The sequence below is a fragment of the Actinobacillus genomosp. 2 genome, assembly GCF_029773605.1.
GTDB lineage: Bacteria > Pseudomonadota > Gammaproteobacteria > Enterobacterales > Pasteurellaceae > Actinobacillus.
In genome coordinates, this window is the sequence record NZ_CP103807.1 from 519,044 (window position 1) to 749,729 (window position 230,686).

At 39.2% G+C, this 230,686-nt stretch carries 229 protein-coding genes, 4 tRNA genes, 1 other RNA gene, 7 pseudogenes, 1 CRISPR repeat array and 1 riboswitch (2 of these 243 cut by a window edge); of the genes and pseudogenes, 165 read left to right on the forward strand and 76 right to left on the reverse strand.

What is annotated here, in order from left to right:
- Both NYR60_RS02490 and NYR60_RS02495 read left to right on the forward strand, forming a co-directional pair.
- Positions 1-608: the 3' portion of an MOSC domain-containing protein gene (locus tag NYR60_RS02490; protein ID WP_279467590.1), read on the forward strand. The gene continues 181 nt to the left of window position 1, outside the view; only the last 608 of its 789 coding nucleotides appear in the window; the start codon falls outside the window, past its left edge; it ends in the stop codon at positions 606-608.
- A gap of 70 nt (positions 609-678) precedes the next feature.
- Positions 679-2,622, forward strand: coding sequence for an LTA synthase family protein (locus tag NYR60_RS02495; protein WP_279467591.1), 1,944 nt, complete (start codon positions 679-681; stop codon positions 2,620-2,622).
- Between the two features lie 160 nt (positions 2,623-2,782).
- On the opposite strand, the gene ffs is transcribed toward NYR60_RS02495, so the two are convergent.
- The 4 genes from ffs to ftsB all read right to left on the reverse strand — a co-directional run bounded on the left by ffs (position 2,783) and on the right by ftsB (position 4,666).
- Positions 2,783-2,880, reverse strand: an RNA gene (ffs, locus tag NYR60_RS02500) — signal recognition particle sRNA small type.
- A 332-nt stretch (positions 2,881-3,212) separates the two neighbouring features.
- Positions 3,213-3,689 (reverse strand): 2-C-methyl-D-erythritol 2,4-cyclodiphosphate synthase, encoded by a 477-nt coding sequence (ispF, locus tag NYR60_RS02505; RefSeq protein ID WP_279467592.1) that lies wholly within the window; start codon positions 3,687-3,689, stop codon positions 3,213-3,215.
- The gene (gene ispD, locus NYR60_RS02510; RefSeq protein WP_279467593.1) at positions 3,686-4,372 is read right to left on the reverse strand and encodes a 2-C-methyl-D-erythritol 4-phosphate cytidylyltransferase; all 687 of its coding nucleotides are present in this window, start codon (positions 4,370-4,372) and stop codon (positions 3,686-3,688) included. The genes ispF and ispD overlap by 4 nt, the downstream gene beginning before the upstream one ends.
- Before the next feature lie 18 nt (positions 4,373-4,390).
- Positions 4,391-4,666: a cell division protein FtsB gene (ftsB, locus tag NYR60_RS02515; protein ID WP_279467594.1), complete on the reverse strand. Its 276-nt coding sequence runs from the start codon at positions 4,664-4,666 to the stop codon at positions 4,391-4,393.
- A gap of 253 nt (positions 4,667-4,919) precedes the next feature.
- Between ftsB and pckA the strand changes: the two genes are divergently transcribed.
- Positions 4,920-6,530, forward strand: coding sequence for a phosphoenolpyruvate carboxykinase (ATP) (pckA, locus tag NYR60_RS02520; protein ID WP_279467595.1), 1,611 nt, complete (start codon positions 4,920-4,922; stop codon positions 6,528-6,530).
- Positions 6,531-6,672: 142 nt separating this feature from the next.
- Here the strand turns inward: pckA and NYR60_RS02525 are convergent, their stop codons facing one another.
- The 5 genes from NYR60_RS02525 to NYR60_RS02545 all read right to left on the reverse strand — a co-directional run bounded on the left by NYR60_RS02525 (position 6,673) and on the right by NYR60_RS02545 (position 11,100).
- Complete coding sequence (locus NYR60_RS02525) at positions 6,673-7,272, reverse strand: DedA family protein (protein WP_279467596.1); 600 nt, start codon at positions 7,270-7,272, stop codon at positions 6,673-6,675.
- 18 nt (positions 7,273-7,290) lie between these two features.
- Positions 7,291-8,304, reverse strand: a complete 1,014-nt coding sequence (gene purR / locus NYR60_RS02530) for an HTH-type transcriptional repressor PurR (RefSeq protein WP_279467597.1) — start codon at positions 8,302-8,304, stop codon at positions 7,291-7,293.
- Positions 8,305-9,103: 799 nt separating this feature from the next.
- Positions 9,104-9,189 (reverse strand) — tRNA-Leu (locus NYR60_RS02535).
- 243 nt (positions 9,190-9,432) lie between these two features.
- A complete protein-coding gene (xseA, locus tag NYR60_RS02540) occupies positions 9,433-10,896 on the reverse strand; it encodes an exodeoxyribonuclease VII large subunit (RefSeq protein WP_279467598.1) in 1,464 nt (487 codons plus the stop codon).
- Positions 10,897-11,023: 127 nt separating this feature from the next.
- Positions 11,024-11,100 (reverse strand) — tRNA-Met (locus NYR60_RS02545).
- Between the two features lie 213 nt (positions 11,101-11,313).
- On the opposite strand from NYR60_RS02545, the gene mltA reads away from it, so the two are divergent.
- On the forward strand, positions 11,314-12,411 hold the full coding sequence (mltA, locus tag NYR60_RS02550; RefSeq protein ID WP_279467599.1) for a murein transglycosylase A: 1,098 nt from the start codon (positions 11,314-11,316) through the stop codon (positions 12,409-12,411).
- Positions 12,412-12,488: 77 nt separating this feature from the next.
- Here the strand turns inward: mltA and NYR60_RS02555 are convergent, their stop codons facing one another.
- The 3 genes from NYR60_RS02555 to ycaO all read right to left on the reverse strand — a co-directional run bounded on the left by NYR60_RS02555 (position 12,489) and on the right by ycaO (position 15,842).
- A complete protein-coding gene (locus tag NYR60_RS02555; RefSeq protein WP_039709108.1) occupies positions 12,489-12,824 on the reverse strand; it encodes a hypothetical protein in 336 nt (111 codons plus the stop codon).
- A 143-nt stretch (positions 12,825-12,967) separates the two neighbouring features.
- Positions 12,968-13,930, reverse strand: a complete 963-nt coding sequence (gene cmoB / locus NYR60_RS02560; RefSeq protein WP_279467600.1) for a tRNA 5-methoxyuridine(34)/uridine 5-oxyacetic acid(34) synthase CmoB — start codon at positions 13,928-13,930, stop codon at positions 12,968-12,970.
- Positions 13,931-14,078: 148 nt separating this feature from the next.
- Positions 14,079-15,842, reverse strand: coding sequence for a 30S ribosomal protein S12 methylthiotransferase accessory factor YcaO (gene ycaO / locus NYR60_RS02565; protein ID WP_279467601.1), 1,764 nt, complete (start codon positions 15,840-15,842; stop codon positions 14,079-14,081).
- 264 nt (positions 15,843-16,106) lie between these two features.
- Between ycaO and cas3 the strand changes: the two genes are divergently transcribed.
- From cas3 to NYR60_RS02610, 9 genes and pseudogenes are all read left to right on the forward strand, one after another.
- On the forward strand, positions 16,107-18,395 hold the full coding sequence (cas3, locus tag NYR60_RS02570; RefSeq protein WP_279467602.1) for a CRISPR-associated helicase Cas3': 2,289 nt from the start codon (positions 16,107-16,109) through the stop codon (positions 18,393-18,395).
- A 73-nt stretch (positions 18,396-18,468) separates the two neighbouring features.
- Positions 18,469-19,932, forward strand: a complete 1,464-nt coding sequence (locus tag NYR60_RS02575; protein ID WP_279467603.1) for an ATP-dependent nuclease — start codon at positions 18,469-18,471, stop codon at positions 19,930-19,932.
- A gap of 150 nt (positions 19,933-20,082) precedes the next feature.
- The gene (gene cas5c, locus NYR60_RS02580; RefSeq protein WP_279467604.1) at positions 20,083-20,760 is read left to right on the forward strand and encodes a type I-C CRISPR-associated protein Cas5c; all 678 of its coding nucleotides are present in this window, start codon (positions 20,083-20,085) and stop codon (positions 20,758-20,760) included.
- On the forward strand, positions 20,757-22,535 hold the full coding sequence (cas8c, locus tag NYR60_RS02585) for a type I-C CRISPR-associated protein Cas8c/Csd1 (protein ID WP_279467605.1): 1,779 nt from the start codon (positions 20,757-20,759) through the stop codon (positions 22,533-22,535). Before cas5c ends, cas8c begins: the two co-directional genes overlap by 4 nt.
- A gap of 9 nt (positions 22,536-22,544) precedes the next feature.
- Complete coding sequence (cas7c, locus tag NYR60_RS02590) at positions 22,545-23,408, forward strand: type I-C CRISPR-associated protein Cas7/Csd2 (RefSeq protein WP_279467606.1); 864 nt, start codon at positions 22,545-22,547, stop codon at positions 23,406-23,408.
- Entirely contained in the window at positions 23,408-24,076 is a 669-nt protein-coding gene (gene cas4 / locus NYR60_RS02595; RefSeq protein WP_279467607.1) for a CRISPR-associated protein Cas4, read from the forward strand. Before cas7c ends, cas4 begins: the two co-directional genes overlap by 1 nt.
- A gap of 46 nt (positions 24,077-24,122) precedes the next feature.
- Positions 24,123-25,136: a type I-C CRISPR-associated endonuclease Cas1c gene (gene cas1c, locus NYR60_RS02600; protein ID WP_279467608.1), complete on the forward strand. Its 1,014-nt coding sequence runs from the start codon at positions 24,123-24,125 to the stop codon at positions 25,134-25,136.
- A gap of 66 nt (positions 25,137-25,202) precedes the next feature.
- On the forward strand, positions 25,203-25,496 hold the full coding sequence (gene cas2 / locus NYR60_RS02605; protein WP_279467609.1) for a CRISPR-associated endonuclease Cas2: 294 nt from the start codon (positions 25,203-25,205) through the stop codon (positions 25,494-25,496).
- A 190-nt stretch (positions 25,497-25,686) separates the two neighbouring features.
- A CRISPR array of direct repeats spans positions 25,687-27,056; the repeat unit is 32 nt; unit sequence GCAGCCACCCACGCGTGGCTGTGAATTGAAAC.
- Positions 27,057-27,068: 12 nt separating this feature from the next.
- Positions 27,069-27,371: pseudogene (locus NYR60_RS02610) on the forward strand (phage virion morphogenesis protein); the annotation flags it as partial.
- A 38-nt stretch (positions 27,372-27,409) separates the two neighbouring features.
- Here the strand turns inward: NYR60_RS02610 and NYR60_RS02615 are convergent.
- Positions 27,410-27,604: a hypothetical protein gene (locus tag NYR60_RS02615; RefSeq protein ID WP_279467610.1), complete on the reverse strand. Its 195-nt coding sequence runs from the start codon at positions 27,602-27,604 to the stop codon at positions 27,410-27,412.
- A 31-nt stretch (positions 27,605-27,635) separates the two neighbouring features.
- On the opposite strand from NYR60_RS02615, the gene NYR60_RS02620 reads away from it, so the two are divergent.
- The 6 genes and pseudogenes from NYR60_RS02620 (at position 27,636) to NYR60_RS02645 (ending at position 34,915) form a co-directional block, all read left to right on the forward strand.
- A complete protein-coding gene (locus NYR60_RS02620) occupies positions 27,636-27,818 on the forward strand; it encodes a hypothetical protein (RefSeq protein ID WP_279467611.1) in 183 nt (60 codons plus the stop codon).
- A gap of 211 nt (positions 27,819-28,029) precedes the next feature.
- Positions 28,030-29,505, forward strand: a complete 1,476-nt coding sequence (gene rng, locus NYR60_RS02625) for a ribonuclease G (RefSeq protein WP_279467612.1) — start codon at positions 28,030-28,032, stop codon at positions 29,503-29,505.
- A gap of 134 nt (positions 29,506-29,639) precedes the next feature.
- Positions 29,640-31,142, forward strand: a complete 1,503-nt coding sequence (gene lysS / locus NYR60_RS02630; RefSeq protein ID WP_279467613.1) for a lysine--tRNA ligase — start codon at positions 29,640-29,642, stop codon at positions 31,140-31,142.
- Between the two features lie 86 nt (positions 31,143-31,228).
- A pseudogene (locus NYR60_RS02635) lies at positions 31,229-32,570 on the forward strand (IS3 family transposase).
- A 249-nt stretch (positions 32,571-32,819) separates the two neighbouring features.
- Positions 32,820-34,082, forward strand: a complete 1,263-nt coding sequence (locus NYR60_RS02640; RefSeq protein ID WP_279467614.1) for a DNA cytosine methyltransferase — start codon at positions 32,820-32,822, stop codon at positions 34,080-34,082.
- Positions 34,079-34,915, forward strand: a complete 837-nt coding sequence (locus NYR60_RS02645; protein ID WP_279467615.1) for an ATP-binding protein — start codon at positions 34,079-34,081, stop codon at positions 34,913-34,915. Before NYR60_RS02640 ends, NYR60_RS02645 begins: the two co-directional genes overlap by 4 nt.
- Positions 34,916-34,953: 38 nt before the next feature.
- On the opposite strand, the gene NYR60_RS02650 is transcribed toward NYR60_RS02645, so the two are convergent.
- The 3 genes from NYR60_RS02650 to NYR60_RS02660 all read right to left on the reverse strand — a co-directional run bounded on the left by NYR60_RS02650 (position 34,954) and on the right by NYR60_RS02660 (position 37,556).
- Positions 34,954-35,988, reverse strand: coding sequence for a phage integrase (locus NYR60_RS02650; RefSeq protein ID WP_279467616.1), 1,035 nt, complete (start codon positions 35,986-35,988; stop codon positions 34,954-34,956).
- 20 nt (positions 35,989-36,008) lie between these two features.
- Positions 36,009-36,197 carry a hypothetical protein gene (locus NYR60_RS02655; RefSeq protein WP_279467617.1) on the reverse strand — a complete coding sequence of 63 codons (189 nt, stop codon included), beginning with the start codon at positions 36,195-36,197 and terminating at the stop codon, positions 36,009-36,011.
- Between the two features lie 669 nt (positions 36,198-36,866).
- Positions 36,867-37,556 carry an XRE family transcriptional regulator gene (locus NYR60_RS02660; protein ID WP_279467618.1) on the reverse strand — a complete coding sequence of 230 codons (690 nt, stop codon included), beginning with the start codon at positions 37,554-37,556 and terminating at the stop codon, positions 36,867-36,869.
- 146 nt (positions 37,557-37,702) lie between these two features.
- Here NYR60_RS02660 and NYR60_RS02665 point away from each other — a divergent pair, with 146 nt between their 5' ends.
- From NYR60_RS02665 to NYR60_RS02715, 11 genes are all read left to right on the forward strand, one after another.
- Positions 37,703-37,903 (forward strand): Cro/CI family transcriptional regulator, encoded by a 201-nt coding sequence (locus NYR60_RS02665; RefSeq protein ID WP_431831746.1) that lies wholly within the window; start codon positions 37,703-37,705, stop codon positions 37,901-37,903.
- A complete protein-coding gene (locus NYR60_RS02670; protein ID WP_279467619.1) occupies positions 37,896-38,456 on the forward strand; it encodes a hypothetical protein in 561 nt (186 codons plus the stop codon). Before NYR60_RS02665 ends, NYR60_RS02670 begins: the two co-directional genes overlap by 8 nt.
- A 93-nt stretch (positions 38,457-38,549) precedes the next feature.
- The gene (locus tag NYR60_RS02675; protein WP_279467620.1) at positions 38,550-38,762 is read left to right on the forward strand and encodes a hypothetical protein; all 213 of its coding nucleotides are present in this window, start codon (positions 38,550-38,552) and stop codon (positions 38,760-38,762) included.
- Positions 38,763-38,776: 14 nt separating this feature from the next.
- Positions 38,777-39,049: a hypothetical protein gene (locus tag NYR60_RS02680; RefSeq protein ID WP_279467621.1), complete on the forward strand. Its 273-nt coding sequence runs from the start codon at positions 38,777-38,779 to the stop codon at positions 39,047-39,049.
- On the forward strand, positions 39,024-39,251 hold the full coding sequence (locus NYR60_RS02685; protein ID WP_279467622.1) for a hypothetical protein: 228 nt from the start codon (positions 39,024-39,026) through the stop codon (positions 39,249-39,251). The genes NYR60_RS02680 and NYR60_RS02685 overlap by 26 nt, the downstream gene beginning before the upstream one ends.
- Positions 39,242-39,466, forward strand: a complete 225-nt coding sequence (locus tag NYR60_RS02690; RefSeq protein ID WP_279467623.1) for a hypothetical protein — start codon at positions 39,242-39,244, stop codon at positions 39,464-39,466. The genes NYR60_RS02685 and NYR60_RS02690 overlap by 10 nt, the downstream gene beginning before the upstream one ends.
- Positions 39,463-39,756 (forward strand): hypothetical protein, encoded by a 294-nt coding sequence (locus NYR60_RS02695; protein WP_279467624.1) that lies wholly within the window; start codon positions 39,463-39,465, stop codon positions 39,754-39,756. Before NYR60_RS02690 ends, NYR60_RS02695 begins: the two co-directional genes overlap by 4 nt.
- Positions 39,753-42,098 (forward strand): replication endonuclease, encoded by a 2,346-nt coding sequence (locus NYR60_RS02700; RefSeq protein WP_279467625.1) that lies wholly within the window; start codon positions 39,753-39,755, stop codon positions 42,096-42,098. Before NYR60_RS02695 ends, NYR60_RS02700 begins: the two co-directional genes overlap by 4 nt.
- Positions 42,099-42,114: 16 nt before the next feature.
- Positions 42,115-42,372, forward strand: a complete 258-nt coding sequence (ssb, locus tag NYR60_RS02705) for a single-stranded DNA-binding protein (RefSeq protein WP_279467626.1) — start codon at positions 42,115-42,117, stop codon at positions 42,370-42,372.
- Positions 42,373-42,495: 123 nt separating this feature from the next.
- Complete coding sequence (locus NYR60_RS02710) at positions 42,496-42,651, forward strand: type II toxin-antitoxin system HicA family toxin (protein ID WP_279467627.1); 156 nt, start codon at positions 42,496-42,498, stop codon at positions 42,649-42,651.
- Between the two features lie 69 nt (positions 42,652-42,720).
- The gene (locus NYR60_RS02715; protein WP_279467628.1) at positions 42,721-43,125 is read left to right on the forward strand and encodes a type II toxin-antitoxin system HicB family antitoxin; all 405 of its coding nucleotides are present in this window, start codon (positions 42,721-42,723) and stop codon (positions 43,123-43,125) included.
- 31 nt (positions 43,126-43,156) lie between these two features.
- Here NYR60_RS02715 and NYR60_RS02720 read toward each other — a convergent pair whose 3' ends face one another.
- From NYR60_RS02720 to NYR60_RS02730, 3 genes are all read right to left on the reverse strand, one after another.
- Positions 43,157-43,432: an ogr/Delta-like zinc finger family protein gene (locus NYR60_RS02720; RefSeq protein WP_279467629.1), complete on the reverse strand. Its 276-nt coding sequence runs from the start codon at positions 43,430-43,432 to the stop codon at positions 43,157-43,159.
- Between the two features lie 72 nt (positions 43,433-43,504).
- A complete protein-coding gene (locus tag NYR60_RS02725) occupies positions 43,505-44,491 on the reverse strand; it encodes a phage portal protein (RefSeq protein WP_431831751.1) in 987 nt (328 codons plus the stop codon).
- Between the two features lie 44 nt (positions 44,492-44,535).
- The gene (locus NYR60_RS02730; RefSeq protein WP_279467630.1) at positions 44,536-46,341 is read right to left on the reverse strand and encodes a terminase large subunit domain-containing protein; all 1,806 of its coding nucleotides are present in this window, start codon (positions 46,339-46,341) and stop codon (positions 44,536-44,538) included.
- Between the two features lie 206 nt (positions 46,342-46,547).
- Between NYR60_RS02730 and NYR60_RS02735 the strand changes: the two genes are divergently transcribed.
- The 19 genes from NYR60_RS02735 (at position 46,548) to NYR60_RS02820 (ending at position 58,894) form a co-directional block, all read left to right on the forward strand.
- A complete protein-coding gene (locus NYR60_RS02735) occupies positions 46,548-47,432 on the forward strand; it encodes a GPO family capsid scaffolding protein (protein ID WP_279467631.1) in 885 nt (294 codons plus the stop codon).
- Between the two features lie 2 nt (positions 47,433-47,434).
- Positions 47,435-48,466, forward strand: a complete 1,032-nt coding sequence (locus NYR60_RS02740; protein WP_279467632.1) for a phage major capsid protein, P2 family — start codon at positions 47,435-47,437, stop codon at positions 48,464-48,466.
- Positions 48,467-48,468: 2 nt separating this feature from the next.
- Complete coding sequence (locus NYR60_RS02745) at positions 48,469-49,227, forward strand: terminase endonuclease subunit (RefSeq protein ID WP_279467633.1); 759 nt, start codon at positions 48,469-48,471, stop codon at positions 49,225-49,227.
- Positions 49,228-49,303: 76 nt separating this feature from the next.
- Entirely contained in the window at positions 49,304-49,756 is a 453-nt protein-coding gene (locus NYR60_RS02750; RefSeq protein ID WP_279467634.1) for a head completion/stabilization protein, read from the forward strand.
- On the forward strand, positions 49,744-50,220 hold the full coding sequence (locus tag NYR60_RS02755) for a phage tail protein (protein ID WP_279467635.1): 477 nt from the start codon (positions 49,744-49,746) through the stop codon (positions 50,218-50,220). The genes NYR60_RS02750 and NYR60_RS02755 overlap by 13 nt, the downstream gene beginning before the upstream one ends.
- Entirely contained in the window at positions 50,217-50,906 is a 690-nt protein-coding gene (locus NYR60_RS02760) for a hypothetical protein (protein ID WP_279467636.1), read from the forward strand. The genes NYR60_RS02755 and NYR60_RS02760 overlap by 4 nt, the downstream gene beginning before the upstream one ends.
- A gap of 12 nt (positions 50,907-50,918) precedes the next feature.
- A complete protein-coding gene (locus tag NYR60_RS02765) occupies positions 50,919-52,049 on the forward strand; it encodes a DUF2586 domain-containing protein (RefSeq protein WP_279467637.1) in 1,131 nt (376 codons plus the stop codon).
- Between the two features lie 3 nt (positions 52,050-52,052).
- The gene (locus NYR60_RS02770) at positions 52,053-52,505 is read left to right on the forward strand and encodes a phage protein (protein WP_279467638.1); all 453 of its coding nucleotides are present in this window, start codon (positions 52,053-52,055) and stop codon (positions 52,503-52,505) included.
- A gap of 104 nt (positions 52,506-52,609) precedes the next feature.
- The gene (locus NYR60_RS02775) at positions 52,610-52,849 is read left to right on the forward strand and encodes an HP1 family phage holin (protein WP_279467639.1); all 240 of its coding nucleotides are present in this window, start codon (positions 52,610-52,612) and stop codon (positions 52,847-52,849) included.
- A complete protein-coding gene (locus NYR60_RS02780; RefSeq protein ID WP_279467640.1) occupies positions 52,836-53,378 on the forward strand; it encodes a lysozyme in 543 nt (180 codons plus the stop codon). Before NYR60_RS02775 ends, NYR60_RS02780 begins: the two co-directional genes overlap by 14 nt.
- 1 nt (position 53,379) lies before the next feature.
- The gene (locus NYR60_RS02785) at positions 53,380-53,757 is read left to right on the forward strand and encodes a hypothetical protein (RefSeq protein WP_279467641.1); all 378 of its coding nucleotides are present in this window, start codon (positions 53,380-53,382) and stop codon (positions 53,755-53,757) included.
- Complete coding sequence (gene lysC, locus NYR60_RS09455; RefSeq protein WP_431831752.1) at positions 53,651-53,884, forward strand: Rz1-like lysis system protein LysC; 234 nt, start codon at positions 53,651-53,653, stop codon at positions 53,882-53,884. The genes NYR60_RS02785 and lysC overlap by 107 nt, the downstream gene beginning before the upstream one ends.
- Positions 53,885-53,899: 15 nt before the next feature.
- Complete coding sequence (locus tag NYR60_RS02790; protein ID WP_279467642.1) at positions 53,900-54,211, forward strand: putative phage tail assembly chaperone; 312 nt, start codon at positions 53,900-53,902, stop codon at positions 54,209-54,211.
- Between the two features lie 8 nt (positions 54,212-54,219).
- A complete protein-coding gene (locus NYR60_RS02795) occupies positions 54,220-54,390 on the forward strand; it encodes a DUF6890 family protein (RefSeq protein WP_279467643.1) in 171 nt (56 codons plus the stop codon).
- A 25-nt stretch (positions 54,391-54,415) separates the two neighbouring features.
- Positions 54,416-56,542 carry a phage tail tape measure protein gene (locus NYR60_RS02800; protein WP_279467644.1) on the forward strand — a complete coding sequence of 709 codons (2,127 nt, stop codon included), beginning with the start codon at positions 54,416-54,418 and terminating at the stop codon, positions 56,540-56,542.
- Positions 56,542-56,874, forward strand: coding sequence for a DUF2590 family protein (locus NYR60_RS02805; protein ID WP_279467645.1), 333 nt, complete (start codon positions 56,542-56,544; stop codon positions 56,872-56,874). The genes NYR60_RS02800 and NYR60_RS02805 overlap by 1 nt, the downstream gene beginning before the upstream one ends.
- A complete protein-coding gene (locus NYR60_RS02810; RefSeq protein ID WP_279467646.1) occupies positions 56,871-58,043 on the forward strand; it encodes a baseplate J/gp47 family protein in 1,173 nt (390 codons plus the stop codon). Before NYR60_RS02805 ends, NYR60_RS02810 begins: the two co-directional genes overlap by 4 nt.
- Positions 58,039-58,566 carry a phage tail protein gene (locus tag NYR60_RS02815; protein WP_279467959.1) on the forward strand — a complete coding sequence of 176 codons (528 nt, stop codon included), beginning with the start codon at positions 58,039-58,041 and terminating at the stop codon, positions 58,564-58,566. Before NYR60_RS02810 ends, NYR60_RS02815 begins: the two co-directional genes overlap by 5 nt.
- Before the next feature lie 19 nt (positions 58,567-58,585).
- The gene (locus NYR60_RS02820; RefSeq protein ID WP_279467647.1) at positions 58,586-58,894 is read left to right on the forward strand and encodes a phage tail protein; all 309 of its coding nucleotides are present in this window, start codon (positions 58,586-58,588) and stop codon (positions 58,892-58,894) included.
- Positions 58,895-59,031: 137 nt separating this feature from the next.
- On the opposite strand, the gene NYR60_RS02825 is transcribed toward NYR60_RS02820, so the two are convergent.
- The gene (locus NYR60_RS02825) at positions 59,032-59,736 is read right to left on the reverse strand and encodes an XRE family transcriptional regulator (protein WP_279467648.1); all 705 of its coding nucleotides are present in this window, start codon (positions 59,734-59,736) and stop codon (positions 59,032-59,034) included.
- Between the two features lie 175 nt (positions 59,737-59,911).
- Here NYR60_RS02825 and NYR60_RS02830 point away from each other — a divergent pair, with 175 nt between their 5' ends.
- The 52 genes and pseudogenes from NYR60_RS02830 to NYR60_RS03085 all read left to right on the forward strand — a co-directional run bounded on the left by NYR60_RS02830 (position 59,912) and on the right by NYR60_RS03085 (position 95,903).
- Positions 59,912-60,181: a helix-turn-helix domain-containing protein gene (locus NYR60_RS02830; RefSeq protein ID WP_279467649.1), complete on the forward strand. Its 270-nt coding sequence runs from the start codon at positions 59,912-59,914 to the stop codon at positions 60,179-60,181.
- Positions 60,182-60,190: 9 nt separating this feature from the next.
- A pseudogene (locus NYR60_RS02835) lies at positions 60,191-62,170 on the forward strand (Mu transposase C-terminal domain-containing protein).
- A gap of 9 nt (positions 62,171-62,179) precedes the next feature.
- Positions 62,180-62,608, forward strand: coding sequence for a hypothetical protein (locus NYR60_RS02840; RefSeq protein WP_279467650.1), 429 nt, complete (start codon positions 62,180-62,182; stop codon positions 62,606-62,608).
- 55 nt (positions 62,609-62,663) lie between these two features.
- The gene (locus tag NYR60_RS02845) at positions 62,664-63,545 is read left to right on the forward strand and encodes an AAA family ATPase (protein ID WP_279467651.1); all 882 of its coding nucleotides are present in this window, start codon (positions 62,664-62,666) and stop codon (positions 63,543-63,545) included.
- A 9-nt stretch (positions 63,546-63,554) separates the two neighbouring features.
- Positions 63,555-63,752: a hypothetical protein gene (locus tag NYR60_RS02850; protein ID WP_279467652.1), complete on the forward strand. Its 198-nt coding sequence runs from the start codon at positions 63,555-63,557 to the stop codon at positions 63,750-63,752.
- Complete coding sequence (locus NYR60_RS02855) at positions 63,749-64,093, forward strand: hypothetical protein (protein ID WP_279467653.1); 345 nt, start codon at positions 63,749-63,751, stop codon at positions 64,091-64,093. The genes NYR60_RS02850 and NYR60_RS02855 overlap by 4 nt, the downstream gene beginning before the upstream one ends.
- A 9-nt stretch (positions 64,094-64,102) precedes the next feature.
- Positions 64,103-64,369, forward strand: a complete 267-nt coding sequence (locus tag NYR60_RS02860; RefSeq protein WP_279467654.1) for a hypothetical protein — start codon at positions 64,103-64,105, stop codon at positions 64,367-64,369.
- Positions 64,362-64,880, forward strand: a complete 519-nt coding sequence (locus NYR60_RS02865; protein WP_279467655.1) for a host-nuclease inhibitor Gam family protein — start codon at positions 64,362-64,364, stop codon at positions 64,878-64,880. The genes NYR60_RS02860 and NYR60_RS02865 overlap by 8 nt, the downstream gene beginning before the upstream one ends.
- Before the next feature lie 142 nt (positions 64,881-65,022).
- Positions 65,023-65,235: a hypothetical protein gene (locus NYR60_RS02870; protein ID WP_279467656.1), complete on the forward strand. Its 213-nt coding sequence runs from the start codon at positions 65,023-65,025 to the stop codon at positions 65,233-65,235.
- A gap of 8 nt (positions 65,236-65,243) precedes the next feature.
- Complete coding sequence (locus NYR60_RS02875) at positions 65,244-65,921, forward strand: DUF2786 domain-containing protein (protein ID WP_279467657.1); 678 nt, start codon at positions 65,244-65,246, stop codon at positions 65,919-65,921.
- Positions 65,921-66,220, forward strand: a complete 300-nt coding sequence (locus tag NYR60_RS02880) for a hypothetical protein (protein ID WP_279467658.1) — start codon at positions 65,921-65,923, stop codon at positions 66,218-66,220. Before NYR60_RS02875 ends, NYR60_RS02880 begins: the two co-directional genes overlap by 1 nt.
- The gene (locus NYR60_RS02885; protein WP_279467659.1) at positions 66,213-66,539 is read left to right on the forward strand and encodes a hypothetical protein; all 327 of its coding nucleotides are present in this window, start codon (positions 66,213-66,215) and stop codon (positions 66,537-66,539) included. The genes NYR60_RS02880 and NYR60_RS02885 overlap by 8 nt, the downstream gene beginning before the upstream one ends.
- Positions 66,526-67,094 (forward strand): annotated as a pseudogene (locus NYR60_RS02890) (hypothetical protein). Before NYR60_RS02885 ends, NYR60_RS02890 begins: the two are co-directional and overlap by 14 nt.
- Positions 67,078-67,509 (forward strand): gp16 family protein, encoded by a 432-nt coding sequence (locus NYR60_RS02895; RefSeq protein ID WP_279467660.1) that lies wholly within the window; start codon positions 67,078-67,080, stop codon positions 67,507-67,509. The pseudogene NYR60_RS02890 and the gene NYR60_RS02895 overlap by 17 nt, the downstream one beginning before the upstream one ends.
- Positions 67,510-67,600: 91 nt before the next feature.
- Positions 67,601-67,948: a hypothetical protein gene (locus tag NYR60_RS02900; protein ID WP_279467661.1), complete on the forward strand. Its 348-nt coding sequence runs from the start codon at positions 67,601-67,603 to the stop codon at positions 67,946-67,948.
- 115 nt (positions 67,949-68,063) lie between these two features.
- A complete protein-coding gene (locus NYR60_RS02905; RefSeq protein ID WP_279467662.1) occupies positions 68,064-68,489 on the forward strand; it encodes a Mor transcription activator family protein in 426 nt (141 codons plus the stop codon).
- An 88-nt stretch (positions 68,490-68,577) separates the two neighbouring features.
- A complete protein-coding gene (locus tag NYR60_RS02910) occupies positions 68,578-69,123 on the forward strand; it encodes an N-acetylmuramoyl-L-alanine amidase (RefSeq protein WP_279467663.1) in 546 nt (181 codons plus the stop codon).
- Between the two features lie 2 nt (positions 69,124-69,125).
- Positions 69,126-69,347 carry a DUF2644 domain-containing protein gene (locus NYR60_RS02915; protein ID WP_018652747.1) on the forward strand — a complete coding sequence of 74 codons (222 nt, stop codon included), beginning with the start codon at positions 69,126-69,128 and terminating at the stop codon, positions 69,345-69,347.
- Positions 69,347-69,736: a DUF2681 domain-containing protein gene (locus NYR60_RS09440; RefSeq protein WP_347710220.1), complete on the forward strand. Its 390-nt coding sequence runs from the start codon at positions 69,347-69,349 to the stop codon at positions 69,734-69,736. The genes NYR60_RS02915 and NYR60_RS09440 overlap by 1 nt, the downstream gene beginning before the upstream one ends.
- Before the next feature lie 11 nt (positions 69,737-69,747).
- Positions 69,748-69,906 (forward strand): hypothetical protein, encoded by a 159-nt coding sequence (locus NYR60_RS02925; protein ID WP_279467664.1) that lies wholly within the window; start codon positions 69,748-69,750, stop codon positions 69,904-69,906.
- The gene (locus tag NYR60_RS02930; RefSeq protein ID WP_279467665.1) at positions 69,899-70,429 is read left to right on the forward strand and encodes a hypothetical protein; all 531 of its coding nucleotides are present in this window, start codon (positions 69,899-69,901) and stop codon (positions 70,427-70,429) included. The genes NYR60_RS02925 and NYR60_RS02930 overlap by 8 nt, the downstream gene beginning before the upstream one ends.
- Positions 70,430-70,438: 9 nt before the next feature.
- Positions 70,439-70,939, forward strand: coding sequence for a DUF1804 family protein (locus NYR60_RS02935; protein WP_279467666.1), 501 nt, complete (start codon positions 70,439-70,441; stop codon positions 70,937-70,939).
- Positions 70,940-71,084: 145 nt separating this feature from the next.
- Positions 71,085-72,710 carry a phage terminase large subunit gene (terL, locus tag NYR60_RS02940; RefSeq protein ID WP_279467667.1) on the forward strand — a complete coding sequence of 542 codons (1,626 nt, stop codon included), beginning with the start codon at positions 71,085-71,087 and terminating at the stop codon, positions 72,708-72,710.
- Between the two features lie 43 nt (positions 72,711-72,753).
- Positions 72,754-74,367, forward strand: coding sequence for a DUF935 domain-containing protein (locus NYR60_RS02945; protein WP_279467668.1), 1,614 nt, complete (start codon positions 72,754-72,756; stop codon positions 74,365-74,367).
- Positions 74,354-75,658 carry a phage minor head protein gene (locus tag NYR60_RS02950; protein ID WP_279467669.1) on the forward strand — a complete coding sequence of 435 codons (1,305 nt, stop codon included), beginning with the start codon at positions 74,354-74,356 and terminating at the stop codon, positions 75,656-75,658. The genes NYR60_RS02945 and NYR60_RS02950 overlap by 14 nt, the downstream gene beginning before the upstream one ends.
- A gap of 147 nt (positions 75,659-75,805) precedes the next feature.
- A complete protein-coding gene (locus NYR60_RS02955; protein ID WP_279467670.1) occupies positions 75,806-76,222 on the forward strand; it encodes a phage virion morphogenesis protein in 417 nt (138 codons plus the stop codon).
- Between the two features lie 268 nt (positions 76,223-76,490).
- Positions 76,491-77,555 carry a phage protease gene (locus tag NYR60_RS02960; protein ID WP_279467671.1) on the forward strand — a complete coding sequence of 355 codons (1,065 nt, stop codon included), beginning with the start codon at positions 76,491-76,493 and terminating at the stop codon, positions 77,553-77,555.
- Positions 77,555-78,472, forward strand: a complete 918-nt coding sequence (locus NYR60_RS02965) for a Mu-like prophage major head subunit gpT family protein (protein ID WP_237611217.1) — start codon at positions 77,555-77,557, stop codon at positions 78,470-78,472. Before NYR60_RS02960 ends, NYR60_RS02965 begins: the two co-directional genes overlap by 1 nt.
- A gap of 45 nt (positions 78,473-78,517) precedes the next feature.
- Positions 78,518-78,892 (forward strand): transcriptional regulator, encoded by a 375-nt coding sequence (locus NYR60_RS02970; RefSeq protein ID WP_279467672.1) that lies wholly within the window; start codon positions 78,518-78,520, stop codon positions 78,890-78,892.
- Positions 78,892-79,317, forward strand: coding sequence for a gp436 family protein (locus tag NYR60_RS02975; RefSeq protein WP_279467673.1), 426 nt, complete (start codon positions 78,892-78,894; stop codon positions 79,315-79,317). Before NYR60_RS02970 ends, NYR60_RS02975 begins: the two co-directional genes overlap by 1 nt.
- A complete protein-coding gene (locus NYR60_RS02980) occupies positions 79,314-79,952 on the forward strand; it encodes a DUF1834 family protein (RefSeq protein WP_279467674.1) in 639 nt (212 codons plus the stop codon). Before NYR60_RS02975 ends, NYR60_RS02980 begins: the two co-directional genes overlap by 4 nt.
- Positions 79,949-80,215 carry a Gp49 family protein gene (locus NYR60_RS02985; protein WP_279467675.1) on the forward strand — a complete coding sequence of 89 codons (267 nt, stop codon included), beginning with the start codon at positions 79,949-79,951 and terminating at the stop codon, positions 80,213-80,215. Before NYR60_RS02980 ends, NYR60_RS02985 begins: the two co-directional genes overlap by 4 nt.
- The gene (locus NYR60_RS02990; protein ID WP_126374515.1) at positions 80,202-80,381 is read left to right on the forward strand and encodes a DUF2635 domain-containing protein; all 180 of its coding nucleotides are present in this window, start codon (positions 80,202-80,204) and stop codon (positions 80,379-80,381) included. Before NYR60_RS02985 ends, NYR60_RS02990 begins: the two co-directional genes overlap by 14 nt.
- Complete coding sequence (locus NYR60_RS02995; protein WP_279467676.1) at positions 80,381-81,793, forward strand: phage tail sheath subtilisin-like domain-containing protein; 1,413 nt, start codon at positions 80,381-80,383, stop codon at positions 81,791-81,793. Before NYR60_RS02990 ends, NYR60_RS02995 begins: the two co-directional genes overlap by 1 nt.
- Before the next feature lie 10 nt (positions 81,794-81,803).
- Positions 81,804-82,178, forward strand: coding sequence for a phage tail protein (locus tag NYR60_RS03000; protein ID WP_279467677.1), 375 nt, complete (start codon positions 81,804-81,806; stop codon positions 82,176-82,178).
- Positions 82,178-82,543 (forward strand): hypothetical protein, encoded by a 366-nt coding sequence (locus tag NYR60_RS03005; protein WP_279467678.1) that lies wholly within the window; start codon positions 82,178-82,180, stop codon positions 82,541-82,543. The genes NYR60_RS03000 and NYR60_RS03005 overlap by 1 nt, the downstream gene beginning before the upstream one ends.
- A gap of 29 nt (positions 82,544-82,572) precedes the next feature.
- A complete protein-coding gene (locus tag NYR60_RS03010) occupies positions 82,573-82,764 on the forward strand; it encodes a hypothetical protein (protein WP_279467679.1) in 192 nt (63 codons plus the stop codon).
- 53 nt (positions 82,765-82,817) lie between these two features.
- Positions 82,818-84,992, forward strand: coding sequence for a phage tail tape measure protein (locus tag NYR60_RS03015; protein ID WP_279467680.1), 2,175 nt, complete (start codon positions 82,818-82,820; stop codon positions 84,990-84,992).
- Entirely contained in the window at positions 84,992-86,284 is a 1,293-nt protein-coding gene (locus NYR60_RS03020; protein WP_279467681.1) for a DNA circularization protein, read from the forward strand. Before NYR60_RS03015 ends, NYR60_RS03020 begins: the two co-directional genes overlap by 1 nt.
- A gap of 3 nt (positions 86,285-86,287) precedes the next feature.
- Positions 86,288-87,460, forward strand: a complete 1,173-nt coding sequence (locus tag NYR60_RS03025) for a phage baseplate assembly protein (protein WP_279467682.1) — start codon at positions 86,288-86,290, stop codon at positions 87,458-87,460.
- Positions 87,457-88,119: a phage baseplate assembly protein V gene (locus NYR60_RS03030; protein ID WP_279467683.1), complete on the forward strand. Its 663-nt coding sequence runs from the start codon at positions 87,457-87,459 to the stop codon at positions 88,117-88,119. The genes NYR60_RS03025 and NYR60_RS03030 overlap by 4 nt, the downstream gene beginning before the upstream one ends.
- A gap of 98 nt (positions 88,120-88,217) precedes the next feature.
- Positions 88,218-88,568: a phage GP46 family protein gene (locus NYR60_RS03035; protein ID WP_279467684.1), complete on the forward strand. Its 351-nt coding sequence runs from the start codon at positions 88,218-88,220 to the stop codon at positions 88,566-88,568.
- An 11-nt stretch (positions 88,569-88,579) separates the two neighbouring features.
- A complete protein-coding gene (locus tag NYR60_RS03040) occupies positions 88,580-89,641 on the forward strand; it encodes a baseplate J/gp47 family protein (protein WP_279467685.1) in 1,062 nt (353 codons plus the stop codon).
- A complete protein-coding gene (locus tag NYR60_RS03045) occupies positions 89,641-90,207 on the forward strand; it encodes a putative phage tail protein (RefSeq protein WP_279467686.1) in 567 nt (188 codons plus the stop codon). Before NYR60_RS03040 ends, NYR60_RS03045 begins: the two co-directional genes overlap by 1 nt.
- Positions 90,204-92,717 carry a gp53-like domain-containing protein gene (locus NYR60_RS03050; protein ID WP_279467687.1) on the forward strand — a complete coding sequence of 838 codons (2,514 nt, stop codon included), beginning with the start codon at positions 90,204-90,206 and terminating at the stop codon, positions 92,715-92,717. The genes NYR60_RS03045 and NYR60_RS03050 overlap by 4 nt, the downstream gene beginning before the upstream one ends.
- A 5-nt stretch (positions 92,718-92,722) precedes the next feature.
- Positions 92,723-93,346 carry a DUF4376 domain-containing protein gene (locus NYR60_RS03055; protein ID WP_279467688.1) on the forward strand — a complete coding sequence of 208 codons (624 nt, stop codon included), beginning with the start codon at positions 92,723-92,725 and terminating at the stop codon, positions 93,344-93,346.
- Positions 93,347-93,349: 3 nt separating this feature from the next.
- Positions 93,350-93,802, forward strand: a complete 453-nt coding sequence (locus NYR60_RS03060; protein ID WP_279467689.1) for a hypothetical protein — start codon at positions 93,350-93,352, stop codon at positions 93,800-93,802.
- On the forward strand, positions 93,799-94,140 hold the full coding sequence (locus tag NYR60_RS03065; protein WP_279467690.1) for a hypothetical protein: 342 nt from the start codon (positions 93,799-93,801) through the stop codon (positions 94,138-94,140). Before NYR60_RS03060 ends, NYR60_RS03065 begins: the two co-directional genes overlap by 4 nt.
- A gap of 8 nt (positions 94,141-94,148) precedes the next feature.
- On the forward strand, positions 94,149-94,286 hold the full coding sequence (locus NYR60_RS03070; protein WP_279467691.1) for a hypothetical protein: 138 nt from the start codon (positions 94,149-94,151) through the stop codon (positions 94,284-94,286).
- 10 nt (positions 94,287-94,296) lie between these two features.
- Entirely contained in the window at positions 94,297-94,638 is a 342-nt protein-coding gene (locus NYR60_RS03075; protein ID WP_279467692.1) for a hypothetical protein, read from the forward strand.
- Positions 94,639-94,641: 3 nt separating this feature from the next.
- The gene (locus tag NYR60_RS03080; protein WP_279467693.1) at positions 94,642-95,022 is read left to right on the forward strand and encodes a hypothetical protein; all 381 of its coding nucleotides are present in this window, start codon (positions 94,642-94,644) and stop codon (positions 95,020-95,022) included.
- 524 nt (positions 95,023-95,546) lie between these two features.
- Complete coding sequence (locus tag NYR60_RS03085) at positions 95,547-95,903, forward strand: helix-turn-helix domain-containing protein (protein ID WP_279446544.1); 357 nt, start codon at positions 95,547-95,549, stop codon at positions 95,901-95,903.
- Positions 95,904-95,965: 62 nt separating this feature from the next.
- Here the strand turns inward: NYR60_RS03085 and mnmC are convergent, their stop codons facing one another.
- The gene (gene mnmC / locus NYR60_RS03090) at positions 95,966-97,969 is read right to left on the reverse strand and encodes a bifunctional tRNA (5-methylaminomethyl-2-thiouridine)(34)-methyltransferase MnmD/FAD-dependent 5-carboxymethylaminomethyl-2-thiouridine(34) oxidoreductase MnmC (RefSeq protein WP_279467960.1); all 2,004 of its coding nucleotides are present in this window, start codon (positions 97,967-97,969) and stop codon (positions 95,966-95,968) included.
- Between the two features lie 210 nt (positions 97,970-98,179).
- The gene (gene trpCF / locus NYR60_RS03095) at positions 98,180-99,589 is read right to left on the reverse strand and encodes a bifunctional indole-3-glycerol-phosphate synthase TrpC/phosphoribosylanthranilate isomerase TrpF (protein WP_279467694.1); all 1,410 of its coding nucleotides are present in this window, start codon (positions 99,587-99,589) and stop codon (positions 98,180-98,182) included.
- A 153-nt stretch (positions 99,590-99,742) separates the two neighbouring features.
- On the opposite strand from trpCF, the gene NYR60_RS03100 reads away from it, so the two are divergent.
- The 5 genes from NYR60_RS03100 to NYR60_RS03120 are packed head-to-tail and all read left to right on the forward strand — an operon-like array spanning position 99,743 to position 102,121.
- Positions 99,743-100,432, forward strand: a complete 690-nt coding sequence (locus tag NYR60_RS03100; RefSeq protein WP_279467961.1) for a Fic family protein — start codon at positions 99,743-99,745, stop codon at positions 100,430-100,432.
- A 2-nt stretch (positions 100,433-100,434) separates the two neighbouring features.
- On the forward strand, positions 100,435-100,746 hold the full coding sequence (locus tag NYR60_RS03105; protein WP_279467695.1) for a YqcC family protein: 312 nt from the start codon (positions 100,435-100,437) through the stop codon (positions 100,744-100,746).
- Positions 100,747-101,490: a tRNA pseudouridine(65) synthase TruC gene (truC, locus tag NYR60_RS03110; protein WP_279467696.1), complete on the forward strand. Its 744-nt coding sequence runs from the start codon at positions 100,747-100,749 to the stop codon at positions 101,488-101,490.
- Position 101,491: 1 nt separating this feature from the next.
- The gene (locus NYR60_RS03115) at positions 101,492-101,647 is read left to right on the forward strand and encodes a YoaH family protein (protein WP_279467697.1); all 156 of its coding nucleotides are present in this window, start codon (positions 101,492-101,494) and stop codon (positions 101,645-101,647) included.
- A 3-nt stretch (positions 101,648-101,650) separates the two neighbouring features.
- Entirely contained in the window at positions 101,651-102,121 is a 471-nt protein-coding gene (locus tag NYR60_RS03120; RefSeq protein WP_279467698.1) for a pseudouridine synthase, read from the forward strand.
- Positions 102,122-102,155: 34 nt separating this feature from the next.
- Here NYR60_RS03120 and NYR60_RS03125 read toward each other — a convergent pair whose 3' ends face one another.
- A complete protein-coding gene (locus NYR60_RS03125) occupies positions 102,156-102,992 on the reverse strand; it encodes an inorganic triphosphatase (protein ID WP_279467699.1) in 837 nt (278 codons plus the stop codon).
- Positions 102,993-103,050: 58 nt separating this feature from the next.
- On the opposite strand from NYR60_RS03125, the pseudogene NYR60_RS03130 reads away from it, so the two are divergent.
- From NYR60_RS03130 to serS, 3 genes and pseudogenes are all read left to right on the forward strand, one after another.
- Positions 103,051-104,459, forward strand: a pseudogene (locus tag NYR60_RS03130) (YcjX family protein).
- 133 nt (positions 104,460-104,592) lie between these two features.
- A complete protein-coding gene (smpB, locus tag NYR60_RS03135; RefSeq protein WP_005601189.1) occupies positions 104,593-105,072 on the forward strand; it encodes an SsrA-binding protein SmpB in 480 nt (159 codons plus the stop codon).
- Positions 105,073-105,188: 116 nt separating this feature from the next.
- Entirely contained in the window at positions 105,189-106,496 is a 1,308-nt protein-coding gene (serS, locus tag NYR60_RS03140; protein ID WP_279467700.1) for a serine--tRNA ligase, read from the forward strand.
- 78 nt (positions 106,497-106,574) lie between these two features.
- Here serS and dcuC read toward each other — a convergent pair whose 3' ends face one another.
- Positions 106,575-107,867 (reverse strand): C4-dicarboxylate transporter DcuC, encoded by a 1,293-nt coding sequence (gene dcuC, locus NYR60_RS03145; RefSeq protein ID WP_279467701.1) that lies wholly within the window; start codon positions 107,865-107,867, stop codon positions 106,575-106,577.
- Between the two features lie 10 nt (positions 107,868-107,877).
- On the reverse strand, positions 107,878-108,582 hold the full coding sequence (gene pepE, locus NYR60_RS03150) for a dipeptidase PepE (RefSeq protein WP_279467702.1): 705 nt from the start codon (positions 108,580-108,582) through the stop codon (positions 107,878-107,880).
- 250 nt (positions 108,583-108,832) lie between these two features.
- Between pepE and leuS the strand changes: the two genes are divergently transcribed.
- The 3 genes from leuS (at position 108,833) to holA (ending at position 113,139) form a co-directional block, all read left to right on the forward strand.
- Entirely contained in the window at positions 108,833-111,418 is a 2,586-nt protein-coding gene (gene leuS / locus NYR60_RS03155) for a leucine--tRNA ligase (RefSeq protein WP_279467703.1), read from the forward strand.
- 92 nt (positions 111,419-111,510) lie between these two features.
- A complete protein-coding gene (gene lptE, locus NYR60_RS03160; protein ID WP_279467704.1) occupies positions 111,511-112,005 on the forward strand; it encodes an LPS assembly lipoprotein LptE in 495 nt (164 codons plus the stop codon).
- Positions 112,006-112,113: 108 nt separating this feature from the next.
- The gene (gene holA, locus NYR60_RS03165; protein ID WP_279467705.1) at positions 112,114-113,139 is read left to right on the forward strand and encodes a DNA polymerase III subunit delta; all 1,026 of its coding nucleotides are present in this window, start codon (positions 112,114-112,116) and stop codon (positions 113,137-113,139) included.
- A 169-nt stretch (positions 113,140-113,308) separates the two neighbouring features.
- Here the strand turns inward: holA and NYR60_RS03170 are convergent, their stop codons facing one another.
- Positions 113,309-114,067 (reverse strand): glycosyltransferase family 2 protein, encoded by a 759-nt coding sequence (locus NYR60_RS03170; protein WP_279467706.1) that lies wholly within the window; start codon positions 114,065-114,067, stop codon positions 113,309-113,311.
- 120 nt (positions 114,068-114,187) lie between these two features.
- Here NYR60_RS03170 and yhbY point away from each other — a divergent pair, with 120 nt between their 5' ends.
- The 12 genes from yhbY to lpxA all read left to right on the forward strand — a co-directional run bounded on the left by yhbY (position 114,188) and on the right by lpxA (position 125,816).
- Positions 114,188-114,505: a ribosome assembly RNA-binding protein YhbY gene (gene yhbY, locus NYR60_RS03175; RefSeq protein ID WP_005622694.1), complete on the forward strand. Its 318-nt coding sequence runs from the start codon at positions 114,188-114,190 to the stop codon at positions 114,503-114,505.
- Positions 114,506-114,592: 87 nt separating this feature from the next.
- Positions 114,593-115,297, forward strand: a complete 705-nt coding sequence (locus NYR60_RS03180; protein ID WP_279467962.1) for a phosphatase PAP2 family protein — start codon at positions 114,593-114,595, stop codon at positions 115,295-115,297.
- A gap of 2 nt (positions 115,298-115,299) precedes the next feature.
- Positions 115,300-116,217 (forward strand): N-acetylglucosamine kinase, encoded by a 918-nt coding sequence (gene nagK / locus NYR60_RS03185; RefSeq protein WP_279467707.1) that lies wholly within the window; start codon positions 115,300-115,302, stop codon positions 116,215-116,217.
- Between the two features lie 63 nt (positions 116,218-116,280).
- Complete coding sequence (gene gloB / locus NYR60_RS03190) at positions 116,281-116,988, forward strand: hydroxyacylglutathione hydrolase (protein ID WP_279467708.1); 708 nt, start codon at positions 116,281-116,283, stop codon at positions 116,986-116,988.
- A gap of 174 nt (positions 116,989-117,162) precedes the next feature.
- Complete coding sequence (uppS, locus tag NYR60_RS03195; protein WP_431831747.1) at positions 117,163-117,876, forward strand: polyprenyl diphosphate synthase; 714 nt, start codon at positions 117,163-117,165, stop codon at positions 117,874-117,876.
- 20 nt (positions 117,877-117,896) lie between these two features.
- Positions 117,897-118,766: a phosphatidate cytidylyltransferase gene (locus NYR60_RS03200; RefSeq protein WP_279467709.1), complete on the forward strand. Its 870-nt coding sequence runs from the start codon at positions 117,897-117,899 to the stop codon at positions 118,764-118,766.
- A 6-nt stretch (positions 118,767-118,772) separates the two neighbouring features.
- Positions 118,773-120,086, forward strand: a complete 1,314-nt coding sequence (rseP, locus tag NYR60_RS03205) for an RIP metalloprotease RseP (protein WP_279467710.1) — start codon at positions 118,773-118,775, stop codon at positions 120,084-120,086.
- A 63-nt stretch (positions 120,087-120,149) separates the two neighbouring features.
- Positions 120,150-122,531, forward strand: a complete 2,382-nt coding sequence (bamA, locus tag NYR60_RS03210; RefSeq protein WP_279467711.1) for an outer membrane protein assembly factor BamA — start codon at positions 120,150-120,152, stop codon at positions 122,529-122,531.
- A 101-nt stretch (positions 122,532-122,632) separates the two neighbouring features.
- Positions 122,633-123,448 carry an OmpH family outer membrane protein gene (locus tag NYR60_RS03215; protein ID WP_279467712.1) on the forward strand — a complete coding sequence of 272 codons (816 nt, stop codon included), beginning with the start codon at positions 122,633-122,635 and terminating at the stop codon, positions 123,446-123,448.
- Positions 123,448-124,473 carry a UDP-3-O-(3-hydroxymyristoyl)glucosamine N-acyltransferase gene (lpxD, locus tag NYR60_RS03220; protein ID WP_279467713.1) on the forward strand — a complete coding sequence of 342 codons (1,026 nt, stop codon included), beginning with the start codon at positions 123,448-123,450 and terminating at the stop codon, positions 124,471-124,473. Before NYR60_RS03215 ends, lpxD begins: the two co-directional genes overlap by 1 nt.
- A 57-nt stretch (positions 124,474-124,530) precedes the next feature.
- Positions 124,531-124,995 (forward strand): 3-hydroxyacyl-ACP dehydratase FabZ, encoded by a 465-nt coding sequence (fabZ, locus tag NYR60_RS03225; RefSeq protein ID WP_279467714.1) that lies wholly within the window; start codon positions 124,531-124,533, stop codon positions 124,993-124,995.
- 26 nt (positions 124,996-125,021) lie between these two features.
- Entirely contained in the window at positions 125,022-125,816 is a 795-nt protein-coding gene (gene lpxA / locus NYR60_RS03230; RefSeq protein WP_279467715.1) for an acyl-ACP--UDP-N-acetylglucosamine O-acyltransferase, read from the forward strand.
- A 64-nt stretch (positions 125,817-125,880) separates the two neighbouring features.
- Here lpxA and ispC read toward each other — a convergent pair whose 3' ends face one another.
- Positions 125,881-127,071 (reverse strand): 1-deoxy-D-xylulose-5-phosphate reductoisomerase, encoded by a 1,191-nt coding sequence (ispC, locus tag NYR60_RS03235; RefSeq protein WP_279467716.1) that lies wholly within the window; start codon positions 127,069-127,071, stop codon positions 125,881-125,883.
- Between the two features lie 70 nt (positions 127,072-127,141).
- A complete protein-coding gene (relA, locus tag NYR60_RS03240; protein WP_279467717.1) occupies positions 127,142-129,352 on the reverse strand; it encodes a GTP diphosphokinase in 2,211 nt (736 codons plus the stop codon).
- 298 nt (positions 129,353-129,650) lie between these two features.
- Here relA and hemA point away from each other — a divergent pair, with 298 nt between their 5' ends.
- Positions 129,651-130,964, forward strand: a complete 1,314-nt coding sequence (gene hemA / locus NYR60_RS03245) for a glutamyl-tRNA reductase (RefSeq protein ID WP_279467718.1) — start codon at positions 129,651-129,653, stop codon at positions 130,962-130,964.
- Positions 130,965-131,084: 120 nt separating this feature from the next.
- Here hemA and NYR60_RS03250 read toward each other — a convergent pair whose 3' ends face one another.
- Positions 131,085-132,080, reverse strand: a complete 996-nt coding sequence (locus NYR60_RS03250) for an LLM class flavin-dependent oxidoreductase (RefSeq protein ID WP_279467719.1) — start codon at positions 132,078-132,080, stop codon at positions 131,085-131,087.
- 200 nt (positions 132,081-132,280) lie between these two features.
- On the opposite strand from NYR60_RS03250, the gene der reads away from it, so the two are divergent.
- From der to rsmA, 5 genes are all read left to right on the forward strand, one after another.
- Positions 132,281-133,801, forward strand: coding sequence for a ribosome biogenesis GTPase Der (gene der / locus NYR60_RS03255; RefSeq protein ID WP_279467720.1), 1,521 nt, complete (start codon positions 132,281-132,283; stop codon positions 133,799-133,801).
- Between the two features lie 110 nt (positions 133,802-133,911).
- Complete coding sequence (hldE, locus tag NYR60_RS03260; RefSeq protein WP_279467721.1) at positions 133,912-135,342, forward strand: bifunctional D-glycero-beta-D-manno-heptose-7-phosphate kinase/D-glycero-beta-D-manno-heptose 1-phosphate adenylyltransferase HldE; 1,431 nt, start codon at positions 133,912-133,914, stop codon at positions 135,340-135,342.
- A gap of 13 nt (positions 135,343-135,355) precedes the next feature.
- Positions 135,356-135,895 (forward strand): bifunctional pyr operon transcriptional regulator/uracil phosphoribosyltransferase PyrR, encoded by a 540-nt coding sequence (pyrR, locus tag NYR60_RS03265; protein WP_279467722.1) that lies wholly within the window; start codon positions 135,356-135,358, stop codon positions 135,893-135,895.
- A gap of 76 nt (positions 135,896-135,971) precedes the next feature.
- Positions 135,972-136,922 carry a peptidylprolyl isomerase gene (locus NYR60_RS03270; RefSeq protein WP_279467723.1) on the forward strand — a complete coding sequence of 317 codons (951 nt, stop codon included), beginning with the start codon at positions 135,972-135,974 and terminating at the stop codon, positions 136,920-136,922.
- A gap of 65 nt (positions 136,923-136,987) precedes the next feature.
- Positions 136,988-137,857, forward strand: coding sequence for a 16S rRNA (adenine(1518)-N(6)/adenine(1519)-N(6))-dimethyltransferase RsmA (gene rsmA, locus NYR60_RS03275; protein ID WP_279467724.1), 870 nt, complete (start codon positions 136,988-136,990; stop codon positions 137,855-137,857).
- A gap of 128 nt (positions 137,858-137,985) precedes the next feature.
- Here the strand turns inward: rsmA and upp are convergent, their stop codons facing one another.
- From upp to leuA, 6 genes are all read right to left on the reverse strand, one after another.
- Entirely contained in the window at positions 137,986-138,612 is a 627-nt protein-coding gene (gene upp, locus NYR60_RS03280; RefSeq protein WP_279467725.1) for a uracil phosphoribosyltransferase, read from the reverse strand.
- 84 nt (positions 138,613-138,696) lie between these two features.
- The gene (gene fadD / locus NYR60_RS03285; RefSeq protein WP_279467726.1) at positions 138,697-140,373 is read right to left on the reverse strand and encodes a long-chain-fatty-acid--CoA ligase FadD; all 1,677 of its coding nucleotides are present in this window, start codon (positions 140,371-140,373) and stop codon (positions 138,697-138,699) included.
- Between the two features lie 8 nt (positions 140,374-140,381).
- Positions 140,382-140,813: a SoxR reducing system RseC family protein gene (locus NYR60_RS03290; protein ID WP_279467727.1), complete on the reverse strand. Its 432-nt coding sequence runs from the start codon at positions 140,811-140,813 to the stop codon at positions 140,382-140,384.
- Between the two features lie 140 nt (positions 140,814-140,953).
- Positions 140,954-141,574, reverse strand: coding sequence for a sigma-E factor negative regulatory protein (locus tag NYR60_RS03295; RefSeq protein WP_279467728.1), 621 nt, complete (start codon positions 141,572-141,574; stop codon positions 140,954-140,956).
- Positions 141,575-141,593: 19 nt separating this feature from the next.
- On the reverse strand, positions 141,594-142,172 hold the full coding sequence (gene rpoE, locus NYR60_RS03300; RefSeq protein ID WP_279467729.1) for an RNA polymerase sigma factor RpoE: 579 nt from the start codon (positions 142,170-142,172) through the stop codon (positions 141,594-141,596).
- Positions 142,173-142,513: 341 nt separating this feature from the next.
- Positions 142,514-144,058: a 2-isopropylmalate synthase gene (gene leuA / locus NYR60_RS03305; RefSeq protein WP_279467730.1), complete on the reverse strand. Its 1,545-nt coding sequence runs from the start codon at positions 144,056-144,058 to the stop codon at positions 142,514-142,516.
- A 587-nt stretch (positions 144,059-144,645) separates the two neighbouring features.
- Here leuA and NYR60_RS03310 point away from each other — a divergent pair.
- Positions 144,646-145,461 (forward strand): Cof-type HAD-IIB family hydrolase, encoded by an 816-nt coding sequence (locus tag NYR60_RS03310; protein WP_279467731.1) that lies wholly within the window; start codon positions 144,646-144,648, stop codon positions 145,459-145,461.
- Positions 145,462-145,563: 102 nt separating this feature from the next.
- Positions 145,564-146,739, forward strand: coding sequence for an efflux RND transporter periplasmic adaptor subunit (locus NYR60_RS03315; protein WP_279467732.1), 1,176 nt, complete (start codon positions 145,564-145,566; stop codon positions 146,737-146,739).
- An 84-nt stretch (positions 146,740-146,823) separates the two neighbouring features.
- Here NYR60_RS03315 and NYR60_RS03320 read toward each other — a convergent pair whose 3' ends face one another.
- Complete coding sequence (locus NYR60_RS03320) at positions 146,824-147,762, reverse strand: bile acid:sodium symporter family protein (protein ID WP_279467733.1); 939 nt, start codon at positions 147,760-147,762, stop codon at positions 146,824-146,826.
- A gap of 173 nt (positions 147,763-147,935) precedes the next feature.
- Between NYR60_RS03320 and NYR60_RS03325 the strand changes: the two genes are divergently transcribed.
- From NYR60_RS03325 to greB, 4 genes and pseudogenes are all read left to right on the forward strand, one after another.
- Positions 147,936-148,751 carry a 5'-nucleotidase, lipoprotein e(P4) family gene (locus NYR60_RS03325; protein WP_279467734.1) on the forward strand — a complete coding sequence of 272 codons (816 nt, stop codon included), beginning with the start codon at positions 147,936-147,938 and terminating at the stop codon, positions 148,749-148,751.
- Between the two features lie 112 nt (positions 148,752-148,863).
- On the forward strand, positions 148,864-150,156 hold the full coding sequence (gene pepB / locus NYR60_RS03330; protein ID WP_279467735.1) for an aminopeptidase PepB: 1,293 nt from the start codon (positions 148,864-148,866) through the stop codon (positions 150,154-150,156).
- 125 nt (positions 150,157-150,281) lie between these two features.
- Positions 150,282-151,216: pseudogene (locus NYR60_RS03335) on the forward strand (KpsF/GutQ family sugar-phosphate isomerase).
- Positions 151,217-151,226: 10 nt separating this feature from the next.
- Positions 151,227-151,715: a transcription elongation factor GreB gene (gene greB / locus NYR60_RS03340; protein WP_279467736.1), complete on the forward strand. Its 489-nt coding sequence runs from the start codon at positions 151,227-151,229 to the stop codon at positions 151,713-151,715.
- A 73-nt stretch (positions 151,716-151,788) separates the two neighbouring features.
- On the opposite strand, the gene hpf is transcribed toward greB, so the two are convergent.
- A complete protein-coding gene (gene hpf / locus NYR60_RS03345) occupies positions 151,789-152,100 on the reverse strand; it encodes a ribosome hibernation-promoting factor, HPF/YfiA family (protein ID WP_279446580.1) in 312 nt (103 codons plus the stop codon).
- A gap of 164 nt (positions 152,101-152,264) precedes the next feature.
- Here hpf and NYR60_RS03350 point away from each other — a divergent pair, with 164 nt between their 5' ends.
- Both NYR60_RS03350 and dapA read left to right on the forward strand, forming a co-directional pair.
- Positions 152,265-153,206, forward strand: a complete 942-nt coding sequence (locus tag NYR60_RS03350; RefSeq protein ID WP_279467737.1) for a Kdo(2)-lipid IV(A) acyltransferase — start codon at positions 152,265-152,267, stop codon at positions 153,204-153,206.
- 154 nt (positions 153,207-153,360) lie between these two features.
- A complete protein-coding gene (gene dapA / locus NYR60_RS03355) occupies positions 153,361-154,254 on the forward strand; it encodes a 4-hydroxy-tetrahydrodipicolinate synthase (RefSeq protein ID WP_431831748.1) in 894 nt (297 codons plus the stop codon).
- Between the two features lie 89 nt (positions 154,255-154,343).
- On the opposite strand, the gene NYR60_RS03360 is transcribed toward dapA, so the two are convergent.
- Both NYR60_RS03360 and folD read right to left on the reverse strand, forming a co-directional pair.
- Complete coding sequence (locus NYR60_RS03360) at positions 154,344-155,882, reverse strand: L-lactate MFS transporter (protein ID WP_279467739.1); 1,539 nt, start codon at positions 155,880-155,882, stop codon at positions 154,344-154,346.
- 149 nt (positions 155,883-156,031) lie between these two features.
- Entirely contained in the window at positions 156,032-156,889 is an 858-nt protein-coding gene (folD, locus tag NYR60_RS03365) for a bifunctional methylenetetrahydrofolate dehydrogenase/methenyltetrahydrofolate cyclohydrolase FolD (RefSeq protein ID WP_279467740.1), read from the reverse strand.
- Positions 156,890-157,080: 191 nt separating this feature from the next.
- Here folD and NYR60_RS03370 point away from each other — a divergent pair.
- Together NYR60_RS03370 and NYR60_RS03375 are read left to right on the forward strand one after the other, a co-directional pair.
- Positions 157,081-157,157 (forward strand) — tRNA-Pro (locus tag NYR60_RS03370).
- A gap of 39 nt (positions 157,158-157,196) precedes the next feature.
- A tRNA-Arg gene (locus tag NYR60_RS03375) sits at positions 157,197-157,273 on the forward strand.
- 31 nt (positions 157,274-157,304) lie between these two features.
- Here the strand turns inward: NYR60_RS03375 and NYR60_RS03380 are convergent.
- A pseudogene (locus NYR60_RS03380) lies at positions 157,305-157,527 on the reverse strand (tyrosine-type recombinase/integrase); the annotation flags it as partial.
- A gap of 41 nt (positions 157,528-157,568) precedes the next feature.
- Between NYR60_RS03380 and NYR60_RS03385 the strand changes: the two are divergent.
- Both NYR60_RS03385 and NYR60_RS03390 read left to right on the forward strand, forming a co-directional pair.
- On the forward strand, positions 157,569-157,685 hold the full coding sequence (locus NYR60_RS03385) for a hypothetical protein (RefSeq protein ID WP_279467964.1): 117 nt from the start codon (positions 157,569-157,571) through the stop codon (positions 157,683-157,685).
- A gap of 67 nt (positions 157,686-157,752) precedes the next feature.
- A complete protein-coding gene (locus NYR60_RS03390) occupies positions 157,753-158,031 on the forward strand; it encodes a hypothetical protein (protein WP_279467741.1) in 279 nt (92 codons plus the stop codon).
- A 245-nt stretch (positions 158,032-158,276) separates the two neighbouring features.
- Here the strand turns inward: NYR60_RS03390 and ribH are convergent, their stop codons facing one another.
- From ribH to glpA, 7 genes are all read right to left on the reverse strand, one after another.
- Complete coding sequence (gene ribH, locus NYR60_RS03395; RefSeq protein ID WP_279467742.1) at positions 158,277-158,738, reverse strand: 6,7-dimethyl-8-ribityllumazine synthase; 462 nt, start codon at positions 158,736-158,738, stop codon at positions 158,277-158,279.
- Positions 158,739-158,843: 105 nt separating this feature from the next.
- On the reverse strand, positions 158,844-160,049 hold the full coding sequence (locus tag NYR60_RS03400; protein ID WP_279467743.1) for a bifunctional 3,4-dihydroxy-2-butanone-4-phosphate synthase/GTP cyclohydrolase II: 1,206 nt from the start codon (positions 160,047-160,049) through the stop codon (positions 158,844-158,846).
- Positions 160,050-160,111: 62 nt separating this feature from the next.
- Entirely contained in the window at positions 160,112-160,759 is a 648-nt protein-coding gene (ribE, locus tag NYR60_RS03405) for a riboflavin synthase (RefSeq protein WP_279467744.1), read from the reverse strand.
- A 32-nt stretch (positions 160,760-160,791) separates the two neighbouring features.
- On the reverse strand, positions 160,792-161,886 hold the full coding sequence (gene ribD, locus NYR60_RS03410) for a bifunctional diaminohydroxyphosphoribosylaminopyrimidine deaminase/5-amino-6-(5-phosphoribosylamino)uracil reductase RibD (protein ID WP_279467745.1): 1,095 nt from the start codon (positions 161,884-161,886) through the stop codon (positions 160,792-160,794).
- Between the two features lie 132 nt (positions 161,887-162,018).
- Positions 162,019-162,144: riboswitch (FMN riboswitch) on the reverse strand.
- A 51-nt stretch (positions 162,145-162,195) separates the two neighbouring features.
- Positions 162,196-163,470: an anaerobic glycerol-3-phosphate dehydrogenase subunit GlpC gene (glpC, locus tag NYR60_RS03415; protein ID WP_279467746.1), complete on the reverse strand. Its 1,275-nt coding sequence runs from the start codon at positions 163,468-163,470 to the stop codon at positions 162,196-162,198.
- A complete protein-coding gene (gene glpB / locus NYR60_RS03420; RefSeq protein WP_279467747.1) occupies positions 163,467-164,753 on the reverse strand; it encodes a glycerol-3-phosphate dehydrogenase subunit GlpB in 1,287 nt (428 codons plus the stop codon). The genes glpC and glpB overlap by 4 nt, the downstream gene beginning before the upstream one ends.
- A complete protein-coding gene (gene glpA, locus NYR60_RS03425; protein WP_279467748.1) occupies positions 164,743-166,425 on the reverse strand; it encodes an anaerobic glycerol-3-phosphate dehydrogenase subunit A in 1,683 nt (560 codons plus the stop codon). Before glpA ends, glpB begins: the two co-directional genes overlap by 11 nt.
- Before the next feature lie 259 nt (positions 166,426-166,684).
- Between glpA and glpQ the strand changes: the two genes are divergently transcribed.
- The 3 genes from glpQ (at position 166,685) to lon (ending at position 171,969) form a co-directional block, all read left to right on the forward strand.
- Complete coding sequence (gene glpQ, locus NYR60_RS03430; protein WP_279467749.1) at positions 166,685-167,770, forward strand: glycerophosphodiester phosphodiesterase; 1,086 nt, start codon at positions 166,685-166,687, stop codon at positions 167,768-167,770.
- 190 nt (positions 167,771-167,960) lie between these two features.
- Positions 167,961-169,406: a glycerol-3-phosphate transporter gene (gene glpT, locus NYR60_RS03435; RefSeq protein ID WP_279467750.1), complete on the forward strand. Its 1,446-nt coding sequence runs from the start codon at positions 167,961-167,963 to the stop codon at positions 169,404-169,406.
- A gap of 154 nt (positions 169,407-169,560) precedes the next feature.
- Positions 169,561-171,969, forward strand: coding sequence for an endopeptidase La (gene lon / locus NYR60_RS03440; RefSeq protein WP_279467751.1), 2,409 nt, complete (start codon positions 169,561-169,563; stop codon positions 171,967-171,969).
- 80 nt (positions 171,970-172,049) lie between these two features.
- On the opposite strand, the gene NYR60_RS03445 is transcribed toward lon, so the two are convergent.
- From NYR60_RS03445 to NYR60_RS03465, 5 genes are all read right to left on the reverse strand, one after another.
- Positions 172,050-173,537: a surface lipoprotein assembly modifier gene (locus NYR60_RS03445; protein ID WP_279467752.1), complete on the reverse strand. Its 1,488-nt coding sequence runs from the start codon at positions 173,535-173,537 to the stop codon at positions 172,050-172,052.
- A gap of 74 nt (positions 173,538-173,611) precedes the next feature.
- Positions 173,612-175,306 (reverse strand): transferrin-binding protein-like solute binding protein, encoded by a 1,695-nt coding sequence (locus NYR60_RS03450; RefSeq protein WP_279467753.1) that lies wholly within the window; start codon positions 175,304-175,306, stop codon positions 173,612-173,614.
- A gap of 406 nt (positions 175,307-175,712) precedes the next feature.
- Positions 175,713-177,224 carry a glycerol kinase GlpK gene (gene glpK / locus NYR60_RS03455; protein WP_279467754.1) on the reverse strand — a complete coding sequence of 504 codons (1,512 nt, stop codon included), beginning with the start codon at positions 177,222-177,224 and terminating at the stop codon, positions 175,713-175,715.
- A 30-nt stretch (positions 177,225-177,254) separates the two neighbouring features.
- A complete protein-coding gene (locus NYR60_RS03460; RefSeq protein WP_279467755.1) occupies positions 177,255-178,043 on the reverse strand; it encodes an MIP/aquaporin family protein in 789 nt (262 codons plus the stop codon).
- Between the two features lie 231 nt (positions 178,044-178,274).
- Positions 178,275-178,877 (reverse strand): curli polymerization inhibitor CsgI-related protein, encoded by a 603-nt coding sequence (locus NYR60_RS03465; RefSeq protein ID WP_279467756.1) that lies wholly within the window; start codon positions 178,875-178,877, stop codon positions 178,275-178,277.
- A gap of 172 nt (positions 178,878-179,049) precedes the next feature.
- On the opposite strand from NYR60_RS03465, the gene corC reads away from it, so the two are divergent.
- The 5 genes from corC (at position 179,050) to NYR60_RS03490 (ending at position 185,319) form a co-directional block, all read left to right on the forward strand.
- Positions 179,050-179,943, forward strand: a complete 894-nt coding sequence (gene corC / locus NYR60_RS03470; RefSeq protein WP_279467757.1) for a CNNM family magnesium/cobalt transport protein CorC — start codon at positions 179,050-179,052, stop codon at positions 179,941-179,943.
- A gap of 95 nt (positions 179,944-180,038) precedes the next feature.
- The gene (lnt, locus tag NYR60_RS03475) at positions 180,039-181,550 is read left to right on the forward strand and encodes an apolipoprotein N-acyltransferase (protein ID WP_279467758.1); all 1,512 of its coding nucleotides are present in this window, start codon (positions 180,039-180,041) and stop codon (positions 181,548-181,550) included.
- A gap of 152 nt (positions 181,551-181,702) precedes the next feature.
- Entirely contained in the window at positions 181,703-183,247 is a 1,545-nt protein-coding gene (locus NYR60_RS03480; RefSeq protein WP_279467759.1) for a YjjI family glycine radical enzyme, read from the forward strand.
- Position 183,248: 1 nt separating this feature from the next.
- A complete protein-coding gene (locus NYR60_RS03485; protein ID WP_279467965.1) occupies positions 183,249-184,037 on the forward strand; it encodes a 4Fe-4S cluster-binding domain-containing protein in 789 nt (262 codons plus the stop codon).
- 31 nt (positions 184,038-184,068) lie between these two features.
- Complete coding sequence (locus NYR60_RS03490; RefSeq protein ID WP_279467760.1) at positions 184,069-185,319, forward strand: NupC/NupG family nucleoside CNT transporter; 1,251 nt, start codon at positions 184,069-184,071, stop codon at positions 185,317-185,319.
- 71 nt (positions 185,320-185,390) lie between these two features.
- On the opposite strand, the gene recB is transcribed toward NYR60_RS03490, so the two are convergent.
- The 3 genes from recB to NYR60_RS03505 all read right to left on the reverse strand — a co-directional run bounded on the left by recB (position 185,391) and on the right by NYR60_RS03505 (position 191,638).
- Positions 185,391-188,993, reverse strand: a complete 3,603-nt coding sequence (recB, locus tag NYR60_RS03495) for an exodeoxyribonuclease V subunit beta (RefSeq protein ID WP_279467761.1) — start codon at positions 188,991-188,993, stop codon at positions 185,391-185,393.
- A 23-nt stretch (positions 188,994-189,016) separates the two neighbouring features.
- Positions 189,017-190,408 (reverse strand): MATE family efflux transporter, encoded by a 1,392-nt coding sequence (locus NYR60_RS03500; protein ID WP_279467762.1) that lies wholly within the window; start codon positions 190,406-190,408, stop codon positions 189,017-189,019.
- A gap of 144 nt (positions 190,409-190,552) precedes the next feature.
- Positions 190,553-191,638, reverse strand: coding sequence for an extracellular solute-binding protein (locus NYR60_RS03505; RefSeq protein WP_279467763.1), 1,086 nt, complete (start codon positions 191,636-191,638; stop codon positions 190,553-190,555).
- 238 nt (positions 191,639-191,876) lie between these two features.
- On the opposite strand from NYR60_RS03505, the gene grpE reads away from it, so the two are divergent.
- The 4 genes from grpE (at position 191,877) to NYR60_RS03525 (ending at position 197,666) form a co-directional block, all read left to right on the forward strand.
- Positions 191,877-192,482: a nucleotide exchange factor GrpE gene (grpE, locus tag NYR60_RS03510; protein ID WP_279467764.1), complete on the forward strand. Its 606-nt coding sequence runs from the start codon at positions 191,877-191,879 to the stop codon at positions 192,480-192,482.
- Positions 192,483-192,552: 70 nt separating this feature from the next.
- Positions 192,553-193,005, forward strand: coding sequence for a DUF441 domain-containing protein (locus NYR60_RS03515; protein WP_279437549.1), 453 nt, complete (start codon positions 192,553-192,555; stop codon positions 193,003-193,005).
- 169 nt (positions 193,006-193,174) lie between these two features.
- Positions 193,175-197,074: an ATP-dependent RNA helicase HrpA gene (gene hrpA / locus NYR60_RS03520; protein WP_279467765.1), complete on the forward strand. Its 3,900-nt coding sequence runs from the start codon at positions 193,175-193,177 to the stop codon at positions 197,072-197,074.
- 193 nt (positions 197,075-197,267) lie between these two features.
- On the forward strand, positions 197,268-197,666 hold the full coding sequence (locus NYR60_RS03525; RefSeq protein ID WP_279467766.1) for a (R)-mandelonitrile lyase: 399 nt from the start codon (positions 197,268-197,270) through the stop codon (positions 197,664-197,666).
- Positions 197,667-197,852: 186 nt separating this feature from the next.
- Here the strand turns inward: NYR60_RS03525 and ung are convergent, their stop codons facing one another.
- The gene (ung, locus tag NYR60_RS03530; RefSeq protein ID WP_279467767.1) at positions 197,853-198,524 is read right to left on the reverse strand and encodes a uracil-DNA glycosylase; all 672 of its coding nucleotides are present in this window, start codon (positions 198,522-198,524) and stop codon (positions 197,853-197,855) included.
- A gap of 206 nt (positions 198,525-198,730) precedes the next feature.
- Here ung and grcA point away from each other — a divergent pair, with 206 nt between their 5' ends.
- Both grcA and NYR60_RS03540 read left to right on the forward strand, forming a co-directional pair.
- Complete coding sequence (gene grcA / locus NYR60_RS03535) at positions 198,731-199,117, forward strand: autonomous glycyl radical cofactor GrcA (RefSeq protein ID WP_279467768.1); 387 nt, start codon at positions 198,731-198,733, stop codon at positions 199,115-199,117.
- Positions 199,118-199,339: 222 nt separating this feature from the next.
- On the forward strand, positions 199,340-199,795 hold the full coding sequence (locus NYR60_RS03540) for a LexA family protein (protein WP_279467769.1): 456 nt from the start codon (positions 199,340-199,342) through the stop codon (positions 199,793-199,795).
- Between the two features lie 52 nt (positions 199,796-199,847).
- Here the strand turns inward: NYR60_RS03540 and NYR60_RS03545 are convergent, their stop codons facing one another.
- Together NYR60_RS03545 and nfo are read right to left on the reverse strand one after the other, a co-directional pair.
- Positions 199,848-200,444, reverse strand: coding sequence for an NlpC/P60 family protein (locus NYR60_RS03545; RefSeq protein ID WP_279467770.1), 597 nt, complete (start codon positions 200,442-200,444; stop codon positions 199,848-199,850).
- Between the two features lie 120 nt (positions 200,445-200,564).
- Entirely contained in the window at positions 200,565-201,407 is an 843-nt protein-coding gene (gene nfo / locus NYR60_RS03550; RefSeq protein ID WP_279467771.1) for a deoxyribonuclease IV, read from the reverse strand.
- Positions 201,408-201,464: 57 nt separating this feature from the next.
- On the opposite strand from nfo, the gene NYR60_RS03555 reads away from it, so the two are divergent.
- Positions 201,465-202,034: a TorD/DmsD family molecular chaperone gene (locus tag NYR60_RS03555; protein WP_279467772.1), complete on the forward strand. Its 570-nt coding sequence runs from the start codon at positions 201,465-201,467 to the stop codon at positions 202,032-202,034.
- 74 nt (positions 202,035-202,108) lie between these two features.
- Positions 202,109-202,495, forward strand: a complete 387-nt coding sequence (locus NYR60_RS03560) for a hypothetical protein (RefSeq protein ID WP_278225489.1) — start codon at positions 202,109-202,111, stop codon at positions 202,493-202,495.
- Positions 202,496-202,542: 47 nt separating this feature from the next.
- On the opposite strand, the gene NYR60_RS03565 is transcribed toward NYR60_RS03560, so the two are convergent.
- The 4 genes from NYR60_RS03565 to NYR60_RS03580 all read right to left on the reverse strand — a co-directional run bounded on the left by NYR60_RS03565 (position 202,543) and on the right by NYR60_RS03580 (position 205,822).
- Entirely contained in the window at positions 202,543-203,739 is a 1,197-nt protein-coding gene (locus tag NYR60_RS03565; protein WP_279467773.1) for a Bcr/CflA family multidrug efflux MFS transporter, read from the reverse strand.
- Positions 203,739-204,431 carry a 16S rRNA pseudouridine(516) synthase RsuA gene (rsuA, locus tag NYR60_RS03570; RefSeq protein ID WP_279467774.1) on the reverse strand — a complete coding sequence of 231 codons (693 nt, stop codon included), beginning with the start codon at positions 204,429-204,431 and terminating at the stop codon, positions 203,739-203,741. Before rsuA ends, NYR60_RS03565 begins: the two co-directional genes overlap by 1 nt.
- A 123-nt stretch (positions 204,432-204,554) precedes the next feature.
- The gene (gene menC / locus NYR60_RS03575) at positions 204,555-205,532 is read right to left on the reverse strand and encodes an o-succinylbenzoate synthase (protein ID WP_279467775.1); all 978 of its coding nucleotides are present in this window, start codon (positions 205,530-205,532) and stop codon (positions 204,555-204,557) included.
- 17 nt (positions 205,533-205,549) lie between these two features.
- Positions 205,550-205,822 carry a GNAT family N-acetyltransferase gene (locus NYR60_RS03580; RefSeq protein ID WP_279467776.1) on the reverse strand — a complete coding sequence of 91 codons (273 nt, stop codon included), beginning with the start codon at positions 205,820-205,822 and terminating at the stop codon, positions 205,550-205,552.
- 176 nt (positions 205,823-205,998) lie between these two features.
- Between NYR60_RS03580 and purH the strand changes: the two genes are divergently transcribed.
- On the forward strand, positions 205,999-207,588 hold the full coding sequence (purH, locus tag NYR60_RS03585; protein WP_279467777.1) for a bifunctional phosphoribosylaminoimidazolecarboxamide formyltransferase/IMP cyclohydrolase: 1,590 nt from the start codon (positions 205,999-206,001) through the stop codon (positions 207,586-207,588).
- A gap of 156 nt (positions 207,589-207,744) precedes the next feature.
- Here purH and lptD read toward each other — a convergent pair whose 3' ends face one another.
- The 5 genes from lptD to NYR60_RS03610 form a co-directional block, all read right to left on the reverse strand.
- Positions 207,745-210,075 (reverse strand): LPS assembly protein LptD, encoded by a 2,331-nt coding sequence (lptD, locus tag NYR60_RS03590; RefSeq protein WP_279467778.1) that lies wholly within the window; start codon positions 210,073-210,075, stop codon positions 207,745-207,747.
- A 44-nt stretch (positions 210,076-210,119) separates the two neighbouring features.
- A complete protein-coding gene (gene hemN, locus NYR60_RS03595; RefSeq protein ID WP_279467779.1) occupies positions 210,120-211,487 on the reverse strand; it encodes an oxygen-independent coproporphyrinogen III oxidase in 1,368 nt (455 codons plus the stop codon).
- A gap of 29 nt (positions 211,488-211,516) precedes the next feature.
- Positions 211,517-211,984 carry a DUF2489 domain-containing protein gene (locus tag NYR60_RS03600; protein ID WP_279467780.1) on the reverse strand — a complete coding sequence of 156 codons (468 nt, stop codon included), beginning with the start codon at positions 211,982-211,984 and terminating at the stop codon, positions 211,517-211,519.
- Positions 211,985-211,999: 15 nt separating this feature from the next.
- Positions 212,000-212,578 (reverse strand): Der GTPase-activating protein YihI, encoded by a 579-nt coding sequence (gene yihI, locus NYR60_RS03605; RefSeq protein ID WP_279446616.1) that lies wholly within the window; start codon positions 212,576-212,578, stop codon positions 212,000-212,002.
- A gap of 147 nt (positions 212,579-212,725) precedes the next feature.
- The gene (locus tag NYR60_RS03610; RefSeq protein ID WP_279467781.1) at positions 212,726-214,384 is read right to left on the reverse strand and encodes a putative transporter; all 1,659 of its coding nucleotides are present in this window, start codon (positions 214,382-214,384) and stop codon (positions 212,726-212,728) included.
- Between the two features lie 261 nt (positions 214,385-214,645).
- On the opposite strand from NYR60_RS03610, the gene gltS reads away from it, so the two are divergent.
- The gene (gene gltS, locus NYR60_RS03615; protein ID WP_279467782.1) at positions 214,646-215,866 is read left to right on the forward strand and encodes a sodium/glutamate symporter; all 1,221 of its coding nucleotides are present in this window, start codon (positions 214,646-214,648) and stop codon (positions 215,864-215,866) included.
- A gap of 64 nt (positions 215,867-215,930) precedes the next feature.
- Here gltS and NYR60_RS03620 read toward each other — a convergent pair whose 3' ends face one another.
- The 6 genes from NYR60_RS03620 to NYR60_RS03645 all read right to left on the reverse strand — a co-directional run bounded on the left by NYR60_RS03620 (position 215,931) and on the right by NYR60_RS03645 (position 221,414).
- Positions 215,931-216,308 carry a YacL family protein gene (locus tag NYR60_RS03620; RefSeq protein WP_279467783.1) on the reverse strand — a complete coding sequence of 126 codons (378 nt, stop codon included), beginning with the start codon at positions 216,306-216,308 and terminating at the stop codon, positions 215,931-215,933.
- A 95-nt stretch (positions 216,309-216,403) separates the two neighbouring features.
- Positions 216,404-219,283: a bifunctional [glutamate--ammonia ligase]-adenylyl-L-tyrosine phosphorylase/[glutamate--ammonia-ligase] adenylyltransferase gene (gene glnE / locus NYR60_RS03625; RefSeq protein WP_279467784.1), complete on the reverse strand. Its 2,880-nt coding sequence runs from the start codon at positions 219,281-219,283 to the stop codon at positions 216,404-216,406.
- A 72-nt stretch (positions 219,284-219,355) separates the two neighbouring features.
- Positions 219,356-219,637, reverse strand: coding sequence for a YciI family protein (locus NYR60_RS03630; RefSeq protein ID WP_279467785.1), 282 nt, complete (start codon positions 219,635-219,637; stop codon positions 219,356-219,358).
- 8 nt (positions 219,638-219,645) lie between these two features.
- Positions 219,646-220,137, reverse strand: a complete 492-nt coding sequence (yciA, locus tag NYR60_RS03635; RefSeq protein ID WP_279467786.1) for an acyl-CoA thioester hydrolase YciA — start codon at positions 220,135-220,137, stop codon at positions 219,646-219,648.
- Positions 220,124-220,675, reverse strand: a complete 552-nt coding sequence (locus NYR60_RS03640; protein ID WP_279467787.1) for a septation protein A — start codon at positions 220,673-220,675, stop codon at positions 220,124-220,126. The genes yciA and NYR60_RS03640 overlap by 14 nt, the downstream gene beginning before the upstream one ends.
- A 1-nt stretch (position 220,676) precedes the next feature.
- Positions 220,677-221,414 (reverse strand): hypothetical protein, encoded by a 738-nt coding sequence (locus tag NYR60_RS03645; RefSeq protein WP_279467788.1) that lies wholly within the window; start codon positions 221,412-221,414, stop codon positions 220,677-220,679.
- Positions 221,415-221,556: 142 nt separating this feature from the next.
- Between NYR60_RS03645 and yfbV the strand changes: the two genes are divergently transcribed.
- Both yfbV and ttcA read left to right on the forward strand, forming a co-directional pair.
- On the forward strand, positions 221,557-221,991 hold the full coding sequence (yfbV, locus tag NYR60_RS03650; protein WP_279467789.1) for a terminus macrodomain insulation protein YfbV: 435 nt from the start codon (positions 221,557-221,559) through the stop codon (positions 221,989-221,991).
- Between the two features lie 167 nt (positions 221,992-222,158).
- Positions 222,159-223,112 carry a tRNA 2-thiocytidine(32) synthetase TtcA gene (gene ttcA / locus NYR60_RS03655; RefSeq protein ID WP_279467790.1) on the forward strand — a complete coding sequence of 318 codons (954 nt, stop codon included), beginning with the start codon at positions 222,159-222,161 and terminating at the stop codon, positions 223,110-223,112.
- A 53-nt stretch (positions 223,113-223,165) separates the two neighbouring features.
- On the opposite strand, the gene NYR60_RS03660 is transcribed toward ttcA, so the two are convergent.
- Positions 223,166-225,220 carry an alpha-amylase gene (locus tag NYR60_RS03660; protein ID WP_279467791.1) on the reverse strand — a complete coding sequence of 685 codons (2,055 nt, stop codon included), beginning with the start codon at positions 225,218-225,220 and terminating at the stop codon, positions 223,166-223,168.
- Between the two features lie 240 nt (positions 225,221-225,460).
- Here NYR60_RS03660 and NYR60_RS03665 point away from each other — a divergent pair, with 240 nt between their 5' ends.
- Positions 225,461-226,837 (forward strand): Na+/H+ antiporter family protein, encoded by a 1,377-nt coding sequence (locus tag NYR60_RS03665; protein WP_279467792.1) that lies wholly within the window; start codon positions 225,461-225,463, stop codon positions 226,835-226,837.
- 88 nt (positions 226,838-226,925) lie between these two features.
- Positions 226,926-227,729, forward strand: coding sequence for an exodeoxyribonuclease III (xthA, locus tag NYR60_RS03670; protein ID WP_279467793.1), 804 nt, complete (start codon positions 226,926-226,928; stop codon positions 227,727-227,729).
- Positions 227,730-227,796: 67 nt separating this feature from the next.
- Here xthA and ilvY read toward each other — a convergent pair whose 3' ends face one another.
- Both ilvY and NYR60_RS03680 read right to left on the reverse strand, forming a co-directional pair.
- Positions 227,797-228,681: an HTH-type transcriptional activator IlvY gene (gene ilvY / locus NYR60_RS03675; protein ID WP_279467794.1), complete on the reverse strand. Its 885-nt coding sequence runs from the start codon at positions 228,679-228,681 to the stop codon at positions 227,797-227,799.
- Positions 228,682-229,722, reverse strand: coding sequence for a glycosyltransferase family 9 protein (locus NYR60_RS03680; RefSeq protein ID WP_279467795.1), 1,041 nt, complete (start codon positions 229,720-229,722; stop codon positions 228,682-228,684).
- A 289-nt stretch (positions 229,723-230,011) separates the two neighbouring features.
- Between NYR60_RS03680 and NYR60_RS03685 the strand changes: the two genes are divergently transcribed.
- Positions 230,012-230,686, forward strand: the 5' portion of a protein-coding gene (locus NYR60_RS03685; protein WP_279467796.1) for a heptosyltransferase. Its footprint extends 378 nt past the window's final position; only the first 675 of its 1,053 coding nucleotides appear in the window; the start codon lies at positions 230,012-230,014; its stop codon lies off the right edge, out of view.

A 230,686-nucleotide genomic window follows, 5' to 3' on the forward strand; every position in this document is an offset into this window, starting at 1 on the left:
TTGCGACGGGAGTCGTCATTTGCCATACAAGCGGTCAAAAATGTGTGGTACTTTACCAAGATTTCCAACGCGTGCAAACTAGCGAAGTATGGGGAACACTTTTCGATTCGCTTGTGGCAACAGCCGAAGTAAATCAATGGTTAAGTGACATTTTCGGGCGAGCAGTGCAATTACGTTGGTTAGGAAGAAAAAGCCAACGTGAAGTGGCAAACTTTGCTCAACATCCGTTAAGTTTTGCCGATAGTAATCCGGTTTCATTAATGTCGGAAAAATCACTTGAGCAGGTTAAGCTCTGGTCACAGGTTGAAATTTCTATGGATCGTTTTCGTCCGAATATTGTGGTGGACGGAAATCATCCGTTTGAAGAGGAACAATGGGAACAAGTACAAATCGGCGAGGTCTTATTCACCAAGTCTGCATTATGCACTCGTTGTGTAATGATTACCCGTGATTTAACTACACTTGAACTCGACCCGAACGTTGAGCCTTTCCGAACACTTAAACAAATGCATACCAATGAAAAAGGTAAGCCGGTTTTTGGTATTCATTTAGTGCCTCAAAATAGCGGCGTAATTCGCTTAGGCGATCAAGTCTTAATAAAATCTTAATAATCATTCGATACTATTTGTACAGCTGATTATCAGTTCGTGCTTTATTTTAAATTTAAAAGGAGAAATTATGGAACAACGTCGTTCTGTGTTGTTCCCAATACTGTTTTTTGTTGGGATCAATCTACTTATACTGTCTTTATCTCGCCTTGGACTAGGTCTGTGGCAAGCTGATCGCGTTTCTGCCGTTGATGGCTGGTTACCGCTTTTCTTACAAGGTATTCGCATTGATATTTCCGCCCTTTGTTGGTTATTTGGTGTGCCGGCACTATTTACCGCACTTTTCTTAAATAACAATATATTAGGTAATTTATGGCGTATCATTTTACGTATCTGGCTCACCGCCGGTTCAGTCTTTATTCTGTTTATGGAAGCAGCGACGCCAAACTTTATTGAAACCTTCGATTTACGTCCCAACCGACTGTTTATCGAATATTTAGTACACCCAAAAGAAGTGTTTACTATGCTGATTAATGGGCATTTAACCACGGTTATTATTAGCTCATTATTAGCATTGATTTCGTTAGTGGTGTATTGGAAATTGTCTGGTTGGGCGACTAACAATCTTCGTTTTCCGAATTGGAAATTCCGTCCATTAATCGCTTTATTGGTTGCCGCGTTAGTATTTATCGGTGGACGTTCATCTTTCGCTCATCGTGGTATAAACCCAGCAATGGTGGCATTTTCTAGTGATCCGTTAATTAACTCATTAGTGTTAAACTCAGGTTATTCTGTGTTGTATGCGATACAACAATTAAAAGATGAAGATAAATCTTCTGAGCAATACGGCAAGATGTCCGTAGAAGAAATGTTTACTTTGATTAAACAGGCGAGAGGCAGAGCGGGTGCCGACTATATTTCGACCGAAATCCCGACGTTGACTTATAACCAAGCAACCTATCAAGGCAAGCCGAAAAATATCGTGATTATTTTAGAAGAAAGTTTAGGTGCACAGTTTGTCGGAACGCTTGGTGGTAAGCCACTTACTCCGAATTTTGACAGATTGGCAAAAGAAGGCTGGTTATTCGAGAATTTATATGCCACCGGAACTCGCTCCGTGCGAGGTATTGAAGCGGTCACTACCGGCTTTACGCCGACACCGGCACGTGCGGTGGTAAAATTAACTAAGAGCCAGACTAATTTCTTTAGTATTGCCGAATTATTACGCCGTCAAGGTTATGACACTAGCTTTATCTATGGCGGAGAAAAACATTTCGACAATATGGCGAGCTTTTTCTATGGTAACGGCTTTACCCGCATTATTGATGAAAAAGATTATAAAAATCCGAAATTTAAAGCAACTTGGGGTATGAGTGACGAAGATCTGTTTGATAAAGCGAATGAAACTTTCACTCAGTTACACAAAGAAGGTAAAGCGTTTTTCAGCTTAGTGTTTAGCTCAAGTAATCATGATCCGTTTGAATTTCCAGACGGTAAAATTGAGTTATATGAACAGCCGAAACAAACTCGAAATAATGCGGCAAAATATGCTGATTTTGCGATTGGGCATTTCTTCGAGTTAGCCAAAAAATCTGATTATTGGCAGGATACGATTTTCTTGGTGATCGCTGATCACGATTCTCGAGCAGTAGGTGAACATTTAGTACCGATTCAGCATTTCCATATTCCGGCATTGTTTATCGGTGAGGGCATTGAAGCAAAACGTGATAACCGTTTAGTCAGCCAAATTGATATGCCGGCGACTTTACTTTCACTTGCCGGTATAAGCGGAGAATATCCGATGCTTGGTTATGATTTAACCAAAGAGGTAAATCCGAATCGTGCCTTTATGCAATATGATGCCACACAGGCGATGATGAAAGGTGATGGATCGGTAGTGGTGATGCGTCCAAATACACCGATTCAAGGTTTTGTTTACAATAAAGCGGATCACAGTTTAAAAGCTCAAGAACAGCCGGAAGTGATGAAAAGAGAGGCATTAGCACATGCACTACTCGGCAGCTATTTGTATAAAAACCAGTTATATAAATTACCGAAGCCGGAAAAAGAGTAGTTCCAAGTTATATTACAAAAAGTCGTAACAAGCGGTTAAATTTCAAAATAAATTTGCAAGTCGTAAATTTTAACTGGAATTTAACCGCTTTTATTTTGCATGATATGAAACTGGAATGGAAAATATAGATAAGATCTTTGAGAGGAGATAAAAGGGTGGGGCGTTACCAGCAACCCTCGGCACACAGAAATTTCAACCCAAGCTGCTTTCTTCCGAACCTGACTAAGTAAGCTGAACACCGTTGCGAGGAACCAATAACGCCCCATTGGATTATATGTTTACGAAAACATATAAGGGTTCTTATTATAGGTAATTTTTATATTAAAACAAGAACTTATTTAGCAGGAAGTGTGTAAATGGCTAGAATATTAGCAGTGTCTATTATTTTCTAGTTAGATATAGATTCAAATAGATAGAAATGCGTTATTTTTAGATAAAAGTATGAGTTTGATTCTTGTAATTTTATGCTGTAAAGATAAAATAAACGCTCTGAAGTATTGCAGGATATTTTAGATTGTCGTAGAGACGAAAATTTTATTCATTATGTTTATCATAAGGCTAAACGAGAGTTTAGCCTTTTTTATAGCCTCTTATGCCTTTACTAAAAGTGCAACAGCTTCACAAGCAATGCCTTCTCCACGTCCGGTAAAACCGAGTCTTTCAGTAGTTGTCGCTTTTACATTGACTTGTGTTACATCACATTGTAAGTCATCTGCGATAGTTTGACGCATTAAATCAATATAAGGACGCATTTTAGGTGCTTGTGCAATAATCGTCACATCGACATTACCAACTTTATAGCCCTGAAGACGTACTTGACGATAGGCTTCAATTAATAATTTGCGACTATCTGCATTTTTGTATTGCATATCCGTATCAGGAAATAGTTTTCCAATATCCCCTAAAGCAACGGCTCCTAATAGTGCATCGGTAAGTGCATGCAAAGCAACATCTCCGTCACTATGTGCAATAAAGCCAGTATGATAAGGTACTTCTACACCACAAATCATAAGAGGGCGATCTTGACCAAATGCATGTACGTCAAAACCATGTCCAATTCGTATCATTCTTTTTTCTCCGAATAATGAGTTAAATAAAATTCCGCTAAAGCTAAATCTTCAGGACGAGTAATTTTTAAATTATCGCTTCTACCAGTGATTAATAAAGGTTGATAACCGTAATATTCCATTGCAGAAGCCTCATCGGTAATGATTAAACCTTTTTCAAAGGCATTGATAAGTGCCGCTTTAAGTAAATCGAGAGGAAAAAATTGTGGCGTTAAAGCATGCCAAAGCGTTGAACGATCTTCGGTATGTATGATTTTATTTCCACTCGCTCTTTTCATTGTGTCGATAGCAGGTACAGCAAGGATTGCACCATGTTTATCTTCAACTTGTAATAATTTCTCTAAATCGGACCGCTGTAAACAAGGGCGAGCTGCATCATGGACTAATACCCAAGCATCATTTTCAATGACTTGTAAGGCATTAAAGACGGAGTCTGCACGTGTTTCGCCACCAAATACAATTTGTATTTTAGGATGTTTTAAAAGGGGAATTTCAGGATAAAAGGTATCTTGTTTTGAAACGGCAATAATAATTTTATCAATCTGAACGTGATGTAAAAATATTTCAACCGTGTGTTCTAAAATTGTTTTATTTTGTAATTTTAAATATTGTTTGGGTAGGAGCGAATTCATTCGACTTCCAACACCTGATGCTGGTATCACAGCAATAATTTTACGAGTCATTAGTATCGTGCCTTTTTCTTAATTACGGGGGACGATTCGATAAAAAGTTTCGTTACTCTTTACCATTTCACGTTCTAATCTAGCGCGTTCTTCTAATGCGTTTACACCGTTTTTTAAATCATTAATTTCAGCAAGGATAAGATTATTTCTTGTTTCTAATTTTGCATTTTGGTCTTTTAGTGCTTCTACGGAGGTTTGAGCAATTTGATAGTCATTCCAACCGTTTTTCCCAAACCAAAAACTATATTGAAAAAAAGCAAATAAAAAGGCAAAAAAGATAATAAGTATACGCATCGGTTTTCTCTAAATGATGTCAATCAAGCGGTCTAATTTTACCTTTTTTTTGTAAAAAGAAAAATGAATCTGGAGAATAACCTTTTAATGCCTAAAAAATGAGCGATAAGAAACATTTTTAAGAAAATTAATCAGAGAAATCCTCCGGATTTTTCTAAAAATTTGAAGTAGTTAACATTTTTTTTATAAATAATTCGTTAGAATGCACTCAGTTTTTAGATTTTAACTTTTATTATTTAAATGAGGTGATTCTATGTTAAGTCGTATTGAACAAGAACTAGCACAATTAGGTATTACTAACGTCAAAGAGATTGTACGTAACCCAAGTTATGAACAATTATTTGAAGAAGAGCTAAAACCTGAGTTAGAAGGCTTTGAAAAAGGTCGCCTAACAACTTCCGGTGCAGTAGCAGTAGATACAGGTATCTTTACAGGTCGTTCTCCGAAAGATAAATACATTGTATATGATGAAACATCAAAAGATAACGTTTGGTGGACATCAGATGCGGTAAAAAATGATAATAAACCAATGAACCAAGCAACTTGGCAAAGTTTGAAAGAGATCGTGACTAATGAACTTTCAAATAAACGTCTATTTGTTGTTGATGCTTTCTGTGGGGCAAGCCCTAGCCATCGTGTTGCAGTACGTATTATTACTGAAGTGGCATGGCAAGCACACTTTGTAAAAAATATGTTTATTCGCCCAAGTGAATCGGAGTTGGCTAATTTCTCACCGGATTTTGTGGTGATGAATGGTTCAAAAGTAACTAATCCGAACTGGAAAGAGCAAGGTTTAAATTCTGAAAACTTCGTTGCATTTAACCTTACTGAGAAAATCCAACTTATCGGTGGTACTTGGTACGGCGGTGAGATGAAAAAAGGTTTATTCTCTTTAATGAACTACTGGCTACCACTTAAAGGCGTGGCTTCAATGCACTGTTCTGCTAACGTGGGTAAAGATGGTGATGTTGCAGTATTCTTTGGTTTATCCGGTACAGGTAAAACAACACTTTCAACCGATCCAAAACGTAAATTAATCGGTGATGATGAACACGGTTGGGATGAAGAAGGCGTGTTTAACTATGAAGGTGGTTGCTATGCGAAAACCATTCATCTTTCAGAAGAAAATGAACCGGATATTTACCGTGCAATCCGTCGTGATGCGTTATTAGAAAATGTAGTGGTACGTGAAGACGGTTCAGTTGATTTTGATGATAAATCAAAAACAGAAAATACACGTGTATCTTATCCGATTTATCATATTGATAATATTGTTGAACCGGTATCCAAAGCAGGTCATGCGAAAAAAGTAATTTTCTTAACGGCTGACGCATTTGGTGTATTACCTCCGGTATCAAAATTAACGCCGGAACAAACCAAATACTATTTCTTATCTGGTTTTACTGCAAAATTAGCAGGTACAGAGCGTGGTATCACAGAACCTACACCTACTTTCTCAGCATGTTTCGGTGCGGCTTTCTTATCACTTCACCCAACTAAATATGCTGAAGTGTTAGTAAAACGTATGGAAGCGGCAGGTTCTCAAGCATACTTGGTCAATACAGGTTGGAATGGTACGGGTAAACGTATTTCTATCAAAGATACCCGCGGTATTATTGATGCGATCTTAGACGGTTCAATTGAAAAAGCTGAAACTAAAGAGTTACCAATCTTTAATGTTGCAGTACCAACAGCATTACCGAACGTAGATCCAGCAATCCTTGATCCTCGTGATACTTATGCAGATAAATCACAATGGCAAGCTAAAGCGGAAGATTTAGCAAGTCGCTTTGTGAAAAACTTTGAAAAATATACAACTAATGATGAAGGTAAAGCATTAGTTGAGGCTGGTCCAAGACTCTAATATAAGTTCCAGTTGATATATGATGTAAAGGGCTAAGTAATTAGCCCTTTATTTTTGACTTTTGATTAGATTTTCTTATGAATGTCATTAAATAAAAATAAACCCGAAATAACTTCGGGTTTTGTTCTAAATTCTGTTGACTTTATCCTTTCGCTTTTTTGGATTTACGCCATTTCCATATCAAATAAACAGCAATAACACCTAAACCAGAAAAAATAATATGTTGCCCATTTTTGACTTGTTCGTGTAGCCAATCAAGATTTTGTGCACCATAATCACCTAAATAGACCCAAATTGGTACGGAAATAATTGCAGCACAGAAATCCACCAATACAAAGCGAGTATAGCTAACTCGGCGTGTAATTCCTGATACTAAATAAACGACCGCACGTAATCCTGGTAAAAAACGTGCTAAAAATAAGAGACGATTACCTTGTTTCTCAAAACGTTCTTGTACCATTTGATAACGTTCTTCCGTCACGATATTCCGAATTAATGGGAATTGGCGAATTTTTTCTCCGTAAATACGCCCTAGCCAATACATAGTACTATCGCCTACAAGTACGCCAAGCATACTGACAACTAACATCCAATGCACATTTGTGTAACCTAATCCGGAGATGACGCCCCCGGAAACAAGGGTAATATCTTCAGGAATTGGCACACCAAAACCACAAGCTAATAAAACTAAAAATACAGCCCAGTAGCCATAACTACTGAAAAAGCTGATTAAAAATTCCATTTTTACTCCTTAAAATAACTATTTTTGATTTAAATTACGTACCGAACGGCGTAAAACAAGCTCAGGATGAAACTCAATAGTCTGTGGTTGGTATTGTGCTTTATCCGTTTTGATACGCTCCAATAATAAATTAAGTGCCGTAACGCCTAAACGAGATTTAGATTGGTGAACCGTTGTCAACGGTGGCGAATAGAAACGTGATGAGTGAATATTATCATATCCTATGATAGAAATATCTTGTGGCACATATAACCCTCTTTCACTTAATGCGGAAATCGCACCGAGTGCAATCGTATCACTAAAACAGAAAATTGCGCTTGGTAATTTCTCTAGACGTAAAAGATTATTGACTTGTTCAAAGCCACTTTCCGGTTCAAAATCACCTTCAAAAATCCATTCGTCATGTACAGGTAAATTTGCTTCTTTCATTGCTTTTAAGAAACCTTCAAAACGTTCTTTAGCGGTAGTTTTATTCAAATGGCCTGCAATAACACCGATTTCTTTATGCCCATTCTCAATGAGATGACGAGTAGCCAGATAACCACCTTCGTAACTATTATCTAAAATACGATCACTATGCTCATCAGTTTTTCCCCAATCCATTACTACCATAGGAATATTGGTTCCATTAAATAGCTCTAAGGAATCTCGGGTATATTCGGAACACATAACTAAAACACCATCAACTCGTTTTTTTATTAACATATCTAGATGGTTTTGAATTTTTTCCGGTTCATTTTGTGTATTACATAAGAAAAGGGAATAACCTTGTTGATAGCAATGTTCTTCAACAGCTAATACAATCTCTGCAAAATAAGGTGCTTCACTCGTTGTGATGATCATACCGATTGATTTTGTTGTATTCACTTTTAAGCTACGGGCTACAGCACTAGGGGAATAATTTAATTGTTGTATGGCATCCCAAACGGATTTAGTCGTATCTTCTGCTACAAAACGAGTTTTATTAATGACATGTGAAACAGTGGTGGTCGATACGCCGGCGAGTTTAGCAACGTCTTTAATTGTAGCCATAATTCAGTTCTCTTTTGATATTAAAATAAATTGTTATTATAGCTAAAATTACGCATTAAAAGGGGAATTTATTTTAATAAATATTTTAAAATAAATAGATGTTACAAGTGATAGACCGAAGCAGATGATCTTGAAAAGCTCTATACGAGTTAGCTGATAAATTTCCCGTTTAGGGTACAAGACGGCTATGGCAAAAGTCCTTATCAAGAAATGTTTGAAGGGAAAATTACAGGCGATAAAATCTATTTCTGTAGAAGTTAGAAAACTAATCAAAATCTCAAATTTTTTCTGAACAATTAATTAAGGGGGGGCTAGTTATCTAGGAATGTTCCATATATTTTAATTGTGAAGTGAGTAGTTATGTTTAATCTAATCAATATTCTTATTTTATGCACTCTTTGTTATTATAGTGTTATTGGATATATGATATTAAGCGATAAAATAGAACTATTTTCTTTTGAATGGATTATTCTAACTCTCATTTGGGGGACTATATCATTTATACTTAGCATACCGTTTATCGGAATTATTGGTTCGGTTATTATTTTGATTAGTCATTGCATAATAATATTATATAAATTGAGCGTTCGGCTATATAAGTTAATTTTTTTGGTGCTAAAGACAGTCTATAAATTATCAAAAAATAACTAATTAAATTATTTTTTCAATCAATTTATATACTAGTAATGGTTCTTAAACAAAAAATTGACCAAAAATGGAATATAAAATGAGCGATAAGAAATAACTAAAAAGGCAAGAAAAAATAAATTTATAAAAAAAGATAATGAGAAAGAATTATTGGTGCCAGTGGTCGGACTCGAACCGACACGCTTTATGGGCGGCGGATTTTGAATCCGCTGCGTCTACCGATTTCGCCACACTGGCTAAGGTGTGTTTTATAAAACCTTGAAAGAAGGATTGAGTAAGATTATAGAAAAATTAGCTCACTTATGCAAGGAATAAAAAGCGAGAGATTATTGTTTGGTGTAAAAAGCAACATTTGCTTAGTCTTTATAAACGAAGTTATTCACATAATCTGTGGATAACTTCGTGAACAACATCGCTTAAAAGTCAGTAACATTTTGATTTTTAAAAAGAAAAATTATTACTATTGAGTTCGGTTGTATTTTAATCAATTAATTCAACAATTTCACTTACTATTTTTCCTTGTGAAAGTTTAGTCGTAATTTGATCTCCAATTTCAAGATTATATGTAGAACTTAAGATTTTTCCCTGAGAGGTTTGAGTGACGGAATAGCCTCTTGCTAGAATTTTTAAAGGGCTTAAACCATCTATTTTTGTACAAAGATCTTGAAATTTTTGTTGCTCTTTTGTGAGTTTTTTATCCATTGCAAACTGAAGTCGTTGTGCTAACTGGGCATATTGTTGGTTTTTCTGTACCACATAATGTGGCAATGGATTACGTTTTACTTGCTCAGTAATATGTTTCCACTGGTGTTGTTTTCGGATTAACGTTTGTTCTATCGCTTGAGTCAAACGATATTTTATCTGCTTTAATTGTATTTGTTGCTGATGTAACTGACGCTGTGGGTGTTGATTAGTTAAGCGTAGTAACAATTGTTCGAGTTTTTGCTTTTCGGTCAAATAAGTTTTATGTATCGCACTTTCTAAACGATAACTAAATTGAGCTAATCGTTGTTGCTGCATTTGTACTTGGCGAGCAGGATGCTGTGCGTTTAAACGTAATTTTAAATGTTCGAATTGTGTTTGTTTATCTGTCCACAAGCGGTCAAAAGCGAGGCTTAATTTGTCAAATTGATGTTGTAGCTGGCGAACTAATTCTTGTTGATCTCGGCTAACCAATTCTGCTGCGGCAGAAGGGGTTGGAGCTCTTAGATCTGAGACAAAATCGGCAATCGTCACATCGGTTTCGTGTCCTACCGCACTAATAATCGGAATACCTGAACGGAAAATGGCGTGAGCCACTGCTTCTTCATTAAAACACCACAAGTCTTCAAGCGAACCGCCACCTCGTCCAACAATTAATACATCACATTCTCGGCGACGATTAGCTAAATCAATAGTATTTACAATATCCTGTGTTGCTTCTTTGCCTTGTACCAATGTTGGATAAATAATAATAGCTAAGCTAGGATCTCGGCGTTTTAGAATATTTAAAATATCCTGTAATGCTGCACCGCTTGAAGAGGTAATAATACCGACTCGCTTAGCAAAAGGCGGAATGGCTTTTTTCTTTTCTTGTGCAAAAAGTCCTTCGGCGGCTAGTTTCATTTTTAATTGTTCAAATTGCTGCTGTAACAAGCCGTCACCGGCAGGTTGCATACTTTCAATAATGATTTGATAGTCACCACGAGGCTCATATAAACTGACACTAGCACGCACCAACACTTGCATACCATTTTGCGGGCGAAAAGTGACGCGTTGGTTTTTCATTCTAAACATTGCACCACGCACTTGGGCGTTTTCGTCTTTAAGGGTGAGATACCAATGTCCGGAAACGGGTTGACTAAAATTGGAAATTTCGCCGGTTAGCCAAACTTGGCCTAATTCCATTTCAAGTAAATTGCGTACTGAATAGTTAAGTTGTGTGATGGTTAGAATATTGTTCATATCTAGCAAGTGGTTGAGGATTTTGGGAAAGTTTACTGGTAAACGAAGATAAGGTGCAAGCGGTAAATTTTCATTTGTTTTTTGCAGATATAAAAAAGCCCTCAATATTATTGAGGGCTAAAAATTCTGGTTGCGGGGGCCGGATTTGAACCGACGACCTTCGGGTTATGAGCCCGACGAGCTACCAAGCTGCTCCACCCCGCGTCTGTATGTGGTGCATAATACTCGGTTTTAGTTGCATTGCAAGCATAATTTCTGGAAATGAGCTTGTTTGACTGAATTTGAAACAGAAATAGTATAAACTATCACAAATTAAGGCTATGTAAAGGATAAAAATTTAGTATCGTTTTAATCTGAATTTTGATACGCTAGCCTCTTTTCTATCAATCTTTAATCAATCATTACTTAAGGTCTTTTATGAATTGGAAAGCATATAAAACGTGGGCAAAAGTCACAGCGGTTGCACTTTTAGTTGCAAGTTGTTCTTCAGATAAAGTCAACAAAGGGCAGAGCGATTATCAAGCCGAACATGCCAAGTTTGGTGCGGTGTATAAAGGTCGTCAATATATTCCGCATAATTTTGTCAGCACTCCGACAGTAGCGGCAAATGGCTCTATTGTTAATTTCCAAGACTTTTTAAAACAATTAAATAATGTACGTGCGTATGCTGATGGTATTACTGGGCGTTATGCAGGTACTTACGGTAAAGTGTCATCTTGGATTGCCTCAGGCGGAAAAGTATCAGATTTAGCTCGTTACAATATTCATGCACTGCAAATGCGTGGTGAAGACGGTTTCCAAAACGTGTTAATGACCGGTTATTATTCTCCGGTTATTCACGCACGTCGTACACCACAAGGTCAATATCAACATCCGATTTATGCGATGCCAAGTCAGAAACGTTTTACCCGTTCACAAATTTATGATGGGGCATTAGAAGGTAAAGGTTTAGAACTGGCTTATAGTGATTCAATGTTAGATAACTTCTTACTTGGCGTGCAGGGGAGCGGTTATGTGGATTTCGGTGACGGTCGTTTAAATTATTTTGCATATGCCGGTCAAAACGGCTTTAAATATGCGAGTGTCGGTCGTTTATTAGTTGAAGACGGTGAGATTCCAAAAGAGAAAATGTCTATTCAAGCGATCCGTGAATGGGGGGAACGTAATCCGAATCGTGTACAAGGTTTATTAGAACGTAACCCGTCTTACGTGTTCTTTAAAAATGATCCGACTGGTCAAGTAAAAGGTTCGGCAGGCGTACCGTTAGTCGCATTAGCATCAGTCGCTTCAGATAAAAGCCTTGTGCCGTCAGGCAGCGTGTTATTAGTTGAAACGCCATTGATCGATCGTGCCGGTAACTGGACGGGCAAACACGAATTACGTTTAATGGTGGCATTAGATGTTGGTGGTGCGGTAAAAGGTCATCACTTTGACTTATACCAAGGTATCGGTGATGAAGCAGGTCATAAAGCCGGCTTAATGAAACACTACGGACGTGTTTGGGTATTAAATTAATCTTATCGATATAAGTAATAAGCGGTTTGGTTTGCTAAGTTTTTTGCAAATAACATAGCAAAACAGACCACTTGTTTTTAGATACAACCGCCGCAAGATCCGCAACGCCAGTCCTCTTTGTTTACCGCCTGATAAAAATAGCGAATAATTTCTTCTTCTAATGGCACATCTTGTTCAATAAACCAATCGCTTAGCCATTCAATATTTTCCACAATCCAATCGTCTTCATCCAAGCCTTCTAAGTAAAGCTCATCATCCGGATCCATATAGTTATAAATTCCTTTTGTGCCCATATCTTTATCTTGACGATCTTTCGGTAACGTCAGTTCTCTGCCATTGTAATGAATAATCCAATGACCTAAACACATAACTTGTTGTTTACGGCTCCAAGCGACAGTAAAAGGGTTCGACATAATTTGTACTCCATTCGTTTTTTTTTAATTTTAAAACTGACGAAAATAGGGGGATATACAACAAATGGGGTAAATGAGGTCGAATTTGATTTAGTTCAAAAGATAAAGCTCCAATAATTTGGAGCTTCACAGGGGATTTGAATTTAGGCGTTGGCTAAAATTACCGCACGTTTCGGCGCAGGATAGCCTTCAATCGTTTTACTATGATCATTTGGATCGAGGAAATCTACCAAACTTTCATTTTCTAACCAGTCCGTTTTACGTTGTTCTTCAAGTGTGGTAATGGCTTGATCAACACAACGCACATTTTTAAAACCAACCTTTTCCAACCAGTTAATTAGGCAATCTACTGATGGAATAAAATAAACGTTTTTCATCTTCGCATAGCGATCGGCTGGCACAAGACAAGTATTTATATCGCCATCAATCACTAGCGTTTCTAATACCAATTCACCACCTTTCACCAGTTGTGCTTTAAGTTGTGAAAGATGATCTAACGGCGATTTACGGTGATAAAGTACACCCATTGAGAACACCGTATCAAAAGCAGCTAATGGTTGCATTTGCTCAATCCCAAGTGGGATTAAATTCGCACGGCGGTCATTGCCGAGTAATTTACGAACCACTTCAAATTGGCAAAGAAATAATTCGGTTGGATCAATCCCAACGACCATTTTTGCCCCTTCTCCGACCATACGCCACATATGGTAACCGCTACCACAACCGACATCTAAAATAGTACGGTCTTTCAGCGGAGCAAGGTGCGGAAGGACACGATCCCATTTAAAATCAGAACGCCATTCGGTATCAATATGGATGCCATGCAAATGATAAGGGCCTTTACGCCAAGGCATCAGCTGTTTTAAATGATGCGTAAGCTGTTTGGTTTCACCAACGGAAAGCGGTGCGTGCGGAATAGATTCCACCTTATCTTTCAAATTAATACAAGCGGTCGAATTTGGCATAAAATCGACAATTTTTGCCCACTTGGCATAATCACCGTGCGTGGTTCTTTCCCATTGTTTTAATTGTAAAGGCAAAGTTTCTAGCCAAGTGGACAGATTCGTTGTTGCGATTTGTTGATAAAAAGGACGAAAGTCAATCATAGAAATTTTTGTGTCATTAAAATAAAGCCGACATTCTAGCAAAATTTGTAAAAAAATCTAAAAATTTAACCGCTTGATGGGGAAGAGTTGAAGCACAGGATAGGCTGATATATAAATGGTGGACTTTTGCCCACCATTTTAAGAACGATTAACGAGCAATCGGATTTACTTTCGCTACCTGTAATTTACGGTACGCATCCAGTAATTTCTGATGTGCAGTCATATTTTCGAGGGATTCGTCCGATGCAGTTAAACCGTGGAACGGATTGCCTCCGTTTACGGCATTCCAAGCAAATTCAACCGCTTGCTTGCCGTACATTTTTTCAAATACCATACGGTATTGTTCCGCATCACGTTCTTTGTCTAAGAATAATTCAATCGATTGAATTAAGCAGCGATAATAATTATTACGTTCCGCTGAGAATACGCTCGCATTCATATTTGCTGTCCAGTTTGCCCAGTCTAACGCTTGCTCTAAGTTGCCTAACGCTAAATGCAGCATCGATTTAAGCTCACCGATACGTAAGGTTTGCATTGCAGAACCTTTTTCCGCCACTAAACCGATAAACTCTCGCACACGAGTTAAATCATCAATACCTTGTTCATCTAATTCATCAAGAAGTTCTTGATAAGTTTCACGATCGTGATGGAAATGAGGCAGATCTAACAAGATTTCACGCCAATCCATACCCATATTGTTATTTGCATAAATTAAATCATCACTTGGGTAGATATTCGACATACCCGGTGCAAGAATACGACAAGCGTACACGCCTAAATGCTCATAATCCATAATATAAACCGGTTGCTCGTGCTTATTAAAGATTGCCATCATATTGGCAAATTCTTGCTCGGTTGTACCTGAGAAATCCCAATGAACGAAGTCATAATCTGCATCTTTCTTGAAAAGATCCCAAGAAATTAGACCGCTTGAATCAATAAAGTGCGTTTCAAGGTTAGCGTGATCCGCCACATCTTCATTATTAAATGAAGGCGGAGCAAACACATCTAAATCTTTTAAGCTACGACCTTGTAATAACTCGGTTACTGTACGCTCGAATGCGACTTGGAAATTCGGGTGTGCACCGAATGAAGCGAAACAAGTCCCGTTATTCGGATTTAACAAAATCACACAAATAACCGGGAATTCACCGCCTAATGATGCGTCATAGCATAAAATCGGGAAGCCTTCTTGTTCGAGTTTTTCGATAGATGCTTTGATTGTCGGATAACCGTCAATCACGCTTTGTGGAATTTCTGGCAAGCTGATTGCTTCAGTGATAATACGGTTTTTCACAAAACGTTCGAATACTTCCGACAAACCCTGTACACGTGCTTCGTTTTTTGTATTACCTGCCGACATACCGTTTGAAACAAATAAGTTACCGATAATGCTTTGCGGAATATACACGGTTTGGTTATCCGATTGGCGTACATAAGGTAAGGTTACAATCCCACGATCGTAATTTCCGGATTGAAGATCAACTAATAATTCCGGCGTAAGCTCACCATTCGGATCGAAATATTCCCATAAATAATCGTCCATCATATCCGCTGGCGGTAATACGTCATCTTCGATTGGGAACCATTTCTCACTCGGATAATGAACGAATTTACTATTGGCGATTTCTTGACCTAAATAAAAATCTGCCCAAAAGTAATTGGTGGATAAACGCTCAAAATACTCGCCTAATGCCGAAGCTAAAGCTGCTTTTTTGCTTGCACCTTTACCATTTGAGAAACATTGTGGGCAATCTGCATCGCGAATATGTACCGACCACACATTCGGCACCGGGTTTAACCAAGATGCTTCTTCAATGTTAAAGCCTAAAGTTTTTAATTTATGTTGAAAGGTAGAAATGCTGTCCTCAAGTGCAGCATCTTTACCGGTAATAAAAGTTTGTTCTGACATGGTAATACCTTTGACTTGTCGTAAAAAATCGCAACATTCTAGCAAAAATCCCCACAGATAAGTAAATTTTTTGTGAGATTTCTGCATAAAGACCCGTATTCATAATCCGGAAAAAAGTGATTATAAGCGATTGAATTTTCTTTGAATTTTGCAAGTAAAATTTGTGTTTGATTTAAGTTAAGAAAATATCATCTGAAATATATACAAGGAAACGGGTTGGCGGTAGTATCCCTTACATTAGGAAAGAAATATTGAAGGAATAAAATGGAAGACTATACAATTCACCCTTTTTACGCTCATTCGGGGAAGCTTTCTGATCATTCAGATTGGCAAACCTTACTCTGCCACGCCAATAATGTCGGGTTACTTGCTGCTGAATTTGCTGCACCCTTCGCTTCACAAGAGATTGCTCGCTGCACGGGGCTATTGCACGATTTAGGCAAATATAGTGAACGTTATCAAAATCGTTTACACGGTGGAGAAAGGGTAAATCATTCCACTGCCGGCGCAAAAATTGCGGTAGATCGTTGGGGACCGCTGGGCAAAATGATGGCGTTTTGTATCGCAGGCCACCATGCAGGTTTGGCTAATGGTTCTGGAGAAGGGAAAAATCGTTCTACACTCACACAACGTCTGCAAGAACAATTTGGTCATGGCCATAAAGATCTACCGTTGCTTGATCCTATTTGGCAGCAAGAGCTTAATTTGCCTGAAAAAGTCCCCTTACCGCCTTTAAAACCCTCTAAAAACGAACCTTTCTTTTCTTACGCCTTTTTTATTCGAATGCTTTATTCCTGTCTTGTTGATGCCGATTTTCTTGATACGGAAGCCTTTTATACCAATCTCGAAAAAAGACCGCTTGAACGAGGAAATTACCCAAATTTAACCGCACTTCATCAACAATTTAATCAATTTATTGCACAGTTTAGGGAACGGATTGCCACTCAAACGCCTAATACGCAGGAGGCACAACGCAAAGCAGAGGTAAATCGCTTGCGGAGTGAAATTTTGGATTATGCGGTTACTCAAGCAACGCAAGAAATAGGCTTATTTTCTCTGACCGTACCAACGGGTGGTGGCAAAACCTTTACCTCAATGGCATTTGCTCTTGAACACGCCAAACAGCACGGTTTACGCCGAATTATCTACGTTATTCCGTTTACTAGCATTATTGAGCAAAATGCGGCGGAATTTCGCAAAGCTTTTGGCGAGCTGGGAGAAGAGGCGGTATTGGAACATCACATCACTTTTGATCACGATAACCTGTCTGATAAATCAAGCCGAGATAAGCTGAAACTAGCATCGGAAAATTGGGATGCACCGATTGTCGTCACCACAGCAGTGCAATTCTTTGAAAGTTTATTTGCCGACCGTTCTTCACGCTGTCGCAAATTGCATAATATTGCTGGTAGTGTAATTATTCTGGACGAATCCCAAATGCTACCGCTGAATTTGTTACGCCCAATTATGGCAGCGATTGATGAATTGGCTCGCAATTATCAATGCTCTGTTGTGTTATGTACCGCTACACAACCGGCAATTCACCAAGCAAATGGTTTCTATAAAGGGTTTGAGAATGTGCGAGAAATTGCACCAAATCCAACCGCACTTTTTGAAAAGTTAAAACGTACTACGGTAAAGCATATCGGTATTCAAACAGATGCGGAGCTGCAAACCAAACTCGCAGATAACCCACAAATGCTGATAATCGTTAATAACCGCCGTCATGCCCGAGCCTTATATGATTCAGCGAAACATTTAGACGGTACTTATCATCTCACCACACTAATGTGTGCTAAACACCGCTCGCAAATATTAGAAGAAATCCGACTTCGTTTAAAACAAACTCTACCTTGCCGAGTGATTGCCACTTCTTTAATTGAAGCGGGTGTCGATGTGGACTTCCCTTTGGTAATGCGTGCCGAAGCAGGGCTAGATTCAGTGGCTCAAGCAGCAGGGCGTTGCAACCGAGAAGGAAAACGTTTAGCAGAAGAAAGCAATGTTTGGGTTTTTCAACCTGAAGAACAATGGAAAGCACCACCAGAGTTAGGCTTGCTTTCTAGCTGTATGCGTTCAACGGTACACATTCATGCAGAAGATCTGATTTCTCCACAAGCAATCAATCATTATTTCCAAGCAGTGTATGAGGCGAAAGGAAAAGAACTGGATAAAAAAGGGATTTTAGAAGCTTGCTATAAAGCAGGACAAAGCCTTAATTTCCCATTCCAAAAAATAGCAGATGATTTCCGAATGATCACAAGCCACTTAATTCCGGTGATTATCCCTTTCGACCAAGAAGCAAAAAACTTTATTGACCACTTACGCTATGCGGATCAAGTGGGTGGTATTTTAAGAAAACTCCAACCTTACACTGTGCAAGTGCCAGAGAAAGCATTAGCCGAACTTTATCAGGCAGGCAGAGTTGAAGCGATTAATGAAACCAACTTTGGTAAACAGTTTTACTCTTTAATTGGAATGGATTTGTATGATGAGGTGGCGGGGGTGAGTTGGGAGAATGTGGAGTTTTTGAGAGGAGAAATGTTAGCAATTTAGATTTTGTTTAATTAGAAATTATTAAGTAAATTAACCATATTATATTTAGGTCCTATTATATAAGGAAAATATTATGTTTATTAAGAATATTAAGTTATCTAATTTTAAAGGATTCATTAGTGATGATCATCAAATCAATTTTAGAATTCCTGATGGAATAACTGCGGGAAGTGGATTAAACATTTTTGTTGGAGAAAATAATTCTGGTAAATCATCAGTTTTTGAAGCTATAGATTTCTTACGAAATGGGATTAAAGAAGATTCTATTTCCCTAGTTAAAAGTAAGTTATCAGATGGAAGTCAACCTCATGATGCTTGTATAGAATTGACTTTTTGTGGTGAGATTAAAAATGCTATCAATTACTTTGTACAAGCTAATAAACAAGCAGCATTTAATAACGCAGTTAATGGTAAACAAGAATTAAAAGCTAAGAGAAATACAGCTTCCTGTAAAAAATTAGATTTATGGGATGAAGTTTCCCAAGGGTATTCAAATCCAAGTGGTATTGACGCACCTTTTAAAGCTCTTTTTGAAACGAATTTTATTTGGGCTGATACAAATCCAAATGATGAAGCTACATTCGGTGCAACAACACTTTGTGGCTTGCTTTTAAAAGAAATTGCCAAAGCACATATTGATTCTGATGAATACCGAAAGTTTCAAGAGAGTTTTAATCAAGTTTTTAACTCGCCAAATTCAGAATTACGCCAACAAATTTCGACTATAGAGCAAAAAGTTCAGCGTATTTTTACTGAACAATTTGGGCAAGCCGATATTCGTTTCCAATTTGATGAGTTAAAAATTGATTCATTTTTTAAAAATACATCTATTTTTATCAATGACGGAGTGGATATTCCTATGTCAGAAAAGGGGAACGGAATGCAGCGCTCCGTTGCATTGGCATTGCTACAGGTATATGCAGAGGAATTGGCTCATGATTCAGAGCAAGAACAGACCAAACCGTTCTATTTGTTTATTGATGAGCCTGAAATTTGTTTACATCCTAAAGGGCAAACTAAATTACTTGAAGCTTTGTTAGAAATATCTAAAACCAAACAAGTATTTTTAACAACACATTCTCCTTATTTTTTAGTTACACCAAATTTAAGAAATGTTGGGCTATTTATTTTTAGAAAAGATGGGATTCGTAATGTTGTGGAAGATGCATCGGTAGAACCAATGTTTCCATGGAGCCCAACGTGGGGAGAAATTAATTTCAAAGCGTATAAATTACCTACAGTTGAGTTACATAATGAATTATATGGAAGATTGCAACACAATAGTCGAAAATTTACAGAAAAAGAGTTTGAGATATGGCTAAGTAATAATGGGATAGAGCAAAATAAACAATGGACTCGTGAAAAAAATGGAAATGTTTGTACTCCGCAAGTAGTAACATTACAGACCTTTATTCGTAATCATATCCATCACCCTGAAAATCAAACGATGCAATCCGAACGTTATACTGAAGACGAATTAAAGCAATCCATAGAGGAAATGATAAGATTACTTTCAGTTGATTCTAGTGTTGCCTGAAAATTTTAAATAATCGACAGGTAAACTAATTCTACAAAAAGTTATTTATAGATAAAAGTGTGGTTCGGTATTCTAAGAAATTTTCAAATTTAAACTGAATCCCAGTCACTAGTACTACTATTATCTGAAGTACCAAAAACGGAGGCATTAATGCCAAACAAAATCAGGCTCCATATTTGGGGTGATTATGCTTGTTTTACCCGTCCTGAAATGAAGGTGGAGCGGGTGTCTTATGATGTGATTACGCCGTCTGCGGCACGGGGGATTTTAGCGGCGGTGCATTGGAAGCCGGCGATTCGCTGGGTGATTGATAAAATTTATGTATTAAAACCGATTCAGTTTGAGTCTGTTCGCCGTAATGAGTTGGGCAGTAAAATTTCCGCTAGTAAAATCAGTGGGGCAATGAAACGTAAAACAGTGGCGGATTTATATACTGTGATTGAAGACGACCGCCAACAGCGTGCCGCTACTGTACTGAAAAATGTGGGCTATGTTATTGAGGCTCACGCCGTGCTGACCAAAATGGCAGGCGAGGCAGAAACTGTCACCAAACATATTGAAATGTTTAAACGCCGTGCGAAAAAGGGGCAATGTTTCCAACAGCCTTGTATGGGCGTACGTGAATTTGCCGCAAATTTTGCCTTGATTGATGACGATGAGCCGTTACCTGAATGTTTTTTGGCAGAAAATGAGCGAGATCGTGACTTAGGTTGGATGTTGCATGATATTGATTTTGAACACGGTAATCAGCCTCGTTTTTTCCGAGCAGAAATGAAAAATGGCGTGATTGATGTGCCGCCATTTTATGCCGAGGAGGTCAAATCATGATTCTCTCCGCTTTAACCCGCTATTATTACCGCCTTGCAGCACAAGAAGATCGTTTAACAGGCGAGCCTAAAGTCCCCTCCTATGGTTTTAGTGAAGAAAAAATCGGTTGGGTACTAGAATTGGATTTAGAGGGCAATTTGGTCAATGTCATTCCAAATTTAACCGCTGATAAGAAACCTAAACCGAAATTGATGAGCGTGCCTCGCCCTGAAAAACGCACATCAGGCATTAAACCCAATTTTTTATGGGATAAAACCGCTTATGTGCTAGGCGTGGAAAGTAATCAAGATAAAGCCACCGCCAAAGATCAACCCACCAAATTTGCCGAGAAAACCTTTGAGGCATTTAAACAGTACCATTTGGATTTACTTGCGGATTCCAATGATGAAGGTTTAATGGCGATAAGAAATTTCCTGCAACAGTGGCAGCCAGAACACTTTGCGGAATCAATCTGCCCAACCGAAATGCTTGACGCAAATGTTGTGTTTAAATTAATCGGCACAAGCGGTTATATTCATCAGCGAGAAGCCGCACAAATCCTTTGGGCAAGCTTATTGGTTAACGAAGACAGCGATCAAGGGCTATGCTTAATCAGCGGCGAAATCGCCCCAATAGCACGCCTCCACCCTGCAATTAAAGGTGTTTATGGCGGACAAAGTGCGGGCGGTTCAATTATTTCTTTTAATAAAGAAGCTTTCACCTCATTTGGCAAGGAACAAGGCAGTAATGCCCCTGTTTCTGAACAAGCTGCCTTTGCCTACACCACTGCTTTAAATTATTTACTACGTACAGAGGAGCATCGTTTAAGCATTGGCGATGCGAGTACCGTCTTTTGGGCGGAAGCAGACAATAATGCACAAGCCGAAGCTGCCGAGGGTTTCTTCTCTGCTTTAATGACGCCGCCTGATGATGAGCAGGAAAACGATAAAATCTTTAAAAAATTGCAAGAAGTTAGCAAAGGACGACCGCTTGCAGAGATTTCCCCCGAATTATCTGAAAATACCCGTTTTTATGTGTTGGGGCTAGCCCCGAATGCGGCTCGTATTTCGGTGCGTTTTTGGCTAGATACCACTTTTGGGCAACTGGCAAAAAATCTCAGCGAGCATTGGCAAGATCTCGCTCTTGAGCCTTGTGCATGGAAAACTCCCCCCTCCATTTGGCGACTATTATTACAAACCGCTTCATTAGGTAAAAGTGAAAATATTTCTCCTGTCTTGGCAGGCGAAATGGCTCGCGCAGTTATTAGCGGTCATTTATATCCGATGAGTTTACTTTCACAGTTAGTGACTCGAATCCGAGCAGATGGTGATATTAACGGCTTGCGAGTAGCATTAATGAAAGCGGTCTTACAACGAAAATTTAGAAAAGGTCTTATTAAACAAGGAGTTCCTATGAGCTTAGATAAAGAAAGCGATAACCACGCTTACTTGCTCGGCAGGTTATTTGCAGTATTAGAAAGAATCCAAAGCCAAGCATTAGGCGAATTAAATGCCGGCATTGCCGACCGTTACTATGGTTCGGCTTCTGCCGTACCGTTCTCTGTGTTCCCTCGCTTATTAAGCGGTGCAAAACATCATTTATCTCGCTTAAGAAAAGATAAGTGCGGTATGGCAGTCAATCTGGATAAGGATTTAGGCGAGATTATTGCCAACTTGCCAGAAAATTTCCCTCGCCATTTAAGTATTGATGAGCAAGGACGTTTTGCGATTGGCTATTACCACCAAAAACAAAGTTATTTTGCAAAAAAAGAAACCACTGAATCTATTGAGAACTAAGGAAATACTATGTCTATTCAAAACCGCTATGAATTTGTTTTTTTCTTTGATGTAACCAACGGCAACCCAAATGGTGACCCGGACGCAGGCAATATGCCACGCCTTGATCCTGAAACCAGTAAAGGCTTAGTCACTGATGTTTGTCTAAAACGCAAAATTCGTAATTTTATTGAAATGAGTTATGAAAACGAGGCGGGTTACGAAATCTATGTTAAAGAAAAAAGTGTTCTGAACTTACAAAACAAACGTGCTTATGAAGCATTAGGGATTGAATCGGAAGCGAAAAAATTACCAAAAGATGAAGCTAAAGCCCGAGAAATTACCGCTTGGATGTGTAAAAACTTCTTTGATATTCGCACCTTTGGGGCAGTAATGACTACCGAAGTGAACAGCGGACAGGTGCGAGGCCCTGTGCAACTGGCGTTCGCTCAGTCTATCGATCCGATTATTCCGCTCGAAGTGTCGATCACTCGAATGGCGGTAACTAACGAAAAAGATCTTGAAAAAGAACGCACTATGGGGCGTAAATACATTGTACCTTACGCACTTTACCGTGTTCATGGCTTTATCTCTGCCAAACTAGCAGAAAAAACGGGATTCTCTGATGAAGACGTGCGAAAACTTTGGCAAGCATTACAACTCATGTTTGAACACGACCGTTCTGCCGCACGAGGCGAAATGGCAGCTCGCAAATTAGTTGTGTTTAAACACGACAGCGAATTAGGCAACCAACCTGCTCATAAATTGTTTGAAACGGTAAAAGTTGAGCGTGTCAATGGCGAAAAAGACACACCAGCGAAAGGCTATGATGACTACCGTATCAGCGTACAAGCTGAAGGTTTAAATGGCGTAACCGTTGAAGAATTACTGTAATGGGCGATTTGCAAAATTCTGCCGAAATATCACCGCTTGTTCCGGCCGTACTTGGCGATGACAAGCGGTTGATTTCGCTTTCCGCTTTGCAACACTACGCTTTCTGCCCTCGCCAATGTGCGTTGATTCACAACGAACAAGCGTGGGCGGAGAATTTTCTTACCGCACAAGGTAACGCATTACACGAGCGAGTGGATTCAAGCGAGCCAGAAGTTCGCAAAGGGATTCGCTTTGAGCGAACGGTTCACGTTGCAGCGGAAAAATTAGGTATAAGTGGCATTTTGGATTTAGTTGAGCGAGATCTGAAAACCGGCGAGCTAAAACCTGTGGAATACAAACGTGGCAAGCCGAAACTTGAACCGATTGATGAAATCCAACTCTGTGCCCAAGCCTTATGTTTGGAAGAAATGACCGGGCAAACCATTAACGAGGGTGCGTTATGGTATATGCAAACTCGCCACCGTTTGCCGATCATTTTTTCCACCGAACTACGCACCAAAACACTCGCTATTATTACCGAAGTGCGGTCACTTTTAAACGGCGGAACAACACCACTTCCCAAATACAGCAAACGCTGTAAAGCCTGCTCGCTCATCGACCTTTGCCAACCGCAGTTGTTGGAAAGGGATAGGTCGAAGGGATATGTGGTGGGATTATTTGGGGAGTAGAGTTGAGGACTGGTTCAATGTCGTCAATTTTTTAGGAATTTTAACAATGCGCAAACTCCAAAACACCCTCTACATTACTACCCAAGGTAGTTACTTGCACAAGGAACGTGAAACCTTAGTTGTGGAGCAAGAACGGAAGAAAGTGGCACAGTTGCCTATTCATTCCATTGGGCATATTTTTTGTTTTGGCAATGTGTTGGTGTCGCCGTTTTTAATGGGATTTTGTGGCGAAAATAACGTAAATTTGGCATTTTTTACCGAAAGTGGTCGTTATCTTGGGCGGTTGCAAGGGCGACAAAGTGGTAATGTATTGTTACGCCGAGCCCAGTATAAAAAGTCGGAGACCAATCCTCTTCCTATTGCGCGCAATATCATTGCTGCCAAAATTCAGGCATCTAAGCGTGTATTGCAACGGCAAATTCGTAATCACGGCGAAAATGCGGATATTCAATCGGCAATTACCGCATTAAATTACAGCCTGCAACAGTTGAAAACAGCAGACAATTTGGATTTGATTCGAGGTATTGAGGGTGATGCGGCATCTCGGTATTTCGGTGTATTTTCTCATCTTATCAAAGCAAATAGCGGTTTCCACTTTGACGGACGCAATCGCCGTCCACCTCGTGACGGTGTGAATGCTTTGCTTTCATTTCTTTATAGCATTGTAGGGAAAGATATTAGTGGGGCATTGCAAGGTGTAGGGCTTGATCCGCAGATTGGCTTTTTGCACGCAGATCGTCCAGGGCGAGATAGTTTAGCTCAAGATATTTTGGAGGAATTTCGTGCGTGGTGGGTGGATAGAATGGTGTTGTCACTGATCAATCGAGGGCAAATTAAGCCCGATGATTTTATAACAGAAGCCAGCGGTGCGGTAACGCTCAAGCCCGAAGCAAGAAAATTATTGTTTCAGGCATTGCAAGCGAAAAAACAAGAAAAAATCATCCACCCATTTTTAGAGGAGGAAGTGGAAATCGGCTTGTTACCTTATATCCAAGCGATGTTATTAGCTCGTCATTTACGTGGCGATTTGGCAGAATATCCACCGTTTTTAATGCGTTAAAATCTGCAAAATTTTGTTGAAATCTGACCGATTGTTTCTGTTTTATTTATTGAGGAATTAGCAATTATGCTGATGTTGATTACCTACGACATTTCATTTGATGACCCAGAAGGGCAGACTCGCCTACGCCGTATTGCTAAGCATTGTTTGGATTATGGTGTACGGGCTCAGTATTCTGTGTTTGAGTGTGATGTTACACCCGACCAGTGGGTAACACTGAAAAATAAATTATTGGAAACTTATAACCCTGATTGTGATAGTTTGCGTTTTTACCATTTAGGCAGTAAATGGCGTAATAAGGTCGAACATCACGGTGCAAAACCTGCAGTGGATATTTTTAAAGATACGTTAATTTTATAAATCGCTAACCGGTAGTTCTCATGGAAATGCTAGGAGGTTAGCGAATCTACATTGTTCTTTAATAATCAAGGAATTAGAAAAAATAAGGTACAGTATATTGTCGATATGCTATACTTTTTCCACTCTCTACAGAACGTTAGCGAATAAAGGGCTGAAAAGCCTGATGTTTCAATGCGTTATCTTGTAGAGGGCAGCCACCCACGCGTGGCTGTGAATTGAAACGCTCCCCAACGTACCACGACGAATTATTTAATTTGGGCAGCCACCCACGCGTGGCTGTGAATTGAAACAGCTTTTGCAAATAACTCAGATGGACTGGATGCAGCCACCCACGCGTGGCTGTGAATTGAAACTTCTTGAATGTTACGAGGAAGCTAAATACGTCAATGGCAGCCACCCACGCGTGGCTGTGAATTGAAACGTTCTATCGCATTTGCAAGTTCACTTAGACAAAGTGCAGCCACCCACGCGTGGCTGTGAATTGAAACGTTCGCTCAGGTAGTAGGAAATGCCCAAACGGCTAGCAGCCACCCACGCGTGGCTGTGAATTGAAACCTAGCTTTGGTGAATCAGAAACACCTAGAATTGCGGCAGCCACCCACGCGTGGCTGTGAATTGAAACTGACAAGTCCATCAAAGCTCGCAATTTAACTACTAGCAGCCACCCACGCGTGGCTGTGAATTGAAACAGGCGTATAAGGCGCAGAAAGTTCTAATACATCAAAGCAGCCACCCACGCGTGGCTGTGAATTGGAACGTTCTATCGCATTTGCAAGTTCACTTAGACAAAGTGCAGCCACCCACGCGTGGCTGTGAATTGAAACGTTCGCTCAGGTAGTAGGAAATGCCCAAACGGCTAGCAGCCACCCACGCGTGGCTGTGAATTGAAACGTTCGCTCAGGTAGTAGGAAATGCCCAAACGGCTAGCAGCCACCCACGCGTGGCTGTGAATTGAAACCTAGCTTTGGTGAATCAGAAACACCTAGAATTGCGGCAGCCACCCACGCGTGGCTGTGAATTGAAACTGACAAGTCCATCAAAGCTCGCAATTTAACTACTAGCAGCCACCCACGCGTGGCTGTGAATTGAAACCCAATACTTGGTACTTTCGACAAAGTACCAGTATGCAGCCACCCACGCGTGGCTGTGAATTGAAACAACATTAGGATACCACCCATTTACATTTACGCCCCGCAGCCACCCACGCGTGGCTGTGAATTGAAACAGTTGCATCAGCAGAATCAAATTCAAATCGTCCTTGCAGCCACCTACGCGTGGCTGTGAATTGAAACACCTATTAAAAAAGCCCATCTTGCGACAGGCTTTGCAGCCACCCACGCGTGGCTGTGAATTGAAACAGCGGAGCAAAAGCATTAACACAAATTAATGTTGGCAGCCACCCACGCGTGGCTGTGAATTGAAACCAAATCTTCCATCGCACTCAAAATCACATACATTTGGCAGCCACCTTCGCGTGGCTGTGAATTGAAACTTACTTCTGACATCTCTAATAGCTGTTTAGCCAATAGCAGCCACCTTCGTGTGGCTGTGAAATGAAAGCAACAAAACCCGGACGGCACAAGCTACACACCAAGAAAAGCACAACACCGGATTAAAAAACGAGCGAACCGAAAAATGTTTGCCAAATTAGCGACTGCGAAAATGATGAAAACCATTGCCACGGACAGCGGAATTGAAATCGGTTATACCGGTGCAAATGCTTTTATCGCCGATGTACACCAATACGGAAAACCATCTCATGTAGTCAAAAATGCAAATTGGAAAGTTAAATACGAACAGCGAGAACTATTAGGCTTTACGGATGAAGATATTGAAATGATAGAAAATTTAATTATTGAGCATTTGGCGAAGTGATTTGATTTGCAAAAAGGCGGTCGAAATAGACCGCTTACTTAATCATCAACAAAAGGCACTATGAATCCAAATAAAGGCATTATAAAAGCAGTAATCAAACCCGTTGACACAAAACTAAACAGAAACCATATAAAAAAATCAAATTGAGGAAAAATGGAATAAAAAAAGTATCCCACCGCAGGGAATAGAATGAATACACTCACACCAATAATAATATCGCCCACTTTAGACATTTTTCCACCTCCGAACTTATAGGAATATAATATGAGCAAAGACTTAAAAATTCAAGTAATGCTGTCAACTATTGATAAACTTACAGCACCCTTCAAAAATGCACAAAAAGCTACAAAAGTGTTATCAAATGCATTAAAAGATAAAACAAAGCATTTATATGATTTAAAAAAAGAATACCAAGAAAATGAGGCGGCCACTTTTGAGTGGCTATGAATCGAAACAGCCTCAACAAGTGGCGGGCCTTCATGATGTTTAGCAGTATCTATTTACGTAGCTATTTTGCTTAATACTTAGTATTTTTATTTTTTAAACAATAATCATTTTGTGATAAAACTCACTACTTATTTGATCTCGATTTTTGTTTTCTTAGTTCGTCAATGTTAAACTTTAGTGAATATTATTTAACGACTTAGAGAAAGAGAAAATGAGCGGTGCAGAATTATTAGTAAATGTCACACCGAGTGAAACTCGGGTGGCGTTAGTTGAGAATGGATTATTAAAAGAGCTTCATATTGAGCGTGAGGCGAAGCGAGGGATTGTCGGTAATATTTATAAAGGGCGTGTGACACGAGTGTTGCCGGGAATGCAGTCGGCATTTGTCGATATCGGCTTGGAAAAAGCAGCATTTTTACATGCTTCCGATATTGTTTCACATACGGAATGTGTCGATGAAAACGAGAAGAAACAGTTTGTCGTAAAAGATATTGCAGAACTGGTACGTGAAGGGCAGGACATTATCGTACAAGTGGTAAAAGACCCGATTAGTACCAAAGGCGCACGTTTAACTACCGATATTACTTTGCCTTCTCGCTATTTGGTATTTATGCCGGAAAATAGTCACGTGGGCGTTTCGCAGCGTATTGAAAGTGAGGAAGAACGTAATCGTTTAAAAACATTGGTTGAGCCTTATTGTGATGAACTCGGCGGCTTTATTGTACGCACGGCGGCGGAAGAAGTTTCGGAAGAAAGTTTGCAACAAGATACGATTTTCTTGAAACGTTTATGGCGTAAAATTTTAGAGCGAAAAGCAAAATATCCGGTTAAATCAATGTTATATGGCGAACTGGCTTTAGCACAGCGTGTTTTACGTGATTTTGTCGGTACGCATATCAGTTCGATTCGCATTGACTCAAAAATGACCTATGAACAAGTTAAAGAGTTTTTGGCGGAGTTTATGCCAGAATTGACTGAAAACGTGAGTTTATATAGTGGTAGCCAAACGTTATTTGATGCTTATGGTGTAGAAGAATCGATTCAAAAAGCGTTGGATAAACGAGTCGATTTAAAATCGGGCGGTTATTTAATTATTGAACAAACTGAAGCGATGACCACGATTGACATTAATACCGGCGCGTTTGTCGGTCATCGTAATTTAGCTCATACAATTTTTAATACCAATATCGAAGCGACCCAAGCGATTGCACATCAATTACAACTGCGTAATTTAGGTGGCATTATCATTATTGATTTTATTGATATGCAAGAAGAAGAGCATCGTGAACGAGTGTTGCAGTCATTACAAGAAGCGTTAAAAGGCGACCGAGTGAAGACCAATGTGAACGGCTTTACCCAGCTTGGCTTGGTCGAGATGACCCGTAAACGTACCCGTGAAAGTTTAGAGCGAGTGTTGTGTTGCGATTGTCCGGCGTGTAAAGGGCGTGGTACGATTAAAACGGTTGAAACGGTTTGTTATGAAATTCTGCGTGAGATTGTGCGTGTTCATCACTTGTTTAAAACCGAAAAAGTGCGAGTCTATGCTGCAAAAGATGTGGCGGAATATTTAATTAATGAAGAAACGCACGCTTCAATTGCCGAGTTAGAAGCCTTTATCGGTAAAAAAATAGAAATCAAATTAGAACCTTACTATCATCAAGATCAATTTGATGTTGTTGTCATGTAATCGACAAGCGGTCGAATTTTGTGAAAGTTTTGCAAATTTTTCCTAAAATCCGACCGCTTGTTTCCTACCAAAAATCTGTAAAATCGCTTATAATTGCTTTCATTTTTCGAATTTATTAAGCAAAAGGTTAAAAAATGTCCGAAGTTGAACATCAAGAATTAGATCTTAACGGTGAAATGTTAGCTCGCCGTGAGAAATTAGCAAAATTACGTGAACAAGGTAATCCGTTCCCAAATACTTTCCGTCGTGATGCTTATGCAGAAAAATTACACGCACAATACGATGAAGTAGAAGGCGAAGCGTTAAAAGAACAAGATATTCAAGTGAAAGTTGCCGGCCGTATTATGCTTAAACGTGTAATGGGTAAAGCGTCTTTCTTTACCATTCAAGATGTAAGTGGTCAAATCCAGCTTTATGTTGCACGTGATAACCTTGCGGAAGGTGTGTACGCGGATGAAGTTAGTATGTGGGATTTAGGCGATATCGTTGGTGTTGCCGGTACGCTTTTCAAAACGAAAACAGGTGAATTAACTGTTCGTTGTTCAGAAGTAGAGTTATTAACTAAATCATTACGTCCATTACCAAACAAAGTACAAGGTTTAACCGATCAAGAAACACGTTATCGTCAGCGTTATTTAGACTTAATTTCTAACGAAGAATCTCGCCGTACATTTATGATCCGTTCAAAAGTGGTTTCAGGAATTCGTCAATTCTTCTTAGAAAAAGACTTTATTGAAGTTGAAACACCAATGTTACAAGTGATTCCGGGCGGTGCGGCAGCAAAACCGTTTGTGACTCATCACAATGCGTTAGATGTGGATATGTATTTACGTATTGCGCCTGAGCTTTACTTAAAACGTTTAGTGGTTGGCGGTTTTGAGCGTGTATTTGAATTAAACCGTAACTTCCGTAACGAAGGTGTTTCAGTACGTCATAACCCAGAATTTACAATGATCGAATACTATCAAGCGTATGCGGATTACCACGATTTAATGGATAACACCGAAGAATTATTACGTAAATTAGCGATTGATATTCTTGGCACGACAACCGTTCCTTACGGTGAGTACGTGTTTGATTTCGGTAAACCATTTGAACGTATCACAATGCACGATGCGATCGTGAAATATGGTAACGGCATTACACGTGAAGATTTAGACAGCTTTGAAAAATCAGTAGAAATTGCAAAAGGCTTAGGTATTGAAATCCAAAAATCTTGGGGATTAGGTTCTGTGGTTAATGCGATTTTTGAAGAAGTGGCGGAACACCAATTAATTCAACCGACCTTCTTAATGGCACACCCTGCAGAAATTTCACCGCTTGCACGCCGTAATGATGAAAATCCGGAAGTAACAGACCGTTTCGAATTATTTATCGGTGGTCGTGAAATTGGTAATGGCTTCTCAGAACTAAATGATGCGGAAGACCAAGCGGAGCGTTTTGATGCACAAGTTGCGGCGAAAGATGCGGGTGATGATGAAGCGATGTTTAAAGACGAAGACTTCGTTGTTGCGTTAGAACACGGTTTACCACCGACAGCCGGCGAAGGTTTAGGTATCGACCGTTTAGCAATGATTTTTGCTAATGCACCGTCAATTCGTGATGTGATCTTATTCCCTGCAATGCGTCAGAAATAATCTGAACTGGTATAAACAAAGCACACTCTTGATCTGCACCCCAAAAGTTGGACTAAACCTCCAACTGATTAAGGTGCAGATTTTTTATGACGAAATATAACCAACAATTCAAACAGCAGGTGATCGAATTTTTTCTTCAAAACGGAAAAAATTTCTCATTCACTCGTCAGCAATTCCAACTTAAAGACTCAACGCTACGTCGTTGGATTTCGCAATATAACTATAATGGAATCAATGGTTTAGCTGTACTGGGTAAGAAACGAAAATATTCCCCAGAATTTAAATTAACCGTCATACAAGCGGTCAAAAAGGGGCAGTTTTCTGCAGAAAGTGCTTGTCTTCATTTTGGTATTGCTAATTCAGGTTCGATTAGCCAATGGTTGCAAGCCTTTGAAAAACAAGGTATAAACGGTTTATTACCCAAACCTAAAGGACGTCCAACAATGAAACCGAAATACCCGAAAATGCCTCCCCCACCTAAAACTGAAGAAGAACGCTTGCGTTATCGGATTTTGGAACTGGAAGCGGAGATAGCTTACCTAAAAAAGTTGCGGGAACTCAACCAACAAAAAATGCGGAAAAAGTAGCCATCATAAAAATGTTGAGAGTGAATTTTCCCTTGGAAATCTTCCTCCCTTTGACTGGTTTAAAACGTTGTTCATTCTTTTATCATTTACAGCTTAAAATTGATAAAAATGTGGTAATTAGGCAGGAAATTGATTGAGATTTATCAGAAAAATGATGGCAATTATGGCTATCGTCGTATTACGTTAAAATTGCGTAAAATTTTCGGTGCAATTAACCATAAGCGTGTGCAAGCGATAATGCAACAGCTTGATTTAAAAGGAAAATGTAAGCAGAGAAAATATCGTTCTTATAAAGGTAAAGTGGATAAAATTGCCGAGAATTTATTGCGACAGGATTTTCACACAACGGCTCTAAATGAAAAGCTCGTCACGGATATTTCCGAGTTTAAATGTGCGGAAGGCAAACTTTATTTTTCGCCTATTAAGGACTTGTTTAATGGCGAAATTATCGCTTATGATTTTGCCCGAAGCCCAAACTTTGAGCAAATAATGCGAATGATAAAACAATCTGTCGCAAAATTGCCGTAAGGACGCTAACCCGATTTTACATTCCGACCAAGGATGGCAATATCAGATGGCAGGTTATCAAGCGATATTGAAAGAAAATGGCATCATATTAGACAAAGTATGTCAAGAAAAGGAAATTGCTTGGATAACAGAGCAATGGAAAGTTTCTTTGGGCGATTGAAGACGGAATGTTACTTTGGTAAGCGATTTGAAACTTTTGAGCAACTCGAACAAACTGATTCACAAATATATTCATTATTACAATAACGAGCGTATTCAAGTGAAATTAAAAGGACTCAGCCCTGTGCAATACAGAACTCAGTCCTTGAATTAAACGTAGTCTAACTTTTTGGGGGCAGATCATCTTCGGGTGTGCTTTTTTGATCTTACAAGCGGTTAAAAATCGCTAAAATTTTGCAAATTTTGTTCAGTATATCTATGTTTTTTTAAAGAGATACTGTTACATACGACAATTAGATGATAAATCTCGTTGATTGGTTATTTTAACCTAGTATAATTTTTTAATTAATATAGTGAATATACACTATATTTACTGTCAGATTCAGTTAGGAAGGTTATTTTTATGTCAGACAAACTTTGTTTTCTTGATCTCTTTGCTGGAGCAGGAGGATTGTCAGAAGGTTTCATTCAGGCTGATTTTGAGCCTATTGCCCATATAGAATCTGACAAAGCGGCTTGTTTTACCCTACGTACTAGGGCCGCATACCATTGGCTAAAGTCTAATAATCAGAAAAATATTTATGTAGATTATTTGGAAGGGAAAATTAGTAGAGACGATTTGTATAAATATGTTCCTGAGAGAATAATGCATTCTATAATTAATAAAGAAATATCTCAGGAATCTTTAGGTGAGTTGTTTCTACTTATCGATAATTTACTGGGAAATAGAAATTTGGATCTCATTATAGGTGGTCCTCCGTGCCAAGCATATTCCTTAGTTGGTAGAGCATGCGATACAAATAATATGCTGGGAGATAAAAGAAATTATCTTTATGTTTTTTATGTTGAATTTCTTAAACGTTATAAGCCTAAGTTTTTTATATTTGAAAATGTAACAGGTTTATTGTCTGCAAAAGACCATAATGGACGATTATATCTTGATGAAATGTGTAGATTATTTAAGGATGCTGGGTATACGACAGAATACAGAGTTCTGAATGCAAGTGATTATGGTGTATTACAAGCTAGAAAAAGAATTATTTTAGTAGGTTGTAGAAATGCCAAAACTGATTTTTATCCTGAGCCTGTTCCTTGGAATCCAGATGTGTTGGTCAGTGAAATATTTACAGATTTACCAGCTATTCACGCTGGAGGAGGAGATATCCGCGAGTGTAAGGTAAAAGAATACCGAGGAAACTGGTTATATGATGCTGGAATCAAAAATGACTATTTCCCAATCACTTGGCATTCTGCTCGTCCACATAATAATAGAGATTTAGAGATTTATCAAAGAGCAGTAGAGCTTTGGGAAAAGGAAAAAAAACGTTTAGAGTACAATGATCTCCCAGAATATTTAAAAACTCATAGTAATCGTACAGCATTTGTTGACCGATTTAAGGTCGTAGCTTCTGATCTACCGGCGGCTCATACTATATTGGCTCACTTATCAAAGGATGGACATTATTATATTCATCCTGATTTGCAACAAAACCGTTCAATTACACCGAGAGAAGCAGCTAGATTACAAGCTTTTCCTGATGATTATTATTTTGAGGGGGTTACTGAAAAACCAAGCCGAGCAGCAGCTTTTCGTCAGATAGGCAACGCTGTTCCTGTATTATTGGCAAGAAAAATTGCTGAAAAGCTCAAGGAGAAATGGATATGAGTAGTGATGGAGTATATAAAATAAGACCAGCTGGTCGTCATTTATTAACTATTGGTCGTGATCTAATTCAAGATAGTTATGCAGCTGTTGTAGAGTTAGTAAAAAATGCCTATGACGCAGATTCTCCAGATGTAGAAATTAATTTCATGGCTAATAATGAGCTTAAAGGATATGTTATGACTATAAAAGATCAAGGTCATGGCATGTCTCAAAATACGGTAATCAATAAATGGATGGTTCCTTCTACTAGGGATAAGCTAGAGCGTAAAACGAGTCCAAGAGGGAGAATTATGCAAGGGCGAAAAGGTATTGGCCGTTATGCGGCATCTGTCCTTGGTTCGGATCTCTTATTGGAAACAGTAGATGAAAATGGAGAAAAAACAACAGTATTTGTAGAGTGGGATAAGTTTGAGAAATCAGAATACCTAGATAATGTTGAAATTCTAGTGGAAAGTCAGCATTCAAATGAGCATCCAGGAACAACATTAACTATAACAGGAACACAATCAAATTATGAAGTATGGAACGAGAAACAATTTAAGAAACTCAGATTTGAATTGAAAAAACTAATTGCTCCAACACCGACAGAGAATATGTTTAATGAGCAAAATAGATCATTTGAGATTAGGTTAAATATATCCAATTTTCCAGGTAAAGTGAATACCAATGAAGTTATTGAGCCTTATCCTATTTTTGAACTGTTTGACTATAAAATTTCTGGAAGAATCATGTCAGACGGAAAAGGCAAATTAGTATATTCTACTCAGAAATCAATAAATATAAATAAAATCAATAAGTTAATGAAAAATAAAGGCGGTAAAATTCATAAGTAGTACAAAATAGTACATTTTAATACAAGAATATCGCCACTTTATCGCCACTCTTTAGCGGCATTTTCCAAGGGATTGAGGCTAACCGCTTGTTCTAAATGAGATGGGGCAAAGTGTGCATATTTCATTGTCATTTTTATACTGGCGTGTCCTAAAATATCTTTAAGCACTAAAATATTTCCGCCGTTCATCATAAAATGACTAGCAAAAGTATGCCTTAAAACGTGCGTAGCTTGCCCATCGGGGAGATAAATTTCAGCTTTTTCAAGGGCTAAATTAAAAGCACTTAAGTATGAACGGTAAACCCTGGTAAAAAGCCGACCGCTAGAAATCGGAATCAAGTCATAGAGAGATTGGGAAATCGGCACGGTACGATTTTTCCCGTTTTTGGTCGCATTGAAGGTAATTTTATAGGGGATAACTTGCGAACCTGTTAAATTCTGTGCTTCCGACCATCTTGCACCGGTAGCAAGACAAATGCGTACGATCATACCTAGATGTTGGCTGCCGGAAGCATCACAAGCGGTCAAAAGCCGTTGAATTTCATCAGCACGTAAAAAATAGATTTCGCTCTCACTAATTTTAAGCATCCGAACATTTTTTAACGGATTGTCGCCTTTCCATTTATTCAGGCGGATAAGTTCTTCAAACATCGCTTGCACTAATGTTTGCTCAAAATTTACTACGGATTTCTTCGGTATGATTTTATTTGTGTCATTGACAATTTCGCCATTTAACCGTTTTGCCCTAAATTCCGCAAAATGCTCAGCATTAAAATCTCGTGCAAATGGATCGCCTAGTGTTTTCGCAATCCATTGTAATTTTTGATAGCGATATTTACCGGTAATTAATGTATTACCGTATAAATTAAACCACATATCGGCAAGTTCAGATAATCGTTGTGGTTGTTCTTTTTTGATAGTGATCGCTTGAAAAAGCGGACTATTTTCTTGCTTGATAGCGTTGTAAAAACGGTTCGCCTCCGCTTTAGAGTCGAACCATTTACGTAAGCGTTTGCCGTTGTTGTATGCTTCGGCAAGCCACTTTCCTTTTTTTTCGTCTTTACGAACACCCATTCTAGCTTTTAATAACCTCACTAAAATGTTTTTGCTAATTCAATAAATTCAGAAACTGAATATTTCTTTTTATCAAGAGTAATTTTTGTTCTAATTGCATTAATACGAATAATCACATCTTTTTGTTTCAAATCTTTACCAAAAAGTGCAGTTACCTCTTTTGTATCAGGATATCCATATAAACCAGAACAAATTAAAGTATATTTCATATTGTTAGATGGTAATGATTTATCGAAATAATCACCAAAAATAGAAAATGAAATTTCTCTTTCTGAAAAAGAGAATATAACGGTTCTACTTTCATTTCTAAGATGATATGCAAGTAATTCGGATTCTTTAACCTTTTCATTATGCTCTTGAATTTCCTCATAAATAAGAGTACGTTTTTTCTCAATAGTAGAAAAGAAAGTATCTTTGCCTAATATATTTATGAGTAATTCATCAATATCGTAGTATCTTTTACTTTTGTATAATAACGCAGTATTAATGCTTGCGAGGTCAAGAAAGTATTCTTCACCTTTAATATTTCTACAAACTAATTTTTCATATCCCTTTGAATTTAATCCATATTGATAACACGAATGTTCTTTGCTTCTCGGTTCAGAATCTAGTCGGCAAGATATAGTAAAGGGTTTCCCTTTCCATAAAGTATAAAAATCCTTAATTGGCTTCTCTTTTTTTTAGATGAATCATCTGAATCATCAAATATATTATATTTTTGAGGTATTAACTTATTTTTTAATTCAAAAATATTAAATCGACAACAAAGGAAAGTAATAATAATCCAAGAAATTACAGTGACTGTATCATTAAATTGAAAAATCTCCTGAATTATGCAAGTAATTAAGAAGCCGATTAAGAGATTTTTTTTCATCCTTTTACCCCAACTTCTTAATTTTCATTTGAGAGAACTCAACTTTCCCGTGAATAACAAATTTATCTTCATTTTCGGCAGTAATTTCCCAAGGGAGATAAAATTGATTATCTGAAATTACCAGTAATTTATCGCCGGCAAGTTGTAACCGTTTAACAAAAATCGTATCTCCGTAGCTAAAAACATAGATGCCATCGCCTTGATACATCGGTTTTTTAATGTCAACAAAAAGTAAATCACCACTATTAATTGTCGGTTCCATTGAATCGCCAGTCACATTGATAATCGCAAGCCCTTGACTATTTGCACGTTGGAATAACTGTGCAAAATATAACGGATCAAACTCAATAGCGTGAGTTAATTCTGCCACGTCACCTACAAAAGCCCCATTGCCAGCCGAAGCAAACACATCTAATACTTCAATACGAATTTTATGTTCTTCAGGTTCATTATAAGCGGTTGAATTTTCTGCAAGATTTGCAAAGTCGGGTTTTTCTCCCTCGCCGGTTTTAAGCCAATTCACATCAACGCCCAAGGCTTTTGCAATTTCAACTATTTTCTTAGGATTTGATATTTGTTCCCCTAGAATTAACCCAATAGCTTGTTGTGTTCCGCCTATTTTTTGAGCTAATAAACTTTGTGAAATACCCTTTGCTTGCATGACGGCTTTCATTCTTGAAGCTAGAGAATTCATAGGTTTACCTCATTTTCTAAATTAATTTTTAAGATATTACAACTTTACTTGTTAAAAATAAATCAAAATAAACTTGTTGATTTCATACAAGTAAAATTGTAATATTTAAATACACAAGAAAACTTGTTATTTTATTGAGGTGGATTTTGAGAAAAATTATAAAAAAAGCCGTTGATATTGTAGGTACACAAACAAAATTGGCTGAAGCTTGTGGAGTAAGTCAACAAGCAGTTCAACGGTGGGTAAGTGGTGGTGGTATTTCAGCTGAATATTTGTTGAAAATCGAGCAAGCGACCGAAGGCAAAGTAACAATTAGAGAAATTTGTGAGGAGTTAAAGAATGAGTGATTTAGTCAAAGCGATTCCGTTTTTTGCGGAATATGCCAAAAAAGAAGGGGCAGAAGCCTTGGCAGGTTTCTTTCAGTTTATTGCCAATAATCAGGCAGAAGATGAAGAGTTCGAGAAAGGCATAGAAGAATTACGTGATCGCATTGAAGAGGTTAATCGCCAAAAGTTGGCAACACAAAAAATAAGCCCTGTTTATACCACAGAGCCTGAAATGTTTAGCGAAACAATCTCGCCCATTCTTCTGGTACAGACTTCGGAATCTTTATGCGAAGACGACAAGATGTGGACTGAGAAGCTTTTTGATATAGCGTGTAGAGTGATACCGCCTCAGGATAGTATCCGTCTTCGAGCAGTGTTGATAACCACTTTGACAATTCTTGCTCAAAAGCCTTTCGAGTATTCCCATAGTTGCCAACTATCTGCGTTATTGTTTCAGATGCGACTTCTATTGCGTGTTCGACCCGAGGATTCTCCCGAAGTGAAATCGCACAAGCTAAACCTAGTAAAAGAATATGAGTTTGTGAGTTTTCAACAGGCGAAAACACGCCTCTAAGTAAATCAAGCGGTTCAGAAAGGTGACGTAATTCTTGCATAAATATTCCTTTTAAGATTAAGCCAAATCAGATTATACAAAACAGGTTATCAAATGAAAAACGAACAACCCATTATTATTCAACTAGGCACAGCAACACCGGCAGTAACCTATGCCAAATATGCCGAAATGGTCGGTATGTCAGAACGTTGGGTAGCCGAGCAAGTCGCACAAGGCAAAATTCCAACCATGCCGAAAAAAGGTAAAGAAAAGCCACTCGTTAATTTGGCTTTGCTTTGGAAAATTGCATTAGAGCAACCTTATTAGTTAGGAGTGTAACAATGGCAGAAGCAATAAATAGCTATTGTACTTTGCATCCGTTAATTCAGCAGGGATTAGAAAAAGCCCGTAAGCGGATAAAAAAATACATACAAATGGGAGTGATCGTGAAAGGCGATGTAGCAAGTCTCGGCAGACTTGGGCAACAGCAAAATAAAGACCTGATTGAATACCAAAGAAAACAAAAAGTAACCGAAGTACAACAACGTTTACAACAAAAACACAACCGATTAATTGAGGTAGCGTGCTATGAACCCAAAAATCAAAATGCTTGAATTAAAGGTACGTTTAGAAGGGCTAGAAAAATTGATGGCGATTCGCTACGAAACAGCAAAACGTAACTGCAATAGTTTTTCCGCACGCTTTAGCCGTACCGGTAATCCAAAAGATCAGCAACGTTATTACTACTATGCAGACGTGGCACAGTTTTATTTAAACGAACTTACCAAACTAAGAGGGACAACAAAATGGCATTAATTTCAGTCGGGCGTTACAAGATTAAACGAGTAGTAGATAACGTTAAAGACAAGGAGTTATATCAACTCTTTGAAGATGAAGAAGCCTTAACACAACCGATATGCCTATCTGAAGCATTGGAGTTAATGCTTTCTAGCTGGTGTGAAAAAAACAGCAAACATATCTGTGAAGCGGAAGACCACGAAGAAATCAAAATAACCTTAACCATAAAATGAGAAAAGTTCACAAATTAGGTTATCAGCACGTTTACCCGGAATGGTTGGCTCCAAGTGGCAGAGTGTATCGTATTGAACGGCACGAGCTTAAACGACGCTTTTATTTATTTAGTGGTAGCAAGCTGATTATGCAGCATATTTACAGCGACTTACTGTTACTGCATTTACTGAAACACGAATTAGGCTGGAGTGGGAATTTAAAACGTCCACTTAGCCGGCAGAACCATCAAAACATTAATTTGCTTGAAAAAGCATTTTGTTTAACTTTTGAAGGAATTTTTATCAGATGAATCATAATGATTGGATTCTTACCGCAAGTGAGGCAACGGAAATCGGTATCACTCCGCTGATGTCTGTTGAGAAAGCGAATCATCTTGCGGAAGAGTCCAATCATCATTATTTATATCAAGCCTCAAAGCCCACAGTTGATGGGCTATCAATGATTCAACAAGAATTATTTGATCTTGACCCTACCCACTTTGACTTACGTCAATCTTATTTCGACCGCTTGCCGTTGGCATTAGCGGATTATTTCGGACGTGCCTATAAAGCAAAACTCGACACATTAAGCGAAAACGATACGGCAGAATGGTTTAAGCGAGAAATGGCACGCAAAATGCCACGAGTACAAGCCGTATTAGATCAATATTGCGATGTGTTTACGTTTCTACGTGACGGACAAAAAGACCTGAACTTTTTAAATGGCTTAGAAGAAGATGTTGAGTTTGACCCATTATTAGGTACAGAACAAGCGGTCGAAAAAATCAAAGAAAATGCAGAACGTTTGGGCGTGAAATTCCCGATGCACATTGCACGATTAGAAAACAGCGGTCGTTATTTAAAACAGCACCGTATCCGCCCGATTGCCTATCAAAGTAATGAGCAAATCAGCCAAATGGCAATGGTTATTGCATATCAATTACGTAACTTGCAAGAAGAAAATCTCGAACAAAACAAACACAAAGCGGTTGATAGTGATACCGCTTTTAGTGTTTTGCTTGATTGTTATCAGCAGATGCAAAGCAAAGTTAACGCATTAAAAATTGATGCACCATACCAGAAAAAAGCACGCAAAGGCAAAATCACGCCGGAAGAAATGGAAACCGGCTTTTTAAAAATGGCGTGTGAAAAATGGTGGACTCGCAAGTTAATCGTGATTGCTAAACGAATGAAGGAGCATCTTGCGATTGCATGCGGTCGAGTCAATATGCTTTCACCGTATTGCTCCAACGCCCGTTTACGTGAATTTGAAGAACAACGTAAAGCGAACATTGATTATATCCGGGCAATGATCATTACAAACATTGCTGAACCGGAGGAACAATTATCGCTATTTGATACGTGGTTAAAGTCATCATCAAATCCAAAAATCAAACGTCTTGAGCTGCTCACACGGATGAATGGCTATGAGCAGTATGCCGATGAACAAGGACATGAAGGCTGGTTTATTACATTAACCGCTCCGTCAAAATATCACGCCATGCTATCAAGAACCACAGGCGTTAATCCTAAATGGAACGGTGCAAGCCCGTTAGAAACGCAAAAATATCTTGTCGGTATTTGGGCGAAAATCCGTGCGAAGTTAAACAGAGAAGGTGTAATGACGTACGGTTTTCGTGTTGCCGAACCACACGCTGATGCCACACCGCATTGGCATTTAATTTTATTCACTCGTCCCGAAGATATGGACAAGCTACGCCGTGTCATTTTGAGTTATGCACTTGAGCAAGACGGCACTGAGGCAGGAGCGAAGAAATACCGTTGTCAATTCAAGCGTATAGATAAAAAGCAAGGTACAGCCACCGGCTACTTAATTAAGTATGTATCGAAAAATATTGATGGTTTCGGTATGGACGGCGATTTATCGGACGAAGCCAGTATCACGGCAAAAGATAACGCTGCACGTGTGCAAGCGTGGTCTAGCGTATGGGGCATCCGTCAATTCCAACAATTAGGCAACACGCCGGTAAGCGTGTGGCGTGAATTGCGTCGTCTTGGCGAAATTGAGCAAGAAGATGAGCAGTTAGAAAACCTACGTCAATTTGCCAATGATGGCGACTGGAAGGGTTTTACTGTTGCATTAGGCGGTGCATTAGTGAAACGTGCAGATTTAATCGCACGTTTAGTCTATGTCCCACGTACAGATGAAAGCGGTAATGCAACATACACTATGTACAAAGAAGAATCATTAAAAGTGAACGGATTAATAAATCCGTTTACTGGTGTACGTGTTACTACACGTTTGAAAGATTGGAAAATCGGCATTAAGCCGAAAAACTGGGAGGTACAACAATTAAGTAAATTAACCGAAGCAGAACGAGAGAGAGCGGAATCAAAACACCTCGAAAAGTTAGGGTTTGATAAGGATTCTCAACTTTTACTAGGCGAACTTGTTCGCCCTTGGACTTGTGTCAGTAACTGTACGGGATTAAAAAACGTACAAATTAGTGAGCAAGAAAGAAATCGTTTAAGAAATGAGCTGTTAGTGATGCGAGGCAGAATTACCGAACAGCAAATAGACGATTTATTGAACGGAAAATCATTACCACTAGGCACTTTCGGCGGCATAAAAATGAGCGTCACATATAGTCGTGGGCGTTTGATTGAACATAAAGAAGAAATTTATCAGTAATACTAGGAGTAAAAAAATGGCTGGAATGAACAAAGCAATGATCGTAGGTTACGTTGGACAAGAGCCACGCTTAACCACATTAAATAACGGCGAAGGGGCTTGTCGTATGTCTATCGCAACAAGCGAAAGCTGGACCGATAAACGCACCGGCGAGAAAGTCGAAAAAACAGAATGGCACTCCGTCGTGTTATTTGGTCGTCTTGCGGAAATCGTGGGGCAATATGTCAGAACTGGTGACTTAATTGGTATTGAAGGAAAATTACAAATAAACTAATAGAGAATTACAAACCCAAAAAAATAACTCTAATAACTCTTGACAGGTGGGGTTATTGGGGTTATTATAGCTACATAAATAACCAAGACGGAGGAAACATTGGATAGTCACTCAGCGATCAAGATGATTATAGCCGATGGCTGGTATTTAGACCGAGTAAAAGGCAGTCATCATCAATATAAACACCCAACTAAAAAAGGCACGGTTACCATACCACACCCACGAAAAGATTTGGGGCATTTAGAAAAGAGTATTAAGAAACAAGCGGGGCTGGCGTAAGCCCCCTTTAATGTATAAGTTTTTAGATAAAATAGATTTATAAATATAAAATTTAATGAGGGCAGATAAATGTTTTATGTGGTTTGTTTAGAAAAAGTCAGTGATGGTTATGTGGTATCCGTTCCAGATGTTCCGGGTTGTTTTTCTGCTGGTGATACCTTTGCTGAAGCATTACATAATGTAAAAGAAGCGATCGCCTTCCATATTGAGGGAATGTTAGAAGATGGTGAAGAGATTCCACAGCCACAGGATCTCGAAGTGCATTTAAATAACCCGGAATATCAAGGGTTATTATTTTCAGGCGTTGAAGTCGATTTAACGTATTTAATGGGAAAATCGGAAAAAATCAATGTAACCTTGCCGTCGTTGTTAATTCGTCGTATTGACGAATTAGTCGCTAGAAATCCTGAGTATAAAACCCGTAGTGGTTTCCTTGCTCAGATTGCAACTGAACGCATATTTACGCAGAGCTAGAAAAAAAGCCCACTTCATTGTGGGCTTTTGGTTATGCAAGATTAGGATTGCCGGAACCGATTATTTTTAGTAATTCATTTTTATCGGCGTTGGATAATTTGCCAAGTAAATATTTGATTAATCCGTCTTTTGTTAATTTACTTGATGTCGTTGTATGGCTAAATTCTAGGTTCATCACGAATTTATGACCACAATCCGGATTTTTACAAGTACAATACAGCTTTTTTAAATTACTGTGCATACGTTCAGTTTTAGTCACCACGGCTTTAGAGCCACAATCACAATAAATATCTAAAATTTTAGCCATAAAAATAACCTTAATAATTGTTTAACTGGTTGAATAATATAGCAAATTTAGCCATATTTTGATATGAGTTTATTATTCTATTTTTGCCTCCTTAAACTTGACTTGTAATGCTTTTCTGATTTCAGAATCGCTATTAATGGCTTCAGCGATAATTTCTTGTAGTGGTATTACTTCATCAAGTTGGTAGGCTTCGCGGTATTTTAGCGGATCCCCTAATCCGCCGGTATTATTCGGGATAATACCGCCTAAACCAGGTGGAAAACGGTGAGCTGTTAGCACATCTTGAGCAGATATATTCTTAATATTAGCAAACTCGTCTTTTGTACCGGTGTCGCCGATAGGAATCAGTTTTACACCATCGGGTTTACCGTCGGGAATATTGATAAACATAGATTTAAAGTTACCGACACCTTTTGTTTTTTCTATTTTTTTTCTTACTTCATTTTCCATTTCTTCCGACATATCCGGGTCAGTCGCATAAAGAATGAATCCCATATGCGCCCCGTTACTAAAATACCGGCGGCGGAATACCGTTGCATCTGAATTTAATAATGCAGACTGGATACCGCCGACATAATCCGGTGATCCGTAAACCTGTTGCATCGGGTCATACAGCTTAATAAAAATAATATCTTTTGCATCATATTGATAAATTTCCGAAGCCGTATCATATAACGATTTTTTCATCAGATAGGAGTAACCACCGTCTTTACGGACACGTGTATAAAGTGAGGACAATGGGTGTAATTTAACCACTTGTCCGAATCCGTTACGCAATTTTAATAGAGCTACATCGCCGAACTGAATTAAGTTTAAACAAGTCGCACGCATTTCCATGCGAGAAAGTGCGAGTCCGCCTAAATAACCGCTACTTACCATATTTGCTCGGCTATGCAAAATACCGCCGTGTTGTGCATTTTGATACGGTAATTTAGCTAACGCATAACGGTTAATAGGCGGTAGATGACAATTATAATGATCATCAAATCCCAATCCGACATAATCTAACGCTGGTGCGGCGGTCAATTCGGATTGATTACTAAAAGAGAACACTCTCATTGAGTTCTTATTATTGTTTTGTTGCATCGTTTTCTTTGTCATTGTTAAGTTCCCCAGCTGCTACGGCGTTTTTTTGTTGTTAATGATTTTTTATTAATAGCGTTACACATTGCCCAAAACACATCGGCGTGTTGATTTTGCGTTGTACGTTCCGCAATAAATGTTGTTTTCTCGCCTGATTTTGTCGTTGTTTGTTTAACCATTAAAAACGAGGCGGCTATATCAATTTCTTTGTTTGACCACTCAATACTTTCGGATGTCACCAAATCGTGCATTTTTAGTACCATACCGGTTTTAACTTCGGGGTTATAATTCAGCGGTACGGCTTCACGGCGTGCAAATTCCTTTACTTCTTCATAAACCCCATAACCGACACCGGTCGCATCAATCCCCAAATAACTAATATTGTATTTTTCAAATAACGCCTTAATTTGTTGTGCTTGCCATTTGTACGATAGCCCATGCCATTGATGACGTTCCAAGAGTCTAAATTTTTCTTTGGGTAAAATTGGTGGAGCAATAATTACAAAACAGGCGGCATCTTTACTGTGTGCCGGGTCGTAACCAGCCCACACTTCACGTAAGCCAAATGGATGATCCTCAGCCGGATAAAAGTCTTTCCATTTAGTTATATCAACACCACATTTCAACAGTTCACCAATTTTGAAAATACTGTTTGCATCATCAATCCAAACGCACATAAATAACTGGTTAAATACGTGCCGGTTATATTTCTGCTTCAGTTTTTCAATGTCGAATAAATCACAACCGCCTTTTTGTGCATCTTCAATCGTAATGACATATCGCCAAGTACCATCGGGACAAACTCGACCGCCGTCACGATATTCGGCAAAGGTTGGAAATACGACATTCTTACGTTTAGGATCATCCGATTTCCATTTATCGCCCGACCAAAAAGCGTAAGAGGGGTGGAATTTAGACGATGGTGTAGAAAAGTAGGTTTCACGCCATTTTTTATGGGTCGCCATTGCAGACGAAACATCGTGAAAACGGTCAAAATCTCGAATCCACGCATATTCATCACCGTACACGTGACCGCTATTACCTTGTGCGGTATTAGCATTTGTCGCTAAAAAGTGTAGCTCCGCACCATTGCTTAAAATAATCGGATTGCCTTTTAATTCCACATCAAAATATTGACGTGCCATTTTTACAATATAGTTTTTAAAAATTTCCGATTGACGTTTTGAGGCAGACAAGAAAATTTGGTTATCGCCGGTAAGTACCGCATCTTCAAATCCTTCAAACGAAAAATAATAGGTCATCCCGATTTGGCGAGATTTTAAAATATTACGTACATCTTGATGTTTATTTGCTCGTGCGTGTTTCTGATACGCAAAAAGCGAATCAACAAACGGCTGAAACATCTCAGGCGTAATATGAGAAATGTCATTTTTTATCCGTTTTTTCTTCTCTTTTTTCTCGCTGCTTGAACCGTCCCCACTATCGGCAAAATTTGCAAAACTTTCGCTTAAATTGACTGCTTGTTGTTTAACCTGTTTAGCTAATTTGGTCGCCCGTAATTTTTTATATTCAAGATCTTTATCTATTAACGCATTAAGTTCTTTGATTTCGTTTTCGCTTTTCCCTTCACGTTCCGTGAGTGTCACGATACGTAAAGCGATTAATTCCTCAATACCGCTTTCGCTAATTAAATTTCGCCAGTTATATTTTTCTGCCCAGTAATAAATAGGACGGGTCGAATTTAAGCCGAGTTCGGCGGCAATTTCTTTCGGTGTGTGTTTTTTTAAATACAAGAATTTGGCAGCGTAAATCGTTTCATCGTCATAGCGGTTCGATTTACGCACTCTTAATTTTTTATCAGTCATATCACTTAATTCTTATTGTTATTGGACCTTAGGCGGTATTTTGGCAAGTAAAACAACGAATTTAATCCACTAAATTTCGGATATGGTCGGATAAGGATCAAAAAAGAAGGTTATCCGAATACAACCGATTTTTGCCGAATGAAATAGACAAAAGAATCGGCAAGAATAAGCGTATTCAAAGCGAAGAGAAAAATGCAAAGGTAGTTATGACAACGGTAAATAAAAGCAAATTACGCACAGATTTTATTTGTATTGCGACATCAGGCTCAACGATTGATGGGCGTGAGATTACAAAACAAGAATTATTAGATATGGCGGAATCTTATGACCCAGCGTTATATACCGCTAATTTATGGCCTGATCACAAACGCTGGTTTAATTTCGGGCAAGTCCTTGAACTCAAAGCGGAAGAACAAGAGAACGGTGAAGTAAAACTTTTCGCTGTGTTAGCTCCAAACGAAAATTTAATTAGCTGGAATAAGGGCGGTCAGTATTTGTTTACCAGCATTGAAATCTCGCCGAATTTCAGAAATAGCGGCAAAAATTACCTAACCGGCTTGGGTGTAACTGATACACCTGCATCAGTAGGCACAACACAGTTGCAATTTAGCACGCAATCACAAGCCACAGAAAATATTATTGCCGGTCAGTATCAGCCAATCACATTAACTTTGTCAGATGCTGAACAAGAAAAAGAAAAGTCTTTTTTTAATATGATGAAAGAGTTCTTCAAGAAACACGAAGAACCACAACAAGAACAAGCAAAGATTCCAAATAACAATAACAACAAAGAGGAACAATCAATGGATGAGAAGCAATTTAATCAGTTGCTTGGTGCATTAACCGGTTTAACCGAAAAAGTGGAAAAACACTTTAGTGTACAAAAACCGGAACAAGAACCGAAGCAACCGGAAACGCCGAAAACCGAAGAACCAAAACAGGAAACCGGCGTAACGGCTGAACAATTTAATCAATTAATTGGTGCGGTAACCGATTTAAATAAAAAATTTGATGCGTTAAGCACCGTACAAACACCGGTTCCAAACGGCGTACCAACCGCAGCAGACAATCAATTTAATATGGCGGTGTAAAAATGAATAGCACAGCAGCAAAACTCTTTTACAGCTTAGTTGCGAATGTCGCAAATTATTATGGTGCAGACGTAAACCAAGCCTTAGCCGGTAAGCAGTTTACGATTGACACACCGAAAGCAACGATCTTACTTGGCAATATCCAAAATCGTTCGGATTTCTTGAAGCAAATCAATATGATTGGCGTGAAAGATGTGGAAGGTCAATTGGTTTACGGTCCGGCAGAAGGTGGCATTACCGGTCGTAAAACAAATGGGCGTTACCGCAAATCATTAAATCCTAACGGCTATAAATATAAGTTAGCCGAAACCGATTCGGGTGTACTCATTAATTGGACACAGTTAGCACAATGGGGACATTTAGGCAATCAATTTGCAGATTTATATGCAGCATACGTACAACGTCAAATTGCCTTAGATATGATTAAGATCGGTTTTTATGGCGAATCGATAGCGGCTGAAACTCAAGCGGATAATCTTGCGGATGTAAATAAAGGCTGGTTGCAATTTATCCGTGACAATAAACCGTCACAGATTTTAACCGAAGGGACAAAGCAATCGGGCGAAATTCGAATCTTTGGCGAAGATGCCGATTATGTGAATCTTGATGAACTGGCGTATGACTTGAAACAAGGTCTAGCCGAAGTACATCGTGATGCCGGTGATTTAGTCTTTTTAGTCGGTTCGGATTTAGTCAGCAAAGAGTCAAGCCTAATTTACAAAGGTAACGGCTTAATTGCGACTGAAAAAGCCCAATTAAATACACAGGATTTAATGAAAACATTCGGCGGTATGAAGGCAATGATGGTGCCGAATATGCCTCCACGCTTGGCAGTAGTCACCAGTTTAAATAATCTCTCTATTTATACTCAGTACGATACTATCCGCCGTGGTATGAAAGATGACGATGAGCTTAAAGCGGTTAAAGATTCTTACTGGCGTATGGAAGGCTATGTGGTGGAAGACCCAAGCAAATTCTCGGCGATTGAATTTAAAAATGTAAAACTTTTAGATACGGACGGAAGCTATAAATAATTATGGGTATGCGTGAATTTCAGGCTCGTATGAGAGCATTAGACGAAATAAAACAAAGTGAAGTTGGTACGCCGGCACAAAAAGCAGTTGTAGCAAAACACGGTAGTGATTATTCCGTCTTACAAATCGCACTTAAAAACGACGTAAACAAAATTCGTGCATTACCGACATTAGAAATGCGTGCGGAGGAAAAACGCAGTAAATTTCTTCCGCATTGGCTTCCGTTTGTTGAAGATTATTTTAAAAAAGGCGAGATTTATCAAAATGATATTGTTGGCTATTGCATCGTGTATTTGTTTGATGTTGGTAATTTTGACAGCGCATTGTCGCTTGCCGAAAAAGCCATTAAACAAGGTCAATCGTTGCCCGATGGTTTCGCTTCTACGTTGCCGCACTTCGTCGCAGACCAAATCTACAAATGGACGGATAAAACCGCAACCGCCGGGCAATCCGTTGAACCATATTTTACGCAGACTTTGCAAAACGTGGCGATGTCTTGGCAGTTGCACGAAATGGTTACCGCAAAATGGTTCAAATTAGCGGCGGCACTATTGCTGAGAAATGAACTGGGACGAGTACACGCTGCAAGCGTTAGCGATCCTATGCGGTTGATTTTAGCCATTCAATTATGTGTAAGAGCATTTCAGCTTCATCACAAAGTCGGCGTAAAAAATATGGTAGAGCGTTGCGTGATGCGGTTAAACGCATTGCAACAAACGGGCGATTATATCCCCGAAAAATTCCCCCGGTGGCTAGTTTAAGTTTGGATAAAGTCGAAATTAATTTTCCATTACTTATTGAAAAACTTAAATCTAGCCCACTTTCAGAGGCTGAATAATGTTTAATGGCAGAGATACGGAATATGACGATATTACCATTACCAATAATGGTTTTTGGAGCAATATCAACGTACAAGAATTTCAGAAACAGCGTGCAATCCCTTTTCAAATTCCGGTTGAAATGGTTAAAGCCTCGTTAGTTTCCGCTATCCAACAGGTGAATTTAGACCTCGCAGATGTCGCAGAACAGCATAAAGCGAACGGTATTCTTTCCGTTGCGGATATTTCATCCGAAACCGTCGGCAGCGAGAATTACGCCCAAACGCTTTATAAAAAAGCTGTGTTTGCGAGAGCAAAGCACGAACTATTACCGGAATTTAATACTTTGTCGGCCCGTGAAATACACGAAAACCGACAATATACAGAAGAACAAAAAAGCCTATTAGCTGAAGCTACACACGCGATTAGAGTTTTAAAAGGGAAAAGACGGGGTAGCGTATGTCTAGTGTAAGAAAATTTCTGTATCAACAATTAACGGATTTTTTACTTACCAAATTACCTAAACGTTATCACGGCAATTTTCATTCGTGGATGGATAAAATAAAACTAATTAATGCCGGGCGAAATGTTACGGATTTAGGCTTAGAGGTTGCTCATATTAAATATGATGCGGTGTTATGGTTTGAGGTTTTTCCTTATCGGGAAATATCCGCGCCGTTAATTATGGCAATGATTCAAGTATGGCTGGATGAAAACGATGCGATAAGAGAACGGCTTGATCTATACGAAACCGATATAGATTTAGATATTTTAGATGACAAAACCGCTGATTTAGTTTTTACGATTAATTTTCAGGAGCCACTAACAGCACAAAAGGACCCGAATGGGGAATTAGTCATAGATGGCGAATCATACCGCTTAGATGAAATAGAAATCTACTATGCGGAAGAAATTGATGTTGAGGTAATCCGATGAAACCAGTCATAAAAATGGGGCTAGATAAAAAAGATTTAGACGCATTTTTAAAAGATTTAGAAGTTATTGCATTACCGGCAAAAAAGAAACGTGAAATTCTAATTCGTACCCTGCAAATGATAAAGCGTACAGCAGTATCCAATGCGGCAAATCAACGTGAACCAACAGGCACAAGTTGGAAAAAACGTAAAAAAGGTACGGCTAAAATGTTACGCCGAATTGCAAAATTAGCGAATAGCAAAGCGGAACATGAAAGCAAAGGACGATTGTTTTATCATCACGATAGAACCGGACAAATAGCGACGGAACATCAAGAAGGTATCGATCACTTACATAAAAAAAGTGATAAGCAAAGCATAACAAAAGAAGGTAAACCTTCAGACCCTGCAACGGCAAGACAAGCCAAAAAATTAAGAGATTTAGGCTATACGGTGGCAGGAGCAACTAAAAAAGACGGTAGCAAAAGACAACGCCGACCGGGTATTAGAGAGATTCAAAGCTCATTAAGTCGTGCAAGAGCAAGCTTAATTATTCGAAAACTCGAAGAAAAATACGGCACAGGTACAAAAAAAGGTTTAACCCAATGGATTATACCAACGGTAAAACGTTCATTTTTAGATACCCGTGAAGAAGAAACGGCAAAAATTCTATTAGCAGAAATCCAAAAATACACCAAAAAACAATAAGAGGACAAGTGAATGTTCCCAAATGTAAAAATCAACACTTTAAATCAATTATCCGGCGAAACCTCGGAAATTGAACGCCATGCGTTATTTGTCGGCGTAGGTACGACCAATGCCGGCAAACTGTTTTCACTCTCTCCGGATAGTGATTTTGACAAGATTTTCGGCGAAGACGATACCAACTTAAAAAAACAAGTCATAGCAGCAATGAGTAACGCCGGTCAGAATTGGCAAGCTCACGCCTATATTTTAGACGAAAGCGGTTATGACTTCGTAAAAGCCGTAGAAAAGGCTAATGCAGTCGCTTCCTTTGAATATACGGTAAACACTTATACTACCGGTGTTGATAAAGAAAAAATTAATGCCTTGCAAACGTTATATGCTCAATTAGTTGCAAAATTAGGACGTAGAACGTTTTTTATTCAAGCGATTGAGCCGATTAACAAAGAATTAGAATCCGGTGAGAGTTGGGACGAATATGTAGAAAAACTTACCACGTTACAAAAAACCTTAGTATGTGATCATGTAATGCTTGTGCCGACTTTATTCGGTAATGATGTCGGTGTCATTGCCGGTCGTTTGGCAAATCGTGCTGTATCGATTGCCGACAGTCCAAGTCGTGTATTAACCGGTGCATTATTGGATATGGGTAGTAGCGATAAGCCACAAGATAAAGACGGTACTGAGCTAAATCTATCCCACTTAAAAGCATTAGAACAAGCCCGTTATTCCGTACCAATGTGGTATCCGGATTATGACGGTTACTACTGGTCGGATGGCAGAACATTAGATGTTGAAGGTGGCGATTATCAATCTATTGAAAATGTGCGAATCGTAGATAAGGCAGCAAGGGCTGTACGCCTATTAGCGATCGCTAAAATTGCAGACCGCTCATTTAATTCGACCGCTTACAGTACAGAATACCACAAACAGTATTTTGCTAAACCGCTCCGTGACATGAGCAAATCAACCACGGTAAACGGTAAGGAATTTCCGGGCGAATGTTATCCACCGACAGAAGATTCGGTCACGATTACATGGCATAGCAAAACAAAAGTCGCTGTTTATATCAAAGTACGCCCGTATGATTGCCCGAAAGACATCACGGTCAATATTTTCTTAGATTTAGAAACATTAGGAGGTTAATCAATGGAACGTATTTCCGGTATGAGTTTTGATTTCAGCTTTATGGGATTACCGATTCACGCTGAAAACATCTCTTTAAGTATCACGGACAATTCCGCTGTGGCACAAACACGAGGTATTCCGGATGGATGGGTCAGCGGTGATGTATCCGCAGAAGGTGAAATTGAGCTAGATGCAAAAAATTTCCAGAAAATTTCAACCGCAGCAGCCGCTGCTGGTAGTTATCGTGGCTTACCTGAAATTGATTTTGTGTTTTTCGCTATGCGTGGTGGCGTGCGTGACAAGGTGGAAACTTTCGGTAATAAATTGGTGCTATCCGATTTATTGAGCATTGATCCAAAAGGCGGATCAAAAACCACAAAAAAAGTAAGATTTTTTGTAACCAGTCCCGATTTTGTCCGAATCAATGGGGTGTCTTATCTCTCCGATGAAGATACACGTGATTTAATCGGCTAACAGAATTTAGGGGCAACTCGAAAAACTGCACATAACAATAATAATAAACGAAAGAGCGAGTTAGCCCCTAATCCTTATAAATGAGAGAAAGAGAAAAATAAAAAATGAACGGAAAATTTGAAGGGTCAGTCCCGTTTATTGGTTCGCTAGTCGCATTTTTATCCGGCTTTAATGTGTCGGAATGGGCTGCATTATTCGGTATTTTATTCGGTGCGATTACCGTGTTAATTGCATATAAAAAATACAAGGATGAAATTGCACTACGTAAGCAAGAATTACATTACAAAATATTAGCGGCACGTATTGAGGCTAAAAAACTCGGGGTAAGTGATGAAAGTTTCTAAAAAGTTTATCGCTTGTTCTGTGGTTGCAGTATTAGCAATTTTACACCAATTACCACAAGCGAACGAAATCCGTACTAGTAAAGAGATGTTATCACTGATCGCTAATGCAGAAGGTTGTGCAAGCACACCTTATCGTTGTCCGGCTGATGTTTGGACCGATGGCATCGGTAATACTCGCAATGTGACACAAGGTCGTTTTTTAACCTTAGAAGAAATTGCAGGCGATTACATTGATAACATCAAAATTGCTGAACAGTGCGTAAACCGAAAATTTAATGGCGAGAAAATGACACAAGGGCAATTTGATGCAATGACATCACTAGTCTTTAATGTGGGTTGTTATGGTACAACGACCTATTACAGCAAATCTGCCGGTAAGCGTGTGCCGACATCATTATATAAATATGCTCAAACCTTAAACTTTAAAGCAATGTGTACGCACATTAATGATTTTAATAAAGCCGGTGGCAAAGTGTTGAAAGGTTTAGTTACTCGCCGAGCCAAAGAAACTGAATTTTGTATTAAATAGTATGAACATCAAAGTGCTTACTTTTATCTTATCTATCATGGCCTTAGTAGCAAATGTAGCTGTTATTTCTTATTACAAAAACAAAGTAGAACAAGCCCAAACAGCATTAACAGAGTTACAAGCGATATATGATGATAATCAGAAAATGTTGCAGAAATATCAGCAACAAATCACAAAACTACATATAAAACTGGCTTCAGCGAATGACCAAGCGGAAGCCAGAAAACAGCAGTTACAAGAGGTATTAGCAAATGAACAAAATCAAAAGTGGCGTGATACTCCTGTGCCTGACGATATTGTCCGCTTGTTCGAACAACGAAAGCAAAACGACACCAACAAGGCTGATTTGCCCACAAACGACAGAGTGTCGAAACATTAATCCGCAAGTAAACACAAACGGCTTAATGGTACAAACTTTAAATGAAGCACTCAATAAATTAGATGTTTGTGTAATTGCTTATGAAGCCGTTACGCAATGTATTACTGATTTTAACAACCAAAAATAACCAAGGAAATTAACAATGACCGATAAAAACCAAGCTCAAACACTTTTAGAAAAATTAACCGCAAACGTAAAAGATAGCGTAACGATTACCGTATCCGGTGTTGATTTTATCTTTAACCGTGATGATGCAGCATACGACACGATGGTAAATGAAGTAGAAAGCGGCAATAAAATTACACCGATTAAAGATTATTTACTCGCTTGCATTAAGCGTGAACAGCGTGATGACTTGTTGACCGTGATTAATGTGCCGGGATTGGCATTACAAATTGCCGGTGCGATTAACAAAGTATTAGTGCCGAAGGTTGAAATTACTGTAAAAAACTAGCGTTGCGTGTGGAAGCAATCGAACGTAACGGCTTTTCGCAAGCTGTTGCACTTCGGATGTATTATTTACCGCACGCAGATAATAGCGAGTATAACCTCGCCCGGGCGATTTGGCTAAATAAGCAATATTTTGAAAATTTAGCTAACTCAGTATCAACAGGCATTGCACAAGTATTTTAGGCAATGCCTTTTTTGTAGGTTTTTTATGGCAATTCAGGGATTAGAGTACATCATCAGCCTAAATGATCAGCTATCTACACCGCTGAAAGGTATTATGAAGTCGATTGATGACATAGGGATTCGTGGTCGTGATGCGATGACAAAAATCGGTGTAGGTGTTGCCGGCATTATCGGTGCCGGTGCCGGTATTGCTAATGCGTTTGCACCGGCAGTTGCGATGAGTAACGAGCTAGGCAAAATCAAAGGCTTAGGCGAAAGTGAAGAAGGGTTACGCTTAATGCGTAAACGTGCAATGGAGTTTTCTAATACGTGGGGAGAAGCTGCAACCGATTTTATTAATTCGTCTTACGATATTAAATCCGCAATAGACGGATTGACCACCGAAGAATTAGCCAGTTTTACCGAATTATCCGCAGTAACCGGTAAAGCAACACAAACCCAAGCCCAAACCATGACCGATTACCTAGGCACAATGTATTCGGTATTAGGGGCATCTAAAGAAGCGGATAAAATTAAGTGGGCGGAGAAATTAATGGGGCAAACCGCTTATACCGCAAATAAGTTTAAGTCAGACGGTGCAAAAATTGCTCAAGCCTTTCAAACATTAGGCAACCAAGCAACACTCGCTGGCGTAGATATTGCTGAACAATTTGCTATTTTGGGTACATTGCAAAATGAAATGGGCGGTGGCGAGTCGGCAACAAAATATGCGGCTTTCCTTAATTCAATCGGTAAGGCAAGTGAAGATTTAGGCATAAAAGTACACGATTCACAAGACCGATTATTAAGTACCCTGGTTATTTTAGACCGCATACGAGCTAAATTCGGTAATTCTATTGATGATATAGAGGCTCAACTGATTAAAGGTGAAATGGGACGAAAAGAAGGTGTCGCCTTTATTAACACTTTATTATCAAAAAACGAAGACTTAAAAATTTCTATTGCAGAAATTGGCAAAATTAACGGAATGGATGAAGTGTACGCCGGTGCAAAAGCCAATATTGATGTATTCGCACGGTTATCCAATATCCTTATTAATATACGGACAGCTATCGGTTCTGCATTACTCGAAAAATTTGAACCGGTATTTAATAAATTGGCTGATATGGGGCAAGCCTTTACTACGTGGTTAGGCACATATCGGAATATAGCCCGTTGGATTGGTTATGCGGCTATTGCCTTATTAGGTTTTACTGCAGTAGCCGGGTCGTTGATATTGTTTAGCGGTATCTTCGGAGCAATAAAAGTTTCTCTTATTGCCTTAATCAGCCCTGTATCACTTTTTGTAGGTAGCATTATTTTTTTAAGTGTTGTGCTTTATAAGTTGCGAGATCAATTTGCGGCAATATTTTCAGGTTTTGTTAATGGCTTCAAACATGTTGGAATTGCCACAGAGCCACTAATGAACGCATTAGGAACGATTAAAACAGCGTTAATTAGAATGGGGGCATCTGTTATCTCTCTATTTAACGCATTTTTTGGTGTAAGTGATGGAATGACCACATTCGGAATGGTTGGCGAAGCTGTCGGAATTATTGTTGCGAATGGCTTGAATGGCATCATCCGAATTATTGATCTAATTGCCAGTAATATTGCGATTGTGGCTGATATTTTTGAAGGTGTAGCAAATGCAATTATTACGGCATGGCAAGGTGTCGTTCAAGGTTGGCAAAATAGCGATCCTATTCAAATTTTTGGAGCGTTAGCACAAGGTGTGACAGACATTTTTACTAGTATTTTTAGTGGGTTAAAAAATATGTTCATTAATACCTTGAATTGGCTTATTACCCAAGCGAATAAACTCGGTAGCATGATTGGCGTTGAAATTCCTCTTTATCCTGTGGTGAAAGAGGTGCAACAAAATAATAAGCCGGTAAGTGGTGGTTTAATCGGCGTAGCTCAAACGATTGCAAACTCCACCCAAAATTCGACCGCTTTACCGAAGCCGAATAGCAATGGTCAGCATTTTGCATTGCCGGCAAGCACACAGGCAGAAGTAAAACCGATGCCACAAGGTTCAGTCAGTAAAAATATGACAATGAATCAGAATAATAGCAAAACCGTGCATATCGGTTCGATTGTAGTGAATGAAGCAACAGATGCACGTCAATTAGCACAACAAATTAAAGACAATGCAGGGTTAATGGCGTAATGAATGAGAAACTTTACTTAGATTTATTAATTACTGGAGAGGACATTACATTAGATAGTGGTCGCCAGCCGGTTATTTGTGATAACCATATATCTATCGCACAAGATGTGAAGCACGCAATCTTAGAAAGCGGTTTGGCTACACAACTGATTGCCGAGCGTAGCCGCATTTTAAGACGAGATATTTTACTGCAGATCATTTTACTTGTTGAAGAGGATGAACGTCTTGTACCAGGAACCGTCGCAATCATAGAAGAAAGTAATCGCCGGCTATTACTTACTGCTGAAACTTATGATTTCGGTAATGTTGACTCACAGGAGATTTTACTATGAGTGAGAATTTCAGAGAGATTTTAGCCGAAACCGGTTTACCGGTAGAAGAAGTGCAAATTCGGCAAGAGTTTGAGAGATTAACAGAACAGGAAAATTTAATCACTAATACAAGCCGAATGTCGCCGTTTTGGCGATTAATTACTGCCGTAGCAGTTCATCCGGTTAAGTGGCTTACTGATTCGTTGATTAATGAGATTGTGCCGAACTTGTTTGTAAAAACAGCAAAGGGGGCTTGGTTAAGAATTTTAGCGTGGCAGGTTGGTATTGAGCCAAAGCCGGCATCTCAGGCAAAAGGTACTGTGACTTTCACAAAAGAATCTTCAAGTTTAGAAATTGAAATTCCAGTCGGCACGGTAATGCAAACGGAACGAATCAACGAAGTGGTTTATAAAGTTTCGACAACAGAAAGCGTGATAATCCCACGTGGCCAATTAAGTGCCAAAGTACCGGTTATTGCAGAAAATGCTGGTAGCTCATACAACTTAGCCGGTGGCTATTATTGTATTTTACCAAAAGCCGTTTCCGGAATTTTAAAAGCTGAAAATTCAGATGATTGGCTTGAAATCCCCGGAGCGGATGAAGAAACAGACGATGAGCTACGAGAGCGTTATCGAATTAAATTTTCTAGCGTTGGAAAGCATCACATTGATAGCGTTTATAAATCTATCGTGGCTGAAATTACCGGCATTAGCGTTGATCGTATCTATTTTTTACATGATGCACCGAGAGGACCTGGAACAGCTAATATTTACTTACTGCTTGATACCGGTGTGCCGTCACAAGTTTTTATCGACACGGTAAATGATTATCTAATGAATAAAGGTTATCACGGTCACGGTGATGATATTAGAGCATTTTCAATCCCGGATAGTTTTCACGATGTAGCCTTAACTATTTATTTTCGTACTTCGGATATTTGGACCCAAACGAAAAAAGAAAACATCAAACAAAATGTAGAAAATATGATCCGCTGTGCGTTTCGAGAGAATAACGATTTTAAAGTGACAAAAACCTATCCTTATACCCGATTTAGTTTTTCCAAATTGGGAGAAGAAATTCACGAGGCTTACCCGGAAATTCGCTCTATCGAATGGAAACAACACGATATTTTAAGTGATTTGAGTATCCCTCGTTTGCAGTCGCTCACAGTAGAGGTAAAGGATGATTAAAATTAAATTGCCGTTTTGGATGGATAAAGGCGAATTACGCAAAATTGCCGATCTGTTTGAAAAATGGTGGCAGTTACAGATTAAAAGGCTTGAAACCCCATTTCTTATTTTTGATGAAGAAAAATGTAGTGAATTTATTTTAAATCTAATCGCTTATCAGCGTGATATTGAACGGTTTGAAAGTGAACCTTTGTCATTGTTTCGAAAGCGTGTGAAGTATGCATATATCAACGCTCAAGAAGCCGGTAGTGTTATCGGATTTAAAAATATTTTTGAGCGGTTAGGTATTGGTAAGGTAGAAATCAGAGAACGTATCACAGGACTTGATTTTGACATTATCCATTTGACCCTCACGGATGGGCAATTATCGCAAAACGATCAACTAATCTATGAGATTATCCGCAAGTATGGCAGAACTTGTCGGCGTTATTCGTTTTTAACTGAGAACACCATAGAAATTTATTTGCATTATGCCGAATTTGGTCACACTTATTACTGTGACGAACTTGAAATAAAATTATAACAAAAAGGAAAGTAACATTATGACAATGTTAGCAAGTTCAGATTTTGAAAAATATGTTGCACAACAAACTGCAAAGAATCAGCCGGTAGTTTTTGACCAAATGATTTTTTGTAATATCAGCGGATTAGCTGCTGATAACTTGCAGAATTATTTAACTATGCCGATAGAAATTGCACATCGTGTAGATATTAGCCGTGCCGGCTATATTGACGAAAATAAAGTTGTGTACTCCGCTGTACTTGGTTCAAATGTCGGAGTGTGGGGTAGTGATCTATTTTACATAGATAAAGATAAAAAAATTTGGCGCGAAAAAATGCGGAGAGGCTAATAAAATCAAGGCTCTCCGCATTTTTGTTATGGAAAACTATGCAAAAAACAAAATGAGCAAAAATAGTGAAAAAATGAAAAAATTTGCACTATTTTTTGCATAGTAATGATCGGTTTTAAACTGATTTTAAAATAGTTTTAAATTAGCTTATGTCCAACGTGGACGACTTGCCCGATGATTTGTAGGTTCTGGGCTTCTTGGTTGCTAATTTTAATTGGCTCGTACTCTTCTCTATTGTCTGAAATCAGCTCTACACCGTCCCACAACATCTTCACTCGTTTCACCCACACGCTATCACCGTTCTGTACAAGGTAGATATTATCCCCTCTCACCTCATTACGGCTTAAATCTACTAACATTTGATCGCCATCAGTAATAGTAGGTTGCATAGAAGAACCGCTTGCCCAAAACACCGCACAATGCTTTGCCTGCACGCCAAGGCTATGCAAAAGGCTGTCTGCATAAGGTTCTTGCCCATCTGGTTCGGTTACGCCCTCGTTAAAGCTACCAAAGCCCGCTGAAACACGAATAGAAACAAAGCTATCAATCATTGAAATCTCTTCTATTTCGGCTGGCTCGGTATTTTCTGTTAGCGTTGCAATGCTCTTAGTCTCTTGTTGCTCGCCTTTTAAAAGGTAACTAACAGTAGTTTTTAAAATCTCTGCTAGTTTAATGATCATACCTGCTTGCGGTTCTCTCTCATTCTTTTCCCATAGTTGTAGAGTTGATAAAGCTACTCCCCCTAACTGCTCACAAACAGTGTTTCTACTCAAATTTAGAGCGTTTCGACGTTCTTCTATTCTTGTTCCAATAGAATATTCGTTTTTAAACTTCGATTTCATAACTTTAAAAAAGATCCTGTAATTTCTTAAAGTTTTTAAACTTCAATTAAATCAATGATTTAAGCGTAAAACAGCACAAAATGTAGTCAAACGAACTTTAAAAAGAAGTTTTTAAACTTTACTTGTAGTTTAAAGAGGTATATTATCCCTTGCGTTAAGTCAATGAGGTTATCTAATGAGTACATTAACAGAGTCAAAAAAAACAGCACAAGACTGGCATAGAGCCGACATCATTGCTGCATTACACAAGGCAGGTTGGAGTTTACGCCAACTTTCTTTACAACACGGTTACAGCCAAGCAAGCACCTTAAAAAATGCTCTTGATAGACCGTGGAAAAAAGGCGAGCAGATCATCGCTGAAGCGATAGGTGTGCCAGCCGAAGAAATTTGGGCGGAACGTTTTGCAAAACGCAACCTAAAAAAATTCGCAAACAGAACGCTCTAAGGAGCTTTTATGAGTGAAAACAACTTAAAAACGCACTATTCAGCTAAGGAATTATTAGCTTTAAGTTTAACCTGTTTACCAAATTCGGTGCAAGGAATTATTTATCAAGCGAAAAAACAACTTTGGAAAACTCGAAAAAGAGTTGGACAAGGTGGAGGCAATGAATATGCCTTTGAGAGTTTTCCTGATGGGTTAAAACAAGAAATTCGCTCCCGTTTTGCGGTATCGGTCATCAAAAATAAGCCTAAACTCCCCGTAGTACGAGCCGAAATTGATTTAAGTTCTTTAACAAATAAACAACGCAATACTGCAGACGCACGAATGGCATTAGTAGCGAAAGTGCTTGAGCTGGAAGACAGCGGAATGTCCCGAATTAAAGCGGTTAGATTTTTCTGCAATCTTGCAAAAAATGGCGAGCTACCAGCAGATGTAGCGGAATTGGTTGTAGTGGCTAACGCTAAATCAAACGCAAAACGCACAGTAGGCGAACGCACACTTAACCAGTGGGTAATTGATTACTGCAAAGCAGATAACGCTGAGCAACGATTAAAAATCATTGCGCCGCAAGTGCGACAGCCCGTTGATGTAGCTGAATTGAACTGGTTGCCAGAATTTTTAGCGGTTTACCGCAATACAAATGGCGTAAATATTGCAGAAGCCTACGAAGAATTTGCTTGGCGTTGGCAAACAGCTTACGCAGACCAGCCGTTATGGTTGGAGTTAATGCCAAGCATACATCAAGTGCGCCGAGTGATGAGTAAATTTAGCCAGCTATTTAAAGCGGTTGGTCGTAAAACTGGGGCGGAACTTAGAGCGATGAACACTTATGTGAAACGAGACTGGTCGGTGTTAAAAGCGAATGACGTTTGGGTCGGCGACGGGCACTCAATGAAGATGAAAGTGGCACACCCTGACCACGGCAGACCGTTTATTCCTGAACTCACAATGGTAATGGACGCTGCAAGCCGCTTTATTGTTGGTTGGTCGGTCAGTTTAGCCGAGAACTGTATCGCAGTGGCAGATGCCATTCGCTACGGCGTGGAGAACGCCACGGAATCCCAGCTATTTACTACTCCGATAACGGGGGCGGTGAGAAAAACTGGACGTTAGATGCGGATATTACGGGTATTTTGCCAAGACTGGGCATTAACCACCAAACAGGGATACCAGGTAACCCACAAGGACGAGGCATTATTGAGCGAGTGAACCAAACCATTGCGCTACGAATTGCCCGACAGTTTGACACTTACCACGGCACAGGGGCAGACCGTGAAACGGTTCGCCAAGTATCAACACCGGCGTGATTAGTTTAGAAAAAGCGCTTACGACAAGGCAAAACAGAGCTAACTGATAAACAGAAACGAGCAAAAGGTAAATTGCCAAGCTGGCAACAATTTATTGACGCAGTTGAAGCTGGCATTGAGTGGTACAACAACGAACACGTCCACCGAGAAATCGGCACAACGCCAGCGAAAAAACGAGCGCAGTTATTAAAAGACGTTGAAGTGTTGAACGATCACACCGAAATTGAGGCACGAGATATGTTTAGACCGCAAGTGATTCGTACCGCTCAGCGTGGTTGGATTGTCGGTGTTTAACAATGATTACTTTAATCAGAAGTTGATCGAAGTGGACGGTGAAAAAGTAACGGTGAGTTTTGATATTCACAATGCGGAAAGTGTGATTGTACGCCACTTAGACGGCAGATTTATCTGCGAAGCCCAATTTGACGGCAACAAGCGTGCGGCATTCCCAGAAGCGTTTGTAGATAAAGCTCGCAAAGAACGAGCGAACCGCAGAATGAAGCTCAAACAAGAGCAAGTGGATGAAATTCAAGCGGAATTAAACCCAGTTAGAACGATTGAACATACGCCAGCGTTTAGCTTTGTGATGACGGACAAAGCAAAACAGGCAAAACAAGCCACCCCAATCTTTTTGACTGAAGCAGAAAAAGAAGAATGGGAAGAACAACAAAGAGCCTTCGGCTAGGAGTGAAAAATGAACGAATTGAAAAGTTTTATTAAGCAAGAGCGAGAAATGCGAGCAAAACGCCGTTTAGAACGTAAAGCTCGACTTAAAGATAAACCATTATTTGAACATAGTGCGAAATGTGAGGTGGTTTTTCCTAGTGGGTTGAAGTTTGAGCTTTCTCTTGAATTGAAGCAAGTATCTCATGCAACTCGTCCCACAGCTCATCAGCTAGCTCAGATAGTAAATCTGCTGCAGGGTGAACTTCAGGCTCATCAGTTAGATAAATCGAATCTGTTAGCTCACTTACCTGAGTTGAAAAATCGTGTAGCGCAGATTCTGCCGCTTCTGGCGAAAGATTTGCTAAGTGAGCAAATAGCTTTTGAATCAAAAGATGTTGAAGATTTGCTCGAGCAAGCACGGTTGCAACAGGTTCAGATGGTAGTGAGTGAGGCATAACGCTTCCTTAAATAAATTTTAAATAAGAATTAAGGCTCATTTTACGAGGTTAAAAGTGAAAAACCAACAATTAAAAGATTTTATGGAAGGCCGTGGCTTACAACAAAAGCAAACTGCGCAGATGTTAGATATTTCGATTGCAACGTTAAGCCTTTACTTAAAAGGCACTTACGCAGGCAATGTGCAACAAATTGATGAAAAAGTAGAAGCCTTAATCGCTCGTCATAAAGAAAAAGTAACGGAAGCAAAATACAGCACGGATTTTGTTAAAACCCTCACGGCTCGCCGTGGAATGGATGTAATCAAATACGCACACGTTGAAGGAGAATTAAACGTTATTTTCGGCGGGGCTGGTTTAGGTAAAACGCAAATATTGAAACAGTATGCGAAAGAAAACAGCGGTGCAGTGTTGATTGAAGTTGATCCAAGTTGTGTGCCGAAAACATTGCTAAAACGTATCGCAAAAGCCATCGGCACAACCGACACAGGCACAAATGACACGTTACTTGAAGCGATTACCGCAAAACTCAAAGGCTCGGAACGTGTGTTACTCGTCGATGAAGCCGAGCTGTTATCTACTCGCTCCCTCGAATTTATCCGCCGAATCCACGATTTGACAGGCGTGGGCGTAGTGTTAGCCGGTATGCCGAGATTACTTATCAATCTTAAAGGTAAAAACAACGAACTGGCACAGTTATATAGTCGAGTGAGTTTTGCGTTAGACCTTGGCAACCAGTTACCAGAAAGCGATTTAGCGTTATTAGCTGAAAGAGCTTTAGGAACAAGTGAATATAACGACACGCTACTAAAAGCAGCGAAAGGCAACGCAAGACGATTAAGCAAACTAATGCGTGGCGTGGTAAGAACGGCAGAGATTAACGGTGCGGAAATCAATGCAGAGATGATTAAGCAGTATGCGGAAATGTTGATCAATTAGGAGGCTGAAATGGCAGTCAAGCAAATTTATGCGGCTTATGCTGGCGAACGATACATTATGGACGGTACGGCATTAGAAATCGCTCTTGCATTAGATATTTCGGTAGAAACCGTTAGAAAACTAGCCACGCCGAGTTATGCAAAGCGTACCGGAAAAGGTTTAAGCATTGTAAAACTCGGTCGTGAAGAAGTTGGAGATAGAAAATGAGTAAAGAATACAGCGAAGTAGCTGGCAGAGAAATGAACAAGGGAACCAAAGCAATCTATGAAGCAGCGGTAAAACTTGAATTAGCAATGCTGGAATGTGAAGAGATGGATTTGGAAGTAACCGGTGTGGAATGGGGAGGAGGTTATCAACCGAGAATCATTTTAAGAGAAAACTATAAAACTAAACGCTTTGTAAAAAGTGGTACGGCACAAGTGTTCGGTATGAAAACAAGAGCGGGTGTGCGTTACGACTTTTACCAAATGCAAGTGCGAGGCGTGAAGTGTATTTGGGAAGGCGAACGCAATTACCCGAATAAAGTTAAACAGAAATACAAAAATTAGGAGTTAAAAATGACAGAAATGGATACACGTGAAAGCGTATTAATAGGCAGCTATGCAGTCGTCCCTCCGCTACTTTGGGAAGAAATCGAAGACGGCAAAGAATACGCAGTTATTGATACTACAGATGCCGGTGACTGGTGCGTAAAAATGCAAAAAATCGACAAATCCAACCGCTATTTCTTTGTGCTAACAAAGTCAGGGCGAGTTTTTGATAACACGGTTGAAGCTGGTGAATTTATTGAAGCATTGGAATATCTAGGAGGAAAAAATGCGTAAACCGACAAGAGTTAAATCAGCAACATTGGAAATCCGAGCGCAAAGCCGTGAAGAAACTGAAGTGTTAATTAAAGAACTTGGTGATGCACAGCGTGAATTACAGCGTGTTGCCACACAGCAGAATGATGAAATCGGTGCAATCACTGAACGCTATGCTCAACCACTACAAGAGCTACGTGAAGCAGTGGAAAGTCGTCAAAAAGCGATTCAGGCATGGTGTGAAAGCCACCGTGATGAACTTACTAAACACGGTAAGCAAAAAACAGGTTATTTCAATACAGGCGAAGTGCAATGGCGACAAAATCCGCCGAGTGTGCGAGTAACGAAAGCCGACCAAGTGATTGAAAACTTGAAATTACTCGGATTAACCCAGTTTATTCGCACTAAAGAAGAAATCAACAAAGATGCAATCTTGTTAGAGCCTGAAACGGCACAAACTGTAGCTGGCATCGCTATCAAATCAGGTGTTGAAGAGTTTGTTGTGAAACCATTTGAGCAAGAATCTCGCTAATGGACATCCCTATTATCTGCCTTTGTATTGGAATGATTCTAGCCTTTTTAGTATTAGTGCTAGATACATAAAACATATTTAAAAGCCCTTTAAACCTCGTTTTGAGGGGCTTTAATAATGTGTTTTAAACAGGAGAAACAAAATGACAATCACAGAAAATCAAGACTTTCGTCAAGAAATGGCGAACTGTATTGAGTTGTTTGAAGAAGCTATGAAGTACGTTTACGAAGGCGATTTTAAAGGCGCTGGTGTGCTTTGGGACAATGGCAGAAAGTTAGCGTTTGAACTCAAAGAGAAGATTACAACGCAAGAATCTAAACAGCGATTTGATGAAATTCAGCAGGTAATTAATTAGAGGTAAATATGAGCAATGAAAAACTGATTAATAAAATCAAAAAGCTATTGGCTTTAGCCAAATCACCAAATCCACACGAAGCGGCACGAGCACTTGAAATGGCTCAAAAGTTGATGGCAAAAAATCAACTCAGCGAAGAAGAAATTGTATTCAGTGAACAAGAAAGTGATGTCAGTTTTGCACAAAAACCGCCGAGTTACGTCAGCTACCTAACTCACGTTATTTGCAAAGCGTTCGGTTGTGAAGCCTACTTTAATTCAGGCTTTAAGTCATCAACCGTCTTTATCGGTCAGGAAGAACGCCCTGAAGTTGCAGTTTATTGTTTTGATGTTTTATATCGCAAGCTGTTAAAAGCAAGAAAAGAGTTTATTGCTACACAAAGCAAGCGCTTAAAACGTAGCACCCTGACGGCAAGAGCTGATTCATTTTGTGAAGGTTGGGTAATTGGTGTTCGGAAAAATGTAACAGAGTTTGCAATGACACCCGCAGAAAAAGGCAAGCTAGAGCGTTATTTCACACAGTTACAAGCTAAGCAAAATATGACTGAAGCAAAATGTCGAGAGGCTGGTAATGCACGAGAAATTAATAGCAACAACTCAAGAAGACAAGGCTATTTAGCAGGTGAACAAGTTAAGTTGAATCACGGTGTAAACGGTAAAGAAACAGCGAAGTTAGGGTGTATGTAATGGATAATCAGCAACAATACAAAATCTGCTTAGAAGTTATTTTTAAAGATGAAAATAGCTTAAATCAAGTTGAAGTTAATGCAAAAACGAACGTGTTAGGAGGAATTGTTTCACGAATTGATTTCGCAGGCAGTACTTTTGATGACTATGACTATTTTATGGATTTATTCGCTCCCGAACAGATGACATTTCTCTGTGCTAGACCTGAATTGAAAGAGCGAATGCAGAATGCAATCTATAAATCTCTAGATAAGTTAATTGATGAAATTGAGTTTGAAGAAGAGGAATGGTATGAATAAATACGAATATATCAAACTAGATTGCGATTATGACCCAAGTATAGAAGATGTGTTAGATGCAATGAAGGGTGAAGAATGGACTGGTTTTGAAAGTAAAAATAGTTCTCTTAGTTTTGTAGCGGAAGATATTTTAGAGCAAAAATATTCAGATTGGGAAATTTATGAAGAAGATGACGGTGTTTGTCTTGCTGTGAGAGAAAAAGGTAGTAACGATTTTGAAGTTTACTGGGTAAGTCCTAGCTATTTATTTAGAGCAAGTAGCGATTTTATCTTTGGAGATGATGATTTTAGACAAGGCGGTAATGATGAAACTCTGTAAATGTCCCATTTGCCATAGCGACATCCATTTTGAGGGGTTAATTGAAGACGAAGCTGGTCGTGAGTTATTAAATACGGTCATCAATATGGGAAGCGGTTGCGGTGCAGCGGTTGTACCTTATTTAGGGTTGTTTAAGCCTGAGAAATCAAGTTTATCAAACAGTCGTGCATTAAAACTGTTGCAAAGTTTGTTAGAAATTTATCAGCCGTCTAATGTACTGGAGCGAGCTTTGTTAGATACAGTTGAGCAAGTCCGACGAAACCGGCGAGAATCCGGCAGAATTGAACCGCTTGCTAATCATAACTACCTCAAAAAAGTCTATGAAAGCGTAAAAATGCAGTTTGCTGTTGTGCGAAGTGATAAAGATTTCAAACAGCATAAGCACGAAAGCCCTGAACAAGCGGCACGCAATGAGGAGGATAAATTAAGAGGGGCAATTCAATACGTTGAAAGAATGAAAAGTTTAGGACAGTTAGACGGCATTAAGAAGGAACGGAAAGTTATCGTTTATGGCTGAAATGGAATGAGGAAAAAGCAAATGCAACCGCAAACTAGACAGCAAATGATTCAGAAAATCCACATCGGCAAAGCTGAATTAAAAATGGATCGTGAATGCTACACTCGCTTTTTACTCGAAACTGTTGATAAACACAGTTGTAGTGTAATGACTGACGGCGAATTAATGCAAGTTCTACAAGCAATGAAAGCTAAGGGTTTTAAAGTAAAAAGCAAGCAACACGGTAAAAAGCCTGATGTCGGTAATTCTCCAACCAATCAAATTCGCAAACGTTATATGGATAAAATTGAAGCCTTCTTAACCGAAATGCAAAAGCCGTGGAATTATGCCCACGCTATTTGCAAAAAATCTTTCGGAATTGACCGCTTGCAATGGTGTACGGAGGAGCAACTGCGGAAAATCGTACAGATGCTAGCGGTTAGTGCTAAAAGACACGGTCGAAGAGTTAAATAATAATTATTAAAGCCCACTTTTTCAAGTGGGCTTTGTTTTTGGAATTTTATAGCTTATGATATAAAAATTGATCACTATTTGAGGCAAAAATATGAAAAAATTACTATTATTGTCATTCATATCTTGTGCGTTATCTATGCCTGCTTTCAGTATGACTGAAAAAGCTCAAAAAGAAGTTGCCGATATGATTGCTACAGGAGATTATCAAAAGATGCGAAATGTCGCTTATGGTATGGAGCAAGGAATGTTTGGGCACGATGAAAATCCTATCACAGCTTGTGCGTTACGTCGTGTGATTATTTTAGCTCACCAAGATAAAGTCGATGATAGCGATTATGCAAATGAGGCGATTGGGTGTAAGAAAATTAAGCCAACTGAAAATCGGAAGGCTTGGGAAATAACGCTAACAGTTCTTAAAAGCGCATTATCTAAAAAATAACCTCAAAGCCCGCTAACAAGCGGGCTTTTTTATCAAAATTTTACAAAAAAGTTTGATAAACGTTCACAGATTCAAAAATGCTATGCCAAAATATCGCCAAAATGAGGGAGTGTCTATGTGCGAATTTGAATCTGTTGAAGTTTATCTACCAGAAGTTGCGAAAGAATTTGTAACAATAGTCGGTTTGCCGGCAACCGAAGCGTTAGTAAAGCGGTTCGGCGGTTTAGGGTTTTATATTAATTTCGGTACGAGTTTTTATAAAATGATTGTTGAAACCATCGGTAAAGAACTCGCCGATAAGCTCACGCAATATTTGCAGAATTGTTTTGTGTATGTGCCGAAATGCGATGCAGCTTTGCGTGTATTACGTAATAAACAATTTTATAAAGCGTTTTTGCAACTGACCGAAGAACAAGGTATGTCCGGCAGAAAAGCAATGTTACAACTCTGCCCGAAATTCAAACTTTCCGACCGCCATGGTTGGGAAATTGTATATAGTTTCCGTCGTACATCTCAAGCACAACAACAGGCTTTATTCTGATAGCTTGTTGAAGCGTATCTGATACATTAAAACCTTTCTAAATCTTATTCTAGCCTCTAGTTTTAACTTAACTAGAGGCTTTTTTATTATGTCATTACCGATTTTAAAAATCGTGATCCACTGCTCTGCCACCGCAAATGGCAAACGCTTACGTACTGATAAACAAACCGCTGCCGAACGCATTAATGATTGGCATAAACAACGAGGCTTTAAACGCACCTCTGCGGCAGTAAAACAATTCAATCCGCATTTAGCTCATCTCGGTTATCACTTTGTGATTGATACAGACGGCACAGTCGAAACCGGTCGCCAAGTCGGCGAAATTGGTGCGCACGTGCAAGGTCATAATTCAAATTCATTGGGCATTTGTCTTGTCGGCGGTATTCGTGCAGACGGTAAAAATCACGGCGAATATACCGAAAAACAATGGCACGCATTACACCGCTTACTTTGTGAACTCGAAGCAAATCATCCGAGAGCGAAAATTTGCGGTCATCGTGATTTATCTCCGGACACAAACCACAACGGCAAGGTGGATAAATGGGAATGGCTCAAAGATTGCCCGTGCTTTGATGTGTGGGAATGGCTCCATTCAGAAGAAATTGTGAATGTAGAACACTTATTTAAGGAATAAAAATGAAACTAAGCGAATTAATTACAAACGATAACGGCAGATTAAGTACCACGGCGTTTATTCAGTTTTTTGGTGCGTTGTTAATGGCAGTCATTTTAGGGTATTCGGTCTATTTAGACCGTTCAAACGTGGCTGAATTATTTACTGTTTTTGCGGTGTTTTGTGGTGGTGGCGTGGCAACGAAAGGCTTTGCCAACGCATTAGGGCGTAAAGGAGGCGAATAATGGTATCACTTACTCTCGCCATTATTATTGGTGCTTTTGGGTTATGTATTTGGGCGTGGTTTAAATGGCAGTTACACAAAGCTGAACAACAAGCGGTCGAATTAGCCCAGAAAAATGCAAAACTGGAAGCTGAAAAGCAGGCTCAAACGACAGTAATTAAAACCCAAGAAAAGGTAATCAAAAATGCACAAGTTAAACAAAAAAATGAAGAAAACACTCGCCGTATTAGCCGTAGCGACGTTGATGAGCAGTTGCAGCAACACAAATGGTTCCGAGATGACAGTCACGACAGTTATCAAGGGGTGCGAAACCTTCAGTCTGATTTATCCGAGCCGTGCGGACACGGCGGAAACGAAGCGTCAAGTGCTTGCTCACAATCTGACTTATGAGGAGATTTGCCGTGAAAAAGTGGATAAGAAAAATTAAGCAATGGTGGCGAAGCCGTCAATTTAGACAAGCAAAACCCATTACCGCAGAACGCCGAGATTATCTCAAAGAAGCGATTAAACAAGGCAATAAAAACCCGGTAAGTCGTGCAAAGCGAGATCGTTATGTTTAACGAACAATTCTTTTTTAATTTGCTAATGGGCGTAGCAGCGTTTTTAGCGAGCTGGTTTATTAAATCTATCTTTAGCAAAGACGATGAGTTAAAGAATGAAATTAAAGATGTACGCAATGCGATTGATAAATTACGTGAAGATGTAAAAAACGAATATCAAACGAAAGAACTCGCTAAACAAGTACATGAGGGTTTTACAGAAACACTAGACCGCATTTATAAAACAGTCGAAACAATCAATCAAAAATTAGATAAAAAAGGCGGACAGATGAACCGACGTAAACATAAACAAACCGATTCAGAAAAACTTGATTTAATTTTAGCTGCAACGGCAGAAATTAACGAAAAAGTAGATAAACAAAACGATCGTATTGATGAGCTACAACATGAACTACATAAAACTCGTTTATTGCTCGATGAAATGTCTCGTAAAAACCGCAAACAAGCGATTATCGCCGGTGGCGTAGGCGGTGGTTTAGTTGCGGTCGGTTTTGAATTGCTGCGTATGAAATTCGGAATGTAGGACGGTGCAATGGCTCACGATGTAGAAGTGCAAAATGCGGTTCGCCGTGCGTACGTGTTTGACCGCTTAAGTCTTGAAATGGCAGCCGAAAAAGCTGGCGTATCATTCGGTACGGCTCGGCGTTGGAAAGCACAAGCGGAAAAGAACGGCGATAACTGGGAAAAAGCCCGTGATGTACAAGTGATGGCAAGCGGTGGCATTGAGAATATCGCTCAAGGTTTGCTAACCGGTTTTTTAATCAAGTACCGCACGTTAATGACGGAACTTGAAGAAAATACGGAGATGACCACAGCAGCGAAAGTGGAGTCTTTATCGGCACTTGCAGATTCTTTTGCAAAAATGACCGCTTCGAGCAAAAAACTGTTACCAGAAACGAGTGCAATGGCAACGGCTATGCGGTCTATTGAGTTAATGGCAAATATTGTTAAAACGAAGAAACCGCATTTACTGCCAGACTTTTTAGAAATGTTGGACGATTTAGAAGTGCAATTTAAAAAGGAGTTTAAGTAATGGCTGAGAAAAAAGAAAAAAATTGTAAAAAATCCTTTATCTGTTTAATGAGCTTGCATTATCGGCGCAGTTAAATTAATGCTTTGTCGGGTAATAACGGTTGGGGTTGGTTTCTGTTTGCAGCATTGTTATTCGAGTGGAAAGTATGAAAGCAAAAGACTTTGAAAAAGAACTGGAGGCTTTACGCCATCAGATACAACGTAATATCGAAGCAAACTTTGAAGGTTGGGACGACACGCCAAAAGCGATTAGCGAACGTCGTCAGAAAGTGTTAGATCCTGTACACGGTTTTGAATACTTTGTGCAAGCATACTTTCCACATTACGTGCGATCTGAACACAAGTCTCAGTTGCACCATTACTTATTTGAGAACTTACCGTTTTCGGTAAGTGATCTAAGTAAATCGGTACGTCAAGCGATTGCCGCTCCTCGTGGTGAGGCTAAATCCACGATTTGTACACAGCTATTCCCACTGTGGTGCTTAGTTCGTGATTTAAAAAGATACATCATTATTGCGATGGATACGAAAGAACAGGCATACAGTATGCTTGAAGCTATTAAAGTGGAAATTGAATCTAATCCTCGATTAAGAATTGACTTTCCAGAGGTTGCACAAGGTAAAGTTTGGCGTGCCGGTGTCATTATGACAGCTAAAAATCAAAAAGTTGAGGCTGTTGGTGCAGGTCAAAAATTGCGTGGTCGTCGCCATGGAGCATATCGTCCTGATTTAGTTGTACTTGATGATATCGAAAATGATGAAAGCGTAGAAACACCCGCTCAGCGTAATAAATTGCATAACTGGGTTTTAAAAGCGGTTTTAAAACTTGGGGCTGCTGGCGAAAAGTTTGATGTTATCTATGTAGGCACAATTCTTCATTATGACAGTGTTCTGAGTAGGGTTTTAAATACTAAGGGCTGGAAACGAGTACGCTTTAAAGCCATTTTACGCTTTCCTGACAATATGGTGTTATGGGATGAGTGGGAGAATATTTATCTCTCCGAAGAGGGGGATGATGACACATTATCTGACTTATTCTACCAGCAACATAAAGCCGAAATGGATAAGGGGGCTGTCGTATCGTGGCTGGCTCGTCCAATCCTATACCTGATGAAAATCCGAGCTAGTGACGGACATTCTGCATTTGACTCCGAGTATCAAAATGACCCAGTTTCCGGCGATGATGCGATTTTTGCCAATAGCATTCAATACTGGACGGAATTGCCGGAAGATCTGATTTATTTCGGGGCGTTAGACCCGTCTATGGGTAAAGCCGGAGCAAGCAGAGACCCGTCTGCAATTTTGGTGGGGGGCTATCATCGTGAGAGTGGCAAGCTCTATGTGGTTGAGGCACAAATTAAGAAACGTCTGCCAGATTTGATTATTGAGGATGTTATCCGCTTGCACTCTCAATATAACTGCCACCGCTGGTTTGTGGAGACAGTCCAATTTCAGGAGTTTTTACAAACGGAACTCGTCAAGCGGTCGGCACAACGTGGTAAACCTGTTCCGGCGACAGCAACAAAACCAAACAGCGACAAAATGCTGCGAATTGAGAGCCTACAACCGCATATCGCAAACGGATTGATTTTGCTACACCGCTCTCAAAGTACACTCGAAAGCCAGCTACGCCATTTTCCAAAAGCCGACCATGATGACGGTCCAGATGCGTTGGAAATGTTATGGCGAAATGCAGTCAGTAGCTCAGCTCCGATTGAATGGGAAAGTGTGGGTGATTTTGATGGCGAATATCGTAGTAAATGGCGACATTAAATAACATTCAGCCCCTTAGGGGCTGTTTTTGTAAGGAATCAAAATGGCAAAAAATAAGCATAAAAAACAGATTAAACCCGTTTTAAAACCGATTAAAGATCAGGCATTGCAAACCGATTTAGCCGAAATTACCGCAACAGGTCGAGTGCTATCAGAACACCCAAGCAATTTTATTACACCGGCAAAAATGAAAGCCATTTTTGACGATGCGGAAAATGGTGATATTACTGCTCAGCACGAATTATTTATGGATATTGAGGAGAGAGATAGCTCCATTTTTGCCAATATTCAAACCCGTAAGCGTGCGGTATTGGGGGTGGATTGGGTAATTAAAGCTCCACGCAATGCGACACCGCAAGAAGAAAAATTACGTGATGAGGTGGACGAATTATTTTATCAAATCGGCAACCTAGAAGATTTGATGATGGACTGTATGGATGCAATAGGTCACGGCTTTTCTGCCCTTGAAATTGAGTGGCAATTTAACGGCAAACAATGGTTACCGGTCATCTTTAGTCATCGTCCGCAGTCTTGGTTTAAGTGGGATAAGGTGGATAATTTACTACTTAAAACGCCACAAAACCAAGATGGCGAGCCATTGCGTGATTTTGGTTGGGTTGTGCATACACATAAATCACGCTCAACACAGGCAGCTCGTAATAACTTATTCCGTACGCTTGCTTGGCTCTATATGTTTAAACATTACTCTATTCACGATTTCGCTGAATTTTTAGAGTTGTACGGCATGCCGATTCGTATCGGTAAGTATGGTGCGGGAGCGTCAAAAGGCGAAAAGGAAACGCTCAAACGTGCATTGGCTGAAATTGGACACAACGCTGCCGGAATTATGCCGGAATCAATGAGTATTGAATTACATAATGCGGCAAATACCGGTGCTGGCTCGGGAAATAATCCGTTTTTGCAAATGGTGGATTGGTGTGAGAAATCTATTGCTCGCTTGATTTTAGGGCAAACATTGACCAGTGGCGCAGATGGTAAAAGCTCGACCAATGCACTAGGTAATATCCACAACGAAGTACGTCGTGATTTATTAGTCTCTGATGTTAAGCAACTAGGGCAAACATTCACACAACAGATTATTCTGCCGTTCTTGCAAATTAACTTTGCCGGGGTTGATCCAAATCGTATACCTACTTTTGAATTTGATACCAAAGAGCCGGCGGATTTAGCTGTGTTTGCTGATAGTTTACCGAAGTTGGTGGATATTGGTATGCCTATCCCTGTTCAGTGGGCGATGGATAAACTGGGGATTCCGGAAGCACAAGAAAATGAAGCAATACTAGGTCGTGTAGCAAATCCGCAAGCGGTCGGATTATCGGCACATTTTGCAAATTGCTCTTGCGGTTGTGGGGGAAAGGTGCACGCTTTGTCGGCTCAAACTAAAACAGGCATTAAAGAGCAAGATGCGTTAGATGATTTAGCTAACGATGCTTTTGCTGTGCCGGATTTTAACCGGCAATTTGACCCGATTACGAAAAAGGCGGTGGCGGTGGTAATGGCGTGTAGTTCTTATGATGAGGCAGCGGAGAAACTAGCGGAAGCCTATCCTGATTTAGTGAGTGAAGATCATAACCGCTATTTAGCCAATGCGTTATTTTTAGCGGATTTATTGGGGGCAGCCAATGCCGAAGGCTAATTTTGCGATTGGGCTAGAACCTAAGCAGGCGATTGAGTTTTTACGGCAGAAGAAGTTGCTCGCCGGTAAGGTGTTTAAGCAAGAGCTGTTTGATTCTGCTCTTGGGCGAGCCACCACTATTAGCAAACTTACTAGCCTTGAAATGACCCGTGATATTTATGAGTCAATGGAAAAAGCTCGCCGTGAGGGGAAATCCTTTAATGAGTGGAAGAAAACGCTTACGGAGGAATTTGAGCGAAAAGGCTGGATATATGGACACGACAAAGCGATTAGTCGTGGTATTGATGGTAAATTGCTTGCCGACCCGAAAACAGGCGAGCATTTTGGCACGCCTCGCCGTTTAAATACGATTTATCGTACCAATATGCAACAGGCTTATTCTGCAGCTCGTTATCAGCGTTATATGGATAACGTGGATAATCGCCCTTATTGGCAATATTCGGCGGTAGGAGACCAACGCACCCGTCCCGCTCATCAAGCCTTAAACGGTAAGATTTATCGCTATGACGATCCATTTTGGGCGACGTTTTATCCGCCGAATGGGTTTAACTGCCGTTGTACTGTAATTGCATTAGGCGAGCGTGATTTAAAGCGTAAAGGTATTGATGAGATTGGCAGTAGTGAACCGTTTTTAATTAAAGCGAAACGTCCGAAAGACAAGCAAGGCAACCAAGAAGAAACTATTGGTTTTAAACTGCCTGACGGCACGGTGCGATTGGCTGATAAAGGGTTTGATTACAATGTGGGGCGTTTAACCTATAAGCCGAATTTGGATTTATATCCTGAAAAGTTGGCTCATCAGTTTGCGAAAGCGGAAATGAGCGGGGGGGAGTTTAAGGTGGCTTTTAAGCAGTTGTCTGAGCAAGTGGCGAAGATTAAGACGGGCAAGGATAAATTAACCTCTGCAGAATTGTTAAATATGCGAAATCAGCTGGAGCGTAATTTTAAATTTGCAGCGGGGCGATTGAATAAATCAGACCAAGCGTTGATTAAAACAAATACAGGAACAGTGTGGCTTTCTGATGATACTTTAGTTAAACAAATAAATAACCGTGAAGGACAAAGGTTCGAGGCTGATGTGTATGAATTATTGCCAGAGGTTATTGCGAATGCTGATCATCTATTTGTAAATGAAAACAAACTTTATTTTTATAAGGTAATTGATGAGGTGATTTATATTTCGATAGTTAAACATATTATTCAAAGCAATGAGCTTTTTGTTGATTCGTTCTACATATCGGATGTGGGGAAATTGAGAAGTTTTTCGAAAAAATATCAGCAAATAAGATAGCCACTGAGTAGGGCTCGGATTCACCTACACACAGTCCCGAGTCTATTTCACCTCTTCGCTCGCGATCGCCGAGATTATCATCGCTTTTTCAGTGGCAAGAAAAATATATACTACTTGATTTTTTAAATCAACTCAGTGAGTAAAAAAATGATTGAAATTGAAATAAATGGGATTGATGAAATTATTCATACGTTAAACCTCATTGCTAACAAAACGAAGAATAAAACTAATTTAATGCGGAATATTGCCGACACAATGGAATCAGCGGTGCTGACTAACTTTGATGTCGGCGGTCGTCCGGCTTGGCTTGGTATTAAACATCGGCAAGGTTCGCCGCTTGTTGATACCGAAAACTTAATGAGTAGTATCACAAGTGATTACGATAATGATTCGGCACTAGTAGGGACGGATGAACTCTATGCGGCTATTCATCAATTCGGCGGAATGGCTGGGCGTGGGCGAAAAGTTAAGATCCCTGCTCGCCCATTTTTACAGCTCACATCACAAGACGAGGAGGATATTTTAGATGATGTGCAAACATACTGGCAAAGACTGCTTGGATAGTTAATAAAATAACTTCGATAAAACGCCTCAAAATAGCGATTAGAGGCGTTTAATTTGATAAAGGTATGATTTATCATTCCGTTATTTTTAAAATGAATTAAAATGTTTTAAAATGGTTTTGAAGTGATTTTATCTCGCAACTCTTTTTAAGCGGTCTTTTTTTCTGAGTTTTTTACAAATTTTCGTCATTTGTAGAAGTCCCTCCTCTCTTATCTTATCCAACTATCCACTATTCTCTAACCTCATTATTTTATTTTGAGGTGTTTTTGTGTTTACGCAGAAATTTAAACTAAATCCTATTGCGTGTGCTTTTCAGCTAGGAAAAGAAGTGAATGGTCGTGTACAGCTTTTCCCTTATGGCTGGTTTTATCCGCAAGACGGACGTGAGGGAGGTTGGTATGTAGACGACACTAACGGTTATCAGCTCGCTGATGACATCAATAATTTGCAAATCCAACTGATGATCGATTACGAACATCAGACCCTTTATGTAGCTGAAAACGGCAAAGGTAATCCGGCAGCTGGTTGGATGGTAAAAGCTGAATATATTTCTGAGCAAGGCATCTTCGTCGATGTGAATTGGACGAGTAAAGCCGTGGATGAAATTAAGAACGGTATTTATAAATATCTATCACCGCTATTCTTGGCTGACAAGTCAGGACGTGTAATCAAGGTATTAAATGCAGCTTTAACCAATCGCCCTGCTTTGCACAATCTAGCCGAAGTAGTAGCAACATCTAGCCAATTTTCCCATTACTTAGAACTTAGTGAGGACAACTCAAAAATGAAAGAACTCTTAATTAAGCTGTTTGCATTATCCGCAACAGCAACAGACGCAGAAATTGAAGCGGAATTGACCGCTTTATCTGCCGCAAAAGGTGACTCTAAAGTTGCTTTAAAAGATGTTTATGGTGCATTAAAAAATGCTGAAACAGAAAAAGTAGCGTTATCCGCCAAAGTGAATAACCCCGACCCTGCTAAATATGTAGCGTTAAGCGATTTGCAAGCGGTGCAAACTGAGCTGAATGGCTTAAAACAACAGATGAACGATAAAGAGCGTGATGCGTTAATTCAAGCTGCACTCTCTGACGGTCGTTTACTACCTGCCCAAAAAGAATGGGCGGAAAATCTCGGTAAGCAGAATTTAGTTGCCTTATCCGACTTTTTAAAAACAGTCACCCCTAATCCGGCGTTAAATGGTACGCAATCGGGTGGTGAAGACCCAAATAAAGGTACTGATAAAGTGGCGTTGAGTGCGGCTGAAATTGCAACGGCTAAGACATTAGGTTTAACCCCTGATGAATTTGCTCAAAAATATAAGGAAACTAAGTAATGTTTAAAAAATCAGAATTGTTAAAAGCCCTAGATACGGCATTTAAAAAAGAATTTGGTGCAGGTTTAGCATTAATTAAACCTCAGTGGGAAATGATTGCAATGAAGATTAGCTCATCCACCAAAACAAACACTTATGGTTGGTTGGGTCATTTCCCGAAAATGCGTGAATGGGTGGGTAAACGTCAAATTAAAAAAATGCAAGCCGAAGCCATGTCGATTGAGAATAAAACCTTTGAATCGACAGTAAGTGTGGCTCGTACCGACATTGAAGACGATCAAGTTGGTTTATTTACCCCGATTGTGCAGCAAGCCGGTCAAAGTGCGGCGGAATTGCCTGATGACTTAGTGTTTAGTTTATTGGCAAAAGGTAAAACAACCCTTTGCTATGACGGTCAGAATTTCTTTGATACAGACCACCCTGTTTACGAAAACGTAGACGGTACAGGCACAAGCAAAACTCAAAGTAATATCACTACCGGTGCAGCAAGCGGTAAGCCAGCATTTTATATTTTAGACGATACCAATGCGATTAAGCCGTTAATTTGGCAAGAACGCACTAAGCCTGAAATCGAAACAAAGTTCGACCCGTCAAAATCGGATACAGTCTTCATGGAAGACGAATATCTATGGGGTGTGCGTGCTCGTGGTAATGCAGGTTTTGGTTTTTGGCAGCTAATTCATCGCGTGGAAGAATCAGAATTGAATGCGGAAACTGTAATGGCTGTGCTTGCCAAAATGCGTATGCTCAAAGGCGATGGCGGTAAATTACTAAATATTCGCCCTAGTACTATTCTTGTGCCACCAACGCTTGAATATGCTGCACGTCAGTTATTTGAAGCGGATGTAATTAACGGCACAAGCAACCCATTAAAAGGTGTGTTGAAAGTGGCTGTATCTGCTCAAATTGCAGAATAATTTTCTTTAGGGCGTAGCAATACGCCCTTGTAAGAGGTAAAGACAATGGCTAAAAAGAATCCAAAAGCAGATGAAACCAAAAATACAGCGGGGGACGCGTTACCAACCGATAATGCTGATTCAGCTAAAACAAGCGAAGCAGACGGCACAACGGAAATGGATGAGCTACAAGATACTAAAAGCTCAAAAGATGAAACTGATTCGGATTTATTAAAAGGTGCTGAAATCATTGAGCCGATTGCTTTTCAGATTAAATTGAAAGCTATTCACCCACAGGATACTTACGGTCGCTGCGGTTATCGTTTTAATAAAAATGAAGCGTTAGAAATCTCTCGTGATGCTTTAACCGGTGAGCAGATTATCACACTATCCCAAGACCCTTATTTAGAATTTGTGCCAGTGGTTGAGGGTAATGCCTAATGTATGCGTTGGTTGATGATTTCGTGCAACGAATTGGTGAAGATGAAGCGATGCAACTCACTGACCGTGATCGCAATGGGGTTGTTGATGAATCTTTATTGCAAGTAGCATTAGATGATTCATCTAGCCAAATCGACGGTTATTTAGCTGGGCGTTATAAATTACCTTTGATGACTGTACCTCAAAATTTGGTACGTATTTGCTGTGATTTAGCTCGTTATCACTTAACCAGCAAATCTTTCGTAACAATGACGGAAGAGGTAGAAAACCGCTATAAGCTTTGTCTTAAAGAATTAGAGAATATCTCTAAAGGTGTGATCTCTTTGAGCCTAGATTCCGCCTCTGAGGCGGAATCAGCAGACGGAGAAAACACGGTTCAATTTTTTAATGGCGGTGAACGTATTTTCGGACGAACAAGTCGATGATTAGCAAAATTGAAAAGGCTTTGATTGAGCGACTAACACTAGGTCTAGGCAAAATGGTTTATTCCGTTGGCAGTTATGCCGGCGAAATAAACGATGAACAGTTAGATGTTCGCCGCTTGCCGGCTTGTCTTGTGTCTTATGGCGGTTCGGCATTTGATGCAAAAGCTATGGGTGCTAGAGGCAAACGTTATCAAACTACAGACGTATTTGTCGTATTGGTAATGACTCGTTCTGTCCGAAATCAAACCGCCGGACGCTTAGGTGGTGTGACTGACCGAGAGGTTGGTGTTAATCAGTTATTAAGTGCAGTAAAAACTTTACTTATTAACCAAACACTAGGGGGATTGACCCTCCCAATACAGCCGAAAAGAATCCGTGCTATTTGGAATAATGCGGAAGTTAAAAAAGAAAAGCTCTCGGCGTATGCCTTTGAGTTTGAAATCAGTTATAACGAATGCAATGTGCTTGATGACGGTAGATTCCCAGAAGGTGTTGTGGAAGATGAACAGAAGTTTAAGCAGTATCAAGGCAAGTTAGATGAACCGCAAGGCAATTTATCAGGCTTTAATAATCGGATTTTTGATCCAAATAATAATGCAACCACTGAAGTAATGGTGGTTATGGAGGATGAATGACAAATAAACTCACAATCGAACACATCCAAAATGTAATCGTTGATGAAGAATATATTTTTAATGGCACATTAACAATCTGTATTTTAACTCTTAAAAATGGATTTAAGGTAATCGGTGAAAGTACTTGTCTAAACGCTGACAATTATAACGAAGAGATTGGTAAGGATATTGCTCATATTAATGCTGCATCAAAGATTTGGGATCTTGAAGGCTATTTATTAACCCAGAAACGCTATGAGGAACAGAAAAATGCTAAAGGTTAAAGCTGCTAAAGGTGTGCGTGTACCTATTGAAAATCGACCGCATAACTACATTGAACAAGATGTAGTGGAGGTAGAAAACACGCTTTACTACCAACGTCGTATTGCAGATGGTGATTTATTGGTTGTGAAAGAAACTAAAGTTGCCAAAGAAACAGGGAGCAAATAATGTCTAAAATTGAATTTGATAAAATCCCAAATAGCATTCGTAAGCCAAGCGTGCTGACGGAATATAACAATAAAGATGCGGTAACAACTTTACCGACAAATGAACAAGAAGTATTGATTGTTGCACCGATGACTGGTGGCGACACCGCATTTACTGCACCTCAAAAAGTTTTTAGTGACGTTGAAGCGGAAGCGTTATTCGGTAAAGGTTCAATCGCTCATTTGATGGTTCGTCAGGCAATCCAAAATAATCCGTTAATCCGTTTAACGGTGGTAGGTTTAAAAGACCATGATTCGGGCATTGCAGCAACGGGTCAAGTAACTTTTACCGGTACGGTAACTTATGCCGGCGTGGTGCGTATTACGATTTCCGGTACAGCATACGAAGTGGCGGCAGCAAAAGGCGAAGAAGCTCAAGCGATTGTGGCTCGTTTAGTGAATGTTATTAATGGCGCAAGTTATAGTCCTGTGGTGGCAAGTGTTGATAGCGATACTACGCTTAAACTTACGGCTAAAGCTAAAGGTGAAATTGGTAATGACATCACGCTTTCAACTCGTAATACGGCAACAGGCTTAACACTTGAAACAACTGCATTTGCAAACGGTCAGCGTAATGCGCAGATTGCACCGGCACTGGCAAGTGTAGCCGGTACACATTACAACGTGATTATTTCGCCGTTCTCTGATGATGAAAATGCACTTGCATTACGTAATCATTTAGAAGCAGTATCTGCTCCGATTGAGGATAAACCAGCTATCGGCGTAATGGGCTGGCGTGGTAGTTATGCGACAGGCACAACATTAACGTCTCAGCTCAACAGCGAACGTATTATTGTGGGTTGGTATAAAGGCTCAGTAGAATCTAATGCAATGATTGCCGCTGGTCTAGGTGCAGTTATCGCAGGCGAAGAAGACCCTGCACGTCCACTTAACACCCTTGAGATTAAAGGCTTAACTGTGGTGGATGACTCGCAAAAGCCGTTATTTACGGAAGTGAACCAAGCCTTGTATCACGGTTTAAGCCCGATTGAAGTGGTGGCAAGCCGTGTACAGATTACCCGTGCGATTACTACATACACCAAAAACGCTACCAATACTGACGACCCGAGCTATTTGGATTTAACCACGATTCGTACGCTTGATTATGTGCGTAAGGCAATCCAAACCCGTCAGCGCTTGCGTTTTCCTCGTGCGAAGAACTCGCCTCGTATTGTGGCAAAAGTGCGTTCGGAAATTTTGGATGTGCTTTACCAGCTCGAAGGAGAAGAAGTGATTGAAAACGTGGATGCGTGGAAAAATCGCTTATTGGTGGTGCGTAATGCTCAAGACCCGACTTACTTGGATTTAGAAATCCCTGCAGATGTGGTTAATGGCTTACACGTTATCCGCAACAAAATTACATTAATTTTATAGGGGGTATTAGATGTCGATTGTTTATGAAGGCTCGTGCGTGCTTGAGGTGGACGGCGTTGAAATTGAAATTACTAAGCTTGATGTAAAAACTGTAACTGGTCGCAAGTTGGTAAAAACAATGAATAGTTCGGGGCGTGCAAGAGGTTATGCTCAAGGTATTGAAGAGCATACCATTTCAGTGACCGCCGTTGAGCCGCAAGACGGTACTTATATTGATTGGGCGAATATAAAAAATGCGAAATTAACCCGTTATCCGCTTAATAATGCAGAAAAACGCACGTCTTACTTGGGCTGTTTCAGTACGGATGTGAGCGAGTCTTACACTGTTGATGGTGAATCGGTGCGTGATATTCAGCTCAACGCATTGCGTAAGGTACAAGAATAATGAAAGTTACCCTACTTGGTTTTGAACATAACGGCGTAATCTATCGTGATTGCACGGTGCGACTGCTGACAATGGGCGGTCAATGCACCGCTCAAGAAATGGTGGCTGATTTAGGGCTTGATGAAAACTCGGAAGCTTTATCAAAGCGTGAGCAAACTTTGGTGGATATGGCTTATCTTTCTCAGCAAGTGAGCTTTGATGGCTTGGATAAAGAGACAATTACCCCTCAATTTTTGTTTGATAACCTTGCCGCTGATGACTACTGGACGTTGATTGAGGCAACGCTGGAGCTGCGAAAAAAGCGGTTAGAAAATGGGGAGAGCCAAAGCGAGAGCGAAAGCCCGGTAAATCCCGATTTTGCGTAGCGGAAGCCTTTAAGCAGTACCGACAAGCGGTGATTTTGCTCTCAAAATTTGCAATCACCGCCGAGCAAGTGTGGCAAATGCCGTTGCTTGAGGTATTTGCGTGGATTGAGAGCTACTTAGAGAGCGAGGGCGTAAAAACACCACAAAGCCCAGCAGGCGTAAACAATGTAGAAGTTAAGCACGAAAGCTATGTGTTTACTCGACGTGGCAAGATTAAATAGGGGCGAAAGCCCCTTTTTTATAGGTTTAAAACAAGTTTAAAGAGACTTTAAAAATGGCAAAAAATATGAAAGTGCAACTGGAATTAACGGCAAAAGATACAGCCTCCCCAGTTTTAAACCAAGCAGCCAAAACTGCAGAAAAAGCCTTTAAAGATACCGAACGTGCAGCACAGCGAAGCGGTAATGCACAATCACAAGCGGCACAACAGGCAGCTAACGCTACTCAAGCAGCAAACAAGAAAATTGAGCAAAGTTACCGTAATGCTCGTAAGGTTGCGGCAGATGTTGCTTCTGCCCGTGAAACTTTAGGGATACGTTCGGAAAATGCGATTCAGCGTGAAATTGAGCAGACTCGTGCGGCTTACGACCGTTTAAAGCGTTCGGGGATTGCTTCTCAAAATGAGTTACGCCGAGCGTCAGAAGCTACTAAACAGCGTGTAAAAGAATTAAATGCTGAGTTAGGAAAAACTAGCTTTGGGGATAAAGCGGCAGGTTTAGGGCGAGGCGCAATGAACGTCGGCGTAGGACTTGCGGCTGGTGTAGCAATGACTCGTCAGCCTGCAAGAAATCAGATGGAATTTGACCGACAATTAGCAATGGCATCAAACACAGCCTTTTCTGACCGTGATGTTAAAGGACGTATTGAAGGAAAAAGAGAACTATTAGCTGCAGTGCAAGAGGCGGTTAAAGTTGGTGGTGGTACAAAAGAAGATGCGTTGGTGACACTCGATACACTAATCGCCTCAGGTACAATGAAAGCAGAAACCGCAATGAATCTATTACCTACATTGCAGAAAGGGGCGGTAGCAACAGGTTCAAATTCAGAAGATATGGCTAAGATCGCTATTTCAGCCATGCAGCAGTTTGGGATTAAAGAGCAAGATGTGGGGAGAGTGCTAGATATGGCTGTGGCTGCAGGGCAAGCCGGCAACTTTGAGCTTAAAGATATGGCTAGTTGGTTACCACAGCAGATGGCAGCTGCTAAATCTATTGGCTTACAAGGCATTGATGGATTTGAAACCTTACTTGTAGCTAATCAGCAAGCCCGAGTTACAGCCGGTACAAGCGACGAAGCCGGTAATAACCTTGTAAATTTATTGGCAAAAATCACCTCGACTGAAACAAAGAAGCGGTTAGAAGATTTGGAATATGTCGATAGTAAAGGGAAAGTCAAATCTATTAATTATATGAAATCAATGGAGCATTACAAAGGCAAAGGGCAAGATTCGTTGCAGGCGTTTATGTCAGTTATGGAAGATACAGTGGTCAATAACGATCAGTATAAGAATTTGCAGCAACGTTTGAAAACTGCTAAAGATGAGGAAGCACAGCAGTTATTAAAACAGATGACGGACTTAATTGAAGCCTCTGCGATTGGAGAGGTTATTTCAGACCGTCAGGCGTTAATGGCTTTAGTCGCTATCCGAAATAATAAAGAGCTAGGTAACAGCGTGCGTGCGGATGTACAAAGTAGCGAGGGAGCTGTTGAAAAATCCCACGCTGTTATTCGTGATACTAATTCGCATAAGGTTGAAGCATTAAAGAATGCGACCGAATTTGCCCAAATGGAGAATTTTGAGAAAGTAAATGGCGTATTAGGTACTTTAGCGGAATACTTAACTAATTATGCTAACCAATATCCTAATTTAACCCAGTTTGTTAGTGGTGCGACAGATGCCGTTAAAATCTTTGGAGCTGCTCTTGCCGCCTCTAGTGTGCTTGATTTATTAACCGGTGGCAAAGCTAAAAGTGGCGTATTAAGTAAAGTTGCTGATGTGGCAACCGGTGGTATCAGCGGGAGTGCTGTTAAAGGTACTGGTGGTGCAGGCTTTTGGTCAAAGCTAGGTATTGTTGGATTCGGATTATCGCCAACTGAAGCGAATAAAGGCGAGCAAGAAGCCATTGATAAAAGGTTTGCTGATATGAAAGCGAAAGGCAATTATCCATCACCTAAAAATATTCAGCCTAATGCTCAAAGCTCTATCTTGTGGAGTTTACCAAATGTTATCGGCACTTTAAAACCTAAAGTCGAGGCAACATCGCAAGTATTATCAAACTATCAAGCAGATTTTCAAGCCTTTGGTGATACGATTTCGGCAGGGCTACAAGCCGGACTTGCCTCACAATCTCACACTATTGCAAATCAAATCACGGTGGAGCTAGACGGTTCGGTGGTGGCAGAAAAAGTGTCTGAGTATCAATTTAATTTTAACAAAAGGATGGCGTAATGAGTGGTTGGACAATGCCTATTCAACAGGCAAGTTTTAAAGGTGTTGAATTTGATGTGATTGCTGTTGATGATAGTTTTGAACGTTCTGTAATTGAGCACGCTTATCCTTTTGTGAATGGAGCTGACCTTGAGGATATGGGGCTGAATACGCAAACTATTAGACTACAAGCGGTCTTCTTTGGTTCAACATATTACACTAGCTATATCCGATTGCTCTCAATCTTACAGCAAAAAGGTGCTGACGTTTTAGTGCATCCGATTCGTGGGCGTATGCCGAATATGACGCTTGTGTCCGCTAATTTACGTACTGATTCAGAAAATATTAATTATGTTGCATTGGATTTAACTTTTAAAGAGTCCACAGAAATGCAACCGATTTTCGTTTTCGAAGACTCCCTAATCTCTAAAATAGACAAATTGCTACTAGATACCGAACGCTTGTTTGATGATGGTATGACATTTTGGAATAGCATTGCTGCTTTTGATATTAAATCTCGCTTACTAGGGCTTTGGGGAGCTTTATTTGCCTCATTCGAAGCTGTGCGTAGCTTATTTGATTTAGACAAAAAGAAATACAGTATTGCCTCATCAACCTCACAACGCACTTATTTAAAAGACGGCTCGGGAGCATTACACCAGTTAAAAGAAATGGTGGATAGTGGTATTCAGGGGCGTGCCGATTTAACTACGTTGTCGTTAAAATCGCAATTGCTCAATATTACTGATGCAGTAGATAACACTCAAGCAATTGTAAGTAAAGTGGCTAAAGATGAAGGCTTTAACCGCTCGAAAACGGTAAAATTACTTGGCTCTGATGTAGTTGAACTTGGGATTATGCTTGACTTAATTGCTACAACGAAACTCACAAAAGTCTTAACCGAGTTGGTCGAAGATAATGAAGATGATCTTGTAATTAGTGATTTAGAGCTAATCAATCAAGTTGTGCGTGAGCATTGGCTAAGTATTGTTAATAAACTACGAGAACAGCAAAAGCATACACAAAAAGGCGTACTCAGCGATAAAACAAAAGCTATCTACGAAACCGCTGAAAAGCTGATTAATAATATCCGAAATGTCGCACATCAATTTACTGCACTTATCCTAGCGGTAATTAACAAAAAGCCACCATTGACGGTAAAAATTGTACAAGAAAGTGGGACGATACATAAAGTGGCACATTATTTTTATGGTAATTACGAGCGTGCAGATGAATTATTACATCTTAACCCACAAATTCGACAACCGAATTTTATTGAGCGTGGCACATTGTTAAATTGTTATTCGGAGTAGGCAATGTTTGAGAATGAGATTATGGTGGAGATTGATGGCTCTCAGCATAAAAACTGGAAAAGCTATGATATTGACAGTGATTTTTTAATTCCTGCTGATAGCTTTAATTTTGAGTTGGGTAAATCCAGCAATTTAGAGGTGTTACCCAATTATTCAGGCAAAACGGCAGTAGTTAAAATCAATGGTGAAACGGTACTTACCGGCATTGTAGATACTACACACCACACTATTAACAAAAGCGGGCGTGGCTTTAGCCTGAATGGGCGTGATAAAGCCTCTATTTTGGTGGATTGCTCTGCCCCGATTACCAATGTGCAAGGCTTGTCTTTGCTTGATGCTGTCAAGAAAATCGTTAATCCGCTTGGGATTAAAGAGGTACAACTGAAAGCCGAGAAAAATCCGACTTTAAGTAAGGTGGATATTGATGTGGGCGAATCAGCGTGGGAAGCCATTATGCGATGTGCTAACTCCGCCGGCTTGCATTGTTGGTTTGACCCTAAAGGGGTGTTGATTGTGGGCGGAGCAGATTATGCTCAACCACCGGTAGCAACGCTCTATTGTGTTAAAGAATCGGGCGACACCCGTAAAAATAACTTTGTTGACGCCACACTTTCTTACGATGTATCGCAAAGTTATTCGGAGGTTACATTTTTAGCTCAAAAACACGGACAAGAGTCAGATAATGCTAAGCACGATTTCAAATGGGTTTATAAAAATCCTGAAATGGGGTTCTATAAGCCTAAAACCATTGTGCTAGGCGATGTTGAGAATCTTGATGCTTTGATGAAACAGGCAAAAAAGCAAGTATCTGATTGGCAGTTGGAGTCGTTTAACCTCACCATTATTGTGCCTGACCACAAAACGCAAAACGGCACGCTTTGGCAAGCTGGACAACGAGTCCACGTAGTTTGTGAAGAATATGATTTAGATGGTATTTTCTTTTTAATAGGGAGACGTTTTCGGCTCTCTCGCACTGGAGGTACAACCACCGAGTTGCGATTAAAGTTAGATGGCGTATGGACTCCAGACGCTTATCAAGCCAAAGCAGCTGAAGCTCGGAAGCGTAAAGGTAGAAAAGGCGATAAAGCCTCAAAAGATAAAACCAAAAAAACTAAGAAAGGACGTAAGAAGAAAGAGTCTATTGAACGAGTCGGGTCATGGGAGTTAGGAAAATGATGTATAAATTGGCAAAGCAGACTAAAGAAGTCGCTAAAAATGTTCAGAGTGGAGTACGATCTGCATTTCGTGGTGTATTGAATTTAGTTAAAAGTAGTAGTGATATTCAGCAAGTACAAGTTTCCGGTTTGGCTGACGAAACTATTCAAGATGTAGAGTTTATGCAACATTTTGGCTTTACCTCAGTACCACCAGCAGGTACACAGGTGGTTGTTATTCCACTTGGTGGCAAAACTACGCACGGCATTGTTGTTGCAACCGAAAATGGCTCTTTTAGAGTTAAGAATTTAAAAGGTGGCGAAACAGCTATTTACGATTCGAGCGGCTCAACCATCATTTTAAAAAATGGACGGGTCATAGATGTTGAGTGCGATAAATTTAATGTTAATTGCAAACAATATAATGTAACCGCAACAGAGAGTACCAATTTTCATACGCCAAAATTAGAGACTGACCAGCAATTTGTCGCACAAGGTAAAATGAGTGCTAATGGTGGCTTAGCCGTACAAGGTGGAGATGGTGCTAGCTTTACTGGTTCTGTTGTCCAAATAGGAGGTGATTTTATTACTGACGGCGATGTCAATGCTAACGGCACATCACTCCGCTCTCACTCACATAATGAACAAGGCGACGGTAAACCAACATCTCAGCCAATTTAATCTTATAAGCGGTTGATTTTATAAAACTAATTGACCGCTTACCTCTTGTTGAACTCCCTCCCCCTCAATCCTTATTTAAATCTCTGTAACATAGCAATATGGACAGAGAAATCAGCCCGCTCACTCGGGACTATACAAGTGAAAAAATAGATACACTCCAAAATGCTGTGTATATCAGATTAACAACCCCAAAAGGCTCGTGGTGGGCAGATGGGCGTGTAGGTTCTCTGCTCCATCTTATTCAAAGAGAAAAAGATTTAAGCCGCGTGGGTTTATTAGCCCAACAATATGCCGAAGAAGCTTTACAGCCCATTCTTGACGATGGGCGAGCTAAAAGCATTATTGTTACTCACGACCAACCTCAAGATGGTTCGTTAAATCTTTTTATCTCCATTACTGATAATCGTGGGGTTAAATTTGAATTTAAACACCCAGTAAAACTAATTTAAGTGGTTTTAAAATGTATCAAATTCCAACGCTTGAGGATGTGCGAAGTGAAATCCTACGAGACATTCAATCATTAGAACCTACAGCAGATATTACAGTGGACTCGGACTATTACGTCCGAGCATCTGCTTTAGCAAGTTGTGCTATCGGCTTATATGCTCATCAAAACTGGATTGTACGCCAGTATTTCCCGGACACCGCAGACTCAGAATACTTAGAAATGCACGCTAAATTGCGGAATATCTACCGCAAAAATGCCACTTATGCGAGTGGCTCGCTAAAAGTATTTGGCACAGTTGGTGCGGTAATTCAAGAAGGCTTGCAGATTAAATACGGCGAGCGTTTTTATGTGACTAAAACAGCAAGTGTTATTGGTGATGATGGCTCTGCCACTGTGCGAGTAATTGCAATGGCAACAGGAGCTTTAAGCAATGTTAAGTCAGAAAGTAAAGCACAACTGACCGCCGCCCCTGTTGGCGTATCAAGCGATTGCTTGTTATTGCCCGATGTAACAGGTGGAACGGAAGTGGAAAGTGATGCAGCTTTATTAGCTCGATTATTAGAGCGTATTCGCCGCCCACCGTCTGGCGGAAATAAAAATGACTTCAGGCAATGGGCTGAAAGCGTTGATGGTGTTACCTCGGCATTTATTTACCCTTTAAGACGTGGCGAAGGTACGGTAGATATTGCCATTACCTCCGGCGATACCGTGCCAAGTGATGAAATTGTACAGACAACACAATCCTATATTGATGAAGTCCGCCCTGTGACGGCTAAGTCGGTTTATGTGCTTAAACCTGTTGAAAAACAGGTGAATTTTGAAATTAAAGTCCAACTTGATTCAGATACAACACTTGAGTCGGTAAACGTAGAAATCAAAAATGCTCTAGCAAATTACTTTTTATCCCTCAAACCGGCAGACACTTTAATTATCTCACAGGTTGAGGCAGTAATTAGTGATTTAGTCGGTGTGGTAGATCGTGAAATTGTGCAGCCTACCCGAAACCAAACGATTGATGCCTACCGTGAAATGGGTTGGTTTAAATTAGGCAATGTGCGTGTGGAGTTAATGTAATGGTTACAATTAACTCTAAGCACGGTAAAGCATTGAGCGGTTTATTACCACCGGTGTCGTATGACCCAAACGGCAGATGGTTAGCATTATCTCTCGAGGTTGAAGGACGTGAGCTAGATCGCATTGATGCAAGAGCCAAGACTTTAACTGATGCCGTTGATGTATCAAGCGGCATTTTTATCGACGACTGGGAGCGAGTTTGTGGCTTAACGGCAAATAGCTTATTGCCCATTGAAACTCGAATTGAACGAGTGATTGCAAAGTTGAATCAGCTTGGAGGGCTGTCGATTGGGTACTTGATGGCACAAGCGAAAGCATTAGGTTATGAGTTTAAAATCCACGAGCCCGAACCGTTTAGATGTGGCATTAACCGTTGTGGCGACAGGCTTTGGGATAAAGATTTCATCTGGATGTTTTTTATTGATTTTAACCGAGCAGAAAACACCGATCCTTATTTGCCAGCACCGGTTATTAACACGCCGGAAACATTAAAACTCTTATTAGATGAAATTAAACCTGCATTTACCCGATATTGGGTAAGAGATTTTACCGGATGGAATAAATGAGACAAAAAATGAATCCGATTGCGACTGATAACGGTCGCTTTAAAGATGGCAACCCTGCAACCGGCGAATATGGCACAGTTGTGACTGCTGAACATATGAATAACGTGCAAGATGCTGTACGTACAAACCAAGGCGAAATCTTAACCGTTTTAAAAGAGGCAGGCATTGAGCCCAATGAAACAGATGAAACACAACTGTGGCAAGCGCTGCAGGTTATTTCCGGACAAGTTGAATCTATTGATGCTTTACGCCAATTTGAGCCAGTAAGAGATCGCCAAATTGCTTATGTAAAAGGATACTATGCCGGCACGAATATCGGCGGAGGGGAGTTTTATGCGGATTTTACCGATAAAACGACCGCTGATAATGGTGGCACGGTGATTGTAACCGAGGAGGGGTTGCGTTGGAAAAGAATTTACCAACAAATCACTCCTTTTGATTTTGGTGCAAAGAGTGAAGGACATAATGATGAACAAGCTTTTTCTCTACTTGAATCTGCAATTATATCAAATGAGGTTGTCGATTTATGCGGGAAAACTTTCGTTATTGATGTAAAAAAAGAGAAATACAAATATTCCAATGGATATTTTTATTTTAAGGGTTTGAACGGTTTGTCTACCTACGAAGCACCATATGGCTTATTAAAAACTGGCAACGGCATTGTCAGAATTAATGGCGGTGAAAAATTTGGGAATGATTACAAAAAGGAGATTGATCCTTTTAACTTGCCCGAAACCGTCGTCGCAATCGGCGGCGGTGCATTATCAAATTGTACGGGTGCCGGTCAGACGATTGCCATCGGCAGTAATGCGTTGAATAGAGCGAAGAAGAGTTATACAAATATTGCGATTGGCGAGAGTACGCTCGAATACTTACAGTCAAGCGGAAGCGTATACGGTACTGGCGGGGGTGGTTCAAGAAACGTCGCTATTGGCGGCAACGCGTTACAATTTTTAGAAGACGGCGTGAGAAATATCGCCATCGGTAGAAATACCGGTTGTGGAGTATCAAAAGCATGGGATTCTGTCCTTATCGGTGCGAGTGCAATGGGAGGTGTAAACGTAAACGGCTGGCATCCTAATGTTGAAAGTCAATTAGGTAACAAACAAGTTGACGCTAAAGTTGTTGCAATTGGTGCAAGTGCTTTGCATCATTTTAATGGCAATTTTGCTGTCGCAATTGGTCATCAGAGTGGACAGAATCTAAAAGTTGGTAATGCCAATACCCTAGTAGGCTACCGAACCGGTAGTAACTTGGAAAGTGAGGTTGGTTGGGATGGCTATCAACGAACCATTTATGGTGGTAATGACGGACAAAAAGTTAATTACCATAAACATGGCAATCACATTACAGTGACCATTGAGGGGCATCAATGCGTAGTCGGCGGTAGTGCGAACATTCGATGGGATACGGGACCTGCATTTCCGCAGCCGGCTCATTGGCACGCTTGGAGGCAGGAGGTATTATCAGTTACGAACAACACGGTGACATTCTATTGCCCCTACAACGGGGACGGAGAGGGAACTGCAACGATATTCTGGAGCTTATCGAAAGAACTCAATAATAATATATCTCAGCACAATACAATTATTGGACACTTAGCCGCTTACGATGTGGGAATGGCAAAAGAATCGACAATTGTTGGCAGTATGTCTGTCCAAGCGAAAGCGAATTTGTCTAATAGTGTCATTCTTGGAGCGAGAAATTTGACCAAAGCAACAGAAGTGAACCACTCCATTGTTATTGGTCACGGTATCGAACAAGAAGCGTCTGATTATAATTATAAGTTAGATATCGGTAATACGATTACGGGAGATTTGCTTAAACAAAGAGTAGGCATTAATTTAAAGAATAACCCTCCTTTAGCACCGCTCCATATCAGAAATAAAATAGATAACGGCAATGGACGGACAAATGAAGTAGATGGCTTACTGGTTGAAAGCTCGGCGAGTGCAACCGTTCATATCGATGGTAAAAATACAGCAAATCTTGATTTTGTAAATGTTGGCGTAGTTAAAGGCGGTTTACGCTACAGCTTTAGTGGCGAATTATTAACTATGTTGGTGGGAGGCGTAGCGAGCTGGCGATTTAACGAAGACCATGTGATGTATCCGGATGTAGACCTCCGAAATAGGATAGGTTCAGCGACAAGAAGGCTCAAAGAGGTATTTGTTGAAACTCCAACGAAAGAAGATGATAGTGATAAGGTTGCAACCACGAAATGGGTTAAGAGCCTATTTTCACAGAAGCTCACTACCAACAATGGTTGGAGTATAAATGCAAATGGCGAGATTGAACAATGGGGTACTATCGAAATGCCTCAAGGCAGTAATACGGTCACTATTAATTTTCCGATTGCTTTTAACGAATGTTTTTTCGTCATCCCTATCGACATGTCGAATACAGGTGATGTGGTGGGGATGAGTGTCGCATCTAAATCAACAACTAAAGCGGTTATTCAAGGCACAAAGTATGCCGGTACAATTCAATGGTTTGCAAAAGGGAGATAATAAATATGAATTATTTTTATGATTTAAAAACGCAATCTTTTTTAGTAGAAGGAATACATAAAATCCCGTCTTCAGCCGTTATGGCAACAGAAAAAGAATATCGATATCTAGCTGACGGTCGTAGCCGTGGCAAAGAGATTATAGTGATGAATGGCACACTTACGCTCACAAGTGTGCGTCCATCACCATATCATACATATAATGGCAAAGAATGGATTATCACGCCCGAGCAACAAGCGGTCAAAAAATCCGAAGAAATCGCCATTATGCGAGAAAAAATCAACGCATTGCGAGATGAAAAATCAGCCGGTGGCGTTTTTGTTGAATCATTAAGAAAGTGGTTTGATTCGGATAGTAAAGCTCAGTCTAAGCTACTCGGCTTAAAAGCGACGATGGATTTAGTCGGCAACGAAATGACTGTGAGCTGGACCTGTGCGGATAACACGGACGTAGCAAATTTCGGCAAAGCACAATTAACCGCAGTGATTGCGGCAATTTTAAAAGCTGAAAACCATAATCACACCGTGGCAAGAAAGCATAAGCAGGCTTTAGAGCAAGCCGATAATCCGCTTGAGTATGATTATTCTAAGGGTTGGTCTAAAACCTATTCAGAATCTCTAGGAGAGTAGGTTATGGATAACATTTATTTAGCAATGTACAAAGCAAAAGGCAATTGGATTGACTCGGTTATCAGATTCTTTACCGGCAATCCGTATTCCCATTGCGAAATCGCTATCAAGAAATTGAAATTTGAAAGCGGTGATCGTTGTCGTCCAGAAGAATATTACGAGTGTTATAGCTCTAGCCCTCGTGACGGCGGAGTGAGAATGAAACGACAACAATTACCCCATGACAAGTGGGATTTAATCCCGATCGATAAACTTATAAACAGTGAGGATATTATTGATTTTTTCCAAAAAACTAAGAGTAAAAAATACGACTACCTTGGTGCATTAGGCATAGTATTTGGTACGCCTGAAAAACCTAACAGGTTTTTCTGTAGCGAATGGTGTTATAACTTAGTATTCGGTCGCAAGGATGGTTATAAGATTAGCCCAAATAAATTAGCGGAGTTACTCAAATGATTACTAAGCAGAAATTAAAGCTAAAGCGCGGAGATGATCATTCATTCCGACTTACTTTTAAACAGAATGGTGCTTTTTTTAATTTAAGTCAGGTGGCAAGAATTGACTTGCAAGCTATTTATCGATCAACTGTTGTGCTTAATATCTCAACTGAAAGTGGACTAATAGAAAAGCTGAGTGATAACTCCATTTTACTTAATATTCCCCATACCTTAACGGAAAATGATCAATGGGTCCAAGCCCAATATGATTTACAGTTTACTTTTAGGGACGGGAAAGTTAGAACGGTGATGGAAGGTAACATTGAGTTATCTCACGACATCACTATCGCAAGATAGGTGGATGAATGAATGATGAAATTACTGTAGACATTGAACCGGTAGAAGTAGATCTCAATGTAGAAATTGCTGAGGTAGAACGGGTGGAGGTTGGCGAGCAATCTCTGCCAGATTTATTAGCTATATATAAATTAGCCAAACTATAGGAATAAAAGAATGACGACACAAAATGAAAAATTTACACAATTTGCTCAAGCAGTGGGAGTTGATGTAAAAACTATCAACGAGAAGATTAAAACCATTGAACTAATGGTTAATGGCAAAGTGAGTAACATAGAGATTCAATCGGCTATTGGTGCATTAAGAAATGAGTTATTAGGCGGTGTGGCAGCAGAGTATGACACGCTCAAAGAGCTGGCAGACAAACTCAACCAACTTGCCAATGATGATAATCTTAGTAGTGCCATTTTACAGAAATTTACCGAGATTCGTACAGAAATTGATGAATTAAAGAATGTGGATTTAGTCACCACATATAATCAAGCCAAGGGAGCTTAGTATATGAGTATAGAGCTTGCTAATGCCATTGGTCGCGATATCAAATCGATCAATGCTACATTACTTGATTTATCCAAAGTGAATAATTATCCTCTCACATTTAGAGGGACGGCTACTGTTTTCGGTGGTGACAGGGTAGATAGACGAAACCTTGCCGTTAGGAGTGGTGTCGGGATTATTCATTTAGACTTTCAGGTATCTTCTTCAGGGCAGCAACAAATAGCCGAGTTATCCGCAGATAGCCCTACCTTTATTAAATTGATAGAGGTCCAAGCGACAGGGGGAGGAACAATATGGTTGGACCCGGGGCGACGAGCAATTTATGCTTCGGGATTATCAACAGGATCGAGAATCATTGTAGACTTAATGGGGTTTGTTCGCTAAATTCATTTTTAATATATTCTTCAATAGTGAAAATTAAAGCTACTTCAACATAGTTTAAAGTAGCTTTTTTTATAAAATATTTTACATTATTTAAAGTTTATTTATGTAAAATATATTGCAATTCTATGCAAAAAAAATCGACAGATTACATACAAGGATAAGTTTGCACTCTATCAATATGGCTAAAAGTAAAATTTGAAGCCAATATCCCCAGCAATAAAACCCACCGTTTCATCTAACGATACACTCCTCCATGTCCAGAACAAGTACCAGTTCCGCTTGATGATGAATAACTCCCATCACAACAAGTTGACTTGATATTCGGATCATATGGATTACGAGTGGTATATGCCATCGTTGAGATTGAAGATACTAATAAAATAGTTGCAATTACTGTTTTAAACATTGTTATTCCCTCATAAATTAAAACGAAGTTAAATCCGTTAATGATTTAACCATTTTAGTTTAAAATAAACCAATTAAGTTTACAATATATTTTATAGTTCAAGCATAATTTATGAACTATGAAAATTAAAACAGACAAAGAAAGATTTAGTGAACGCTTAAAATTTGCTTTAAGCGTAGCCTATCCTAAAGGCTTAAAAACAAGTCAGATTGCCATAAAATTTAACCTACAATATGCTGAACAACCGATCACTCAACAAGCTGTCCATAAATGGTTAAACGGATTAGCTATTCCTTCTCAGGATAAAATAGAAACTTTAGCAAATTGGTTAAATGTGAAACCGGAGTGGTTAAGATATGGTGTTGCGGATGAGCAGGAATTTCAATCAACTGATGAAATTTTATCCCGTCTTATTCAAGGGCTATCAGAACAGCAAAAAACAGTTTTGATTAATTTAATTACATCATTCAAATAGATAATATTAAATGGGCAGACACAATGGTCTGCCCTTATCTTTTATAGTATCAATGCTTCAAATCATTCAACTTTTGATCCTTTCAACAATTTTCGTATCCAAGTGCGATTTGGGCTAAGTACGTGCCAAATATCTTCGCTAATAGGTAACGGTTCATGACAAATCAGGCTTGCCAACAGTTCGCCTAATAACGGTGCAGTAGTTAGGCCTCGAGAAGCTAAGCCGTTTACCATATATAAATTTGCAAAATTTTCTGCATTTTCAACCGCTTGTTTGCGACGGAGCTGATTATACAAATTCTGATATTGTACTTTTTGAACGCTAAAATTCGGCATTTTCCCAAGCATCGGCACACGATCTCGCAATGCGGCTCTCACCCCTTGTTTTGCTAGATTCTGTGAATCATCAATACCTTGAGTCCAATCACAAGCGGTCAAATTTTGCTGAAGTTTTGCTACATTCTCGTGATGTTCTTCCAAAGAGAAATCTGTTTCGGCATTATCACGCACATGGCTCGCACCAATACAATGAGTATTCGCTTTAGAAGCCGGTGTCAAATAACCGTCATAACACACCACACATTTTAACTGCTCTAAAGCCGATGTAGTCGGAATCTGGCTCACTTGCCCTCGCACCGGATACAGCGGAATCCCATGTGCTTGCTGAAATTGCGTTAATGTATGCCCGTTTGCCAACACTAAAATCTGATGACTGAACGTTTCGCCATTGTGCTGCCAATGCCACTTCCCTTCACTAAATTGCGGATCTTTCACTTCGTGATTTAACACAATTTGTAATCCTTTTGCCTGTAAATAAGCAAAAGTGCCTTGTACAAACTGTATCGGCGATAACCAACCGCTTTGTGGCATAAATGCACCACCGTTCGGCACTTTTAGCCCGATTTTTTCGCTTAACTCAGCTGCATCACATAGCTTAAACAAACTATCATCATTGGTTTGCAAAGCCATTTTTTCCAATTTTTTCGCGGTTTTATCGTTATAGGCATATAATGCCACACCGGTTAAAGCGTGTTCAAATGCGACAAGCGGTTCAATTTGTGCCAAACGTTGCAATGCATAGTCAAAACAATGCACATAAAAACGGATATTACGCTCATCATCGTCACTCAGTTGCGGATAAATCGCACCTTGTAAATTGCCGGAAGCATTTTGTGCCAACGCATTATCTTTGCAATAAAGCGTGACTTTTTTACCTTTTTCAAGTAAGGATAATGCAACAAACAAACTGGCGACACCGCCACCGACAATCGCAATATCATTTGCTTCTGTTTGTGGATCGCTATAAAAATATGGATAATTTACCTGTATAGTTTCGCTTTGTTGCGGTTTTTCACCCCACAGCATTTCTCGTTTTTTACCAAAGCCTTTGCGTTTTTTGACCTCAAATCCGACCGCTTGTAATCCCTTTCTTACCGCACTTGCGGCAGTAAAGGTCGCAAAACTGCCGCCATTTTTCGTTAAACGGAACATTTGACGATAAAGCGTTTCATTCCACATTTCCGGATTTTTATCCGGTGAAAAGCCGTCTAAAAACCACGCATCAATTTGATTGCTATATAAATCGCCTAATTGCGGTAAGTTCTCCAACATATCGCCAAACCACACATCAAGATAGATTTGCTCAAAATGATAACGCTGACAACCGGTTTGGCGAGGCTGCCAACAAGCGGTCATTCTCTGTGAAAGTTTTGCAAATTGCGGGTAATTTTTATGAACGGTCGTTAATTGCTCAGAAGTGAGGGGAAATTTTTCAAACGAAATAAAATATAAACGCTTAAGTTTACTATTGGGAAACTCACTTAAAAACTGCTGAAATTTATCGGCAACCGCTAAAAAATTCAGTCCGGTACCAAAACCGGTTTCGGCAATCACAAAAGATTCGGCATTGTGTGCTTGCCATTTTTGCCAAAGCCGATTACCTTCTTGGAAAACATAATAACTTTCTTCAAGACCGTCTTGAGTGGAAAAGTAAATATCGTCGAATTGTTCGGAAACGGGGGTATGATTTGAATTGAAAGAAAGAGATGCAAAGCTGAGTTTGTTCATAATATTGACCACAGAATATACGGAAAGCACGGAAGTTACTGATAACATTCTGTGCTTTCCGTGCTTTTCCGCAGTAACAGATTAGAAGATATTGTAAGCGAAAACTACGATCATACCTAATGCCGCTACAACAGTCATCATTGAATAACCTAAAGTACCCATTTTGTCCTCTCTTTGTTAAATATTATTGATCAAAGTCTATCACACTTCTTAGGCTTTGAGAATTTTCTCCGCACAAGCGGTGATTTTTGCTGAATCTTTTACACCTTTATGCTGCTCTACACCGGAATTGAGATCAACACCTAAACAACCTTGTGCGAGTGCCTGCTTGATATTTTCAACCGAAATCCCACCGGCAAGCATTACTTTTTGTTTTAGTTCATTTGGAATAAGCTGCCAATTAAATACTTTGCCAGTACCACCTTGCTGCGTACCGTTTTTGCTATCAAGAATATAACGTGCCACTAACGGATTATCGTGATACTCAACTGTTTCCGCTTGAACATCTACCGAAATTGCCTGCCAGATTTGCGTTTTTCCAGCTAATTTTGCTGAAAGTTCGGCAATATAGGCATCATCTTCCGTACCGTGTAATTGCACCGCATATAACTCAAGCTGTTTTGCTATTTTTTCAACAAATTCGACCGCTTGATTTTGGAATACGCCGACATAACGCAATGGTGCATTCACCACTAATTCTTGTGCTTGGCGTAACGATAACTGACGAGGCGAATTGTCAGCGAAAATTAATCCGCCATATAAAAAGCCGTTTTCATACACCGCTTTTACATCTTGTGGGCGCGTTAAACCACACACTTTATTTTCACCGAAAATCACTGAACGTACCGCATTATTTAAATCTGTACTGCCCATCAAGCTACTGCCGATCAAAAATGCGTGGGCAAACGGCTTAATTGCTTTTACCTGTGAATGATCATAAATACCTGATTCTGAAATCAAACGGACATCTGCCGGAATTTGATCCTGATATTTTTCTACCAAACGCACAATGCGATTCATATCCACCGTCAGCGTATGCAAATCACGGTTATTCACACCGATCACTTTTGCGCCTAACGCTAACGCTCGCTCAAACTCTTGCTCAGTACTAGTTTCGGTTAAAACGCCCATACCTAAAGAATGCGCTAAATCTGCCAATCTGCGATAAGTTTCGTCATCTAATACCGAAAGCATCAGCAAAATTGCATCCGCATTTGAATAACGAGCCAAATACACCTGATACGGCGAAATCATAAAATCTTTGCATAAAATAGGTTGCGTTGTTTGGCGCTTAACTTGATCGATATAACGAAAATCACCTTGGAAATATTGTTCATCGGTCAGCACAGAAATCACAGAGGCGTAATGTTTATAGACCTGTGCAATCGCATCCAAATCAAACTCGGCACGAATCAGTCCTTTGGAAGGTGAAGCCTTTTTACACTCTAAAATATACGCAGGCACTTGGTGCGAAGCTGTCGCTAATGCCGCATAAAAATCTCGGTCAGTATGAACAATTTGATGTTGGAATTGTGAAAGTGGAAATTCTTTTTGTTTTTGTTCTATCCAAACGGCTTTATCTTGTACGATTTTTTGCAGAATAGTTGGCTGATTTTGCATATTTTCTCTTTTTATTATGAATTGGTGGATAACACAGATAATGGTAGAATACGGCACTTATTTTGATTTATCAATAAATTCACTATGCTGATTACCAAACTTCATAAAATGCGTACTTTGCTTGATAAGCATCGCCCCCTTAATATCGCCGTAATGAAAAACATTCAAGCAGATTTAATGTTGAAATATAATCAGCAATCCAATGCGATAGAAGGAAATACACTAGATATATTTGAAACGTGCGTGTTACTTGAAAGTGGAATTACCGCCAACGGTAAACCATTTAAAGATCATTTAGATATTATTAACCACCAAGAAGCTATTGGTTACTTAACTGATCTTGTAAAAGAAAACGCACCACTGACAGAAGCAACAATAAAAAACTTCCACTATTTGTTACTACAAAAAACCGATAATGCACGAGAAGCCGGACAATACCGAAATGTACCGATAGTCATTAACGGTGCGGAATATCAACCGCCTCAACCTTTTTTAGTTCATCCGCAAATGGAAGAATTAATGCATTGGAACCAACAAAATCTCAATACATTGGAACCGATTGAACGCATTGCGATGCTACATAACAAATTTGTAGCAATTCACCCTTTTATTGATGGTAATGGACGTACTGGACGTTTATTGATGAATTTAGAATTAATGAAAGCAGGTTTCCAAGTGACGATTTTAAAAGCTGAGAATCGAGCTGACTATTATCGTGCATTGGCGTTAGGTGATTTAGGCAATTATCAACCGATCACAGAGTTTATCGCTAAAGCCGTTTATGAAACAATGGAACGTACCTTAAACCTTATTTACCCAAACTGGATTAACGAACTCAATTAAATATGAAAACCAAAGTTAGACAACACTTAACCGATTTAGAAATTGCATTACGCACTCACAAACAATGGGATGCGGTTGCACCGAGCTTGGAAGATTTAGCGAACGATCAACCGTTTTGTCTCGGCACGCTTAGCCCAACTCAATGGTTACAATGGATTTTTATTCCCCGTATGCACGCACTTTTAGATGCCGGTGCAGATTTACCACGCAATTTTTCGATTACGCCTTACTTGGAAGAATCCCTAAAAGACGAAAGCTATTTAAAAGCAATTCATCAGCCGGTGTTATTGATTGAATTATTATTAAAGGATTAAATGGAACTTGAGATTTTATACCGTGATGATGAACTGATTGCGATTAATAAACCGGCTGGAATGTTAGTTCACCGTTCATGGCTAGATAAACACGAAACGCAGTTTGCAATGCAAACCTTACGTGATCAAATCGGTCAGCACGTCTTCCCGATTCATCGCTTAGATCGCCCGACTTCCGGTGTGTTATTGTTTGCATTAAATAGCGAAATGGCTCGCCTGATGAGTGAACAATTTGAACAACATCAAATGGAGAAAGGCTATTTAGCAGTGGTACGAGGCTATCTGCTTGATAAAGGCGAGATCGATTATCCGCTAAAAGTGATTTTAGACAAAATTGCCGATAAGTTTTCGCAACCGAAAGAAGCCCAACAAGCGGTCACTTTTTACCAAAATCTTGCAAGTGTCGAAATGCCCTATCCGGCAGGCAAACATCAAACCGCACGTTACAGTTTGGTTGAATTATTACCGAAAACCGGACGCAAACACCAATTGCGCCGCCATATGAAACATCTATTTCATCCGATTATGGGCGATACTAAATATGGTGACTTGCACCAAAATCGTACCCTAATCGAGAAAACCGGTTGCGACCGATTAATGCTACATTCGCATTTTTTGAAATTTACGCATCCGAAAACAGCGCAAAAAATCGAAATTTTTGCACCGCTTGATGAACAATGGCAAAATTTATTTTTAAAGTTTAGCTGGAACTTTCCACACTTTTTTCAATCTGAGAAAAATTAATATGGATAACGCATTACTTTCCTTAACACACGAGCAGCAACAAGCTGCTGTAGAACAAATTCAAGAACTGATGGCTCAAGGCGTGAGCAGCGGTGAAGCGATTCAAATTATTGCCAATCGTTTAAGAGAAGCATATCAATCAAAAACAGAGGATTAACCGATGAAGAAACATTTAATGTTAGCAATGGGCTTATTGTCTTCAGTAACTGCAATAGCTAATACTACTCCAGACACAACACCAGCAAAAGAAACCAGACCAATGCTCGCAATCTATTTGCTCGATTTGAATGGTAAAGTGGCGAAACCAATTAGAAGCACGACTTATTCAGTCAGCCAAAAAAATTTACATCTTTGTTGGGAAGCGGTGAATGTTCCTTTTACTGCTAAAAATCAGGTAACAGAAATCTTTAATGCACCGGCTCCTGCTAAATTTACCGAACAAGGCGTTACTGTAGTATCTAGTAATGATGGCAAAACACATACGATTTCCAGACAGTTAGCAAGCCATAATAATGAATTTATCCGTAAATGTTGGAAATTCGATAAAACCGATCCGAAAGGAGAATATACTTTACAAGTACGCATAAATAATATTGAATTTCCTGCCATGCCATTTAATATCGTTAAATAGCCAATAGCCACTCAAGCGAGTGGCTATTTTGCTTCTATGAATAAAGACCTTGTAAATAGGCAATATTCTTTATTAAATATGATTGGCTTTTCAAATGATTTTGCAGTTCGAGCCAATTATGATGTTTCTCACTTAAAAAACATTCATTAAATGTCGATAAAACCGGCTTATTCTCCGGCATTGTACGAATATAGTCTGCCAATATTTGCTCCAATTCATAACCTTCTTTTGTCTGAATCGCTTTAGCAATTTCTTGCTCAAATTTCACTGTTTGTCCAATCAAATAACCACGTTGTGCTTTACTTAAACTGCTAAACCACATTCCGTCACGCACAGGCATTTCAGCTAATAATTGTAAAATATCGGCTAATGAACCTTGTTTCAATTCAAACTCCAGTTCACAAATTTTTGCTTGTCCGAACTCATTTTTAATCACGCCATTATCTAAGGCCACTTCAATTTGTGATTGCTGGAACTCAATCAGCCACTTGTGGCGTACAAAATCCGTACTAAAAGTCGGTCTTAATTGTTCGGCTATCTGTTCAACATTTTCTATTTGTAAATCAAAGTGAGAAACCAATCGCTTGAAATCAGGCTGATTACTCGCTAACGGCAAGTTATACTCCGGACGAATATGTAAACCGCCTATAATCTCCCCTTTTGTTTTTAGCGTCATTTCATAGCATTGATTTTTACTTCTTACTCTTAATCCTATTTGCTGACCGGCAAAAAATTGTGTTGGGGTATCAAAATACGTATTACCTAATTCATCAATATCTTGCTGAATAATACGTTGTTGACTCAGCCAAGTTTTAATAAACTCAGCATTATCTTCCGTTAACATTATTTTTAATTCAATTTCGTTTTCCATTTTGTCATACCGCCTTTTTTGCTATGATCGAATTATCTCATTTCAAACTATTCTAGCAATGTTTAATCAAATCCAAAATAAACTACATAAATTTGTACAGCGTGGTTTAGATAATCATCTTCGCCTTGCCGTGACCGGTTTAAGTCGTAGCGGCAAAACCGCCTTTATTACCAGTTTTGTCGATCAGCTATTGCATATCAATAAAGACAGCCATGCACACGTCAATTTATTTGGTGCAGCACGCAATGGGCAAATTCTCTCGGTAAAGCGAGTTGAACAGGGTGACTTAACCATTCCCCGTTTTGAATACGATAAAAACCGTCAATGCTTGGAAAACGACCCGCCACAATGGGCTGCATCCACCACTGGTATCAGCGAAATTCGCTTAGCGATCCGCTACCAACGTCAAGACGGTTTACTCAAACATTTAAAAGAAACCGGTACGCTCTACTTGGATATTTTCGATTATCCGGGAGAATGGCTGTTAGACTTGCCACTACTCTCGCAATCTTTCAAACAATGGTCACAAGCTCAGCAATTAGTGCATAAAGGAAAACGTGCAGAACTGGCGCAGCCTTGGTTACAAGCGGTCAAAAAATTAGATCTTTTTACTAAAGCAGACGAAAACCAACTTGCCGAATTAAGCGAAATTTACACCACTTATTTGTTGGAATGTAAACAAGCCGGTATGCAATATATTCAGCCAGGAGATTTGTCTTACCGACAGAAAATTTAAAAGGTGCGCCGGTTTTTCAGTTCTTTCCGTTATTAGATTTAAGTGAAGCCGATTGGGAAAAACTTGAGAACTCTCCGGCAAACAGTACGTTCCAAATGCTTAAAAAACGTTACAATCAATATCAGCAAAAGATTGTTAAACCGTTTTATGAAGACTATTTTTCACAATTCGACCGCCAAGTGATTCTTGCCGATTGTTTAACGCCGTTAAACCACGGCTTAGAGGCATTTTTAGAAATGAAAATCGGCTTGCAGCAGTTGTTTAAACATTTTCATTATGGCAATCGTTCGTTATTTCATCGCCTGTTTTCGTCCAATATTGATAAACTCCTATTTATTGCGACCAAAGCGGATCATATCACTAGCGATCAACTACCAAATTTGGAAAGTCTGATGCGTCAATTAGTACAGGAAGGCGGACGACATGCTGCTTTTGACGGTATTGAAACAGGCTATCACGCTATTTCGGCAATTCGAGCGACCGATCCGGTGGTGGTTACCCAAAACGGTACGCAAATTAAAGCGATTCGAGGCATTCGTTCAACCGATAAAAAACAAGTGACGCTTTACCCTGGCACGGTACCAAGCCGTTTGCCTGATACAAACTATTGGCAGTTTAACAACTTTGAGTTCGACCAATTCGAACCTAAACCGCTCGCCTATGGCGAACCGATTCCGCATTTACGTATGGATGCGGTATTACAATTCTTATTGGCGGATATGCTTGAGTAACAATGGCAAGCGGTTATTTTTGCAAAATTTTTCGCAAATTTAACCGCTTGTCGCTTGATTTTAAACGGTTACTGTTCACTGTTAGGCGGCTTTGCGGTAGAATCTTATAAATTTTTCTCAATCTTTTTAAATTATGGCAAAAAAACCAAAAGTAGCTTCGAATACGATTGCACTAAATAAACGTGCTCGTCATGAATATTTTATCGAAGAAGAAATTGAAGCCGGCTTAGAATTACAAGGCTGGGAAGTAAAATCGTTGCGTGCCGGTAAAGCGAATATCGGCGACAGTTACGTGACATTTCGTAACGGCGAAGCATTTCTATTCGGTGCAACCATCACGCCATTAAATATGGCTTCCACTCACATTGTTTGTGACCCGACTCGCACCCGTAAATTACTATTGAATAAGCGTGAACTGGATTCGCTATTCGGTAAAGTAAATCGAGACGGTATGACGGTTGTTGCTCTGTCGCTCTATTGGAAAAATGCGTGGGCGAAAGTGAAAGTCGGCGTGGCAAAAGGTAAAAAACTCCACGATAAACGTGAAGACATTAAAGACCGTGAATGGCAAGTAGCGAAACAGCGTATTATGAAAAACGCAAATCGTGGCTAATTTCAAAAACTACGGATAACAGCAACACGAAACAAGCGGTCAAATTTGACCCATTTTTTGCCTCTCCGTGTTGCCTGTGCCGTCCGTAGTCACAATTAAAAATTAAGGAATAAAAAATGATCGACCAAAATCTTCTTCGTACTAATTTAGACGATGTTGCAAATGCACTTAAAGTTAAACGTGGTTTTACCCTTGATGTAGAGCGTGTGAAAGCATTGGAAGAACAACGCAAAACACTTCAAGTAAAAACAGAAACCTTACAAGCGGAACGTAATTCTCGCTCGAAAAACATCGGTGCGGCAAAAGCTCGTGGCGAAGATATTTCTGCGTTATTAGCGGAAGTAGATAATATGGGTAACGAATTAAACGAAGCGAAAGTCGCTTTAGACCAAGTACAAGCGGAAATTCGTGAGTTACTCTTATCTGTGCCGAACTTACCAGCTGACGAAGTACCGTTAGGTAAAGATGACACGGAAAACTTAGAAGTATCACGTTGGGGCGAGCCTCGTCAATTTGACTTTGAAGTAAAAGATCACGTGGCATTAGGTGAAGCGTTAAACGGTTTAGATTTTGCTGCAGGTGTAAAATTAACGGCTAGCCGTTTTGTGGTAATGAAAGGTAAACTTGCTCGTTTACACCGTGCCTTATCGCAGTTTATGTTAGATCTTCACACTGAACAACACGGCTATGTGGAAACAAACGTACCGTTCTTAGTCAACCACGATACGCTGTTCGGTACTGGTCAATTACCAAAATTCGGCGAAGATTTATTCCATACTCAACCATTAACAGGTCAAGATCCGAACGAAACCCAACGTCCGTTCAGCTTAATTCCAACAGCGGAAGTCCCGGTAACTAACTTAGTGCGTGATGAAATTATTGATGAAGATACATTACCATTACGTTATACCGCACATACGCCGTGTTTCCGTTCTGAAGCAGGTTCTTACGGTCGTGATACACGTGGTTTAATCCGTATGCACCAATTTGAAAAAGTGGAAATGGTACAAATCGTTGCACCGGAAAAATCAATGGAGGCATTAGAAGAATTAACCGGTCACGCTGAAAAAGTATTACAACTTTTAGGTTTACCATACCGTAAAGTTCTGCTTTGCACCGGCGATATGGGCTTCGGTTCAGCAAAAACTTACGACTTAGAAGTTTGGTTACCAGCACAAAACACTTATCGTGAAATTTCTTCTTGCTCAAATATGTGGGATTTCCAAGCTCGCCGTATGTCTGCACGTTGCAAAGCAAAAGGCGATAAGAAAACTCGCTTAGTCCATACCTTAAACGGCTCAGGTTTAGCGGTGGGTCGTACTTTAGTGGCAGTAATTGAAAACTACCAAAACGCTGACGGCTCAATCACTGTGCCTGAAGCATTACGTCCATATATGGGCGGTATGGAAGTAATTACCGCTTAATCACTCTACTGAAATAAACAAGCGGTCTGAATTTGTCAATTTTTTGCAAATTCAGACCGCTTATTTTTTATAGCTACATTACAACATAAACAACGCCAAGAACAAGGTGGCTAAAATCATACCCGGTGCGGTACGTTTTACCATTTCGACCGGACTGACCATCGCCAATCCTGCACAAACAATCGTTACTCCGGCAATCGGTGACATTGTACGACCGATAGCACCGGCAATCGCTGCCGCCATACCTAAATTCACGTGAGTATAGCCTAATTCTACTGCGTGAGGTGTTACTGCAGTATTAAATGCAATCGCCGCCGCATCACCCGAACCGGTCACAATCCCCATTAAGAATGGTCCGATAGTTGCTCCCCAACGCACAAATTCATTGGAGTGTTTAAGAAATTCAATCGCTGAATCTACAGCGCCGGTTGCTTTTAAGCCGGATACAAATACGCTTGCGGCAATAATAATGCCGAGAACATTAGCATACGAATTCCCCATACCGTTGAAAAATTCTTCGGTAATTTTAACCGGTGAAATACGTGTTACGACAATCGCATAAATCGCACCGATTAACATCGCTTGCGGTACGCCCATTTGGGTCCATTCTAAGCCCGGTGTCTTTTGTAATTCCGTACCGCCAATAACAAGAATAATTAACGGTAATAACGGAGCAAGTGCATATAACGGATTCACACCGCTAAATTTAGTTTCTGCATTTTGTTGCTCGGCTAAATAGGCTTTACGGTGTTCCTCACCATAATCTTTCAAAATAATTGCCATGACCGTCAAAGCAATCGCACCGATAACACCGGCAATCGTTGTATAAGGTGCGTGGGCTAAATTCACTTCAGTAATGGTTAAATTTGACATTTCACTCAGCATTGCCGAATGAGAAGAACCCGGACTCATCATTGAACCAAACGTACCGGCTAAAATTGCCGCCCCTGCGGTTGCCGGACGTACACCTGCACTTTTTAATACCGGAATTAAAGTTGCCCCTACCGCTGCCGCACAACCCGCCGCGGATGGAATTGCAATATTGATAAAGAAAGTCAGAATCGTTGCAATCGGAATCAAAAAGAATTTCAAACCGCTTAACGGTTTAGTAAGTAAATGCACCAAATGCGTATCGCATTGGGTATATTTCATCACATAGGCAAAACCCATACTGGCACAAATCGCCATAATCAGACCACTTGAGGTCATTGATTTAGCAAAAGCATCTAATGCCCCCATCGGATTAAGCGTTACAACCGACATAATCAAACCGATACCGATTAACACGGTTCTTGTTTCATATTTTTTTATCAGTAGGTAAACCGTGACTAAAATGCCAATAATGGCAACAAAAGGTTTAAGTTCATCCATAACAAATTCCTTAGTAATTAAATGTTGAATTAACTGCTTTTCTGACAAGCTGCATATTTTCACTAAAACAGAGAATATCTTGCTCACCGAGTACGGTCGCTTGTTCGCCTTGAATATGTAATGCGGTCCCTTCCGGCAAAGCATAAACCTGAGCTTGAGGGTTAACAATCAAAAACTCTTCTAAACGTTCTTCTCGGCTTTCGCCGTTATGCCCTTGCATTTTGCCGGAAATAAAATGCGGATTAATTTGATGTGGAAAGAGATTTAATGCATTAAAAGACGGAGGGTAAGTAATCGGCATATCGTTAGTAGTCATAATCGAATTGCCTGCAACATTTGCACCGGCACTCCAACCGAAATAAGGTGTGCCGCTATTTACTTTGGCTCGGATAGCATCTAATAAATGATGTTCATACATTTGCTTCAACAAGCAGAAAGTATTACCGCCACCAACAGCAATCACATCCGCTTGTTCGATAATATCTCGATGTTGTTTGCCTCGATGCACCGAAACGATTTCAACCTCTAAAGATTTTAAGGCATTTTGTACGGTTGCTTCATATTCATCAAAAGAACGGCGTACGCCTGCATAAGGTACAAAAGCCACTTTCTTGCCTTTATAGTCAGCTAAAAATCGTGCTAACCAAGGTAAAGTATGCACTAAATAAGCAGTATCTTTATATTTTGAACCGCTCATCAACAACATATTCTTCATAGTGATTCTCCTTTATTTGTCACTTTGAGTATTATCCTGTGCAAACCTAGAAATACCAAAAACAAAAAATCTATTTTTTGACGGCAATCACAAAATAAAAATGCTAATACACAAATTTTGTACGATCTATACGGCGATTACCCTACGCTTGTAAAAAATCCCTAAAATCCGACCGCTTACCATTCAAAAAAAGTCGTTTTTGAGGTATGCTAACTGCAATTTTTTCGACAAGATTCAAAGGTTAAAATTTATGCAACAACAATATAACCCAAGTGCGATTGAACCTAAGGTTCAGCAATTCTGGGCAGAGAATAAAGTTTTTAAAGCGGTTAAAGATGTAACAAAAGAGAAATACTATTGCCTTTCAATGTTGCCGTATCCGTCAGGCAAATTACATATGGGTCACGTGCGTAACTACACAATCGGTGATGTGGTTTCTCGTTATCAACGTATGATTGGTAAAAACGTATTACAACCGATGGGTTGGGATGCTTTTGGTTTACCGGCGGAAGGTGCAGCAGTAAAAAATAATACTGCACCGGCGAAATGGACTTATGAAAACATTGAGTATATGAAAGGTCAACTCAAAATGTTGGGCTTTTCTTACGACTGGGATCGTGAAGTCACCACTTGTCGTCCGGAATATTATAAATGGGAACAATGGTTCTTTACTGAGCTTTATAAAAAAGGTTTAGTGTATAAAAAAACCTCAACAGTAAACTGGTGTCCGAATGATGAAACCGTACTTGCGAACGAGCAAGTTCACGAAGGTTGTTGTTGGCGTTGTGATACACCTGTGGAACAGCGTGAAATTCCACAATGGTTTATCAAAATTACCGACTACGCGGAAGAATTATTAAATCACTTAGATAATCTTCCACAATGGCCTGATCAAGTAAAAACTATGCAACGTAACTGGATCGGTCGTTCTGAAGGGGTTGAAATTACTTTCAAAATCGCCGGTTCAAACGCAGAATTACCGGTTTATACCACTCGTCCGGATACCTTCTTCGGCGTGAGCTATGTTGCGATTGCCGCAGCTCATCCATTAGCAGAATTAGCAGCAGAAAACAATCCTGCACTTGCAGAATTTATCCGTGAAGCGAAAAACACCAAAGTTGCAGAAGCAGAATTAGCAACAATGGAGAAAAAAGGGATGGCGACAGGTTTGTTTGCTATCCATCCGTTAACAGGTAAAGAAGTACCGGTTTGGGTTGCGAACTTTGTGTTAATGCACTACGGCACGGGTGCGGTAATGGCTGTACCTGCACACGATGAGCGTGACTTTGAATTTGCACAAAAATACGGTTTGCAAATTAATCAAGTAATTCAACCGCTTGATGGTGCTGAATGGGATTTCACAAAAGCGGCTTATACCGAACACGGTAAATTAATCAATTCTGCTGAATTTGATGGTTTAGATTTCGACAAAGCATTTAATGCGATTGCAGATAAATTAGAGTCAATGGGCGTAGGTAAACGCCAAGTAAACTTCCGTCTACGTGACTGGGGTGTATCTCGTCAGCGTTACTGGGGTGCGCCAATTCCAATGATGACTACTGAAGACGGCGAAGTCGTTACCGTACCAATGCAAGATTTACCGGTCATTCTGCCTGAAGATGTGGTAATGAACGGCGTACAAAGCCCGATCAAAGCCGATCCTGAATGGGCAAAAACCACTTATAACGGTAAACCTGCATTAAAAGAAACCGATACATTCGACACCTTTATGGAATCGTCTTGGTACTACGCACGCTATACTTGCCCACAATATCACGAAGGGATGTTAGATTCTGACGAGGCAAACTACTGGTTACCAGTCGATCAATATATCGGCGGTATCGAGCACGCAACGATGCACTTGCTTTACTTCCGTTTCTTCCACAAATTATTACGTGATGCGGGCATTTTAAATTCTGACGAACCGGCAACCAAACTTTTATGCCAAGGTATGGTGCTTGCCGATGCGTTCTACTACACCAGCCCGACTAATGAGCGTATTTGGGTTAGCCCAACACAAGTGACATTAGAACGTGATGAAAAAGGCCGCATTATCAAAGCGACTGATCCAGAAGGTCGTGAGTTAGTACATAGCGGTATGACCAAAATGTCGAAATCGAAAAATAACGGTATCGACCCACAAGAAATGGTGGAAAAATATGGTGCGGATACAGTACGTTTATTTATGATGTTCGCTTCACCGGCAGAAATGACGCTTGAATGGCAAGAATCCGGTGTGGAAGGTGCAAAACGCTTCTTAGGTCGTGTGTGGAATCTAGTGTATGAATACAGCCAAAATCCTGCAACAGCTGCATTAGATGTAACCGCATTAAGTAAAGCACAAAAAGAACTTCGTCGTGACGTACACAAAACCATTGCGAAAGTATCTGATGATATCGGTCGCCGCCAAACATTCAACACCGCAATCGCTGCGATTATGGAATTGATGAATAAGTTAACAAGAGTATCATTGGAAAACGAACAAGATAAAGCGGTCATGGCGGAAGCATTAAGTGCGGTAGTACGTATGCTTTACCCAATTACGCCACATATCTGTTTCGAGTTATGGCAAGCATTAGGCAATAGCGATACGATTGACTTTGCACCATGGGTGGTTGCGGACGAATCAGCCATGGTTGAAGACGAAAAATTAGTTGTGGTGCAAGTAAACGGTAAAGTACGTGGTAAAGTCACCGTTTCAGCAACAGCAACCGAAGAGGAAGTCAAAGCGATTGCGAAAGCGGATGCAAACGTAGCGAAATTCTTAGAAGGCGTAGAAATCGTGAAAGAAATCTATATACCGTATAAGATGTTAAGTTTTGCAGTAAAAGCCTAATAGCAATGGGGGCGAATGATGTTCGCCCTTTATTTGATGGAAAAGGTCGTACTCCGTACGTCCCTATAAACTAATGTAAATGGGAGTTCCCAATGTTAAAAAAACTCACGCTGTTAGCAATTCTCGGTTTAACCGCTTGCGGTTGGCACTTCAAAAATAATGAAGTGCTGCCGCAAGATTTGCGTACTCTGACGTTTGAAAGTGCTGATCAACATAGCGATATGTCACGTACTTTACGCCATCAGTTACAGCTTAACGATGTGAAATTAGTGTCTGCTACAGAAGGTATTGCTAAATTACGTCTTGTTGGTGCGTCAAGTGACAGTAAAGTCGTTTCGGTGTTTAAACAAGCACGTGAAGCAGAAAAATTACTCACGTTAAATGTACAAGCAATCGTGGATGTACCAAAAAAAGGCGCATATCCGTTAGAAGTTTCCGTTCACCGTACTTTCTTTGATGACTCTCGTGCCGCATTAGCAAAATCGGCAGAGCAAGAAATGATTATGAAAGATATGTACGAACAGGCATCTCGTCAGCTTATTATCAAAATGGCTGGCTTACATAAAGAATTAAATCAAGCTAAATAATTCATTAACCACAGATAACACGGATTTCACGCAAACAAGCGGTTAGATTCTTGTGCTTTTTTGCAAACTACTAATCCGTGTTTATCCGTGTAATCCGTGGTTTTCAATATGCAAAAAGTTTTTCCTGAAGCACTTCCTATTGTTTTATCTAAAAGTCTCTCCCCTTTTTATCTCTTGACAGGGAATGATCTGTTATTACTAAATGAAAGCAAAGATCATATCGTGCAAGCCGCTCGTTTAGCCGATTTCGATGAGAAGCAAGAAGTCAGCATTGCAAATGATACTAAATGGGAAGATCTCTTTGAGGCAGCACAATCAAACGGTTTGTTCTTTAACCGCCAAATTATTATTCTCAATCTGCCGGAAGCACTAACTGCAGCACAAATGAAAAATGTTACGGAGTTATGCCGTTTTAGCCATCCGGATCTATTGTTGATTCTCTGCTTACCGAAATTCAGTAAGGCAATGGAAAAACAAGCATGGTTCACTCAAATTGAAGCCCAAACCGTACAAGTTAATTGCCAAACACCGGAAATCACTAAATTACCGACTTGGCTTTCACAACGAGCCAAAGCGATGGAATTGCAGATTGAGCCGGAAGCAGTGCAACTACTCTGTTATAGCTATGAAGGGAATTTATTAGCGTTAAAACAAGTATTACAAATGCTACAGCTTCGCTTTAATGACGGACAAATCTCCCTTGTTCGTGCGAAAGAAGTGGTAGAACAATCCGCACAATTTTCACCGTTTCAATGGATTGATGCCCTGTTAGAAGGCAAAATTGCCCGTGCGGAACGTATTTTAAAACATCTACAAAATGAGGAAGTTCAGCCAGTTGTCTTGTTACGTATTATTCAAAAAGAATTATTGGTGTTACTAGAAATTACTCGCTCTCCGCAACCAGTACAAAATAGCAGTCAGCCGTTATATATAGGTAATTTACGTGCGGAATTCGACCGCTTAAAAGTCTGGCAAAATCGCCGCCCTTTTTATCAAGCAGCTGTGCAACGCTTAACCTATAAAAAGCTGTATCAACTTATTCAACGCTTAGCAGAATTGGAAAAGCAAGTAAAACAAGAATTTAGTGATGAAATTTGGCTGGAATTAGAACGCTTTTCAGCTTATTTTGAATAAAATATTTCTACGACTAATACATTTAATATTCAAAAATACTCATAACATACTGAAAATAGCTATTAATCATTCTATACTTTATTTTATTATTCCGTGTACTTTGAGTTATCCGTGATAAAAAACTTCTATCACTAAATATACTAAATACACGGATTTTAAATTATCTTGATTACTTCCGAGTTCTGTTCCAAAGATCCGCATATTTAACAAAAGTTGAATGAGCTGAGAGTACTGCTAACAGAAAACCTTGTTTACCGTCTAAGAAGCCTGCTTTTAATAAATACATTTTCACAAAACAACCTAAAGCGTGCGTGATGCCATCAAATAAACTCGAAGTTTTTCCTGCATTTTGTCGCTGAATTGCCCACGCTTTAGCATAACTTGCCGATTTCACTAAATAGTGATGAATATCTTTATATGTAAAATGCAGTAAATCACCGGTTAATTTTTTCACTGTTGTATCTTTCGGATAATGGACTTTTTCGTGTACTAATTCATCACCGTATTTCGCAAAATCGGTACGATACAAACGCACCACATAATCAGGATACCACCCCGAATGACGAATTTGTTTACCGAATACTTCGCTTAAACGACTTACTTGATAGACGGTATTTTTTTCATTTTTTTCGACCGCTTGTAAAATGCTCTGTTTTAATTCTGGTGTGACACGTTCATCCGCATCCAACCATAAAACATAATCGCTGGTGACATATTGCTGAGCCAATTGACGTTGTTTACCAAAACCTCGCCAGTCGGAATTTACATAAACTTTCGCACCGAAATTTTCAGCGATTTGTACGGTTTCATCGCTACTACCACTATCCAGCACAATAATTTCATTCACCCAACCTTGCACGGTTTCAAGACATTTCGCTAAATCCTGAGCCTCGTTTTTTACAATCATCGCAACACTTAACGTTGGCATAATCAGTCCTTTTCTGGTTTATTTTGTTTGTTGTTCTCTGCATTTTACTTTAAAATTCGCCCCTTTTGTGCTATTTTCTACGCCAAATTTTATTCTCAACAAACCACAGGTTTAAAAACAATGTCTATTACATTAACAACGAAACAAAAACAATTTTTAAAAGGTTTAGCACACCACTTAAGCCCGGTTGTCATGCTTGGCGGCAACGGCTTAACAGAAGGCGTGTTAGCTGAAATCGAAAACGCATTAGATCACCACGAATTAATCAAAGTAAAAATTTCAGGTGCGGAACGTGAAACCAAACAATTAATCATCGATGCGATCGTGCGTGAAACCAAAGCAACTAACGTGCAAACTATCGGTCACGTTCTTGTTCTTTATCGCCAAAGTGAAGAAAAGAAAATCAGCTTACCAAAAGCAACAAAAGCCATTTCGTAATTTATTAGCCAAATCTGACCGCTTGCAAGCGGTCTTTTTTATAAGGAATTTTCCGTGATTAAAAAACTCTCGATTTTCACTTTTTTGATGTTACTTGTGCCGTTATTTACTTGGGCGACCGGTTGGAAATGGACATTTGGCGGAATGGATTACCGTCTTTACGATCTTGATTTTTGGTTGTTTTTCTTAACCGAAACGGGTTCAACGCCTTACGCATTAATTACCTGTGTGCTCTTTATGCTTTGCTTGATGTGGCTTGCACGTAAACGTTACTCATGGTTTTTAGTCGGTTTTATTTGTGCCGGTTCTGTTGTCGGCACGCAAATCATCAAAGAAGGAGCAAAAGCAGTATTTAAAGAGCCTCGCCCCTTTGTGACGGAAATGTTCCAAGCACAAACAGAACAATTTTACGCACTACCCAAAGTAGAACAAGCACAAACCGTGCTTTCTCTCGCTGAAAAAACGCATCCTGCTGATGCTGATTTTGTTGCAGAACATCAAGCGGGTGAATTAGGCTATTCATTTCCTTCAGGTCATACCATTTTTGCCGTTTCTTGGTTATTGGTCTTCGGTGGATTGCTCTTCGGTTTAACTGGAAAAGCGGTCATTTTTGCCCAAATTTTTGCAATTTTATGGGCAGGTTTGATGTTGATCAGTCGTTTACGCCTAGGTATGCACTACCCTATCGATTTATTTGTTAGCACGTTAATTTCTTGGGCATTCCACATTATCGTGTTTGTTTGGGTGATTCCTTTCTTAGAGACTTTCAAAATCTTTCAAAAGCGAGGCTAATTATGGCTATTTATTACGGTTTAGATATCGGTGGGACAAAAATTGAGTTGGCGGCATTTAATGAGCAGCTTGAAAAGCTGTATAGCGAACGAGTGCCGACCCCACAAACTAATTATGAAGAATGGCTTGATACGGTGGAAACCTTAGTACGTAACGCCGATCACAAATTCGGCGAACAAGGTTCTGTCGGTTTAGGCTTACCCGGCTTTGTAAATCGTGAAACCGGTATTGCGGAAATTACCAATATTCGAGTGGCTGACGGCAAAGCAATTTTAAAAGATTTAAGCGAACGTTTAGGCCGTGAAGTACGAGCGGAAAATGATGCTAACTGCTTCGCCCTTTCGGAAGCTTGGGATCCGAATAACCAACAATTCTCCACCGTACTCGGTTTAATTATCGGTACTGGTTTTGGCGGTGGTTTTGTGTTTGACGGTAAAATTCATTCCGGCAGAATCGGTATGGCTGGCGAAGTCGGTCATATGCAACTGAATTATCACGCTTTAAAGCTATTAGGTTGGGATAATGCGCCGATTTATGAATGTGGCTGTGGTAACCATGCTTGCTTAGATACTTACATTTCTGGTCGCGGCTTTGAGATGCTATTTAGAGATCTCATCGGTGAAAGCCTATCAGCAAAAGAAATTATCGAACGTTTCTATCAAAAAGAGCCGAAATTTGTCGAATTTGTGGATAAATATATCGAATTAATGGCAATCAGTATCAGTAATCTCATTACCATTCTTGATCCGGATATGATTGTATTCGGTGGTGGTTTATCTAATTTTAATCATATTTATGAGGCATTGCCAAAAGCACTTCCGCCACATTTAATGCGTAGTGCGAAAGTACCGGTCTTCAAAAAAGCGATTCACGGCGATTCCGGCGGTACACGTGGTGCAGCAGCACTCTTTTTAAAATAATTCGATTTGATGAATACATGGGCTTCCCATGTATTCTTTTTTTATATTTTATAGGAAAGTATTATGTTAAACATTACTCCCATTCCGGCACTCTCCGATAACTATATTTGGGCAATTCAAAAAGATAATGACGTGATTATTGTCGATCCGTCAGACGCTGCTCCCGTATTGACATTTATTGCAAAAAATCAGCTAAATTTGACCGCTATTTTATTAACACACAATCATCACGATCATACTGATGGTATGCCGGACTTACTCACTCATTACCCTCAAATACCGGTTTATGGCCCACAAGAAGTTGCTCAATTTGCTAATCATATCGTTAGACCAGAGGATCACCTCACTTTATTTGATTATGATGTCCAAGTCATTGAAAGTACCGGTCATACCGCTCAGCACGTTAGCTATTTATTCGGTAATGAATATCTGTTCTGTGGTGATTCACTATTCTCTGCCGGTTGCGGACGTGTCTTTACCGGCGATTATCAAGCACAATTTGAGGCATTACAACGCTTCAAAGCATTGCCTGAATTTGTTGAAATATTCCCTGCACATGAATACACATTAAGTAATCTCAAATTTGCAGAAGCAGTCTTGCCGCCAAGTTGTGAACTGTTTGAAATTCAGGAAAGAGCGGAAATTCTCCGTTCTCGTAATCAGCCAACCTTACCGACTACTTTAGCAAGAGAATTACAAATCAATCCGTTCTTACAAGCGGTCGATTTAGCTCAATTTATTGCATTACGCCAACAGAAAGATAATTTCTAGCCTATCTCTTTAATCAGGAAGTAAAAACTTCCTGATTTATTCACTTTCACTATAAACTTTTGCATTTTTATATGGTCAATTCCCTTGGTGTCTATCTTAGCGTCTTATCCTATGATATAGTTATTACCATTTTACTCATTTGTTAATTACTATCTAACTAAAGCGAGAACTTCTGTGAATTTTGATCCTCAAAATATGCCTCAACACGTTGCAATTATTATGGACGGCAACGGACGCTGGGCTAAACAACAAGGGAAATTACGCGTTTTTGGCCATCAAAAGGGAGTAAAAGCGGTACGTTCCGCAGTAAGTTTTGCCGCAAAACACGGCATTAAAGTATTAACGCTTTATGCTTTTAGTAGTGAAAATTGGAATCGACCAGAAGCGGAAGTATCCGCATTAATGTCATTATTTATGCGAGCCTTAGATTCCGAAGTAAAAAAACTGCATAAGAATAATATCCGCTTAAAAATTATTGGTGATAAAAAAGGATTCGATCAGAATCTCCAAAAACGTATCGCTGAATCTGAAGCACTTACAGCCCATAATACTGGACTCACTTTGAATATTGCAGCGAACTATGGCGGTTATTGGGATATTACTCAAGCAGCACAACAACTTGCCGTTAAAGTAAAATTAGGTGAAATCGGTGTTTCGGATATTACGGTAGACAGCTTTCAAAAAGCCTTGATAACAGGCGAACAACCTCAAGTGGATTTATTGATCCGCACAAGTGGCGAGCAACGTATCAGTAACTTTTTGTTATGGCAAATCGCTTATGCGGAACTTTTTTTCAGTCCGGTTTTATGGCCTGATTTTAATGATGAATATTTTAGTGAAGCAATTATTGCTTATCAACAACGAGATCGCCGTTTTGGCGGTTGCTAATAATTATAAGGGTTTTATCAATGCTTAAGGAACGTGTACTTTCTGCGATCGTTATGGTCATTGCCGTACTTGCTGGTATTTTTCTGCTTTCGCCGCTGCCATTAACTATTATTTTAGCCGCGATTATTACTGCGGCGATGTGGGAATGGGCTCAATTCGCCGGTTTTAAACATTCTTTATCTCGTGCTATTGTTGCTTTTGTGACGGTATGTTTATTTATTTTACTGATTTTTGCAAATTCGGATTATATCCGTGCTACTCGTTTCCTAACAGATGAAACCACTCCGCTACTCTTTATCTCTTGCATTTGGTGGTTTATCGCTTTCCTTTTAGTTGTCAGCTATCCAAAAACTGCAAATGTCTGGGCGAAATCTGTAATTGCTAAATTTTGTTTCGGTTTTTGTACCTTAATTCCATTTTTTATTGCGGCACTTGCTTTACGCTTTAATAACTATGCGATTGATGAATTTCAAGGAACCTATTTATTACTCTACGTTTGTTTATTAGTTTGGGGAGCTGATTCCGGTGCATATTTCTTTGGTAGAGCATTCGGTAAACACAAACTCGCTCCAAAAGTTTCTCCGGGGAAATCTTGGGAAGGTGCTATCGGTGGTTTAATTACTTCATCTGTGATCGCTTTTCTATTCTTAGAATTCGCACCGAATAATGTATTCGGACGTGAACTGGCGACATTACCGTTTATTTTAGTTTCGGTCGCTACAGTAGCTATTTCTGTACTCGGTGATTTAGCAGAAAGTATGTTTAAACGCCAAGCGAACATTAAAGACAGTAGTAACTTAATTCCGGGACATGGCGGTATTTTAGATCGTATTGATAGCTTAACCGCAGCAATTCCGTTCTTTGCAACCTTCTTTTTCTTTGTTTTATAGGATGTTATGACCTCTGTTATTGCATTTTTTATCTTAATTTGCGTACTGGTTTTCGTACATGAATACGGTCACTTTTGGGCGGCACGTAAATGTGGTGTCAAAGTGATTCGTTTTTCTATCGGATTCGGCAAAGTTTTATTTAAAAAAACGGATAAATACGGTACGGAATTTGCTTTCTCATTAATTCCGCTGGGTGGTTATGTACAAATGTATAACGGCGAAAGTGAGTATCAAGCTCCAAAAGAACAAATGCTTGAAAGTAAATCCGTATTACAAAGAGCTTTTATTATTATTGCCGGTCCACTCGCTAATTTTATTTTTGCCGTATTTGCCTACTGGATTGTATTTGCAAACGGTATTCCAACCTTAAAACCGGTTATTGGTCAGGTTTTACCAAATACGATTGCGGCACAAGCAAAGCTACCTACTGACTTTGAAATTAAGCGGGTTGATTCTTCTAACGTGCAAGACTGGGAAGAAACCACTTTAGCATTAATCGGTTCAGTCGGAAAAAATCAAGTCGAGATTGAAGGTAGTCTAATGGGCGAAGATCGTTTACAGCGATTTTCTTTGGATCTCTCAAATTGGAATGTGGACGGTAATAAAGAAAACCCACTTACTACATTAGGGATTCGTACCAAAAGCAGCATTGTTACCCCTGATATCAAACAGGTGATGGAAAATTCTCCAGCAGCTAAAAGCGGTTTACAAGCCGGCGATAAAATCCTATCAGTTAATCAAAAGCCTTTTGATTGGTTTGATTTAATTAAACAGGTTCAAACCGGACAAGTTATAGAATTAATCATCGAAAAAGCCGGTAAACACCAAACGGTATCTATTCAACCAGAAATGAAAGATGAACGTTATCTTATCGGTATTGTCCCGAATTATGAACCTTTAGCCGATAAGTATCGAACCGAGTTAAAATATGATATTCTAACTGCTTTATGGAAGAGCATTGAAAAAGTAGGTTCTTTAGTTAAAACAATCCTGCAATTTATTGGTAATTTAATTACTGGTGAACTCTCTCTCAAAAATATGGGTGGTCCGATATCTATGGCGAAAGGTGCAGGAGCAACTGCTGAAATTGGTTGGATTTATTACATTGGTTTTATGGCACTAATCAGTGTCAACCTTGGTGTAATGAATTTATTTCCAATTCTTCCGCTTGATGGCGGACAACTTATTTTACTTGGTGCTGAAGGCATTAAAGGTAAACCGCTTTCTGAAAAAATTCGTATGCGATTCCAACAAATCGGTGTATTTTTTGTATTAAGTTTAATGGCATTTGCCTTCATTAATGATCTGATTCATTTTTAATTTTTAGGTTATAAGCGGATATTTCCGCGAATAATTTTGTAAAACGTTCATAGGATAATTTCAATGAAAAAATTATTACTTTCTTCTCTTTTAATCGCAAACGGGGTCGTTGCTGCACCTTTTGTTGTTAAAGATATTCGTGTTGATGGTGTGCAAGCCGAAACAGAACAAGCGATTATTTCTGCACTACCTGTCAAAGTTGGTCAAACTGCAACAGATAATGATGTAGCAAATGTAGTAAGACAGCTTTTTGGTCAAAACCGTTTTGATGATGTACGTGCGACACGTGAAGGCAATACACTGGTAATTAAAGTGGCTGAACGCCCTTTGATTAATAGCGTAGATGTTGAAGGTAATAGTGCTATTCCTAAAGAGCCTTTACAAGATAATCTTAAAGCAAACCTGATTACTAAAGGTGAAATTTATGATGCTGCAAAAGTAGAAGGTTTTAAACAAGGTCTACTGGAACACTATCACTCTATTGGTCGTTATGAAGCAAAAATTGAAACAACGACAACACGTGCTGAGAATGGCGGCGTAAATGTCAAACTTAATATTACCGAAGGCGATGTTGCTTATGTTAAAAATATTAAATTTGAAGGCAACCAAGCATTTAGTGCTAAAGAACTTACCAAACAATTAGATATCCAGCCTGATGTATCTTGGTGGAATATTTTTGAAAGTAGTAAATTTGAACAAAAATCTTACAATCAAGATTTAGAAACTATTCGTGATTACTATCAAAATCGTGGTTATGCTCAATTTGCATTAAAAGATACGGATGTAAGTTTTAACGATAAGAAAACAGAAGTCGATTTGACTTATAAAATACACGAAGGCGCTCAATATAATGTGAGTGAAATTCGTATTATTGGCAACACAGCTAAATTAGATAAAGAGCTAAATGCTTTACTGAAAGACTTTAAGCCAGGTCAATTATTCCGTAAAAGCGAATTATTAGAAATTGAAGAAGGTATCAAACAAGTGCTTGGCGATCACGGTTTCGGAAGTGCCAAGGTCGATCTTTATCCAAAATTCAATGAGCAAGATAAAACTGTTCAGATCAACTTTGTTGTAGATGCAGGTCGTCGTATTTATGTTCGTAATATTCGTTTTGAAGGTAACGATGTTACTGCAGACTCAACATTACGCCGCGAAATGCGTCAGCAAGAAGGTGCTTGGTTATCGACAACTAATGCTGCATTAGGTAAATCTCGTTTAGAACGTACTGGTTTCTACGAGTCGGTTGAAATGTCAATGCCAAATGTTCAAAATTCAGATGACCAAGTAGATTTAGTTTATAAAATCAAAGAACGTAATACTGGCTCTATCAACTTTGGTATTGGCTACGGTACAGAAAGTGGAATCAGTTATCAAGCTGGTATTAAACAAGATAACTTCTTAGGTTTGGGTTCAACAGTCAGCTTAAGTGGTACACGTAATGATTATGGTACCAGTGTAAACTTAGGTTATACCGAACCATACTTTACTAAAGATGGTGTAAGTTTAGGCGGAAATATCTTCTATGAAGATTATGATAACTCTGATAGCGATACATCAGCGTCTTATAAACGTCAAACTTATGGCGTTAATGGTACATTAGGCTTTCCGGTAAATGAAAATAATTCATATTATTTAGGTTTAGGCTACACCCACGATAAATTAAAAAATGTAGAACGTGAATATACACGTGAAAAATATGTGAAATCAATGGATTTCCCAATCATTGCTGGTCATACGCATTATGAGCGTATCAAAGCGGATGATTTTGATTTCTCATTAGGTTGGAACTATAACAGCTTAAACCGTGGTTATTTCCCAACAGAAGGAACTACAGCCAATATCGGTGGTAAAGTGACCATTCCGGGTTCTGATAATAAATATTATCGCTTAAGTGCTGACTTCAGAAACTATTATCCATTAAACCGTGAACATAAATGGGTAGTTTCAACTAAAGCTGGTGTGGCTTATACAAAAGGCTTCGGTGGTAAAGAGGTTCCATTCTATCAATTATACTCTGCAGGTGGTATCGGTTCACTACGTGGTTTCGCTTACGGTGGCGTAGGTCCTAAAGCAATTTATTACTCCGCGGATCAACGTGCATTTACTTCTGTAAGTGATGATGTTATTGGTGGTAATGCAATGGCAACAGCAAGTTTAGAATTAATTACACCGACTCCGTTTGTTAGTGACAAATACCAACACAATGTGCGTACTTCATTATTTGTAGATGCGGCAAGTGTTTGGAATACTAAATGGAAAAAATCTGTATATCCAACTTTACCGGATTATAAAGATTACAAACGCGTACGTGCATCAGCAGGTGTGGCGTTCCAATGGCAATCACCGATTGGTCCTTTATCATTCTCTTATGCTAAACCAATCAAAAAATATTCCGGTGATGAAATTGAACAATTCCAATTCAGCATTGGTAGTTCATTCTAATTGTTAGTAAAAGCGGTCATCTTTCACAATTTTATTGTAAAAACGCTGAAAATAATGACCGCTATCTTTTATCAATAACACATTTAATTAAGGTAATGTTCATGAAAAAATTTTTTAAAGTAGCTGCAGTAAGTGCTGCATTAGCAACCGCAGGTTTAGCACAAGCAAGCGATACTATCGGCTTCGTAGATCCGAATTACTTATTACAAAATCACCCTGTTGCAATTGATGCTGCACAAAAATTCGATAAGTTTATTAAAGAAAGCCAAAATAAATTTGCTGCAGAAGAGAAAAAACTTGCAGCAGAAAACAAATCATTAACAGCTGAAAAAAATAAATTAGAAAGTGATGCTAAAAAATTACAAGCTGAACAAGCAAATGTTGAAGCATCACTTAAGAAAAAAGCAGCAGCATTAGAAAAAGATGCCCCTCGTTTACGTTCTAAAGAAATTCAAGCTCGCCAAAATGCTATCGAATCTGAATATAAAGCATTCCAAAACAAAGTTGCTGCAATTCAAAAGCGTGAAGCAGATTTTGGTAAGAAAGCCGAAGCATTCCAGAAAAAAGCAAATGCTTTCCAAGAGAAACTTAATAAAGCACAACAAGAAGCTGGCGGCAAAGATCCTCAAACAGTACAAAAACAAGTGGTAGAAGAAATTAATGCTACTATTAAAGAAGTAGCTAAATCTAAAGGTTACACTCTAGTCTTCCCACCTTCTGTTGCACTTTATGCAGAAGATGAAAGTAAAGATATTACTGAAGCTGTTTTAGACACATTAAAAGCTAAACATCCGGAAATCAAAATTGAGCAACCGGCACCAAAAGCAGATGTAACTCCAGAGAATGCTAAATCAGCTACAACAGAAGCATCTAAGCCTGAAGATACAGCAACTAAACCAGAAGAAGCGAAAAAATAATGGCTAGTTTCCGTTTAATTGAGCTTGCGGAGCAGATCGGCGGTACTCTAAAGGGTAACGCCGATTTGGCTATTTCCAGTATTGCCGCATTAGATAAAGCAAATTCGTCACAAATTACATTTATTTCCAATGCAAAATATCGTCCTCAGTTAGCACAGTCTCAAGCAGGTGCAATTATTGTCAGTGAAACAGATATTGAGTTTTGTAGCGAATCTCAAAATTTAATCATTGTTAATAATCCTTATTTGGCTTATGCACAACTTGCTCAATATATGGATTCCACACCTAAATCAGCAAATGGTATTTCAGCTCACGCAGTCATTTCGCCCGAAGCAAAACTAGGCGAGAATGTATCTATCGGAGCAAACGCAGTAATTGAAAGCGGTGTCGAACTGGGTGATAACGTGATTATCGGAGCCGGTTGTTTTATCGGTAAAAATACTAAAATTGGTACAGGTACTCAACTTTGGGCAAATGTTTCGGTATACCATAATGTTGAAATTGGCAGTCATTGTTTAATTCAATCTTCCGCAGTTATCGGTTCTGACGGTTTCGGTTATGCCAATGATAAAGGTCAATGGATTAAAATCCCACAAACTGGTGGTGTGATTATCGGTAATCGTGTAGAAATCGGGGCTTGTACTTGTATAGACCGTGGTGCTTTAGATCCTACCGTAATCGAAGATAACGTAATTATTGATAATCTCTGCCAAATTGCCCATAACGTACATATTGGTTTTGGCACGGCTGTTGCCGGTGGTGTAATTATGGCAGGAAGCCTAAAAGTAGGTAGATTCTGTCAAATTGGTGGTGCAAGTGTAATCAATGGGCATATGGAAATTTGTGACGGAGCCATTATTACCGGTATGAGCATGGTTATGAAACCGATCACAGAAAAAGGTATTTATTCATCGGGTATTCCTGCACAAACTAATAAAGAATGGCGTAAAACCGCTGCACTTACTATGAATATTGATGAAATGAATAAACGTTTAAAAGCTCTAGAAAAACGTTTATCCGAATAAACTAAACTTTTATAACTCACTTAATTAAAATTTATATATCTTATTGAGGCAAAATAGATGACTATTGAAGTACAAGAAAATAGAGAGCCAAGAGTAATTGAAGTGACTGAAATCATGGATATGCTCCCGCATCGTTATCCGTTTCTTTTAGTGGATCGTGTAACCGATTATGAAGAAGGTAAATGGCTAAAGGCGATCAAAAATGTAACAGTTAATGAACCTTGTTTTACAGGTCATTTCCCTACGAGTCCTATTTTCCCTGGCGTTCTTATTCTTGAAGCAATGGCACAAGCAACCGGTGTGTTAGCTGTAGCAACTCATGGTAAAATGAACCCAGATGAACTTTACTATTTTGCCGCTATTGACAATGCTCGTTTTAAACGTCCTGTTGTACCAGGTGATCAAATCGTTTTCGAAGTTGAGTTTTTAAAAGAAATGCGTGGTATCACTAAGTTTACCGGTAAAGCATTCGTAGATGGAAAATTAGTGTGTGAAGCAGATTTAATGTGTGCACGTAAATAAATATACTCCAAGCTCAAGGAGAAATTATGCGATTAATTGATTCAACTGCAAAAATCAGCCCATTAGCAGTAATTGAAGAAGGGGCTCAAATTGGTGCCAATGTAGAAATTGGTCCATTTAGTGTCATTGGAAAAGACGTAAAAATCGGTGCAAAAACGGTTATTCATTCTCACGTCGTGATCAATGGTCATACTGAAATCGGCGAACAAAATCAGATTTTCCAATTCGCCAGCATCGGTGAAATTAACCAAGATTTAAAATATCAAGGTGAACCGACTAAAGTAATTATCGGTGATCGAAACCGAATCCGTGAAAGTGTTACCATTCATCGTGGTACAGTTCAAGGCGGCGGTATTACTCGTATTGGTAACGATAACCTATTTATGATCAATACACATATTGCTCACGACTGTTCTATCGGCAATCGTTGTATTATTGCTAATAATGGGACATTAGCCGGTCACGTGACCTTAGATGACTTTGTTATCGTAGGCGGAATGTCGGCAATTCATCAATTCGTGGTCATAGGTTCACACGTGATGCTAGGTGGTGGCTCAATGGTTAGCCAAGACGTACCGCCGTATGTGATGGCTCAAGGTAATCATGCTCAACCGTTTGGTGTGAACCTTGAAGGCTTAAAACGCCGTGGTTTTGACAAACCGGCAATGCATGCCATTCGTAATGTGTATAAACTGATTTACCGCAGCGGCAAAACGATTGAAGAAGTTATTCCAGAAATTGAGCAATTTGCGACAAATGAACCAACTGTTCAGTTATTCTTAGATTTCTTTAAACGCTCAACTCGTGGTATTATTCGTTAATTCGTTGCCATATAGACAGGCGGTGTAATTTGCAAAATTTCTGACAAATTACACCGCTTGTTTTTTATAAATTAATCACAGCTTGCTCCGCTAATTCTCTTGCCAATTTATCAATATGTAATACATCAGCAATTTCTTTAACTTGAATCGGTGCAATATTTTCCACTACCGTTCTATTCACATTCACAATATCGATAAAACGAATACGTTCATTTAAGAAAGACTCTACTGCCACTTCATTTGCCGCATTCATTGCAGTTGTCGCATATTGCCCTTCCGCAAACGCATCAATCGCTAATTTCAAATTCGGATAACGGGCAAAGTCCGGTTCAATAAAGGTTAACTCTTTCAATTTAAAGAAATCTAACGGAGCTACTCCGGCATTAATCCGTTTCGGATACGCCATACTATGTGCAATCGGCGTACACATATCCGGATTCCCCATTTGGGCAATAACTGATCCGTCAATATAACGCACCATTGAATGAATAATCGATTGCGGATGAATAATAATTTCCATTTCATCTGCTGAAGCATTAAATAGCCAACGGGCTTCAATATATTCCAAACCTTTATTCATCATAGTAGCACTATCGACTGAAATTTTCTTACCCATCGACCAATTCGGATGTGCCACCGCTTGTGCCGGAGTAATACTTGCAAACTCATCGAGTGGTTTTACACGGAACGGGCCACCAGAACCGGTTAAAATAATTTTACTCACGCCTAACTCGGCAAGCGGGCAAAACCCAACTTTTTGTTGTGCTTCCGGCGGTAGAGATTGGAAAATCGCATTATGTTCACTATCAACCGGTAATAATTTTGCACCGGATTTTCTTGATTCATCAATAAAAATTTGTCCGCAAGTGACTAACGATTCTTTATTTGCTAATAAAACTTTTTTACCGGCTTTAACCGCTGAAAGCGTTGGTAACAAACCTGCCGCTCCAACAATCGCCGCCATGACCATATCCACTTCTGGATTTGCACTTAGTTCACAAATTGCCTTTTGACCACTTAAGACTTCGGTTTTCACATTGTATTGTTTAAGCTGTTCCGCTAATGCTTTTGCTGCATTCTCATCATCTAATGCGGCAAATTTCGGTTGAAATGATAAACATTGAGCCAACATTAACTCAACATTTTTACCGCCAACTAAACCGAATACTTCATATTCTGTTTGATTCTGTTCTACCACAGACAATGTACTTTTACCGATTGAACCGGTTGAACCTAAAATCACTAATTTTTTCATAGACATTCCTAATCATTAAAAAACAAGCGGTCTGTTTTGCAATTTTTTTGCAAATTTGACCGCTTGTCACTTAATTTGATAAACGTTTCGCTTCAATCACATCTTCAAGTTGTGCAATACGTGCTAATAATTTACCCAGCATTTCAACATTGCTCAGTTCAATCCCCATATCCATAATGGCTAGACTCCGTTTTGCATCAATACGACTTGAAACACTCAATACATTCACTTTTTCATTTGCCATTACTGCACTCACATCACGCAATAAACCGTTACGATCATTTGCGGTAACCCGAATCGCTAAACTGAAACCACTCGCATAATGCGTACCCCATTGAGCACCGACAACACGCTCTGGGTTTGCACTACGCAATTCAAATAACTGTTCACAATCAGCACGATGAATCGAAATTCCTCGTCCTTGCGTGATATAGCCAACAATTTCATCGCCCGGAATCGGCTGACAACAACGAGCAATGGTGTGCATAAGATTACCAACACCATCAATAATAATTGATCCACTTTTACCTTTTTGTTGTGCGATATTATTGGCATTTTTATTGACTTGTTTAAGAACCGCTTCATCTTCTTGCTCTGCGGTCGGCTTGATCAACTTACTTTGTAAATAATGGCTTAATTGATTTAAGCGAATATCTCCGCCACCAATACCTGCATATAAATCATCCATTTGTTTCAGATTATAACGAGGCAAGGCATACTGCTCGATTTGCTTATAAGTAAAACCGAAACGAGCCATTTCCGCTTCTAAGGATTCTTTACCAATCGGAATATTTTTCTCACGATCCAGTTTTTTAAACCATGCAATAATTTTGGCTCGTGCTTTAGATGTATTCACGAAGCCGGCATTCGGATTCAGCCAATCTCGACTTGGGTTCGGATTTTTCTGGGTAATAATTTCAACTTGATCCCCCATTTGCAACAAATAGGTGAATGGTACAATTCGACCGGCAACTTTAGCTCCGATACAACGATGTCCAACTTCGCTGTGAATTGCATAAGCAAAATCAAGCGGCGTTGCATTTTTAGGTAAATCGATCACTTCACCTCGAGGCGTAAACACATAAACACGATCATCAAATACTTGTGAACGCATTTCCTTAGCCATAATCTCGCCGGAATCAGCAATATCATTTTGCCACGCTAATAACTTACGTAACCAAACGATTTTTTCTTCATAACCGGAACGACCTGCTGTTGCACCTTCTTTATATTTCCAATGTGCCGCCACACCCAATTCGGCATCTTCGTGCATTTTTCGGGTACGAATTTGCACTTCAATCGGTTTTTCACCTTGACCTAACACAACCGTATGAATAGATTGATAACCATTTGGTTTCGGATTAGCAATATAATCATCAAAGTGTTCAGGTAAATGTTTATATTGTGTATGGATAATCCCTAAAGCGGTATAGCAATCTGCTAAATTAGGCACGATGACTCTAACTGCTCGAATATCAAATAATTGTTCAAAACGCAGATTTTTCTTCTGCATTTTTTTCCAAATACTGTAAATATGTTTTGGTCGCCCATACACTTCCAAATCTTCGATTTGTTCACTTAGACAGGCGGTCAATTCTTGCACAAAATTAACAATATAACTTTCACGTTCTAAACGGCGTTCGCCAAGTTGTAAAGCAATGACTCGGTAACATTGCGGATGTAAAGCACGGAAACAGTAATCTTCCAACTCCCATTTAAGCTGACCGATACCTAAACGATTAGCTAACGGTGCGTAGATATGCGAACACTCTTTTGCCGCTAAAACCAAATCTTCTTCTGTATGACGATGCTTTCCTCTCAAATAAACAATACGCTCCGCTAATTTAATTACAACACAGCGGAAATCATCCACCATCGCAAGTAACATACGGCGAATATTGTCAATTTGTAAATCAGAGGCACTATTCGCACTTAGCTGTCGAATATTGTCCATTTCAATCACGCCTTTCACGAGATTTTTAACTTGGTTACCGAATTTTTCTTTGACCTGTGCAAGGTCGATAATATGATTCTTTACGAGAGGAAACAGCAATGCAGCAAGTAGTGAATCGTCATCCATATTTAAACCATGTAAGATTTCGACCATTTCGATACTGTCCCACATTAAGTGATAACTGTCTGTATCTAATTTTTCTTGTGCATATTGCCAAGCGATTTGTAATTCATCAAAGGTTATCGGCGATATTTGTAAAGCAGCACCCCAACTCGCTAACTCAAAAGTACCAAGGTTAAGCTCGTGTGAACGGCGAATTGCTACCATAAATCCTCCTTTGCAAAATATCGCGAAAATTTAACCGCTTGTCGGTTGAAAAGATGTGGCACATTATACTGCGATTTAAAAATTATTGTTAGCAATTGTCGCCTTCTTGCTATTTTTCTTTGCTATGCGAAATAACAAAATCATATTTTTGCATGCTTTATATATAACTCTATTAAGGTAGTCTAATTGTGATAAATCAAACCAATCTCTACAATTATTTGCACCGATTTATATGATTCGCTAGAATAAAAAGATTGTGACGGCTTTTGCCGTTTTTTATTTTATATGTGGGATATAGATGACAATTTTAGCGCTTGGGATTAACCATAAAACAGCCTCGGTAAATTTGCGTAGTAAAGTGGCATTTGATGATCAAAAACGCCAACTTGCTTTTGAGCAAATTCAACGCCGTTCGCTTGCTGAAAGTGTTGTGATTCTATCAACCTGTAATCGTACTGAATTATATTTCCATCACTCTGAAATTACTCCTCGAGAAGAACACGAAGACAATATCGTATGGCGTGAAAAATGTTTTGAATGGTTTGCGGAAATTCATCAACTTGAACACGATGAATTACGTGAATGTATTTATTTCAAACAAAATATGGAAGCGGCACGTCATCTTATGCGAGTGGCGTGTGGGTTAGATTCCCTTATCCTAGGTGAACCGCAAATTTTGGGTCAAGTAAAACAAGCCTATCAATATAGCGAGAATTTTTACCAATCGCAGAATAGCCATATTTCTACTAAATTATCTCGTCTATTCCAACGTACGTTTTCTACTGCAAAACGTGTTCGTTCCGAAACGGACATCGGATCAAGTGCGGTTTCAGTTGCCTACGCTGCTTGTGGTTTAGCTCGTCAGATTTTTGATAATTTTGGGAAATTACGCTTTTTATTAGTCGGTGCCGGTGAAACGATTGAACTAGTTGCACGCTACTTAATTCAACATGGTGCTAAAAATATTATGATTGCTAACCGTACTCCGCAACGTGCTGAAAAACTGGCTGAACGTTTAGATATTCCAATGCAAATTCTGTCATTAAGTGCGTTACAAATCGGCTTAAACCAAGCGGATATCGTCATCAGCTCGACAGGTAGCCCGGATATGCTGATTAGCAAAGAAATGGTGGAAATCGCACAGAAACAACGCCAGTTTGATCCGATGTTACTGATTGATATTGCCGTGCCTCGAGATATTGATGAAAATGCCGGCGAATTAGATGCCGTATATTCTTATAGCGTAGATGATTTACAACATATTATTCAACGCAATATGGCACAACGGGAGCAAGCTGCCGAGCAAGCAGCACAAATCGTAGATGAAGAATGTAAAGCATTCTTTGAATGGCTTAAACAACTGCAATCTAGTGACTTAATTAAACGTTATCGTCAAGATGCCGAACAAACGCGTCAAGAATTACTCAATAAAGCAATACAAGCGATGAGTTCAGGACAAGATACGGAAAAAGTCTTAAATGAATTAAGCTATAAACTGACTAACAGCTTATTACACGTGCCAACCCAAGCCTTACAAGCAATGGCGAAAAGTGGCAACTCTAAAGGCTTACAATCTTTCTCTAAAGCCTTGAAATTAGAAGAAATGGAATAGCTCACAATATTAATAATCAAGCGGTCACTTTTTTTGTAAAATTTTCCCATTCTTAAATGAAAAATGGTTAGCCCTCGGCTAACCATTTTTTATCTTAATTTAAGGCTTCAATTCTCTGAATTATCTTTGATAGGATTTTACAATTTCTGTAAATTTTCTGAGTGAGTCCAGCCATTTTTCTTCATCGAAAATATAGCCTGTCAACATAATTTCATCGACTAATTCAGCATATTCATCCATAAAATCAGCATATTGCTTAGTCACCGAGTCTTTACTACCGATAAAAATACCGCCACTTTGTAAATCAATAGAATGGCGTTCGCCTGCAGAATAGTATAGCGAATCCATATTCTCAACCGGTGGCTTTACAAAAACATTCTCACCACGTTGTTCATTTAAAAAGAGCTGTTTAAGCGTACTGTTTGTGTAATGCGCTTCAGCATCCGTTTCTGCGACATTAACATTCAAACAAAGTACCATATAAGGCTTAGCATAATGTTCAGAAGGTTTAAAATTTTGGCGATAAATCTCCGCAGCCTGTTTTTGTTGCATAGGTAAAAAATGAGATGCAAAAGCATACGGCAATCCTTTTTCTGCAGCAAAATACGCACTTGCCGGACTAGAACCTAAAACAAAAATCGGTATATTCGTCCCCACACCCGGATAAGCATTAATACCATTTGGTTGCTCTTTACCGAAATAAGTTTGTAAATCCGCAACATCTTGTTCGTAATGAGTATGAGATATAGCCTGACGGCGTAAAGCGGCAGCGGTAAAAGGATCTGCCCCCTTAGCACGCCCCACCCCGATTTCAACTCGGCTTGGAAATAGTGTTGCCAACGTTCCATATTGTTCCGCCACAATAAGTGGACTATGATTAGGCAACATGACACCACCAGCACCCACTTTAATTCGCTGAGTATGATGTAATAATGTCGAAACTAAAATCTGGGTGGCCGAGCTGGCATAAGCTCGAATATTATGATGTTCGGCAATCCAAAAGCGTTCAAATCCCAGTTCTTCGGCCAGTTTTGCCTCTCGAATCACCGAATCAATTGCTTGTTTGCGTGTAAATCCTTCACGTACAGGTACAAGACTTAAAGCTGATAATTTCATTTTGCTCTCCGAATATTAAGTTTGGAATTATACAAATCCCTTCATAAAAAGGAAATTGTGTATATTTCATTTCACTCAACAAGATTTACAGAAAATCGACCGCTTGTTTTCGATCCTTTTTCCGTTCTCAATGCTTTTAGTATATAATATGGCGATTTTGCGACTCGCAAAGACAGAATTTTTAGAAGGACAGAATAATAATGACTCCAGTTGTTGCCCTTGTCGGCAGACCGAATGTGGGTAAATCCACTTTATTTAACCGTCTAACCCGCACACGTGATGCGTTGGTTGCGGACTTTCCGGGGCTAACTCGTGACCGTAAATATGGTCATGCCAATATTGCCGGTTATGATTTTATCGTAATTGATACTGGTGGTATTGACGGTACGGAAGAAGGTGTAGAAGAAAAAATGGCGGAACAATCGCTACTCGCGATTGAAGAAGCCGATGTTGTGCTTTTCTTAGTCGATGCGCGTGCTGGTTTATTACCAGCCGATATCGGTATTGCACAATACTTACGTCAACGTGAAAAAACGACCGTGGTCGTAGCAAATAAAACGGACGGTATTGATGCGGATTCACATTGCGCGGAATTTTATCAATTAGGCTTAGGTGAAGTTGAACAGATCGCAGCGGCACAAGGTCGTGGTGTAACACAACTTATCGAACAAGTCTTAGCACCACTTGGCGAACAATTAAATGCGGATCAAGCGGTCGAAAATGATGAAGATTCTGCAAATGAAGAAGCGGACGAATGGGATACTGATTTTGACTTCGATAATGAAGATGATACCGCATTACTTGACGAAGCACTTGAAGAAGAAAGCGAAGAATCTATCGAAGATAAAAATATCAAGATTGCTATCGTTGGTCGTCCGAATGTGGGTAAATCAACGTTAACCAACCGCATTCTCGGTGAAGAACGTGTGGTGGTTTACGATATGCCGGGGACGACACGTGATTCAATCTATATTCCGATGGAACGTGACGGTCAGCAATATACGATTATTGATACAGCTGGCGTGCGTAAACGTGGTAAGGTCAATTTAGCGGTGGAAAAATTCTCCGTAATTAAAACCCTACAAGCGATTCAAGATGCGAACGTGGTATTACTTACCATTGATGCACGTGAAGGGATTTCTGATCAAGATTTATCACTACTCGGCTTTATTCTAAATGCCGGCCGTTCACTTGTAATCGTCGTGAATAAATGGGACGGTTTATCACAAGATATTAAAGATCAAGTGAAATCCGAATTAGACCGCCGTTTAGACTTTATTGATTTCGCACGTGTGCATTTTATTTCTGCATTACACGGCTCAGGCGTAGGTAACTTATTTGATTCCGTGAAAGAAGCCTATACGTGTGCGACACAGAAAACATCAACTTCGATGCTGACACGTATTTTACGTATGGCTGCAGATGAGCATCAGCCACCGTTAGTAAACGGTCGCCGTGTTAAATTAAAATACGCTCACCCGGGTGGTTATAATCCGCCAATTATCGTGATTCACGGTAACCAAGTCGAAAAATTAGCGGATTCTTATAAACGTTATTTAAGTAATTACTTCCGTAAGAGCTTGAAAATTATCGGTTCGCCGATCCGTATTCAGTTCCAAGAAGGTAATAACCCGTTTGCCGGTAAGAAAAATAAACTCACACCAAACCAATTACGTAAACGTAAACGCTTGATGAAGTTTATTAAAAAAAGTAAGAAATAATTAGACAAATCTCTCCCTTATTAGTACTCGTCTTTGGCGGGTATTATGACTGAACAAGGTTTAAGGCACTCGTCACAGACGAGCGCCATTATTTAATTGAGAAATTAACTATGATGATGCAATACTCTCCGAAATTTAATAATGCTAAAGTGCTTGTACTTGGCGATGTAATGTTAGACCGTTATTGGTTTGGTGCAACAAACCGTATTTCTCCAGAAGCACCTGTGCCAGTGGTAAAAGTACAAGATATCGAAGAACGTGCCGGTGGCGCGGCGAATGTGGCAATGAACATTGCCAGCCTTGGTGTACCGGTCGCTCTTCACGGTCTAATCGGGCAAGATGATGCCGGCCGTGCTTTAGATAAATTACTCAATTCACATAATATCCAAAACCACTGTGTTGCATTGGACTCACACCCAACCATCACTAAATTGCGTATCCTTTCACGTCACCAACAGCTTTTACGTTTAGATTTCGAAGAAGGCTTTCATCATGTCGCAAGCGATGCTTTGCTTGCAAAACTTGAGCAAGAAATCACCGCTTATGGTGCATTAATCTTATCGGATTATGGCAAAGGTACACTTGAATCGGTACAGAAAATGATTCAAGTGGCTCGCAAAGCCGGCGTACCGACACTCATTGACCCGAAAGGTACCGATTTTGAACGCTATCGAGGTGCAACGCTCTTAACGCCGAATATGTCTGAATTTGAAGCAGTGGTTGGTCACTGCAAAGATGACGATGAAATCGTAGAGAAAGGCTTAAAACTTATCGCTGATTTAGAATTAACTGCGTTATTAGTCACTCGCTCAGAAAAAGGTATGACGTTATTACGCCCTAATCAGGCACAGTTCCACTTACCGACCCAAGCGAAAGAGGTTTATGACGTAACCGGTGCCGGTGATACAGTAATCAGTGTACTTGCCACTGCGATTGCCGACGGTCGTCCTTACGAAGAAGCCTGTTATTTAGCAAATGCAGCAGCTGGTGTGGTTGTCGGTAAATTAGGGACTTCAACCGTCACACCAACGGAATTAGAAAATGCCATTCATCATCGTGAAGAAACCGGTTTTGGCGTTTTAGCGGAAGATGAATTAAAACGTGCGGTAGAACAAGCAAAACAACGAGGTGAGAAAATTGTAATGACTAACGGTTGTTTTGATATTCTACACCCAGGTCATGTTTCTTACTTAGAAAATGCACGTAAATTAGGAGATCGTTTAATTGTAGCGGTAAATACCGATGAATCGGTCAAACGCTTAAAAGGCGAATCTCGCCCGATTAACGATTTAAATGCTCGAATGGCGGTACTTGCCGGTTTAGCTTCAGTGGATTGGGTCGTACCTTTTGCAGAAGACACGCCTCAACGTCTTATCGGTGAAATCTTACCTGACTTATTAGTCAAAGGTGGTGATTATAAACCTGAAGAGATTGCTGGTAGCCAAGAAGTTTGGGCAAATGGCGGTGAGGTGAAAGTATTAAATTTTGAGAACGGTTGTTCAACAACAAACGTTATCAAAAAAATTCAAGCATCCAAATAAGTATTGAGCCATAATGGAAAAAATTATTATTGACTCGGAACAATTTCAACGCACTATCTCTCGCATCTCACATCAAATTATTGAGAAACATTCCTCACTCGATAATTTGGTGTTAGTCGGGATAAAACGTCGAGGTGCTGACATTGCAAACATGTTACAAAAAAGAATTAATGAGTTAGTTCAAATACAACTACCATTAATGGCTTTGGACATTACATTTTATCGAGATGACCTCAATGTGATACATCAAGATCCAATCTATTCTGGTGTTGAAGATCAGATTGATATTACCGGAAAAAATGTTATCCTGATTGACGATGTACTATTTACTGGTAGAACTATTCGGGCAGCACTTGATGCACTACTTGATTTTGGACGAGCGACTCGTATAGAGCTTGTGATTTTAGTCGATAGAGGTCATAGAGAGCTTCCGATTCGAGCTGACTACGTCGGAAAAAATATTCCTACTTCAAAAAATGAAAAGATTCAAGTTCGGACACAATGCTATGATAATGTAAATCAGGTGGCTCTAATACGTGCCAATCATGAATAAGTGTCGGAACCTTTTTAAGAAATTTAGCTCTAAGTGTTTTTAGAGCTTATCTTTAACCTTTAATAGGAAATAATAAATGAAATTAATCTCGGCAAAATCTTTATTAATCGCATTGGTTACTGCTATTGGTATTTCTCAAACAGCCAGTGCTGTAGAAGAACGTGTCGTTGCACTCGTGAATGGTGCACCAATAATGGAAAGCCAAGTCCAACGCACATTAGGGAAAAAAGCTAACTCGGAAGCAAATCATAAAGCAGCCGTAGAACAAATCATTGACGATATCTTAGTTCAAAAAGCGGTAAAAGAAGCCGGTGTAAAAGTGAATTATGCTAAAGTCGATCAAGTCATTGAAGATATTGCTGTTCGTAATGGTATTACTTACGGTCAATTACTAGATGCGTTAGATTATCAAGGCATTACTTTAGAGCAATACCGCCACCAAATCGCACAACAAATGGCAATGGAACAAGTGCGTAATATCAGTATCAGCAAGTCTATCCAAGTAGACCCTCAAGCGGTACAAGCAAAAGCAAAAGAAATGCTTGCAAAAGATAAAGCTAACGGTAAGCTCAAAACTGTTAATGGCACACAGCATAGAGTGAGCCATATTCTGATTAAAACCTCTCCGGTATTAAATGACTCGCAAGCAAAAGCTACCTTAAATAAAATCGTTGCGGATATTAAATCAGGTAAAACAACCTTTGAAGAAGCAGCGAAAACATATTCGGTTGATTATCTTTCTGCAGCGGACGGTGGCGATCTAGGCTATAATTTCTTAGATATTTATGATCCTGCATTTGCAAAAGCAGCTAAAACTGCTAAACAAAATCAAATTACCGCACCATTTAAATCTCAATTTGGATGGCATATTCTTAAAGTTACTGGGACTCAGCAAGGAGACCGTACTGAGGATGCTTATCATCAACGTGCGTATGAACAGTTAGTTGATAAACAAGCTCAAGAAGCTGCAAAAGATTGGGTAAAAGCGTTAAGAAAAACGGCTGATATCCAATACGTTGGTAAATAAAAATAACTTATTTCTTAAGAACCTCGCTCCTTGCGGGGTTCTTTGCTTATTTGAAAAGGGTAAAAATGAGTAATCAAAATTCAAAAAAACATTTAGGTCATACCGCTCGCAAACGTTTCGGTCAAAACTTTTTACATGATATGAACGTTATTCATAACATTGTTTCGGCAATTAACCCTAAAAATGGTCAATTTTTACTTGAAATCGGACCGGGTTTAGGTGCATTAACTGAACCAGTAGCCGAACAAGTCGATAAACTCACGGTGGTTGAGCTAGACCGTGATCTAGCCGAACGTTTACGTCACCATCCATTCTTAAATCATAAATTAACGATTATTGAACAAGATGCGTTACGCTTTAATTTCCGTGAATATTTTGAAAGCCTTGAATTAAAAGAAGGTGAAGGCGTACGTGTATTCGGTAACTTACCGTATAATATTTCAACACCATTAATGTTTCATTTATTCAAATTCTACGATTTGATTCAAGATATGCACTTTATGTTGCAAAAAGAAGTGGTAAAACGTTTATGTGCGGCACCAAATAGTAAAGCATATGGTCGTTTAACTATTATGGCACAATATTATTGTCAAGTAATGCCGGTATTGGAAGTACCGCCAACCGCATTCAAACCCGCACCGAAGGTTGATTCTGCGGTGGTACGTTTAATGCCGCATAAAGTATTACCGCATCCAGTAAAAGATGTGTATTGGTTAAACCGTGTCACTACACAAGCATTCAACCAACGCCGTAAAACATTGCGTAACGCACTCTCAACCTTATTTAGTCCCGAGCAATTAGAAGCACTCAATATCGACTTAAACGCACGTGCGGAAAATTTAAGTATTGCAGATTATGCCCGTTTAGCTAATTGGTTGTATGACAATCCGCCTGCAGTGGATAATCAAGAAGAAATTGTTGACGAAGATATTTAGTGTAAAACAAGCGGTTCAATCTGTAAAAAATTTTGCAAATTAGACCGCTTATCACAATACAAACACACACTTTGTAGATATAAAAAAACCTAAGATATGCTCTTAGGTTTTTTTTATTTTATCGGTAATTATTTCGTACCAAAAATCTTATCGCCGGCATCACCTAATCCCGGAATAATATAGCCGTGTTCATTTAGATGACTATCAATTGAAGCCGTAAATAACTCAATATCCGGATGTGCAGCTTCTAATGCTTTAATCCCTTCTGGAGCCGCTACAAGTACAAGTACTTTAATATGTTTACAGCCTGCTTTTTTCAATAAATCAATTGTAGCAATCATTGAACCACCGGTTGCTAACATTGGATCAACGATAATCGCTAAACGCTCTTCTACATCGTTCGCTAATTTTGTGAAATAAGGCACTGGTTCTAACGTTTCTTCATTACGATAGATACCTACCACACTAATACGTGCACTTGGAATATGTTCCAACACACCGTCCATCATCCCTAAACCGGCACGTAAAATAGGTACTACCGTTACTTTTTTGCCTTTAATACGTTCAACTTCAACTTTACCGCACCAACCGTCAATTTCGACTAATTCTGTTTCAAGATCAGTCGTTGCTTCATATGTTAATAAACTTCCCACTTCTGTCGCTAATGCACGGAAATCTTTGGTATTAATATCCGCTGCACGCATTAAGCCTAATTTATGTTTTACCAGTGGGTGTTTCACTTCTACAATTTTCATTTATCGCTCCTAAGGCATTTTGATGCTCACGTTATTTTATTTTGGCAGAATTTAACATTCCACCTCTCCTAAAATCTATTCATTTTACACTTTTGCTAATTCTTCATCTCTTAGCACTCGACGCAGAATTTTACCCACATTACTTTTCGGTAATTCATCACGAAATTCGATTTCACGTGGAATTTTATAGCCTGTTAGGTATTGACGGCAATAATTGCGTAATTCTTCACGAGTTAAACTTTCATCCTTTTTCGTCACAAAGATTTTTATAGCCTCACCCGATGATTTACTTGGTATACCGATTGCAACCACTTCATTAACTTTAGGATTATGTGCAACTACATCTTCAATTTCATTCGGATAGACATTGAAACCGGACACAATGATCATATCTTTTTTACGATCAACAATACGTAAATTCAGATCTTCACCCATGACAACGATATCACCGGTTGCCATCCAACCGTCTTTTAACACCTCTGCGGTATCTTCCGGACGTTGCCAATAGCCTTTCATCACTTGAGGACCTTTGACCCAAAGTTCTCCTCTCTCACCCATAGCAACATCATTACCTTCATCATCAACAATACGAATATCGGTATTAGGTACAGGTACTCCTATCGAGCCTGTATGTTCTATCGAGTCACTACGTGTTGCAGCAATCAGCGGCGAACATTCTGTCATCCCATAACCTTCAATAATATGACAATCGGTTAATTCATGCCAACGTTTTGCCACGGCAGATTGAATTGCCGCACCGCCACCGACGCTTAATTTTAAATTTGAAAAATCAACTTCTTTGAAATGTTCATTATTTAATAAGGCATTAAATAATGTATTTACGCCTGTCAACGCTACTACCGGATATTTTTTTAACTCTTTCACAAACCCAGGAATATCACGAGGATTAGTGATCAAAAGCCCCGTGATCCCCATCTCAATAAAGAGTAAGCAGTTTACCGAAAGAGCAAAAACGTGATAAAGCGGTAAAGGAATCACTGCAATACGTTCTTTTCCCTCTTTTAATAAAGGCTCAGCAACCCATTTTGCCTGCTGGATATTTGCAATCACACTGCCATGGGTCAACATTGCACCTTTCGCTACGCCTGTTGTCCCCCCCGTATATTGTAAAAACGCAAGGTCATCACGATCTAATATTGGCTTAACATATTGACGTTGCTTACCGATACTGAGTGCTTCACGAAAACTTACGGCATGAGGTAATTTATATTTAGGGACTAATTTTTTGATATATTTCACCACAAAATTAACCAAAGTACGCTTACCAAATGAAAGTTGATCGCCCATTCGGGTAAGAATTACGTGTTTTACACTGGTATTAAATACAACTTTTTCCAATGTTGCTGCAAAATTAGAGATAATAACAATAGCCTTTGCACCACTGTCATTTAATTGATGTTCTAATTCTCGAGGAGTATAAAGAGGATTAACGTTTACAACCACTAATCCAGCTCTCAAAGCACCAAATAATGCAATAGGATACTGCAATAAATTCGGCATCATAAGCGCAATTCGATCACCTTTTTCTAAACGCAGTTCATTTTGTAAATAAGCGGCAAAAGCTCGGCTACGTTCTTCTAACTTACGAAATGTCAACACTTTGCCCATGTTAATATAAGCTGGAATATCCGGATGTTTACGCACCGCTGATTCAAACATCTCAACTAACGAATCATATGGTTGAACATTAATTGTATGTGGTGAACCTTCCGGATAATTTTCTAACCAAATTTTTTCCATATCGTTTCCTATTGAATCCGTTTTAAAAATACAGGAATAAACTCATTTACCTGTTTTTTATTCATTATTTTTTTTATGCTCCAAAAAGTTATTCCGACACTTATCAACACGAAAACAGTCACTAATAACTCGTTTGAAATCAATTGAGAAAAACCGATCGCTGAAATAACTAACACAAACAGAGGAACACAATAAATCCAAAACACACTAAATAATAGGGTCTGCTCTGATAAACCTATTTGAATTTGGTCGCCTACTTTTAACGGCTCATTTACCGGTAACTCAAGCAAAGATACAAATTTTTCTCCGGTCAGTGCCGATAAAGACTTCGTACCGCAACTATTCCTTGCTGCACAAGAGCCACAAGCACTCTTAGCACTACATTGAACGGTAGCAATACCATCTTGATATCTGATCACTGTTGCAGTTTCGATCATCATAAACATTCCCTCAGGAACTAAAAATAGCATAGTAAAATGCTTATGCTATTGTATAAAAATAAAAGCGGTAAGATTGTAACAAATTTTTACAAAAAATTCGCTAAATCTTACCGCTTTCTTTATAGTCGATAAACTTTTCTTTAGTGTTTATTTGACTCTGACTTTGTATCAGTTGATGATGTTTGAGCCTTGACTTTTTGTTCTTCAGTTAACGTCACAGCACCAACAGTTGCTTGACGCTGAAATTGTTGAGCCTGTAATAAAGTATTGATTTTATATTGTTGGCTCTCTAATTGTTCTGCTGAGGCTACATCGTGGCGTGGAGCATTATAACTTACCGGCTGAAGAGAATCGCTAAATGGCTGAGTTTTTAATACTGGTTGTTCTAATTGAGCTGTTTCAGAATTAGAATTCATAAAATTTACACCTAAAACGGCAACTAAACACACGGAAGCAGCAATACCAGCTTGCATAAGTGGCACGCTCCAACGTTTTAATTTTAGTAACATTCCTTTAGGCTGAACGGACTGTTCCGATTTATTTGAAGATAAAGATTCAATCTCTTCATTTTCAAGTAATGCTTCCATTTTTGCTGAGAAATCATTACCTAAAATAATTTCATCACCATGTAAAACACTTTTAATCGCATGATAATTAGCCCATTTTTGCTTTAATTCAGGACTTTCACATAAAGCGTCAATAAATTCATCATCAGCTTTATGTCCGTCCATAAAAGCGGAAAGGGTTTCTTTTTGTTGCATAATAAACTCCGATTGAATCTTAAATCTGCTGCATAAGTGGATTGACTTTCGCATCAATCGCTTCTCTAGCCCTAAAAATACGAGAACGAACCGTACCGACAGGACATTGCATTACTTCTGCAATTTCTTCATAACTTAAACCTTCCAACTCACGCAAAGTAATTGCCGTCTTGAGTTCTTCCGGTAAATTCTCGATAGTGTCGAATACGACACGTTTTAATTCATCCGATAACACCATATTTTCTGGTGTATCACTTTCACGAAGCTGGACACCAACATCAAAACTTTCAGCATCTTCCGCCAAAATATCTTCTTTGGGAGGTCGTCTTCCTAAAGCGGTTAGGTGATTTTTAGCTGTATTCACCGCAATACGATAAAGCCACGTATAAAAAGCACTTTCACCACGAAAAGATTCTAATGAACGATATGCTTTAATAAAGGATTCTTGTACGATGTCTGGAATATCATCTCTGGAAACGTAACGAGTAAGCAATCCAGCTACTCTATTTTGATAACGTACAACCAGTAAATTAAATGCTTTTTTATCGCCTTTTTGGGCTCGCTCAACCAATTCTTGATCGGCTATTTGCTCACTCATCTATCTGCGTTCTCCTAACCTATGTACGCATATTCTTTATGTTCTTCTCGTTTTATATCTCGTTAGTATGCGATAAATATAAAAAGTTCCGATAAAGAATAAATTAATTAAAAATATTTATAAATATGCTCATAATAAGCGAGTCAGGATATTACAAATATTCGTAATACGCTAGACTGCTTAACTGAGTAAAAATTCAATTTTTACGTTAAAAAAATATTGCCCGTTTAAAAGACAGGCAACTTAATATTCTTACAAAAAGAAAGCGGTCTGATTTTACTGAAATTTTACGAAAATTCCATAAAATCTGACCGCTAATATAAATGTTTATGCAAAATAAATTATTTTTTCGCTTTCAAATCCGCGACTTTATGTGCTCGATAAATCGCATTAATAGCGTGAATTAATGCTCGTGCTGAGGATTCAACAATATCAGTTGCCAAACCAACACCATGGAAACGGCGTCCTTCGTGTTCTACCACAATATCCACTTGTCCAAGCGCTTCTGCCCCTTCTCCTTTTGCAGTAAGATTATAATGTGACATTTTAATATCCATATCCACAATTTTGAGTATCGCGTTATATACTGCATCAACCGGACCATTACCGCCATTTGACACTTGGCTGACACGTTTACCATCCAGTTCAACCTGAACGAAGGCCGACGCAGGTAAACCACTAATCATTTGTGATGTAATCACATCTAGACGTAATCTATCTTCATCGCCTGATTGCATATCAATAAAGGCAAGTGCTTCTAAGTCGTAATCAAATACTTGACCTTTCTTATCCGCTAATTTTAAGAAAGCTTCATACAGTTTATCTAAATCATAATCGCTTTCTTGGTATCCCATTTCAGTCATATGATTTTTCACGGCAGCACGACCTGAACGAGCGGTAAGATTAAGTTTCTCTTTCTTCAAACCGATGGTTTCTGGAGACATAATTTCATAGGTATTTTTATTTTTAACCATACCATCTTGGTGAATACCAGATGAATGAGCAAACGCATTTGAACCGACAATTGCTTTATTCGGCTGAATCGGCATATTACATAATTGGCTGACCATTTGGCTGACACGATGAATTTCTTGCGTGTTAATGCGAGTATCTTTGCCGTTAAACATATCTTGGCGAGTCTTGATTGCCATCACCACTTCTTCTAATGCTGTGTTACCGGCACGCTCGCCTATACCGTTAATGGTACATTCGATTTGTCTTGCACCGTTTAATACCGCCGTAAGTGAATTTGCAGTCGCCATACCCAAATCGTTATGGCAATGCACCGAAACCACCGCTTTATCAATATTGGGGACTCGATTCATCACATTCGCAATAATATCTCCATACTGATATGGCAAGCAGTAACCCACCGTATCCGGAATATTTACCGTGGTTGCACCGGCATTAATTGCTGCTTCGACAATACGGCAAATGTTATCGATCCCTGTACGTCCGGCATCTTCACAGGAAAACTCCACATCATCGGTATAACTTCTTGCACGTTTTACTGCATGTACCGCCATTTCAACTACATCATCAAATGAGCGTTTTAATTTAGATTCAACGTGAATCGCAGAACTTGCAATAAACGTATGAATACGGAATGCTTCTGCGACTTTTAACGCTTCTGCTGCAACATCAATATCTTTATCGACTGCACGAGATAAGGCACAAACACGGCTGTTTTTAATATGTTGTGCAATAGTTTTTACCGATTCAAAATCACCAGCCGATGAAACCGGAAATCCTACTTCCATCACATCAACACCTAAACGTTCTAACGCTAATGCTATTTGGAGCTTTTCTTTTACGGTTAAACTTGCTTTAAGTGCCTGTTCGCCATCACGTAATGTTGTATCAAAAATAATAATGTTGTTATTCATAGGATCTCCTGTTAAGTGCTTAACACTTTGTTCTTATAAAATGATTTGAATGGTACATTTAAACATTAACACTTTATTATCGCCCAAGGATAAGAAAAAGAATAAAAAAACCCGCATCATTGTGCGGGTAAAGTGTGGATAGTGAACGATTTCACTCCAAACGATCTTTATCCTCGCACAAAATGCGATAACAGAAGAAGTCGGAGAGAAAGTCGTTTTTCCATTGTGTTGTGTGTGTTTATGTTTGCATTGTTATTCGAAAGTGGAACCCATATTAACTTCAAATAGAGTGAAGTCAATAGAATTTTTCACTATATGCAAACGTTTTCTTGAGAAATCACCATCATAAAATAGTGATTAATTCTTTATTAACTAAATTAATTAGCAATTTAAACTGCTTTATTTTTATTCTTCCAAATAAATCCTATCACTTTTTAGGAAAAACAAAGCCTTCTACTTTTTGTTTATTTTATGATTTTTTAAACAATTTTTTGATTACAATATGAAAAATAGACTATTTCTTTTGAAGAACGACAGTAAATTTGTTAGCCTTTAACGTAATATAAATGAGTTAATAAGGATTATGTATGACGCTTCCATTTCGAGCTATTGTTTCCGATCTTGACGGTACACTTCTAAATGCAGACCATAAAATCGGCCAATTTACGATTGAAACGCTCCAAAAACTCTCACAAAAAGGCGTTGATATTATTTTTGCTACTGGTCGAAATTATCCTGATGTTAAACATATCATCCGAAAAGTAGATGTTAATGATGCGATGTTAATTACCTCTAACGGTGCGAGAGCTAATTTCCTATCCGGAGAACAAGTCTTAAGTCATCATCTTCCGGAAGATATCGCATTACAATTAATGAATATGCCGTTTGACAATAGCCGAGTGTGTTTAAATAGCTATCAAGGTGATAAATGGTTTATCAATACCGATATTGAACAGTTAAAAAAATATCATAAAGATTCCGGCTATTCTTATCAGGTGGTTGATTTCAGTCAGCATCATACCAAACAAGTGGAAAAGATCTTTTTTATTGGAAAAACTGCTGAAGATCTTGTACCGATTGAGCAATATATAAAAACGAATTTCGCAGATCGTGTTTATATGACATATTCTGCATTACTCTGCTTGGAAGTGATGAATAAAGCCGTTTCAAAAGGAAATGCCTTAGCAGAATTAGTGCAATTAAGAGGCTACGGGTTAGAAGACTGCATCGCATTCGGCGATGGTATGAATGATGTGGAAATGTTATCTCGTGTTGGGAAAGGTTGTTTAATGGGCAATGCCGATCCTCGTTTAATCCAAGCATTACCGCATAATGAGATCATTGGATATAATAAACACGAAGCGGTAGCGAGCTATATCAGAGCGATATTCGGCATTATTTAATTGAAAAATAACACAAAACAAGCGGTCGTATTTTAGAACAATTTTGCAAAAAAATTGTCTGAATAGACCGCTTATTCTTTATAACTTTTAGTCGGGAAACAGATGAAATTAAAACCTTTAATGACAGGATTAGTGCTTGCTGGGATTGTTGCGGCAGGTTATTTCTATTTTGTCGGTAATAATGAAAGTGAGCAAGTATATTATATTACCGAGCCGGTAACTCGCAGCACTATAGATAAAAATGTCTTAGCCAGCGGTTCAGTTCGAGCGAGTAAACGGACTGAAGTCGGGGCACAGGTATCAGGAAAAATTATTAATCTTTATGTCACACTAGGACAACAGGTTAAAAAAGGCGATCTACTGGCTGAAATTGATTCAAGTAATCAAAGTAACAGTTTAAGTACGGCTGAAGCAACATTGGCATCTTATCAAGCACAACTCAAATCAGCACAAGTTGCACTTGAGGTGGCACAATCTAATTTCAATCGCTTAAGTAAACTTTATAAACAGCAAAGCACTTCCGAAACGGAATTAGAAACGGCTAAAAATACATTAGCCTCAGCCAAAGCGACTGTGGATAATGTAAAAGCCCAAATAAAATCGGCACAGATTTCGGTAAACGATGCGAAAACGAATTTGAATTATACCCAAATTATCTCGCCGATGGACGGAACTGTCGTATCCATTCCGGTTTCTGTCGGGCAAACAGTCAATTCAAATCAAACTTCGCCAACGATTGTACACGTTGCCGACTTAACTAAGATGTTAGTTAAACTCGAAATTTCAGAAGGCGATATTGCACAGGTTAAAGCCGGTCAAATGATTAGCTTTACAACCTTATCTGAACCGAATCATTCGCATCACAGCAAAATTGATAGTGTTGATCCAGCGTTAACCACATTAAGTGATGATCACGCTTCCAATAAATATATTGAAAAATCCGGTAATACCGAGGCGATTTACTACTATGCTAATTCACTGATTGATAATAGTGAACAACGTTTACGTATTGGTATGACTGTACAAGGACAAGTTAATATTGCTAAGCGAGAAAATGTATTAGTTGTTTCAACCTCAGCAATCAAGAAAAAAGGTAAAGAAGCCTTTGTTAATATTTTAGAAGACAATCAACCTATTGAGAAAAAAGTTGAACTGGGACTCGCTGATAGTCAACATACTGAAATTATTAGCGGTCTAAATGAAGGGGAACAAGTAATCACAGCCCAACGAGCGGATGGAGAAAAAGTCAGTGCGGAAATGCGAAGAAGACCCTTCTAGTTTTATTTCTGCTAAAGATAAGCGGTCGAGATTTACTCAAAACTTGTAAATCTCGACCGTTTTTTTCTGTACTGAAATGAGCGATTATTTATCGTTTTTAATTGAAGAGAAAATCATCGCTAAGACCGGACCTGAAATATTGTGCCAGAAACTAAATACGGCACTTGGTACAGCGACCACAGGATTTGCTTTAAAGTGTAATGCGGCTAACGCAGCACCTAAACCGGAATTTTGCATACCGACTTCAATCGCAATTGCTTTACTGTCTGCAATCGGCAATTTTAATACACGACTTACAATATAACCAATTAAATAGCCTAAACCGTTATGCAATACTACCACAAAGAAAATCAATAAGCCGGATTCAATAATACGATCTTTACTGACTGATACAACTGCTGTAACAATTAAAATGATTGCAACCACCGAAATTAGCGGCATAGTTTGACTAAACTGTTCAACTTTTTGCTTAAAGATAGAACGAATAACAACTCCAACAAAAATAGGGAGCAGTACCATTTTTAACACAGAAATAAACATTGCACCCGCATCAATTTCTAACCATTCACTTGCAAATAAATAGAAAATTGCCGGTGTTAATACCGGTGCTAACAAAGTTGAAACCGTAGTACATGCCACAGATAATGCAGTATTTCCTCTTGCCAAATAAGTCATTACGTTTGATGACGTACCGCCAGGGCAAGATCCGACAAGAATGACTCCTATCGCTAAATCAGGCGGTAATTGAAACGCTTTTGCCAATAAGAAAGCAATACTCGGCATAACAACAAATTGAGCAATAACACCAATAATTGCCGCTTTAGGGTTCTTAGTTACCTCTGCGAAATCTTTAAAGGTTAAAGTTAAGCCCATACCTAGCATAACAATACCAAGTAAATAGGGAATCCATGGCACGAACTGCTTAAAAGTTTCCGGAAATTGAGCTGAAATAAACGCAAAAACCACCACCCAGATCGCAAAGGTTTTACTTACGAATTGGGTCAGTTTTAATAACATATTCATGTTGTGTCCTTATTTTTAGAATTAAATTTGATTTAAGTTAAAAGGAACTAAAGGCTACCCGAATTTTTTCAAAATGTGAATAGACAATCGCTGATATTCTTTGTAATCTTCACACACTTTTAGCCTTATTCTGCTAAGAGTAACTCAAAGGAACGAAAACGAAGGAGAAAACAATGAAATTGTTTAAATTAACCAGTATTGCATTAACCTCTGCATTTATTTTGAGTGCTTGTGCAAATCATAACGATGCGAAACACGATGAAATGATTCTACAAGAACAAGCAACTTTAGGACTTAACTGGGTACAACAATCCGGTGAATACCAAGCACTTGCTCATCAAGCATTCAATACAGCGAAAGTTGCATTTGATCACGCTAAAGTGGCAAAAGGTAAGAAAAAAGCGGTTGTCGTTGATTTAGACGAAACGATGGTAGATAACAGCCAATATGCTGGCTGGCAAGTAAAAAATCATCACGCATTTGATGGAGAGAGCTGGACTCGTTGGGTAAATGCACGCCAAACTCAAGCGATTGCCGGTGCAGTAGAATTTAATAACTATGTAAACAGCCATAAAGGTACAATGTTCTACGTATCTAACCGTAAAGATAGCAGCGAAAAAGCCGCAACCATTGATGATATGAAAGAATTAGGTTTCAATGGAGTGAGCGAACAAACGCTTTTCCTTAAAAAAGATAAATCAAACAAAACTCCTCGCTTTGAAGAGATTGAAAAACAAGGTTATGAAATCGTACTTTACCTAGGTGATAACCTCAATGACTTCGGCGATGCGACCTATAAAAAATCAAATGCTGAACGTCGTGACTTTGTTTCAGCAAATAAAGATAAATTCGGCAAACAATTCATCGTATTACCAAATCCGAACTATGGTGACTGGGAAGGCGGTTTAGATAAAAATTATTATAAAGGTGATGCAAAAAGCCGTGTAGATATTCGCCACGGAGCAATCAAAGCTTGGGACGGCAAATAATCCTTTCCTGATGTTTCTTTCCAAAGACCGCGACAAGCGGTCTTTTTTCTATTTCTGTTTACAAATTTTTGCTAGGATCAGACCGCTTACACTAATGTAAAAGGATATAAAAATGACCACTATGAATATTACGCTTTCACAACTCTCAGCACCCGAACAATGGGGAAAAAATGCAATTCTATCTGCCAATCAACACGGTATGACCATCCATCTACAAAAAGAACCATTAACCACCATTCAACGTGCGGCACGAAAAATAAAGAATCAAGGCATACTAAATGTAACGCTGATCGGCTCAGAATGGGGATTAGAAGAGTGTTGGGCATTCCACCAAGGTTTTACCAGTATCCGTAATGCTGGTACAGTAAATTACCCCGACTTAGCTGAACAACAGTCTGAATTTGATGCACGTGTATATTGTTCTAATTTTACTCGCACTTTAATTAATGAATCTTCCGAGACCCTTACTCCTGAAAATTTAGCTCAAAAAGCAACGGAGTTTATTAGCAAACAATCAATACAATATCTTGGCAAAAATGCGGTATCAGCAGAAATCATTAGTGGTGAAGCATTAAAACAACACGGCTATCACGGTATTTGGACAGTAGGCAAAGGTTCGGCAAATAAACCAGCACTACTCAAATTGGATTTCAATCCAAGTAACGATATTAATGCACCGGTGCTTGCTTGTTTAGTCGGCAAGGGGATTACTTTTGATACTGGCGGTTATAGCCTTAAACCAAGTGATTCAATGAGTACAATGCGTACCGATATGGGTGGGGCTGCCTTATTAACCGGAGCCTTAGGCTTTGCGATCAGTCGTGGCTTAACACAACGTGTAAAACTCTACTTATGTTGTGCGGAAAATATGGTAAGCAGTACGGCATTTAAATTAGGCGACATTATTGAATATCGCAATGGAGTAACCGCAGAAGTGCTGAATACCGATGCGGAAGGTCGCTTAGTATTAGCGGACGGTTTAATTGAAGCAAGCGAACAAAATGCACAATTTATCATTGATGCGGCAACCTTAACCGGTGCGGCAAAAGTAGCAGTCGGCAATGACTATCATTCAGCATTATCAATGGACGATAAATTAACCGCTCGCTTATTCAATGCGGCAAAAGCGGAAAACGAGCCATTCTGGCGTTTACCGTTTGAAGAGTTCCATCGCTCACAAATCTCGTCATCCTTTGCCGATATTGCCAATATCGGGTCTGTACCGGTCGGTGCCGGAGCAAGTACCGCAACCGCATTTTTATCGTACTTTGTTAAAGATTATGCTCAAAATTGGCTCCATATTGATGCTTCTGCAACTTTCCGCAAAACAGCCAGTGATTTATGGGCTGCCGGTGCAACCGGTTTAGGTATGAAAACCCTAGCTAATATGCTTTTATCCCAATAATCGTGTTGTAAAATTTCCGGAAAACATAACCGCTTGTTCCGCTAAATTAGCGTAAAACAAGCGGTTTTCTATTGCTTTGTGTATAATACGATTAATTTTATTTACTTTGCCATTTAGGAACTTATATGAATTACTTAGAGTGTGCGAAAGAAACCCTCAGTCTTTATAGTCAAGCGATTAGCCAACTTAATCAGCGTTTAGACAGTACATTTAATCAAGTGATTGAAATGATTTTAAACTGTGAAGGACGTGTTGTGGTAGCAGGGATCGGAAAATCAGGTTTAGTAGGACAAAAAATGGTAGCAACCTTTGCTTCTACTGGTACACCAAGTTTCTATTTACATCCAACCGAAGCGTTCCACGGTGATTTAGGTATGTTAAAACCAATTGATGTTGTCATTCTCATTTCTAATAGTGGTGAAACAGACGATGTCATTAAACTCTTACCCAGTTTAAAACGTTTTGGTAATAAAATTATTGCAATGACCGGCAATCCTCATTCAACCCTCGCCCAACACGCCAATCTTATTCTTAATATTAGTGTTGAACGAGAAGCCTGTCCTAATAATTTGGCACCAACAACATCGACACTGGTTACAATGGCTTTAGGTGATGCGTTAGCAATTGCATTAATCAATGCTAGAGATTTCAAAGCAGAAGATTTCGCGCGTTTCCACCCGGTGGTAGCCTCGGTCGCAAACTACTTAATCGCGTAAAAGATGTCATGCAAACCAAACTACCGGTTGCCCAACCAAATGCAGATTTCAGCACGATTTTGAGTGTAATGAACGAAGGAAGAATGGGCGTTGCGTTAATTATGCAAGGCGAAGAATTAAAAGGTATTATTACCGATGGCGATATTCGCCGTACACTCGCTCAATTTGGTACACAGAGTTTAGCTAAAACAGCAGAACAAATTATGTCTAAACAACCAAAAACCATTGCTGATGATACTTATCTAGCAAAAGCGGAAGAACTGATGAAGGAGCTTCACGTTCACTCGCTTATTGCCTTGAATAATGAAGGTAAAGTATCTGGTATTATGGAATTTTCAAGTTAAGGGAATTTCGGTGGCGAAATCAAACTATATTACACGTAGTGGCTGGCAAGTCTTAGATCAAGAGCTTAAATTCTTATGGAAAGACGAACGCCCTAAAGTCACCCAAGCAGTTTCCGAAGCAGCTGCGTTAGGCGATCGTAGCGAAAATGCAGAATATATTTACGGTAAACGCCGTTTACGAGAAATCGATAGACGAGTCCGTTTTTTATCGAAACGTTTAGAAGTGTTACAAATTGTGGATTATCACCCCAAACAAGAAGGCAAAGTCTTTTTTGGTGCATGGGTTGAGCTAGAAAACGAACAAGGTGAAACAAAACAATATCGAATTGTCGGTTGTGATGAATTTAATCCGACTAAAAATTGGATTTCGATTGATTCCCCTGTTGCTAGAGCATTAATTGGCAAAGAAGTTGATGATGAAATTAAAGTTGATACGCCATTAGGTAAAAGCGTACTCTATATCAATAAAATTTGGTATGAGAAAGAAACGTTATATTAAATAGAGATAAAAAAGCACCTTAATAATTCGTTATATTTATTAAGGTGCGATTTATCAATTTACCTAGAAAACATTATACGTTTAATGTTGTATCTGTACGGCGAGCTTCGTTTTTATGCACTAATTTATTTAATTGCGTTTCCAGTTTAGTTTCTACTTCATTGATTGCTTTATATAAATCTTCATTATCAGCCTTCGCAAAAAGTTCTCCAACTGGAGTACCAATCGAAGCCTCAACTTCATAACTATTTGGCAATTTATGAATCATAAAATGCGGATTAATTAACTGAGTTTGCCATTTTTCAAGTTTCGCTAAACGTTCTTCAATATGGGTACGGATTGCAGGAGTAACTTCCATTTGTTTACTTGAAATATTGATTGTCATAGCATTTTCCTCTTTGTGAAGGGGTTATTAAGTTGTTTCCAAAATATGACTTTTACTCCAAAATAGCAAGTCAAAAAATGAAGTAAAACTTAAAAATTTGATCTAGTTAACACTTTTCCTGTGTTTTTGCTTATAATCTATCCGAAACAGAAGGATAACGGAAAATGACCGAGAATAAAAAAATTCCTCCATTTGAATGGCGGTTTTTACACCCTAGATATTGGGGGCTTTGGCTTGGATTGGGCCTATTTAAATTAATTTTGTGTTTACCTTATCCTGCCTTGGTTGTAGTAGGCAAAGGGCTTGGAAAACTATTTGCCAAACTGGGTTTCGGTAAGCGTAGAATGCGTATTGCTCGCCGTAATTTAGAACTCTGCTTCCCACATTATTCAAACGAGCAAATTCAAAAGATTCTAGAGAAAAATATTGAATCCGTCGGTATGGCGATTATTGAAACCGGTATGGCGTGGTTTTGGTCGGACAAACGTATCCTAAAGTGGTCTAAGATTGAAGGCTTAGAACATCTTAAAAATCAGCCTGAAGGGGCGGGCATTTTATTTGTTGGCGTGCATTTTCTTACATTAGAAATGGGGGCTCGTATTGTGGGACTTCATCATCAAGGTGTGGGCGTTTATCGACCGAATGATAACCCGCTATTGGATTGGATTCAATTTCGAGGCAGAGTACGCTCAAATAAGGCAATGCTTGATCGTAAGGATCTGCGAGGAATGATTCGAGCTTTAAAAGCAGGAGACACCATTTGGTATGCACCGGATCACGATTATGGGAGAAAAAATAGCGTATTTGCACCATTTTTTGCGGTTACAGAGGCTTGTACAACAGCAGGCTCTCGAATGTTATTACGCTCAGCACCAAATACTGTTGTGGTGCCTTTTAGCCCAATCCGAAATGCGGATTTTTCTGGATATACCGTTAAAATTAGTCCCGAGGTTGATTTTAGTGAATGTGAAAACGAGCTTGATACTGCAACCAAAATGAATAAAGTTGTAGAAGCAGAGATTCTGAAGTCAGTAAGCCAATATATGTGGCTTCATCGACGTTTTAAAACTCGCCCACAAGAATCGGATAAAAGTCTATATGATTAAAAATAACCCGACATACGCAATATAATGTCGGGTTTATTTTTTATTTGCTAATTTTTACGAAAATTTTACCGCTTCTCCGCAAAAAATACTTGCATATTTAAGACGAATTTTGCAAGCTAAGAAGAAATTTGCACATAACAAAAAAATACAGGAGATGATTATGGCAACCCCACTATTTCACGGCAGTATCGTTGCATTAGTAACCCCAATGACCCATGGTGAAGTAAATTACAATGAATTAAAAAAATTAGTTGAATATCACGTTGAAGCCGGTACGCACGGTATTGTATCGGTCGGCACAACAGGTGAATCAACCACATTGAGTATTGATGAGAATGTTAAGGCAATCAAGAAAACCGTGGAATTTGCTGCAGGACGTATTCCCGTTATTGCCGGAACTGGTTCAAATGCAACCAGCGAAGCTGTCACAATGACAAAATTATTAAACGGTAGTGGTGTTGCAGGTTGTTTAAGTGTTGTACCTTATTATAATAAACCAACTCAAGAAGGCATGTATTTGCACTATAAAGCAATCGCTGAATGTACTGATTTACCACAAATTTTATATAACGTACCAGGCCGTACCGGTAGCGATTTAAAACCGGAAACCATCGGTCGTTTAGCTGAGATTCCAAATATTGTTGGTGTCAAAGAAGCAACTGGTGATTTAACTCGCCTGCCATTAATCAAACAATTAGCCGGTGAAGATTTTATTTTCTTAAGTGGCGATGATGCAACCGGTTTTGAATCAATGAAACTCGGCGGTCAAGGTGTAATTTCAGTAACCAATAATGTTGCTGCAGCAGATATGGCAAAAATGTGTGAACTTGCCTTAGCCGGTAAATTTGAAGAAGCGGAAGCGATTAATCAACGCTTAATGGCATTACACCATGATTTATTTATTGAAGCTAACCCAATTCCAGTAAAATGGGCAGCCTATAAATTAGGCTTAATTAGTGAGCCGAATTTACGCTTACCATTAACCACCTTATCAGAAAATGCTCAACCAACTGTATTAGCAGCATTACAAAAAGCTGGTTTAATTTAACCGCTTGTGACTCAAACAAAACCCCGTACTTGATACGGGGTTTTTTATTCAATAAGCAGTTAAACTTTCTAAAAAGCTACAACACGTTATTAAAACAGTTCCACGACTTTAGCGAATACCATTAACACCCCATAAGCAAGTGGAACAGTAACAATAATCCAACGTAACCACACCATACAGCCACCGTGAGCAACTTCTTCTGCAACCAAATAAGTATCTGAAATCACGGTTTCATCGCTTGGTTTTGCACTATATGCTGCTTCTTTAATTGGTAACTCGTGATGTTTTTCATGCACGGCTTTCACGCTTAAATTGCAAATCAGTCCAATAATTAATAAACCTGCCATAATATACATTGTAATGCTGTATGCTTGTGCTGCCGGTACACCACTATCAATTTGCATCTGGCGAATATAGTTTACGAGTACAGGACCAACTACTGCAGCCGTAGACCACGCAAGTAATACTCGACCGTGGATTGCTCCAACTTGATAACTACCGAATAAATCACGTAAGTAGGCAGGAATCGCGGCAAAGCCACCACCGTACATTGAAATAATCACACAGAAGCCGATTACAAATAAGGCTTTATTGCCACTCTCCCCTAATGACGGAATCAGAAAGTAAAGTACCGATCCCAATAAGAAGAAAATAGAGTATAAGTTTTTACGTCCGATTTTGTCCGAAATACTCGACCAAAAGAAACGTCCGCCCATATTAAACAAGCTGAGTAAGCCGACAAATCCAGCTGCGGCTAAGGTACTGATAGCAGCTTGTTTACCGACCGAAACTTCGGAAAATAATTCCTGAATCATTACCGATGCTTGACCAAGTACGCCAATCCCTGCCGTTACATTTAGGCATAAAATCCAAAATAGCAACCAAAATTGTGGTGTTTTCATTGCTTTATTTACGCCTACATTGTGCGAGCTGACCAATTTATTTTTAGGTTTGTTATCGACAAAACCTTTCGGTTTCCATTCTGGATGCGGTAAACGAATAGTGAATACACCGAACATCATAAAGATAAAATAGAACACACCTAAAACGAGAAATGTTTCCATAATACCAACTGAGGTTGGATTACTGAAGAAATCCATTAATGCAACAGAAATCGGTGAAGCGAGCATCGCACCGCCACCGAAACCCATAATAGCTAAACCGGTTGCCATACCCGGTTTATCCGGAAACCATTTCATTAACGTTGAAACAGGACCAATATAACCGAGTCCTAAACCAATACCACCCAGCACACCGTTCCCTAAATATAGCAACCATAGATTGTGGGTGTGTACACCCAATGCTGCCACAAGAAAACCTAAGCTAAAACAAATAGTTGCGACAAACATCGCTTTACGAGGTCCTACTCGTTCCATCCAAGTACCAAAAAGTGCAGCTGAAGCACCCAATACCGCAAGAGCAATACTAAATACCCAACCAACGGTTGTTAGCTTCCAGTCATCAGCAACTGATTGAGTAATACCAATAACTTTCGTTAGTGGCGCATTGAATACCGAATAAGCATAAATTTGTCCGATAGATAAATGTACTGCAAGTGCAGCAGGAGGAATAAGCCAGCGATTAAATTGCAGAGGTGCAATCGTTTTTTCACGATCTAAGAATGACATGGAAGCTCCATTTAGAGGTTATTAACAATAATTTAACTTAATTATAACAGCATTTTATGCTTACGCAAACGTTTGCGTAAGAAAAAACAAAAGAAATTCAGATAAAAAAGCCTCTTTTAAAAAGAGGCTTATGTAAAAATAAATTAAAATTAAACCGCTTGTAAATGAGCTTGGTAAGCCTGAAGCGTATTTTGCATCAACATCGCAACCGTCATTGGACCAACGCCACCAGGCACAGGGGTAATAAAACTCGCTTTTTGTGCTGCTACCTCATATTCTACATCACCAACTAACTTATCTCCTAAGCGGTTAATACCTACATCGATAACAATTGCACCTTCTTTTATCCAATCACCAGTAATAAATTGTGGCTTACCTACCGCAACTACTAAAATATCGGCTTGGCGAATATGGCTTTCAAGATCTAATGTAAAACGGTGAGTAACTGTCACTGTACAACCTGCTAAAAGTAATTCTAACGCCATTGGGCGACCAACAATATTTGATGCTCCTACAATAACAGCATGTTTACCATGCAATTTTACTTGGGTTTGTTCCAATAACTTCATCACACCATAGGGTGTACAAGAACGCAAAGTTGGGATTTTTTGACATAAACGTCCTACATTATAAGGATGAAAGCCATCCACATCCTTATGTGGCACTATCGCTTCAGTAACTTTAGTCTCATCAATCTGCTTTGGTAACGGTAATTGCACTAAAATGCCGTCGATAGACTCATCATTATTTAATTGTTCAATAATCGCTAATAATTCTGCTTCACTGGTTTCTGCCGGAAGATCATAAGATTTCGATTCAATACCAATTTCTGCACAACTTTTACGCTTGCTATTTACATAAACCTGAGAGGCAGGATCCATGCCTACCAAAATCACTGCTAACCCTGGTTTACGTTTTCCTTGTGCCGTATAAACTTGAATTTGCTCAGCAATATTTGCTTTCACTTGTTTTGCGACACTCGTGCCTGAAATAATTTGTGCGGACATCGGTTCTCCTCTGATTTTGATATGAATTGCAAACGTTTGCTATTGTGTCAGAAAACTAACGATTTGCAAGAAAGATATAGGTCTATGTTCTATTTGCATTAATGAGCAAAGTTCAAGCAATCAATTCTCTATCTTAAAAAAAGAGATTGACGGGAGTTAAGATAAGTCTATAATAAAAATCACTTTTCAGTCGGCGAGTAGCGCAGCTTGGTAGCGCAACTGGTTTGGGACCAGTGGGTCGTAGGTTCAAATCCTATCTCGCCGACCACTTTATCCTCATAAATATTTCTTCCTTATCTATTTCATTGCGCCCTTAGCTCAGCTGGATAGAGCAACGCCCTTCTAAGGCGTGGGTCAAAGGTTCGAATCCTTTAGGGCGTGCCATTTAATCCTTTTAAAATCAATCACTTATAGTCTAAGCAACGAGTTTTAATTTTGGTTCATTTTGCGAATGTTCCGTAAATGTACCGTAGATTTCAACCTTGTTTGCGTGTTCCAGAAAGTGATCTGCATTTAAATGAGCGTATTTTTTACCATTTCCAACGTTTCCCAACCGCCAAGCTCTTTTAATGTGAAGAGTGGAGTTCCGGCTTGAACGTGCCAGCTCGCCCAAGTGGGCGTAAGTCGTGAAAGTGGAAGAGATGATTATCGTAATGCTCAAATCGCCTATACGTTGGCAGTGGTTAATAGCAGCAAAGATGCCAAATCTGAACCGGACGACTTTATGCCGTTTTTTAGGAATGATCTAGAAGACGTAGAAGACGATGGCGTAGCGGATTATTTAGCGAAAAGGTAGCAAAATCATTTGAAATTTTAATTTTTTTCCTATATATAAAGTATGATTTTATATAAGGAGAATATATATGATTGCAACAATGAAAGATATTATCGCTACATTTAAATGGGGGTTAAAAGGAATGTTTGCAATGGCTTTGCTAATTTGTAGCAGCGTAGCTATTCTCTTTTCTATTATTTATGTTTCTACACATTATAATATCTCTCATCCGTTTCCTGCTGGGTTATCGAAATTAGAAGCTGCTTTTTATAGTTTAGGGATTGGCATTATTGTTTATTTTGCGTTATTAGCTATAACTAAGTCATTTGTAAGAGTTTTGGAATTTTTTGAGCGTTTATTTCGTTAAATTCAAATAGTTTATTTTTAGAAGCCTGCTTGATGCAGGCTTTTTTTATGGGGATTTGCAATGAGTTCTTTAGGTTCATTAAATATCCAGCTATCGCTTGATACGGTTAAATTCCAACAAGCATTATCAAAACCACAATTAAGGGAGAACATATAAGGCAAAATAAATGCGGCCATTTTTAACTGGGAAATTCACAAAATCCAATAAAAATAACCGCTTATTTTCTTAACTTGTAAACGAAAAAATTAGATCGCTTTTAATACGTTTACCATTTCGATTGCACCTAATGCACATTCTGAACCTTTGTTACCTGCTTTCGTACCCGCACGTTCGATTGCTTGTTCGATATTTTCTGTGGTTAATACACCGAAAATTACCGGTACGCCGGTTTCTAATGCTACAGCACCGATACCTTTTGCTGCTTCATTACATACGTAATCATAATGAGTAGTTGAACCACGAATTACTGTACCTAAACAAATTACCGCATCATATTTACCGCTGGTCGCCATTTTTTTCGCCACTAATGGGATTTCAAATGCACCTGGTACCCACGCCGTGTCAATATTGCTTTCATCCGCACCGTGACGCACTAATGTATCAATTGCACCGCTTAATAATTTATCGTTGATAAAATCGTTGAAACGTGCGGTTACAATACCGAATTTTAAACCTGTTGCAACTAAGTTACCTGTAATCTTTGCCATTTTGTTGTCCTCTCGAAATATGCAAAATTTTATAAAAAAGTGACCGTTTGTATTCTTTTATAGTAGGGACTCTTTTGTCCTTCACATTACATACGGTTGTTAAAGTTAGAAGTTAAACATATGTCCCATTTTTACCTGTTTCACTTTGAGGTAATCAATGTCATTTTTGTTCGGTTCTACAATAATCGGCTCACGTGCAACGATATTTAACCCTTGCTCTTTTAAGCCTTCAATTTTTGCCGGATTATTGGTTAATAAACGGATCGATTTCACGCCTAACTGCTGGAACATTTGCGCACCAATATAATACTCACGCTCGTCTTCTTTAAAACCTAAAGCAACGTTCGCTTCAACCGTATCCATCCCTTTATCTTGCAGTTCGTAAGCTCGTAACTTATTAATTAAACCAATACCACGCCCTTCTTGACGTAAATAGAGAATAACCCCTCTGCCCTCTTTTTCAATTTGTGTCATTGCTGCGGCAAATTGCTGACCACAATCACAACGTTGAGAGCCGAAAGCGTCACCGGTTAAACATTCCGAATGAATACGTGCCAATACTTGCTCACCGTCGGTTAAATCACCTTTGACTAACGCAACGTGTTCTTTACCTGAAATCACTTCAACAAAACTATGTGCCATAAATTCACCGTATTTGGTCGGCATTTTTACCACAGAAATTTGTTTCACTAAGCTATCATGCTTACGGCGATATTCTTGTAATTGTTGAATTGTGATAAACGGCATATTGTGTTCTACGGCAAATTTTTGTAACTCAGGCATTCTCATCATTGTGCCGTCATCTGCCATAATTTCACAACATAAACCGGCGTGTTTTAAACCGGCTAAACGAGCTAAATCCACAGTTGCTTCGGTATGACCGTTACGTACTAACACGCCGCCATCTTTTGCGATTAATGGGAACATATGCCCTGGGCGGCGGAAATCACTTGCTTTAGCATTATCATCTACAATTTTCATTGCGGTAATTGAACGTTCAAAAGCAGAAATACCCGTTCCCGTATCCATATGATCGACTGAAACGGTAAATGCGGTTTCGTGGTTGTCCTGATTAACCGGAACCATCGGATGGAAATTTAGCTTTTTAGCAATTTCCATTGAAACCGGTGTACAAATTAAACCTTTACCGTAAGTTGCCATAAAATTGATATTTTCCGTTGTGGCAAATTCTGCCGCACAAATAAAATCGCCTTCGTTTTCGCGATCTTCGTCATCGGTCACTAAAATGATTTTGCCTTGACGAATGGCTTCAATCGCCTCTTCTACTTTTGAAAATTGGAAATCTGTCATCTTCTTTTCCTATACATTTTTATCAGTAGGGACACACTGCCTGTGTCCTCATTCTACAATTTTTAAAATCCCGCTTGCTTTAAAAAATCTAAACTCAAATTACTTCTCGGCTCATCCGCCGGCTTTTTCAGTAAAAACTGTTCGATATATTTACCGACAATGTCATTTTCTAAATTGACGATACTACCGATTTTTTTCGAACCTAAATTGGTTTCTTTAATCGTATGCGGAATAATCGATACACGGAAACTTTCATCATCAGTATCGACTACAGTCAGGCTAATACCATCAATGGTAATCGAACCTTTCTCAATAATATAACGCATTAACTTTGGAGAGGTTTTAATACGATACCACGTTGAATTATGTGCCGGTGTGATTTCAGTAATTTCACCGGTGCCGTCAATATGACCCGAAACAATATGTCCGCCGAAACGCCCGTTTGCCACCATTGCGCGTTCCAAATTCACCGGACTATTCGGTTTTAATTCACCTAATGAAGTACGTTTTAACGTTTCCGACATCACATCAGCAGTAAATTGATTGCTTGAAAAAGACGTTACGGTTAAACATACGCCATTCACCGCAATACTGTCGCCTAAATGAACATCTTGTAATACCTTTGTTGCATTAATGGTCACTACCGCAAACTCACCTTGTTTATGAATTTGAGCAATTTTACCGACTTCTTCAATAATACCTGTGAACATATAATTTCCTCATTATTGATCCCCCCTCTTTGTTAAAGGTGGGAGATGACTACATAATCCAACAAAATATCTTCACCAATGAGTTCGGTCGATTTCAATTTTAATTTAACCGCTTGATCAATTTGTTGAATCCCTTCGCCGCCGATTGGGGTTTTCGCTTGTTTACCACCGACTAATTTCGGTGCGATATAACAATGTACTCGATTCACGATACCGCTTTCTAACGCACTGAAATTTAAACTTGAACCGCCTTCTAATAACAGGCTATCGATCTGCATATCACCGAGCTTTTGCAAAAGATCTTGCAAATCTACCCGCTTGTTTCGAGCTTTACACACTAATACTTCTACGCCAAACGGCCTAAATTGTTCAATTTTTCGCAAATCGTCACAAACGGTTGCAATCACAGTACGATATTCTTTCGCTGTTTGCACTAACTGGCAATCCAACGGTGTACGTAATTGGCTATCGCAGACAATCCGAACAGGTTGTTTCGCATTCGGCATTCGGCTATTTAGCATCGGATTATCAGCAAGCACCGTATCCACTCCCACCATAATCGCACTATATTGATGGCGAGTTTGTTGCACTCTTGCTCTTGCCAATTCACCGGTAATCCATTTGGATTCCCCGGTACTAGTTGCAATTTTGCCGTCTGCCGTCATAGCATATTTCATCAGCACATACGGGCGTTTAGTTTGAATATAGTGGAAAAAAATCGGGTTCAACGCATCACATTCGTCTTTGAGTAAACCTTCTACTACTTCCACACCGGCTTGGCGTAACTGACTTGCTCCTCGCCCCGCCACTAAAGGATTCGGATCGCTTGAACCGATAAATACTTTTTTAATGCCTCGTTCAATTAATAAATCCGAACAAGGAGGCGTGCGTCCGTGATGACAACAAGGCTCAAGTGTTACATAAGCAGCCGCCCCGGAAAGCTCTTCCTTACAATGTAAAATGGCATTACGTTCCGCATGCCAGCCACCAATCTTTTCATGGTAACCTTCGGCAACGATTTCACCGTTTTTGACAATTACACAACCGACAAGCGGATTGGGATTCGTCCAGCCTAAACCTTGTTTTGCCAGTGCAATGGCACGGCGCATATAGTCTAAATCCGTCATTGTTTTGAAACTATTTGAGGGCAGAGGAAAACACATTACAAGCGTGTTTACCCTAATGATGAAAAAAGCCTTGAAATCTTTCGATCTCAAGGCTTGTAAAAAAGATAGGAAAAACCACCGCTTACGCGGTTATTTCATCTTCTTCCATCCAGACTATACTGTCGGTACTGGAATCTCACCAGTTCCTGCCAAACCTTTTTCGTTCGGCTCGCGGACTTTACCGCCGATCGGGAATTTCACCCTGCCCTGAAGATTATTAAAAAATCGTTGCAAATTTTGCGACTTTTGATTGTCAATGTCAAGCAAGAATTAGCGTTTATCCAATGCCATTGATAATAAAGTAATTGGATGTAAACAAGTAACATTGCTCGACATATCAATCTGCCATTTACAGGTTTCACACTCTGAAATCACATAATCAAAACCGCCTTCATTGATATGCTCAAATAAAGTGCGTCCGATTGCTTGTGACGTTTCGTAGTTTTCCGCTTTAAAACCGTAAGTCCCTGCGATACCGCAACATTGCGATGGCAACATTACCACTTCTAACTCTGGAATTTGTTTTAATAATTCCAACGTATAAGGCGCCCAACCGGCTTTTTCTACGTGACAAGCAGTATGATAAGCAACACGTAAACGCATTGGTTTAAGCGGTAATTTTCTGCCCGCTTTTTGCAATTTGTATAAATGGCGTGTCACGATATCAATATGCGATTTCACTTTGGTATTTGGCATACCGAGGACATGGCTGTATTCTTCTTTTAAATTCGCCGTACAGCTTGAAGATGTACCGATCACTTCCAACTGTTTATCTACGGTTTTTTCAAGATATTTCAGGTTAAATTCAGCCTGTTTTTTTGCTCTTTCAGGAAAACCATTCACCATTAACGGTAAACCGCAACATTTTTCTTTCTCAAGCAAGACCACACCGATATCCAATGCATTCATCACATCGATCACTTCTTTACCTAACTGCGGATTATTATAGTTCACATAACAACCGTGGTAATAAGCAACTTGCTCTTTAAATTGTGCTTGGCGTTTCGCTTCTTTTTTCATATACCAATTACGGAATGAACCGAATGAATATTTCGGTAGGGTACGGTGTTGGCTAACTTTTAAAGTTTTCTCTAACAAGAAACGAGTCGCTTTTAAACCGGTAATCGTATTTACAATCGGTGCGAACGGCGTATTCATCGTACCCATAATATCGGTATTACTTAATACCGCATCACGCAATTTATGAACTAACGGTTTATTTTGACGCTCAACGTGACGATTTCTCGCACGCACGATAATGTCACCGATTTTTACATCTGACGGGCAAGCAATTTCACAACGTTTACAGTTTGTACAATATTTCAAGGCTTCATCGTAGAAGTCTGGGCTTTTCAGACGTAAACGCTCGCCGTCCGGACCAGATTGTTTCGGTCCCGGATAAAACGGATTATTACGTGAAACCGGACATACCGCCGTACAAGCAGTACATTTCAAGCAACTTTCAAAACTTGGGTCAAAATGTTGATGAACAACCGGAGATTGTACGCCTTGACGTGCATTTTCAATTAATTGTTGAATATTCATTTTGTACCTCCGATTTGTTCTGCAACAGTTAATGCCGTTATCACAGCAACACCTGAACCACAACCTTGATCAATACCTTGGAAACCACCGATAACATTACCTACTGCATATAAATTCGGTACAACCGCACCGTTTTTTTGCACTTGGCAAGCCGAGTTAATCACCACACCGGCAGATTGATAAGGTTGAGGTGCTGCAAAACGATTATGAGTCCAAGTAAAGCGGTCAGAATTATCAAATTTTTTGCAACCACAAATATCTAGATCAAATACCGGCTCTTTCACTCGTTCAAATTCCGCCACAAGTCCGTTGCTAAAGAAACTGCCGGCAGCCAACACAAAATGCTCCGCACTAATCGGTTCTTCTTGGTGTGACGTAGTAAAAATACGAGCGACATTTTCACCTTCAAACTCAGCTCTCACCGCTCGGTCACCATTCATCATCATACCGCCTAATTGCTCAAAACGTAAACGTAATTGGCGATGTTGGCGAATACCTAATAAAGACGGCGGTAACGTTGGTAATTCAAATAATGCCAAACCGGTTGCTTGTTGTAAGCTATTGAAGAAGTCTTGGTTATCTAAGCCGAAACAAGCCGGTAAAAAGACTGCTTTCGCACTCCCTGCCGCCTGTTTAATTTCTTTCACAAGATCTTGGAAAGACAATTTATGCTCTAATAATTGTGCAATATTGACACTACGGAACTCACGTGCATTTTTGCGTAAATAATCCAATTCAGGAATATTCAAATAACCGATTGTAAATTCATAATCGGCAAATTGGCTATGCTGTTTTAAATTGTCCGCCAATAATTGCGGTTGAAAATCGTGATAGCCTTCAATGCCTAATAGAGCAATATGTTTCTCTGCTAAATCAGTTATGCGAACTACCGTCGGTACACTATTCGGCGATAACCACGTTGTACGAATACCACCTAATGGTGTAATACGTTCATGATTTTGTGCCGTTGAACCTTCTAAATGAAGATTTAAACTTTGTGCTAATTGTTCAAATTGTTGTGCTTTCGCTAATACTTGCTCTTTGCCTAGAATACTATATGGATGCTCCGGAGCCTGAGCTTTTAACTCATCTAACGATTGGTAAACATTTTGCACTTTTTGACCGCTTGGTAAGCGAGAAAGTAAATCCATTGAACCGGAAGAAAAATCAATCGCTGCTTGTCCATTGTTTATAATCGCACAGCGTTTTCCTTGTTCTTGAAGGGCAATCCCACAGGTTAAACCGGCGAGTCCGCCACCGATAATCACTACATCAAAATTCATTGCTATTTACTCCTGTGCTTTCGCTTGCCGGAACATCATTCAATCCAAGTAAGCTATAATAAATCCAACTAGTAAATTCAGCTTCTCGCATCGCATCACCCCATGCAATCGGCTGAATACCACGCCAACGCTCTTCCATAAATGAGGCTAATTGTGTGGTTGATTCTTTCGGTGTCGCAACGTTGAAACGGCTCATCAAACCGGCCGCACGACAAGCACAAAGTTCTGCTTGGCAAGTTCCCATACCCACACGAGTACGGCGACGTAAATCCACAAGATTATTTACGTTTAATTCATCAACTGCATAACGTACCTCACCAGCGGTCACTGCTTCACATTCACAAACTAATGAACGGTCTAAACGTTCATTCTCAAGTAAACGTGTTGCACGAGAACCGTGACGATATACCGCAGAATGACGGATTGTATTTGGCAATGAAACAATTTTTTTACTGGTTTCTTCTCGACTTTCACTTGATCCTGGTAACGGACGTTCCGCTGTGGTACAGCGGTCCGATTTATTCAATTTTTTACAAACTAAATCGGTTGCCCATTCTGCCATTAAACGATAAGTCATTAACTTACCGCCGGTAATGGTAATAAAACCGTCTAAACCATCACGTTCTGCGTGATCCAGCAACACAATACCACGGCTAACATTACGACCGGATGGGTCATCATCACTCGCAACAAGAGGACGCACACCGGCATAAGCTCGTAATACACGGGTATGACGTAAGCTCGGAGCCAGTTTTTCCCCTTCACGGAATAACACATCCACTTCTTCCGGTGTCACTACCATATTATCAATTTGATCATAAGGAATACGGTCTGAGGTTGTACCGATAACACAAATGGTATCGCCCGGCACCAAAATATCGGCATTTGCCGGTTTACGGCAACGGTTGATTACCATATTGTTAATACGGTGTCCCATCACTAATAATGAACCTTTTGCCAGGAACATTTTGATTTTAAGATCAGCGTATTCGGCAATACCTTGTCCCCAGATCCCACCGGCATTGACTACAATTGGTGCAAAAAATTGGCGTTCAATATGATTTCTGTGATCGTACACATTTACCCCGATCACTCGACCGCCCTCACGAATCAACCCTTTCACTTCGCAATAAGTAAAAATCTGAGCGCCATTTTCCGTTGCATCCAGCATATTTGATGCCGTTAAACGGAACGGGTCAATCGAACCGTCCGGCACAACTACCGCCCCTACTAATGATGGGTTAACGGACGGCTCCATATATTTTGCAAGATCCGGCTCAATTTCGACCGCTTCAATACCTGATGCCGTGCAAGATTCAATAAAGGTTTTCTGATAATTCAGATTATCTTCCGGCAAACTGATAAACAGCCCTTTAGTATCATCTACACAATGACGAGCAATCTGTTTGAGAATCAAATTTTCTTTAATACATTCTTCAGCAGATTCCCGGTCATTTACTGCATAGCGTGCGCCACTATGTAACAAACCGTGATTACGCCCTGTCGCACCTGTGGCAATATCTCTGCGTTCAAGTAATATACATTTTAAGCCTCGTAAAGCACAATCGCGTGCAATACCGGCACCCGTTGCACCACCACCGATAATAATAACGTCTGTATTTACCAGTGAAAAATCTGCAACATTCTTATACATTTGAGGTGAAATGTTCATAGTCAACCTCTCCCACATTAAATGAAATGAAACGAACAAATGGAAACAACGCCATTGTATAAAAATGAGCGTTTTGGAACAAGCAAATGAGCAAAAAAGAAATCAGAAATGTGAATGAACTCACAAATTCTTTCAATTAAAGAAATTATTTATGGCATAGATCACAAATTTACATAAATTAGCTTTTATATTCACTTCCTTAATATATCCTTACGCCCGTTTGTTGATATATAAACACTAATAACCAAGGAGAATTAAAATGAAAATTAAAGTATTAGCTGCTAGCCTTATCGCTACTGCAGTATTAGCCGGTTGCACTCATTCTCAATCTGTGCAAATGACACAAACAGATAAAATCGTCATTGCACACCGAGGTGCTAGCGGTTACTTACCGGAACATACCTTAGAATCCAAAGCACTCGCTGTTGCACAACAAGCGGACTATTTAGAGCAAGATCTTGCAATGACTAAAGATAATCGCTTAATCGTTATCCATGACCATTTCTTAGACGGTTTAACCGATGTGGCTAAAAAATTCCCAAAACGTGCACGTAAAGACGGCCGTTTCTATGTCGCAGATTTTACCTTGAAAGAAATCCAATCCCTTGAAATGACCGAAAACTTCAAAACTGAAAACGGTCAACAAGTCCAAGTGTATCCAAACCGTTTCCCGATGTGGAAATCACATTTCAAAATTCATACTTTTGAAGATGAAATTGAATTTATCCAAGGATTAGAAAAATCAACCGGTAAAAAAATTGGTATTTATCCGGAAATCAAAGCCCCTTGGTTACATCACCAAGAAGGTAAAGATATTGCATTGGAAACGTTAAAAGTCTTGAAAAAATATGGTTATGATCAAAAATCGGATCGCGTTTATTTACAAACCTTCGATTTTAATGAATTAAAACGTATTAAAACCGAATTATTGCCAAAAATGGGAATGGACGTGAAATTAGTACAATTAATCGCTTACACCGATTGGCACGAAACAGAAGAAAAAGATGCGTCAGGTAAATGGGTCAACTATAACTATGACTGGATGTTTAAAGACGGTGCGATGGCTGAAGTAGCGAAATACGCTGACGGTGTAGGTCCGGGCTGGTATATGTTGGTTGATGATAAAAATTCAAAACTAGGCGATATTAAATACACACCAATGGTAAAAGATATTGCGAAAACCAAAATGGAATTACACCCGTACACAGTACGTAAAGACGCTTTACCTGACTTCTTTAGCAATGTAAATCAAATGTATGACGCATTATTAAATAAAGCAGGCGCAACCGGTATCTTTACAGACTTCCCGGATACAGGTGTTCAATTTCTTAAAGGAACAAAATAAGTATTTTTTCTGAGCGAAAAAGAAGATAAATTTGTGAATCGCTCACTTTTTTAGCTAAATCACACATAAAAATGTGAGTGTATTCACAAATTTTAATAAATTATATGGAGTATTACTTTTTTTTCGATAAAATATATTTGATTGTTCGAAATCGAACGTTTTATCAATAAATATAATTTGGAGTGTTTCTATGTTTGGTCCATTTAAACCGGCTCCGCATATAGCGGAATTACCGGCAGATAAAATAGATGCAAGATATAAATTCTTACGTTGGCAAGTTTTTGCAGGCATCTTTTTCGGATACGCCGCATATTATTTCGTGCGTGCAAACTTCGACCTTGCTCAAAAAGGTTTAATCGAAGCAGGTTTATATAACAAAGCGGAATTAGGTATTATCGGTACCGGTGCAGGCCTTGCTTACGGTTTATCTAAATTCGTGATGGCAGGTATGTCTGACCGTTCAAACCCGAAAGTATTTTTACCGTTCGGTTTATTACTTTCTGGTCTTTGTATGACTATGATGGGTTTAATGCCATGGGCAACTTCAGGCATTGCAGTAATGTTTGTCATGATCTTCTTAAACGGTTGGTTCCAAGGTATGGGTTGGCCTCCATGCGGTCGTACAATGGTTCACTGGTGGTCTAAATCAGAACGCGGTACTATCGTTTCTATTTGGAACTGTGCGCATAACGTGGGTGGTATGGTACCGGGTGCAATGGTGCTATTAGCAAGTGCAATCTATTTCAGTAACACCGGCGAACATGCAACAGCGAAAGATGTATGGCAACAAGCACTTTACTATCCGGGTATTGCAGCAATGATCGCAGCAATTCCAGTATATTTCGTTATGAAAGATACTCCACAATCTTGTGGTTTACCACCGGTAGAAAAATGGCGTAATGACTATCCGGATGACTATAATGAAGAAACAGCGGAAAAAGACTTAAGCACTAAAGAAATCTTTGTAACTTACGTTCTTAAAAACAAATTATTATGGTATATCGCAATCGCTAACGTATTCGTATATTTAATTCGTTACGGTGTATTAAAATGGTCACCGGTTTATCTTGGCGAAGTAAAACACTTCAATATTAAAGGTACTGCATGGGCTTATACCATTTATGAATTAGCTGCGATTCCAGGTACATTATTATGTGGTTGGGTATCAGATAAATTATTCAAAGGTAAACGTGGTTTAACCGGCTTTATCTTTATGATCTTAACAACTCTTGCGGTTATCGCATTATGGAAAAACCCAGCAACACCTGAAGCTGAATTAGCATTATATGCAGGTAAACCATTCTATGAAAACCCATACCAATTAATGGACTTCATTTTAATGACAACAGTAGGTTTCTTAATTTATGGTCCGGTAATGTTAATTGGTTTACACGCTCTTGAACTTGCACCTAAAAAAGCAGCAGGTACTTCAGCAGGCTTTACCGGTTTATTCGGTTACTTAGGTGGTACAGTTTCTGCATCAGCAGTTGTAGGTTGGGCGGCTGAATATTACGGCTGGGACGGTGGTTTCTATGTAATGATTGCCGGTGGCGTATTAGCTGTGTTATTAATGCTTATCGTAATGATTGAAGAAGGCAAACATAAAGCAAAATTAGGTGACCACTACGGTAAATAATTTCATAGTAAATAACTGAGAACACAGAGAGGGAAATACTGAATAGTATTTCCCTCTTTTTTACTTTTAATCAAATTTTTCCTTGTTTTTCCTAAAATCAGCCCCATAATGAATAAATTGTAAATTGATTCTAAAAAAGAAAGAGAGCAAATTTATGGCACCGAGAAAAAAGAAAGCGATTGAATTACCACTACTTCCATTACGTGATGTAGTGGTATTCCCTTATATGGTTATGCCGTTATTTGTAGGACGTGAAAAATCGATTCAAGCCCTACGTGCGGCAATGGATAATAACAAACAATTATTCCTCGTTACTCAGCAAGATCCAAATAAAGAAGAACCAACGACTGCCGATGTCTATGATGTTGGTGTTATTGCCAATATTATTCAAATGTTGAATCTACCGGACGGTACAGTCAAAGTATTAGTTGAAGGTCAACAACGTGCTAAAATTGAGCATATTCATGACGATGAAAATGGCTTTTGGGCAGGTGTACAACCGCTCATTTCAGAATATGATGATGAAAATGATGAATTAAAAGCGATTGCTAAAACGACACTCAATGAATTTGAAGGTTATGTAAAAAATAACAAAAAAATTCCGGCAGAAATTTTACCTAAATTACAAAAAATCTCACTGGAAGATCGTTTAGCCGACACAATGGCTTCAAATTTAATTGCACCGGTTCAGAAAAAACAAGCATTATTAGAAGAAGTGAATTTAATTGCTCGTTTTGAAGCATTATTAGTCGTTATGGCGACTGAGTTAGATTCATTAGAAACCGAAACCCGTATTCGTAATCGTGTAAAACAGCAAATGGAAAAAAACCAACGCGATTATTACTTAAATGAGCAAATTAAAGCCATTCAGAAAGAATTAGGCAACGGTGAAGATGCTGAACAAAGTGAGCTAGATAAACTAAAAGAAAAAATTGATGCGGCTAAGTTACCGGTTGAAGTCAAAGAGAAATTAGACAGCGAATTTAAAAAGTTAAAAGCAATGCCTCAAAGCTCTTCCGAAGCAACGGTTGTACGTGGTTATATTGATTGGATTTTACAAATGCCGTGGTATAAGAAATCTGCAGTCAAAAAAGATTTAGCTAAAGCTCAAGAAGTTTTAGATAAAGATCACTATGGTTTAGAGCGAGTCAAAGAACGTATTGTTGAATATCTCGCTGTACAAAGTCGCTTAAATAAACTCAAAGGTCCTATTCTATGCTTAGTGGGTCCTCCAGGGGTCGGTAAAACCTCGCTTGGTCAATCTATTGCCAATGCAACAGGACGTAAATATGTGCGTATGGCATTAGGTGGCGTGCGTGACGAAGCGGAAATCCGTGGTCATCGCCGTACTTATATCGGTTCTATGCCAGGTTCATTAATGATGAAAATGGCAAAAGTCGGTGTGAAAAATCCACTCTTCTTGCTCGATGAAATCGACAAAATGGCACAGGATATGCGTGGTGACCCTGCATCTGCTTTACTCGAAGTATTAGATCCGGAACAAAATAAAGCGTTTAACGATCACTATTTAGAAGTTGATTATGATCTTTCCGATGTAATGTTCGTGGCAACCTCAAACTCAATGAATATTCCGCCGGCATTACTCGACCGTATGGAAGTTATTCGTCTTTCCGGTTATACCGAAGATGAGAAAATGCACATTGCCCGTGATCATTTAATTGCTAAACAGCAGGAAAATAACGGCTTAAAAGTGGGCGAATTAGTGATTGAAGACAGTGCTATTTTAAGCATTATTCGTTATTACACTCGTGAAGCCGGTGTACGTAGTCTTGAACGTGAAATTGCAAAAATCTGTCGTAAGGCTGTGAAAACCTTAGTGTTAGATAAAAAAGTGAAATCACTTAAAGTAACCGAAGAAAATATCGCAGACTACTTAGGTGTAAAACGTTTTGATTACGGCAAAATGGACAACCAAAACCGTGTTGGTGAAGTCACCGGTTTAGCTTGGACTGAAGTTGGCGGCGATTTACTAACGATCGAAACGGCATCAGTAAGTGGTAAAGGTAAATTCTCATTTACAGGTTCATTAGGCGATGTCATGAAAGAATCTATCCAAGCGGCAATGATGGTGGTACGAGCAAGAGCGGCTCAATTAGGTATCGCAGATGACTTCCATGAAAAACGAGATATTCATGTACACGTACCGGACGGAGCAACACCGAAAGACGGTCCAAGTGCTGGTATCGCAATGTGTACTGCACTAATTTCTAGCCTGACCGGTAACCCAGTTCGCAAAGAAGTGGCAATGACTGGAGAAATTAGCTTACGTGGTAAAGTTTTACCAATCGGTGGCTTGAAAGAGAAATTATTGGCTGCACATCGTGGTGGTATCACAACCGTGATTATTCCAAAAGATAACGAAAAAGATTTGGAAGAAATCCCGGAAAATGCAAAAGCAGCATTAACGATTCACGCGGTTGAAACGATTGATGAAGTATTAGCGATCGCACTAGAAAATCCGCCAATGGGCATTGAGGTTATTCCAACAAAACCTCAAACGATTAAAGTGAAAAAAACACGCACAAAAGCGGCTATTCAGTAGTTAATCCATAATAAAAGGGCTTCAAATAAATTGAAGCCCTTTTTATTTATCTATAACAATTCTTAAACTAATAAATAATATTAAAATGATTTAGATACATCAAAGAAAATCTGATGTTTATCATAGCTATAAATAGCAAGATTACTATTTGTCTTAGTATAGCTCCAAGTTATTCTAGGTGTGAAACCTTGATAATGAAGCTCTTTATGCCACACAGAGAGCGATGTTGATAGCTCTTTATTTTTTTGCTTACCTAAGAATGAACCCTCTTTATAATTACGTTTACCTATACCAACAGATGCTTGCGTAGACAAACCGAGAGGCCATTCTTGTCCCCAAATTAAACGTCCACCAATTCTTTCATAAGCATTAGTTCTATCTTTCGCATCTTTTTTATGTAAGTCTAAAGCTAATGACCAATACTGAGTCGCACTTGGCATATACATAAGAGAATTGGATAATGCGTGAGCCGGTCCACTATAAATTTGGTCATATTTACTATGCTCATATTTATCATAGCCATAGTCATAATATAAAGAATATTTAAAGTTTTGGTTTAGCCAATAACTGAGTGAAAGATTCGCACCATAAGTATTTGAATATTGTTTTAATGATTCTCCTGAGTTCATTCCACCGGCATACCATCTCTTACTAATATAAGGAATTAATTCAATGTTAAATCGAGCATCTGCATATCCTAAACCAAAGCCAATATTCGTATTTATATCATTATAACGTTTATTATCCCAATAATATTTGCCGGATAAACCTGTTTCTAATTTAGTATATTTTCCATCGGATAGCATCCATTGCTTATCTGCACTAAACCACGCAGAAATTCCCTGCCCTTCTTGGCGAGCTGAGTTATAAGTAATCACACCACCGTTTTCCAATGCCATTTTAGTGCCTTGTTTTGCAGAATTAGCTAAATTCTTGTCATTTAAAAAAGTCGCACCAAATGAAAAATTCCAACTATCTTTATTATTAATCGCGTCAATAAAACGATCAAATACCACAATATCGTTTTCACTGATATTTTCCGTTGCTCTCAATCGCTCAAATTGCGTTTTAGCAGCTTCATATTCTTGATTATAAAAAAGTGTTTCTGCTAATTGAAAACGGACATACTCATTATTAGGAAAACTTGATAATAATTTACGATACATATTAACCGAATCATTTAAATTCGTATCTCTGAGCAAAATTGCATTTGCCCAATCAATTAATGAAGTATCTGCTGAAGGAACTAATTGATATAACTTAATATAAGTAGGCAAAATCGCTTTATTTGCATTAACTAATGCTGACACAAATAAATCTTCAAGAATTTCAGGCTGTTCGATTAGTTGACGTGCGGTATATTTAATTTCCGACTGATTTTTATTTTCTGTTTGGGCGGATAATTCTTGTTTTCTAAGTTGATCTAATTTTAATTGCGGTTCATTAACTTCCGGCGTTTTTACATTAATTTGTGTCGCTTCTCTATCTACGATTGCTTGAACCTCATCTGCAGCATAAGCTGATGAGAACATTCCTAAATATATGACGAACGCGAGTGTTTTTCTCATAGTTACTTCCATATTTTTTAAGCTAAAAAAACAGCCCAAAACTGGGCTGTTTATTACATTTCTAAATAAAAGAATTATTTAGTAATTTGTGCATCTACTTCGTCTGTTTTAACACCCCAAGCTGGTGGAGGAGTAACAGGCTTCGCTGGAGCTGGTGGAACCACTTCTGGTGCTTTATATAATACCTCTTGGACTTTAGCACCAAATGCTGCACCCCAGCTATTGTTAGCATCTACTGCTTTAGATGCTAATGCACCACCTAACTCTTCTGCATTTTTACCGAATAAGTTAGCATTTAATGAACCTTCTGCTTTATCCGCTAAACGAGTTGAAGTACCTGCGATTACACCAGCATTGTTTAAAGAACCGTTAAATGCTGCAATGTTTTGATTCACTTCTTTACCATCAACAGACCATACATCGTATAGGTTACCCGTTACAGATTTAGTTGCTAAATCAATATTTGCTTTTGCGTGAGTACCGCTAACAAGTTGAATAGATTGATCCGTACCAAGTGCATTTGGAACATTAGATACTTTTGCTGTAGGTGCTGTATGTTCGAAACCGTAAGTTACCGCGTGACCTTGGTAAGTTAAGTTACCTTGTGCCTTATCTGCATTAAAATAAGCTTTTGCTAAGTCACCAGTTAAGTTTGCATTGTAAGCAGTATCATTAGTACCACGGTAGAAGTAGCTGTTTTCTGTACCTTTTTGGTTGTATTCACCATAACTAACCACTTTTGTACCTGTTGCACCAACGTCTTTACCTACTTTAACCGCTTCAGGTTGTACTTTATCTAATTTAGATGTTACACGACCATATTGAACATGGTTAAGCTTCACGTCAGTATAAGTAACAGAACCATCTTTATTAGTAGTTGCTTTACCAAATGGAGCATTTGCTAATGCCACTTCACCTTTTTCTGCAGAAGTTACTGAATTACCATCTACGAAAGTTCTGTGGCCATAAACTTCAGCAACTGTAGTTGCACGATCACGGAATGATTCTGCAGTATAAGCAACGTCATCACCTTCACCGTTTTTAGCTACGCCATTTTTATCTAAAGTTCTATTATATACTTTAACTTTCTCATCAGCACCGATATAGTTTTGACGATCCGCTTGGTATACTAAAGCTTTACCTTGTTCTTCACCCATAGAACTGGTTTTAGTTGTAGCTACAACACCACGCTTTTGACCAATCTCTTCTCCGTTAGTTTTTTTACCTGTAGTAGAACCGTTTGCAGTTTTGTAGATGTGTTGTAATGTATGTTCACCTTTAGTGTTATCCGTGTTACCACGGAAGTCAAAATCTTCTAAATAACCAACAGGTGCATTAGGAATTACATTACCGTTGTGATCGACAGGGATAGATACTACTACTGTGTCTAAGCTAGGATGTAAATCAAGAGCCATGTTTTCTGCATTGCCAGTTGATTTAGATGAAGTCTCTACTTGGCCTGCTTTTAATACAAAGTTAGATTCTGTTTTTTTAACTAATTTATGACCTACAGATTTGCCATCTTTCACAGCTTGTTCTGCCGCCGCTGCTTTTTCTGCTGCTGCTTTTTCTGCTGCTGCTTTTTCTGCCGCTGCTTTTTCTGCCGCTGCTTTTTCTGCCGCTGCTTTAGCTTGTTGTTGTGCTTGTTGTTGTGCTTGTTGTTTAGCTTGTTCATCATTATTTGATGAACCGCTTGAAGAACTACATGCAGCTAACACTGCTGATGCAACTAAAGTTAAACTTAGTTTAACGAATTGGTTTTTATTCATAAAATCCTTCTTATTAATAAGAATAGCAAATAAACAATGACAATCAACTATAAATCAACTGCCCCTTTTGTATACAAAAGGCATATGCCTTTCAGGGCGTTATTTAATCCTAAACAATAAAGCAAGTAAACAAAGATAAAGCAAAGCAAAGCAAAGCAAAGCAAAGCAAAGCAAAGCAAAGCATTGTATAAATTTATAAACCTAAGTAAATACAATAAATTAAAGTTTAATAATGTTAATTTAGCTAATATCCAACCTATTTTCCTATGTAAAATACGTTTAGATAAAATTCTTATTCATAGAAAAAGGGCTTCAAATCAAATTTGAAGCCCTTTGTTTTACATAAATAGTGGTTAGATTTTTAGCAAATTTTACAGGAATCCGACCGCTTGTAAGAAGAGTTAACTTATTCCTCTGCGTCCTCTTTTGCCCATTCTAATGCACGTTTCACCGCTTTTTTCCAACCTTTATAACGTCTAGTACGTTTTGCTTCGTCACCGTCTGGGATAAAGGTGCGTTCGATAGAAGCCTTACCACGTAATTCTTGTAAGTCTTTCCAGAAGCCCACAGCTAGACCGGCAAGATATGCCGCACCTAATGCGGTTACTTCACGCACAACTGGACGTTCAACATTCGCATTAAGAATATCTGCTTGGAATTGCATTAAGAAGTTATTCGCAACCGCACCACCGTCAACACGCAAGGTTGCAAGATGTTTGCCACTATCCGATTGCATTGCATCTAATACATCACGAGTTTGATAGGCAATAGATTCTAAAGTTGCACGCACAATATGATTGCGGTTTGCACCACGAGAAAGCCCTAAAATTGCACCTCGTGCATACGGATCCCAATATGGTGCACCTAATCCTGTAAATGCCGGCACAACATAAACGCCATTTGTACTTTCTTCTTTCATAGCAAAATATTCTGAATCTTTACTATCGTGAACAATTTTTAGTTCGTCACGTAGCCATTGGATTGATGCACCGCCCATAAAGATAGAACCTTCTAACGCATAGCATGGCTCACCTTTTGCATTACACGCAATCGTTGTGACTAAACCATTTTTAGATTCCACCGCTTCATCACCGGTATTCATCAACATAAAGCAACCGGTTCCGTAGGTATTTTTCGCTTGACCGGCTTCTACACATAAATGTCCATAAAGTGCGGCTTGTTGGTCACCCGCCATACCGGCAACCGGAATACGCACACCACCTTTACCACCGATATTGGTTTCACCATAAATTTCTGATGAATTTTTTACTTCCGGTAGCATAGAACGAGGAATGTCTAATAATTCCAACATTTTATCGTCCCATTGTTTGGTATGAATATTGAATAGCATTGTACGGGAAGCATTAGTGTAATCCGTCACGTGAACACGGCCTTGGGTTAATTTCCAAACGAGCCAAGTATCGACCGTACCAAATAGCAATTCACCACGTTCCGCTTTTTCTCTTGCTCCTTCAACATTATCTAAGATCCATTTTACTTTTGTTCCGGAGAAATAAGGGTCAACCACTAAACCAGTGGTTTTACGGATATAACTTTCGTGACCGTCTGCTTTTAATTTGGCACAAATATCTGCCGTACGACGACATTGCCATACAATCGCATTATAAACCGGTTTACCGGTTTCTTTTTCCCATACAATTGTGGTTTCACGTTGGTTAGTAATACCAATTGCGGCAATTTTATCGGAAGTAATGCCTGCTTTTGCCACCACTTCATTTAATGTCGAACTTTGTGTCGCCCAAATTTCCATCGGATTATGCTCTACCCAACCGACTTGCGGATAAATTTGGGTAAATTCACGCTGTGAAACTTCTACAATATTGGCATTTTTATCGAGTAATACCGCACGAGAACTGGTTGTGCCTTGGTCTAACGCAATAATGTATTCTTTAGTCATAGTAATCACCTTCTCTATTAAATGAGTAACTTAGTTACAATTACAATTACATGGTAAATTTTTACCGATAAAACGACGGTAGCCCCAAGCACCGACAAGCCCACCTACAACCGGTGCAATCAAAGGAACAAGGAAATATGGAATATCACGCGCACCAGTTAATGCAATATCACCCCAGCCAGCTAAGAAAGCAAAGAGTTTCGGACCAAAGTCACGAGCCGGATTCATTGCAAAACCGGTTAACGGTCCGAAAGCACCACCGATTGCCGCAATTAATAAACCGATTAATAACGGAGCCATAGGACCTCTTGGCACACCATTACCGTCATCTGTTAAAGCTAGAATGAGAGCAACTAATGCCATTGTGATGACAGCTTCAACACAAAATGCTTGTAATACGCTGATATGCTCATTCGGATAGGTTGAGAAGACACCTGCAAAACCTACTGTTTCACCTCGAACCATATTTTTTGCCGCTTCTGCCGCTGAGAACAGATCTTTATAGAGGAAATAAACTAATGCAGCGGCTGCAAAAGCACCAAGAAATTGAGAAACAATGTAAGGAAGCACTTTTTTACCATCAAAACAAGCGAACTTCCATAATGCGATTGTAACCGCCGGATTTAAATGGGCACCGGAAACACCTGCGGTAGTATAAACAGCGAGTGCAACCCCTACCCCCCACATAATTGAGATTTCCCATAAGCCGAAAGTTGCTCCAGCTAACTGAGCTGCGGCAACACAACCGACCCCAAAGAAAATAATAAGTCCAGTGCCAATAAATTCAGCAATGCAAGCACCTTTTAACGATCTTTCCATATAGTCCTCCTACGGATAACGAAAAGTAAATTACGCTAGTGAATGTTGAAAAACGCAAACGTTTTCGGAATGCAATATATAAAAACGAACATTTTTAGCAAATGAGAAAATGTAAATTTGTGACATTACGCACATTTTGATTCTCAAAGGTGTGATGAACTTCAAATTTTTTGGCTTTAAAATACAAAAAGCCTCAATAAAATATTGAGGCTTTTTGTAATTTTGAAATAATTATTGCTGTTTTTTTGCCCATTCCAAGAAGCGTTTTTGAGTTTCTTTATCCGCTTTTTTAAATAAAACTTGCAACTGTTCTTCTTTTACATTTGTTGTTTCAATGACCATTTGCCCTTTAGATTCTAGAGCTGCATTAGTAAATGCCGGTACAGAGGCAGATGCTTTACTTGCATTATATTTTGCAAGATTATCCTCAACACGAGAATTTGGGGCAAAACCTTCACCTTTTAACAAATCACGTTTATAACTAATTTCTTTGCCTGATGCTGTTTCAATTTTGAAATTTAGATCTTTTCTGAATTTATCTACGGTAAAATTTGAGGTAAATTTTGGTGTAACGATTTTTGCATCTTCATCCGTACCATTGAAAGTTAAGATAACCGGATCAATTGAAAAATAACTGCCGTCTACAATATCACTTACACTTACAACAACTTGATGCACTTTACTATCAATAGATAAACCTGCCGTACCTCTAGCCACTTTTTGGCCATCAAATGCAAGTAACTCCACACTATCCGAAACCGTTAATGTACCTGCTGCAGAAAAAGAACTGACCGCTAATGTTGCCATAGCAACCGCAATTTTCGCTAATTTCATTAAGAAACTCCTTCAATTGAATCAATATAAAAAATATTAATCTTATGCTATGCTAATTTCTGAAAAATAGAAATAAATTTATTATCAAAGCCCTTAATTTGTGATAATTTTCTGCACAATCTGATAAATCATAAATTATTCGGGTAAACAGATTATTTTAAGAGTATATACAATGAGTGATGAACAACAGAGCGTAAGCTCACAACAAGATAAAAAATCGTTTTTACAATCCATCTTTGGTGGCTTATTTCAATCAGAACCAAAAAATCGTGAAGATTTAGTCGAAGTCATTCGAGATTCATTAGAGAATGACTTAATCGATAATGACACAAAAGAAATGATTGAAGGGGTAATGGAAATTTCTGAACTGCGTGTACGTGATATTATGATCCCTCGTCCACAAATTGTATATATTGATGCAAATCTTGATTTAGCCGCCTGTGTTGATCTTATCATTGAATCTGCTCATTCTCGCTTCCCAGTTATTTTAGATGATGGCAAAGATACCGTACTCGGTATTTTACACGCTAAAGATTTACTCAAATTCTTGAGAACGGATTCTGAAGCCTTCGATATGTCAACTATCCTTCGTCCTGCGGTTGTCGTGCCGGAGAGTAAGCGAGTTGATCGTATGTTAAAAGAATTCCGTTCGGAACGTTTTCATATGGCAATTGTGGTGGACGAGTTCGGTGCGGTATCAGGCTTAGTCACAATTGAAGATATTCTCGAACAAATTGTAGGCGATATTGAAGACGAATTTGATGAAGAAGAAATTGAGCCGATTCGTCAGCTTTCTCGTCACACTTATGCGGTATCAGCGCTAACGGATATTGAAAAATTCAACGAAACCTTTGCGACCGAATTTACCGATGAAGAAGTAGATACCGTGGGTGGCTTAGTGATGCAAGCATTTGGACATCTTCCACAAAGAGGCGAACAAATTCAATTAGAAGGCATTGATTTTAAAGTCACTTCTGCCGATAGCCGCCGTCTGATTCAATTACGTGTTACCGTACCGGACGAACAGCTGGAAAAAATGGAACAGCTGGTCACCAACGAAGAATAATAAACAAAACATAATATCTAGGTGAGGTTTTATCCTCACCTTTTATTTGCGTTGTTTCGAAGCATCTTTCTCTATTACTTAATTAACTCTCTCAAATGAAATTTGTAAAAAATCCATCAATTTTAACCGCTTGTTTACTTGCTGCTGTCCTCGGAGGCATGAGTACACTCGCCTATTCCCCTTTTGATATTTGGGGACTCATCTACCTTTCTGCTGCCAGCTTAATTTGGGCGGCAACACTTCCACAGCGTAAAACCGCCCTTTGGGCAACCTTTGCCTGGTCGCTCGGCTGTTTTTGTGTCGGGGTAAATTGGGTACACGTCAGTATGACTCAATTCGGTGGCGTACCTCTTGTGGTGAGCTATATCGCAGTGTTTCTATTGGCTTGCTATCTTGCCATTTATAATTTGCTATTCTGCTACATTGCCCAACGTTTCCAAATCCGCAACCCTTTTGCACTTGCGGCGATTTTTACCTTTACCGAATATCTGCGTGGTGTCGTATTTACCGGCTTTCCTTGGCTACAGTTCGGTTATACGCAAATTGACAGTCCGTTTGCTGGCATTGCACCACTATTAGGCGTTGAGGGATTAACATTCTTTGTAATGGTTGTGAGTGGTTACCTTGTGTTATTGGTAAAAAAATCTGCAAAAACAACCGCTTCGCTTGCTACTTTAGTAATACTATGCGGATTAGCATTTTCCGCCAAATTTATTCCATTTGTGCAAATTGATGAGCAAAAACAACCTCTTAGCGTGAGTCTTGTACAAGGCAATATTGAGCAAAAGATGAAATGGGATCCGGCACATTTTGATTATACGTTACAAACTTATCAACGTTTAATCAGCCCATTATTAGGTAAAAGTGATGTGATTGTATTACCTGAATCGGCTATTCCAGCATTAGAAACGCAAATTTATCCGCTACTTAGCCAACTTCAGCAAGTTGCTGCAGAAAAAGGTAGTGAAGTCATTATTGGTACTCTCTATCAAAATGAAAGTGAGCAATTATTTAATAGTGCAGTGGTATTGGGTAATCCATCACAGCCCTATGACTTACACCATACCACACGTTATAACAAACACCATTTAGTACCGTTTGGCGAATATGTGCCTTTCGGCTCGGTATTGGATTGGATGCGTGATGTGTTTATTCTGCCGATTAACTTATCGCAAGGTGATTTTGTGCAACAGCCTCTTTTCGCTAAAAAGCGTAAATTTAATATGGCGATTTGCTATGAGGTAATTTTCGGTCACCAAATGCAACAAAACCAACAAGCACAGCAATCGGATTATTTATTGACGATTACTAACGATGCTTGGTTTGGAGCCTCTATAGGCCCTTGGCAGCATTTCCAAATGGCAAGAATGCGTGCACTCGAATTAGGTAAGCCATTAATCCGTGCGGCGAATACGGGGATTACGGCAATTATCGGTGTAAAAGGCGAGGTCATTGAACAAATTCCACAGTTTGAAGCGAACGTATTAACTGCCCAAATTCAGCCGTTCAAAGGCGAAACTTTATTCGCTAAAACCGGAAATTGGTTGATTTATACGATAAGTCTATTTTGTCTGATCTTATCTTTTACAAAATTTAGAAGGAAATAGACCGCTTATTTGACGAAGAAAGCACCAAAAATCAGTCATTTTTGGTGCTTTTGTTTTTTTCGGAATCGAAAATTGAGATCTATTTCACAGTATTTTTTTGAGCAAATCCGTACAATATAGTCCAAATTTCCTGATTTATTTGAGGCTATAATATGCAATCTTCATTACAAGACATTTTAGATACGGTTAAATCAAATTCGCTCACTTATCATCAAAAATTAATGATCCTCGGAAACATTGCTGAGCGTCTGTTTAATCCTACTGAGTTATTAGGCTACACCGAAGAAGAATGGCAATATATCGAAAACCAAATGATATGCGATCTTAATGAAGGTTATGCCATTTATCGCCCACGTTACATATTGCCGGATTATAATGTTTATATCCAAAAAGGCTGTAAATTTTTAGATTTACCGCCACCAACTAATCTTGATGAAGCATTAGACGGTTTACTCATTATCTATTCTCACGTGCCGTCTATTACCACCTACCCGGTTTATATCGGTCGCTTAGATGTATTACTTGATCCGTTCATTACCGATGAAGAACAAGACTATATCAAGATCAAACGTTTCTTAAATCATATTGATAAAACCGTACCGGATTCTTTCTGCCATGCGAATGTCGGCCCTTATGATACCAAAGCCGGTCGTTTGATCCTAAAAGCAGTAATTGAGCTGGAGAATCCGACTCCAAATATGAGCATTCGTTACGACAAAACTAAAACTTCTCGTGAATTTGCCGAGCTTGCGGCAAAAGCCTGCTTATTGGTGTCTAAACCATCTTTTGCTAACGATGCTTATTATATTTCCGATTTAGGCGAAGATTACGGTATTGCAAGTTGTTACAACGCCTTACCAGAGTGCGGCGGTGCTTATACCCTAACTCGCTTACGTTTAGGGACTATCGGTCGTGCCTGTAACAGCGTAGATGAAATGGTTAATGAGTTGTTACCGAAAGTCGCAAAACTCGCCCTTTCAACGATGGATAAACGTCATAAATTCCTTGTGGAACAAAGTAATTTCTTTGAAACCGACTTCTTAGTGAAAGAAGGCTTTATTAAACGCACGAATTTCACCAGTATGATTGCGATTGTCGGTTTAGCTGATGCGACAAATCATCTCTTACAAAAAGAAGGTTTAAATGAAACCTTCGGCCAAAGTAAACGAGGCGATGAGATTGCGACCTTAATTATGGATAAGTTGAAAGAAATCAATGATGCACATCAAGGCTTATATGTAGAACGCACCAATAACCAATACTTATTACATGCACAAGTTGGGGCAAGTAATCACGCTGAAGACAAAATGAATACGCCAGCGCACCGTATTCGTGTCGGTGAAGAGCCAACCTTATTGGCTCATTTAAAACAATCAGCACCATTCCATAAATATTTCCCGTCCGGAACCGGTGACTTATTTGCGTTTGACCAAACTTATACCGACCATTTGGATGCGGTAGTCGATATTATTGACGGTTCGTTTGCCAACGGTTATCGCTATATCACGACTTATCTCAAAAATACCGATTTAATTCGTGTTACCGGCTATTTAGTGAAGAAAAGTGAGGTAGAACGTTACCGTAAAGGCGAAGCGGTGTTACGTGATACAACTTGGTACGGTGCAGGCACAGATGATTGTGCAAATGTCTTTGACCGCCAATTACGTGATAAAGAAGACGTGAGTGCGAATGAGTAAAGTGCCGACACTCTCCGACATTCTGGTGCCGTTACACCGCATTATTCCGTTCTCTAATGTGGAAGGACAGGGTAATCGCACCAGCATTTTCCTACAAGGTTGTAAGCTGAATTGCCTCTATTGTCATAATCCGGAAACGATTCCACGTTATACCTCGGAAGCGAAACAGGTCAGCTTACAATATTTATACGATCAGGTTATGGATGCCGTACCTTTTATTCGAGGGGTAACGGTTTCCGGTGGCGAGCCAACGATTCATCACAAAAAATTAATACCATTATTTAATGTTCTCAGACAACAAGGGTTAACTTGCTATTTAGACAGTAGTGGCTTTTTTGATTATGAAACGATTGAACCGTTAATTCAGGTTACCGATAAATTTTTATTTGATCTAAAAGGTGATGGCGAAGGCTTACAGACACTCTGCTTTGATCGCAAAAATCAGCAAGGAAAAGTGCCGGAACAAATCATTCCAGCGGTTAATCACATCAAATCGGAAAACCTACAACGTAATTTGCAAAATTTAGCTAAATTATTACCGCTTGGTAAAGTGGAAGAAGTCAGATTGGTTTATGTAAAGGATTTTTTTGATGCCAAAGCATTAATTAAAAAAGTTGCTATGTTACTTGCCGATTATCCTGATGTATTACTAAAAATTATTCGAGTACATACCAAAGGTGCACGGGATGAAGAGGGGCTTAAACCGTTTGTTCCAAGTATTGAACAAACAGATGAATTAGCCACTTTTGCTAAACAATGCGGAATTAACAAGATTATCACGATTTATTAATTTCATTTTTTATTTTTATGAGGTGTTTAGTATGAGTACATTTATGAGTGTTATAGGGATTTTTGCCTTATTGGCAATAGGTTTCCTCTTCTCAAATAATAAGCGAGCTGTTAGCTATCGTACCGTGTTCGGTGCATTAGCGATTCAAATTGCATTTGCTGCATTAATTCTATACGTTCCGGCTGGTCGTAATGCATTATTAGCAACAGCAAACGGCGTAAGTGCAGTGATTAATTACGGCAATGACGGTATCGCTTTCGTCTTCGGTAACTTAGCCGACCCGAGTAATTTAGGCTTTATTTTTGCAGTTAAAGTATTACCGGTAATCATTTTCTTCTCCGCGTTAATTTCTGTTCTGTATTACATCGGTGTAATGCAATGGGTAATCAAAATTTTAGGTGGTGGCTTACAAAAAGCACTTGGTACATCTAAAGCGGAATCTATGTCTGCGGCAGCAAATATCTTTGTAGGTCAAACAGAAGCACCATTGGTCGTTAAACCGTTTATCAATAAAATGACCGAATCGGAATTATTTGCGATTATGTGTGGCGGTACAGCCTCTATCGCCGGCTCAGTCATGGCAGGTTATGCCGGAATGGGGGTTCCTCTTACTTACTTGATTGCCGCATCATTTATGGCAGCGCCGGCAGGTTTATTATTTGCAAAATTAATGTATCCGCAAACCGAACAATTTAAAGATACGATTGAAGAAGGCGTTGATCTTGAACAACCGCACAATGTGGTGGAAGCGCTCGCAAACGGTGCAAGCTCAGGTATGATGTTAGCCCTTAACGTGGGTGCAATGTTAATTGCCTTTATTGCGGTGATTGCATTATTAAACGGCTTAATCGGCGGTGTAGGTAATACATTCGGTTTTGAAGGTTTGACCTTACAAGTCTTACTTGGTTACTTATTCAAACCAGTAGCTTACTTAATCGGTGTACCATGGGAAGAAGCCGGTATTGCCGGTCAAATGATTGGTATGAAATTAGCAGTGAACGAATTTGTCGGCTATTTAGAATTTGCCAAATACCTACAACCGGATGCCGCTGTGGTATTAACCGACAAAACCAAAGCGATTATCACCTTTGCCTTATGTGGTTTCTCAAACTTCAGTGCGATCGCCATTCTTATCGGTGGTATCGGTAGTATGGCACCAAACCGCCGCTCAGATATCGCTCGCCTTGGCTTAAAATCAGTCATCGCCGGTACATTAGCAAACTTAATGAGCGCAACCATCGCCGGCTTCTTTATTGAATTAAGCGGTGTTGCGTTAAGCTAAATAAGCGGTCGAATATCTTTCCTTTTTTACCAAAAATAAGGGCTACCAATCGGTAGCCCTTATTTACTTAATTAACCAAATATTTCATCCATACCGTCAATAAGCTGTTTGCAAGGTTTTTCGAAAAATACACCGCTATTAGCTGTGCCGTTCATTCCTCGTAAGAATAAATATGCCACGCCGCCAAAATCACGATCATAATCATACTGCTCGCCTAAACGCACTCGTAAATAACGATGAAACGCCAGCATATAAAGCAAATATTGCAGGTCATAACGATATTGCCCGATGGCTTTTTGTAGATTTTTCTGGCTGTAATCTTGTGCTAAATAACCTAAGAAATTGGACTTATAATCAATCAGATAAAATTTATCGTTGACTTGTACGATACAATCGACAAAACCACGTAAATATCCTTCTAACTGCGGTAAATTCAAATCCGCTAAGTTGGCAGATACCGTACTATATTGTTGTAACAACTGATTTAACTTACGTAATCCATCAGCATTTTTTAAACGTAAATAGAATTGCCATTCATTCAAACGTTTTGTGATTGGCACATCTTTTAACCTAAATTCTGCTTCGCTAAACGGCGTTTCAAGCACTTTTTCAAGCCATTGTTGCAAGGGAGTGTGCCAATTTTCATCTAATCCTAACTGCTCACAAATAGCAAAAACTTGCTCAAAATCGACCGCTTGTTGGAAATCACAATGTTCAAAAAAACGATGTAAAACACTACCGACTTTTGTACTATGCGGAAATTGATAAGCAGAATAAGCCGTATTATCTTCCAACCAATCTTGTTCATCTAATCCGACTAAATCAACTTGTCGATCATAATCCTGTACTTTTTCACTCAGTAGATTTTGCCCAAAACTAAGTTGTTCGTTTCGTTCATGATAAGCGTGCAATGCGGTAAAACTACTAATTTGCCCATCACGTGCAATTTCACGATGAAAAGATCTCGCTTGTAATTCACTCGGTAAAGATGCCTTTGGTCGCCAAGTATCTACGCTTGCCGGCGAGTTTAACTCAACCGCTTTATATTTAATTCTTTTACGATCTAAATATTCCTGCGTAGATACCTCCGTAGCAAAAGCGGTCGTCACGCCAACTTCACCATTACTCAATAAATAGTGCATTGGATTCCAACCTTCCGCAAAGATAGTTGGCAGAATCAAGTTTAATTGTGACTCGGCACGAGTTAAGGCAACATATAATAAACGTAAATCTTCGGCAAATTCCGCTTTATCCATTAACGCTTGGGTCGTCTTATCTCTCTTACCTAAATGCCAGCTAATCTGATCTTGTTCATCTCGGTAGAGCGAAATCTTTGGCGTTTCTTCTCCTTGCGATGGTCGATCCCCTCGATTGTTTTTACCAATAAACGGTAGCCATACAATCGGATACTGTAAGCCTTTTGAACCGTGAATCGTGATGATTTTGATTAATTCATCTTCACTTTCTAAACGTAATTGCTGATCTTCCTGTTCCTGTGGATTCTCTAATTGACGTTCGTACCAACGTACTAATGCTGATTCATTTTCTAAGCTCGGCATTGCATTTTGCAATAATTCCGCCAAATGTAATAAATCAGTTAAACGGCGATCACTATCCGTACCGGCACGCAGACGGTGAATAATCCCTTCTTGCATAAACAACTGGTGTAACATGGGTAAAATACCTTGCTGTTGCCAAATTTGTTGGTAGTGAATAAAGGCTGTAACTTGTTTATCCCACGCATTCTCATCATTTTTTAGCCGATAAATCTCTGCTGCCGATAATCCCCATAAACTTGAGCCGATAGCAGTTAATACGCTCGATTGATGATAAGGATTTAAACAGGCATATAACACCCATTTTAATTCTTGTGCGATGTCCGAAGCATAAACACTACGTCTGTCTGACAGAAAGACAGAACGTATACCACGCGTTGCTAAAGCGTCTTTAAGTAAGATAGCTTGCTTTTTACCACGCACTAAGATTGCAATATCTTTGGCTTGAAAAGCGGTAAATGTCTGATCTTTTGCAAAATTTAAACCAAAATCGCCCGCTTCCATTGCTTTTAATTGTTGCTGAATTTGATAAGCACAATGTTCCGCTGCCTCTTGTTCGTTAAATTCTTCCTGTAAATAACAATTAAAATGCTCAGCACCGACTAATTGTGTATCCGTCTGCTTATGTTCAACCGCTTGAAAGCGGATACCGTCATATAAAAACGGACGATGTTCCACACTTTCAGGAAACGTAAACAAACGATTGGTTGAGGTGACAATTTCAGGTAACGAACGCCAGTTTTTTGGTAATGTTCGCTTTTCTTGGGCTTGTTGCGAAGCGGTCAAATACGTAAAAATATCCGCTCCACGGAATTTATAAATCGACTGTTTCGGATCACCGATCATAATAAAACCGCGATTTTGCCGTTCTCCTTGCATAAAGATTTTATGGAAAATCTCGTATTGTTCTTTATCGGTATCTTGGAACTCATCGATCATCGCAAACGGAAATAAACGGCGAATCTGCTCAGCTAACACCTCGCCTCGCTCACTTTTCAACGCCTGATTTAGAAAGGCTCGTAAGTCATTAAAGCTCTTTTCACTATGTGTTGCCTTATAATCCGCCAGTTTTTGACGAACGGCGGATAAATATTGATAAAGCAATAGTGCTTTTTGTTTCTCTGACGTAAATTCTGTCTGATAAGCGGTCCAAATTTGCTGATTTTTTACAAACAGCTGATCAGATAACGGCTCAGCACCCTCTTCCGCCTTAGATTGCATAAAATCTTGACAGAACCGTTCAAATGCCTCCGGCAAACCTATCTCTTGACTATTTGCCCAATCATTTATCTTCTTAATCCAAGCCGCTACTAAATTGCTTTTATATGAAAGTCGGCTGAGTGATTTTTTTATCCCTTTAGCATAAGTTTTGGCTAACTCCGCTTGCACCAAAGCGATAATTTGTTCGCCATTGTTCAACCAATGCTGTTTTGCTTGATAAAAGAAATCATTCGCCTGTCTAACATAATAAGCTAAATCAGATTCTATCCAAGATTGCTCCGAGGAAAACGCAGGTAATTCTTTATCAATAAATTGTTGTATGTTGCGTAAAGCCTTTTTCGGCGTACCTAAAGATTGCACAATCAATGCCGTTTCATTCAATCCCATCGGATAGAACATTTCTCGCCAAACTTCTTCGCTGATACGGCGTAACAGATCACTTTCATCCGGTTGTAGATCACTATCGAAACGAACCCCCGAATCAAACGCAAATTGAAACAACATTTTTTGGCAGAAACTGTCAATCGTAAAAATACTGGCTAAATCAATTTCCCGTTCGGCAATACGCAAACGTAGAATCGCTTCTTCCACTCGTTCAATTTGCTGATGTAATTGGAAGAAAAAATCATTGGTATCATAGGATTGATCCGCATCGTACTCTTGTAAAAACATACGACAGGCTTTGATGTTTTTGCGAATCCGATCACGTAATTCTTCAGTTGCCGCTTTGGTAAAAGTCACCACTAAGATCTGCTCAACTGTTAAAGGCTGACAGCCTACGCCCAACAATAATCGCAAATATAAATTTGCCATAGTAAAGGTTTTACCCGTACCGGCAGAGGCTTCAATTAATGCGGTACAATTTAGTGGTAATTCAATCGGAGAAAGGGTATTCATTATTTCACTCAATATTTCTATAATTACTTAATACGTTCTAATTTCAATAAGAGTTCATCCGCCGGAACTTGCTGAATTTTATGCATCTGGTAAATCAACAAACCAGCGGCAATACTTAAACTGACGCAGAAAATAAACCAAAAGCCTGATGCTGCCATCGGTTCAACAATCCAATCCGTTCTTGCTAAAATATAGCCGAACGGCATACCAATCACCCAATAACAAAACATCGTGACATATAAAATCGGCTTAGTGTGTTTATAACCACGTAAAATACCGTTTGCCACCGCTTGTAACGAATCCGGAATTTGATATACCGCTGCAAACAACAATAAATGTGCCGCAATTCCAATCGAAATCGGATCGCTGGTAAACGCTAGGGGAATGATTTCATCTAAAATCACAATCATAATTGCTGCCGCCAAAGCGAAAAATGCCCCGGTAATTAATGCGTGATAGCTAATAATTTTTGCCTGTTCAACTTGTTTCTGCCCCAAAGTTTTTCCGACCACAATCGTGGTCGCAATACTGAAAGACATCGGGATCATAAATAATAAAGAACTGGTTTGCAGTGCTGCCTGATGACTTGCCACCACTTGTGAACCGAGTGGCGAAAGCAGTAAAGCGGACGCTGAAAACAACATCACTTCAGTAAAAGTCGCAAAGCCGATCGGCAAACCTAATTTGCAAATTTTTAGCAAAGTTTGACCGCTTGGCATTTCAAACCAGCGGTTAAATAAGCCGATATCTTTCTGAGATTTATTAGTGTAGCTGTAATGGAATAATAACAAGAACATCACCCAGTTCACGATAGCTGTCGCCACACCACAACCGACTGCCCCCATTTCTGGCAGACCGAACTTACCGAAAATAAAAATATAATTGAGCGGAATATTCAGCAATAGCCCGAGAAACATAATACGCATTGCCGGCTTCGGATTGGACAAACCGTCATTCATACAACGTAAATTAATACCTAACAATGCAGGAACAACACCAATCGCCATAATAGCTAAATATTGTTGCGATTTAATCGAGAAAGCTTGCGGTGTATTCATATACTCTAAAATCCAATGGCTATTCAAAAAAATAAACATTAGAGGAATCGAACAGACCCAAACCAACCAAAATCCTTGGCGAATTTGGTGGGCAATCAAATGACGCTGACTTGAGCCATTTAAATAAGAAACCGTTGGTGTGATTGCATTAAGCAAACCTAATACAAACAAAAAGAGAGGGAAATAGATAGAATTACTCACCGCAATCGCCGACACATCATCATCACTTACCAATCCTGCCATCACAATGTCAGCCAGCCCCATCCCAGCCACTGAAAGCTGCGAAATAAAAATCGGCAGCGTAAGTTTAAATAGTTTACGAGTGTTTTCCGGATATTGTTGCCATTGCAGATTCATAATTACCTCTTTCAAAATACAGAGGTTATTATACGGCAACAAGCGGTCGTTTTTCGCAAAAATTTTGTAAAATACGACCGCTTGTAACAACGAAAAAGCCCTCGAAAATCGCTTCTCGAGGGCCTTATCTATTCAGCTAACGAATTATTTCGCTGCTTTTAACTCTTGGTAATATTTTTCGTAAAGTTCGATTGCATCACCTACATCGTCTTGCCATTGTGCCGCTTTTAACACTTCAGCTGTCGGATAGATTGCCGGATCTTCGGTAATCTCTTTTGGTAATGTTTTTAACGCTTCTACGTTTGAAGTCGGATAACCGATTTCTAAGGTTAATTTTTCAGCAACCGGTGCGCTTAATAAGTAGTTGATTAACTTATGTGCATTTTCTTTGTTTTTCGCATTCGCCGGAATGGCTAACGTATCAACCCAAAGCACAGGACCTTCTTTCGGGAACACCATATTTACCGGTGCTTGTTCTTTTTTCGCAATACGTACAGAACCGTTCCATAATTGGCCTACAGATACTTCACCTGCGATAAATGAGTTCGCCGGGTTATCAGATGTGAAAGAAAGTACGTTTGGACGTAATTTTTTCAATTCTTCGTAAGCCGCTTTAATCTCTTCCGGATTAGTTGTGTTAGGGTTTTTACCTAATTTTAATAACGCAATATTAAATACTTCACGTGCATCATCTAATAATTGCACTTTATTGGCAAACTCAGGTTTCCATAAGTCGCCCCAAGATGTGAACGCATCGCCTTTATAGTCATTTGAGTTAAATGCGATACCCGGTGCACCTAATAATTGCGGTAAAGAGTATTTGTTACCTTGGTCATAAGGCTTGTTTAACCAATCTTGGTTTAACTCTTTGATTACAGGAAGTTTTGCGTGATCTAATTCCGCTAACATACCTTCTTTCGCCATTTTTGACACGAAGTAGTTAGAAGGTGCGATAACATCGTAACCGCCGTCTTTACCTTGTAATTTTAATTTCGCATACATAGTTTCGTTAGATTCAAGGCTTGAAACCTCTACTTTGATACCAGTTTGCTTTGTAAATTCATCTAACAAGCCTTCAGGCACATATTCAGTCCAAGTATAAAGGTGAACTGTTCCTGCTGCCGCCGGTTGAGCCGTTGCTGCTTCCGCTGCTTTTGGCTTTTCTTCATTACACGCTGTTAATGCAACTGTTGCTAAACCTGCTGCAAATAAACCCGCTAATTTTTTCATTTAAGTTTTCTCCGTTAAAGAAAAGATGAGTAAAAATATAGCCTTGCCTAAGGGCTTAAAAGACGAGGGCGATTTTAAGCCACCCCCTAGATTTTGCAAGGATTTTCTTTAATAAAAAGCCTATTTCTTCGATTATTTTTCAATAATTTCTCAGCATTGTACTTTTAGGCTTGAAATCAGTAAATTTGTCGCTATATTAATGCTGTTTTTTCATTATTTGAAACGAAGAGGATTTAAAATGACAACTCAAAACGAAAATGCACAAGCCAAAACCGAAGAAGTAGACACTGCAATCGACACACAAGAAGTACAATTAGAACAAAATGTTGAAGACACACAAGAGCTTCCAGTTGAAGCGGAATTAGCAGCGGCTTATGCACGTATTAATGAGTTAGAAACTTATATTGCAGAAGCGGACAACCGTGAAAAAGATATTCAATTACGTGCACAAGCGGAAATCCAAAATATCCGCCGCCGTGCCGAACAAGATGTGGAAAAAGCACATAAATTCGCACTCGAAAAATTCTCAAAAGAATTGTTAACCGTAGTAGATAACCTTGAACGAGGTTTAAATGCACTTGATACAGCCGTTACTGATGAAAAAACACAAGCATTGGTTGACGGCGTGGAAATGACCCATAAAGAATTTATCTCGACGCTAGCTAAATTCGGTGTGGAAGCGGTTGGTATTGTCGGTGAAGTCTTCAATCCGGAACTTCACCAAGCAATTTCAATGCAACCGGCGGAAGGTATCGAAGCAAATCATATCAGCGTGGTTTTACAAAAAGGTTATACCCTACAAGGCCGTGTACTTCGCCCGGCGATGGTAATGGTTGCTGGTTAATTCCTAAAATAACCGCTTGTTATGCTTTGGCGAACAAGCGGTTAAATTTTTCTGACTTTTGGCAAATGTTATGTCCCTACAATTCAACCCTATCTCACTTTTCCTTGTCGCACTGATTTTTCTTGGTGTAGTCGGAAACAACAATTCAATTACCATTGCTGCGGCAGTGCTATTACTGGTGCAACAAACTTTCCTCAGTAAATATCTGCCCTTTTTAGATAAGCACGGTTTAAGCATCGGGATTATCATTCTGACTATCGGCGTATTAAGCCCGATTGTTTCCGGCAAAATTGCCCTCCCCTCCTTCTCTGAATTTTTAAATTGGAAGATGTTGCTTGCCGTAGTTGCAGGAATTGCGGTAGCTTGGTTAGGCGGCAGAGGGGTAAGTTTAATGGGCGGTCAGCCGCTGTTAGTCACTGGATTACTCGTCGGTACGATTATCGGCGTGGCATTACTTGGCGGCGTGCCGGTTGGCCCGTTAATTGCTGCAGGCATTCTTTCGCTATTAATCGGTAAAGGCTAATTGGTAAAATTTATGCAAAATTAGACCGCTTGTTCCCCCTCACCTATTAAGTGAGTCCTGCAAGCGGTTTCTTCTACCTACTGTTTCCCCTCAATTTAGGCTATAATTTTCCTCAAAATCTCGCATAATGCCGAATATCGTTAAGGCAATACATAGTTAAGACAAGACAATGAAACCTTCACAAAAAAATTTCAAAAATAGACCGCTTGATGAGAACCAAAAAGCATTAATCGCAAATTTAAAAGAACTCACCAATACTGATTATCGCCGTTTACGTTCTCGTATTCACGGCATTTCTGCCATCAAAAAACAAGAAGCCAAAAACAATGTGATTGCGGAAATTGAACGTGAAATTCTCTCGGCACAAGCTGCTTTCCAAGCCAGAAAAGCACAACATTCTAGCCTTGAAATCACTTATCCCGATTTACCGGTTTCCGCTCGCCGTGAAGAAATCTTAAAACTAATTGCGGAAAATCAGGTGGTGGTGATTGCAGGTGAAACCGGTTCGGGTAAAACCACTCAGTTACCGAAAATGTGCTTGGAACTCGGGCGTGGCGTAAAAGGCTTGATTGGACATACTCAACCCCGCCGTTTAGCCGCTCGTTCGGTGGCAAACCGTATTGCCGAAGAATTAAAAAGCGAAATGGGGGAAACTATCGGTTATAAAGTGCGTTTTAATGATCAAGTGGACGAAAATACCCTTGTGAAATTGATGACGGACGGTATTTTGCTTGCCGAAATCCAAAACGACCGCTATCTCAATCAATACGATACGTTAATTATTGACGAAGCGCACGAACGCTCGCTCAATAACGATTTTATTCTTGGCTATCTAAAACAAATTCTGCATAAACGCCCGGATCTGAAAGTGATCATTACCTCGGCGACCATTGATGTCGAGCGTTTTTCTCGCCATTTCACCAATGCACCGATTATTGAGATTTCCGGACGAACCTTCCCGGTGGAAGTACGTTATCGCCCAATTGTGGAAGAAGATGATCAAGACCAATTACAGGGGATTCTCAATGCTGTTGATGAACTTCAAGCGGAAGGTCGTGGCGATATTTTGATTTTTATGAGCGGTGAACGTGAAATTCGTGATACTGCCGAAGCGTTACAAAAACAAGAGCTAAGATTTACTGAAATTCTACCGCTTTACGCTCGCCTTTCGGCTGCCGAACAGCAACGCATTTTCCAGCCCAGCGGTCTAAATCGTGTGATTTTAGCCACCAACGTAGCGGAAACTTCACTTACCATTCCGAATATCAAATATGTGATTGATACCGGTACGGCACGTATTTCTCGCTATAGTTACCGCACTAAAGTACAACGTTTACCGATTGAGCCGATTTCTCAAGCCTCTGCCAACCAGCGGAAAGGCCGTTGTGGACGAACCAGCGAAGGGATTTGTATCCGCCTCTATTCAGAGGAGGATTTTAACGCACGTCCGGCATTTACCGATCCGGAAATTCTGCGTACTAATCTCGCTTCGGTTATTTTACAAATGACTTCGCTTGGCTTATCGGATATTGAAGCGTTCCCATTTGTCGATCGCCCGGATACCAGACAGGTACAGGACGGTATACGTTTGCTAGAAGAATTAGGTGCGATTAATGGCAATAAATTAACACCAATCGGTCGTCAACTTGCCCAACTCCCCATCGATCCTCGCTTAGGTCGTATGGTCATTGCCGCAGCACAAAACGGTGCGTTACACGAAATGATGATGATTGTTTCCGCACTTTCGATTCAAGATCCGCGTGAACGTCCGCAAGAACGCCAACAAGCGGCAGATGAAAAACATCGCCGTTTTGCCGATAAAGATTCCGATTTCTTGGCGTTTGTGAATTTGTGGCATTACATTCAAACCCAGCAAAAAGAGCTAACTAAAAACCAGTTCCGTAAGCAATGTCAGAAAGATTTTCTCAACTATTTGCGTGTGCGTGAATGGCAGGATATTTATCATCAGCTGCGTCTTTCTGTACGAGAAATGGGCTTGCCGATTAATAGCGAAGATGCAAATTATCAACAAATTCACACCGCTTTACTGACCGGTTTGCTATCGCATATCGGGATGAAAGACAGCGAAAAAATGCACTATCTTGGGGCGAGAAATGCGCATTTTTATGTGTTCCCAACTTCGGTGCTTTTCAAAAAGCAACCGAAGTGGCTTGTAGCATCCGAATTGGTGGAAACTACCAAATTGTGGGCAAGAACCGTGGCAAAAATCGAACCGGAATGGATTGAGCCACTCGCCGGACATTTAATAAAACGTAGTTACAGCGAACCACATTGGTCGAAATCCAAAGGCGCTGTGATGGCGTATGAAAAAGTCTCGCTCTACGGTATTCCGGTGGTAGCGAATCGCCTTGTCAATTACGGTTCAATTGATCCGACTGTCAGCCGTGAAATCTTTATTCGCGCGGCAATGGTTGAGGGTGATTGGCACAATAATTACAAATTTTTCAAAGAAAATAACCGCTTGATCAAAGAAGTGGAAGACCTCGAACACAAATCTCGCCGCCGAGATATTTTAGTGGACGAACAAACCCTATTCGACTTCTACGATCAACGTATCGGTACGGAAGTAGTTTCCAGCCGCCACTTTGATACGTGGTGGAAAAAAGCGAGTCAGAAAGATCCTGAATTGCTCAACTTTGAAAAATCATTCTTAATGAATGAAAACGCCAATACGGTCAGCGATTTGGATTTCCCGAATTTCTGGTATCAAGGTCAGCTTAAACTAAAATTGAGTTACCAATTTGAAATCGGTCAAGATCACGATGGTGTCACCGTGCATATTCCATTGCCGTTGCTCAACCAAGTAGAGCCGGAAGGCTTCGATTGGCAAATTCCAGGGCTTCGCCATGAGCTAGTGGTGGCGTTAATTAAATCATTACCGAAAGCGACTCGCCGTAATTTTGTACCGGCACCGAACTATGCAGATGCGTTTTTAGGCAGAGCCGAGCCGTATCAAAAACCATTACTTGAAAGTCTGGCTTACGAGCTTCGCCGTATGACTGGGGTAACGATTGATCCGGCACTGTGGGATCTGTCGCAACTTGCTCCACATTTGCGTATGACCTTCCGTGTAGTGGATGAAAAAGGCAAAACATTACAAGAAAGCGAAAACTTAGACGAACTAAAATTCACGCTAAAAGATCAGGTGCAAGAAAGCCTGTCAACCATTGCCGATGACGGTATTGAGCAAAGTGGTGTACATTTATGGAGTTTTGCTAACTTACCGCAATTCTACGAGCAGAAAAAAGCTAATTTCAGCGTAAAAGCCTACCCGGCGATTGTTGATGAACAAACTGCCGTAGGCGTAAAATTATTTGAAACCGAATTTGAGCAAACTCGTGCAATGCGAGCCGGTTTACGCCGTTTGCTATTGCTCAACGTGCCTTCGCCAATCAAATACTTACACGAAAAATTGCCGAACAAGGCAAAACTTGGGCTTTATTTTGCCCCATTCGGTAAAGTATTGGAATTGATCGATGACTGTATCGCTTGTGCCGTAGATAAACTGGTAGATGAATTTGGTGGTTTTGTTTGGAGCGAAGAAAAATTCAATGAATTACACGAATTTGTGCGAGGTAACTTAAACGGCACCACCGCAGAAATTGCATTACAAGTGGAGAAAATCCTCACACTTGCCTTTGAACTCAACAAGCGAATGAAAGGCAAAATGGACTTTACAATGGCGTTTGCCCTGTCGGATATTAAAGCACAATTAAGCGGTTTGGTTTATCCGGATTTTGTGACCAAAACCGGCTATCAACGCCTTGCCGATTTACACCGTTATTTAACCGCTATCGACAAGCGATTGGATAAACTCGGCACGGATACCAACACCGACCGAGCGAAGATGTTACGAGTGGAACAGGTAGAAAATGCTTATAAGCAATTACTCACCAAACTCCCGAAATCCAAAGCAATCCCTGACGAAGTGCTAGAAATTCGTTATATGATTGAGGAATTACGTGTCAGCCTATTCGCCCAACAACTCGGCACTAAATACCCGATTTCGGATAAACGTATTTTGAATGCGATTGGAGAGATAAAATAGTGTGTAGAGGGTGGCTAGTTCTACCAACCTCCCCCTCTCCCTGATTTTTCTTCTACACGAAGAAAAATCTTTCCCTCTCCCGCAAAGGGCGAGGGTAACAAGCAGTGAAATTTGCAAGGTGTTTTATAAATTCAACCGCTTATGACTTATTAAAACTATATAACAATGATAAATCCACACAGGAGATTACTCTATGCAAACACTTTTCCCGAAAGGCGAACCTCGTTCCCCTGAATTTTTTACCGGCAGCACCTTTTTAACCGAGGTATTGGATGCGGATCACAATAATGAATTTTCTATCGGTAGCGTAACCTTTGAAAAAGGGGCAAGAACCAATTGGCATACGCACCCAAAAGGGCAAGTATTGATTGTAACGAGTGGTAAAGGCTGGTATCAAGAACGAGGAAAACCGGCACAAGCGATTCAAACCGGGGATGTGATTAATATCCCTGAGAATATTGAACATTGGCACGGTGCAAGTGCCGACAATGATTTAGTGCATTTAGCTATCACAAATTATAAAGACGGTAAAAAAGTCACTTGGCTATCGCCAGTCACCGACGAAGAATACGTACAAGTGCATTCGGCTTGATAAGCCCTTTTTCGTTTTAATGTCATACGAGCCGTATGGCGTTAATTAATCCCAGCCACACTGTGGCTCTATAGCCCTAACAGGGCTATTAATCAGCCTTGCACGGCTCGTACAAGGTTGAATATGACTCTGTATAACTACTATATAATTACAAAAAAATCCACAAATTTAACCGCTTGTGATTTGTTATACATCCATTGGTAATTGCCAGTCAATTTCTTGAAGGCCTTTCTCTCTTAAGTAAGCATTTGCTTTGGAGAAATGGTGGCAGCCTAAAAATCCTCGATGTGCGGATAACGGTGACGGATGCGGTGCGGTCAGTACGCAATGGCGAGAGCGGTCAATAAACTGCCCTTTTTTCTGCGCATGGCTGCCCCACAATAAAAAGACTAAATTTTCACGGTGTTGGTTAAGTTGAGCAATCACTTTATCAGTAAAAATTTCCCAACCGAAATTGGCGTGTGAATGTGCTTGTCCTTGGCGTACTGTGAGTACAGTATTCAGCAAGAGAACGCCCTGTTTTGCCCAATCAACCAAATATCCGTGATTTGGAATTTGAAATCCTTCAATATCCTGCACTAGTTCTTTATACATATTAACTAAAGATGGTGGCGGTGCGACCGGTGGTTTTACCGAAAATGCTAAGCCGTGTGCTTGATTTGGACCATGATAAGGATCTTGCCCCAAGATCACCACTTTCACATCTTTAAATTCGGTTAAAGCAAAAGCACTAAATACTTCTTTTTGCGGTGGGAAAACCGTTACACCATTCATTCTTTCTTGATGTACCTGTTGTAAAATTTGCTGAAAATAAGGCTGTTGTTTTTCTTCACCCAAGGCTTCTGTCCAGTTATCCATAGTCTATCCTGTTAAAAATTGTTAAGAAACTTTTACTATTTATTTATATCTTAGGTTATTTTTTATTCAATTAATGATATTTCAATTACATTTATTCAACTTTTAGTAGAAATTTTAAAAAAAAGTGATAAAATCCAACACATCAACAAAATTTGAATTTATCAAAAAATTTTATAAATATCTAGCCAATACTTAGGAGTATCAAAATGATCAAAGGCGTACAAATTACAGAATCTTCAAACAGCAACTTAGTAAACTCTTTCTGGTTATTAGATGAAGAGAAAAACGAAGCTCGTTGTATCGCAGCTAAAGGCGATGCTTACAAAGAAGACCAAGTTGTTGCAATCAGTGAATTAGGTCAAATCGCATACCGTGAAGTACCGGTAAACGTAGCACCAACAATCAAAGTTGAAGGTGGTCAACACTTAAACGTTAATGTTTTACGCCGTGAAACATTAGAAGATGCGGTTAAAAACCCAGAAAAATATCCACAATTAACTATCCGTGTTTCTGGTTATGCTGTTCGTTTCAACTCATTAACACCAGAACAACAACGTGATGTAATCACTCGTACTTTCACAGAAAGCTTATAATAACAGCTTTATTGTCGATTTTCTTAGAAAAGCACCTTCGGGTGCTTTTTTCTTGTTCTGTATTTACAAATAATCCCTAAAATTCCATCGCCTAATCCTTTTCATCGCATAATAAAAACACTGTATATTTTTACAAAAAAAATACTAATATAAGATTAACACTGTTTTTTTAATCAGTAAAATAACCTGTATAAACACACAGTTTAGATAGAGGATATTAAAATGGCTTCAATTCGACCGCTTACCCGAGAATTATCATATCAACCACTACCAATGTATCGCGATATGAATAGCGAGCGTTCAATCAAATTAGATCTTAATTCACTTTGTATTAAACGCCCAACTGAAACTTTTTTTATACAGGTAAAAAATCCAAATTTAATTGCTTGGGGAATCGAACTGGATGATTTACTCATTGTTGAACAATCGGAGCAATATTTAGTCAATGATATGCTGGTCATCGAAAAAAATGGTGAATATAAGTTTTATCAGTTCTTTAAAGAAATTGAGAATAGTGAAGGGACAAACGAAATTATTCTGTTTTCATTAGATGTGAGTGAACCGAACCTACGTATTAAAAACTGGCAAGATGTTATCATTGCCGGTGTCATTACGAATGTCGTTCATCAAATGCGTCATCGATTCACATCCGTGAGTGAGAAAAAATATGCCGCATAGCAAAAAGTCGTCAAATATAAAATTATTTGACGACTTTCCACATAAAACTTAATTATAAAACTCGGCGAGATTGCGTATAGTTTCTAGCCCAATAACTTTCAGATAATGAACTGGTTGTTACACCTTGGCTTGAACTCGCATGCACAAACTTGCCACCACCGATATAAACACCTACATGATTATTACGGCGGAAGAAAACTAAATCCCCCGGACGTAGTTCCGATTTTGAAATAGAACGTCCTGAATGTCGCTGCCCTGCTGTTGAACGAGGTAAATCAATATTGAAAGCACCGCTCATTGTTTTCTGTACAAATGCAGAGCAGTCAATACCACCACGCCCTTCACCACCTAAACGATAACGAGTTCCAGCCCATTTACGATAAATACGATTTACTTTTTGGGTAGCATTTCCACCCTCGGTAGAAAGCTCTTCTCGATGAGAAACTCGGGCTTTAATCCCTTGTTTATAAGAAATTTGAGCTTCGATTTGCTCTACTGTTGCTGCTTTTGCGACAATCCTAATTTGATTAGGTGTGGCGGGACTACTACTTAAACTGGCGGAAGCTATTTGAGAATAACTACCGAACATTGCAAATAAAGATGTAATAAATAATGGCTTTAGCCTTGTAAAAGTAGAATTTTTTTTCATAATAATTTGTCTCGCCAGAACAACTACAGCGGTTGATTCCTATTTAGTATAATTAGGGTTAATCTATATGACCTACCACATCGATAGGTCAAGATAATGAAGTCTAGGCAGTATAGCCGATTATTTTTCCAATGTCCGCAAAAATTTTATCTCATCTGCCCAAATTTCAGGCTGAATTGTTTCTAAAATAAGCGGAATATCATCAAAGCGGTCATCTTGCATAAGAAATTTGCAAAAATCTGTTCCGATTGTCCCCTCTCTTAAGGTGTGATGACGGTCTACTCGACTACCTAATGGCGTTTTTGAGCCATTTAAGTGCATACCACGTAAGTATTGAAAGCCGACTGTCTGTTCGAACTCGAAAAATGTTTGATCACAGCCCTGTAATGAGCTGATGTCGTAACCGGCTGAAAACAGATGGCAAGTATCTAAACAAACACCTACTCGGCTTTTGTCCTCCACTTGGTCAATAATTTCAGCCAAATGTTCAAAACGATAACCAAGATTAGATCCCTGCCCTGCTGTATTTTCAATTACTGCCACCACATTCGGTACTTTTTCCACCGCGATATTAATCGACTCAGCAATACGTGCTAAACATTCACTTTCCGAAATTTTATTTAAATGTGCACCCGGGTGGAAATTGAGTAACTTCAGTCCTAACTGATTTGCTCGTTCCATTTCATCAATAAACGCTTCTCGTGATTTTGCTAAATTTTCCACCTCAGGATTACCTAAATTAATTAAGTAACTATCATGCGGTAAAATATGATCTGGCGAAATTTGGTGTACTTTACAAAAACGTTTAAATTTCTCAATGCTATCTGCTTTTAATGCCGGCGCTTTCCATTGGCGTTGATTTTTAGTGAATAAAGCAAAAGCATTTGCACCGATTTCAACCGCTCTTAATACGGCATTTTCAACACCACCCGAAGCACTCACGTGTGCACCAATATATTTCATCTTCTTATCCTATTCGTGTAAAATGGCTAACTTCTTAACCTTTATAGATCATTACTTATGAGCGAAACAACCATTAACGATTTTTCACTTCTCTGTCGTTTATTCGGCAATTTATTCTACCGTTCTCCAACCGATCCGATTCTCAGCAACACTTTTGCTTGGCTTGCACAAGGCGGTTTACGTCAACAATGGGCTTTATCGACCGATGCTCAAAGTGAATTAGCTTTAACGGTGTTAGAAAAAAATGCTAACCCTACGCAATTACAAGCAAGCTATCAAGCACTTTTTGGTGAGGCTGGAGCTATTGCTACAACAATTTCCGCCTATAAGATCTCGCTTGAGGACTTTATCAACTTCCGTCAAATACATGCAATGCCAGCGTTAGAAAACCCCGATCATGTTGCACTTTTATTACTTACCGCTTCTTGGATTGAAGATAATTTAGATTCAGATGCAGCACAACAAGCCTTTTTTGAGCAATTCTTATTGCCGTGTGCGGCTAAATTCTTAGGACAAATTGAAGCGCACGATAGCGGTTTCTATAAAGCGCTTGCTCAACTTTGCCGTGATGCACTCAGTGCAATGGCTGACGAATTAGAAGAATTATCCGAACAAGACAGCGAATAATTTGTGTGAATAAAAGCTCTTTGAGTGATAAACTCGAAGAGCTTAATTTTTAGCGTAATCATTTGGAGGCTAATATGAAAAAATGTATTCGAATAACGCCTGTCTTGTTCTCATTATTGCTTTCTGCTTGTGCTTTAACGCCACAGCAACAAGCTGCCAGACAGGCGCAACAACTCAAGGCACATCAAGCCTTATCGGTAGCATTAGCTAAACAGTGTGATGTAGAAACTGCCGAATTAATGGCTCAGTTATATGATCCGCCGGTGGCTCAAACCGAAAAAGAAAAAGCCGCCTTTACCAAGCGCTACCAGAAAAAAGCCAATGATCCACTGTTCCAATCTTGCTATAAACTCGCGTGGGATAACTATAAACACCAAGCGGAATTAGAGGAAATGCAACGTTACTATGATTTTGAGCGTACTCGTTTCCGCCCTTGGCATTATTGTTATGCTTGTTGGTAAAAAAACGGACACTATAAAGTGTCCGTTCTCGTAAAATTTAAGCCAAATTAGCCCGCTTGTTCACTACTGTTACGACATAGCAAATAATAAATCGCAGAAGCCGCCAAGGTACAGATAGCCATTGCATATAACATCGGGCGCTCACTCGTCACCGCAATATGCGATAACATTGCGCCAACCACAGAAGCGATACCAAAACGTGCGGTTCCGGCCAAACCGTTTGCCGTTCCTGCCATTTGCGGATAACGATCTAAAATCGCCGCTGTTGCATTACTACCAATGGTTGAGAGCATTCCTACATAAAACGGAATACCTAATGCCATCGCCCAAAAACCTAATTGGAAGACAGCGACACACGCAAGCCAAATACCGGCTAATAATTGAACGAGCAAGCCGATTTTCAACATTTTTTCTGAGCCAACTTTTACCACAATACGTCCATTTAGTGCGGTCATTCCCACCATCACAATCATATTTAGCCCGAAGAAATAACCGAAATATTCCTGTGATACGCCGTGAATACCAATATAAACTAACGAACCTGAGGTTAAAAAGCAGAATAAACCGGCAAAAGTTAAGCCCCCGACTAAAACATAGCCTAATACGCTTTTGTCCGATAGCAATTTCCAGAAGTTTTTAAACACAATACCGAATTGTAACGGTTGACGTTTCTCCACCACTAATGTTTCGGGGATTTTCCAGCTGATCAAGAACACACAACTGACGCCCATAAATACTAAAGTGTAAAAAATCGAATGCCAGTGAAAATATTTTGCAATATAGCCACCTAAGATCGGTGCTAATAATGGGGCGAGCATTGAGATAATCATAATAATCGACATCATTTGGGCAAAACGATTTCGATCAAACAAATCTCGAACTAAAGCCCCTAGTACCACAGCTGGCGCAGCGGCACAAAGCCCCTGTATTAATCGTAGCAAATAGAAATTTTCAATGGTCATTACTGCGGTAAGGAAATAGGCTGCAACCGCTGAACCGGCAAGCCCGAATAAAATAATCGGCTTACGTCCGAAACTATCAGCTATCGGTCCCCAAAATAGCTGACCAACTGCAAAACCAAAGGTAAATACCGCTAATGTCGTTTGTACTTTTTCCTGAGAAACTTGTAAATCACGTGCAATATCAAGGAATGAAGGCAGATACATATCAATCGCCAGTGGTGGTAGCATTGCCATCATTCCTAAAATAATAAAAAAGCACGGATGCGGTCTTTGGCTTGCCATTAAAAACTCCCTATTTCTTGTTCAGTCAACGGACGATATTCTCCCTCTTCAAGACTTTCATCTAATACCACATCACCAATACGCCAGCGATGTAACGCTTCTACTTTGTTACCTAAAGCGGCAAACATACGTTTTACTTGATGATAACGCCCCTCACTAATGGTTAAATTCACATTGTAATCGTCAATAATTTCCATTTGTGCCGGTAAACAAGGCTCACGTTCTCCACGTAATAAAATCCCTTCCGCTAGTTTTTCCGCATAAAAATCTTCTACTGGATCGGCAAGCGTTACTAAATAGGTCTTTTCACAATGATGCTTCGGCGAAGTAATACGGTGTGACCATTTACCATCATCCGTTAATAAAACCAAACCGGTTGTATCCACATCTAAACGTCCTGCGGTATGCAATTTAGTCATCAGCGGATAATCAAAAAATTGAAAGACTGTCGGATATTCTCCGTCATCATTTGAACAGATATAACCTTGGGGCTTATACAACATAAAATATTGCCCTTCATCGACCCATTCTAAACGTTCGCCCTCATAACAAATTTCATCGGTTTTATTGATTTGTGCCGAACCGCTTTTTACTGTTTTTCCGTTAACTGTCACTAAACCGCTTTTTAATGCTTTTCCTGCTTGGGAACGAGTTAAGCCCGTATTTTCGGCAATAAATTTATCTAAACGCATAATTTTCTCTTGAATATAAAGGAGAGATTCAATTTTTTATTCAAATTGAATTAATGGAAGCGGTCAAAAATGCTTAATTCTTTGCAAATTTTTCTCTGATTTTAACCGCTTATAGACTAGAAATTATAGCATAATTTCTTGCACAAACGGGCTATCTAAATTAACGATTGGCAAGTTTGAATTATTCCATACTCGTAACAATTGATGTTGCATCAGATCTAATGTATCTAAACCGGGTGTCGTTTGAGGCGTATATTGTTGTGCAAAGCGAGCCAGTTGAGTTAAAGCTAAACTGGATTCAATACTGGAACTGATAACAGCGATAAGTCCTTGTTGATGAGCCTGTTCAATTAAACAAATACACTTTTGCAACGAACCGACTAAGGTCGGTTTAATCACAATAGCGGTCACATTCGGTTCATTTTTTACCACAAAATCCGCTTCTCGCACGCTTTCGTCCCAAGCGATCGCAATACCGGATTCTTGAGCAAATTGGCGAGAAAGTTCCGGCGTTTTGCACGGCTCTTCAATAAACTGGATACGACTTTTATGTTCACTTGCAATTTTTTCGGAAAATTTAACCGCTTTCTCAAGCGTCCAGCCTCGATTAGCATCGAGGCGTAACTGCAAATCAGGTAAGGCGTCCAACAACATATTGGCAATTAAGCCGTCACGATTAGCCTCATACAGACCGACTTTCATTTTCCCGACTTTCTCACCTTCAATCGCATTCAATTCCGTATATAACTCATCAGGATCACCATAACAAAGTACCGCTGCACGGTAATTCCCTTGCTCGCCAAGCTCTCCGTTTAATTCCGCTAAGGCACAACTTAATCCGAATGCAACAGAAGGAGAATAATTATCTAAGTAATCCGCTTGCTCTTTTGACCATTTATCGATCCAAATTTTAGCTTGTTTCTCCGCCTCATCTAACGTTTCAATACTAAATTCCGGAAGCGGTGCAATTTCACCCAACCCCATTTTATCCTCAACCTGTAATACGACAATCAATCCTTCTCTTTGCTTCAAGCGTCGATTACGTAGGATCACACCAGTTTCGACCGGTAATTGATAGCGATAGAGTTTCGCTTGTTTCATCACAATTTTCCTTTTATTTACGCAATGAGATCTTTATGTGTTCTTTGCATTTTAACGTCAATATAGCTACAACTCGGCTTAATTTTTAAATGATTCTGTTCTGCGAAGGCAATTACCGCTTTATATAATTCACCGGCAATCCCTTTGCCTTGAAATTCAGGATCAACTTTTGTCGTAAATACATCAATCACGGAATCAGAAAGATAACGATAGCGTAATCGCCCCATTTTTTGATGATTCTGATCTATATAAGCGATTTCAAAATTCTCTTTATCGTGAATAATTTGCATAGTATTTTCCTCTCATCTTTATATCATGGCATTCCTATGACGATTTTTGCTTATTTGCCTACTTTTTGCAAATTTAAACAACGACCAAACAAAACTTTTGGAATAAAGCAATCGTTTGCGTTATAATTCAAGCCGATTTTTTATGTTTACCTCATCTTTTATACAAAGGAAAAATAATGGCTATTCAACAAGCATTACTCAGTGTGTCTGACAAAAAAGGGATCGTAGAATTTGCACAAGGGCTTGTCGCTCGTGGCGTAAAATTACTCTCTACAGGCGGTACGGCAAAACTTTTAGCTGAAGCAGGTTTACCGGTCACAGAAGTATCCGATTATACCGGTTTCCCTGAAATGATGGATGGTCGTGTAAAAACCTTACATCCGAAAGTGCATGGCGGTATTCTTGGTCGTCGTGGTACAGATGATGAAGTGATGAACCAACACGGTATCGAACGTATCGATATGGTGGTAGTAAACTTATATCCGTTTGCGGCAACGGTTGCGAATCCAAACTGTACTTTAGCTGATGCGGTTGAAAATATTGATATCGGTGGTCCGACAATGGTCCGTTCTGCAGCGAAAAACCATAAAGATGTGGCGATCGTGGTCAATAATAATGATTTTGATGCCATTCTTGCCGAAATGGATCAAAACCAAAATGAATTAACCCTCGAAACACGTTTCAATCTCGCAATTAAAGCATTCGAGCATACTGCACAATATGATTCAATGATTGCGAACTACTTCGGTAAACTTGTTCCACCATATCAAGGTGCAGAGGAAGAAGATTTAACACAAGTCTGCGGTCAATTCCCTCGTACCTTAAACTTAAATTTTGTACGCAAACAAACCATGCGTTACGGTGAAAACTCACATCAAAATGCAGCGTTCTACGTTGAAAATGAAGTGAAAGAAGCTTCTGTTTCAACCGCCAAACAATTACAAGGTAAAGCACTTTCTTATAACAATATTGCGGATACTGATGCGGCACTTGAATGTGTAAAAGAATTTGCAGAGCCGGCTTGTGTGATTGTAAAACACGCCAACCCTTGCGGTGTGGCATTAGGTAAAGACATTTTAGAAGCATATAACCGTGCTTACCAAACTGACCCGACATCAGCATTCGGCGGTATTATTGCATTTAACCGTGAGTTAGACGGTGAAACGGCACAAACGATCGCAGAACGTCAATTTGTGGAAGTGATCATTGCTCCAACCGTTTCAGAAGCGGCAAAAGCAGCACTTGCGAAGAAGAAAAATGTGCGTGTCTTAGAATGTGGTGAATTTACTCAAGCACAAAAACGTTTAGATTTCAAACGTGTCAACGGCGGTTTACTAGTGCAAGATGCGGATCAAGGTTCGGTTTCAGTTGACGATTTACAAGTGGTATCTGAACGTAAACCAAGTAAAGCAGAGCTTGAAGACTTATTATTCTGCTGGAAAGTCGCAAAATATGTGAAATCAAATGCGATTGTCTATGCGAAAAACGGTCAAACTATCGGTATCGGTGCAGGACAAATGAGCCGAGTCTATTCAGCAAAAATTGCAGGTATTAAAGCGGAAGACGAAGGCTTGCAAGTTGCAGGCTGTGTAATGGCTTCAGATGCGTTCTTCCCATTCCGTGACGGTATTGATGCAGCGGCTAAAGTCGGTATCACTTGCATCATCCACCCGGGCGGTTCAATGCGAGATCAAGAAGTGATTGATGCGGCTAACGAACACGGTATGGCAATGGTATTAACCGGTATGCGTCATTTCCGCCACTAATTCTGTTTGAACACGCGGTCTATTTTTCTAATATCTTTGCAAATTCTTCTCCTCCGTTCTAATTGAATTGCAAAACATAAAGAGAAATAGACCGCATGCTTTAAGTCACATCCATAAAAAAAGCGAGATTTCTCTCGCTTTTTTAGTTTGAATTAACTAGTTAATTCCATATTGTTCCGTATAAGGAATTAAACCTTTTTTCAGCATCTTACGTACGCCACTACTGTAATTCGTACCGAAGCGTAATTCAAAATTCACACCAAATTTATTGTCGTAGTATAAATCTCTGATCGTATCAGCCGCTCCGATTGGTGTAGTCGTGAGTTTACGTGCTACATAGATATTGGCACTCCAACAACAGGTGTTATAATTCATTGAGAACTGCGTTTCTACCGGTTTTCTCAGAGCAAGATCACGATAATGACTTGCCATAAATGCGATTTTATCGGTTAACTCCCAACCAACAACCGCACCGACTTGTTTAATATCTTGACCATATCTATTGCTACGTAGATTCTGATTAATATAAGCCTTACTTGCAAAACGATAATTTAGTTGAACCAGTTTATCCTGACTCGGTTTATATTGTAACGATGTATTCGCTAATGACGTTTGGTTTAAACGTGTATCATATTGATAAGCACCGTGCCAATTCCATTTAGGATGGAATTTCCAGTTAGACTCCAATGCCCAAGAGGATGAACGTCCGGTAGTTCGGAAATCATCTGAAATTTTAGATGGACTCAAATAATACATTTGACCACCACTAAAATTGAATACCTCTTCACCGGTTTTGTCGCTATAGAAACGAGTCGTACCGCCAGCTGTTAAGCGATTTGCAGATGAAATACGATCTAAACCGCTAAATGCACGATCATTAAAGAAACTATAGAAGTCCTGTTGTAATAATGTCGAATCATAACCGAAACTCACACTTCGATTTAAACTTGAACCGATATTACTCTGGTCTTTATATGGACGATAAACGTATTGTACGTGAGGTTCAAAGGTTTGATTAAAACCTTTAAATAATTGCTTATCCGCCTCTAATACCGTTTGAAGATCAATTTTAAGCTGAGGAATCACACGGCTCACATTTTTATCAACATTCTCGGCTTGATTACTACTGCCTTTCTCTTGAATATAATGCGTTGCATAAAGTTTTGTTTCGACATTTAAACTGCCATAGCGATTTGCAAATGGGAAATTTAGTGTTGGTTCAATATGAAAACGCCACGCTTTCGGCATAAGTTTACTGTCATTTTCAAAACGAGCCGTTTGAGCAAAGAGTTTAAAATTCCCACCTTTAACTAAATCATCCTTGTAGTAATTAAAATCAATTTGCGGTAAGACACGGTATGGACCGATATCCAAATCATCGAAAGTTTGGAATTTCTTACCGGAAATCGATAAATTATAGTTTGGTTGATAATAACCTAATTTAAATTGTTGCGTTGCATAGCCATCGGTACTACTACCGTATTCCGAATCAAAATCAGAGAAATAACGTTTGTCGCTGACTTTAGTATAGTCCACAAATAAACGCCAATCGGTTAAGAAACTCATATTATGACGCCAGTGCATCAAATAACGCTTACGATCATTATCATCCGTTTTATATTCGTCTAAACGATCTTTACCCATATATTCACTTGCAATAAGCCCTTCGCCCAAATGCGTTAAATAACGAAATTCGGGACTAATTTGCCAGCCGCGACGAGAATAATAGGTTGGTGTCATCGTTGCATCCATATTTGGTGCAATGTTCCAATAAAATGGTTGCGAATAAGTAAAACCATTTTTACTCGAACGACTGAAATTTGGAATCAACAAACCTGAACGACGACGATCGCCGATTGGAAATTGTAAGTAAGGCGAATAAAACACCGGCATACCTAATACTTTAAAGCGTGCGTGCCAAATTTCAGCATATTCCTCATCAATATGCTGAATCATTTCGTTACCTTCAATCGCCCAAGAATCATCATTAGGCAAACAAGCGGTAAATGTCGCATTTTTTAAGATACGTTTATTTTTACTAAATGAACCGCTTTCAGCTGTACCTCGTCCTTGACGACCAACTAATTGAAATTCGGTATTCTGTAAATCAGCTGTATCAGCGGCTATATTCATTGAAGCATCACGACCTTTCGCTTGAATAAGATTATCCTGATATTGATAATTCCCTTTCAAAAACGCCATCTGTGCTTTTCCGGCACTTTGTTCAATCCTTACTTCATCGGCAAGAATCGAACGATTGCCTTGCTTAACGCTCACATCTCCAGTATAGGTAGCATCTTTCGGCTGATTAATTACCGCACTATCCGCTTCAATCTCAATCGGCATCATCGTTTGATCGCCTTGAACTTCTTCACCTTGAAAATGAGGAACACCTAATAAGCATTGTTCTCTCAAATCGGCTTGGGCATACTGAGCATAGAATGCTGTCATCATTGCAACGGAAAGAACACTATAACGAGTTTTCATAATAGTTCCTTGTTGATTTCCAGATATATCACTATACCTTTTACTTAAATAATTCTTGAAAATTGTTGTCTTTTTGCAAGCTGTCTTGAATATACGTCAAAACACAAACAAATATTACGAATTAATAAACGTCCTCGTGGCGAAACAACAATACTGTTTTCGTTTATTTCTAATAAACCGTCTTTTGCCAATGGTTCTAATAGTGCTAAATCCTCAGCAAAATACTGTTTAAAATCAATGTGATATTCAGCTTGCAAGCGGTCAAATTCCAACTTAAAGTTACAAATCAGTGCTTTGATCACATCACGGCGAATACAATCGTCTTTGCTTAACGCTAAGCCTTTATGTAACGCAATACCGCCTTCTTCAACATTTGCGTAATATTGTTGTAATTCTTTATGGTTTTGTGCATAAGTATCGCCAAGTAAACTAATTGCCGACACCCCCATACCTAATAAATCACATTCTTCCTGAGTAGTGTAGCCTTGGAAATTACGATGTAATACACCTTGTTGCTGTGCAATTGCCAATTCATCATCCGGTTTAGCAAAATGGTCCATACCAATAAATTTATAACCGTTACTACCTAAAAATTCGATGGTTTTCTGCAAAATAGTTAATTTAGTTTCCGGTGCTGGCAACATATCGTCTTTAATTTTAATTTGAGCAGCAAAACGGCTCGGCAAATGCGCATAGTTAAACACGCTCATACGATCCGGATTAAGCTCAATTACACGCTCAAGCGTATACATAAAACTTTCAACGTTTTGTTTCGGCAAACCGTAAATTAAATCAATATTAGTCGAAGTAAAACCAAGCTCTTTCGCACGTTTCATCAAGGCAAAAATAAATTCTTCGTCTTGCTCACGATTAACTAATTTCTGTACTTCCTTATTGAAATCCTGAATCCCCATACTAATGCGATTGAAACCAATTGATTTAAGGTGATCCAACATATTCAGCTCAATTTCACGCGGATCCATTTCAATACTGATCTCCGCCTCTTCACTAATATGAAAATGCTCACGCAACATTCCCATTAAACGTGCAGATTGAGCTTCATCCAAATAAGTCGGTGTGCCACCACCCCAATGAATTTGGGTTACGGTACGATTTGTGAAAAGTGAAGCTCGTGTTTTAATTTCTTTTTCAAGATAATCCAAATAAATATCAACTTTATGACGATGACGAGTAATAATTTTATTACAGGCACAGAAATAACATAACTTATGGCAGAATGGGATATGTACATAAAGTGATAGAGGACGATTCGGATAACGAGCCGCCGCCGCTTTAAAATCATCGTCATTGTAACTTTCGTTAAATTCTAATGCGGTTGGATAAGAGGTATAACGAGGACCGGACTGGTTATATTTTTGGATAAGGGCTAAATCCCAAATAATGTCTGACATTGGCTTTCCTTCAAAAATGATGTCACTCACTATAATGTGAGTTTTAAATGTTCAATATCAATCAATAATTGCTGACATTCCGCTTTAATCTGCTCTTCCAATTCAACTTCTTTTGATTGTCGAAGCAGATCTTGCTTCATACGCTCATTACGTTTCAACGCCTTACGCTCGTCTAAAATCGGCATATTTTCCACAATCTGATACAGTTCCCACATTGCCGAATATTGACTTAACGGTTTACCCAAAACATCGAGTAAGGGTTTTAAGCGAAGCACGCCTTCCGAAAAATCACATTGTTCGGATAACATCGCACGAGCAATTACATCAATACTATCAATAATACGTTCAAAACGTGCTTTCTTTGCCTGTTCTGCTTGTTCTAATAACGCTTTATTTTGAGCGTTTTGTTTACGCAATTTAAATAATAAATAGACAGCATAACCAGCCATTGAAAGCACAATTAATATCGCAAGAATAATGAGAAAAAATCGAATCATACGTTTTTATTCATATTATCTAAACTGATTAATATCCATTGTTTCAAATTGACGGAGTAATGCATCACCATTATCTTCGTCTTCATCTTGGATACCTAATTCGGTCATTAACTCATCAATACGATCTAAACATTCATCAACAAATTGTTGATCTTTAGCCGATAACGTTTTACCTGCTTCAATTTCATCTAATAATTGATTTAAGATCTCATTGTTCTCTAATTGTTCAAGCTCTAATTCCGGCGATAAATGTGATTTATATTCTTCGACTGCAACTGGCTTAATGATTTGTCCTTTTTCAGGTTTATTTACAAATTCTACCATTAGAGGAACTTTCTTACGGCTACCGATACGAGGATCTTTTACTTCTTTTACTACCGTTTTTTTCTGCTCTGCCGGATCAACATTACGCGAACCAGTCGGTAAGCCTTTATGTTTACGCTTTTTCTTTTCTTCTCGGGCTTTTGCGTCAAGTTCATAACGGGTAGGTTTACGGTTTTTACCGCCGCTTAATTTTGGCTGTTCCGGTTTTTTATCTGCTTTTCGAGCAGGCATAATGTCGGTAATACGACGTGTTTTTTTCGAGCGACTCATAATATCTATTCTTTTCTATAAAAAATTAAACGATTATTCTACAAGGAATCTGATTTGCTGAACAGAGAAGAAATAAAAATAGCGGTCGGATTCATCGAGAATTTTGCAAAAATCTCACTAAATCCGACCGCTATTCAATTAATTAGCCTAACTTGCCGTCCAAAGTAGAATAGCAAGTAATTGAGGTAAGATAATCCGTAAGAACATCACAAGCGGATATACTGTTGCATAAGAAAGTGCAGCCGCACCGTGACCATCTTTAATTTCATTAGCAAAAGCTAATGCCGGTGGATCGGTCATCGCACCGGATAATAAACCGCATAATGATAAATAGTTCATTTTGCCGTAAACACGAGCCACGAATCCGGTCACAATCAATGGAATAAAGGTAATTATCGCACCATACCCCATCCATGAAAGCCCTTCGGGGCTAAGTAGAGTATCTAAGAAATTCGCTCCGGCTTTTAAGCCGACAACGGAGAGGAATAGAACAATGCCGATCTCACGCAATGCTAAGTTGGCACTTGGTGGCATAAACCAATAAAGTTTACCGATACTACCAATTCTAGCAAGGACTAACGCAACAACAAGCGGACCACCGGCTAAACCTAATTTTAATGCGACTGGGAAACCCGGAATATAAAGCGGCAATGAACCAAGTAGTACCCCTAAACCAATCCCAACAAAGATCGGTAACATTTGTACTTGTTGCAGTTTCTGGTGTGCGTCACCAATAATCGCTCTGACTGTTTCAATATCTTCTTGATGACCAACTAAATTTAATACGTCACCAAATTGTAAGGTCATTTCGCCATTTGGTACTAATTCCACCCCAGCACGGTTTAAACGAGAAATCACCACCTCATATTTACCTTTGAGCATTAAATGACGAATTTTTTTGCCGAATACATTTTCGTTGGTTACGACTGCTCGTTCTGAACGGAAACAAGTACCTCGAGTGGAAAGAGAAACATTCGCTTCTTCGCCTAAAATCAATTGCATTTTAGATAACGTGGCTTTTTCACCAACTAAATGCAATACATCCCCTACTTTTAATACCGTATCCACATTCGGCACAATTAATTCATCCTCACGTTTTAAACGAGAATAAATTACTGTATGTGATTCAAAATCAGGGATTTCTTTTAATTTTAAACCACCTAAGTTAGGGTTCGTCAAACGCACATTAAGCGTATCCAATCCCTCTTTCTTTTGGTTTTGGTTTTCGTCAAACTCTTTGGCTTCTTTATCAATATTCACTTTAAATATGATCCGAATTAACCACATAGAAAGTAAAATACCAATAATCCCAAACGGATAAGCAATTGCATAGCTCATCCCCATGACTGCGGTAATATTATCTCCGCCAAGTTCAGTTAGAACTTGTTGACCAGCACCTAAAGACGGTGTATTAGTGACTGCACCGGAAAAAATACCTAAAATAACCGGTAACGGTACATCAAATAACTTATGAATTAATGCCACCAGTACACCACTTATTGCGACAATCATTACGGCAAACCCATTCAGTTTTAATCCTGATTGGCGTAATGATGCGAAAAAGCCCGGGCCGACTTGAATACCTATTGAATACACAAACAGAATTAATCCAAATTCTTGGATAAAATGTAAAGTATGTGCATCTAATTTAATACCGTAAAGCGCGGTACAATGCGAAACGATTATTCCACCGAATAATACTCCACCAATACCAAGCCCCACGCCTTTAATTTTGATGTGCCCGATCCATAAACCTAATACTGCAACTAATGATAATAAGCTGACAATAATGGCTATATCACTCATTTTTGCCTCCAAACAATAAAAATTACTTATTAAATTCTAGCAAAATCGACTCCAAAAAAATGAGAACTAATTCAAGAAATTGGCAAATACCAAGCCAATAATATGATCTTCCTCAAAAAATTTTCACTTATTTGATAAGTTTTTTTAATTCGAATAATAAATTAATTTATAGATACCTTTGACAAATGATTTCTATTGTTCTAGTATCGGGTAATCATCATTTTTTAAACATTCATTTAACATTTTAGTAGAGGAGCACCTATGGAACCAATAATTCTGAACGGTTACCACACATTGATTGCTGCAACGCTCGTACTTTTAGTCGGACGTTTTTTTGTAAGTAGAATCAAATTTCTGCAGGACTTTAATATTCCGGAAGCAGTAGCCGGCGGTTTAGTTGCAGCGGTTGTTATTCTTTGCTTATATCATTGGATGGGACTTTCTTTCCAATTTGAAAAAAGCCTACAAAACGCCTTTATGTTAGCATTCTTCTCATCTGTTGGTTTATCTGCCGATTTCTCTCGTTTGAAACAAGGTGGTATGCCTTTAGTTGTCTTCCTTGCCGTTGTTGGTGTATTTATTATTATTCAGAACGGTGTCGGCGTAGGGCTTGCAACTGTATTAGGCTTAGATCCGTTAGTCGGTTTAATTACGGGGTCAATTACTTTAACCGGTGGTCATGGCACAGGTGCTGCATGGGCAAAAATTTTCTCTGAACAGTATGGTATTACCGGTATTATGGAAATGGCGATGGCATCAGCGACCTTCGGTTTAGTTGCCGGTGGTTTAATTGGTGGTCCGGTTGCTCGCCGTTTAGTGAATAAAATGAAGAAAGATCGCAAACAAGGGGTAACTAAAAAAGTCGATACTTCCGCAGAACAATACGATGATAATACCTTTGAATCTGCAGATACTATTCGCTTTATCACAGCAAGTTCAACTATCGAAACGATGGCATTATTTGCAGCGTGTTTAGCATTCTCATCAGTAATGGCAAACGCTTTCCCAGATTTAGGTTTACCGCAATTCGTTTGGGCATTGGGTTTCGGTGTGGTATTACGTAACGTATTAACTAAAGTGTTTAAATTTGATATGTTCGACCGTGCCATTGACGTATTTGGTAACGCATCATTAAGTTTATTCTTAGCAATGGCATTAATGAGTATCAAATTATGGGAATTATCCGGATTAGCAGGTCCATTACTCATTATCTTACTCGTTCAAACCATTGTGATGATTATATACGGTTACTTCGTCACTTTCCGTGTCATGGGTAAAGATTATGATGCAGCCATTTTAACTGCCGGTCACTGTGGTTTCGGTTTAGGTGCAACTCCAACTGCGGTCGCCAATATGCAATCTGTGACAGAAACTTTCGGTCCGTCACATAAAGCATTCTTAATCGTGCCATTAGTTGGTGCATTCTTCGTAGACTTACTAAACTTAGGGGTAATTACTTGGTTTGTTGAGTTCTTACGTTAATCTTTTAAATAGATAACACAAAGGGGCAACTGTTATGGTTGCCCCTTTCGTTTATAAATAAGAATTAATGATAGGTTTTACTAAATTTTTGATAAGCCGTCAAAAACCGCTCAAAATCTTCTAAGCCACAAAAAGCAATACTTTCTTGGTCATAGAACTGAAACCCATCTTCCATTTGTTCTTCATCAAATGCATCATCTAAATTATTCGCTTTGACCATAACCTCATCACAATCCAAAAATAGACTATATTCTTTTCCTTCAAGCACATATTCATAATGATTCGGATAAGCCGCTCGGCATTTCTCAATTTCAGCCAAAATATTACTCAGCTCTTTAGGATTTTCCGTTATTTCCGTATTTAACCAACGTGCAAACGCTTCGTGATCCATCGAACATTTGGCGACTACGCCATGAATCGAATGTGTAAATTGATATTCCATTGCAAACTCCTTGAATGGGTAAATTTGCCTTATTATAACGGAAAACAAGAGGTTAAATTGACAAAATTTTCTGCAATTTCGAGCGCTTACTGTGTTTATCCAAAAATTCGTTGCCAAATTTGTGTTACAAAAGCACGCTCTTCAACAAATTCATCTACACTCACTACACTCGGACTACGCAATAAATTCAAATGGTGAATACGATTGCGAATCGCCGTATAGCAATGTTTCAATCTTTCACCGTCTGCGAAAGACAAGATACCGCATTCCACCGCCGAATCAAAAATACGAACATTATCTGACCAAGTTGCTATTTGCGGATACTGATGGGCATATTCCAAAACCAAACATTGTGCGATAAATTCAATATCTGTAATACCACCTTTATCTTTTTTCAAATCAAACTGAGTTTGATCCGTATGACTTAAATGTTGATACATTTTATAACGCATTTCGCAAATTTCTCGGCGTAATTGACCGCTTATTCTAGGCATTGCCAAAGTTTTTCGGCGAATTTGCTCAAAGGTTTGTACTAGCTCGGGTGAACCATAAACACAACGGGTTCGTACTAACGCTTGTGATTCCCAAGTCCACGCTTCATTTTGCTGATAACTCTCGTAAGCATTTACTGTACTGACTAATAGCCCTGCCTCACCGGATGGACGTAAACGCATATCCACTTCATAAAGCACACCGGCACTCGTATTTAAGTTAAAAATCGAATTAATTTTTTGTGCCAATTTCAAATAGAACTGATGGCTTGAAATGGATTTTCTCACTCCAGTCGTTTCACTCTCTTGTGGTGCATTGTGCAGAAAGACTAAATCTAGATCCGAATTATAACCCAGTTCAATGCCGCCTAATTTCCCATACGCAATTACTGCAAAACCTTGTTCTGCATCCGTTAAATGATTCGGTACACCAAAACGGTACGACAATGATTTCCACGCCATATTGACTACCGCACCGATAATCGCTTCCGCCAAATAAGTAAGGTGATCGCTAATTTTCATTACCGGTAAGACACCTAAAATATCCGCTGCCGCAATATGCAAAATTTGGCTCTGCTTAAACTGGCGTAAGGCATCAATCAATGCCTCTTCATCATCTTCCGGAATCCGAATTAAATAGTCATTTAATGCACTTTTATACTGATTTAATTCCATAACCTGCGTAAGACTATTTTGGATAATCAATTCGTCTAACAACATCGGGTAACGAGCGATTTGCTCAGCAATCATAATCGATTGACTGCACAAGGTAATCAGAAGCGGTAGGATTTGCTCTCTTTCTTGCAAAAGCTCCAAATAAGTAGTTCGCATAGTAATTTTATCAATGATATTCAGCATACGCGGCAATACCACCAAATAATCTTCTCGGCTACACACCATATCTAAAATTTTTGGCATTAATTTTAGTAAGACATTTCGCCCACGCATGCCAATCGGGCGTTTTACCCAATCCTGAAACGTGTCGGAAAGCTGTCTAAAAATATCGTTGTAATCACTTTGACTAACTGGATAATCTACCAAAACTGCCGCTAAATCTTCTTCGCTGATTTGATAATGTAAAATATCCTGCCAAACCGCCAATTTTTCATTAAGCGGTGATGCTTCATCGTCCTCTTCTTCACCGATAATTTGATTAAATACCGCTCGCACATTTTGCTGATGTTGTTCCAGTACCTGTAAAAAATCTTGCCAAGTATGAATATCATGTTCAACAACAAGCGGTTGATTTTCTGCATTTTTTTGCAAATAAGATTGGCTAGCAAACATAATTCTTGCTCGGTCTTGCTCATCAGCCGGTAATGTTTGCGTTTGCTTATCATCAATCGCCTGCAATACGTTTTCGACCTGACGATGGAAAATATAAGCATCATATAATTGCTGAGTTTGCTGTTCGGTGAGCAATTTCAATTCAGTCAGACGAGGCAGAACACGCAATAAACTGCGTTCTTGTAGAATTTTATCCCGACCACCTCGCACCATTTGGAAAGTTTGCACAATAAATTCAATTTCTCGAATCCCACCAGCACCTAATTTAATATTATCGGTTAAATTACGGCGTACCACTTCTCGGCTGATTTTCTGCTTCATCTCACGCAATGATTGAATCGCACTAAAATCCAAATAACGGCGATATATAAACGGACGTAACATTTGGCGTAAATAGCGGTGATTCATATTCTGCGGATCTTCGCCTAAAATTTTGGCTTTGATCATCGCATAGCGTTCCCAATCTCGCCCTTGCTCCTGATAGTAATCTTCCATTGCCGCAAAGCTAAGTACCAAAGCACCACTATCACCAAACGGACGTAAACGCATATCGGTACGATACACAAAACCGTCTAACGTGATTTCATCTAATGCTTTAATTAAACGCTGCCCTAAGCGAATAAAGAATTTGCTATTTTCAATCGGTTTACGACCACCTACCGTTTCGCCAGCATCCGGATAAGTAAAAATCAAATCAATATCCGAGGAGAAATTTAGCTCTCGTCCGCCTAATTTACCCATGCCTAAAATCAGCAATTCTTGCTGTTCGCCCAACGAGTTCATTGGCGTACCATATTCTTCACAACAACGCTTAAACAGCCAATCTCTTGCAGCAATAATTAATGCTTCCGCTAAATCGGATAAATGCTCAAACACAAATTCTACGCTAGCAAGTTTATTCGATTGCAGAAAACTGAGTGCTACCATTTCACGGTGACGAAACAAACGTAATTCTTGTGCTAACTGGGCTTCATCTTGCACCAAAACTAAAACAGTGACTAAACGCTCTGCATAATTGCCGACATTGGCGATAGACGGATATTCCGTTAGCCACATTTGCAATAATTGCGGCTGCTTTTTTAGTGTTTGTTGCACAAAATTTGACATCCCAACCGCAATAGCAAGCGGTCGGATCTTATCAGCATTTTGCATATCGGATTCCTTCACCAGTTCAGAAAGATCAGTTTGAGCGAACATACGATGCCTCTTCAAAAATTGGACGAGAAAAAGGCACAAACGAAACCGCTTGTGCCTATTGAGAAAATATAATTAAAACACTTTTTTAAATGGCTTGATGATTACATCACCATAAACGCCGGCTTCAACATAAGGATCTTCGGAAGCCCAAACTTGAGCATCGGCTAACGAGTCAAATTCAGCAATCACGGTAGAACCGGTTACACTTGTGCCATCTTCCGTTGGTGTTGGGCCTGCCGTTAATAAACGCCCCTCAGCTTGCAGTTTTTCTAAACGTGCTAAGTGAGCTGGACGTACTTCCATACGTTTTTCCAAAGTATTTGGATTATCCTGTGCAAAAATAACGTAATACATTTTTACCTCTATGCAGTTGGTTGCTGATTTACAAGCTCTGCCTCAAAGGCTAAAGCCTGTTCCATTAATGATAACGCTTCATCAAGCTCAGGATTATTTTCACGAGGAATCGCACGAGATTTACCTTCTTTATCAACCGCAACATAGGTAAATAGTGCTTCTGTTACACGAAAACGCTCTCTTGAACCTTGATAAACCTGTTTAATAAATACTTCAACTTTAACTTGTAACGATGAACGTCCGACTTTAACTAAAGTACCATAGCAACAGACCACATCACCGACCGAAATCGGCATATGAAAAACCATTTTATCTACGGTAACAGTCACCACTCTGCCTTTCGCCAATTCTTTTGCAAGGATAGCACCGCCTAAGTCCATTTGTGACATAATCCAACCACCGAAAATATCGCCGTTAGCATTGGTATCTGATGGCATTGCGAGCGTTCTTAATAGTAATTTACCATTAGGATTTCTGTCATAAGGTTTATTTTTGCTCATTGGTATTCTCCACATTTTTAAGATGAGGATAGAGATAGACCCCAGTTGCAATCGCAGCGACTAAACTCAATCCTGTAAATCCGAAAGTTTTAAATGTTGCCCATACGTCATCTGAAAAATAATGACTAATTACGATATTAAGCAACATACAGATAATAAAAAAGCCTGCCCAACCTAAGTTGAGATTATGCCAAACTTGTTCCGGCAATTTTAGTTCTTTGCCTAATAACATCTGAATAATCGGCTTTTTGAAAACAAATTGGCTGATTAAGAGTACGGTAGCAAACAAACCGTTAATAATAGTTACTTTCCATTTCAAGAAATTTAAGTCATTGAAATAAGCAGTCAAAATTCCGAAGAAAACAACAAAAACACCCATAATCCATTGCGATTTTTCAATCTTTTTATAAAATACTTGTAACGCAATCAACTGAATAATGGTTGCAATCACTAATGTAATTGCCGCTTGTTGCACACCATATAATTTGTATACCGCAAAAAATAGAATAAGTGGAATAAATTCAAGTAATTGTTTCATCTTAACCTCTTACTACATTATTTTGACTATATACTTGATAAAACCGAAAACTAAATACGGTAATAAATAAAGAGAAAAATGAACTGATAAACACAGTAATCGCAAGCCCTACCGCACTCGCTCCCAAGCCACTTAAAAATGACATTAGAATTTGTGGTACAAAGTAGGAAATTACGCAAAATAGCACTAATGCAATACCTTTACCACGACTTAACTGCCACGTAAAACGAAGCGTTTCACCAATCCCATTAAATTCTTCAATCAAATAAGCATAGACTGACAAACAAAGTTTGATAAATAAAAACGCACCACCAATAATTAACGGAAAAGCGACTAAAGCTAATCCACTACCGGCTTGAGAACCAAAGAGTTGAGAAGCCATACCGATTGAAAGTGGGAGTACCATAAGAATATTCAGCACGATAACCGGAAATAATTTAGCTAATGAAACCGAAAGATTTTGAAAGAAATGTTTAAAACTGCCTCGATTAATATCTTTAATATTTAAGATAAGCAAGCTCGTCAGAAAAATATTTAAAACGCCCATCAATAAGAGAGGATACAAAGCAGATAGCGTCATTTCTGTATTATTGGCATCAACTTGCCCCATGTTAGGTACTAACAATAAATTCACAAGCTGTAATGCACTGAATAAAACGATTGCAAACAATGAAAAGCTGCGTTGATTACGGATAAAATTCCAACTGTCTTGTAACAAATCGGGAAATTTAATGGGCATTTATCAATCCTTCTAACAGGTGTAAAAAAATTGTTGCAAAGTATAGCAACAGTTTAGTGTAACTGCATTAAAATCTACGCATTTTCGAGCGATAAAACTTATGTTATGCTGTTTTTATCGTTTTTTGCACAAAGTTACCATTATGAATACGACAATCCAAGCCGGACAACGCTATCTTGCTACCTATCCGAATCAAAAGAAGCTCACATTATTTATGCCTGATTATCGGCTAATTAGGCTAGTAAAGCAGGCATCCCGCTTTATGCCAGCTTTTGCTTGCTTTGCGATTTTATGGCAATACTTTTTTGCTGATCCGAGCCAATCCATTTTGGCTAATGCGATTATCACTTCACTCTTCGCATTAAGTTTACCCTATCAAGGACTCTATTGGTTAGGAAAACGGGCAGCCTCACCTTTACCACTCTCGCTATTAGGTTGGTATCAGGAACTAAAGCAAAAGCTGATTAATGAAAATAAAAAAGTGGAAGACCAAGCGATGCCCTCTTACCAAGATTTCGCCAATTTGCTACAACTTGCCGAACAAACTTGGGGCAATGAATATTTTGATAAGCTATAAAATGACAAAAAAATGCTAAAATTAGACCGCTTGTTTGCAGATAAAAACTTATCTACCGGCAAAAATAGCAAATGAAATACTTGCAAAAAATACTGAAGGCTTTAGTATGGCGAACTTCATTTTTTACCTCATATACGAACCGAACATTTACTTAAAAACTCATAATTATGAATCAAGATACTCAATCAGCTAATACTCAACAAGAAAAAAAGATTGCTTATAATTTCAACAAATTACAAAAACGTTTACGCCGTAATGTCGGTAATGCGATTGCCGATTTCAATATGATTGAAGATGGTGATAAAGTGATGGTGTGTTTATCCGGCGGTAAAGACAGCTATACATTATTAGATATTCTGCTCAACCTCAAACTGAGCGCTCCGATTCATTTCGATATTGTGGCAGTAAACTTAGACCAAAAACAACCGGGCTTTCCGGAGCATATTTTGCCTGAATATCTCAAGTCTATCGGGGTTGAATACAAAATTGTCGAAGAAAATACCTATGGCATCGTAAAAGAAAAAATTCCGGAAGGGAAAACCACTTGTTCACTTTGCTCTCGTTTACGTCGCGGTATTTTATATCGTACCGCCACAGAACTCGGAGCTACGAAAATTGCTCTCGGTCACCACCGTGATGATATGCTGGAAACGTTATTCTTAAATATGTTTTACGGAGGTAAATTAAAATCTATGCCACCAAAACTTATTTCGGACGATGGTAAACAAATCGTGATTCGTCCGTTAGCGTACTGCAAAGAAAAAGATATTGAAAAATATTCGCAAGCCAAACAGTTCCCGATTATTCCGTGTAACTTATGCGGTTCTCAACCGAATTTACAACGCCAAGTTGTCAAAGAGATGCTTCAAACGTGGGATCGTCAATATCCAGGGCGAATCGAAACCATGTTTAGTGCAATGCAAAACATTACCCTTTCTCATCTTTGTGATCCGAGCCTGTTTGATTTTAAAGGCTTAAAACGCGGTCAAGTGTTAGATGGTGTGGAAGGCGATATTGCATTTGATAAAGCGGAAATTCCAAATCAGCCGTTCATTCAAGATGAAGACGAACAAGCTGATTACAGCGAAAATGGAATGATTCAATTTAAAGAAGTCCAATAAAAACAAAGAGCAAACTTTTAAGTGCAAATTACGCTAAAGTTTGCTCTTTTTTTCTATGGCCGATTACCAACCCAAACGACCATCACTTTGTCATCTTGGTAACGGCGGCTAAATGCAAAATAAGACTTATTTTGTTCAACAATTTGCTGTCCTTTACCTACAGCGATATGATTTTTCCTAAAATTCGCTAATTTTTGCCAATGTGATTTTAATGCTTGGTTTTGGAATTTATTTTTTAAATCATCCCAATTCATATCCGAACGTGTTCCTTGAATCGGATCCGAACCGGTTGCACCAAATTCTCTTCCACTTTCATCACCATAATAAATTTGCACAGCTCCGGGAGCCAGCATTAATAAACTCGCTGCAGTTTTTTGTCTATCAAAATATCGTTCACTATCAGAATGGAAAAACAGACGAGTATCATGTGAAGACAAGTAACTCAACATATTAAAATCAGCTAATTTTTCACTCATTTTTTGATATGTGGGTTCAATATTCGCAAAACAGTTTAAACTTTCTTTAGCTTGATCTTGAAAATCAAAATTTATCATGGCATCAAAACCGTTTTGGAAATAATCACTTTTAACAATCGTATGTCCCCATGCTTCTCCCACCATCCAAAATTTATCATCAAATTTCTTCGTTGGATTTTTTTCTTGCCATTCGTGTAATGCTTTTTCTGCCGACTGCTTCAACGCTGCCCATGTGCTTTTTTCAACATGTTTTGCCGTATCGACACGGAAACCATCCACACCATATTTTCTTACCCAATCGGAAAGCCATCCAATTAAGTAATCGGAAACATTGGCATTGTCACGTTCAATCGCATTAGTGTCTGACTTATTTGCCAAGAATATCGGTAATTTAACCGCTTGTTTTGCTTCTGTTTTTAAATCCGGTAATGAGGCGAGCGACATTTTTAAATCATCAAATTTAGGACTATCATAATCGCCTAAATCGGATCTCGTCCAATCTTTCCCCCACCATTTTGCCCAAGCTGCTTTATCGGAAAAATTAATAAAATTATTGAATGAATGCCAATTTTGACCGGTTTGAGGTTTCCAATCAGTCCATTTTTCGCCTAATATTTGACTAACTTCTTGTTCTTTTAAATAAAGTGAACCGAAACCGAATTCTTGCATATCCGCCAATGTCGCATACCCAGTATGATTCATCACAATATCAAAAATAACTCTCATACCACGTTGATGAGCTTGCTCAATTAATTGTTGCAAATCTTGCTCAGTTCCCATATTGGCATCAATTTTAGTCCAATCTTGATGATAATAACCATGGTAAGCATAATGTGGAAAATCGCCTTTTTCTCCACCACCAACCCAACCATGAATTTGCTCTAACGGTGAGCTAATCCATAACACATTAACACCCAGTTTGTGTAAATAATCGAGTTTTTGAGTTAATCCCTTTAAATCTCCACCATGAAACGTACCGATTTCTTGAAGTCCATCATATTGTCTGCCATAGCTGTGGTCATTCGTTTTATCACCATTATAAAAACGATCAGTTAAAACAAAATAAACCGTTGCATTATGCCAATCGAATTTAGATTCTGTTTTCTGCTCTACTTTTTCTAACAGTAACAAACCGTTAGAGTCTGATGAAGGTAAAAAGTGTACCTTACCATTTTTCACAATATCCGTTTGTCCTGAATAAGCATCTCTTACTTGCTCATTTTCTTGAAAAGTATCTTTTACATCAATTTCTACCGCTTGCCCATTCCAAACTGGACAAATTTTCGGTTTATCTTCTTTTTGTTCGACACTTAAACGTAATGTCGGCGTACCGCTTCTTAAATCAATTTGAGCGGAATAATTACCATCACGGAAAACACGAAATGTCGGAACATCTGAAGTACAAGAGGAAAGGGAGAGTGTCTGATTTAATTTAATCGGTAATTGAGGCTGAAAACATTGATGTCCGCTTTGAAAAGTGAGCGGATAAGTTCCTTTTTTTAATGGTTGCTCCGATTTTAAAATTAATTTTTCCGATTCTTTAAAATTCGGAAATAACGTACTCTGCCAGTTATTTGCTATTGCAAGAGGCGAACATAAAGCCAACCACAACACATTTTTAGAGAAAGACATAAAACCTCCGAGTATAAAAATATTCCGATTTTTATCTTATGTAAAAATTAAGTGGAGGTAAATCCTCCTTATTGAGAAAAGTAAAAGTATGAGAATAAAGGCGTAAAATGTGCTAAAGCACAGCGATTTTGTATCATCATTTTATAAATTAGCCTATATCTACAAAAAATACTCGACAACAATATTTTTTGCGTTACATTAGAGAATTATTTTATTTCTTACAAAAAAAGGTAAAACACAATGTTGTCTAACGAAGTTGTTATCTCAATTATCATATTACTTGCTTTGAGCTTGCTCAGAATTAATGTGGTAATTGCGTTAATTATTGCAGCACTAACCTGTGGAGTAATCGGTTTCTATGGGGTTGACGGTATGAGTATGTTTGAAGCGTTAACCAAAACCATCGAAAAATTTACTGGCGGTTTGGGCGGTGGTGCAGAAACTGCAATGAATTATGCGGTTCTTGGTGCATTTGCAGTCGCATTATCCAAATCCGGCGTTACTGATTTATTGGCTTATAAAGTGATTTCCGCTTTCGGTAAACGTCCTTCCGGTCGCTCGGTATTTTGGTTTAAATATATCGTGTTATTTGTATTGACTGCATTTGCAATCTCATCACAAAACTTAATCCCGATCCATATTGCTTTTATTCCGATTTTAGTTCCACCTCTATTAAGCGTAATGAATCAATTAAAAATCGACCGTCGTGCGGTAGCGTGTGCATTAACATTCGGTTTAACAGCAACATATATGCTCATTCCAGCCGGTTTCGGTCAGATCTTCATTGAAAGTATTTTGGTTAAAAATATCAACCAAGCCGGTCAAACATTTAATTTAGTTGCAACCACATCAGAAATGACCAAAGCAATGGCAATTCCGGTTGCTGGTATGATTTTAGGATTACTGTTTGCTTTCTTTGTTTCTTATCGCAAACCTCGTACTTATATAGAAAATGTAAAAGAACCGACTGCTGATGAAGTAGCTGCACGAGTAGCAAAAGTAAAACCGTTCCATATCGGAATCAGTATTTTAGCGATTTTTGCGACTTGTTCGGTACAATTAGCGACAAACTCAACAGTAATCGGTGGTTTAGCTGGTTTAATTATTTTTGCATTAGGCGGTGTCTTCAAATTAAAACAAACCAATGATTTATTCCAAGACGGCTTACGTTTAATGGCAATGATTGGTTTTGTCATGATTGCTGCTTCAGGCTTTGCAAGTGTCGTAAATGCAACCGGTGGTGTACCAGAATTAGTTGAAGCATTACGTGGTTCGATTCAAAGCAAAGAAATGGCTGCATTGCTGATGTTAGTTGTCGGTTTATTTATCACAATGGGTATCGGTTCTTCATTCTCAACTGTGCCGATTATTACCTCTATTTACGTACCTTTATGCGTTTCATTCGGTTTTTCTCCGTTAGCAACCATGGCTATCGTAGGTGTAGCGGCCGCTTTAGGTGACGCAGGTTCTCCGGCTTCTGATTCAACATTAGGCCCAACATCCGGTTTAAATGCTGATGGTAAACATGACCATATTTGGGATTCTGTTGTACCAACTTTCTTACACTTTAATATCCCGTTATTAGTGTTCGGTTGGATTGCAGCAATGACCCTCTAGTTTTCACTTATACCACGGATAATGTAAATTTTTACGGAAAAATGACCGCTTGTTTGCTTTATCCGTGGTTTCTATTTGGATTTTATTTATGAAGTTTATTTCTTTTAATATTAATGGCTTACGTGCTCGTCCGCACCAACTGGAAGCACTAATTGAAAAGCATCAGCCGGATGTTATCGGCTTACAAGAAATCAAAGTGGCTGATGAGGATTTCCCTTGGGATTTAGTCAAGCATTTGGGCTATCACGTTTTCCATCACGGGCAAAAAGGGCACTATGGTGTGGCACTTTTAACTAAAAAAGAACCTCTTGCCGTGCGTAAAGGTTTCCCAACTGATAATGCTGATGCACAAAAGCGTATGATTATGGCAGATATTGAAACAGAATTTGGCGTACTAACCGTGTTAAACGGCTATTTTCCACAAGGCGAAAATCGCTCACACGAAACTAAATTCCCGGCAAAAGAAAAATTCTACGCTGATTTACAGCATTATTTAGAAACTGAATTGACACCGGAAAATCCAATTGTGATTATGGGCGATATGAATATTAGCCCGACCGATTTAGATATCGGTATCGGTGAGCCGAATCGCAAACGTTGGTTACGTGACGGTAAATGTTCATTCCTTCCGGAAGAACGTGAATGGTTAGATCGTTTATATCACTATGGTTTAGTTGATACTTTCCGAGCAATGAATCCAAGTGCAGATGACAAATTCTCGTGGTTTGATTACCGTTCGAAAGGATTTGATGACAATCGTGGGTTACGTATCGACTTAGTATTGGCATCCAAAGGCTTAGCGAAACATTGTGTAGAAACAGGCATTGATCTTGAAATCCGTGCAATGGAAAAACCTTCTGATCACGCACCAGTTTGGGCTGTATTTAAATAAAAAAACAAGCGGTTAAATTTAGGAAGAAATTTGCAAAAAATTCTTCAAATTTAACCGCTTATTGCTTTTACTCTTTCGGTAACAATTCCCAAAAGGCTTTAATAATCGGTTCTTGTAACCGCTTTTCTTGTACACAAATTCCCAGCTCAAACGGCGATATCGGCTCTGACAATTTCAAATAAGAAATTTGATTGTTCATCGGGCTATGCTTAATCACCACATCCGGTAATAATGCCACGCCACATCCTAATGCTACCATCGGCACAATCGCTTCGTGTCCTGCTACCGTGGCATAAATCTTCGGATCTTTAATTTTCAACTCTTTGAACCAACGATCTATCCGCATTCGTACAGGACCATCAAGCGGCAAAATAAACGGCATATTTTGCCAATCAATCGGCTGCTGTTGCAAACATTGCGTTGCGGTACACGCCACACGTGGTGCAATAACAGACAGATGAATATCATCAATATAATGAAATACAATACTGTTTGGCAGATGCTCCGGCTTACCGGTTAAGGAAATATCTGCTTCGAAAGAATGCACCGTATGCACCGCTTGCGCCAGGTCGCCAGTACTCAGTTTAATCTCTACCTTCGGATGTACCTGACGAAACCGCTCTAGAATTTGTGGTAAATGACTATAAGCCGCCGTTACCGAACAGAACACTTTTAATTCACCCTCTAACTGACCTTGTGCCGGTGAAAGCTGATGTTGCAGTTGTTGCCAGTCAAACCAACTTTGCTTTGCAAACACCAAAAACTTTTCACCCGCTTCTGTTAAATGAACCTGTCGGTTATCTCGGATAAATAACGGCTGCCCTAACTCTTGCTCAATCCGCTGAATATGGCGAGAAAGAGTTGAAGCCGTCATATAGTTTTTTTCCGCAGAACGAATAAAACTTTTTGTTTGTGCAATATCTAAAAACAGTTTAAGGGATTGAAATTCCATCTAATGTAACCATTCCGGTTTAATCTGATTAAAATCAAGATCATTCACACTCTGCTTAAAGCGTAAAATATTAGTTTTTGCTTTATTATTCGGATGCCAATGGATAAAGTTCTGCTCATCCGAGCTATAAAAGCCAATAATTTGCTTAGATAAACCTGCAGCGATATGTACAGTTGAAGTATCAGGTGAAATCAAAACATCCGAATGACGAATTAGCTCAATCGTATCAAATACGGTTTGCGTGTTTTCATAAACGAAAACATTCTCGAATCGACTAGCTATTTGCTTTAACTTTGACGTCACCTCCGGAAAGGTCAGTAATATAATCGGCTTATCACTGTTCTTATGCAGATAGTTAAGTAATTCCGTTATTTTCTCATCGCTAAAACGTCGGGCTGAACCTGCACCAAATAAGTTTAGTGCAATAAAGTGTTCAAGTCGCTTGTTCAATAAATAATCCTTAATCACTTTATCACTCTTTTCATCTTGTGGCACATCATACTGAGTATCAATATCTACAAAACCAGCAAGCTCCAATGCCTGTTTATAAATCTCAGCAAAATGTTGCTGCTCATTCTGTACGTTTAACGTAAAAATCTTATAGTCTGATTTATCATATCCGATATACATTTTGGCATTAATCGTACGCAAAAAAAGTAGATCTCGATTACGTAATGTGACAGTAGGATCAATAACAACATCGTATTGCTCTTTTGCCAACTGTTTACCGCAGGCCAAATAATCGCCAATATTTTTAGTCCTCACAAAATATAGCTGATCAATATAAGGGCTATGCTCAAACAAATAAGCATTCTTACTAGAGCAAACCACACCGATATGTGTTTCGGGAGATTGCTTTTTTATTTCTCGAAACACAAATGAACTGACGATGTAATCACCAATTTTTCCGTCATGGCGAAGAAATAGGATTTTTTTAGGCAGCCTTTTCGAAGCATTCAATACTATTTTTTTATCAATCAAAAACTTCCCTAGCTTGATTCGGATTCTTCGAAACTTTTGCTTTAATGTTATCTTACTCATTTTAACCACGTTTTTTCTATTTTATCGATTTGTTAACTAGAACTAATAAATTTAGCTGTTTATCGGTTAAATATCCATTGTTTACAGCATCAGTAAAGTCTAATTCCAAACAATTAAGCTATGTCTAATAGAATTAGCTAAGATGATAACAAAAATAGTAGAAATAAACATTATATTGCCCATCAAAGCTCTCTCTTATACATAATGCCTAAATGGTTCTGACGGAAAAAGTTAATTATCCAAGTTTTGAAATATGTTATATTAGCAATATAAAGGAGAAATTAAGGAAATGAAGAAACTAATTATAACACTATTTGGAAAACGTACTCGTTCAATGGAGTGTGAATTAACAAATATTAAAAGTGTACTCCTAAAACCTATTGGTGATGCAATTGGTGACGCTATTGTTCATATTTCACATTTAGCCCAAATCAAACAGGCATTTCCCCAAATTAAGACGGCTGTATTGGTGACGGAGCGTAATAAGCAGCTTTTTGCTCATGCTGATTCGGTCGATATGTTAATTGACGATAAAGCAATAAATTATGTCATACAACGAGGGAAATGGGATTTATATCTTGATTTCCAACCAACTTTTACATCTAGATCGATCATCTTAGACGCATTACTCACACCTAAAATTATTATTAATTTTGGTAAAGACCATAAAAAGCATTATTCCTTAGAAACAGTCAAAAATTATGACTTTACTACGTTAATTCCAAATAATACACATATTGCAGACTACTTACATCATTCTGTACTGGCTCCATATCTCACCAGAGAGTCTAATGATTATACTTTAGCGGTGTCATCCGAATACAGAGAACTTGCTGATACCTATTGGCATAACACAGACAAAATTAGAGTGTTATTAAATCCACAAGGAAGTATGCGAGAGGTTCCAGCTATTGAATTAGCGAACTTACTGAATAATATCGATCCTAAATATCTAGATAAGATA

What these genes read in the sequence shown, in the direction of transcription:
- NYR60_RS03040 (WP_279467685.1), top strand. Translation starts at nt 88,580, where the DNA reads ATGTATCAAATTCCAACGCTTGAGGATGTGCGAAGTGAAATCCTACGA.
- NYR60_RS03055 (WP_279467688.1), top strand. Translation starts at nt 92,723, where the DNA reads ATGAATTATTTTTATGATTTAAAAACGCAATCTTTTTTAGTAGAAGGA.
- hemA (WP_279467718.1), top strand. Translation starts at nt 129,651, where the DNA reads ATGACAATTTTAGCGCTTGGGATTAACCATAAAACAGCCTCGGTAAAT.
- glpA (WP_279467748.1), bottom strand. Translation starts at nt 166,425, where the DNA reads ATGAACATTTCACCTCAAATGTATAAGAATGTTGCAGATTTTTCACTG.
- NYR60_RS02995 (WP_279467676.1), top strand. Translation starts at nt 80,381, where the DNA reads ATGTCTAAAATTGAATTTGATAAAATCCCAAATAGCATTCGTAAGCCA.
- leuA (WP_279467730.1), bottom strand. Translation starts at nt 144,058, where the DNA reads ATGAATAACAACATTATTATTTTTGATACAACATTACGTGATGGCGAA.
- NYR60_RS03350 (WP_279467737.1), top strand. Translation starts at nt 152,265, where the DNA reads ATGACCGAGAATAAAAAAATTCCTCCATTTGAATGGCGGTTTTTACAC.
- cmoB (WP_279467600.1), bottom strand. Translation starts at nt 13,930, where the DNA reads ATGATTGACTTTCGTCCTTTTTATCAACAAATCGCAACAACGAATCTG.
- NYR60_RS03080 (WP_279467693.1), top strand. Translation starts at nt 94,642, where the DNA reads ATGAGTATAGAGCTTGCTAATGCCATTGGTCGCGATATCAAATCGATC.
- NYR60_RS02740 (WP_279467632.1), top strand. Translation starts at nt 47,435, where the DNA reads ATGAATAGCACAGCAGCAAAACTCTTTTACAGCTTAGTTGCGAATGTC.
- NYR60_RS03070 (WP_279467691.1), top strand. Translation starts at nt 94,149, where the DNA reads ATGAATGATGAAATTACTGTAGACATTGAACCGGTAGAAGTAGATCTC.
- NYR60_RS03100 (WP_279467961.1), top strand. Translation starts at nt 99,743, where the DNA reads ATGAAAAACATTCAAGCAGATTTAATGTTGAAATATAATCAGCAATCC.
- ssb (WP_279467626.1), top strand. Translation starts at nt 42,115, where the DNA reads ATGGCTGGAATGAACAAAGCAATGATCGTAGGTTACGTTGGACAAGAG.
- NYR60_RS02790 (WP_279467642.1), top strand. Translation starts at nt 53,900, where the DNA reads ATGACCGATAAAAACCAAGCTCAAACACTTTTAGAAAAATTAACCGCA.
- ycaO (WP_279467601.1), bottom strand. Translation starts at nt 15,842, where the DNA reads ATGTCAGAACAAACTTTTATTACCGGTAAAGATGCTGCACTTGAGGAC.
- NYR60_RS02850 (WP_279467652.1), top strand. Translation starts at nt 63,555, where the DNA reads ATGGCAGTCAAGCAAATTTATGCGGCTTATGCTGGCGAACGATACATT.
- NYR60_RS02860 (WP_279467654.1), top strand. Translation starts at nt 64,103, where the DNA reads ATGACAGAAATGGATACACGTGAAAGCGTATTAATAGGCAGCTATGCA.
- upp (WP_279467725.1), bottom strand. Translation starts at nt 138,612, where the DNA reads ATGAAAATTGTAGAAGTGAAACACCCACTGGTAAAACATAAATTAGGC.
- NYR60_RS02930 (WP_279467665.1), top strand. Translation starts at nt 69,899, where the DNA reads ATGTTTAACGAACAATTCTTTTTTAATTTGCTAATGGGCGTAGCAGCG.
- NYR60_RS03200 (WP_279467709.1), top strand. Translation starts at nt 117,897, where the DNA reads ATGCTTAAGGAACGTGTACTTTCTGCGATCGTTATGGTCATTGCCGTA.
- bamA (WP_279467711.1), top strand. Translation starts at nt 120,150, where the DNA reads ATGAAAAAATTATTACTTTCTTCTCTTTTAATCGCAAACGGGGTCGTT.
- NYR60_RS03085 (WP_279446544.1), top strand. Translation starts at nt 95,547, where the DNA reads ATGAAAATTAAAACAGACAAAGAAAGATTTAGTGAACGCTTAAAATTT.
- NYR60_RS02735 (WP_279467631.1), top strand. Translation starts at nt 46,548, where the DNA reads ATGACAACGGTAAATAAAAGCAAATTACGCACAGATTTTATTTGTATT.
- grcA (WP_279467768.1), top strand. Translation starts at nt 198,731, where the DNA reads ATGATCAAAGGCGTACAAATTACAGAATCTTCAAACAGCAACTTAGTA.
- NYR60_RS02990 (WP_126374515.1), top strand. Translation starts at nt 80,202, where the DNA reads ATGCTAAAGGTTAAAGCTGCTAAAGGTGTGCGTGTACCTATTGAAAAT.
- NYR60_RS03390 (WP_279467741.1), top strand. Translation starts at nt 157,753, where the DNA reads ATGATTGCAACAATGAAAGATATTATCGCTACATTTAAATGGGGGTTA.
- NYR60_RS03000 (WP_279467677.1), top strand. Translation starts at nt 81,804, where the DNA reads ATGTCGATTGTTTATGAAGGCTCGTGCGTGCTTGAGGTGGACGGCGTT.
- holA (WP_279467705.1), top strand. Translation starts at nt 112,114, where the DNA reads ATGCAAAAAGTTTTTCCTGAAGCACTTCCTATTGTTTTATCTAAAAGT.
- NYR60_RS03170 (WP_279467706.1), bottom strand. Translation starts at nt 114,067, where the DNA reads ATGCCAACGTTAAGTGTTGCGATGATTGTAAAAAACGAGGCTCAGGAT.
- folD (WP_279467740.1), bottom strand. Translation starts at nt 156,889, where the DNA reads ATGTCCGCACAAATTATTTCAGGCACGAGTGTCGCAAAACAAGTGAAA.
- NYR60_RS02645 (WP_279467615.1), top strand. Translation starts at nt 34,079, where the DNA reads ATGAGTAGTGATGGAGTATATAAAATAAGACCAGCTGGTCGTCATTTA.
- NYR60_RS02700 (WP_279467625.1), top strand. Translation starts at nt 39,753, where the DNA reads ATGAATCATAATGATTGGATTCTTACCGCAAGTGAGGCAACGGAAATC.
- NYR60_RS03250 (WP_279467719.1), bottom strand. Translation starts at nt 132,080, where the DNA reads ATGAAATTATCAGCTTTAAGTCTTGTACCTGTACGTGAAGGATTTACA.
- NYR60_RS03120 (WP_279467698.1), top strand. Translation starts at nt 101,651, where the DNA reads ATGAAGAAACATTTAATGTTAGCAATGGGCTTATTGTCTTCAGTAACT.
- cas4 (WP_279467607.1), top strand. Translation starts at nt 23,408, where the DNA reads ATGGGCGATTTGCAAAATTCTGCCGAAATATCACCGCTTGTTCCGGCC.
- NYR60_RS02715 (WP_279467628.1), top strand. Translation starts at nt 42,721, where the DNA reads ATGTTTTATGTGGTTTGTTTAGAAAAAGTCAGTGATGGTTATGTGGTA.
- lptD (WP_279467778.1), bottom strand. Translation starts at nt 210,075, where the DNA reads ATGAAAACTCGTTATAGTGTTCTTTCCGTTGCAATGATGACAGCATTC.
- mnmC (WP_279467960.1), bottom strand. Translation starts at nt 97,969, where the DNA reads ATGAACAAACTCAGCTTTGCATCTCTTTCTTTCAATTCAAATCATACC.
- NYR60_RS02905 (WP_279467662.1), top strand. Translation starts at nt 68,064, where the DNA reads ATGTGCGAATTTGAATCTGTTGAAGTTTATCTACCAGAAGTTGCGAAA.
- NYR60_RS02935 (WP_279467666.1), top strand. Translation starts at nt 70,439, where the DNA reads ATGGCTCACGATGTAGAAGTGCAAAATGCGGTTCGCCGTGCGTACGTG.
- hpf (WP_279446580.1), bottom strand. Translation starts at nt 152,100, where the DNA reads ATGACAATCAATATTTCAAGTAAACAAATGGAAGTTACTCCTGCAATC.
- NYR60_RS03565 (WP_279467773.1), bottom strand. Translation starts at nt 203,739, where the DNA reads ATGGCAAGCCAAAGACCGCATCCGTGCTTTTTTATTATTTTAGGAATG.
- NYR60_RS03630 (WP_279467785.1), bottom strand. Translation starts at nt 219,637, where the DNA reads ATGTATTACGTTATTTTTGCACAGGATAATCCAAATACTTTGGAAAAA.
- NYR60_RS03500 (WP_279467762.1), bottom strand. Translation starts at nt 190,408, where the DNA reads ATGAATCTGCAATGGCAACAATATCCGGAAAACACTCGTAAACTATTT.
- cas3 (WP_279467602.1), top strand. Translation starts at nt 16,107, where the DNA reads ATGGAAGACTATACAATTCACCCTTTTTACGCTCATTCGGGGAAGCTT.
- NYR60_RS03060 (WP_279467689.1), top strand. Translation starts at nt 93,350, where the DNA reads ATGGATAACATTTATTTAGCAATGTACAAAGCAAAAGGCAATTGGATT.
- fabZ (WP_279467714.1), top strand. Translation starts at nt 124,531, where the DNA reads ATGACTATTGAAGTACAAGAAAATAGAGAGCCAAGAGTAATTGAAGTG.
- NYR60_RS03115 (WP_279467697.1), top strand. Translation starts at nt 101,492, where the DNA reads ATGGATAACGCATTACTTTCCTTAACACACGAGCAGCAACAAGCTGCT.
- NYR60_RS02770 (WP_279467638.1), top strand. Translation starts at nt 52,053, where the DNA reads ATGGAACGTATTTCCGGTATGAGTTTTGATTTCAGCTTTATGGGATTA.
- NYR60_RS03025 (WP_279467682.1), top strand. Translation starts at nt 86,288, where the DNA reads ATGTTTGAGAATGAGATTATGGTGGAGATTGATGGCTCTCAGCATAAA.
- NYR60_RS03660 (WP_279467791.1), bottom strand. Translation starts at nt 225,220, where the DNA reads ATGTCTTTCTCTAAAAATGTGTTGTGGTTGGCTTTATGTTCGCCTCTT.
- NYR60_RS02810 (WP_279467646.1), top strand. Translation starts at nt 56,871, where the DNA reads ATGAGTGAGAATTTCAGAGAGATTTTAGCCGAAACCGGTTTACCGGTA.
- NYR60_RS03620 (WP_279467783.1), bottom strand. Translation starts at nt 216,308, where the DNA reads ATGGAATATCAATTTACACATTCGATTCATGGCGTAGTCGCCAAATGT.
- NYR60_RS02685 (WP_279467622.1), top strand. Translation starts at nt 39,024, where the DNA reads ATGAACCCAAAAATCAAAATGCTTGAATTAAAGGTACGTTTAGAAGGG.
- menC (WP_279467775.1), bottom strand. Translation starts at nt 205,532, where the DNA reads ATGAAACAAGCGAAACTCTATCGCTATCAATTACCGGTCGAAACTGGT.
- NYR60_RS03315 (WP_279467732.1), top strand. Translation starts at nt 145,564, where the DNA reads ATGAAATTAAAACCTTTAATGACAGGATTAGTGCTTGCTGGGATTGTT.
- NYR60_RS03600 (WP_279467780.1), bottom strand. Translation starts at nt 211,984, where the DNA reads ATGATTCGATTTTTTCTCATTATTCTTGCGATATTAATTGTGCTTTCA.
- NYR60_RS03320 (WP_279467733.1), bottom strand. Translation starts at nt 147,762, where the DNA reads ATGAATATGTTATTAAAACTGACCCAATTCGTAAGTAAAACCTTTGCG.
- dapA (WP_431831748.1), top strand. Translation starts at nt 153,361, where the DNA reads ATGATTATGGCAACCCCACTATTTCACGGCAGTATCGTTGCATTAGTA.
- serS (WP_279467700.1), top strand. Translation starts at nt 105,189, where the DNA reads ATGATCGACCAAAATCTTCTTCGTACTAATTTAGACGATGTTGCAAAT.
- NYR60_RS02855 (WP_279467653.1), top strand. Translation starts at nt 63,749, where the DNA reads ATGAGTAAAGAATACAGCGAAGTAGCTGGCAGAGAAATGAACAAGGGA.
- cas2 (WP_279467609.1), top strand. Translation starts at nt 25,203, where the DNA reads ATGCTGATGTTGATTACCTACGACATTTCATTTGATGACCCAGAAGGG.
- terL (WP_279467667.1), top strand. Translation starts at nt 71,085, where the DNA reads ATGAAAGCAAAAGACTTTGAAAAAGAACTGGAGGCTTTACGCCATCAG.
- NYR60_RS03525 (WP_279467766.1), top strand. Translation starts at nt 197,268, where the DNA reads ATGCAAACACTTTTCCCGAAAGGCGAACCTCGTTCCCCTGAATTTTTT.
- rng (WP_279467612.1), top strand. Translation starts at nt 28,030, where the DNA reads ATGAGCGGTGCAGAATTATTAGTAAATGTCACACCGAGTGAAACTCGG.
- nagK (WP_279467707.1), top strand. Translation starts at nt 115,300, where the DNA reads ATGGCTATTTATTACGGTTTAGATATCGGTGGGACAAAAATTGAGTTG.
- NYR60_RS02820 (WP_279467647.1), top strand. Translation starts at nt 58,586, where the DNA reads ATGACAATGTTAGCAAGTTCAGATTTTGAAAAATATGTTGCACAACAA.
- NYR60_RS03515 (WP_279437549.1), top strand. Translation starts at nt 192,553, where the DNA reads ATGTCCCTACAATTCAACCCTATCTCACTTTTCCTTGTCGCACTGATT.
- yciA (WP_279467786.1), bottom strand. Translation starts at nt 220,137, where the DNA reads ATGAGCAAAAATAAACCTTATGACAGAAATCCTAATGGTAAATTACTA.
- lysS (WP_279467613.1), top strand. Translation starts at nt 29,640, where the DNA reads ATGTCCGAAGTTGAACATCAAGAATTAGATCTTAACGGTGAAATGTTA.
- NYR60_RS09440 (WP_347710220.1), top strand. Translation starts at nt 69,347, where the DNA reads ATGGTATCACTTACTCTCGCCATTATTATTGGTGCTTTTGGGTTATGT.
- NYR60_RS03065 (WP_279467690.1), top strand. Translation starts at nt 93,799, where the DNA reads ATGATTACTAAGCAGAAATTAAAGCTAAAGCGCGGAGATGATCATTCA.
- NYR60_RS02945 (WP_279467668.1), top strand. Translation starts at nt 72,754, where the DNA reads ATGGCAAAAAATAAGCATAAAAAACAGATTAAACCCGTTTTAAAACCG.
- NYR60_RS02870 (WP_279467656.1), top strand. Translation starts at nt 65,023, where the DNA reads ATGACAATCACAGAAAATCAAGACTTTCGTCAAGAAATGGCGAACTGT.
- NYR60_RS03325 (WP_279467734.1), top strand. Translation starts at nt 147,936, where the DNA reads ATGAAATTGTTTAAATTAACCAGTATTGCATTAACCTCTGCATTTATT.
- NYR60_RS02650 (WP_279467616.1), bottom strand. Translation starts at nt 35,988, where the DNA reads ATGGGTGTTCGTAAAGACGAAAAAAAAGGAAAGTGGCTTGCCGAAGCA.
- ribH (WP_279467742.1), bottom strand. Translation starts at nt 158,738, where the DNA reads ATGGCAAAGATTACAGGTAACTTAGTTGCAACAGGTTTAAAATTCGGT.
- ilvY (WP_279467794.1), bottom strand. Translation starts at nt 228,681, where the DNA reads ATGGAATTTCAATCCCTTAAACTGTTTTTAGATATTGCACAAACAAAA.
- NYR60_RS03020 (WP_279467681.1), top strand. Translation starts at nt 84,992, where the DNA reads ATGAGTGGTTGGACAATGCCTATTCAACAGGCAAGTTTTAAAGGTGTT.
- NYR60_RS02660 (WP_279467618.1), bottom strand. Translation starts at nt 37,556, where the DNA reads ATGAATTCTCTAGCTTCAAGAATGAAAGCCGTCATGCAAGCAAAGGGT.
- rseP (WP_279467710.1), top strand. Translation starts at nt 118,773, where the DNA reads ATGACCTCTGTTATTGCATTTTTTATCTTAATTTGCGTACTGGTTTTC.
- NYR60_RS03125 (WP_279467699.1), bottom strand. Translation starts at nt 102,992, where the DNA reads ATGGAAAACGAAATTGAATTAAAAATAATGTTAACGGAAGATAATGCT.
- NYR60_RS03460 (WP_279467755.1), bottom strand. Translation starts at nt 178,043, where the DNA reads ATGGAAAGATCGTTAAAAGGTGCTTGCATTGCTGAATTTATTGGCACT.
- pyrR (WP_279467722.1), top strand. Translation starts at nt 135,356, where the DNA reads ATGGAAAAAATTATTATTGACTCGGAACAATTTCAACGCACTATCTCT.
- NYR60_RS02720 (WP_279467629.1), bottom strand. Translation starts at nt 43,432, where the DNA reads ATGGCTAAAATTTTAGATATTTATTGTGATTGTGGCTCTAAAGCCGTG.
- ispC (WP_279467716.1), bottom strand. Translation starts at nt 127,071, where the DNA reads ATGAAAAAATTAGTGATTTTAGGTTCAACCGGTTCAATCGGTAAAAGT.
- NYR60_RS02745 (WP_279467633.1), top strand. Translation starts at nt 48,469, where the DNA reads ATGGGTATGCGTGAATTTCAGGCTCGTATGAGAGCATTAGACGAAATA.
- NYR60_RS03680 (WP_279467795.1), bottom strand. Translation starts at nt 229,722, where the DNA reads ATGAGTAAGATAACATTAAAGCAAAAGTTTCGAAGAATCCGAATCAAG.
- gltS (WP_279467782.1), top strand. Translation starts at nt 214,646, where the DNA reads ATGGAACCAATAATTCTGAACGGTTACCACACATTGATTGCTGCAACG.
- NYR60_RS02710 (WP_279467627.1), top strand. Translation starts at nt 42,496, where the DNA reads ATGATTATAGCCGATGGCTGGTATTTAGACCGAGTAAAAGGCAGTCAT.
- NYR60_RS03310 (WP_279467731.1), top strand. Translation starts at nt 144,646, where the DNA reads ATGACGCTTCCATTTCGAGCTATTGTTTCCGATCTTGACGGTACACTT.
- NYR60_RS03290 (WP_279467727.1), bottom strand. Translation starts at nt 140,813, where the DNA reads ATGATGATCGAAACTGCAACAGTGATCAGATATCAAGATGGTATTGCT.
- purR (WP_279467597.1), bottom strand. Translation starts at nt 8,304, where the DNA reads ATGGCTACAATTAAAGACGTTGCTAAACTCGCCGGCGTATCGACCACC.
- NYR60_RS02895 (WP_279467660.1), top strand. Translation starts at nt 67,078, where the DNA reads ATGCAACCGCAAACTAGACAGCAAATGATTCAGAAAATCCACATCGGC.
- NYR60_RS02760 (WP_279467636.1), top strand. Translation starts at nt 50,217, where the DNA reads ATGAAACCAGTCATAAAAATGGGGCTAGATAAAAAAGATTTAGACGCA.
- NYR60_RS02780 (WP_279467640.1), top strand. Translation starts at nt 52,836, where the DNA reads ATGAAAGTTTCTAAAAAGTTTATCGCTTGTTCTGTGGTTGCAGTATTA.
- NYR60_RS02525 (WP_279467596.1), bottom strand. Translation starts at nt 7,272, where the DNA reads ATGGAATTTTTAATCAGCTTTTTCAGTAGTTATGGCTACTGGGCTGTA.
- NYR60_RS03105 (WP_279467695.1), top strand. Translation starts at nt 100,435, where the DNA reads ATGAAAACCAAAGTTAGACAACACTTAACCGATTTAGAAATTGCATTA.
- ribE (WP_279467744.1), bottom strand. Translation starts at nt 160,759, where the DNA reads ATGTTCACAGGTATTATTGAAGAAGTCGGTAAAATTGCTCAAATTCAT.
- hemN (WP_279467779.1), bottom strand. Translation starts at nt 211,487, where the DNA reads ATGTCAGACATTATTTGGGATTTAGCCCTTATCCAAAAATATAACCAG.
- NYR60_RS02680 (WP_279467621.1), top strand. Translation starts at nt 38,777, where the DNA reads ATGGCAGAAGCAATAAATAGCTATTGTACTTTGCATCCGTTAATTCAG.
- NYR60_RS03540 (WP_279467769.1), top strand. Translation starts at nt 199,340, where the DNA reads ATGGCTTCAATTCGACCGCTTACCCGAGAATTATCATATCAACCACTA.
- glpB (WP_279467747.1), bottom strand. Translation starts at nt 164,753, where the DNA reads ATGAATTTTGATGTAGTGATTATCGGTGGCGGACTCGCCGGTTTAACC.
- NYR60_RS02575 (WP_279467603.1), top strand. Translation starts at nt 18,469, where the DNA reads ATGTTTATTAAGAATATTAAGTTATCTAATTTTAAAGGATTCATTAGT.
- ispD (WP_279467593.1), bottom strand. Translation starts at nt 4,372, where the DNA reads ATGACTCGTAAAATTATTGCTGTGATACCAGCATCAGGTGTTGGAAGT.
- der (WP_279467720.1), top strand. Translation starts at nt 132,281, where the DNA reads ATGACTCCAGTTGTTGCCCTTGTCGGCAGACCGAATGTGGGTAAATCC.
- NYR60_RS02840 (WP_279467650.1), top strand. Translation starts at nt 62,180, where the DNA reads ATGAACGAATTGAAAAGTTTTATTAAGCAAGAGCGAGAAATGCGAGCA.
- NYR60_RS02965 (WP_237611217.1), top strand. Translation starts at nt 77,555, where the DNA reads ATGTTTAAAAAATCAGAATTGTTAAAAGCCCTAGATACGGCATTTAAA.
- glpT (WP_279467750.1), top strand. Translation starts at nt 167,961, where the DNA reads ATGTTTGGTCCATTTAAACCGGCTCCGCATATAGCGGAATTACCGGCA.
- truC (WP_279467696.1), top strand. Translation starts at nt 100,747, where the DNA reads ATGGAACTTGAGATTTTATACCGTGATGATGAACTGATTGCGATTAAT.
- cas7c (WP_279467606.1), top strand. Translation starts at nt 22,545, where the DNA reads ATGTCTATTCAAAACCGCTATGAATTTGTTTTTTTCTTTGATGTAACC.
- NYR60_RS03035 (WP_279467684.1), top strand. Translation starts at nt 88,218, where the DNA reads ATGGACAGAGAAATCAGCCCGCTCACTCGGGACTATACAAGTGAAAAA.
- NYR60_RS02775 (WP_279467639.1), top strand. Translation starts at nt 52,610, where the DNA reads ATGAACGGAAAATTTGAAGGGTCAGTCCCGTTTATTGGTTCGCTAGTC.
- NYR60_RS03665 (WP_279467792.1), top strand. Translation starts at nt 225,461, where the DNA reads ATGTTGTCTAACGAAGTTGTTATCTCAATTATCATATTACTTGCTTTG.
- trpCF (WP_279467694.1), bottom strand. Translation starts at nt 99,589, where the DNA reads ATGCAAAATCAGCCAACTATTCTGCAAAAAATCGTACAAGATAAAGCC.
- NYR60_RS02950 (WP_279467669.1), top strand. Translation starts at nt 74,354, where the DNA reads ATGCCGAAGGCTAATTTTGCGATTGGGCTAGAACCTAAGCAGGCGATT.
- NYR60_RS02675 (WP_279467620.1), top strand. Translation starts at nt 38,550, where the DNA reads ATGAAAAACGAACAACCCATTATTATTCAACTAGGCACAGCAACACCG.
- NYR60_RS02640 (WP_279467614.1), top strand. Translation starts at nt 32,820, where the DNA reads ATGTCAGACAAACTTTGTTTTCTTGATCTCTTTGCTGGAGCAGGAGGA.
- cas8c (WP_279467605.1), top strand. Translation starts at nt 20,757, where the DNA reads ATGATTCTCTCCGCTTTAACCCGCTATTATTACCGCCTTGCAGCACAA.
- rpoE (WP_279467729.1), bottom strand. Translation starts at nt 142,172, where the DNA reads ATGAGTGAGCAAATAGCCGATCAAGAATTGGTTGAGCGAGCCCAAAAA.
- NYR60_RS03215 (WP_279467712.1), top strand. Translation starts at nt 122,633, where the DNA reads ATGAAAAAATTTTTTAAAGTAGCTGCAGTAAGTGCTGCATTAGCAACC.
- glpC (WP_279467746.1), bottom strand. Translation starts at nt 163,470, where the DNA reads ATGAATATTCAACAATTAATTGAAAATGCACGTCAAGGCGTACAATCT.
- NYR60_RS02690 (WP_279467623.1), top strand. Translation starts at nt 39,242, where the DNA reads ATGGCATTAATTTCAGTCGGGCGTTACAAGATTAAACGAGTAGTAGAT.
- lptE (WP_279467704.1), top strand. Translation starts at nt 111,511, where the DNA reads ATGTTAAAAAAACTCACGCTGTTAGCAATTCTCGGTTTAACCGCTTGC.
- NYR60_RS03555 (WP_279467772.1), top strand. Translation starts at nt 201,465, where the DNA reads ATGAGCGAAACAACCATTAACGATTTTTCACTTCTCTGTCGTTTATTC.
- NYR60_RS02750 (WP_279467634.1), top strand. Translation starts at nt 49,304, where the DNA reads ATGTTTAATGGCAGAGATACGGAATATGACGATATTACCATTACCAAT.
- NYR60_RS03610 (WP_279467781.1), bottom strand. Translation starts at nt 214,384, where the DNA reads ATGAGTGATATAGCCATTATTGTCAGCTTATTATCATTAGTTGCAGTA.
- NYR60_RS02900 (WP_279467661.1), top strand. Translation starts at nt 67,601, where the DNA reads ATGAAAAAATTACTATTATTGTCATTCATATCTTGTGCGTTATCTATG.
- NYR60_RS02695 (WP_279467624.1), top strand. Translation starts at nt 39,463, where the DNA reads ATGAGAAAAGTTCACAAATTAGGTTATCAGCACGTTTACCCGGAATGG.
- NYR60_RS02755 (WP_279467635.1), top strand. Translation starts at nt 49,744, where the DNA reads ATGTCTAGTGTAAGAAAATTTCTGTATCAACAATTAACGGATTTTTTA.
- ispF (WP_279467592.1), bottom strand. Translation starts at nt 3,689, where the DNA reads ATGATACGAATTGGACATGGTTTTGACGTACATGCATTTGGTCAAGAT.
- purH (WP_279467777.1), top strand. Translation starts at nt 205,999, where the DNA reads ATGGCTATTCAACAAGCATTACTCAGTGTGTCTGACAAAAAAGGGATC.
- NYR60_RS02805 (WP_279467645.1), top strand. Translation starts at nt 56,542, where the DNA reads ATGAATGAGAAACTTTACTTAGATTTATTAATTACTGGAGAGGACATT.
- NYR60_RS02985 (WP_279467675.1), top strand. Translation starts at nt 79,949, where the DNA reads ATGACAAATAAACTCACAATCGAACACATCCAAAATGTAATCGTTGAT.
- ttcA (WP_279467790.1), top strand. Translation starts at nt 222,159, where the DNA reads ATGAATCAAGATACTCAATCAGCTAATACTCAACAAGAAAAAAAGATT.
- corC (WP_279467757.1), top strand. Translation starts at nt 179,050, where the DNA reads ATGAGTGATGAACAACAGAGCGTAAGCTCACAACAAGATAAAAAATCG.
- nfo (WP_279467771.1), bottom strand. Translation starts at nt 201,407, where the DNA reads ATGAAATATATTGGTGCACACGTGAGTGCTTCGGGTGGTGTTGAAAAT.
- mltA (WP_279467599.1), top strand. Translation starts at nt 11,314, where the DNA reads ATGAATTGGAAAGCATATAAAACGTGGGCAAAAGTCACAGCGGTTGCA.
- NYR60_RS03445 (WP_279467752.1), bottom strand. Translation starts at nt 173,537, where the DNA reads ATGAGAAAAACACTCGCGTTCGTCATATATTTAGGAATGTTCTCATCA.
- NYR60_RS03045 (WP_279467686.1), top strand. Translation starts at nt 89,641, where the DNA reads ATGGTTACAATTAACTCTAAGCACGGTAAAGCATTGAGCGGTTTATTA.
- lnt (WP_279467758.1), top strand. Translation starts at nt 180,039, where the DNA reads ATGAAATTTGTAAAAAATCCATCAATTTTAACCGCTTGTTTACTTGCT.
- NYR60_RS02555 (WP_039709108.1), bottom strand. Translation starts at nt 12,824, where the DNA reads ATGTCGAACCCTTTTACTGTCGCTTGGAGCCGTAAACAACAAGTTATG.
- dcuC (WP_279467701.1), bottom strand. Translation starts at nt 107,867, where the DNA reads ATGGATGAACTTAAACCTTTTGTTGCCATTATTGGCATTTTAGTCACG.
- NYR60_RS02885 (WP_279467659.1), top strand. Translation starts at nt 66,213, where the DNA reads ATGAATAAATACGAATATATCAAACTAGATTGCGATTATGACCCAAGT.
- NYR60_RS03180 (WP_279467962.1), top strand. Translation starts at nt 114,593, where the DNA reads ATGTTACTTGTGCCGTTATTTACTTGGGCGACCGGTTGGAAATGGACA.
- gloB (WP_279467708.1), top strand. Translation starts at nt 116,281, where the DNA reads ATGTTAAACATTACTCCCATTCCGGCACTCTCCGATAACTATATTTGG.
- NYR60_RS03450 (WP_279467753.1), bottom strand. Translation starts at nt 175,306, where the DNA reads ATGAATAAAAACCAATTCGTTAAACTAAGTTTAACTTTAGTTGCATCA.
- NYR60_RS03645 (WP_279467788.1), bottom strand. Translation starts at nt 221,414, where the DNA reads ATGCCCATTAAATTTCCCGATTTGTTACAAGACAGTTGGAATTTTATC.
- leuS (WP_279467703.1), top strand. Translation starts at nt 108,833, where the DNA reads ATGCAACAACAATATAACCCAAGTGCGATTGAACCTAAGGTTCAGCAA.
- NYR60_RS02655 (WP_279467617.1), bottom strand. Translation starts at nt 36,197, where the DNA reads ATGAAATATACTTTAATTTGTTCTGGTTTATATGGATATCCTGATACA.
- grpE (WP_279467764.1), top strand. Translation starts at nt 191,877, where the DNA reads ATGACAACTCAAAACGAAAATGCACAAGCCAAAACCGAAGAAGTAGAC.
- NYR60_RS02670 (WP_279467619.1), top strand. Translation starts at nt 37,896, where the DNA reads ATGAGTGATTTAGTCAAAGCGATTCCGTTTTTTGCGGAATATGCCAAA.
- NYR60_RS02615 (WP_279467610.1), bottom strand. Translation starts at nt 27,604, where the DNA reads ATGTCTAAAGTGGGCGATATTATTATTGGTGTGAGTGTATTCATTCTA.
- cas1c (WP_279467608.1), top strand. Translation starts at nt 24,123, where the DNA reads ATGCGCAAACTCCAAAACACCCTCTACATTACTACCCAAGGTAGTTAC.
- NYR60_RS03465 (WP_279467756.1), bottom strand. Translation starts at nt 178,877, where the DNA reads ATGAAATTAGCGAAAATTGCGGTTGCTATGGCAACATTAGCGGTCAGT.
- NYR60_RS02830 (WP_279467649.1), top strand. Translation starts at nt 59,912, where the DNA reads ATGAGTACATTAACAGAGTCAAAAAAAACAGCACAAGACTGGCATAGA.
- NYR60_RS03505 (WP_279467763.1), bottom strand. Translation starts at nt 191,638, where the DNA reads ATGAAAAAATTAGCGGGTTTATTTGCAGCAGGTTTAGCAACAGTTGCA.
- yhbY (WP_005622694.1), top strand. Translation starts at nt 114,188, where the DNA reads ATGTCTATTACATTAACAACGAAACAAAAACAATTTTTAAAAGGTTTA.
- cas5c (WP_279467604.1), top strand. Translation starts at nt 20,083, where the DNA reads ATGCCAAACAAAATCAGGCTCCATATTTGGGGTGATTATGCTTGTTTT.
- NYR60_RS02785 (WP_279467641.1), top strand. Translation starts at nt 53,380, where the DNA reads ATGAACATCAAAGTGCTTACTTTTATCTTATCTATCATGGCCTTAGTA.
- NYR60_RS03075 (WP_279467692.1), top strand. Translation starts at nt 94,297, where the DNA reads ATGACGACACAAAATGAAAAATTTACACAATTTGCTCAAGCAGTGGGA.
- glnE (WP_279467784.1), bottom strand. Translation starts at nt 219,283, where the DNA reads ATGTTCGCTCAAACTGATCTTTCTGAACTGGTGAAGGAATCCGATATG.
- NYR60_RS03640 (WP_279467787.1), bottom strand. Translation starts at nt 220,675, where the DNA reads ATGAAACAATTACTTGAATTTATTCCACTTATTCTATTTTTTGCGGTA.
- recB (WP_279467761.1), bottom strand. Translation starts at nt 188,993, where the DNA reads ATGAATACCCTTTCTCCGATTGAATTACCACTAAATTGTACCGCATTA.
- NYR60_RS03005 (WP_279467678.1), top strand. Translation starts at nt 82,178, where the DNA reads ATGAAAGTTACCCTACTTGGTTTTGAACATAACGGCGTAATCTATCGT.
- NYR60_RS02725 (WP_431831751.1), bottom strand. Translation starts at nt 44,491, where the DNA reads ATGAGAGTGTTCTCTTTTAGTAATCAATCCGAATTGACCGCCGCACCA.
- smpB (WP_005601189.1), top strand. Translation starts at nt 104,593, where the DNA reads ATGGCAAAAAAACCAAAAGTAGCTTCGAATACGATTGCACTAAATAAA.
- NYR60_RS03490 (WP_279467760.1), top strand. Translation starts at nt 184,069, where the DNA reads ATGAGTACATTTATGAGTGTTATAGGGATTTTTGCCTTATTGGCAATA.
- xthA (WP_279467793.1), top strand. Translation starts at nt 226,926, where the DNA reads ATGAAGTTTATTTCTTTTAATATTAATGGCTTACGTGCTCGTCCGCAC.
- NYR60_RS03270 (WP_279467723.1), top strand. Translation starts at nt 135,972, where the DNA reads ATGAAATTAATCTCGGCAAAATCTTTATTAATCGCATTGGTTACTGCT.
- lpxA (WP_279467715.1), top strand. Translation starts at nt 125,022, where the DNA reads ATGCGATTAATTGATTCAACTGCAAAAATCAGCCCATTAGCAGTAATT.
- NYR60_RS02915 (WP_018652747.1), top strand. Translation starts at nt 69,126, where the DNA reads ATGAAACTAAGCGAATTAATTACAAACGATAACGGCAGATTAAGTACC.
- yihI (WP_279446616.1), bottom strand. Translation starts at nt 212,578, where the DNA reads ATGAGTCGCTCGAAAAAAACACGTCGTATTACCGACATTATGCCTGCT.
- NYR60_RS03295 (WP_279467728.1), bottom strand. Translation starts at nt 141,574, where the DNA reads ATGCAACAAAAAGAAACCCTTTCCGCTTTTATGGACGGACATAAAGCT.
- relA (WP_279467717.1), bottom strand. Translation starts at nt 129,352, where the DNA reads ATGGTAGCAATTCGCCGTTCACACGAGCTTAACCTTGGTACTTTTGAG.
- NYR60_RS02880 (WP_279467658.1), top strand. Translation starts at nt 65,921, where the DNA reads ATGGATAATCAGCAACAATACAAAATCTGCTTAGAAGTTATTTTTAAA.
- NYR60_RS03545 (WP_279467770.1), bottom strand. Translation starts at nt 200,444, where the DNA reads ATGAAAAAAAATTCTACTTTTACAAGGCTAAAGCCATTATTTATTACA.
- NYR60_RS02825 (WP_279467648.1), bottom strand. Translation starts at nt 59,736, where the DNA reads ATGAAATCGAAGTTTAAAAACGAATATTCTATTGGAACAAGAATAGAA.
- NYR60_RS03360 (WP_279467739.1), bottom strand. Translation starts at nt 155,882, where the DNA reads ATGTCATTCTTAGATCGTGAAAAAACGATTGCACCTCTGCAATTTAAT.
- NYR60_RS02765 (WP_279467637.1), top strand. Translation starts at nt 50,919, where the DNA reads ATGTTCCCAAATGTAAAAATCAACACTTTAAATCAATTATCCGGCGAA.
- ftsB (WP_279467594.1), bottom strand. Translation starts at nt 4,666, where the DNA reads ATGCGTATACTTATTATCTTTTTTGCCTTTTTATTTGCTTTTTTTCAA.
- pepE (WP_279467702.1), bottom strand. Translation starts at nt 108,582, where the DNA reads ATGAAGAATATGTTGTTGATGAGCGGTTCAAAATATAAAGATACTGCT.
- NYR60_RS02730 (WP_279467630.1), bottom strand. Translation starts at nt 46,341, where the DNA reads ATGACTGATAAAAAATTAAGAGTGCGTAAATCGAACCGCTATGACGAT.
- ribD (WP_279467745.1), bottom strand. Translation starts at nt 161,886, where the DNA reads ATGACGGATTTAGACTATATGCGCCGTGCCATTGCACTGGCAAAACAA.
- NYR60_RS02495 (WP_279467591.1), top strand. Translation starts at nt 679, where the DNA reads ATGGAACAACGTCGTTCTGTGTTGTTCCCAATACTGTTTTTTGTTGGG.
- glpQ (WP_279467749.1), top strand. Translation starts at nt 166,685, where the DNA reads ATGAAAATTAAAGTATTAGCTGCTAGCCTTATCGCTACTGCAGTATTA.
- NYR60_RS02800 (WP_279467644.1), top strand. Translation starts at nt 54,416, where the DNA reads ATGGCAATTCAGGGATTAGAGTACATCATCAGCCTAAATGATCAGCTA.
- NYR60_RS03560 (WP_278225489.1), top strand. Translation starts at nt 202,109, where the DNA reads ATGAAAAAATGTATTCGAATAACGCCTGTCTTGTTCTCATTATTGCTT.
- NYR60_RS02910 (WP_279467663.1), top strand. Translation starts at nt 68,578, where the DNA reads ATGTCATTACCGATTTTAAAAATCGTGATCCACTGCTCTGCCACCGCA.
- hrpA (WP_279467765.1), top strand. Translation starts at nt 193,175, where the DNA reads ATGAAACCTTCACAAAAAAATTTCAAAAATAGACCGCTTGATGAGAAC.
- ung (WP_279467767.1), bottom strand. Translation starts at nt 198,524, where the DNA reads ATGGATAACTGGACAGAAGCCTTGGGTGAAGAAAAACAACAGCCTTAT.
- NYR60_RS02875 (WP_279467657.1), top strand. Translation starts at nt 65,244, where the DNA reads ATGAGCAATGAAAAACTGATTAATAAAATCAAAAAGCTATTGGCTTTA.
- yfbV (WP_279467789.1), top strand. Translation starts at nt 221,557, where the DNA reads ATGAATACGACAATCCAAGCCGGACAACGCTATCTTGCTACCTATCCG.
- pckA (WP_279467595.1), top strand. Translation starts at nt 4,920, where the DNA reads ATGTTAAGTCGTATTGAACAAGAACTAGCACAATTAGGTATTACTAAC.
- NYR60_RS03015 (WP_279467680.1), top strand. Translation starts at nt 82,818, where the DNA reads ATGGCAAAAAATATGAAAGTGCAACTGGAATTAACGGCAAAAGATACA.
- NYR60_RS02975 (WP_279467673.1), top strand. Translation starts at nt 78,892, where the DNA reads ATGTATGCGTTGGTTGATGATTTCGTGCAACGAATTGGTGAAGATGAA.
- hldE (WP_279467721.1), top strand. Translation starts at nt 133,912, where the DNA reads ATGATGATGCAATACTCTCCGAAATTTAATAATGCTAAAGTGCTTGTA.
- NYR60_RS02980 (WP_279467674.1), top strand. Translation starts at nt 79,314, where the DNA reads ATGATTAGCAAAATTGAAAAGGCTTTGATTGAGCGACTAACACTAGGT.
- NYR60_RS02865 (WP_279467655.1), top strand. Translation starts at nt 64,362, where the DNA reads ATGCGTAAACCGACAAGAGTTAAATCAGCAACATTGGAAATCCGAGCG.
- NYR60_RS02955 (WP_279467670.1), top strand. Translation starts at nt 75,806, where the DNA reads ATGATTGAAATTGAAATAAATGGGATTGATGAAATTATTCATACGTTA.
- glpK (WP_279467754.1), bottom strand. Translation starts at nt 177,224, where the DNA reads ATGACTAAAGAATACATTATTGCGTTAGACCAAGGCACAACCAGTTCT.
- NYR60_RS03480 (WP_279467759.1), top strand. Translation starts at nt 181,703, where the DNA reads ATGCAATCTTCATTACAAGACATTTTAGATACGGTTAAATCAAATTCG.
- xseA (WP_279467598.1), bottom strand. Translation starts at nt 10,896, where the DNA reads ATGAACAATATTCTAACCATCACACAACTTAACTATTCAGTACGCAAT.
- NYR60_RS03030 (WP_279467683.1), top strand. Translation starts at nt 87,457, where the DNA reads ATGATGTATAAATTGGCAAAGCAGACTAAAGAAGTCGCTAAAAATGTT.
- lpxD (WP_279467713.1), top strand. Translation starts at nt 123,448, where the DNA reads ATGGCTAGTTTCCGTTTAATTGAGCTTGCGGAGCAGATCGGCGGTACT.
- rsmA (WP_279467724.1), top strand. Translation starts at nt 136,988, where the DNA reads ATGAGTAATCAAAATTCAAAAAAACATTTAGGTCATACCGCTCGCAAA.
- NYR60_RS03400 (WP_279467743.1), bottom strand. Translation starts at nt 160,049, where the DNA reads ATGACAGATTTCCAATTTTCAAAAGTAGAAGAGGCGATTGAAGCCATT.
- NYR60_RS03580 (WP_279467776.1), bottom strand. Translation starts at nt 205,822, where the DNA reads ATGCAAATTATTCACGATAAAGAGAATTTTGAAATCGCTTATATAGAT.
- NYR60_RS03050 (WP_279467687.1), top strand. Translation starts at nt 90,204, where the DNA reads ATGAGACAAAAAATGAATCCGATTGCGACTGATAACGGTCGCTTTAAA.
- rsuA (WP_279467774.1), bottom strand. Translation starts at nt 204,431, where the DNA reads ATGCGTTTAGATAAATTTATTGCCGAAAATACGGGCTTAACTCGTTCC.
- NYR60_RS02620 (WP_279467611.1), top strand. Translation starts at nt 27,636, where the DNA reads ATGAGCAAAGACTTAAAAATTCAAGTAATGCTGTCAACTATTGATAAA.
- fadD (WP_279467726.1), bottom strand. Translation starts at nt 140,373, where the DNA reads ATGGAAAAAATTTGGTTAGAAAATTATCCGGAAGGTTCACCACATACA.
- pepB (WP_279467735.1), top strand. Translation starts at nt 148,864, where the DNA reads ATGACCACTATGAATATTACGCTTTCACAACTCTCAGCACCCGAACAA.
- NYR60_RS02970 (WP_279467672.1), top strand. Translation starts at nt 78,518, where the DNA reads ATGGCTAAAAAGAATCCAAAAGCAGATGAAACCAAAAATACAGCGGGG.
- lon (WP_279467751.1), top strand. Translation starts at nt 169,561, where the DNA reads ATGGCACCGAGAAAAAAGAAAGCGATTGAATTACCACTACTTCCATTA.